The organism is Streptomyces sp. NBC_00080, from assembly GCF_045041255.1.
Taxonomy (GTDB): Bacteria; Actinomycetota; Actinomycetes; order Streptomycetales; family Streptomycetaceae; genus Streptomyces; species Streptomyces coriariae.
The window spans coordinates 745045-975230 of sequence record NZ_CP108235.1 but is presented as its reverse complement, the minus strand read 5'-3'; the positions used below and the strand labels follow the sequence as shown (position 1 = coordinate 975230).

Here is a 230186-nt window from a genome sequence, read left to right as displayed (position 1 = left end):
CTGCCCCGGCCAGGGCCCGGCGCAGATCCGTGATGCCGTCGTCGATGTCGTGGCCGGGCCGCTCGACCAGCCCGTCCGTGTAGAGGGCGAGGATCGCGCCCGGCTCCAGCCACAGCTCCGTCACCGGGTAGTGGGCGCGCGGGTCCACCCCGAGCACCACGCCGCCGGGCAGTTCCACGACCTCGGTTCGGCCGTCGGGGTGGCGCAGCAGCGGTGGCAGGTGCCCGGCGCGGACCGCCCGGGCCAGACCGGTGGCCGGGTCGAGCCGGACGTAGCAGCAGCTGGCGAACTGGCCGGGGTCCAGGTCGATGAGGAGGTGGTTCGTGCCGCCCATGACCTCCTCGGGCGGCCGGTCGCCCAGCGCGAACGCCCGCACCGCACTGCGCAGCTGTCCCATGGTGGCCGCCGCCTGCACGCCGTGCCCCTGCACGTCCCCGATGACCAGGGCCAGCCCGTCCCCGGCCTCCACGACGTCGTACCAGTCGCCGCCCACGTCCATGCCCTCGGTGCCCGGCAGATAGCGTCCCGCGGTCTCCACGCGCGCGTGCTGCGACAGCCGCCGGGGGAGCAGGGCCTGCTGGAGCCCTCGGGCGAGGGCGGCCTCGGTGTCGTAGCGCTGTGCCTTCTCCATCGCGTGGGCGATCAGCCCGGCGAGCGCGGTCAGCACCGTGCGTTCCTCGGAGCTGAAGCTGCGTGAGCGGTCGAAGCCGAGGATGCACGAGCCGACCGGGCGGCCCGAGGCGATCAGCGGGAGGAAGGCGCGCGCGCCCTCCGACGCGTCCAGGTCGATGCCCGGATAGGCGTCCGCCAGCTGCTGCATCGAGTCGAAGAAGAGCGGCCGGCCCGTGGTGAGGGTCTCCACACCGGGCAGCCGGGTGTCGAGGCCCACCCCTTCGAAGGGGGCCAGGAAGCCTTCGGGGAAACCGGACTCCCACGCGAGGTACAGATGCCGCTCCTGGAGGAGGTAGATGGCCAGCCGACGGCCGCCGAACGCGGGCAGCAGCTCCTGCATCACCACCGCCGACACCTGGCGGGCGGTCACGGCCTCCGACAGCGCGATGGCCAGGACGATGGGCCGGTAGAGCGGGGTGGTCGAGGCGGCGGTGCCGGACGCCGGGGCGTCCGTCGCCGGGGGCTCGGCGGCCGTGTCGTTCGGCACGCGGTTCGCAGGGACCGCCTTGCAGGTGACGAGATCCGCGCCCGGGTACAGGGACATGCTCAGCCAGTCCCCCTCGTACGGCCGCGGGACGCAGGAGGGGTCGGTCGGGACGGGAAGCCGCACATGGAAGTGCGCGGGCTCCGGCGACAGCAGGGCGCCGCGCAGATGCTCCTCGACCGTGGGCTGGTTCAGCCACGGCACGGCCTCCCACAGCGACCGGCCGACCAGCTCGTCCCGCGGCACGCCCAGGAGGTGCCCGGCCCGCGCGTTGGCGTAGACGACGAGCCCCAGCCGGTCGAGACAGAACACCCCCTCCGGGAGGAGGTCGGCGGCTCCGTCGGCCAGGGCGCCCGGGCCCGGATCGAGGAGGACGCCGGCGATGGGGCGGGGCAGGGCGGAGGACGCGGCGGTGGCATCGCCCGGGTCGGTCGCCATGCCCGTCGCATCCCACAGTTCGAGGAGCCGCAGTCCGCCCTCGGTGGTGCGCACCTGGAGCGGCAGCGGCGGCGGCCGCCCCCGGGCCGTCCGGTGCAGCAGGCCCGGCAGTCGGTGGGCGTCCGTCGGGTCGACGACCCGGGCCAGGGCCTCCAGCGTGCCCGGGAACTCGTCCGGGGGCAGACCGAGCAGGGTGCGTGCCTGTTCGTCGAGTGTGACGACGTCGGTCGCCGGGTCCCAGGAGAACCGCCCGACGCGCCCCGGGGCCGGTCCCGCGGCTGGCGGCCGTACGCACAGCGGCTCCTCGTCCCAGGTGACGTCACCGTCGTCCGCCCCGAACCGCAGCAGGGCCGCTCCCAGGTCGTCCGCCACCGCCGTCAGCCGCTCCCGCTCCGCCTGCATCTCCGCCGCGTCGGCCGCCGCCGGGCGCAGAACGGCCAGCACCCCGAAGGACCGCCCCTCCGCGACGACGGGCACGTAGAGCGAACCGAACTGGAAGGGCAGGCCCGCCGCGAGCTGCGCGTATTGGCGCATCATCTCGGTGGCGTTGGCCAGCACCACCGGTACGCCCGTCCGGTACACGTCGGCCACCGGGAACGGCCGGTCCATGTGCACCCGCCACCAGGGGCGGAACAGCGGACCGGGCAGCCCCGCGAGGACCGCGAGGCGCAGCAGCCGGGACGTGGTCGAGCACAGGTACACGCCACCGGTGTGACCGCCCGTCGCCCGCAGCGCGTCCGCCACGGCCCCGGTCAGCAGCGCGGGCGGTGGCCCGGACGGCTTCCGCTCGTTTCCGGCGCTCCCAGTCATTCGGCCCTACCTCGTCCGTGCGCCGCCGCTTGGGCGACACAGTAAGAATGCGCCACACCTGGCCGGATGTGCATCTGCGCGACCTCGGGGAGAACGGTTCCGGGCGGGGTAACCGGCACGCCATGAGCGAGATTCTGGTGGGCGCCTGCTCCTGGACGGACCGGGCACTGGTCTCCAGCGGCTGGTATCCGGCCGGGCGGCGCGACGCGGAGGGACGGTTGCGCCACTACGCCGAACGCTTCCCGGTCGTCGAGGTCGACGCGACCTACTACGCGCTGCCCGGCGAGCGCAACGCCCGACTGTGGACGGAGCGCACCCCCGACGGCTTCGTGTTCGACGTGAAGGCCTTCTCCCTGCTGACCGGGCATCCCACCCGGTCGGCCGTGCTGCCGCCGGGTCTGCCCGCCGACGTCCGTGGCCCGAAGGCCCTGGACGAGGTGTGGCGCAGGTTCACGGACGGCATCCGGCCGTTGCGTGACGCGGGGCGGCTGGGCGCCGTCCTCTTCCAGTTCCCGCCGTGGTTCCGTCCCGGCGCGCGGGCCCACGCGTTCCTCGCCCAGTGCGCCGAGCGCACCGCCGGGTGGCCGGTCTGTGTCGAGTTCCGGCACCCGGACTGGTGGCGGGGCGAACGGCAGCACACGACGGCCGATCTGCTGCGGTCGTACGGCTTCGCCACCGTCGCCGTCGACATGGAGCAGTCCCTGCCGTCCGCCGTGCCGCCCGTCACGCCCGTCACCTGCTCGCGGCTGGCGGTCGTCCGCCTGCACGGCCGCAGCCCGGCCTGGGGCAGCGGCAGCAAGGAGGACCGCTTCCGGCACGAGTACACCGACGGCGAGCTCGGCGAATGGGTGCCGAGGGTGCACGCGCTCGCCCGGCGGGCGGAGCGGGTGCACGTGCTGTTCAACACGTGCTGCGGCGACTCCGCGGTCCGCGCCGCCGAGCGCATGCGAGCGCTGCTCGCCCCCTGACCGACGCCCCGGCCCGGGCGGCCGACCGGCCTCGCCGGGCTCCGCGTCGGCGGACCGCTCACCGGGGCGCGCACGGGCATGGTGGTCGCGGGCCCCGGTGAGCGGGCCGGGTCGGGTGCGGGGCGGTCAGCCGGCGGTGGTGTGCAGGGTGCTCTTGGCCAGTTCGTACGCCGGGAGCATCGCTTCGTGCTCAGCGGTGTCCATGCCGCCCAGATGCAGGACGACGGGGCCCTCGGGCGTGGTGACGGCGAGCGCGTGCTCCTTCTTCGTCTCCTCGAGGAGTTCGCTCGTGGTGACGTACTCGACCTCGGTGCCGGTGATGTCGCCCGCCTTCACCGTGCTGTACCGCGCCCCGCTCGCCCCCCGCTCGGCGGCCACGAAGTCCTCCAGCACGGCACGCGCGTCGGTGTCGCCCGGCTCACCCGTCCACACCCGCAGGAACCCGATCTTCCCCGCGGGTTTGGCGTCGACCTCGCAGGCCATGGTGACCGGACCCTGGCGCAGGAAGGCGTCGGCGAGGTCGGCCAGGTCGCCGGTGGCGCCGGTCGCCTCCTCGGCGTCGACGGCCTCGGCCTTCCAGAACTCGGCGATGTCGAAGGTGACGGGAAGTTCGCAGGCGGACCCGGAGGCGCCGATCGACCCGCCGCGCTGCGCGACCTTCGCGGTCGTCTTCGCCGACGCCCCCGTCGCCCCCGACGCGCCGTCCGGTTCGGCCTCCTCGGCCGCGCATCCCGTCGTCAGCCCCGTCAACAGGGCCGCCAGCGCCAGCCCCCGTCCCACGTTCCCCATGGTCCCCGCCCCAAAGCGCACTGCTGTGTCTCCTCTCGGCGCCGGCGCGACACCGGCGGAGCACTGTAACCGAGGGGGTCGTGGCCCCCGCCACCGAGATTCGCCGCGGGAGCGTACGCGGCCGGGGAATGTCCCGGCTCCGCCCCCTGTTGTAACGCGTGACTGACATGCACCGATCAGCAGGTGCGAGTCGGTGTGAGAGGAGTTCCCCATGGCCCGCAGTACGGCGCGTCCCGTCATCACCCTCAGGTCCACGGCCGGCACCGGTGTCACCTACGTGACGCGCAAGAACCGTCGCAACGACGCCGACCGGCTGGTCCTGCGCAAGTACGACCCCGTCGCCGGACGGCACGTCTCCTTCCGAGAGGCGCGATGAGGCCGGCGCCGGCCCGGCAGGGCTGAACGGCGCCGACCCGAGACGGCAGAGCGGCCGGGACCCCGGAAAGGGGACCCGGCCGCTCTCTCACGCGGACGTCGCGCGGACGAGTGACGTGCCGTCATATTCACGCTCCGCTGGGAATCCATACAGCCATGAGCAAGACCGCGCTGATCGTCATCGACATGATCAACACCTACGACCACCCGGACGCCGACCTGCTCCTGCCGTCGGCCCGCAAGGTGGTCCCGGTGGCCGCCGGTCTCCTCCACCGGGCCCGCCGCGCCGGCGAACCCGTCGTCTACGTCAACGACAACTTCGGCCAGTGGCGTTCCCACCACGGTGAACTCCTCGACGAAGCGCTCTCCGGCCCGCACGCCGGACTCGTCGAGCCGCTGGTACCCGACGCGGACTCGCTCTTCGTCGTCAAGGCACGGCACTCGATCTTCTTCGAGACCCCGCTGTCCTACCTGCTCCAGCAGGAGGGCATCGACCACCTCGTCCTGTGCGGACAGGTCACCGAGCAGTGCGTCCTGTACTCGGCCCTCGACGCCCACATCCGCCACTTCGACGTGACCGTCCCCCGGGACGCGGTCGCCCACATCCACGCCGATCTCGCGGACGCGGCGCTGCTGATGATGGAGCGCAACATGGGCGCGCGCGTACGCGACAGCTGTGAGCTGTGGACCTGAACGGCCCTGCTCCGCAAGCGGCCTGACAGGCAGTCCGTTCGGCGCGCAGCAGCCGCGATCTCCGCTTCGTGGCCCGGACGGAGTCGGATGCGGAGGCGGAGAGCGAGCGGTCGCCCGTCTCGCGCGGGGGCGCGGGCGCCGCCCTTCTCCGATCCCCGCGTTCCCCGTTCCCTTCGCCTCCCGGGTTCTTCCGCTTCTGCGTCTTCCTCCGCTTCCTCCGCTCAGCAAGGGGCACTTCACACATGGCCGAGTTGACCCGTCGCAGACTCCTGGGCTCGACCGCGGGCGTACTGGGCGCCGCCGCGGCGCTCTCCCTCCTCCCGCCGAGCGTGCAGAAGGCCGTCGCGGCCGGACCATCCCGCCGTGGCTCACTCGCCGACGTCGAACACGTCGTCCTGCTGATGCAGGAGAACCGCTCCTTCGACCACTACTTCGGCACCCTGTCCGGCGTGCGCGGCTTCGCCGACCCCGACGCGCTCACCCTCGACACCGGGCGTTCCGTCTTCTATCAGCCCGACGCCGAGAACCCCGCGGGCTACCTGCTGCCCTTCCACCTCGACACCCACACCTCCAGCGCCCAGGCCATCCCGTCCACGAGCCACGCCTGGTCGGTGCAGCACGAGGCGTGGAACGGCGGCCGGATGGACCGCTGGATGTCGGCCCACCGCACGGCCGACGGCGCCAACGCCCCGTACGTCATGGGCTACCACACCCGCGAGGACATCCCGTTCCAGTTCGCCCTCGCCGAGACCTTCACCGTCTGCGACCACTACTTCTGCTCGGTCCTCGGCCCGACCTGGCCGAACCGCCTGATGTGGATGACCGGCACCATCGACCCCGAGGGCGCCCTGGGCGGGCCCGTCGTCCGCAACTCCGCCCCGACGCCGTTCAGCTGGAAGACCTACGCGGAACGGCTCCAGGCGGCCGGGGTCGACTGGAAGGTGTACCAGCAGGAGGACGACTACGGCTGCAACCTGCTGGAGCAGTTCGACACGTTCAGAAACGCGCGACCGGGCTCCGAGCTGTACGAGCGGGGCGTCCGGCCGCAGCCGGAGGGCACCTTCGAGGCCGACGCCCGGGCCGACCGGCTGCCGACCGTGTCCTGGCTGGTGCCGCCGGGGCACCAGTCGGAGCACCCCGACTACCTGCCCGCGGCCGGCGCCGCCTTCGTCGCCTCGAAGATCGAGGCCATCGCGGACAACCCCGAGGTCTGGCGCAAGACCGCCTTCATCCTCAACTACGACGAGAACGACGGCCTGTTCGACCATGTGCCCCCGCCGACCCCGCCCGTCGGCACGTCCGGCGAGTTCGTCGGCGGGCTGCCGATCGGAGGTGGCTTCCGGGTCCCCGCCATCGTCGTCTCGCCCTGGACCGTGGGCGGCTGGGTGGCCTCGGAGCCCTTCGACCACACCTCGACCCTGCGGTTCCTGGAGAGACTCACAGGGGTCATGGAGCCCAACATCAGCGATTGGCGGCGCAGCGCCTTCGGGGACCTCACCTCAGCCTTCCGTTTCGCGTCCACCAGCCCGCTCGCGCCGGCGCTGCCCGACGACACGGCGGAGCAGCTGCTGAAGGCGAAGGAGGAGGTCGCCACCCTGCCCAGGCCCACCCTGCCGGGTGCCGAGCAGTCGTTCCCGGTCCAGGAGACGGGCCCCCGGCCGCAGCTCTGACCCGGACGCGCACGCCCCGCGTCAGCGGTGGACGAACCGGTCGGGCGGGTCTGCGCGCGTAGACAGCGGGCGGTCCTGCGGCAGGAAGAAGAGGGCGCAGATGCGCAGCGGCTCCGGCTCCCGGTTCTCCGCCATGTGCACGCCCTGCGGACCCACCGGTTCGACGATGCATCCGCCGGTGGGCGTCACGCACTCGGTTCCGTCCGCCAGGGTCCGGGTCAGGACGCCCGCCGTCACCACGGCGACGACCCGGCCCTCGTGGTAGTGCCAGGGCAGCGAATGGCCCGGCGGGATCTCGTAGTCGGCGACCACGACCCTGGTGTTCTCCGGTGCGGCCAGGGCGAGTCGTTCGGTGAGCAGACCGTCGGCGAGCAGGGTCGGTGCGGGTTCGGCGCCGGGTTCGGCGGCGGGCAGGGCGATGGGGCGGGCCTCGACGGGCGACGAGCGGTTCACGCGGCGGTCGTCCGGGGCGGGTGGGGGCCGGGGTCGCCGGGGCCGGTCGGGCCCGCTGTGCGACGTAACCTGGCCGGGGTCATGTTCCGCTGGTCAGTGCGTTCCACAGCAGTGACATTAACCCACTTGAGTCACGGAGAAGTGACCGGGTGTCATCGAGCGTGCCGGTGCCTGTCGGCCCCACATCTCCCACTCGAATCTCCCCCGGACCTCCCCGGCCGCGCCCCCGGCCGAAGCCCGGTGGAAATGTGAGGTAGACGGTTTCTGCGGGAGTGATCCTCGCGGGCCTCCCGTGCGTCCTTCAGGGCGTGAATCGTATGAGACATCATGCGACGAGTGTTTGGGGGAGACCTTGAGCATCCTGCGTCCGGACGTGGAGCGGCCTCGCGAAAGCCGTGCCGGGGACGAGCCGCGCGCCGGCCGTGCCGAGGGTGGGCCGCGCGCCGGCCGTTCGGAAGGCGGGCCGCTCGGTGGTGCGCTCGCCCGCATCGCGGGCTTCGTCGGCCGGACGCTGCGGGGCGAGTGGTACGGCATCGTCGTCGACCCCCTGCGGCAGCTGCGCCGACGCGGGCCCGGCGCCCTCCTGCTGGCGTTCGTCGCCTGCGCGGGCGTGATCTTCTTCCACGCCATCGCCCAGCACCCCACGGGCGGGACGGCGGTGCGGATCCTGGGTGGGGTCCAGGGCGACCTGCCGCTGTGGCTCGCCCTGCTGCGCACGCCGGTCTCCCTGTACGTCCCGGCCCTCGATCTGCCGGTGTGGGCCGGCATCACCCAGCTGTTCCTCGCCTTCGCCCTGGCCGAACTCGCCCTCGGCCGCCGCAGGACCCTGCTGATCGCCTACGCGGCCACCCTGGCCGGCACCCTCACCGTGCGGGTCATGATGGCGATGGGGCCGGGATGGTGGGGCCTGGGCCTGCCGCCCGAGGTCGGGCAGGTCCTCGACACCGGCCCGTCCGCGGCGGTCGTCGGGCTGTTCACCTATCTCTCGGTCGTCCGCCACGCGCCCGTCGTGTTCCTCCTCACCGGCGGTTCGATGGTGCTCGAGTCGATCGCCAAGCCCAACCTCGCCGGCCGCGAACACCTCATCGCGGTGGCCGCCGCCGTCGTCCTCGGACTGCTGCACGAGCGCGGGCGCCTGCGACGGCAGGACGCCACGAACACGCAGGACACGGCGCCCGCCTGAGATCTTGCTATGAATTCGTGGTGCGGTTGAACGCTCCTGTGTCCGTCTGCGTATAGGGCCGGGGGATCTCATGCCCAAGGCCGCCGACGACGTGTAGGAGCACTCCTTGGTACAGAACAGGCGCAGACGCCAGACGGGCGGGCGACGAGCGACTTTTGCGGCGCTGGCGCTCATCATCGGCGGCGGTGGACTGATGGGGGTGAACGTCTACGCATCGGCCACCGAAGACGGTTCCGACGGCTCGGGACAGGGCGGCAACAGCGCCGTCACCATCGACTGCCCGGACGTCGGCAGCAAGCTGACCGACGTCCCGGAGCAGGCCTCGCCCGAGGTCGCCCGCGAACTCGCCCTGCTGGACGAGCAGATCGCCGAGGCCTACCGCAGGCTCCAGGAGTCGGCGGAATCGGTGCGGCAGGACGCGGAGTTCGCCGACAACGCGGTCATGGACCCGTTGAAGGAGAAGCGCGGCGCGACGATCCAGCGCATCGCGGACTCCATCGACCGGGCCGGTGACCGTCCCGAGGGCCTGGAGGACCTCGCCGCCTGCACCCTGCGCGCCAACGACGACCAGGCCGACGAAGGCGCCGACGGCAACGGCGACGAGAACCAGAACGGCGACCAGGCGGGCGACGACCAGAACGGCGACGGAGACCAGAACGGCGGCGGAGACCAGCAGGGCGACCAGGGTCAGCAGGGCAACGGCGGTCAGGCCGGAAACGGCCCCGTCGCCGCGGACTACGCCGACATCAACGCCGTCCAGCCGACGCAGCAGACCCCGGATCCCAGCTCCGGCCCCTCCCGCGGCACCTTCGCCACCAGCTGCGGAGTGAACGCGAACGGCGTGTTCAACTCCGACAACGTGATCGTCGCCCCGGGCGTCACCAACGGCGCCCACCACTTCCACGACTACGTCGGCAACCAGTCCAACGACGCCTTCGCGTCCGACGACGACCTGGCGAACGCCGACACGAGCTGTGTCGACCAGGGCGACAAGTCCACCTACTACTGGCCCGTGCTGCGTCTGCAGAACGGCAACCAGGAGCAGGACGCGCAGAAGCCCGGCGGTGGCATCGAGGGCAACGCCGGCGAGATCGTCACGCCCAAGGAGGTCACCCTGACCTTCGTCGGCAACCCGCGTGAGAAGGTCACCGCCATGCCCCGGCTGCTCCGGGTCATCACCGGCGACGCCAAGGCCTTCGTCAACGGCACGGCCAACGCCAACGCGTCCTGGAGCTGCACCGGCTTCGAGGACCGGCAGCTGAAGGACAAGTACCCGATCTGCCCGTCCGGCAGCGACGTGGTGCGCTCCTTCCGATTCCAGAGCTGCTGGGACGGCAGCAACATCGACAGCGCCAACCACCGCACCCACGTGGCCTTCGCCGCCGCCGACGGCACCTGCCCGAACGGCTTCAAGGCCGTTCCGCAGCTGGTGCAGCGCATCGTGTACGACGTCGACGCGCCGAGCCTCCAGGACGGCGGCAAGACGACTCCGTTGTTCGCGGTGGACTCCTTCCCGGAGCAGCTGCACAAGCCGGTGACCGACCACGGTGACTTCATCAACGTCTTCGACGAGGACCTGATGGGCGAGATGGTCGACTGCATCAACGAGGGCCGCACCTGCGGCGCCGGCACCGGCGGCGGCGACAACGGTGGCGACAACGGCGGTGGCGGCGACAACGGTGGCGGTGCCGACAACGGCGGCGACAACGGTGGCGGTGCCGACAACGGTGGCGACAACGGTGGCGGTGCCGACAACGGCGGTGGCGCCGACAACGGCAACGGTTCCGGCGAGGGCACGCAGGAGCCGTCGCAGGCTCCCGAGCAGCCCGCGACCACCGAGCCCGACGCGGGTGACAACGGTGCCGGTGGCGCCTCCGCGACCGCCGACCCCCGCGTCTACGCGAAGCCGTCGGCCAAGGCGGCCACCTCGGCGCCCGCCGCCGGCTCGGGAGGCGAGATCGGCTCCCCGGCGACCGCCGCCCCCGCGGCCACGCCCGAGCAGTCGCAGACCCCGGCCGGCACGGGCGCCGACACCACCGTGCCGGACGGGACCGAACCCCAGGCGGTGCAGGGCGGTCTCGCCGAGACCGGGGCCAATCTCTGGCCCGCGGCCGCCGGAGGGCTGCTGGTGATCGCCGGCTTCGGCGTTCTGTTCCGGAACGCACGCCGTAAGTACTGAGATGCAGCACTGAGTCAGAGTCACTCCACCGAGGGCCCGTCGGACTGCCGACGGGCCCTCGGTGCGACCCGTCGGTCCCCGGCCCCCGTACGGGTGCTCCCGCACACGCGCCATCGCCGCCGCGCCGGACCGCACGGTATACGTCGTTCGAAGCGCGCGACGACGGGAGACGCATGGAGCACACGACGTCCGGGGACTACTACGACCTCGGCACCCACGGCCGGTCGGTGACGACCTCGTCCGCCGAGGCCCAACTGTGGTTCGACCGCGGACTGGTCTGGTCGTACGCCTTTCACCACGAGGAAGCCGTCGCCTGTTTCGAGGCCGCGGTCCGTGCCGACCCCGACTGCGCCATGGCCCACTGGGGCATCGCCTACGCGCTCGGCCCCAACTACAACAAACCGTGGGATTTCTTCGACGATCAGGACCTCGCGCGGACCGTCGCCCGTACGCACGAAGCCGTCGAACTCGCCCACCGGAAGGCCGAGGCCGCCACCCCCGTCGAACGGGCCCTGATCGGCGCGCTGCGCGCCCGCTATCCGCAGACCCGCCCCGCCGAGGACTGCTCGGTGTGGAACGAGCCCTACGCCGACGCCATGCGGGCCGTCCACGAACTGGCCCCCGACGACCTCGACGTCGCCGCCCTGTACGCCGACGCCCTGATGAACCTCACGCCCTGGCAGCTGTGGGACGTGCGCACGGGCCGGCCCGCCGAAGGTGCCCGCACACCGGAGGCGAAGGCGGTGCTCGACCGCGCCCTGGCCGACGGGGCCGCGGCCGCACATCCGGGAGTCCTGCACTTCTACGTCCACCTCATGGAGATGTCACCCACTCCCGAGGCCGCCCTCCAGGTCGCCGACCGGTTGCGCGGCCTGGTCCCCGACGCCGGACACCTCCAGCACATGCCCTCGCACCTCGACGTGCTGTGCGGCGACTACCGGCGCGTCGTCACCGACAACGCCGCCGCGATCACCGCCGACGAGAAGTACCGGAAGCGCTCCGGCGCGATGAACTTCTACACGCTGTACCGCTCGCACGACTACCACTTCAAGATCTACGGCGCGATGTTCCTGGGCCGGTACCGGACCGCGCTGGAGACGGCGGAACGCCTGGAGGCCTCCATCCCGGAGGAGCTGCTGCGCGTGCCGAGCCCTCCCATGGCCGACTGGCTGGAGGCGTTCCGCGGCATGCGGTTCCATGTGCTGATCCGCTTCGGCCGGTGGCAGGACATCCTCGACGTGCCGCCGCCCGCCGACCCGGTCCTGCACAGCGTGACCACCGCGCTGCGCCACTACGCCCGCGGTGTGGCGTTCTCCGCCACCGGCCGGGTGCCCGAAGCCGAGGCCGAGCGCGTCCTGTTCCGCTCGGCGGCCGACCGGGTGCCCGAGACCCGGATGCTGTTCAACAACACCTGCCGGGACATCCTCGCGATCGCGTCCGCCATGCTCGACGGTGAACTGGAGTACCGCAGGGGTAACCACGACCTCGCCTTCGCCGCCCTGGAACGGTCCGTCGACCTGGACGACCGCCTTCCCTACGACGAGCCCTGGGGCTGGATGCAGCCCACCCGGCACGCGTACGGCGCCCTGCTGCTGGAGCAGGGGCGGATCGAGGAGGCCGAGGCGGTCTACCGCGCCGACCTCGGACTGGACGACACCCTGCCCCGCCCGTCCCAGCACCCCGGCAACGTGTGGTCCCTGCACGGCTACCACGAGTGTCTGGTCCGGCTGGGCAAGGAGGCCGAGGCGCGGATCGTGGCCCAGCAGCTGAAGTTCGCCACCGCCCTGGCCGACGTACCCGTCCGGGCGTCCTGCTTCTGCCGTCTCGACACCGACACCGACACGGGCCACGGCAAGGGCGAGGGCACCGACACGGACGCCGGTACCGGGACCTCGGTCACATCCGGGTGCTGCGCCATGGACAATTGATCGAGATCGTCGGCGCGGTCGACGCACAAGAGGGGGCCTCGGAGCATGGCGGGCGCACGATGAACGAGACACGTGGGAAGAAGTGGTCGCTGCCGCACATCGGCCCGGCGCAGCGGGATGCCGTCGCCCGCGCGCGGGGCTGGGCGCGGCTCGCCCTGGTGCTGGTCGCCGCCTGTGTCGCGGTGGTGATGGCGGGCGCGGGATCCGGCGGCTGGTTGGTCCTGTTCATCGGGTTCGTCCTCCTCGCGCTGGCGGGGGCGGGCGTGTGGTGGATGCTGGCGCACCGGGGCGGTGCCCGGCTGCTCGGCGGGCTGGTGGCCGTCACCGCGCCGGTGGGCGTCGTGGTGCTGTACGCCCTGTCCGGTCTGTGGCCGGTGGCGGTGGGGGCACTCGCGCTGTGGGCCGGAGCCCTGGGCTCGGCGCGGGCCTCGCTGCGCAGCGTGCGTCGTCCCAAGGGCATGCACGGCCGGAAGACCCCGCCGCCGCGCCGGCCGGTCCTGATCATGAACGTGCGCTCGGGCGGCGGCAAGGTCGTCAAGCACGGTCTCGTCGAGCGCGCCGAGGCGCTCGGTGCCCGGGTGGTCGTGCTCGGCACCGACGACACCTACACCGATCCGGAGGCGGAGGCCCGGCAGGCCGTCGCCGAGGGCGCCGACCTGCTCGGTGTCGCGGGTGGTGACGGCACCCAGGCACTGGTCGCGGCCGTCGCCGCCGAACACGACGTGCCCTTCCTGGTGATCGCCGCCGGCACCCGCAACCACTTCGCCATGGACCTCGGCCTCGACCGCACCGACCCCACCCGCAGCCTCGACGCCCTCACCAACGGCGTCGAACTCCGCGTGGACCTCGGCGACGTCGGCGGGAGGGCCTTCGTCAACACCGTCTCCTTCGGGGCGTACGCGGAGATAGTGCAGAGCCCCGACTACCGTGACGCCAAGGCCGCCACCGCACTCGACCATCTGCCCGACCTGCTCCAGGGCGAGGCCGGCCCGACCCTGGACGTCCAGACGGACGACACCCATGTGCACGCGCCGCAGGCCCTGCTCGTCAGCAACAACGCCTACGCCCGCGCCGACCCGCTCGGCGGTGGACGCCGGCCCCGGCTGGACGCCGGACTGCTCGGGGTGATCGGCGTCCGGGTGGAGGGCGCGGCCCAGGCCGCCGAACTCGCGCTGCTCGGCGAGCGCGCGGGCAGCATCACCTCGGTGACGTCCCGGCGCGTCGTCGTCGACGCGGACCGTGAGCGCATCGCGGTGGCCGTCGACGGCGAGGCGCTCGAACTGGCCACCCCCGTCGTGTGCACGGTACGGCCCTCCGTGCTGCGGGTCCGGGTGCCCCGGCACCGCCCCGGCGCGGCCTACGCGCCCCCCACGGTCGACTGGCGGCGCATCGTCCGTCTGGCGCTCGGCCATACCGACTCTCGTACGATCAAGGAGGCCTACGATGTCTGACCGCCTGCCGAAGCTCCCGACCTCGCATCTGGTCCGTGACCTCGCGACCATGGACCAGGCCCTGTACGAGACGGTCACCGTGACCAGGACGCCCACCCTGGACAGCGCGCTGCGCCGGCTGTCCGCGGCCGCCGACCACTCCAAGCTGTCCTTCGGGGTCGCCGCCGGGCTCGCCCTGTGCGGCCGCCGCCCGCGCCGTGCCGCCGTGCTCGGGGTCGCGGCGATCGGGGTCGCCTCGGCCACCGCCAACCTGCTCGGCAAGAAGCTCGTACGCCGGCCGCGACCGCACCGCGCCGAGGACTCGCCGTTCCCGGGGCGGCACGTGCCGATGCCGCAGTCCGCGTCCTTCCCGTCCGGGCACACCGCCTCGGCCGTCGCCTTCGCCGCCGCGGTCGGCCCGACCCTGCCGGTCTCCGCGGTGCCGCTGGGGCTGCTCGCCTGCGCTGTGGGCTACTCGCGGGTCCATACCGGCGTGCACTACCCGGGCGACGTCGTGGCCGGAGCGCTGCTGGGCACGGGCTCGGCGGCGCTGGTCCTGGCGCTCACCGCCCGTAAGGACGCCTGAGAGAGCCGGGCGGCCCGAACGGGCCTACTCCCTGCCGCAGTGGAGGAAGAGGTGGGGCTCCGGCACGGCCTCGGGATGGTCGGGGGTGAACAGCACGTTCTCCTCGGCCAGCACGGTCAGGCCGGCCCCGGTGACCACGTCGACGAGAGCCTCGCCGGCGAAGCTGGTCACCCGCACGGGCTGCCCCATGAACACGGCGTCGACGCCCGCCACGTCCACCGGAACGGTGGCGAGCGCGAGACTGCCTCCCGGCCGGAGCGCCCGGGCCAGCCGCCCGATCAGCTCGGACTGCTGCGCCCGGTCCAGCTGAAGCAGCGAGAAGTACACGCAGACCGCGTCCAACGAGCTTTCTTCCAGAGGAAGTTCACGTGCGTCGAGGCACCGGAACTCAGCCTCGGGCACCTGCCGGGCGGCCAGCTCCACCATGACGGGGGAGACGTCGACGCCGAGCACGTGGTGGCCCGCCCCGGCGAGGGTCTCGGCCGTCGGCCGCCCCGTGCCGCTGCCGACATCCAGCACCCGACCGCCCGGGGCGAGCCGCCCCAGCAGCCACTCCAGGGATCTGCGGTGCGCCTCCGAGTGCGCGAACGCCTTCTCGTACACGGGCCCCAGCGCGTCGAACACCCGCGCCGCACGCTGCCCGCCGTCCTCGCCGACCAAGCCGGTTCCCTTCGTGGTGGTGTGTGAGTCCCGCGCCGCCATGGTGCACCGGTCAGGACCTCGCGTTCCGGGAAACGGCCGGAATCGCATTTTCCACTACCGTAAGTAACATGGTCCAATCCTCTTGACGCGGGCCTACTGGTGAGTAGCCAAGCCCCCGGGTAACCGTCGCTTCGTTCGGAGGACCCCCCATGCCCTCGCTTGAGGACGCTCTGCAAGAGTCCCGTACCGCCTATGAGGAGCACGTACGCACCTGCCGTCAGTGCCACTTCGACATGTCGCCGTGCGCCGTCTCGAAACACCTCCTGCGCGCCTACAACAACGCCAGGCGGGCTCAGGCGCGCCCGAACTCCGCGATGCGCTGAGGGCGGGGCGGCTCACTTCGCCGACCTCGGCACGGTCACCGTCAGTTCCCGGATCTCGTAGCCGCCGATCTCGTCCTTGAACGACACCCGCGGCCGGCCGGCCATCCGCAGGCCGTCCAGTGCGAAGAGCCGGCTGAGCAGGACGTCCGCCTCCAGGACGGCGACCGCGGCGCCCGGACAGCGGTGGGCGCCGTCGCCGAAGGCGAGCCCCGCCGGCCCCGGCCCCAGGTCCCGCAGCCGGCCCGGCCGCAACAGGTCCGGGTCGCGGCCCACGACGTCCGGGTCCGCGTTGGCCTCGTCGACGAAGACGGTGAGCAGCTCACCGGCGCCGATCGACGCGTCACCGACCCGCATCGGCGCGGTGGCCCGGCGGGCCAGGCGCCCCACGGCCGGTTCGAGCCGAAGGATCTCCCGGAGCAGATCCAGCCGCTCCGGCTCCTCGGCCGCGCGGTACCGGGCGAGCAGCTCCGGGTCGTCGAACAGGTGCCAGGCGGCCACGCAGATGAACTCACGGGTGGTGACCATTCCCGCCGCCGCGTACGTCAGGCACTCACCGAGGATCTCCGCGCCCGAGCATCCCTCCGCCAGCAGATGGGAGATCAGGTCGTCACGCTTCCGCTTACGGTGCGCGCGGATCGCCGGGCGGACGTCGGCGAGATGGATGCGCAGCCAGTTCGTGTTCTGGCGCAGCAGCCAGTAGAGACCCCGGAGGCTGGTCAGCTCCGGCTGCCCGAACTCCTCGGGGAAGAAGCGCTCCAGCCTGGACTTGAGTCCCGGGCGGCTGTGGGTGAGCCCGATGATGTCGCTCACCACCTCGATCGCCATGGTGAAGCTCAGATCGGACAGCTGTGCCGTACCGGCGGCCCGGAGCGCCGCCGTCTGCTCCTCGGCCACCCGCGTCATCAGCTCGCGGTAGTGCTCGTCCACGCGCCGCGGGGTGAAGAACCGGGCGGTCTGCCGCCGCTGTTCGCGGTGCCCGGGACCGTCCTGGTAGAGCACGGGACGGCGGATACGCGCCGGCAGCTTCTCCACGGTCTCGATGCCGAGTCCGGCCTGCACCGTGTCAGTGGCGCGCAGCACCTCACGGGCGGCCGCGTACCCACGGACCTCCCACGTTCCGTCCGTGCCACGTCGCACCGGGCAGCCCGCCCGGCCGGGCTCGTGCTCCCGCTCGACCTTGCGCACACTCTCCCGTGCGTCCCCCATCGGGCCCCCATTCGCCGCACCGGACGCCAGTGTCGCCGCGCCGACCGCTCCCGCGATGCCCCATTACCGGCCACGCACGCACCGGCAGTCGGACACCACCGGGCGTGTGCCCCTCTCGCCCGGCAGGGCTCGCCGGACCTCAGGCGGGTCGGACGGCGCCGCGCAGGGCGCCCTCCCCGAACGGCAGGATCGCCTCCTCGCGGATGAACCTGCCCGGACCCGGAGCGTGGATCATCATGCCGTTGCCCGTGCACAGGCCGGTGTGGCTGAGGTCGTCGAAGAAGAAGACGAGGTCGCCCGGGCGGAGTTCGGCCAGGCTGATCCGGGTGAAGGCCTTCGCCTGGTCGATGGCGGAGCGCGGCAGCGTCACCCCGGCGGCCCGCCACGCGGCCTGTGTGAGGCTGGAGCAGTCGTAGGACTCGGGTCCCGTCGCCCCCCACAGGCACGGTCGGCCGATCTGGGCGCGGGCGAAGGCGAGGGCCTTGTCCGCCTTCCCCAGGTAGGCCGTCCCGGTGGTGCTGACCGTGACATCGGTGGGGGCGACGGCCGCAGGGAGGGCGTCGGGGAGCGGGGCGGCGGGAGCCGCGACACCGGCCGAGGCCGGATAACCGGCACCGGCGGTCAGTACGTCCGCCGCGGGGGCCTGGTAGCTCGGCATGGGCGCGGAGGGCACCGGACCGGCCGTCGCGAAGCCGGACGCCGGTACGGAGAGGGGAAGTTCGGACGTCGCGTAGCCCGACGTCGGCGTGGTGAAGCCGAGTTCGGACGTCGGATAGCCGGGCGCGGGCGCGACCGGGGCGACGACGCCGGACGTCATGAAGCCGGATTCCGTTGCGGGAACGTCGAGTTCGGACAGCGGATAGCCGAACGGCGGTGTGGTGACGCCGAGTTCCGAGGACAGGTAGTCCGGCGCGGGCGCGGGCGCGGGCGCGGAGAAGGCGGTTTCGGGTGTCATGAAGCTCGACGCCGTTGCGGCGAAGCCGAGTTCGCCGGTCGGGAGAAGTCCGTCCCCGCCGGTCGGTGACGCCGTGCCGGGGGTGGCGGCGGGCGGCCGTCCCGCCCATGCGGCGGTGATCTCGGCGCGGAACGCCTGCTGCTCCGCGGTGTCCCAGGGCTGCTGCACCGGCTGCGCCTCGGACGGCTGCGTACCGATCGTGGGCAGGACGGACGTGGCCTGGGAAGAGGCGGCCGGCGCGGACGCGGGCAGGGCGGGGGCGGTCGGCGCGGGCAGGGCCGGCACGGTCTGGGCTAGACCTCGCGCCAGCACCTCCCGGGCCGTGGCGAGCTTCCGCCCGATCTGCTCCTTGGTGTTCTTGAGCGAGGCCTGCCGGTCCGTGGGAGCGGCGGCGGGGGAGCCGGTCTGGGCGGGGGCGGCGGCCTGGGTGGGGACGGCGGGCAGCAGGGCCCTGGGTTCCTGGCGCGGCTCGGGTGCCGCGGGGAGGGCGGTGACGGCGCGCGCGGTCAGTTCCGGGACGCGTCGGGTGGCGGCCTCCAACTCCCGCACGGCGGAGCTGTCGGCGGGCCGCTCCGGAGCGCTCGCCGGGCGTGCGGCCCGGGCCGGAGGGGCGGGCCGGCGGTCGGCCGGCAGTACGGCGGGCGTGACCGGCCCGACCCTGCCGCGGGCCACGTCGAACCATTGCTTGGCCACCGCTTCGAGCGACGGATCCGTCGACCCGCGCCCGCTGTTGGCGACCGACGTGACCCTCCCGCGGGTCCTGCTCGACTGGGCGCGCGTGATGTTGTAACTGCCGGTGTCGCTCTCGGCCCGGTCGTAGAGCGAGCTGACCCGCTCCTGGATCTCCGCCCGACTCGGCTCATCGGTGTTGCTGCCTGGGGAGCGCGGGCTGCGATCCGTCGCCATGGAAGACGTACTCCTTCCGTCCTCCGCCTGCCGTTCGGCGGCGGAATCCGGGCGACCCTTGTTGCCAGGTGCCCCCAAGCCCCCTGCCCTGACGGGCAGTCGTACGGCCTGGGCGTCAACTTAGCCAACTTGTGTGGCTGGCGTGAAGATTGAAGCGCCAAATGTCCGATACGTATTCGTGACCTTCGTCTCTCGTGGCCGTCAGGAGGTTTGCTCGCTGCACGGACCGTCGCGGACCGGTCACGAACGGGGGTCGGCCGCCTCGGTCTCCGGGTGCAGGATGCGGCCCGCGTCGTCCTGGGCCAGCAGGGAGAGCAGGGCCGCCACGCTCAGCCCCGCCTCGGCGGGGTGACGCAGCACCTTGCCGGGCTCGACCCGGTAGGTGTTGCCCCGCCCTTCTCTCGTGTGGGACAGATAGCCGTCCTGTTCCAGGTCCGCGATGATTTTCTGGACCGCCCGTTCGGTCAGGCGGCAGTGTGCGGCGAGATCCCGGATGCGGGCGCTGTGGTTGTCGGCGATGGCCGCCAACACGCGGGCGTGGTTGGTGAGGAACGTCCATCCGTTGTGTGACTCGGGCACTCCATCCATGGGGCAATTGTACGGCTTAGTATTCACGTATACAAAGGCCGGAACTTTATTTCGTGTATCTGTTGACGTGTGACGGGCGGCGGGTGAATCTGGAGATGACCAGTGGACTGACCGGGGAGGCGGTCATGTCGGAACCAGCTCGTGGTGTGAACGCCGGAGGCGGCGACGCCTGCACCGGCGCGGAGGTGACCGGTGCGCGTCCCGTTCGCCGGGGTCCCGCGCCCCGGATCGGTGTCCGTCCCGACGGCGACCGTGTCGTCGTAACGGTACGGGGCGAACTCGACCTCGACTCGGCCGAGCAGCTGGCACACACCCTGCGTGCGGCGCTCGGTGCCGCGGTGGGCGGGGTCGATCTGGAACTCGGCGGCGTCGATTTCTGCGACTGCTCCGCACTGAACGTGCTGATCGACCTGCACGAGCAGAGCCTGAAACAGGGGAAGACGGTCGCCCTGCTCACGGTCGGCCCCGCCGTGGACCGGCTGCTGACTCTCACCGGCACCCGGATGCTGTTCGACGCCGCCGGCCCCCATGCCCGCAGTTCCACCGGGGCCGGCGACCGGGCCCGCGAGGGCGCGCCGGGCCGTGGTGACGCGCAGGCCGCAGCCCCGGACGAGCGCGCCCCGGACGACAGCGCCCCGGACGCCGGTGTCCTGGTGGAGGACCTGCGCATCGAGGTCGTCCAGCTGCGGCGCGCCATGCAGACCCGTCCGGTGATCGACCTGGCCCGCGGCATCCTCATGGCGTCCTTCGGACTGGGCGTCGAGGAGTCCTGGCGGGTCCTGGTCCTGGCCTCCCAGAACACCAACACCAAGCTGTACCACCTCGCCCGCGACCTGGTCGCCGCCGTACTGGGGGAACCGCCCGCGGACGCCGTACAGGAGCAGGTGGCCGCGGCGGTGGCCAAGGTCAGGTCGGAGGCTCCCTCGGTCTGACCGGACGAGGCGGCACAACCGTGACTGAAACGCTGGGCCGCCAGTACGCGGTACGCGTCCTCGCCGAGGGCGGTGAGGGTGTAGCCGCTGTCGTCCTGTTGCGCGACGAGGCCTGCCTGGGTGAGTTCCACGAGGCGTTGGCGCAGAACGCTGGACGACATCGTCCGCCGCCGCGATCGTCAGACCGGTGCCACGCTGATGTGGCGGGTGCCGGCGCGGAAGGCGTAGGGCCATGGGGCCGTCGGGCCGGGGCAGGCGTCAGCCGCTCGCGGAGTCCAGGGCCGACTGGAGCGACCGGCGGTAGCCGTCACTGGTGTACGTGGCTCCCGAGACGGTGTCGATGTCGGCGCTCTGGGCCGTGAGCGCCTCTCGGGTCAGCTGCGGGATGGCATATGCGTTGATCTGCTGGTCCCTCGGGTTCTCCTGGGGGTAGGTGACCGCGGTGACGTCGGTGAGCTTTCCGCCCTTCAGCGTGACGCGGACCTGGACGGGGCCCCAGCGGGTCTGGACGGAGTCCCCGGTGAGGGACTGGGTTCCCGTGGCGGCGGATCCGCTCGACCCGTCCGACCCGGTTGTCCCGCTCGACGCGCTGGAGCTGCTGGAGGGCGCGGGGGAGGACGACAACCCGGCGACGGCCGGCGTCGTGTGCGGCTTCAGCGAAAGCAGCAGGACCATCCCGGAGACGGTCGCGGCGCTCGCCAGCACGATGCGGCGCAGCGGGCGGTTCTTCTTCAACGTGTGCAAGACGGCCTCACAGCTCGAAGGACTCGTGGTGGATACGGCTGTCCGGGACCCCGGCGGCGCGCAGTGCCTCGTACAGGTCCTGCGCGAATCCGTGCGGGCCGCACAGGTACACGTCGTGGACGGCCAGGTCGGGTACGACCGCTCGCAGGCTCTGGGCCGTGAGGTCGGGGCGCCGGCCGTGCGGACCGTTGAGCGCGTAGTGCACCTTCGCCCCGCGCCACCGCGCGACGGTCTCCAGCTCGGCGCCCAGGGCGAGGTCCTCGGCGGTGCGGGCGCGGTAGAGGAGGGTGACGTCGCCGGGCAGCGTCTCGAACAGGGCCCGCAGCGGGGTGACGCCGACGCCGCCCGCGATCAGCAGGGACTTGTGCGCGCTCCGCCGGTCCGCGGTCAGCGCCCCGTACGGCCCCTCCGCCCACACGCGGGTGCCCGGCCGCAGCAGGCCGACGGCGGCACTGTGGTCGCCCAGCGCCTTGACGGTGATGCGCAGCCGGTCCGGGCGCGGCGGCGCCGACAGGGAGTACGGCGTGGAGGTCCAGCGCATGCCCTCGGTGAGGAACCGCCAGCGCAGGAACTGTCCCGGGCGCGCACCCATCTCGTCCAGCCGTCGGCCGCGGACGACGACGGAGTACACGCCCGGCGCCTCCCGGTGCACCGAGTCCACCCGCAGCCGGTGCCGCAGGTTCAGCCGTACCGGAGTAAGGATCCGGAACCACACCACCAGAGCCGCGACGCCCAGGTACAACGCGTACCAGGCGGCCTGAACGGGCCCGCTGCCGACGAGGTCGGACCCCAGGGCGAGCTGGTGGCCGAAGGCGAGGAAGACCGCCGCGTACGTCAGCAGGTGCGTGTAGAACCAGAACTCGTGGCTGACCCGGCGGCGTACCGCGCGGGCCGAGACGATCCCGACCGCGAACAGGATGACGGTGCCGGCGGTGGCCTTGAGCATCTCGGGGTAGTCCAGGACCACGGTGAGCGTCTCGTCCACGATCGAGGAACCGTCCTGGGCGGCGTACCCGAGCAGGATCAGCGCGACATGCGCGACCAGCAGACAGATCGTGTAGCGGCCCGCCATCGCGTGCCAGCGCGTGACCCGGTCCGCCCCGATCCGCCGCTCCAGGAGCGGGACGCGGGCCATCAGGGCGACGAGGACGGCGCAGGCGTAGCCGCACAGCAGTCCCGCGATCCGCCCGGCCCCCGTCAGCCGGCCCGCGACGCCCACGACCGACTCCGTGTCGTGCCACCACAGGGCGACGACGGCGGCAGCTCCTCCCCACAGGACGGCGAGCACCGGGCCGACGGGGGAGCGCCGTGGTACGGGAGGCGCCGGGGCCACCCTCTGTCGCGCGTGGGCCGTCGTCATCCGCATGTCCCTTCGGCTGTCCTGACGACCCCGTTCATCGGCCGTCAGGGACGACACTGTGCCGACGCAACCTCTGAGCCCGCTCTCAGTGACCGAAGGGATGACGCGGCCCAGCCGCAGGTGGGGAGGGCCGTCCAGGCGATGGGCCCCGGCCGGAGGCACGGCAGACTCAGAGCGAACTCAGAGGTCGGGAAGGCAGCTCATGACGCGGCGAGACCGCATCCTGGTAACCGAGATGAACACTTCCCGCCCCCGCGGCTCCGGCCGCCCCGCGCTGACCCGGACCGACGGCGCCCCCCTCCGGGTCCTCGTCGTCGACGACGACCCCGACCTCGCCGAGGTTCTCTCCGGCGCCCTGCGCTACGACGGCTGGCAGGTACGTACGGCGGGCGACGGCGTCTCCGCCGTCGCCGAGGCGCGCGAGCTGCTGCCCGACGCCATCGTCCTCGACATCATGCTCCCGGACACCGATGGCTTCGCAGTGCTGCGCTCGCTGCGGGCCGTACGCCCCGACGTGTGTGTGCTCTTCCTGACCGCCAGAGACGCGGTCGAGGACCGCATCGCGGGCATCACGGCGGGCGGCGACGACTACGTGACGAAACCGTTCAGCCTGGAGGAGGTCGTCGCCCGCCTGCGGGGACTGCTGCGCCGGGCCGGCATGGCCCGCCAGTCGGAGGACGGGCCGCGGCTGACCGTCGGGGACCTGATCATGGACGAGGAGGCGCGCGAGGTCACCCGCGGTGGCGAACTCGTCGAACTGTCTCCGACGGAGTTCGAACTGCTCCGCTTCCTCATGCGCAATCCGCGACGCGTCCTCAGCAAGGCACAGATCCTCGACCGTGTGTGGTCCTACGACTTCGGCGGGCAGGCCCATGTCGTCGAGCTGTACATCTCCTACCTGCGCAAGAAGGTGGACGCGGGACGCGCGCCCATGATCCACACGGTGCGGGGCGCCGGATACGTGCTCAAGCCGGTGGCCCGGTGAGGGCGGGGCTGCGAGAGCGCCTCGCACGCGGTCCGCTCCGGCGCGGGGCCGGGCGGTGGCCGACCCGGCTGCCGCGGCCGTACACGCTGCGGGCGCGGCTCACCGCCGGCCTCGTCGTGCTGCTCGCGGTCAGCTGCGCGGCCGTCGGGGTCGCGGCGGTGGTGGAGCTGAACGGCTTCCTCACCGGCCGCCTCGACCAGCAGCTGCGCGAGACGGGTGAACGGTTCCCGGCGAGCCTCGAGCACGGCGGGACCCGGCCCTCGGACCACGATGGCGACGATGGCGACACCCGTCGTCAGACAGTCGGCACCTTCGGAGCCCGGCTCGTCGGCGACACGGTCACCAACGCCGCGGTGGTGGGTTCCAGCACGGGCGCGGGCGCACAGAACGTCCCACTGGCGGCCGCGGACAGGCGAACGCTCGCCGCGGTGCCGGCCGACGGCGCAGGGCACACGATCGACCTCTCCGCGCTGGACGACTACCGGGTGATGGCGGTCCAGGGCAGGGACGGCGACGTCCTGGTCACCGGGCTGCCCACAGAGCCTGTCGAGGCAACCGTCCACCGGCTGGAACTGGTCGCCGCGGTCGTCTTCGGCGCCGCGCTCGCCGTGGCCGGCTTCGCGGGAGCGATGTGGGTGCGCTGGTCGCTGCGACCGCTCAGCAGGGTGGCCGCGACCGCCACGAAGGTCAGCCGGCTACCGCTCTCCAGCGGCGAGGTGGGTCTGTGGCCGCGCGCGCCCGAGGCCGACCCGCGCAGCGAGGTCGGGCGGGTCGCCGACGCGTTCAACACGATGCTGGGCCACGTCGAGGAAGCGCTGACCAAGCGGCACGCGAGCGAAGAGCGGCTGCGTAGTTTCGCCGCCGACGCCAGCCACGAGCTGCGCACGCCCGTGGCGTCGATCCGCGGTCACGCGGAGCTGGCGCTGCTGCACCCCGGCCCGGTACCGCAGAAGGTGGCGAGGGCCCTGGAACGCATCGAGGCCGAAGCGGCCCGCATGGGCGAGATGGTCGACGACCTGCTGCTCCTTGCCCGCCTCGACGCGGGCCGCCCCTTGGAGCGCCTGCCCGTCGACCTGACCCGTCTGGTCCTGGACGCGGTGACGGACGCGCAGGCCGCCGGCCCCGGACACCGCTGGACGCTGGAGCTGTCCGAGGAGCCGGTGACAGTGACGGGGGACGCTCACCGGCTCCATCAGGTGCTGGCCAATCTGCTGGCCAACGCACGCCTGCACACACCCGTCGGCACCGCGATCACCATCTCGCTGGAGTCCGAGGAGTCCGAGGAGCCCACGGCGGTGCTGACGGTGCACGACGACGGCCCCGGCGTCGCCATGGACGTCCAGCCCAGGGTCTTCGAACGCTTCACCCACGGGGACCGCCGTCGCACGGAGGGCGTCCAGAGCGGCACCGGCACCGGCCTCGGCCTGTCGATCGTGGCGGCCGTGGCGGAGGCCCACGGGGGCAGCGTCACCCTCGAAAGCGCCCCCGCCTCGACCACCTTCACGGTACGGCTCCCCGCGGGTGACGGGTGACGGGTGACGGGTGACGGTGGGCAGGAGACCTCTGCGGGTGCCGGGAAAGAAGCACGCCCGGTACCACCGCCCACCTGGGCGGCGATAAGGCGTATTCCTCCCGGCGCAACCGCCGCTGTCTGCGACGTCGCCAGATCAAGCACACCATTCCCGAGCCTCGAGAACAGCGGGCCCACCGCAAGAGACGCGGCAGCAGGGGTGGACGGCCCGCCGGCTTCGACAGGACGATCTGCAAACGCACGGGACCGTCACCCTCGCCTCGATCCGGCTCTGGCTCCGCCCGTGATCCGCCGGACGAGCCCCAGGCCTGCCCGGAGGGGATGCCTTCACGTCTCGGCGCGGCGGAACTTACGGTTTGTGGGTCACCCAGAGCAGTTCCGCCGGCCAGCGGTGTGCCCAGTCGGGTGGGTCGGTTTCGTTGTAGCCGTTGGGTGTTCCGAGTGCGGGCCGCGGCTCGATCAGGTCGTCGATGATGAGACCCGCGCCGCGCAGGACCTTGACCCAGCCGCCGTAGGTGAGCTGATAGCTGGTCGCGCCGTCGTCTTCGGCGATGGTGTTCAGCCCGAAGTAGTCCTGCTGCAGCGTCGTGGTCACGCGGCTGGCGGCTTCGTCGTAGCAAGCTTCGAACCATGGGCTGGCGACGTTGAACACCAGTCGCCCGCCTCGGCCCAGGACGCGTGCGGCCTGCGGGACGGCCAGGTGCGGGGGCGCCCAGCTGAGCCCGCCGAAGTCGCAGAACACCAGGTCGAAGCTCTCGGCGGCGAAGGGGAGTTGTTCGGCGGCGCCTTGCACCAGCGGGTAGCGGGCCGTTCCCATCGCGCGGGCCGCTGCGGCGAGTTGGGCTTCGGACAGGTCGAGCCCGACTACGGTGGCGCCCTCGGCGGCGAGCGCTCTGGACCACTGGCCGGCGCCGCAGCCGAGTTCGAGGACGCGCTTGCCGGTGACGTCGCCCAGGGCGTGCAGGTGCGCGTCGGGGATGGAGTACATGCCCCACAGCCGGGGTGCGGCGCCGATTTGCGGGTCGTGATCGTGCTGGTAGGCGCTGCTGATCCGGTCCCAGAGCCGCCGGTTGGCGGGGATGCTGTCCACCTGCCGACTCCAGCACTGCCTGCCGGGGGCGGTCAACACGATTAGGGCACGGGCCGGCCCTCGCCTCGGTCCGGCCCTGGCTCGGCCCGTGATCCGCCGGACGAGCCCTGGGTGAGGACCGGAAGCGAGGTCGGTCCGCGTACCAGGCGGGTGTGGCGCCAGTCGAGTTGATCCGGCGGGACGGCAAGCCGGAGTTCAGGGAAGCGGGCCAGAGTTGCGCGCAAGGCGATGTCGGCCTCGGCCTTGGCCAGGGGTGCGCCGACGCAGCGGTGGATGCCGTGGCCGAAGGCCAGGTGGCCGACGGCGTCCCGATCCAGGTCGAGCCGGTCCGGTGACGGGAACCGCTCCGGATCGCGGTTTGCCGCGCCAAGAGCGATCAGCACAGGGACGCCGGCCGGGATCTCGTTGCCGCCGAGCGTGACGGCCTCCGTGGTGTACCGGAAGGTGGCCGTGCCGACCGGCGAGTCGAAGCGAAGCAACTCGTCCAGCACGGCTGGGACGTCCTCCGGGTTGCCGCGCAGGCGTTCCAGTTCGGCAGGGTGCCGGAGCAGGGCCAGGGCGGCGTTGCCGAGGAAGTTGGTGGTGGTCTCGTGCCCGGCGACGAGCAGCAGCACGGACAGGGAGACCAACTCCCGCTCGCTCAATCGGTCGGTGCCGTCGCGGGTCGCGATGAGGCGGTCGAGCAGCGCACCACCTGGCCGCAGGCGCTTGGCGGCGACGAGGTCGGTCATGTACTCGGCCACGGCGTGCGACGCTGCGTCGATACGGTCGGGCCTTCCGGCAGCGAACAGCTCGCCCGACCAGTGTTGGACCTCGGCCCGGTCGGCTTCCGGTACACCCAGCAGCTCGCAGATCACGATGACCGGGAGGGGCACCGCCAGGTCGGCGACGAAGTCGACCTGCTTGCCGACGGGCCACCGGTCGAGCAGCGTCTCGGTCACCCTGGCGATGAACGGGCGCAGTTCGGCGACGGCGCCCGTCGTGAACGTCTTGGTCACCAGCTTGCGCAGGCGGGTGTGCTGTGGTGGATCGCTGGCCAGCATGTGGTGCGCCACCGCGGGGTGCAGGCGGCGTCGCGATTCCTTGTCGGCAAAGAAAGCGGCTGTGTTCTTGGAGAGCCGTGGGTCGCCGAGCGCCTGCCGGGCCTCTGCATAGCCGGTGACCAGGTAGCCGCTGTGTCCACTTGAGCCGGTGGACACGGCTTGCACTGGGCACGCGGACCGCATGGCCGCGTAGGCGGGATAGGGGTCTTGCAGGAAACGAGGGTCCTCGCTCGGGTCGTTCATGCTGTCGGCCTCCAGGCGAACCATTGGTCGTTTAATGTTCACACTTCCGTCACGGTTACATCACTTCCTCCTCGCGGACGCCTTGACGGGCCATCTCACCCCTTACGGTCATCTCGCACCAATTGATCTATGGGGGACACATGTCGTACAACCAGCCGCCGCCTGCCCAGCCACAGTTCGTCGGACCGGCGGCCGGGCAGCCGGGCGGCAGGCCGGGGTGGGCGCGGAAACGGATCGTCATCCCGGCGGCGCTGCTCATCTTCTTCGTCGGAGTCGGCATCGGGTCCTCCGGCAACAGCGCCCAGGAAAAGGCCGGCGCCGGCAGCCGGGCCGAGCCGCAGCCCACCGTCACCGTCACGAAGACCGCCGCGGCCGAGACGGTCAAGGACGAGGACGGAAAGCAGACGAGTGACAACAAGTCCGTGACCGACGAGGACAAGAAGGCGACCGTCCCCAACTTCGTCGGGATGGGCCTTCAGTCCGCCCAGGACAAAGCGCAGGAGGTCGGCTTCTACGGGCTCACCTCGCATGACGCGCTCGGCCGGGACCGGATGCAGGCCTTCGACCGGAACTGGAAGGTGTGCAGCCAGAATGTGAAGGCCGGCGCCTCCAAGTCCACTGAGACGAAGTTGGACTTCGGTGCGGTGAAGCTGGCGGAGGTCTGCCCGGCGAAGGACGCAAAGCCCTTGGCCGCGGAAGGCGGCAAGATGCCGGACTTCGCCGGCAAGTCGGTGAAGGCGGCTCGTGCCGCGCTCGACTCCGGTACGTCCATCACCGTGCAGGACGCCCTTCCGGACGATCGTTGGGTGCTGGTCGAGTCGAACTGGAAGGTATGCACGCAGACCCCGTCCGCGGGTGCGTCGTTGAGCGGACAGCCTGTCGCGTTCACCGCCGTCAAGTTCGACGAGACCTGCCCGTAGGCATGGCGAAGCGCCCCCGCATCAGCCGCCGGAGTGGCGATGCGGGGGAGTAGGTGTTCGAGGCCGTCGCTCGCGGTCCGGGCGGTTGCTCCGTGGTCCGTTCGAGGGCGTCGGCGCTCTCGGCCGGACGGCGACCTGCACCAGGGGTCGCGAGCGCCCTCCCCTCCGGGCTCCGCCGCGGTGACCTCGTGTGTCAGGCCCGGCGGACCGGGTCGCCGAGCCGGATCAGCCCCGGTCGCAGCACCTGTGCGTAGATGCCGGCGCACGGTTGCGGCCCCATCGAATCCAGCGGGGTGACACGGTTGTGGTCGGCCGGTACCCGCAGCGCGGCGGTGTCGGCGGGGAGAGCGCCGTGCGCCAGGGTGGGGATGTCCAGGGGGTGGTCCTCGGGTCGGACGTCACCGCGGCGATGCTCCCTGCCGCCGCCCGGTACGGCCGCAGGGACGTCGCGGCGCTGTTGCTCGCCGACGCCTGCCGCCTGCCGCTGTCCACCGGGACCGTGGACGCGATCTTCAGCGCCGGACTCGTCAACCACCTGTCCGCCCCGCTGCCGACGGCACCCTCCTGGAGCAGCGCACGTGCCAGGAGCAGGGGCAGCTGCTTTCGCCTACCGGGACGCCGTCGACCGCGCGCTGCGCAGCGGCCGGTTGGCGGGCACCCGCGAGATCCTGGAGTCCTGGTTCGCCGGCCGCCCTATCCGTGACGAGTACCTGGTCGCCGACGGCGACGGCCTGGCCGGAACCGGCGCACATCCGTACTCCGTCGACAGGTGATCCCGGGAGGCCACCGTCGGCACGACGCCGACGCGGACGCTCGTCCACCTCGCACGGGCGGTGGCCTCCGCATCGACCTCTCCAGGCACCACTGGCGGCAGACACGCACCGGCCGAGTCCGCGGCTCGGCGCGGGATACTGATCGACATGCGTATCGACTTCGATCCCGGGTCCCTGGGCGCGGGAGCCTTCTACCGGTTGCTCACCGCCGTCGTCGTACCCCGGCCGATCGCCTGGGTGTCGACCCTGGCGGCGGACGGCACCACGGCCAACCTCGCCCCGCACTCCTTCTTCACCGTCGCCTGCACCGACCCGCCGATCGTCCAGTTCACCTCCGTCGGACGCAAGGACTCGTTGCGCAACGTCGAGGCCACCGGCGAGTTCGTGGTCAACTTCGCGTCCGAGCCGCTCTTCGACCAGATCAACGCCACCGGCACCGACTTTCCCGCGCACGAGGGCGAGTTCGACGCGGTGGGCATCGAGCGGGAGCCCTCGCTGCGGGTGAAGCCGCCTCGCGTGGCGGCCTCCCCGGTGGCTCTGGAGTGCCGGCTGCACTCCACGCTCGGCATCGGCAACTCCACCCTGGTCCTCGGCGAGGTCGTGCACGCCGCCGTGCGCGAGGACGTCGTCGTCGACGGACACCCCGACATCCGGCTCCTGCGGCCCCTGGCCCGGCTGGGCCGCAACGAGTGGGGAACCGTCGGCGAGATCCACGACCGGGCCCGTATCGCCTACCGCGACTGGCCGGAGCTGCCGCCCTCCTGACCCGTCCGCTCCTATAGTCGAAGCATGACCAGATCCAGTACGAGATCCGGGACGAAGACCTCGACGCGGGACGTGACGCGAGCCGTGGCCAAGGGGGACGGCGCCGACGGTTCCTGGCGTTCGCTGTGGTCGAAGAACTCGGCGCTGTCGATCGGCTCCGTCGACTCGTTCCTCTCCATCGGCTCCGTGGGCAGCTCTCTGTCCATCGCCTCGGTCGGCAGTTTCCTGTCCCTGGGGTCGGTGGGCTCAGCCGTGTCCTTCGCCTCCGCGGGTTCCTGGCTGAGCGCGACGTCGGTGCTGTCCGCCCACTCGACCGGCTCGGTGCTGTCCTGGCGCTCCCGCGGCGGCCTGTGCGCCATCGGTACGGCGGCGGCCACGGTCGCCGGGACGGCGCTGCTGTACACGTGGACGACCGGCCGAACCCGTGCCCCGAGGTGAGGTGAGCCGTTCCCGACCGCGCGCGAGGGCGGCCCCTCAGCCGGTCGGGAGCAGCTCGTCCCGCGCCCCCCGCCACTCGCGTGGGGAGCGTCCGTAGGCCGCGCGGAAGACCCGGCTGAAGTGGGCCGGGTTGGCGAAGCCCCAGCGCTGGGCGACCGCCGACACCGTGGGAGCCGTCGCGTCGGGCCGGTGCAGCTCGCGGGCGCAGCGCTCCAGACGGCGCCGCTGGATCAGCCGGGCGACCGTGATGCCCTCGCCCTCGAACAGCCGGTGCAGATAGCGCACGGAGATGTGGTGCGCCGCCGCGACGGTCCCCGGAGAGAGGTCCGGATCGCCGAGGTGGCGGTCGATGTGGTCGCGAACCCGCAGCACGAGGTGGTCCCCCGGGTTCCCGTCCGGTGTCGCGTCGTCCTGGGTCCGCTCCTCGACCAGGGTGGCGAAGAGGTCCACGACACCCGTGGCCAGCCTGGTGGCGACGGCCGGGGCACAGGGTGGGACCGAGGCGGTCAACGAGGTCAGGAAGTTCACCAGCAGGGCGCCGAAGCCGGTCGTCCCGGCGATCGCGGTCCCGGTGACCCGGCGCAGGTCCTCCTCCGGCAGGCCGAGCGCCCGCCGCGGCAGGTGGACGACATGGGCCGTGAAGCGCCCCGGGAAGTCCAGGGCGTACGGCCGGCCCGTGTCGCAGACCATGAGGTCGCCCTCGCCCACGAAGGCCCGCCGGCCGTCCTGGATCAGGGTCGCCGTACCCGCCGTCTGCACCCCGACCGCCACGCACGCGACGGCCGGGTCCGTGCCGGTGAGGTGCGCCGGGGTGCGGGTCAGGCGCTGCGCGTCGGCCTCGATCGTGGCGATGCGCAGGTACCCGAGCCGTTGGGTGGAGACCCGGCCCTCGAACGGGCCCTCGTGCCGCGCGGTGACGGCCACCGGCGCCAGCGCTCTGCCGAGCGCGTCCCGCCAGTGGGCGAGCCGCTCCGCGTCGGGAACCGAAGCAGTCGTCAGCACCAGGGCCACCTGGCTCTCCTCTCCACCTGTGCGAAAGCGGCGGAGAGCGGGCGGACGGCGGCCCGTTCTCCTCGCCGTCATCAGCCAATCAGCGCCGCTCGGCGGGCTCCAGGCAGGAAGCAGGCAGAATCGCGGACCGCGTGGACACGGAACGGCCGACCGTTGTCCACCCGGAGATCCTCTGTGCGCTGAGAGAACAGCGTGGTGCGCTCCGGGACAAGACACGGGGGAGCCCGCGGCAGCAGGATGGGCGGCACGGCGAGCGCCTCGCCCGTCGACGGCGTGCGTCGCTCCCGCCCCCCGTCCCCGTGTCGCGGCGGACCGGGGACGGGGCGCGGGGCGCTGGTTCAGGGCGCGTCGAGACGGGCGAGGAGCCCGCGGGCCTCGGCGACCGGTCGCGGGTCGGCATGGGCACCCAGGGAGACACAGCGCGCGAAGGCCGCGCGCGCCTCCGCCGGACGTCCGGCGGACAGCAGCGCGTTGCCGAGGTGGACCAGCTGACGGCTCTCCAGGGCGGTGTTGCCGCTCGCCCGGCAGATCGCGACGGCGGTGGTCAGGTGGTCCACCGCCTCCGGCCAGCGCTCCAGCACGCCGAAGCTGCTGCCCAGGCCCGCGTGCAGCCCGACCCGGGTGAAGTCGGCGATGTGCGGTTCCAGCCGGTCGCTGACCTGCTCCAGAAAGGCGAGCGTGTCCCGGTAGAACGCGTGCGCCTCCTCGGTCAGGCCCTGTTTCGCCAGGACGATGGCACGCCCGTGCCGGGCCTGGAGACCACCGTGCAGGTCACCGACGGTTTCGAACAGGTGGGCGGCGCGCTGCATGTGGTCCGCGGCGGGACCGAGGTCGTCGATCTGCTGAAGGGCCCAGCCCTGGTACATGTGGGCCCAGGCCTGCTGGCCCGCGTCGTCCGCCCGTTGCGCGGCGGCGAGGGCCTCGGCGGAGCGCAGCAGACTGTCCTGGTGGCGGCGCTCGCACACGAGGAGCGCCCAGGCGTGGTAATTGAGCTGGGTGGCTTCCAGCGTCGGATCGCCCAGGGCCCGCGCGCAGCGGGCGGCCGTGCCGAAGACCTCGGGCCAGTGTCCCCAGAAGATCCACTGGTCGGAGAACCAGTGCAGGGCCTCGGCCACCTCCACCACGGTCGCGTGCTCACCGGCGGCCTCGGCCGCGCGCAGAGCGGCCAGCCAGCTGTCGCCCTCCGCCTGAAGCCAGGCGCGGGCCCGGCCCGCGGTCGACAGGTCGACCGTTCCCCGCCAGGCGGGCGGCGGAGCGCCGTGGCCCGGCTCGAACCAGCGGCCCGCGACGACCGCGGTCTCCAGCAGCCAGCGGAAGAGCCCCGTGCGCGCCCGGTCCGCCTCCCGCCCGCTCTCCTCGGCCTCCAGACGGGTGCGGGCGTACAGCCGCAGCAGGTCGTGCAGGCGGTAGCGGTCCCCGTCCGTTCCCAGCAGCCCGGCCTCGACCAGCTCCTCCAAAGTGTCCTCGGCGTCGAACACCGGCGAACCCGTGAGCCGGGCGGCGCCGGGTGCCGCCGTGTCCTGGCCGGGGACCAGGGCGAGCCGCCGGAACAGCCGGGCGGCCGCGGGAGTCAGCTGGCGGTAGGACAGGTCGAAGGCGGCGGCCACCCGTACGTCCCCGGCGGCCAGCGCGTCCAGCCGCCGCTCCTCGACGGCGAGACGGTCCGCCAGCCGGCGAATGCTCCAACCGGTGCGGGTGGCCAGCCAGTTGCCCGCCACCCGCAGAGCGAGCGGCAGGTGTCCGCAGCGCTCGGCGACCGCACGCAGGGCGGCCGGATCGGCGTCCGCCCGATCGGCTCCGACGAGGGAGGTCAAAAGCTCGGCGGCCGCCCCGGGGTCCAGTTCACCGAGCGGCAGCCGGTGCACACTGTCCAGCCCGGTCAGCATGCGACGGCTCGTCACCACCACCATGCCGGCTCCCGCGGCCGGCAGCAGCGGACGCACCTGGCCCTCGTCGCGCGCGTCGTCCAGGACCAGCAGACAGCGCCGCTCCGCCAACAGCTGCCGGTACAGCTCCGGGTGGCCCTGCGGCCCGGCCTGGGAGAGTTCCCGGTCGGACACCTGAAGGGCCTTCAGCACCCGCAGCACCAGTTCGGCGGGACCGGGCGGATCGTCGTCCGTGCCGCGCAGGTCCAGGACCAACTGCCCGTGCGGGAACCGGTCGGCGAGACCGCGGGCCGCGTGCAGCGCCAGCGTCGTCTTGCCCGTGCCCGGCGGGCCGGACACCGCCACCACCACCGGCTGGGCGACGGCTTCGCGCTCCGCGAGCGCCGCCAGCCGCGCCAGTTCCCCCTCCCGGCCGACGAAGTCGTCGACGCCGCGCGGGAACGCCCGCACCCCCACCGGGCGGTAGCCTCCGTCGCGCCCGGCCCGCGCGGCCGTGAGCAGCCGCTCGCGAGGCGCCTCGGCCAGGCCCAGACCGTCCGCGAGCGCGGCGACCGTCCGCCGCTGCGGAGCCGCCCGCCGCCCGCGCTCCAGGTCCCCGATGCCCCGCACACTCACGCCCGACGCCTCCGCCAGGCCCTCGATGGTCTGCGACGCGGCCAGCCGAAACTCCCGCAGCAGCGCTCCGAACGCCGCCTGCTCCCCGCTCAACCCCGCCCCTTCGTACCCATCCACACCGACATGCCCCGCCGTCGCCCCCGGGCATGATCATCGGAATTCTAGAAGAGCGCGGGACGTCCGGGGCCACGCCGACCGGCATACGGACGGGCGTCCCGCCGCGGTCACACACGCCGTCCCGCCCCGGCCACGCACGGCGTCGATCCCGCCCGTCCGCGACGGGGACGGCGTTGTCAGTGGTCGCCGGTAAGTTCGTTGGTGTCGCACCGAATCCGGCGCGACAACCCCCCTGTGCTGCGCCGATTCGGCGTGCGGAGCCCTGTGCCGCAAAGGAGCTGGTGCGTTGTCCGACTGGGAGAATTCGAGTACGGCCCGGGTGGTGCCACCCGCACGGCCCCGCAAGCTCGCCAAGGTCCCCTTCGTCGAACTGGCCGACGGACGCCTCCAGGGCGTCGTCTCCAGCGGCTCGGACATCGAGCGGGTGTACGTCTCGTCGGTGGCCGCCGGCACCTACGCCTTCGCGTGCAGCACCAACAACAACCGTCCCTGCGGCGGCGCGCGGGGCTCGTTCTGCAACCACATCCGTGCGCTGGTCACCGAGGCCGTGCTCCAGTACGGCGCCGACCGCGTCGCCCGCTACCTGCGTATCGAGCCCACGGGTGCGGAGCCCGACGCCGCCGCCCTCACCGCCGCCATGACCGGCACCCGCCCACCGCAGGCGGACGGCAAGTCGGCCGCCGCACCCGTCTTCAGCCGGTTCCTGCGTCACCTGGCCTACCTGGAGCTGCCCGCGGTCACCGCCCCGCTCCCGGAGCTCCAGTGGTTCCCGCCGACCCGGGCGACGGACGCCCCGCAGGCACCCCGCAGCGGGCACGGCACGGCCGCGGGGGAGCGCGCGGACCTGCTCACCGCACCCGTCGAGGGACTCGGCGAGGTCCTGGCCGCGGTCGAGGCCTTCGACCGGACCCTGGTCGCCGGCCTGCTGCGCCCCCGGCCCGAACAGGTGGACGACCTCGCCGTGCTCGCCCGCGCCGTCTCCGGCAGCCCACTGGCCGCCCGGGTCGCCGAGGCCGCCGGGAAAGCCGCGGCCGGAGCCGCGAGCGAGGACCACTTCGTCACCCTCGCCGCCGCCCGCACTGCCCTGTTCGGCGCCGTGCACGACGCCCTCACGGTCGGCATCGACGAGGTGACCGGCCGCAGGCGGGAGGAGCGGACCACCGAAGCCCCCGCCGCACGACCGACGGTGAACCTGCTGGCGGCCGCCCGCACCTGGCTGTCGGATCTGGCCCGTACCGGCTGGCGGGGCATCGATCACGAGCTGGCCGGCGGAGCCGCGCCCGTCGTCTCCGCGATGCTGCCCGACCCCGGCCTGCGACGCCTGGCCACCTTGCTCGACGGATTCGCCGCCGAACTCGCCGCCTCCTGCCCCGGATCGGCCCTGGCCAGGATCCCCGCGCGCCGCTGGGGCGACCTGTGGTCCCGCGCGCTGCTGCTGACCATGCCCGGCGCCGCCGACCGGCCCGCCGTCACGGCCGCCACCGGCCGGCTGCTGCCGCTCGGCCTCGACCTGCACGAACACGCCACCGCCGCGCAGGCCCAGGTCCACGCGGTGTTCGAACCCGCCGACGGCACCGCACCCCGGCTGGTCCGTGCGAGCGTCTCGGTTCCCAAGCCGGACACCGTCGTCGCGGCGGGCGTCTGGCAGCTGCTGCGGCCACACCTGTCGCTGCTCACCGCCCTCGGCGAAGGTCGGGCCATGGACCTCGACGCCATGCCCCTCACCGACGAGGGCGACCTCATCTGGGACGACGCCCGGGCCCGCGCGGGCGAGCCCGCCGACGCCCTCGCCACCGCGCGGGTCGTCCTGCCGGCCGCCACGGCCCTGCCCACCGCACCCCTGGACCGCCACCCCGCGCGCATCGCCGAGCCCGTGTTCCTGGAGGGCTACGACAGCGGCCAGGAGGACGACACACTCACCTTCACCGTCGCCGGACACGCGCTCCCCGTCGACACCGACCGCATCCCGACCGCGAGCCCCCTCACGCCCGAGGCCGTCGCGGCCTCCCGCGCCTGCGTGGGCCTGCTGCGTTGGGACGGCGGCGGCTTCCGCCTCCAGCCCCTCGCCGTGGAGACCACGGTGCGCAGGAAGGCAGTCGCCCTGCATGCGGGCGCCTGGGCCGGCGGCACCACCGACAAGGCCGGCGTCCGGGCCGAGAAGGCCGCCACCGACGCCGTGACCGTCCTGCGTGAGCGAGCGGGAAGGCTGCTGCGGAAATGAGCGACCCCATGCCGGAAGCCGTTCCCGACGACAACCGCCGTCAGGTCCTCTACTGGCGGCTGCTGGCCCGCCTCTTCGACCCCGAGGAGCAGGCCGGCCTGGAATCGGTGAGCCTCGCCGTCGTCGAGGACATCGGGCTGCCGCCCGCGCTCCTGGACCCGCAGACCTCCGTCGACTCGATCGTCCAGCGCCACCCCGAACTGGTCGCGGAATTCGACGGGTTGATGGTCCCCGACGCCGACGCCGACGCCGACGCCGACCCGGCCCTCGACATCGACCCGGCCCCCGACACCGAGGCGACGGCCGACGAGGACGCGCGTGACCGTGCGGCGGAGGTGCGGCGCGCGGCCCTCGTGTCCAAGGTGCTCCTGAACGTCTTCTCCACCGGCTCGGGAGCCGTCAGCGCCGGACAGCTGTCCCGCTGGCAGAGCGACGCCGGCTGGCTGGAGCGCGCCCTCGGCAGCCGGCCGGGGGAGTTGCGCGGCGGTCGCGGCACGACACCGGACACCGGCGGACTCGTCCCCGGTCTCGGCCCGGAGCTCGGCGCCATCGAAGCGGATCTCGTCCGGCGCATGCATCTGCGTGAGGTGCTCGCCGACCCCGCGCTCGCCGCGCGGCTCACCCCGAGCATGTCGCTGATCGAGCAGTTGCTGCGCGACAAGGGCAACCTCTCCGGGGTCGCCCTCGCCAACGCCAAGTCGCTGATCCGCCGCTTCGTCGACGAGGTCGCCGAAGTGCTGCGCACCCAGGTGGAGAAGACCACGGCCGGCGCGCTCGACCGCTCGGTCCCGCCCAAGCGGGTGTATCGCAACCTCGACCTCGACCGCACGATCTGGAAGAACCTCACCAACTACAGCCCCGAAGAGGAACGCCTCTACGTCGACCGCCTCTACTACCGCCACACCGCCCGCAGGACGACCCCGCAGCGGCTCGTCGTGGTCGTGGACCAGTCGGGCTCGATGGTCGACTCCATGGTCAACTGCACCATCCTGGCGTCGATCTTCGCCGGACTGCCCAAGGTGGACGTGCACCTCATCGCGTACGACACCCGCGCCATCGACCTCACCCCCTGGGTGAACGAACCGTTCGAGGTGCTGCTGCGGACCAAGCTGGGCGGCGGCAACGACGGCCCCGTCGCCATGGCCATGGCCCGGCCGAAGATCGCCGAGCCCAAGAACACCGTGCTGGTCTGGATCTCCGACTTCTACGAGTTCGACCGCTCCCAGCCGCTGTTCGAAGGCATCGAGGAAGTCCACCGCTCCGGCGTGAAGTTCATCCCCGTCGGCTCGGTGACCAGCTCCGGCCGGCAGGAGGTCAACCCCTGGTTCCGGGAGCGGTTCAAGACCCTCGGCACACCGGTGATCTCCGGCCACATCGACAAGCTCGTCCACGAACTCAAGACGTTCCTCACCTGACGTTCCTCACCCGACCCACCCGTTCCTCGACACACGTACCTGTTGGAAAGGCCCTCGATGACCGACCTGCTGCGCGCCCCCGCCGAGCTCAAGTACGCCGAGGAACTCGACTGGCTGGAGTCGATCGACGACAACCCCAAACCGTTCTCCTGGCGGTTGTCCCCGAAGATGGTCCGCCTGTTCGTCCTGGGCTCCGAGCGCGCCGACGGCCTCGACCGGGAGATCGCCCCGAAGTGGTTCGGCGACCGCGGCTTCGTCGAGCGCTCCATCGTCACCCTCGCCTCGGACCGGGGCCTGCTCCTCATCGGAGACCCCGGGACCGGAAAGAGCTGGCTGGCCGAACTGCTGTCCGCCGCGATCTCCCGCAACTCCACGCTGGTCGTGCAGGGCACCGCGGGCACCACCGAGGACCACATCAAGTACTCGTGGAACGTCTCGATGGTCATCGCCAAGGGCCAGTCACGCGAGTCGATGATCCCCTCGCCCATCATGACCGCGATGGAGACCGGCGCCATCGGCCGCTTCGAGGAGCTCACCCGCTCCACCAGCGACGTCCAGGACGCGCTGATCTCCATCCTCTCCGAGAAGTACATCTCGGTCCCGGAGCTGGGCAGCGACCAGGACAGCGACAACATCGTGTTCGCCAAGCCCGGCTTCTCGGTCATCGCCACCGCGAACAGCCGGGACCGGGGCGTCAACGACCTCTCCTCGGCCCTCAAGCGTCGCTTCAACTTCGTGCGGATCCCGGTGGTGACGAACAAGAAGAGCGAGGCGGAGATCGTCCGGTTCCGCACCGAGGAACTGCTGCGCCGCCACCGGATCGAACTCGACGTCCCGCCGACCCTGCTGGACGTGCTGCTGCGCAGCTTCGCCGACCTGCGGGCCTCGTCGGCAGCCGCCGGCAGCGACGACGAGAAGCTGGAGTCCGCCCTGTCCACGGCCGAGCAGATCGGTGTCCTCGAGGACGCCATCCTGCACAGCAACTTCTTCGGCGAGCGCGCCCTCACCGCCCACACCCTCGCCTCCTCCCTCGTCGGTTCCCTGGCCCGGCGCGCGCCGGAGGACCTCGCCATCCTCAACAAGTACCTGCACGGCGTCGTCGAACCGCGCAGCAAGGAGGAAGGGGGCTCCTGGCCGGAGTTCCTCGAGGGCGGCCGCGACGCGATCGCGACCCTCTCGTGACCGCGACCCCCGAGGGCACGTTCACCGCCCTGCGCACCCAACTCCAGGACGCCGCCTCGACGTTCGCCGACGGCCCGGCGGCCCTTGAGGGCATCCTGCGGGGCATCGTCGACGACGTCGAACGCGCGGTGAGCGAACCCCTGGAGATCTTCCCCGTCTGCCACCACTCACCGGCCTCGGCCATCGCGATGGCCCGCCGGCTGCGCGAGAAGCAGCCGAGGACGATCTACCTCGAGCTGTGCGAGGACATGGCACCTCTCCTCACCGAACTGCGCAACTGCCGTCTGCCGGTGGCCGTCCAGTCCTTCGCGAGCGAGATCGAGGGCTTTCCCGCCGACTGGGCGCCGCTCTCGGTGGTCGCCCCGGTCACCGAGGCCTCTGCCGAGTACCAGGCCATCGCCTACGCGCTCGACACCCCGGGCGTCGAACTCGTCCTCGTCGACCGCTCCTCGGACCATGTCTTCCAGTGGGAGACCGGACCCGGCGGCGAAGGCGACAGCGACGGCGATCCCGACGCGCCGGAGGCGGCGGAGCAGACCGCCCTGCACGGCGACGCGGTCGGTGTGGAGATCGGCGACCTGCGCCCGCGCTTCGCCGAGCTGGAGGAGCAGCTGCTCCGCCACGGCCGGGTACGGCACTGGTCGGAGTGGTGGCACCAGTACGTCGAACTGCCCCTCGGTGACAGCGACCACGACACCTACCGCCAGGTGATGCTGCTCATCGGCAGCCTCTTCCGGCGCCTCGCCCCCGGCGACCCCCACAAGGTACGGGTGGACGAGGACCGCGAGCGGTACATGTGGACGCGGATGCGCGAGCATCTCGCGGCCACCGGCACCGACCCGGCCGACTGCCTCTACGTCTGTGGCGCCTTCCACGCGGCCAGCCGTGTCGCGGAGTTCGGTGTGCACGGCAGCGACACCTTCACCATCAGCCCGCCGAGCGGCACCGAGTGGCGGCACGGTCTGATCCCGTCCAGCCACGGCGCGATCGAAGCGCAGTTCGGACTGGCCGCGGGTTCGGTGTCCATCGCCGCGACGGAATGGGCGAAGAACGTCAGGCGCACCGGTGTCCGGCCGTTCCGGCTGGAGGGCCAGGCAGGCACCGGGAAGAGCACGAGGCCGAGGAAGGCCCTCGCCCCCGCGGCCCCCGCGTCGGCCCCCGTTCCGGCCGGCCCGGCCGCCGACCAACTCACGGGTTTCCTCCAGCGGCCGCCCGCCCTCGACGCCCTCGACGAGGCCGAGCTGCTCGGCTGGTCCGTGGAGATCGTGCGCGCCGCTCGTCGTAACGGCTACCTCGCCTCCACCGCCGACGCCATCGCCGTCTTCGAGACGTCGATCCTGCTGGCCGGGATGCGCGACCGCGCCAAGCCGACGCCGTACGACTTCCAGGACGCGGCCGTCACCTGCATCGAGAAGGACGCCGTACCGGGCCGGCGGGACGTGGGCCGGCTGGTCGAGATCATGATGGGCGGCGACCGCGTCGGCCAGGTCGGCTACGACGCGCTGCCGCCGCTGGCCCGTGACGTGCACGACCGGCTCGCACCGCTGGACCTGAAACTCCAGCAGCGCGGAGTGCAGCGCGCGCTGCTGGACATCGCCTCGCGGCCGGAACTGGCGCGCTGCTCCGACCTGCTGTGGATGCTGCGCCGGCTGCTGCCGCAGGGCGCGGCCCGGCCCATCATGGGCGAACGCCGCCTCGGCGAACACCCCATCCAGGAGTCCTGGGACCTGGCCCTGGGCACCCACCAGCGCGCCCTCATCGAGCTGGGCTACGAGGGCGTCAGCATCGAGCAGGTTCTCGAACAGCGGCTGCGGCGCGCCGCGTACGCCCCCCGGGCGACGGCGGCGCAGGTCCTGGAGGCCGTCGAGGACGCCACGCTCTACCTGCGCAGCCGCCGTCTCGCCGACGAGCTCGGCACCCGGGCCCTGGAGGTCCTGGCGAGCGAGCGCAGCGTCGACGGCGCGCCGGAGGTGCTGCGCCGTGTGCGCCGGCTGCTGGCCCACTACCGGACCGCCGAGCCGGTGCTCCCGCCCTGGATCGAGTCCTTCGTCAAGACGGGCTACGCGCACTACTGCACCCTGCTGCCGACGGCGTTCACCGACGACGACGCGACCGTCCGCCAGGTCGCGGCGATGCTGGGCTTCCTGTTCGGCATGGAGGGCCTGGCCCTGTCCCTGGGCTGCGACCGCACCCAGCTCGAACTCGCCCTCGCCCAGTCCCACCCGACCGAACCGTCCCGCACCGCCCTGCTGTGGGCGGCCCAGACCCACCTGGGCACCCTGCCGAGGACGGTCCTGCGGGAGCGCTGCGCGGAGCTGCTCGGCAACCCACTGGTGGTGCCGGCCTATCCGCGCTACCTCAGCGGGTTCGTGCACGCGCTGGAACCGGTGCCGGGCCTGGCCGATTTCGTCGTCGAGGCCGTGTCGAACGCGTTCGCCCGGCTCCCGGACTCGGTGCTGCTGCCCTGGCTGCCGACCCTCATCGGCACCCTGCGGGCCGGTGGCGCCGAACATGCCCCGCTGCTGATCCGCGAGGCGGGCCGGCTCTTCCCCGCCCGGCTCACCGAGCTGGACGCCTGGGTGCCGTCGTGGCGCCTCCCGCAGGGACCGCCACGTATGGCGGTGGAGTCGGCGGCGAGCACCGCGGGCGGCCTGCCGCTCCTCGCCGCGCATCCGGCGACCTGCGACGCGCTGGCGGCCCTGCTGGGCTGCGACGGGACGTGGGAGAGCCCCGATGCCGGGCCGTCCGGAGCGGCCCTGCTCGCCCGGTATCCGCAGACCGCGCGGGCGTTGGAGGCGCTCCAGGCCGTCAGCTGACCGGCAGATCCCTCACCAGGGCGCGCAGCGTGCCCTCGGCGAGGGCCGGGTTGGCGGCGGCGTGGTGGGCGAGCTCCTCGTCGTCGAGGAGCTGCGCCAGCAGGGAGGACGGCAGGTTCGCATGGCGGGCGAACGCCGCCCGGACGGCGGTTTCGGGGTCCCGGGTGAGGCGTGCCACGGTGGTCGGCGGGGTCCCGGGGTCGCGGGCGGCGAGGGCCCGGACGGCGGGGTCCTCGTCGCCGGCGTGGGCGGCGAGCCCGTGCGTGGGGAAGTTGGGCCGGGTGACGAGGTGGGCGCGCTCGGGCCCGGTGTACTGCAGGAAGCTGCGCAGCAGGAGGGCCGCCGGGACGTCCGGTTGGTTCTGGGCCAGCAGGACGCGGACGCCGAGGTCGTCGTCGGACGCCAGCCGGGCCACGAGGTCGGGCGGCAGGGTGTGCTCGCGCGCCGCCCTTCGGCGCAGCATCGGGTGACCGGAGAGCGCGTCCCGGCGGACGGCCTCGGGGTCCCGGGGGAACAGCGGCTCGGGGTAGAAGCAGAACGGCTCGTCCAGGGGGACCTCGTAGTCGATCGCGGCTCGTTCCTCCTCGGTCCACGCGGGGTGGAGGGACACGGACAGCCGGACCTTCGGGTCGGGATCGGCCGCGAGGGCACGGAGCTCGTCGTGGTCGAGGTCGCGGTGGCGGGCGATCATCCGGCGTACGTCGGGTTCGGGATCGCAGACCAGCGTGCGGCGTTCGACCGGGCCGAGGTCCGTGCGGCGCGCGATGCGCCACCGGACCTCCTGGTCGGGATCGGCGGCCAGCAAGGCCACGACGTCGGGCGGGAGACCGGGGTTGTCCGCGATCATCTGTCGGTCCTGGGGGCCGACCGGAGCGGTGAGCACGCTGTCCACGACGGCCCTGCTGAGAGCGTCGTGGAGCAGTGCGCCGGTGCGGCCGTGGCAGGACCGGTCGGGCAACACGCTCTCCACCCACACCGGATCCTCGTGGCGCAGCCGGTCCTGCGCCCGCCTGCGCACCTCGTCGTCGGGGTCCGCCAGCAGCGCGGCCCGCGTCTTCGCGTCCTGCCATCCCCACATGCCGACTCCCCAGGCGCGGACCTTCGCGTCCGGATGCGTGGCCATGGAGCGGCGCAGCGCGAGGGAGAACTGGAGGTAGAAGGTGCCCCCCAAGTGCTCCGGATCGTAGGTGTTCATCATGTGGACGACGATGTCGTCGGGCAGCGGCCGGGGCTCGGCGGGGGCAGTCACCCGTGGGGCCTCGGCGAGATGGGCGCGAACGAACCAGTGCGGATCGTCCACCAGCCGCACCCGCTGCGCCGGGGCGACGTGCGGATTGCGGGCGAAGAAGCTTCGGGTGCGGTGGTCGGGATGTTCGATGACGGCGTCGACGACCGCCTCGGGCAGTACCCGGTCCCGGCACAGCACCATCCGTACGGCGAGCGGCGCCTTCGCCAGCAGCTGCAGCAGGAGGTCCTGCGGAGCCGAGGGGTTCAGGGCGACTCCGGCCAGGCGCCGGGTGGCGAGATCGGCGTCCTCCCAGATCTGCTCGGGTGTCGGCATGCGTCGGATCCCCCCAGGTCATGATCGGGCCCCCTGTCGAGGACAGGGGGCCCATGACCCTAACCGCCCGGCCGGATCGAGGGCCAGGCGTCCGTGCTACCGGTGCCGGTAGCCGACCGTGATGACGCCGTTGACCTTTGCCGGAGTGCCACTGCTGTGGACCACCTCCCCGCCGGACTTCTTCCAGATCTTGATGGCGAAGGTGTCCGGGCTGTCCGTCGTCGTGAGGCGGAAGGCGTAGCCGCTCTTGCCGTCGACCGTGCCAGAGCCCTGGAGGACGGCCGTGGAGCCGGAGACGACGAGCCAGTCGAGGCCGGAGGAGCGGAACTTCAGGCGGGCCGGCCTGAAGTCGAAGGTGACCCCTCCGGCCGGGGCGCCGGCCCCCGGCAGATAGCCGGCGGTGAGCGAGAAGAACGCCCGGCCGGTCAGCTTCGGTCCGACCTTGGAGTCGACGGTGCCCGCGCCCACCACCGGTCCGGCGGCCCGGTCGTACACGATCAGCTCGGGGAGCGTCGTGGCCGCCGAGGCGCCGTCGTCGTCGGTGACGGTGACCACCGGACGGCGGATGCCCGCCGAGGTGTAGGTGTGCTCGGCACGGCAGCCGGACGAGGTGACCGTGCCGGTGGCCGGTTTGCCGCCGTCCTTCCAGTCGACGACGCAGGTGTGGGTGTCACCGGTGCCCGGGTCGCCGAACCGGACGGTGACGGCCGTACCGCGGCCGGCCGGCACCGGGCCCGAGGGACCGGTGGCGGACGTGATGGCGGGGGCCGCGTTCGTCACGGTCACCACGGCCGCGTCGGTGCTGCGGCCGCCGGTCAGGGTGACGGTGTAGGTGCCGTTGTCGGTGCAGGTGACCGTGGTGCGGGCGGCGGCGGGGTCCTCGACCGTGCAGGGCGCGCCCTTCTCGACGGTCCATCGCGCGCCGCCCGCTCCGGAGACCGTGCCGGTCAGGGCGATCGCGGCGCCCTCGACGCCCTGGGCGTCCGGACCGGCGTGGACGACGGTGACCGGGTCGATGCTCGTGAGGGTGGGCACGACCTTCTCGATCAGGCCGGCCGCGTCGAACTCCAGCTTGTCGACGGTGGTTTCGCGGTGGGTGCCGTCTCCGCCGGGGATGGCGAAGCGGTGGTAGGCGATGTACCAGTCGTCCGTTCCCGGCACCTGGACGACCGAGTGGTGGCCGGTGCCCTTGATGCCGAGGGCGAGGTCCTTCTCCAGGATCACGCCGCGCTTGGTCCACGGGCCGGTGGGAGAGGGGCCGGTGGCGTAGGCGACGCGGTAGTTCTCGTCCCGGGTGTCGTTCTCCGACCACATGAAGTAGTAGGTGCCCTTGCGCTTGACGACGAAGCTGCCCTCGTTGTAGCCGCTCGGGGTGATGTCGGTGATCTTCGAGGCGTCGAAGGAGACCATGTCGTCGCCGAGCGGCACGACGTAGGCGTGGCCGTTGCCCCAGTAGAGGTACGACCGGCCGTCGTCGTCCGTGAAGACCGCCGGGTCGATCATCTGGCCGCTGTACTCGCCGGCCTTGAGCAGCGGCTTGCCCAGGGCGTCGGTGAACGGGCCGGTGGGCGAGTCGGAGACGGCGACACCTATGTTGGCGTCGGCGCAGAAGTAGAAGTAGTACTTTCCGTTCTTCTCGGCGATCGCCGGCGCCCAGGCCCTGCTGTCCGCCCAGCTCACGTCCGGCCCCAGGTCGAGGATGACCCCGTGGTCCGTCCAGTGCACCAGGTCGGTCGACGAGTACGCCTTGAACTGCGTACCGCTCCAGCCCTCGAAGCCGTCGGTCGTCGGGTACATGTAGAAGGTGTCACCGAAGCGCACGATGTTCGGGTCGGCGTTGAGGCCCGGCAGCACCGGGCTCTTCATGACCAGCGCCGACACGGTCCAGGTGCGCTTCGTGCCGTCCGAGCCGGTCACTTCGTACGTCACCGGCTTGCTGAAGTCGTGCACGCTGCCCGAGGCGGGGCTGATCGCCGCGCCGTGGGCGAGGGTGAACTCCGGCGCCAGCGCGGTGAGGTCGGTGCCTTCCTTCAGCGGCAGCGTGACCTTGCTGTGCGCGTTGTCGAGGAGGGCGTCGACCTTCAGCGCGGGGTGCGTCGCCCTGGCGATGCCCGCGGTGTTGCCGCTGAGTTCCATGACCTCCGCGGCCGACAGGGCCCGGTCGTAGACGCGGAAGTCGTCGACCTCGCCGCCGAAGTACGGGTCGGCCGAGTACAGCGACCTGCCGATGTAGCCGCTGAAGTCCTTGGCGGAGTCGTACAGCTCGGACGGTCTGACGGTGGTCGTCGTGCGGGCCGCCTCGACGCCGTCGACGTAGAGGACCATCGTGCCGGTGGCGCCGTCGAGGGTGACCGTGACGTGCCGCCACTCGCCGGGGGTGAGCTGCGAGCCGGCCGTCAGCTTCGACTCCGCCGACCAAGTGGCCTTCGTGATGGCCGAGTACAGGCTGGAGCCGCCGTTGGAGGGGGTGGCGAACAGGTACTTGTCGCTGTCGGGGCCGAGCCCGAACAGCCACTGGAAGGACGATCCGCCCTTCCACTTGGCGTACGTGGACACGGTGACGCTGTCGGCGCCCTTCAGTACGCCGTTCGGGATCTTGACGTACGGGGAGGTCGCGGAGTCGCCGGACATCTTGAACGAGCCGCCGTCCACGCCGGTGGCGAACTCGGGCGTGCGGACGTAGGTGCCGTGGTTGCCGTGGCCGCTGGAGTCGACGGCGATGTTGCCGGACGTCTCGTCGAAGCCGTAGTGCAGCAGCAGGTCGGCGGGCACGTCGGCGCCCTCCTCGGAGACCGTCACCCGGGCCCGGACGGGAAGCGCGGCGCCGTCGGGCAGACTTCCGGTCACCGTGAAGGTGCCGGCCTGTGCGTACGCCGAGGCCGGGACGTCGTCCCAGGCCACCGCCACCGGGCGGGCGACACCGTCGGCGTAGGTGGCGATCACGGTCGCGGGCAGTACCGGGGCCTGGCCGATCCGTGTCTTCACCGACACGTCCTCGACGCTCTCGACCAGCTGGTCGGGCTGGTAGGCGCGCAGCAGCCGGTCGTACTCGGCCTGGGTGACCGGCAGGACGGTGCCGTGCCGGGGCTTGGCCGGCAGGTCGTAGCCGGTGGACGGGGTCCAGACGCCGGAGGCGAGGTCCGTGGTCTCGAACGGGAGGTAGCCGCGGCCGCCGAACTCGTCGAGGAAGGCGTACCACTTCTCCTCGGTGTTGGACTTGAACACCAGCGGTCCCTCGGCCGCGTTCATCGCGCCCTTGCCGATGCCTTCGGCGACCGCGTCCCAGGAGAGGTTCAGCAGCGAGTCGCTCTTCTCCTCGAAGATGAACTTGCTGTTGGGGGTGGACGAGCTGTTGTTGCGCTCGTCCTTCGACAGGCGGAAGTACGTGCCGTCGTGCTGGATCACCGTGGAGTCGATGACCGAGTAGCCGCGGTCGATCCACACCTTGGGCTCGCTGAAGGTGTAGAAGTCGCGGGTCGTGGCGTACATCATCCGGTTGTACGTGTCGCCGGAGTGCGCCGCGTTGTCGTACAGCTTCGACGCCCAGAAGACCACGTACTCGCCGAGGCCGGCGTCGTAGTACGCCTCGGGCGCCCAGGTGTTGCCGGCGCTGTCGGGGGAGACCTTCACCAGGCGCTGGTCCGTCCAGTGGACGAGGTCGGTGGACTCCCAGACCATGACGGACTTGCTGCCGGTGCGCTGGGCGGCGTCCCAGTCGCCGTTGCCGTAGATCCTGAGATCCGTGGCGATCTGGTAGAACTTGTCGCCCTCGGGGGAGCGGATGATGAACGGGTCGCGCAGGCCCTGCTCACCGAGGGTGGAGGTCAGGACCGGCCGCTCGTCGTTCAGCTCCCGCCACTTCAGCGGGTCGTTGCCCTTGCTGAGCGCGGCGTAGAGCTGCTCGCCGTCGGACGTGCCCTCGCCGGTGAAGTAGCTGAACATGTAGCCCTTGAGGGCTTCCTTCACAGGGAGTTCGGGGACCTTCGCGGTGAACACGCGGGTCGCCTTCGCCTCGCCCTTGGTGACGGTCGCGGTCAGGTCGACAGTGGTGGCGCCGGTGCCGTGCGCCGGACGGTGGACCACGCCGTCGGCCGAGACGACGTCCGCTCGCGCGGAGGCCCAGCTGACGTCCGTGCCGTAGGAACCGGTCGCCGGGAGGCTGAGGTTGCCGCGTACGTCGTCGAGGTTGTGGACCGTGAGGGCGTCGGCGGCCTGCCGGGCGGCGGTCGCGTCGTCGAACGCGGCGAGGACCGTGACGTCGAACGACTTGGTCGCGGTGACCGTCCCCTTCCTGAGGGTGGCGGTGAGCGTGGCGTGGCCGTCCGGCTCGCCCGCGGCGGGACGGGTCACCTTGCCGGCGTCCGACACCAGGACGGTGTCGTCGCTGGCCCAGCTGATGGTGGCGCCGCCGGCGGTACCGGTCTTCGGCAGGTCCAGGTCGGCGACGACGGCACCGGTGTCCCCGAGGCTCAGTGCGGCCTTGTCGTCGGCGACGCCCTGCGTGGCCACGGGGAGGGCGAGCTGCTCCACGTCGGAGGCGGGCAGCGCGTGGTCGTACACCCGGAAGTCGCGGATGTCGCCCTTGAAGAGCTTGTCGCCCGAGTACACCGACTTGCCGAGGTAGTTGGCGGTGGTGACGCCGGAGCCGATGGCGCCGGGGGTGATGGTGACCGACGTGTTGCGGGCGACCTCGACGCCGTCCTCGTACAGCACACCGGTGGTGCCGGACTGCGTGTAGGTGAGGTGCTTCCACACCGAGCGGGTCAGGTTGTGGGCGTCGGCGGGCTTGGTGGTCTGCTCCGTCGACCAGTTGCCGGTGGCGATCGAGGTGCGCAGGGAGTTGCCCGTGGTGAACAGGTAGCCGTTGCCGTTGCTGCCGCTGGAGTTGCCGAAGCCGTACAGGAAGTACGGCGTGGACTGGGCGGCGTCGATCCGCACGTCCATGGCGACGCTGATCGCGTCCATGCCCTTCAGCACGTCGTTCGGCACCTTGACGTAGGTGTCGGAGCCGTTGAAGGCGAGGCCCTGGCCGGTGGACGACCAGCCGGCGGTGCCGGCCACCGTGCCGTCGCGGCCGTGGCCGGAGGCGTCGGTGACCGTGGTGCCGGACGTGGCGTCGAGCTTGTACCAGAGGGCCAGACCGTCGGTGATGCCGGCGGCCTCGTCGGCCTGGACGGGGGCCGCGGCCCCGACGAGGCCGACGAGCAGGGACACCGCGGTGAGTGCGGCCAGTCGCCCCGCCCCCCGTCTCGCACGGTCGCCGGGTCGATGTCTGTGCGTCATGGGGGGACCGCCGTTTCAACCGTGTGACGTGATGTTGCGAGAGTGTCAAACGGTGTACACGGCCGCGTCAAGAGTTCTCGAACAATGTCCGACAGGTCGAACATGGCGGGGTGGCTCGCAAGGCCCTCTGTTCAACGAGGTGTTGACGACTCCAGCCATGCGGTGAGGGCCCACCACCAGTGCAGGGCGGCCAGCGGGCCGTCACCGTCCGCGAGGGACGTGGAGGTGATCTGCCTCAGTCGGCCGAGCCGGTAGCGGACGGTGTTGGGGTGGGTGAACAGCGCCGCCGCGGTCTGGTCGAGCCGGCGTCCGTTGTCCAGGAACGCCAGTGCGGTGAGGGCGAGTTGATGGTGGAAGGCGTCCGCCGGGTCGAGGGAGCCGAGCAGCCGTCGGCTCAGCAGGGTGCCCAGGGAGGGCTGCTCGGCCAGCGCGATCCGGGCGGCGAAGTCCGTGACGTCGAACAGCCCGTGCAGCCCGTGCTGCCGGCCGAGATCCACGGCGCGCACGCACAGCCGGTACAGCGCGGGCAGCTCCGGCAGGGGAGCGGCGGGCGCGACCACCACGAGGGCCTCGGGGTCCACCTCGTCGGCCTCCGGCGGCCGCGGGCACAGTCCGGCCGCGCGGCCGTCGAGCGGCACGGTCACCGCGTGCGGCGAGCGCACCGCCCGCGCGGGCACGGGGGCGGCGACCAGGCAGTGGTAGTGCCCGGCGGCGTCAGCCCGGACCCCGGCGCGCGCCAACTCCTCCTGTCCAGGCGGGGCTTCGCCGACCAGGGCCTGGTGCAGCAACCGGGTGCGGACGGCGCCCAGCGCGCGTGGCGACTCGTGCTCGGCGGCGCGGTAGCCGTGGATCACCTGTCGTTCCATCGCCGCGCCGTACTCCTGGAGCCGCAGGACGACCGACAGCAGCGCCCGGTCCGAGACCCCCACCGAACGGCTCCGGTCCACGACGATCTCCGCCGCGCGGCCCAGCGCCGCCTGCACACCCCGCAGGACGACCGTCATCGGCACGCCCTGCACGGCACGGTCGGCGCCCAGCAGGAGGGCGGCGGTGAAGTCCTGATCGTCCACCGGCCCGGTCCGCCCCGGGGCGGTGAACCAGGGGTCGGCCGCGCGGAGCATCGCCGTCACATGGGACCGGGTCGCCTCCTCGGTCAGCCGGGACAGTTCGGGGGAGCGGCTGCGGGCGGCGTGCACGAGCTCGACGCACACATCGACGTCCGAGGCCATGTCCCGCAGGACCCTGGCGACCGGCTCCGGTCCGTGGACGACGGTCATGGTCCCCCCTCCGCCCGGACGCTGTCGCCGAGCCACAAGCGAGCGGTGCTCACGTTGACGCCCGCGCACTACCGGAGCCGTGTGACGACCTGGTTTCCTGTTGGGCTACCGACGGTAACAGTGCGGCTGTCGCAAGAACACCCCTCGGTCACGCCACCCAGGACCGACCAGGGACCACCCGAGCACGGTCCAGGAACCGCCCCCGCGAAGCCTCCAGGAGGGCCGCTCATGGACACCCCCGAAGCCGACGGAATCACCCGCCGCCACGCCCTGGCCGTGGCGGGCGGAGTCCTCGCGGGCGCGACCCTCGCCGCGCAGGCCCTCCCCGCGTACGCCGCCTCACAGGACGCCGACGCGATCGTCGTCGGCCACGGGCTGGCAGGACTCGTCGCCACCGCCGAACTCGCCGCGGCCGGGCGCAAGGTGCTCCTCCTCGACCAGGAACCCGAGGCGAGCATCGGCGGCCAGGCGTTCTGGTCCTTCGGCGGACTGTTCTTCGTCAACTCCGACGAACAGCGCCTGATGGGCGTCAAGGACACCTACGACCTGGCCTGGCAGGACTGGCAGGGCACGGCGGGCTTCGACCGGGGCGTCGACGACCCCAAGGGCCAGGACCACTGGGCGTACCAGTGGGCCAAGGCCTACGTCGAGTTCGCGTCCGGCGAGAAGCGGTCCTGGCTCTCCGGACTCGGCGTGCAGTGGTTCCCGATCGTCGGCTGGGCGGAGCGCGGCGGCGGTCTCGCGACCGGGCACGGCAACTCGGTGCCCCGCTTCCACGTCACCTGGGGCACCGGACCGGCGGTCGTCGAGCCGTTCGAGAAGAAGGTGCGGGCCGCGGTCGCCGACAACAAGGTGACCTTCAGGTTCCGGCACCGCGTGGACGAGATCGTCACCACCGGGGGAGTCGTCACGGGTGTCCGCGGGGCCGTCCTGGAGCCCAGCGGCGTGGCCCGCGGCAAGCCCAGCTCCCGCACCGTCGTCGGCGACTTCGAGCTGCGCGCCCCGGTCGTCGTCGTCACCTCCGGCGGCATCGGCGCCAACCACGACCTGGTCCGGCAGAACTGGCCCGCCCGGATGGGCACCCCGCCGAAGTTCATGGTCACGGGCGTTCCCGCGCACGTCGACGGCCGCATGCTGGGCATCACGGAGAAGGCGGGCGGGCGCATCGTCAACCCCGACCGCATGTGGCACTACACCGAGGGCCTGCGCAACTACGACCCGATCTGGCCCGGCCACGGCATCCGCATCCTCCCCGGCCCGTCCTCGATGTGGTTCGACGCCACGGGCAAGCGGTTCAACACGCCCGACATCCCGGGCTACGACACCCTGCACACCCTCAAGACCATCACCGACTCGGGCTACGACTACTCCTGGTTCGTCACCACCCAGAAGATCATCGCCAAGGAGTTCGCGCTCTCCGGCTCCGAACAGAACCCCGACCTCACCGACAAGAACGTCTGGCAGCTGCTGTCCCGGATCTGGCAGACCCCGGAGCCGATCGAGAAGTTCAAGAACAAGGGCGAGGACTTCGTCGTCGCCTCGACGCTCACCGACCTCGTCGCCGGCATGAACAAACTGACCGGCACCTCGCTCATCGACCTCGCCGACCTCAAGCGTCAGATCGAGGCCCGGGACCGGGAGATCGACAACGCGTACACCAAGGACGTCCAGGTCATGGGCATCCGCAACGCCCTGAACTACACCGGGGACTCACTCAGCCGCACGGCCGCCATCCACCGGATCCTCGACTCGAGCGCGGGCCCGCTGATCGCCGTACGTCTCAACGTCCTCACCCGCAAGACCCTCGGCGGTCTTCAGACCGACCTCTCCGGCCGGGTCCTGAACGCCGCCGGGAACCCCGTGCCCGGTCTGTACGCGGCCGGAGAGGTCGCCGGCTTCGGCGGCGGCGGGATCCACGGCTACCGCTCCCTCGAGGGCACGTTCCTCGGCGGCTGTCTGTTCTCCGGGCGCCAGGCGGCACGTGCCGCGGCCGCGGCGACCGCGACCTGACCGGGCGTCGAACGCAGTCGAACGCCGTCAAATGTAGTCGGGCACGGTCCGATCGAGCGAGACATGCGCCGAGTGGCCCGACTCACATGGCCAACCAGGTCAGGCACCGACACGATGGTCCTCGTCACCGCCAGGCTGAAGGGGTCCCGGATGTTCCGCAAGGTGCTGGTCGCCAACCGTGGTGAGATCGCGATCCGTGCGTTCCGCGCCGGCTATGAGCTGGGCGCGCGTACGGTCGCGGTCTTCCCGCACGAGGACCGCAACTCACTCCACCGGCAGAAGGCCGACGAGGCCTACGAGATCGGCGAACAAGGGCACCCGGTGCGCGCCTATCTCTCCGTCGAGGAGATCGTCGGCGCCGCGCGCCGGGCGGGCGCCGACGCCGTCTACCCGGGCTACGGGTTCCTCTCCGAGAACCCCGAACTCGCGCGTGCCTGCGAGGAGGCGGGCATCACGTTCGTCGGCCCCGACGCGCGCACCCTCGAACTGACCGGGAACAAGGCGAGCGCCGTCGCGGCGGCCCGCGCCGCGGGCGTGCCCGTGCTCGGCTCCTCCGCGCCCTCCAACGACATCGACGAACTGGTCCGGGCCGCCGAGGAGATCGGCTTCCCCCTGTTCGTCAAGGCCGTCGCCGGAGGCGGCGGACGGGGTATGCGCCGCGTCGAGGATCCGGCCGTGCTGCGCGAGTCCATCGAGGCGGCCTCCCGCGAGGCCGCGTCCGCCTTCGGCGATCCGACCGTCTTCCTGGAGAAGGCCGTCGTCGACCCGCGCCACATCGAGGTGCAGATCCTCGCCGACGGCGAGGGCAACGTCATCCACCTCTTCGAGCGCGACTGCTCGGTCCAGCGCCGGCACCAGAAGGTGATCGAGCTGGCCCCCGCACCCAACCTCGCCCCGGAGCTGCGCGACCGCATCTGCGCCGACGCGGTGCGCTTCGCCCGGCAGATCGGCTACCGCAACGCCGGTACCGTCGAGTTCCTCCTCGACCCCGCGGGCAGCCACGTCTTCATCGAGATGAACCCGCGCATCCAGGTCGAGCACACGGTGACCGAGGAGGTCACCGACGTCGACCTCGTCCAGGCCCAGCTGCGCATCGCCGCCGGCGAGACCCTGGCCGACCTCGGCCTGTCCCAGGAGACCGTGACCCTGCACGGCGCCGCCCTCCAGTGCCGGATCACCACCGAGGACCCCGCCAACGGCTTCCGCCCCGACACCGGCCGCATCAGCGCCTACCGCTCGCCCGGCGGATCCGGCATCCGCCTCGACGGCGGTACCACCCACGCGGGTACGGAGATCAGCGCGCACTTCGACTCGATGCTGGTCAAACTGACCTGCCGGGGACGGGACTTCGAGACCGCGATCAAGCGGGCCCGGCGTGCCGTCGCCGAGTTCCGGATCCGGGGTGTGTCCACCAACATCCCGTTCCTCCAGGCCGTCCTGGACGACCCGGACTTCCAGGGCGGACGCGTCACGACGTCGTTCATCGAAGAGCGCCCGCACCTGCTCACCGCACGCTCCTCGGCCGACCGCGGTACCAAGCTGCTGACCTACCTCGCCGACGTCACGGTGAACAAGCCGCACGGTGAGCGGCCCGAGCTGATCGACCCGGTCACCAAGCTGCCGCCGGCACCCGACACCGAGCCGCCCGCGGGCTCCCGCCAGCGCCTGGTCCGGCTCGGCCCCGAGGGCTTCGCCCGCCAACTGCGCGAGTCGCCGACCATCGGCGTCACCGACACCACCTTCCGCGACGCCCACCAGTCCCTGCTGGCCACCCGCGTCCGCACCAAGGACCTCCTCGCCTCGGCCCCGCTGGTCGCCCGGACCCTGCCCCAGCTGCTGTCGCTGGAGTGCTGGGGCGGCGCCACCTACGACGTCGCCCTGCGCTTCCTCGCCGAGGACCCGTGGGAGCGGCTGGCGGCCCTGCGCGAGGCCGTCCCCAACATCTGCCTCCAGATGCTGCTGCGCGGCCGCAACACCGTCGGCTACACGCCCTACCCGACCGAGGTGACCGACGCCTTCGTGCAGGAGGCCGCCGCCACCGGCATCGACATCTTCCGCATCTTCGACGCGCTCAACGACGTCGGCCAGATGCGGCCCGCCATCGACGCCGTACGGGAGACGGGAACGGCCGTCGCCGAGGTCGCCCTCTGCTACACCTCCGACCTGTCCGACCCGAACGAGCGGCTCTACACCCTCGACTACTACCTCCGCCTGGCCGAGCAGATCGTCGAGGCGGGCGCCCACGTGCTGGCCGTCAAGGACATGGCGGGCCTGCTGCGCGCCCCGGCCGCCGCGAAGCTCGTCTCGGCGCTGCGCCGTGAGTTCGACCTGCCGGTGCACCTGCACACCCACGACACCGCAGGCGGTCAGCTCGCCACGTACCTGGCCGCGATCCAGGCCGGCGCGGACGCCGTCGACGGCGCCGTGGCCTCCATGGCGGGCACGACCTCGCAGCCCTCGCTGTCCGCGATCGTCGCCGCGACCGACCACTCCGAGCGGCCCACCGGCCTCGATCTCCAGGCCGTCGGCGACCTGGAGCCGTACTGGGAGGGCGTCCGCAAGATCTACGCCCCCTTCGAGGCCGGCCTGGCCTCCCCGACCGGACGCGTCTACCACCACGAGATCCCCGGCGGGCAGCTCTCCAACCTGCGCACCCAGGCTGTCGCGCTCGGCCTCGGCGACCGCTTCGAGGACATCGAGGCGATGTACGCCGCAGCCGACCGCATCCTCGGCCACCTGGTGAAGGTCACCCCGTCCTCCAAGGTGGTCGGCGACCTCGCCCTGCACCTGGTCGGTGCCGGAGTGTCCCCGGAGGACTTCGAGGAGTCGCCCGACCGCTACGACATCCCCGACTCCGTCATCGGCTTCCTGCGCGGCGAACTCGGCACCCCGCCCGGCGGCTGGCCCGAGCCGTTCCGCAGCAAGGCGCTGCGGGGCCGCGCCGAGGCCAAGCCCGTCCAGGAACTGACCACCGAGGACCGCGAGGGCCTGGAGAAGAGCCGCCGCACCACCCTCAACCGGCTGCTCTTCCCCGGCCCGACCCGCGACTTCGAGAGCCACCGCCAGGCCTACGGCGACACCAGCGTGCTCGACAGCAAGGACTTCTTCTACGGCCTGCGCCCGAGCAAGGAGTACGCCGTCGACCTCGAGCCGGGCGTCCGGCTGCTGATCGAGCTCCAGGCCGTCGGTGAGGCCGACGAGCGCGGCCTGCGCACGGTCATGTCCTCCCTGAACGGCCAACTGCGGCCCATCCAGGTGCGGGACAAGGCGGCGGCCTCCGACGTACCGGTGACCGAGAAGGCCGACCGCGCCAACCCCGGGCATGTCGCCGCGCCGTTCGCGGGCGTGGTCACCCTCGCGGTCGCCGAGGGCGACGAGGTGGAGGCCGGCGCGACCGTCGCCACCATCGAGGCGATGAAGATGGAGGCCACGATCACGGCCCCGAATGCCGGCACGGTGTCGCGGCTGGCCATCAACCGGATCCAGCAGGTGGAAGGCGGCGACCTGCTGGTCGAGGTGGGATGAGGTCACGGGCCGCGGACGGTCACTCGCCCGCGGCCACGTACCGGTCGTCCGGGTCGTCCGCGTCCTCCCGGCCCGACCACCGGCGGTCCCCCGGGGGTCGCTGCCCGCAGGGGCAGCAGGTCTGCCCCTGCGTCCCGTGACGCGCGCCGGGTCACCCGCTAACGTCCGTCCGTGAACAACTGCACTGTGCCGCAGCGGCCGTTGACCCGGCGTCCGGAGTCCGCCGCGTGAGCGACGAGCCCGCCGTCGAGACCCCTGCGTACGAGACCGTCGCAGCCCCGGAGGCCCCCGCCCGGGACACCTGCGCCCCGGTGACGCCGGTCCCCGAAGCGCCCGCCCCACGCCCCCGTCGGCGCGGCCCGGGCCCCTTCACCCTCCTGGTCCTGCCGGGCCTGGTCACCCTCACCACGGTCGCCGGGTTCCTGGCCCTGACCGGTGGGCTCCCCGACGACTGGAGCCCCGGGGACAGCACCGCGCAGGATGCCGCCCCCGGCGGTGTCGACGCGAGCTACGGCCCCTGGCTGCGCAAGTCCGCCGACGCCTGCACGGTCGTCACCCCGTCCGCCCTCGCCGCGCAGATCGACCAGCTCACCGGCTGGAGCAACGCCGGCGCCACCGCCTCCGGCCCGCAGGGCATCGCCGCCTTCACCGCCGCCGACTGGAAGACCTGGGGCAAGGACGACGACGGCAACGGCCGCTCCTCACCGAGCGATCCGGCCGACGCCATCATGGCGCTCGGCCGCCAGGACTGCTCCCTGGCCCGGCAGGTCACCGACCTCAGAACCGACGGCACCGTCAACGGAGACCTCGTCGACCTCACCCTCGCCGCCTACGCGGTCGGCACGGACGCCGTCACGAAGGCGGGCGGCGTCCCCGCCTCGGCGCAGACCTACCTCGGCGAGGTCAAGGCCCTGTTCGCGAAGTACGAGGCCTTCGACCGGGAGGACGCGAGCGCCGGTGGCGTCCTGGCCGACGCGATCCTGGCACCGCCCGTCACCACCCTCACCATCACCTCGCCCTACGGCTCCCGTCAGCACCCCCTCACCGGCGTCACCAAGCTCCACACCGGCGTGGACTTCGGCGCACCCCAGGGCGCCCAGGTCTCCGCCGCCCGCGCGGGCACGGTCGTCTTCGCGGCCATGACCACGGCCTACGGCAACCGGATCGTCGTCGACCACGGCGCGATCGAGGGCAAACGGCTCCAGACCACGTACAGCCACCTGTCCGCCATCGACGTCACCGTGGGGCAGGCCGTGCAGACCGGGACACCGTTGGGGCGGGTCGGCTCCACCGGCCTGTCCACCGGCCCCCATCTGCACTTCGAGGTGATCTACGACGGCTATTACAGCGACCCCCGGCCCTGGCTGGCGCTGAACGGCTGACGTCACCTCACGAGGGCGGGCGCGACGCCCGGTTCAGAGCGCGAGGCGGCTGCCGACCGACCGGGCGACCTCGGTGTGGGAGAGGTACTCCACGATGCTGTGGGCCCGGTCGCGGGCGTTGATGACGGCGAGGTCGGTCAGGCCGCGACGAACACCAGCGCGAAGTCGAGCCGTTCGTCCGCCGCGAAGAAGGCGTCGGGGTCGAGCCCCGGCCGGGTCGGCGTCTGAGGTGTGTTGTCGACGGTGACCTGGGCGTCGAACTCCACGAAGCACTGCCGGGAGGCGTCCGCGTCGGTGAGGACGTGATGGTTGGTCGTCAGCAGGCTCGGCGAGACGAGGAAGCCGGTGCCGAGCGGCAGTTCAACGGTCCCGCCCCGAAGAGGCCAGCCGTGTGCGGACCGGGCGCGCACGGTCACCGCAGGACGGCCTCCCAGGTGTCCACGGCGTAGTGCAGGACCATGCCGTGGCGCGCGTACAGCCCGGGCGCGCCGGTCGCGTTGGAGGTGTCCACACCGAGCCCGACGGTGTCCCGGCCCCGGGCGGCGAAGGCCGCGAAGGCGTGCCGCAGCAGCAGCCCGGCCAGCCCGCCTCCGCGGGCCTCGCGCAGCACGCCGATGCTGCGGATCCAGCCCATCGCCTCGCGGTCGTCGCGGGCCAGCAGAAACCCGGCGTCCCCGGACTCGTCCGTGCCGGCGATCCACACGAGCGACCAGTCGAGCCCCGCCGCGTCCACGTCGTGCAGCCACTGCTCGTAGCCGCGCGGCTGGAAGTCGAAGTGCTCCGCGAAGGCGGACTGGTAGAGCGCGTGGACACGGACCCGGTCCGCCTCGGTGGCGCAGGACCGCAGCCGGACCCCGGCGGGGAGCGCCGGCGGCCGGTCCCCGGCCCGGTCCAGGGGGCGGCGCAGCACGTGATACCGCCGTACGACCGACCAGCCGCGGGCGCGGAGCAGCCCGGTGTCGAGTGTGGGTGCCGCGTTGAGATGCAGATGCACCACGGCCCGCCCGGCGCCGTTCTCCCGCGCCTTCTCCAGCGCCCGGCTCTCCATCGCCGCCAGGACGAGCCGGCCCGCCTCCTGCCGGTCGGGCAGGACGTAGTGGTCGACGTCGACGCGTTCGCCGCCCGACTCGTCCCACAGCAGCCCGTAGCCGACCAGCCGGTCCCCGTCGAAGGCGAGCCAGGAGTCCCGCTCCGGATCCGTCCCGGGATGCTTCAGATCGGCCTCGACGGTGTGCAGGTCCGTCTCGGGCCGGCCGATCTCGATGAGGTCGATCTCGTTGAGGAGACCGGTGACGGCAGGCGCGTCGGCGAGGGCGGCGGGACGCAGGACGTAGGGCATGGCGACAGGGTCCGGGGGAGGGGAGCCGGCCGCAACGCAATTTCACGTTGTGCAAGGTGCAGCCATGAGCCCTGTATGCGCCCCCGTGCGCCTGGGCAGAATCCGTTCTGCCATTGATCATGCGGGCGGGTGGACACGGGGACACACGATGACACCGTGCACTCGCCACGAACCTCCAGGGAAGGCAGGTCGGTTGTCGTGCAGTTGCGTCTTCCCTCCTCCATATCCGAAGCCCAGCGGTGTCTGGCCGAGGGAGCGGTACCGGTAGGAGGTGCCACGCTCGTGTGGGCCGGCTGGCAGCGGGACGGCTTCCCCGAGCAGGCCGTGTCGCTGCGCAACGTGCCGGAGGCCGGCACGGTCGGCCCCGAGGAACTCGGCGGGGCCGTGCTGCTGAACCGCGTCGACGCGACCGTGCCCGAGGCGCTGCACCGGGCGGCCTCCGGCGTGGGCACCGGGGCGGTGCGCCGGGCCGCCACGGTCGGCGGCAACATCGTCGGCAGCACCCTGCGCTGTCTGCTCCCGGCAGCCCTGGTCCTCGACGCCCGGGCCACCGTCCTGGAATCCGACAGCGTCTACGACACCGATCTGACCGAGCTGCTGGCCAAGCGTCACGTACTGCTCGCCCTGCGCTGGCGCGCACCCCTGGTCAGCGGCTACCGCAAACTGGAGGGCGAGGCGGGCGGCCCGCCGCCCCTCGTCGTCGCCGCCGCGGTGCACGCCGACGGCGACAGCCCCCGTGATCTGCGGGTGGCCGTACGCGACGGCTACGAGGTGTTCAGCGAGTGCACGCCGTACGACCCGGACCCCGAACAGGTCCGGCACGCCCTGGCGGGCACCGACCTGGGCGCCCTTCCCGCCGTCGCCCGGGACGCGGTCCACGCCCAGATCACCGACGTACTGGCCCGCGTCGCCGAAGGCTGAGGCCCCGCCGCGCAGCCTCCGGGCCACGACAGGCTCTCCGGCTCACGTCTCCCGTTCGGGCGCGTACGTCTGCGCCGTCAGCTGGAAGGTCCAGGCGACGCCCTCCCGCGCCGTGCGGGTCGCCGGCGGTACCCGCAGCCAGTAGGTGCGTCGCGTCCCGTCCGGCTCCGGTGTGGAGTTGAGGACCTCCACCATGACGACGGGCTCGTCGTCCGGGAGGTCGATCCGCCACAGGGTGCCCGTCTCGTCGCGGTGGACGTGACGCGCTCCGGAGTCCGCCAGATAGCGGTCGTAGCCGTAGTACTCCAGCATGACCCGGCGCAGTTCGGCGTTCTCCTCGGACCGGATCCGGTCCGGGGTGAGCGCCGGCAGTTCGGCGAGGAACCGGGCCGGGACCGGCATGCCGCGCCAGGCGTACAGGGCGAAGCCGTCGGGGTACGCCAGTGCCGGGCCGTCCCCGTGGTCGAGCCGGCCCGCCTCGTCGCGGTGCAGGGCGACGGGACGCTCGCACACCACCGCCACCCGCGCGAACGGCCACCACCAGCCGGCGTGGCGACTCACCGCGGCCAGCCCCTCGAGCGGACCCCGGTCCGTCGGGAACGCGGCGAGCCACGGCGCGTCGTGCTGACCGAGCACGGCGTCCAGCAGCACCAGCCGGACCTCCGCGGCCTCCTTCCCCGTGTCCCCGCCGGCCAGTTCCTCCAGCACCCCGGCGCGGATCCGGTCGACGAGCGCCTGCGTCGTGTCCCACAGGAGCCCGCCGGTCGCGGCCCAGTGCGCCGCCCAGCCCGCCGCGCCCAACCGCGTGTGCAGCCGCTGCCGTTCACCCGCCCAGGGAGCACTGCGGACCGCCTCACGCACACTGGGGCCCTTGTCCGCCGACTCCCGGACCAGCGTGACCGCCGCCCGCGGTGAAGCGGCCCACACCACGCGCTCCGGCTCCGGCAGCCCGGCCTGCCGGTAGGCCCGGCGCACGCCGGCCTCGGCGGCCGCGCGGTCGGCGGGCACGGCCGCAGCGGCACACGCCCGCCAGCGACGGACGTCGTCGAAGGACGTACCCTCCACCACCGGCTCCGCTCCCGCCCCGGGCACCGCCCCGGCCGTCTCCGTCGTCGTCATCCGCCCCTCCGTCACCTCGGTCACCGCTCTTCAGTCCGTCCTCAGTCCGCGACGATCCGCACGGATCCGGGCACGTACTCCCGCTGCCGGATCACCCGGAACCAGCCCCTCGGCAACGCGATCGCCGCATGCTCCTCATGGACCACCCGGCCGCCCTGCGGAAGGTGCAGCAGCAGCGGACCGAGCGGCCCGGGCTCGCGCACCAGATCGCCCGGGCCCACCACCGCGTGGGCGTGCCCGGTGACCTCGCCCAGCGCCAGCACGAGCCGGCCCCGGCCGTCCCGCCGCTCCTTCGGTGCGACCGCCACGTGCGGCGGCAACGCCTCCTGCGCGACGGGCACGATCAGCACGTCTCCCTGCCGGTACATGGCTCTCCCCTCTCCGCCGGACGCTGCGCGCACCGGCCTCATGACGAAGACGGTACGGACCAGCACTGACAACGCCCCCGGACCGAGGCCCGAGCCGATGTTCTGAACCGAGGCCCCGGCGCGGGGTGTTGTCAGTGCCTGTTGGTAGAACTGCGGACACATCACGGACCGCGCATCTTTTTCTCCCGGGAGCAGCCGCATGACCGTCACCGACCACCTGCACGCGCTGTACCGGCTGCCCGCCCACACCTTCCCGGGCCCCGGCGGCAGGACGGACGACCTGCCCGACCCGGAGGCCTTCGCCTGGCGCGTCACCAGCGACGTCTACGACGCCGACGAGGACTGGACCAAGGCGTTCGCGCGCTTCTGTTCCGCCGTCGACACCACCCGCGTGAGAGCCCTGATCGTCGGCGCCTGGCAGGAGGCCTACGACACGGACCCCTCCGACGTCATCGAGGCACTGGTGGCCGCCCGGGACCGGTTCCCCGCGCTGCGGGCGGTGTTCCTCGGCGACATGGTGGGGGAGGAGTGCGAGATCTCCTGGATCAACCAGACCGATGTCACCCCGGTCCTGGCCGCGTACCCCGCGCTGGAGGAGTTCGGCGTGCGCGGCGGGTCCGGGCTGCGTTTCCCCGCCGTGAGCCACCGCGCGCTGCGCAGGCTCGTGATCGAGACGGGCGGGCTGCCCGCGGAGGTCGTGCGCGGGGTCGGCGGCAGCGACCTGCCCGCGCTGGTCCACCTCGACCTGTGGCTCGGCACCCCCGAGTACGGCGGCGACAGCGAGGTCGCCGACCTGGAGCCGATCCTGTCCGGCGCCCGGCTGCCGAGCCTGCGTCACCTCGCCCTGCGCAACAGCGAGATCCAGGACGCCGTGGCCGCGGCCGTCGCGTCCGCGCCCGTGGTGGCCCGTCTGGAGGTGCTGGACCTCTCCATGGGCGTGCTGACCGACGAGGGCGCGGCCGCCCTGCTCGGCGGCCAGCCGCTCACCCACCTCAAGAAGCTCGACCTGCACCACCACTACCTGAGCGGGCCCCTCCAGGAGCGCGTGCGGAGGACCGTGGAGACCGCGGGCGTCGAGGTGGACCTCGACCGCGACGACGCCGAGGAGGACGCGGACGACGACGGCACGACGTGGCGCTACGTCGCCGTCGGGGAGTGAGCACACCACCCGTGGGCCACCGTCCCTCCTCCCTCGACCGGTTCCGCACGGCGCGCTCGCCCGAGCCGCGCCTGGCGGTGGTCGGCAACCCGGAGAACCGTCGGGTCGCCCTCTTCGAGGACGCGGTACGCGCGGCCGGCCTGCCGACCCCGCGTGTCGTGCCGTGGGCGGACGTACTGAGCGACGGCGGCGCCGACTTCGCCGCCGAGGAGATCGTCCGCCTGGACTCACCCGGTGAGAACTCCGAGGTCGACCGGCTGCTGCGCGGTGCCACCGATCCGACGCGGGTCGAGGGCTCGGGCCGCTGGTACGCCCGCTTCACCACCGCGGTACGCAGCCTGCGCGGCGGCGTCCGCCTCGACGACCCGGACGAGCTGGCGGTGCTGTTCGACAAGCGGCTCTGCCACGCCGTCCTGGACGCGGCGGGAGTCCCGGTGCCCGCCTCACCCACCTCGGGCCCGCAGGGCGCGCCGGTGCGCGGCTGGGACGACGTGCGCGCGGCGATGCGCGAGCACCGGATGGCCCGGCTCTTCGTGAAACCCGCGCACGGATCGTCCGCCTCGGGCGTCCTCGCCGTCGAGTCGGGCGGCGGCGGCCGGATCAGGGCCACCACCTCCGTGGAACTCGCCGCCGACGGCGGCCTGTACAACTCCCTCAGGGTGCGCCGCTACGAACGCGAGCAGGACATCGCGGCCATCGTCGACGCGCTCGCCCCGGACGGACTGCACCTCGAGCGCTGGCTGCCGAAGGCATCCCAGGACGGCCGGGCCGCCGACCTCAGGGTCGTCGTCGTGGCCGGTCGCGCCACCCACGCGGTGGTGCGCACCAGCCGCTCGCCGATGACCAACCTCCATCTCGGCGGCCGGCGAGGCGACCTGGACGCCGTCCGGGAGAACGTCGAGGCGGCGGGTGCCCGCTGGACCGACCTGCTGGGCGTGTGCGAGCAGGCCGCGGCCTGCTTCCCGCGCACCCTGTGCGTCGGTGTCGACCTGCTGCCGGCCGTGGGCTGGCGCAGGGCCGCGGTCGGCGAGGTCAACGCCTTCGGCGACCTGCTGCCCCGGCTCACCGGCCTGCCCGGCAGCGGTGCGGAGGGCCTCGACACCCATGCCGCCCAGGTGGCCGCCGTCCTGGGTGATCTCGCCCGGTACAGAACAGGAACACCGCATGCCTGAGCCCGACATCGACGAAGTGCCCGACATGAACGAGGTGGTGGGCAGCCACGACCTGCTGCTCGTCACCCTCGACACCCTCCGCCACGACGTCGCCGCCGAGCTGGCCGCCGCGGGCCGCATTCCCCACCTGGCCCGCCACCTCCCCGGTGGCCGCTGGGAGAAGCGGCACGCGCCGGGCAGCTTCACCTACGCCTCCCACCAGGCGATCTTCGCGGGCTTCCTGCCGACCCCGGCCGCCCCCGGACCGCATCCGCGCCTGTTCGCGGCGAGCTTCGCGGGCAGCGAGACCACCGCGGGCGGAACCTACGTCTACGACACCCCCGACCTCGTCTCGGGCCTCGCCGGGGACGGCTACCACACCGTGTGCATCGGGGGAGTGGGCTTCTTCAACCAGCAGGGCCCGCTGGGCTCGGTGCTGCCCGGCCTGTTCCACGAGGCACACTGGGCACCGGAGTTCGGCGTCACCTCACCCGAGTCCTTCGAGAACCAGGTCGCCCGCGCCGAAGCCGTCGTACGCGGACTGCCGCACGAGCAGCGGCTGTTCCTCTTCGTCAACGTGTCCGCCCTGCACCAGCCGAACTGGTTCCATCTGCCCGGCGCGACCCGCGAGAGCGGCGACAGCCGGGAGACGCACGCCGCCGCGCTGGAGTACGTGGACCGGCACATCGGGCGGCTGTTCGCCGCCGTGAGCAGCAGGCGCCGCTGCTTCGCGATCGTCTGCTCCGACCACGGCACCGCCTACGGCGACGACGGCTACACCGGGCACCGCCTCGGCCACGAGTCCGTGTGGACCGTGCCGTACGCCCACTTCTTCCTCGACCCCGCACCCCGTCCGACGGAGGCCGGCCGATGACCACCGCCGAGCCGGCCACCCGCACCGGCCCGTACCAGCACTACGTCTACGCCTACCCGCACAAGACGGCCTACCGGGAGCTCCCCGACCGCCCGTCCCTCAAAGCTCTCTGGGCGGCCGAGCCCAAGGACACGCTCTCCCTCTACCTGCACATACCGTTCTGCGAGGTCCGCTGCGGCTTCTGCAACCTCTTCACCCGCATCGGCGCCCCCGACGGACTGACCGGCGCCTACCTCGACGCCCTGGAACGGCAGGCGAGGGCCGTACGGGAGGCGCTGGGGGAGACGGACGACGTCCGCTTCGCCACGGCGGCCTTCGGCGGCGGCACCCCCACCTTCCTCACCGCCGCTGAGCTGGACCGGCTCTGCGACATCGCCGAGCACCGCATGGGCGCCGACCTCCGCGCGGTCCCGCTGTCGGTCGAGGCCTCGCCCGCCACGGCCACCGCCGACCGCCTCGCCGTCCTGGCCGGCCGGGGCACCACCCGACTGAGCCTGGGCGTGCAGAGCTTCGTCGACTCCGAGGCCAGGGCCGCCGTACGCCCGCAGCGCCGCGCCGAGGTCGAGGCGGCGCTCGCCCGCGTCCGCGACACCGACATCCCGGTCCTCAACATCGACCTGATCTACGGCATCGACGGCCAGACCGAGCAGACCTGGCGGCACTCCCTGGACGCGGCCCTGGCCTGGCGGCCCGAGGAGCTCTACCTCTACCCGCTCTACGTCCGTCCCCTGACCGGCCTCGACCGCCGCGGTCCCGGCGGGGCCGCGGGCCCCGACCCGGCCTGGGACGAGCAGCGGCTGCGGCTGTACCGCGCAGGCCGCGACCACCTCCTCGCGCACGGCTACACCCAGCACTCCATGCGCATGTTCCGCCGTACCGACGCCCCGCCGCAGGGCGCGGACGACTACGCCTGCCAGACCGACGGGATGATCGGCCTCGGCTGCGGAGCCCGCTCCTACACGGCCGGTCTGCACTACTCCTTCGACTACGCCGTCGGCATGCACCAGATCCGGGGCATCATCGACGACTACGTCGCCGCCGACGTCTCCGACTTCGCCCACGCCGAGGTCGGTCACCCCATGAACCCCCGGGAGGCGCGCCGCCGGCACCTGCTCCAGTCGCTCCTCCAGGCCGAGGGCCTGCGCCTCGACGACTACCGGGCCCGCTTCGGCGTCGCGCCCGCCGACGACTTCGGTCCCGAACTCGAACGCTTCGCCGACCGCGGCTGGCTGACCGACACGGACCCGACGACCCTCAGGCTCACCCCCGAAGGCCTCGCGCACTCCGACGCCATCGGTCCCGAGCTGTTCTCCCCGGCCGTGCGGGCCGCCATGACCGCGTACGAGCGGAAGTGACCCGGCCGCCATGGACCTGACCCTGCTCTACCGCGGCCCGCTCGCCTCCTGCGACTACGACTGCCCCTACTGCCCGTTCGCCAAGCGGCGCGACAGCACGGAGCAACTGCGCGCCGACCGGGCCGCCCTCGAACGGTTCGCGCAGTGGGCCGCGGCCCGCACCGACGACCGGCTCTCGCTCCTGTTCACCCCGTGGGGCGAGGGACTGGTCCGCTCCTGGTACCGGCGCACCCTCGCCGACCTCTCCCACCTCCCGCACATCCGCCGGGTCGCCGTCCAGACCAACCTCAGCTGCCGCACCGACTGGCTCGCCGAGGCCGACCCCGACACGCTGGCCCTGTGGTGCACCTACCACCCGGGCCAGACGCCCTACGACCGCTTCCTCGGCAAGTGCCGCGAACTGGCGGAGCGGGGCATCCGCTTCAGCGTCGGCGTGGTCGGTCTGCCCGAGCACCTCGACGCGGCCCGCCGGCTGCGCGCCGACCTGCCCGCGCACGTCTATCTGTGGATCAACGCCGCCGAGGGCCACACCTACGAGGACGCCGAGGCCGACATGTGGACCGCCCTCGACCCGCTCTTCCCGTACAGCCGCCATCCGCACACCAGCGCCGGCCTGCCCTGCCGCACCGGCGACTCGGTGATCTCGGTCGACGGCGAGGGGACCGTCCGGCGCTGCCACTTCGTCCGCGCCGAACTCGGCAACCTCTACGACGGCTCGTATCGTGCCGCCCTGCGCCCCCGCCCCTGTCCGCTCGCCGTCTGCGACTGCCACATCGGCTACGTCCACCTGGAGACGCTGCCGCTGTACGACGTCTTCGCGGGCGGGGTCCTGGAACGGATCCCGGCACCCGCTCCCGCACAGCACTCCGCCCGCATCACGACGATCGCGACGCGGGCGGAGGCACGGGTGAAGACACGGGCGGGGACGACGGACCCGCAGGGCGTGGTCTGACAGGGGCTAGGGGGTCACGTCCGTGACCCTCCAGCGCTGGTTGGAACCGGAGTTGGCCTGCCAGGTCGTGACGGCCGCGCCCTCGTTGGTCGCCTGGCCGCCGACCTCGAGGAGGCGTCCGGTGGCCACGTTGACCAGGGTCCATGTCCCGTCGCCGGTGGTCGACATGATCCACTCGGTGGCCGGGTCACGCTCGCCGGTGTCGGGTTCGACCACCGGCACGTTGTCGCGGACGGCGAGGCGCTCGCCCTCGGCCGGGTTGGCGAAGACGTAGTGCTGGCGGGCGCCCGTCCTGCCGTACCGGGCGTCCAGCTGCCACTGCTGCGCGGTGCTGCCGTCGGCCGAGCCGATGACCAGGTTCGTGCCGTTGGCCCCGACGGTCACCGCCTTGCCGCTCTGCACGCCGGTCAGCGTGTAGGAGTGGCCCTTGCTGAACAGACCCGCGTTCTTCGCGACGCCGGAGACACCCTTGACGGCGAAGGACGTCACGGACTGGGCCGGCACGGTGTACGTCGCCTTGCCGTCGACGACCTTGACCGGGGCCTGCTGCTTGAGCTTGCCGTCGGCGCTGGTCACCGTGGGCGTGACGGTCGCGCTGTTCTTGACGGTGCGGAACTTGGACAGGTCGATGGTGACCGTGCGGGCCTCGGTGGTGCTGTTGACGTGGACGACCGAGGCGCCCTTGCCGTCCTTGGTCACGGCGGCGGCGCTGGAGGTGTCGTCCACCTTGATCAGCTTGTCGCCGGGCTTGATGAAGTGCGTGAAGTTCCTGGCCGTGTCGAACTTGGTGTTGGTGTAGATCGGGCAGGACTGGAGGGTGTCCGTGCTGGTGCAGCTGAACGGAAGCTGGATGGAGCCCCAGTTGCCGCCCTTCGCGGACTCGCCGCCCGGCTTCATGTTGTCGTAGTCCTCGACCGGCTGCCAGAACACCCAGGCGGTGGGCTCCAGTTCACGCAGGTCGTTCACCATCTGCTGGGCGAGCCCGAGGCCCGGACGCATGTCCGTGAAGCTCTGTCCGTCGCCCCAGTCGCCCTCGACCTCGCTCATCCACAGCGGCTTGTCGGCGGCCTTGGCGAGATCACGCACGGTGGTGCGCTGCCCGGTGCCGTAGGTGTGGACGTTCATCTGGTCGACGAGGTCCTTGGAGGCCTGCGAGTAGGCGTTCCAGTTCGTCGCGAAGATGGACGGGTTGGTCTCGTCCATCGCCGATATCTGCGCCTTCGTCTTCGCCTTCTTCAGCGCGGGCGCCAGCGCGGCGAGCACCTTCTGCTGGAGCTCGGGGCCGATGTGGGCGCCCTCCTGGCGGCCGCCCACGGGCTGGCCGTTCGCGTCAAGACGGGTGCCCCAGTAGCCGGTGTTGGGCTCGTTGAACGGGTCGACGGTGTCGACCTTGATGCCCTCGGCCTTCTCCAGCCGCTTGGTCGCGCCCGCCACGTAGGCGGCGAAGTCGTCGACGGAGTCGGCCTTGAGCTGGTCGGTGTTGGCGTTGAAGCCGCCGGACACGTACCCGCTCTCGGTCATGAACCACGGAGGGGAGTTGCTGAACGTCTCCCAGTGGGTGATGTCCTTCTTGATGCGGTCCACCCACCAGCGCTGGGTGGCGTCGGCGTCCTTGTTCCAGTCCGCCGGGTCGTCCGCGCTCCACCAGTCGGTGTCCTCGCGGGTGGTGCCCTCGGGTGCCTTCCACCAGCCCTCGACGGCACCGCCGGCCCGCAGATAGTCCGTGACGTCCGGGGCGTTGCCGCCGCCGATGTTGTACCGGGCGATGTTCAGCGCGAGGCCGTCGTCGCCGAAGAGCAACTTGGCCAGCTTCTCGCGGATCGCCGGGGGATAGTCCCCGGTGGCGTTGGCGAACCAGACCAGGCTGGTGCCCCAGCCCTCGAACTTCTGCTGCTGGTACGACGGATCCGGCGTCACGGTGACGGCGGCCTCGGCGTGTGCCTGCACGGGGACGCTGAGGAGGGCGGCCCCGGTGGCCAGCGCGGTGAGTGCGGCGGCCCCGAGGTTCCGTCTGCTGCGGGTACGGCGTGCCATCTGTGCTCCCAACTGCGGTGCGGTCGCTGTGGTGGGCCCCTCCTGCCGCGTGGACAGGAGGGGATGGCCCTCGGCGCGGCCGCGTGCCGTGCCGAGGAGTCGTGGGGGTTTTGGGTGTGCGGGTGTGGGCGTCAGTCGCAGGGCCGGCGCAGTACGGCGACCTCCCGCGGTCCGAGGACGAGGGCGCCCTCCGTGCCGCCGGTGCCGACCAGGACCTCTCCGTCCATCCCGGTAACCGGCACCGTGTCGTCGGTCCGGTTGACCAGGAAGAGGAACCGTTCCTCGGCGCCGCGCCGGACGGTCAGCTCGACCGATCCCCTTACGTCCGCCGGGAGTTCACTGCCGACCCCGGCCGGCTCCAGCAGCCTGGGCAGCAGTGAGGTCAGCCCGTCGACACCGAGCCGGGTGGAGACGTACGAGGCCGAACCGTCGCCGGTCGGGCGCCGGGTGATCGCGGGGCGTCCGGCGTGCACACCGGTGCGGTAGCGCGCCAGCACCTCGGTGTCGCCGTCGGTGACGGTGATCCGGTCGGTCCACAGGCTGCCCGAGGTGGCGTCGTCCAGTTCCACGGACTCCCCGGTGAGCAGCGGGCCGAACTCCTCGATGCGGATGCCGAGCAGGTCGCGCAGGGCGCCCGGGTATCCGCCGAGCCAGACGTGGTCGTTCTCGTCGACGACCCCGGAGAAGTACGTGGTGACGAGGTGGCCGCCCCGCTCGGCGTAGCAGGTCAGTTCCTTGGCCAGTCCGGCCGGCACCATGTGCAGCACGGGCGCGATCAGCACCTGGTGCCGGGAGAGGTCGGCGCGGGTGGTGACGAGGTCGGCACGGACACCGAGGGCGAGCAGCGCCGAGTACCAGTCGAGCGCCTCCTGCCGGTAGTCCAGCAGGGCGGTGGGGTGGGAGTCCTGCTCACTGGCCCACCACGACTCCCAGTCGTAGAGGATGCCGACGGCCGCCGACTCCCGCTCCGAACCCGCCACCGGGGCAAGGGCCTTCAGCGTGGCGCCGAGGGCGGCCACCGCGCGGAACAGGTCGCTGTCCTCGCCGGCGTGCGGGACCATCGCCGAGTGGTACTTCTCGGCGCCGGCCGCCGACTGCCGCCACTGGAAGAAGCACACCGCGTCCGCGCCGTGCGCCACGTGCAGCAGCGAGTCACGGGCCAGGTCGCCGGGCCGCTTCGCCACGTTCACGGGCTGCCAGTTGACGGCGCTGGTGGAGTGCTCCATCAGGAACCAGGGCCGGCCGGCCGCGATGCCGCTGGTGAGGTTCGCCGAGAAGGACAGCTCGTCGCGGTCCTGCGGGCCGGGGTGGACGTAGTGGTCGTTGGAGACGAAGTCGATCTCGCTCGCCCAGTCCGGGTAGTTCATGCCCTTGGTGTTGCCCATCACCATGAAGTTCGTGGTGACCGGGACCTCCGGCGTGATCTCCCGCAGGATCTCCCGCTCCGCGACGAGGTGGTCCTTCAGGGCGTCCGAGGAGAACCGCTTGAAGTCCAGCTGCTGCGTCGGGTTGGGGTGCGAGGCGGCCAGCCGGGGCGGCAGGATCTGCTCCCAGTCGCTGTAGCGCTGCGACCAGAAGGCGGTGCCCCAGGCGTGGTTGAGGGCGTCGAGCGAGCCGTAGCGGGCATGCAGCCAGACCCGGAAGGCGCGGGCCGCGTCGTCCGAGTAGTCGTAGACGTTGTGGCAGCCCAGCTCGTTGGAGACGTGCCAGGCGACGAGCGCCGGGTGGTCCCGGTAGCGGTCGGCGATCTTCCCGACCAGGCGCAGGGCGTACTCACGGAAGACGGGAGAGGTGGGCCGCCAGTGCTGGCGGGCGCCCGGCCAGAGCGTCTCGCCGTTCGCCGTGACCGGCAGGATCTCCGGGTGGGCGGTGGTGAGCCAGGGCGGCGGGGAGGCGGTGGCGGTGGCCAGGTCGACGCCGATCCCGCCCGCGTGCAGCAGGTCCATGATCTCGTCGAGCCAGCCGAAGTCCCAGGTGTCCGGACCCGGCTGGATCCGGGCCCAGGAGAAGATCCCCACGGAGACGACGGTGACGCCGGCCTCCCGCATCAGCCGCACGTCCTCCTCCCACACGTCCCGCGGCCACTGCTCGGGGTTGTAGTCGGCGCCGTACGCCAGACGCGGAGCGGGGTCACCGTCCGCCCCGCGCAGCATGCGGGACTGGAGGGTGGAGATCATGGCGGTCCTTCCGAAGGTGGTGCACGGGGGCGGCGCGGCCCGGGTGCCGCGCCGCCCGGCGTTTTGTGCTTCTCGACTGCTTGTCGAGTGCGTGTCGAATGTCCGTCGGCTGCCCGCCGACGACTACTTCTCGACGGTGAAGCCCTGCTCCTCGCCGTACTTGATCGAGGCGTCCTGCCAGGCCTTCAGACCGTCCGCCAGCTTGGTGCCGGAGACGTACGCCTTGCCGACGGTGTCGTTGAAGATCGAGTTGGCATACGGCTGGAACGGGAGGTACGACCAGTCGCTCGCCACGTTCGCGGCGGAGTCGGCGAAGATCTTGTTGGCTTCCTGGCCGCCGAAGTAGTCGAACTTCTTGCTCTGGAACGAGGCCGACTCCAGCTCCGCCTTGGTGGCGGGGAAGGCACCCTCGCTGACCCGGGTGGCGACACCGTCACCGGCGTCGGCGTACTCGGCGAAGGCGTAGGCGAGTTCCTTGTTCTTGGCCAGCGCCGGGACGGCCAGCGAGCTGCCGCCGTTCTCCGCGCTCGCCTTGTCGCCCTTGGTCCAGGCCGGCATCGCCGCCGCGCGCCACTGGCCCTTGGCGTTCGGGACGCCGGTGGTGAAGTTGGCGGGCATCCAGGCGCCGGTGGCCAGGGTGGCGATGGTGCCGTCGCCCAGGCCCTTGTACCAGTCGTCGGTCCAGCCGTTGACCGGGGCGAGCAGCTTCTCGTCGATCAGCTTCTGCCAGACCGTCTCGAACTTCTTGGCGCCCGCGTCGTCGAAGTTGACGGCGACCTTGGTGCCGTCGACCTTGTAGGGGCGCGAACCGGCCTGCCACAGCAGGGAGGTGGTGAAGCCCGGGTCGCCGAGGTCGTTGGCGATGTAGGCCTTCGGGTCGGCCTTGTGGAGCTTGCGGGCCGCGTCCAGGTACTCGTCCCAGGTGGTCGGGACGGCGATCTTGTACTTGTCGAAGACCGTCTTGTTGTAGAACAGCGCCATCGGGCCCGAGTCCATCGGCAGGCCGTAGACCTTGTCGCCGTCGCTGACCGCGTTCCACGGGCCGGGCGTGTACTTCGAGGCGAGCTTGGCGGCGCCGTAGGGTGCCAGGTCGGTCAGGCCCTTGGTCAGGGAGTACTGGCCGAGCGCGAAGTACTCGACCTGGGCGACGTCCGGGACGCCCTTGCCGGCCGAGATCGCGTTGGACAGCGCGGTGTAGTGCTTGTCGCCGGAGCGCTCCCCGACCAGGTTGATCTTGACCTTCGGGTACTTCTTCTGGAAGTCGGCGGCCACGGTCTTCAGGGTGGGCTCCCAGGCCCAGACCGTGATGTCGCCGCCCTTGTCCAGGGCGGCCTGGATGTCGCCGGCGGAGACGGCCTTCGTGTCGGAGTCGTCGTCCGAACCGCCGCAGGCGGTGACGCCCAGGGCGAGGGTGGAGACGAGGGCGATGCCGCGCACGATGCGGCTCGTTGTTCTGCGCATGGGGCTGCTTCCACTTCTTCGTGGGTGGGACAGGTGAGGGTGGGGGTGGTGCCGGTGGTGCTCACATGTGGGGCTTGGGGGCGCAGCCCACGTCACTCCTTGACACTTCCGGCGGCGAGGCCGGACTGCCAGTACTTCTGGAGGAACAGGAAGGCGGCGATCAGGGGAAGGATCGTCAGCAGGGACCCGGTGATCACCAGGTTGAAGATCACGTCACCGCCGATGGTCTGGGCCTGGGAGCTCCAGGCGCTCAGACCCAGCGTCAGCGGGTACCAGTCCGGGTCCTTCAGCATGATCAGCGGGAGGAAGTAGTTGTTCCAGGTGGCGACCGTGGTGAACAGCAGCACGGTCACGATCCCGGGGGCCAGCAGCGGCAGCGCGACCTGGAAGAAGGTCCGCACCTCGCTCGCCCCGTCCATCCGGGCCGCCTCCAGCAGCTCGGTCGGGATCGCCTCCGCGGCGAACACCCACATCAGATAGAGACCGAACGGCGACACGAGCGACGGGATGATCACCGCCCACGGGGTGTCGGTCAGCCCCATCTTGCTGAACATCAGGAAGGTCGGCACGGCCAGGGCCGTGGCCGGCACGGCGACCGCACCGATCACCACGGCGAAGATCGCACGCTTGCCGGGGAACTGGAACTTCGCCAGTGCGTACCCGCCCAGCACGGCCAGCAAGGTCGCGCCGCCCGCACCGAGCACCACGTACAGCAGGGTGTTCAGCAGCCAGCGGCCGAAGATGCCGTCGTGGTAGGTGAAGGTGGTCCGGATGTTGTCCCACAGGGCGAAGTCGTGCGCGAACCACAGGCCGTTGGAGTCGGCCAGGCCCGACTGGGTCTTCGTGGCGTTGATGACCAGCCAGATCAGCGGCACCACGGTGTAGAGGGCCATCAGGGCCATCAGCACCGTCAGCAGCACATTGCGCTTGGGCTTGCCCGGGGTGTGCTTCTTATGGGGGGTTCGCAGCCTCGGGGCGGTGTTCTTCACGGGGGAGGCGGTGACAGAGGTGCTCACGGGTCACGCTCCCTTGCGCATGCCGCGCAGCTGGACGACGTAGGCGACGATCATCGTGATGACGCCCATGATGATGGCCACCGTCGCGGAGTAGTTGTGCTGCTGGCCGTTGAAGGACAGCGAGTACGTGTAGAAGTTCGGCGTGTAGTCCGTGGTGATGGCGTTCAGTGCCAGCGGACGCAGGATGCTCGGCTCGTTGAAGAGCTGGAAGCTGCCGATGATCGAGAAGATCGTCGCGATGACGAGCGCGCCCCGGATCGCGGGCAGCTTGATCGAGCTGATGATCCGCCACTGGCCGGCGCCGTCGATCTCCGCCGCCTCGTACAGCGAGGTCGGGACGACCCGCAGCGCCGAGTAGAAGATCAGCATGTTGTACCCGACGAACTCCCAGGTCACGATGTTGCCGATGGAGGCGAGCACCCAGCTGGGGGAGAGCAGGTCGGGCAGGGTGACACCGAACGCGGAGTTGATGTCGCCCACCAGGCCGTACTTGGTGCCGTACATGAAGCCCCACATCAGGGTGGCGACCACGGCGGGCACGGCGTACGGCAGGAAGATCGTGATCCGGAAGAAGCTTTTGCCGTAGAGCCGGCCACTGTCCAGTGCCAGCGCCACCAGCAGGGCGATGCCCAGCATGATCGGCACCTGGATCGCCAGGAAGAGTGCCACCCGGCCGACTGCCGACCAGAACGCGTCGTCCTGCAGGGCCCGCGTGTAGTTGTCCAGCCCGACGAACTGGTTGCCGCCGATCAGCTGGTCCCGGAAGAGGCTCAGGTAGATCGAGTAGATGATCGGGGCCAGGAAGACCAGGGCGAAAACGGCCACGAAGGGACCGATGAAACCCCACCCCGTCCAGGAACGGCGGTCCCCTTTCGCCGGAGGAGGTGCCGGCCGCGGCTCGGCGGCCACCGGCGGTTGCAGCGTCGTCATGTCGTTCCTCGCTCGTCCAGTCCTGGAACCGGGGCGGTGTTGCGCGGAGATTTCCGAACGCCCCACCGCCACCATGATGTTTACGTAAACATCAGCCACGCAAGAGGCTCGGCAAGCTGTTATGTTTACGTAAACATCTGATGGCGGCATGTCTACACTGCCCCGATAACGATGGTCAAGGGTCCTCCGGGGAGACCGTGGCACCTGCGCCGACAGAGAGGTGGGCACACCGAGTGGACATGGCTGAAAGAACACCGGCCCAAGTGCCGGGACGCGCCCGGGCCACCGCCTCCATGGCGGACGTCGCACGGCTCGCCGGCGTGTCCTCGCAGACCGTCTCGCGGGTCTCCAACGGTTACGCGGGTGTGAACGAGGAGACCCGGCAGCAGGTCCTCGAGGCCATGAAGGAGCTCGGCTACCGCCCCAACAGCGCCGCCCGCGCCCTCAAGCGCGGTGAGTTCCGCACGATCGGCGTCATCACGTTCACGCTGTCCACGACCGGCAACGTGCGCACCCTGGAGGCGATCGCGACCTCGGCGGCCGCCGAGGGCTACGCCGTGACACTGCTCCCGGTGGCCGTCCCCACCACCGACGAGGTGCGCGGCGCGTTCTCCCGGCTGGAGGAACTGGCCGTCGACGCGGTGATCGTCATCATGGAGGTCCACCTGCTGGACGCGGCCACCGTGAAACTCCCGCCGCACGTCCAGGTCGTGGTCGTGGACTCCGATGCCGGCGACCACTACACCGTCGTGGACACCGACCAGGCCGGCGGCACCAGGACCGCCGTCCAACACCTCCTCGAACTCGGCCATCGCACCGTCTGGCACCTGGGCGGCCCCGAGGACTCGTTCGCAGCGCAGCGCCGCGCCGACGCCTGGCGGGCGGCCCTCACCGAGGCGGACCGCCCGGCGCCGCCCCTGGTCAGGGGCGACTGGTCGGCGGAGTCCGGCTACCTGGCCGGCCGTGAGCTGGCCGCCCGCGAGGAATGCACCGCCGTCTTCGCGGCCAACGACCAGATGGCCCTCGGCCTGCTGCGCGCCCTGCACGAAGCCGGGCGCCGGGTGCCCGAGGACGTCAGCGTCATCGGTTTCGACGACATCCCCGAGGCCGGCTCCTTCCTGCCCCCGCTCACCACCCTGCACCAGGACTTCGCCGAGGTCGGCCGGCTCTGCGTCCAGGCCGTGCTGCGCAAGATGCGTCCGGACGGTGCGGAACACGGAACGACGCTCGTACCGACGCGGCTGGTGCTGCGGCAGAGCACGGCGCCACCGCCCGCGGAGCGCTGACAGCCGCGTCCGAAGCGGGTGCCGTGGGGCGGCGCTGCGGGGGTACGCGTGCGGCTGCTTCGGGTCCCGGCGCCGGCTGCCTCAGGTACGGGCGGCAGCTGCTGCGGGTGCCTTGGCGGTGGCTGTCTCGCAGGGGCCGCCGATGCCGTCTCGCGGGTTCGCGGTGGTTACCTCGGGTGTTCGCCCACGGCGCGGGCCGCCGTCCGCCAGGCCGTGGTGACGGCGAGTCGGGCGGCCGCCGTGCCGCGCTCCGTCTCCGCGGGCAGCCGCATCGGCGCCCCCAGGTGGACATGGCAGTGCGGACGCCGGACGGGCGCCGTCAGTGTGCCCGCCAGCTGCTTCGCGGCCGACCCCGAAGCGATCCGCCGGGCGCCCGCGTGACCCACCGGCACCACCAGCGCGCCGGTCGCCTGTGCCAGACGGGCGAGCCCGGTACGGAACGGCTCGGGCGCGGTGGCCGCCGCGTCCCTGCGGCGCGGCAGCCGGCCCTCGCCGTAGAGGAGCACGTGCCGGCCGCCGGCCAGTGCCTCGGCGGCGGCGTCGAGAGCCAGCGCCGCGTGCGCCGTACGCCGGTGGACCGGGATGTGACCGTCACGGCTCAGCGCTCTGCCGAGCAGCGGTATGCGCCACAGTCCCGCGGTCGCCATGACCACCGGCTCGAGCTCGAGCTGCCGCAGCGCGGTCATGACGACGGCGGGGTCGGCCATGGAGTCGTGGTTGGCCACGAAGAGGGTCCCCGCGGGCAGGCGCAGCTTGATCTCACTGGTGACGGTGAGCCGCCCGAAGAACGGTGTCAGGGCGATGACGGCACGGCTGAACACGAGGGAACCTCCGGTAAGGGCGATCGGAGCCTCAGTGTCGTGCCGCGGGGGAGGAGAGCGCCTGAGTACGGATACTCAACGGGCACGCCGAAACCCGCTGCCGCCGAAGCCGTGCTGTCGGCGAAGCCCGCGTCCCCGACGGGGCGGGCAGTGTCGTCGAACTCCTCCCCCAGCAGTTCGCCGGCCGTGCTGAGCCGCCGCTGGTAGCTGATGCCGCCGCCGAGGAAGGTCTCCGCGAAGTCGAGGATCCGGTCGGTGCCGACGGGTCGGCCGGCCGGGAAGCGGAAGACATGGATCTTGTCGACGGCGGAGAACAGGAGGCCGACGAAGTCACGCCCGCAGTGGCGGGCCTGGTCCGGCAGCGCCAAGGCGCACGCCTTGGCCCACGCCTCCCGGGTGACTCCGCCGGGCCCTGCCTCGTCCAGGGAGTGCGAGGTGTCCACGCACTCCGTGTACGGCGTCCCGGCCGGTGCCGTCCTGCGGAGACGCCCGAGGCCCCATGGAACAACCCTGCTCACCATGAGCTCAGGGGCATGACACCGTAGGGAACGGGTCGAGGCTGCGCGAGACCTCGTACTGGGTTACGTCCGGGCTCTCCCTGCTCGTCCGGCGGCGGCGACTACGAGGGACCGAGCAGTGTGGAGCGCCGCCCAGGGCCGGGGGGCGCCACACCTGCCACCGTGGCTTCGCGGTGCCGACAAGAAGACCCGGCGGGGAAACCGGCCGCGAGAAGGACAGAGCCCGTTCCCGGCTCGGGAGAAGCGGGTACTCGGAGCACGGCACTACACACCAGACAAGAGCCGAGGCGATCGCCATGGCAGAGAACACCGCCACCAGCACCATCTCGACGGGTCGGCCCGATGCGGGCGTGAGCACGTTGAAGGGCCGCACCGGAGCCGGAGCGCCGGCCGAAACCCGGGGGAAGACCAGTGTCGCCGACGGCGTGGTCGCCAAGATCGCGGGCATGGCCGCGCGTGAGGTGCCGGGCGTTCACCACCTCGGCGGTGGCATGGCCCGTGCCATGGGTGCCATGCGGGACCGGGCCCCCGGCGGAAGCGGAGGCGTCACGCGAGGGGTGAAGGTCGAGGTCGGTGAGCGTCAGGCCGCCGTAGACCTGGACGTCGTCGTCGAGTACGGAGTCTCCATCATCGACGTGGCCGGTGACGTGCGTTCCAACGTCATCGGGGCCCTGGAGCGGATGACGGGCCTGGAGGTCGTCGAGGTGAACATCGCCGTCGGTGACGTCCGCCTCCCCGACGAAGAGGAGGAATCCGAACCCGACGACAACCGGGTGAGGTGAGCCACGCCCCCCGGGCCCGGCCCTCGCTCGTATGAAGATCCGCTGCTCGCGGGGGAGCAGCCACCACTCCCCAAGGGGCACGTCATGATCATCCTGGGTGTCGTTCTGCTCGTCATAGGCCTCGTCGCCGGTATAGGTGTTCTGTGGACCATCGGCATCATCCTGGTGGTCCTCGGAGCGGCCCTGTGGATCCTCGGTGCGCTGGGGCACGCCGTCGCCGGACGACGCCACTACTGGTGACCGGGCCCTGGTGACCGAACCGGCGTGGCGGACGAACGGCCGCCTGCGCGCCGCCCGGGCGGCCGTCGCCCCACTACCGGCCTGCCCGGCGCGTGCGTGGTTCGCGCCACCGGGAGGCGGCCTGGACGGCGTGTCCGACGACGTCGCCGACGAGAGCGTCGGCGCCGCGGTCGGAGGCGATGAGCTCCTTGCGGGGCAGAGCGGCCCGCAGCGCGCACACCACGTCCACGATCACGTCGGGGACGTCCACGCCCGGGACGGCTTCGGCCACGGCGTGCTGCAACGCGGTCGGCTCGACGGTGGTCCGCGTCGGTGCCTCCGGGTGGCCGACGGCGGAGCGCACCAGAGCGGCGAAGTTCGAGGGGTCCGCCAGGTACCCGACCTCGATCCGCACCAGCAGCCGGTTGTAGATCGCGGCCGAATCCTCCCCGTCGGTCGGGCCCTTCGTCGCTCGCCGTGATGGCCCCGATCAGGGGGCCGCGGATCGGCTCGCCGCCGCTCTATCGGTGGTGGATCCGCTCGTTGAGGTAGCCCAGCGTCTCGTTCAGCGCCGCGGTGGAGCACTTCAAGATCTCATCGGTGAACGCCACATGTGCGATCTCACCACCAGCGGCCGCACGACGTCGGCCCGCTCGTGGAAGCGGTCCGACAGCTCGTCACTGATCGCCCGCAGCCTCCTGGCGGTCTGCCGCCCGTCGTGCGTGTCCTGTGTGCCGGTGCTCGACACTCAAATCCTTCCCTGTGAAGTCACGTTGGGCACTATCGGTCGAAGCGCTTCACTGTCCTGTCACTGTCCTGAGGGGCTGACCAGTCCCGTCCGGTAGGCGACAATCACCGCCTGGACGCGGTCGCGCAGTCGGAGCTTCGCCAGGATGCGGGAGACATGTTTCTTGACGGTCGTCTCGAGACGGTTGCGGTTACGGCGAGGAGCAGAGCGAGCAGCGCGTCGAAGAGGAGGTTGCGCCGGGTCGGCCTGGGCAGCGGCGCGACCGGACGCACCAGCGCGGCCCCGGCCTCGCGTATCCGGCCGGCCGCGTCGACGTTCATCACCGGCTCATTCTCACCGAGCCCCGTCCGAGGGACGTCCTGCCGGACGTCCCTCTTCCGGCCCCTCGTACTTCTGGCGCCTACATCTCAGGGAGGACACCGGCCCGAGGCCGTGCCCACCGGCCGCCACGGATCAGTCGGGGTGGCGGCGCTCCCCGTCGGGGGACTGCTCCACCTTCGCCACCCGCGCCTCCGCCTTCAGGATGCGCGCCGACTTTCCGGCCGAACGGGCCAGTTCGGGCAGCTTCCTGGCGGCGAGGACGGCAATGACGACGACGAGGAGGATGGCGAATTCGCTCAGTCCGAACATGAGGAAGCCGCCCCGGTCAGACGTTGACGCCGAAGTCGGCGGCGATCCCGGCCAACCCGGAGGCGTAACCCTGGCCGACGGCACGGAACTTCCACTCCGCGCCGTTGCGGTACAGCTCGCCGAAGACCATCGCGGTCTCGGTGGAGGCGTCCTCGCTGAGGTCGTACCGTGCGATCTCCTGGCCGCCCGCCTGGTTGACGACACGGATGAACGCGTTACGGACCTGACCGAAGCTCTGGCCACGGTTCTCGGCGTCGTGGATGGAGACCGGGAAGACGATCTTGTCGATCTCGGCGGGCACGGCGGCGAGGTTCACCTTGACCGACTCGTCGTCGCCCTCGCCCTCACCGGTGAGGTTGTCGCCGGTGTGCTCGACCGAACCGTCGGGGCTCTTCAGGTTGTTGTAGAAGACGAAGTGCTGGTCGGACAGGACCTTGCCGGACGCGTCCAGGAGCAGGGCGGAGGCGTCGAGGTCGTAGTCGGTGCCCGTGGTCGTCCGCACGTCCCAGCCCAGGCCGACCAGGACCGCGGTCAGGCCCGGCGCCTCCTTGCTCAGGGATACGTTGCCACCCTTGGACAGGGAAACTCCCACTGTCTTCCTCCTGGTTGAGACGGGTCGAGACCGGTCGGGACCGATCGGGATGTCATGCGCGGTTGCGCCCGAATCGAATCTACAGCACTGTAGAAATGATGGGGAGGCGGCGCTTGACCGGAAGTATGACTCGTATCATCGCCGACATCTCGGTCTCGCTCGACGGCTTCGTCACCACAGACCTTCCCGAGGGGGCTCCGCACGGCCCCTTCGGCAGCCGTCAGCCGATCTGTCAGGCGAGGAGGGCGCGTCGAACGACGGGCCTCAGGTGCCTTCCCTCCGGGCCTTCGGGCTGACCCGCAGACAGGGAACGGAAAGTGTCACGCGTCGGCCGGCGCGGGCTGTTCCTCGGCCGGGGCGGTCGCGGCGGACCGGGACGAGTCGGCGGCGGTGTAGAAGACGGACGAGCCCTGCCTGGAGCGCTGTGCCCGGGTCTTGGCGACGAGGCCTTCGAGGGTGGTGCGGATGACGGTCGTCTTGATGGCGCGTTCAGGGTGGGCCTGGCCGAGGGCGGTGGCGATCTCCGCTGCCGAGCGGGGTTCGCTCTGCTCGGTGAGGTGGCGGCGGACCAGGTCCACGAGGGTCGTCTGCGCCGTCTGCGCGGCTTCGGCCTTGCCCGTGCTCGGCTTCCCGACCGACTTCTCGGCCGACTTCCCCGCCGTCTTGCCCGCCGTCCGGGCGGGCTGGGCGGCGGTCTTCCCGCTCGGCTGGGTCTTCTTGCTCGGCCGGGTCCGCTTGCCCGTGCCGGACGGGGCGGCCTTCTTGCGCGGGGCGGGCACCGGGACGTTGCCGGACGGCGATGCCGTCGTGTCGGGCACCGGAACCGCGTCGATGGCCTGCTGGATGTTGACGAGCACCGTGTGATCCCGCTGGAGGGATGCCAACTGCTCTTGCAGGGCGGCGATTTCCACGCCGACACGTTCCTGCTCCTTGGTGTTGCGTTCCAGGTCGGCGGTCACCTGAGCGGTGTACTGCGAGGTGAGTTCGGTGGTGGAGGCGTTCTCGGACATGAAGCGCACAACCTTTCCCCGGTGTGAGGCGGCAGTCGAGGGACCTGCCGGGCCCGCCCTTGGGGCGGGTCGATGCCTGCCGGGCACATCACTGCGAAGCCCTGTGCAGAGCACTGATGGAGAGATAGTACGGACAAGCGGAGGAGATGGTTCTCTTCACGTGTCCACCGGGCCGGGTCCACCCGGGCACATCGGCGATCCCTGTACGCACCCGACGTCGTCGCCCGCGTCGCCCTTGTCGTGCCGGAGCCGCGATTCGTGCCCGGCCACGTCGTCGAGAGCGATCAGAGGTTCACACGGCCGGAACGACTCAACCGACCCGCGGGAATGGACAATTGCTCGATGGAGCAGGGTGGACGGCACTACGCTGCCATGTCGTGCAGGAGACACGCCTCGACACCGCTCGTATCCGGGCGGCTCGCCGGGTGATCGACCCGGTGTTCCTCGACACTCCGCTGTACCGCTGCGAGGCGCTGGAGCCCCGGCTCGGGTGCGCCGTGAGCATCAAGCTCGAAACGGCGAACCCCGTCCGCAGCTTCAAGGCACGCGGCACCGAGGTCGTCGCGAGCCTGCTCGCCGACCACGGCCCCCGAGCCGTGGTGTGCGCCAGCGCGGGCAACCTCGGCCAAGCCCTCGCCTGGTCCGGCCGCTCCCGGGGGCTCGAGGTCACCGTCGTGGCATCCCGCTTCGCGTCCCCGGCCAAGCTCGATCGCATCCGCGCGCTGGAGGCCGGTCTTGAGCTGGTGGACGGCGACTTCGAGATGGCCCGCGAGCGGGCGGCGGCGGTCGCGCGGCACGAGGGCATCCGGCTGGTCGAGGACAGTCTGGACATCGAAACCTGCGAGGGCGCGGCGACCATCGGCCTGGAACTGGTGCACAGGGCGCGGGCGTTCGACACGGTCCTGATCGCTCTCGGCGGCGGGGCGCTGGCCACCGGGGTGGGGCATGTGGTGAAGGCCTTGGCGCCCGAGGTCGAAGTGGTCTGCGTCCAGCCGCTGGGCGCACCGGCGATGACACACTCGTGGCACCGAGGGAGCGTCGTCACCACCGACTCGACCGACACCATCGCCGACGGTGTGGCCGGCCGACGCCCCATCCCGGCCGTCCTGGACGACCTGCTCCTGGTCGCCGACGACGCCGTCCTGGTCGAGGAGGCATCGATCGTCGCCGGTATGAGGATGCTCCTGGACCACGCGGGACTCGTCGTCGAACCGTCTGCCGCGCTCGGCATCGCGGCGATCCTCGAAAACCGTGACCGTTTCGCCGGCCGGCATGTGGCCACCGTCGTGTGCGGCAGCAATGTCGACGTGGACGCCTATCACGGCTGGGTCAATACGCCTTTCACCAGCAGGCTTTGACGATGTCCCGCCCGGCTGCCGCCGCCTTCGACCTCCTGCTGGGCGTCGGAGGATCTGTCGCGCGGCGGGCGCTGCGCAGGGCGCGGCCCTGCGTGGACGGGGCAGGACCAGGCACGTCGGCGGTCCTCGTATGTCAGCGCACGGTGGGGATCGCCCCGCCCTCGACCCGTGTCACCCGGACGCCCGGCAGGCCGGTGCCCCATCGGCCGGCGATGCCCGCGAGCCGTTCCGCGTCGAGCGGTGTGTGCCCCAGCCCGATGGCGTAGCGCACGCTCTCGGCTCCCTCGGTGGATGTGGGCGCGGGGGCCAGGGGCTGCGGCCAGGCGTGCGCGTCCTGCACCCCCGCCTCCCGCAACGCTCTGAGGAGCGCGCGCATACGTCCGCGTACGCGCCCGTTGAGCTCGTCGAAGGCTTCCTCCTGCCGACGCGGGACCGTCACGACGGCCCATGCCGCGTGCTGTCGGTGCAGCGGCGGCGGGCAGAGCAGCTCGGGCCAGGGATCCGTGCCGGACTCGGCCGCGCTCTCCACTGTCTCCCAGGCCCGGTAGAGCTCCTGGGTCAGCAGGTCCCGGCCGTGCGGGCCGACCTGTTCGGTGCAGGAGCGCACGGGGGCGCTGGGCGTCAGCACGGTCACGGCCGCGCCGGTCCCGTGATCCTCCGGGGCGAGACCGACGGGCTCCCGCCAGTCCCACGCGGCCCAGGTGCCGAAGAACCGTCGCAGCAGATCGTCGGAGTCCACGTGGTCCGGGGACCGACGGACCGTGAGAGCCGCAAGCACCGCCCAGGCCACTCCGGGCAGGCCGCCGAACGGTGCCCCGTCCAGGCCGCGCGCCCGCGCCCACGCCTTCACTCCCCGTGCCAGAACCACGAACTGGTGCCGTCGGTGGACGCCCACGGCCGTCAGGACAGCCTCCGCGTCGGAGACCGAGCTGAGCGCGATCGCCGCCTCTTCCCCCAGTTCGGACCGCCGGGCGGGCGCGTCCTTCGCCGGTATCGACCCCGTTGCCACGACGACCAGATCCACGTCGAGCCCGTCGAAGTGGAACCGCAGACCCGGCACACGCGCGCCGACGACCTCGCGCATCCGCTCGACGCCCGGCAGCGCCGCCGTGACCCGCTCCCGCACGGCCGCGAGGTCCACGGCGCCGGGCAGCCCCACGACGACGTCGACATCGGATCCGGCGAGCGCGCAGCCCATGCGCCGCGACCCCGCGAGACGGACGGCGCCCTCGCCGAGCGCGTCCGTCAGGCGCCGCACGACCTGCTCGGCCACCGCGTTGTCCGGGGCGGGCCGGACGGCCGCGTCGGCGGCGGGCGCGGCCCACTCCTCCCACCCGCGGTCGGGCCTGCCGAGGGCAGGCTCGGGAAGCCACCGCACCTCGCCGGTGCCGAGGGCGACCGTGGCCCGCGGCCGCATCGGTTCCTCGCCCCGCCGGGACATCAGGACCAGTTCGCCGATCGGCGCGGTCATCGGGGAGAGACGGGCCGCGCAGTCGACGGCGACGGCCCGCGGGTCGGCGGTCCGGCCGAGGCTCAGGTGCGGGGTGAAGCCGTCGTGGCGTCCACGGCAGCGCGGGAAGCGCCGCACGAGTGCCTGCCACAGCTCCGCCCACGGCGTGTCGTCCTCGGCCGCGGGGTCCAGCCAGACCGTGGCGCCGTCCCGGTGGCCGAAGGTGTGCAGTCCCTCCAGGCGTGCCGTGAACGGCGCGACCTGCGCGGCCGCCGTGGCCAGCAGCGGAGCCGCGCGTTCGAAGTCCGACTCGGGGACGAACCCGAACAGCACGTTGACGTGTGGCGGCCAGCGCCGGATCTGCACGTCGTGGTCGCGGCGCACGTCCTGGAGCGCAGGCCACAGTGCGCGCGGAGGGACCCACGCCAGTGCCGTACGGGGTGTCGGCGCGACGTCGAGCACGTCGACGGGCGCGTCGGCACCGCAATGCAGGTCGGCGGCGACGCCGTAGTGGTCGGAGACGTACAGCCCCGACGGGGTGGGCGCGTCGCCCAGCAGCGCCGCCCCGGTGACGCGCGGACCGTCGCCGGGGCGGACGAGGACGCGGTCGAGACGCGAGACACGGCCCGACAGGGACGAGACCGCGGCGAGCGGATTGACGCCGGGATCGAAGGTGGGCGTGTGATCGTGCGGCCCGTGCGCCTCGGTCCAGGCGTCGCGCATGCCGAGCGTGCGCGCCGGGCCGGGGCCTCCGTCGTTGAAGTCGCCGACCAGGACCAGGCCACCCGCCACCCCGGCCAGCCCCTCGGCGAGCCGGGTCAGCTCCGCGCCACGCCGGGTCGGCCCGTCCTCGGAGTGGTCGCTCGTCAGATGGGTGGCGGCCACGGTCAGCGGTCCGGACACCGTGTCCACGACGACGGCGGTGACGGCCTTGTGGTGGCCGAGGACATGCAGGGCCGCCTCCCGCACCGGCAGCCGGCTGAGCAGGAGGAGACCGCAGTCGTCGACCTCCTTCCCGTAGGGGTCGGCGCCGACGGTGTAGTGGGCCCGGACCCACGCGGCGTCCAGCAGCATGGCCAGCAGCCCCGCCTCGACCTCCTGGAGGGCGATGACGTCCGCGTCGGCGCGTTCGAGCGCCTCCAGCAGCAGCGGGCGGCGCAGGGCGGTGTCGATGCGGTCGCTGTCGTAGCGGTCCCACAGGGTGTTCCAGGTCAGCACCCGTACCCGGTCCCGCCCCGTCTCCCCCTGGCCGGACGCCGCGGGCATCCAACGGCCGGCGGACGCGTCCCACGCGTGCGGCGGCCGTGCGGTGAAGAAGGGCGCCCGCAGCCGCCGCGCCTCGCGCACCCGGCCTGCGCCGGACGCGTCGACGCGGTCCACGCCCGTGGCGCGGTCCCACACGAGCTCGCCGTCCGCCTCCACGAACAGCACGCGGTGCCACGGGATCTCGCCACCCGGCACGAACGTCGGCAGCGGCACCCGTTTGGGCGCCGCGCCGCGCTGGTTGATGCCGAGCACGAACCGCGCGGGGTCGAAGCGGGGGTCCCAGCGCACGCGGTGATAGATCTCCTCGCTGGTACGCATCAGACGTCCTCCCCGTCCAGTGTGCCGTCGTCGAGTGTGCCGTCGCGGTCCTGCACGGTCCCGTCCGCGCCCACGTACCAGGTGCGGTGCGCCTGACCGGGATACGGCGGCACGAACCGGCGCAGTTGGCCCGCGAGCACGTCCGCCGGCACCGGATGGGCGCGCGTGGCGTTGCGGCGCAGCAGCTCGTCCTCGTCGGCGAGTACCACGGCGTGGGTGACCAGCGCGTCCCGGCGATGTGCCACGGCGTGCACCAGGGACCGCTGGTGCGCGTTGAGTGACGTGGCGTCCCACACCACCGTGCCACCGGCGCCGAGCGCTCCGTCCAGCCGCTCCAGTCCCTCCCGCAGCACCTCCCCGTTGGCCTTCTGGTCCGCCCGCGAACCGCGCGCCGCCCGCAGTCCGTCCAGTTCGACGCGCGCCGAAACGTCCGTCAGCCGCGCCGCGAAGGCGCTCTTGCCGCTGCCCGACGGCCCCACGAGGTGCACCAGCCGCGGAAAGTCCCCGCCCCGCCACCGCCACGTCGCCGCGACGGCCTCCTCCACCGTGGAGATCCGCCCCCGCGCGTACAGCTCCCGTGCCTCCGCCCAGCACCGGTCCCCGGCCGCTCCGCCGATCGCTTCCCCGGCCAGTGCCCGGCGCAGCCCGGACCGCAGCGGCCCGAGCGGCCTCTCGCCGAGCAGCCCGGCCTCCTCGGCGTGCAGAGCCGACCACTGCGCCTGCTCCCGCGCCTGCTCGTCCTGCGCGACCGCCCCCGCCACGGCGTGCAGCACCCCCAGGTCGGCGGCGAACGACATCCGCACGAGTCCGGCCCGGCGCTCGGCGTCCGGGTACGGCCGGTGCACGGCGGCGTGCAGTCCCACCAGGTCGGCGACCCGCCTCGCGAGCGGCACGCCCAGAGACTCGGCGGCGTGGCTCATCAGCCACGGCCGTCGCGTGCGGTGCAGCAGCGCGGCGAGCACCCCCGCGAGCCGCGCGTCGCCGCTCCGCCCCAGCGCGTCCAGCCGCGCACCCACCTCGGCGGCGGCTTCCGCGTCGCCGTCCGCCACGCCCACGATCCGGCGCAGCGCCTCCGCGTCCGGCGCCGCCCCGGACCGCACGGCCCACAGGGCGGCCGCGGGTCCGAGCCCGTTGGCGACGACCGCCGCGTGCATCCAGTGCGTCCCCGTCGTGACGTGCCCGGGCCGCACCCACTTGGCCACCCGCCCGGCGAAGTCCTCCCGCGCGAAGCCCTCGGCGGTGCGTACGACGTAACCCTCCTGCCGCCCGGTCTCCACCCGCAGCCGCCGCAGCGCCCGCTCGTCGAACGTCCCCCGCCACAGCACCGGCGGCGCCGGCACGCCCAGCCCGCGCAGGAACCGCACGGTCTCGTCCCAGCCCAGGCACCGGTCACGCTCGTCCCACACGGAGAACCCGTAGAAGTAGCTGTCCAGGTCGTCGTACGGGATCGAGTGCCGCGCGTACAGGTTCTCTCCGCAGACCCGCCACCCCGCGGGTATCCGCGCACCCACCCGCCCCTGCAGGGCCTTGACCCACGCTCGCGACGGATGGTGCGCGGAATCCAGCGAGCGGGCATGCAGCCCGTCCGCGTACAGCGTGGTGTTCTCCCCGTCGAGCTTCTCGGTGACGACGACCTCCCGCCCGACGAACCCGCCCAGCCCACCGGCCCGCACATCGTCCGCGGAAAAGCCCGGTGACCAGGGCACATGTGGGGTTCGGGGGTAGGAGGCGCGCATGGCCGCCACTATAGGAGCGCGGAAACGACCTGCTCCAACGGAATATCGACCGGCGGCGACCGCCCGCGGCTGAACCGGCCCGCCGCGCGCCGGCCCGCAGCAGTGCGGCACCGGAGCGGCAGACCCACGCGAACGTGCGCGGGCAGTTGCTCAGGTCTTCTCTCCGCCGAACACCTTCAGGATGCGCTCCGCGGCCAGTGTGGCCGTCAACTCGCCGTCCCTGACCTGTTGTTCGAGGTCGGGTGCCAGGGACCGTACCGCCGGGGCGGCGTGCAGGCGGCCGAGGAGTTCGTCGCGGACCATGGACCAGGTCCAGTCGACCTGCTGCTCGCGGCGCTTGGCGGCGAGCCGGCCGGTGGAGTCGAGCAGGGTGCGGTGCTGTTCGAGGCGCTCCCAGACGCTGTCCAGGCCGGCCGCCTCGCGGGCGCTGCAACTGAGGACCGGCGGGGTCCAGGCGGCGTCCCTGCCGTGCATCAGCCGCAGGGCGCCCGCCAGTTCACGGGCCGCGGCGCGGGCGTCGCGTTCGTGCGGGCCGTCCGCCTTGTTGACGGCGATGACGTCGGCCAGTTCCAGGACGCCCTTCTTGATGCCCTGGAGCTGGTCGCCGGTGCGGGCGAGGGTGAGCAGCAGGAAGGAGTCGACCATGTTGGCGACCGCGGTCTCCGACTGGCCGACGCCGACGGTCTCCACCAGGACGACGTCGTAGCCGGCGGCCTCCATGACCACGATCGACTCGCGCGTCGCCTTGGCCACCCCGCCCAGCGTGCCCGAGGTCGGGGAGGGACGGACGAAGGCCGCCGGGTCGACGGCCAGGCGTTCCATCCGTGTCTTGTCGCCGAGGATCGAGCCGCCGGTCCGGCTGGAGGACGGGTCCACGGCAAGGACCGCGACCCGGTGGCCCAGTCCGGTCAGCATGGTGCCGAAGGCGTCGATGAACGTCGACTTGCCCACGCCCGGCACCCCGCTGACGCCGATCCGCCGCGCCTTGCCGCTGTGGGGAAGCAGCTCGGTCAGCAACCCCTGGGCCAGCGCGCGGTGATCGGGCCGGGTGGACTCGACGAGCGTGATCGCGCGGGCCACCAGGGCCCGCTTGCCGTCGAGTACACCCTTCACATACGTGTCGAGGTCGATGGCCATGGGGCTCAGAGGTCGTGCCCGAGGCCGGCCGACAGCCGTTCGACCAGGTCGTACGCCGCGTCCGGGATCACCGTCCCGGGCGGGAAGACGGCCGCCGCGCCCATCTCCAGGAGCGTCGGCACGTCCTGCGGCGGGATCACTCCGCCGACCACGATCATGATGTCCTCGCGTCCCTCCTCGGCGAGTTGCTCGCGCAGCGCCGGCACGAGGGTGAGGTGTCCGGCGGCCAGTGACGAGACGCCGACGATGTGCACGTCCGCCTCGACGGCCTGGCGGGCCACCTCGCCCGGGGTCTGGAACAGCGGGCCGACGTCGACGTCGAAGCCGAGGTCGGCGAAGGCGGTGGCGATCACCTTCTGGCCGCGGTCGTGGCCGTCCTGGCCCATCTTGGCGACCAGGATGCGCGGACGGCGGCCCTCGGCCTCCTCGAAGGCGTCCACCAGGGTGCGGGTGCGTTCCACGGACGGTGACTCCCCGGCTTCGTTGCGGTACACGCCGGAGATGGTACGGATCTGGCTCGCGTGCCGTCCGTAGACCTTCTCCAGGGCGTCGGAGATCTCCCCGACGGTGGCCATCGCGCGGGCCGCGTTCACCGCCAGCTCCAGCAGGTTGCCCTCGCCGCCGGCGGCGCGGGTGAGCGCGTCCAGCGAGGCCTGGCAGGCGCTCTCGTCGCGTTCGGCGCGCAGGCGCCGCAGCTTGGCGATCTGCTGGGTGCGCACCGAGGAGTTGTCGACCTTCAGCACGTCGATCTGTTCGTCGGTCTCGACGCGGTACTTGTTGACGCCGATGACGGGCTGGCGTCCGGAGTCGATGCGGGCCTGGGTGCGGGCCGCCGCCTCCTCCACCCGCAGCTTGGGGATGCCGGCGTCGATGGCCTGGGCCATGCCGCCCGCCTGCTCCACCTCCTGGATGTGCTGCCAGGCCCGGCGGGCGAGGTCGTACGTCAGCTTCTCGACGTACGCGCTGCCGCCCCACGGGTCGATCACCCGGGTCGTGCCGGACTCCTGCTGGATCAGCAGCTGGGTGTTGCGGGCGATGCGGGCGGAGAAGTCGGTGGGCAGCGCGAGCGCCTCGTCCAGGGCGTTGGTGTGCAGCGACTGCGTGTGGCCCTGCGTCGCGGCCATGGCCTCCACGGCCGTACGCGTCACGTTGTTGAACACGTCCTGCGCGGTCAGCGACCAGCCGGAGGTCTGCGAATGGGTGCGCAGGGAAAGCGACTTGGGGTTCTGCGGGTCGAACTGCTTCACCAGCTTCGCCCACAGCAGGCGGGCCGCGCGCAGCTTGGCGATCTCCATGAAGAAGTTCATGCCGATCGCCCAGAAGAACGACAGCCGGGGCGCGAACGCGTCCACGTCCAGGCCCACTTCACGGCCCGCCCGGATGTACTCCACGCCGTCCGCGAGCGTGTACGCCAGCTCCAGGTCGGCGGTCGCACCCGCCTCCTGGATGTGATAGCCGGAGATCGAGATGGAGTTGTAGCGGGGCATCCGCTGCGAGGTGTAGGCGAAGATGTCGGAGATGATCCGCATCGACGGCTTCGGCGGGTAGATGTAGGTGTTGCGGACCATGAACTCTTTGAGGATGTCGTTCTGGATGGTCCCGGCCAGCTTCTCCGCCGGCACACCCTGTTCCTCGGCGGCCACGATGTAGAGGGCGAGGACCGGCAGCACGGCGCCGTTCATCGTCATCGACACGGTCATCTTGTCCAGCGGGATGCCGTCGAAGAGCCGGCGCATGTCGAGGATGGAGTCGATGGCCACGCCTGCCATGCCGACGTCGCCGGTCACGCGCGGGTGGTCGCTGTCGTAGCCGCGGTGGGTGGGCAGGTCGAAGGCGACCGACAGGCCCTTCTGGCCCGCCGCCAGGTTGCGCCGGTAGAAGGCGTTGGACTCCTCGGCGGTGGAGAAGCCGGCGTACTGGCGGATCGTCCAGGGCTGGTTGACGTACATCGTCGGGTACGGGCCGCGCAGATAGGGGGCGACGCCCGGGTAGGTGCCCAGGAAGTCCAGGCCCTCCAGGTCACGGCCCGTGTACAGCGGCTTGACCGCGATGCCCTCCGGCGTCTCCCACAGCGGCTCGTCACCGCCGGTGGCCTGCTTGACGGCCGTGCGCCACTCGTCGGCGCCGCCGTCGGCGGCCGGGGTCCCCAGTTCGATCCCGGAGAAGTCGGGGATTCCCATCAGGACACTCCCATGCGGTCGAGGGCGGCGGAGAGCACGGCGACGGCGTCGCAGCCCGCGAAGACGTACGCGTCGACTCCCGGGTACTGCCCCGGGCGGCCCGCCAGGAACACGTGCGAGGCACCCGCGTCCTTGAGCTCCTGGGCCAGGGTCGCCGCCTGGTCCTCGTACAGCGCGTCGCTGGAGCAGAGGACGGCCTCGGTGGCGCCGCTGTCGGCGAAGGAGCCTTCCGTGACGGGCTCGATGCCGCCGGCCTGGAACAGGTTCGCGGCGAAGCCGACGCGAGCGGTGTGCGCGGCGGCGGGGCCGAGGGTGGCCAGATAGACCCGCGGGCGGGATCCGGTCGCCGCCAGGTGGGCGTCGGACCGGGCGCGCAGCCTCTCGAACGATTCGTCGCGCCGCACCCGGGGCAGCCCGCCGGAGCGGGGCGCGGGCGCGGGCGTCCGCTCCACCGGGCGCTCGCCGAGGTCCGGGAACTCGCTGACACCGGTGACGGGCTCGCGCCGCTTGGCCAGCTTCGCGCTGCGGGCCTCCCAGGTGTCCGCCAGGTCATGGCCGATCCGGCCCGAGCGCAGCCCGGCCGCCTGGCCGCCCGTCCGCTCGATCTCCTGGAAGAACTCCCAGCCCGCACGGGCGAGTTCGTCGGTGAGCCGCTCCACGTACCAGGAGCCGCCGGCCGGGTCGACGACCCGGGACAGGTACGACTCCTCGATGAGGATCGTGGACGTGTTGCGGGCGATGCGCCGCGCGAAGGCGTCCGGCAGGCCGAGCGCGTGGTCGAAGGGCAGCACGGTCACCGCGTCGGCGCCGCCCACCCCGGCCGCCAGCGTGGCGACGGTGGTGCGCAGCATGTTCACCCAGGGGTCGCGCCGGGCCATCATCACCGGCGAGGTCACGGCGTGCTGCACCTGTCCGACCGCGGACCCGCAGACCTCGGTGACCCGCGCCCACAGCCGGCGCGCGGCCCGCAGCTTGGCCACGGTCAGGAACTGGTCGGCGGTGGCCGCGTACCGGAACTCCAGCTGGGCGCAGGCGTGTTCCACCGGCAGGCCCGCCTCGGTCAGCTCCCGCAGATACGCCACCGCGGTCGCCATCGAACAGCCCAGCTCCTGCGCGGCCGAACCGCCGGCCTCGTGATAGGGCAGCGCGTCCACGGTCAACGCCCGCAGCCCCGGATACTCCGCGGCGCACCGGCGCGCGAGACCGGCCACGGGCGCGAAGTCGTATTCCCGGCCGGTACGGGCCTCGTGGCCCAGCGGGTCGGCACCGAGGTTGCCGCGCGCCGCATCCCTGGCGACGCCCCGCTCCTCGTACAGCCGCAGCAACTCCTGTGCGGCGGACTCGACGTCACTTCCGGCGTCCAGGACGACGGGTGCCAGGTCGAGATACACGCCGTCGAGGAGCCGGCCGAGCGAGGAGACCGGAATGCCGCCGTCGCCGAGGACCAGCCACAGCGACGTGACGCCGTTCTCCAGATCGGCGAGGACCGCGCCGTCGGCCGTGTGCTGCTGTCGCACGTCCCAGCCGCCGACGGAGTTCCCCTCCGCCCGGCCGCCGCGGACGAACGGCGCGAAACCGGGCAGGCCGGGGTCGGGTGCGGCGTCGTGCGCGCTGTACAGGGGCCGGAGGTGAAGCCCGTCCTCCAGCGCGGTGGACAGGGCCTCCTCGGCTGCCGCGTCCGAGACGTCCCTGCCCGACTTGCGCAGCACACCCGCCACGAGGCGTTGCCACTGCTCATGGGTCGCGTCAGGGAACTCGGCGGCCAGCGAAAGCCCGTCGTCGGGCAGGACCGTCATGTTCGGATGCTAGGCCAGACGGGCCGAGCGACAGCAGAGGGCGCGGCTGTGACCTTGACCGCTCCCCCCCTGTGACCTCGGCCTCTCCTGGCCGCACGAGCTCCTTCGGCAGGCGCGAGGCGCGTCGGCGAGCACGGGTCGGCGCGCGGCCGGGGCGCGCCGGGGGTCGGGGGAGCACCGTGATCAGCGCGGGCGCGCGACCACACGACGGCGCCGGCGATCAGCGTCGCGGTCACCAGGTCCGCGGACGGCACCGGTGGCGATGTCATGACCTGAACACGGCCGTTTCGTTCCGCCCCGCCGCAGGGGGTGGGTCGGACCCGGACCGCTGTGACTTCTCCCACCTGCTCTTGTCCGGGCGAGGAAGGGTTACCTACGTTCGGTCACATGTCCCCCCAAGATCGCGCCCTTCCTGACGAGCCGGACGAATCCGGCGCGGCGGGCCGGCCCACCGCGGACCGGCCCGGCGCCCACCCCTCGGCCGACCTGACCATCGACCTGACCGCCCACGAAATGCTCCGGCGTGCCCATGTCCTGGACGCGCTCGGCCCCGAGTGGGACCCCGTCACCGCCCTGCGCGACGAGGAGGCGGCGTACGAGCTGCTGTACTCCGGCCTCGACGCCGAGCAGCAGCGCATGTACGACGAGCTGGTCGCGGCCGGCGTGCTGCCGCGCCGAGGGGGTGGACATGCTGCCGCTTGACCCCCAGGCCGACATCGGGCGCCGGGCCTGGGTGGCCTGCCCCAACTGCGACGACCGTCGCGGCTGCGCCACCTGCGAGCAGGGGCGCACCTGCTCCGAGCACTGGCGCTACCTGCTCTCCAACGCCGGCAGCCTGCTCCACCTCCAGTGCCGGTCGTGCACCCACATCTGGGCGCACGAGACCCATTTCGGAGCCACCCGCTCCCCGTGGGAACGCATCACCAGCGGCCTGCGACGACGCTGATCCCCTCCGGCGGCCGACCCGGGTCGGATGAGGGCCGGGGTGAGCTGCGGGCCGGTGGGGGAGACCGGACGGCGGACGCGTGCCCGCTTTCGGATGATTTCGGATGATTCGAGCGCCTGTCGTCGGGGGCGGCGGGCCGCCCGGGCCGAGGATCGCGGCGGCGGCCATTTCTGCCTGCCGTTCGTCCCGCCCGGAGGCAGCCGTGCACATCCTGCTCCTAGCCAGCGCGTTCAACAGCCTCACCCAGCGCGTCCACGCCGAGCTGCGCGACCGCGGCCACCGGGTGGCGGTGGAACTCGCCCTGCCGGGCGGCTCGCTGCCGGACGCGGTGCGACGGCACGCGCCGCAGCTGATCGTGGCGCCGATGCTGAAGGCGGCGATCCCCGAGGAGGTGTGGGCGGCCCACGCGTGTCTCGTCGTCCACCCGGGACCCGTGGGCGACCGTGGACCGTCCTCCCTGGACTGGGCGATCCACGAGGACATCGACGAGTGGGGTGTCACCGTCCTCCAGGCCGACGGCGAGATGGACGCCGGTGATGTGTGGGCCTGTGTGCCCTGTCGGCTGCCCCGGGTGTCCAAGAGCGAGCTGTACCGGGGTGAGATCGCCGACGCCGCGCTCGAGGCCGTCCTGCTGGCGGTGGAGCGCTTTGCGGGAGGCACCCATGTGCCGTGCGAGCAGGACACGGTCCCCGTGGCCGACGCCCGCCGGCGTCCGCGTCCGTACCTGGACCAGAGTGTGCGGCGGATCGACTGGGCCGAGGACACGACCGGGACCGTCCTGCGCAAGCTGAGGGCGGCGGACTCGCAGCCCGGTGTGCTGGACACGCTGCTCGGCGGCGAGTGGTACCTGCACGGCGGGCACCCCGAGAGCGTGTTGCGCGGCCGCCCGGGCGAGCTGCTGGCGACCCGCGCCGGAGCGGTCTGCCGGGCCACCGGGGACGGCGCCGTGTGGATCCCGGAGCTGCGGGCCAGGCGGCTCCCCGGGCAGCCGCCGACGTACAAGCTGCCCGCGGTCGCGGCCCTCGGTGACCGGCTGCCGCCCCTGCCCGAGGTGCCGGAGGCCACCTGGACGGACATCCGCTACCGGGAGAGCGGCGACGTCGGCTTCCTGTCGTTCTCCTTCCCCGGCGGCGCCATGAGCACCGAGCAGTGCCGCCGGCTGCTGGACGCCTACCGGGAGGCGTGCGCGCGGCCCACGTCGGTGCTGGTGCTGGGCGGCGAGCGGGACTTCTTCTCCAACGGGATCCACCTCAACGTCATCGAGGCCGCCGACGACCCCGCCGCCGAGTCCTGGGCGAACATCAACGCCATCGACGACCTGGTCGAGGCGGTCCTGACGACGACCGACCGGCTGGTGGTCGCGGCGGTCGCGGGCAACGCGGCGGCGGGCGGGGTGATGCTCGCCCTGGCGGCGGACGAGGTGTGGTGCCGCTCGGGTGCCGTGCTGAACCCGCACTACCGGCTGATGGGCCTGTACGGCTCGGAGTACTGGACGTACACCCTGCCCCGCAGGGTGGGCCCGGCGGTGGCCGAACGCCTCGTGCGGGAGGCGCTGCCGGTGAGCGCAGAGAGCGCGCAGGGCCTCGGGCTCGTCGACCGGGTGGTGGACGCCGGCCCGGGAGCCTTCGCGGGGGAGGTCGGCCGCCTGGCCGCGCACCTGGCCGCCCTGCCGGCGACGGGGACCCGGATCGCCGCGAAGAAGACGGAGCTGGAGCGCCGGGAGAGCGAGACCCCCCTGGCCGCGTACCGGGAGCGGGAGCTCGCCCGGATGCGGATGACCTTCGACGACCCGGACGCCCCGTACCACGCGCTGCGCAGGGCGTTCGTCCACAAGGAACGCCCCGCGGGCACCCCGGCGCACCTCGCCGCTTCTCAAACCGATCCGGGCCCGTCTGCCGCCGAATTCACCGGAACGGCCCCCCATGACATCCCGTCGCCGCCCATCGGCTGATACCAAGAATCCGATGAACGCGGAAAGTCCCGAAACGGGGCTTTCATTCCTCACCTCCCCAGGAGGCGGTCCCATGACTGAGGCGACGACGAAGACGGTCGGCGCTGCGCCCGCCGACGAGACACCCACGATCCACATTCTCTGGATCAACGCAGGGCTGAGCTGCGACGGCGACTCGGTCGCGTTGACGGCGGCCATGCAGCCCAGCATCGAGGAGATCGTGCTCGGCGCGCTGCCGGGGCTGCCGAAGATCGCCGTCCACTGGCCGCTGATCGACTTCGAGTGCGGACCGGTCGGCGGCGCGGACACGTTCATCGAGTGGTTCTTCAAGGGGGAGCGGGGCGAGATCGACCCGTTCGTGCTGGTCGTCGAGGGCTCCATCCCCAATGAGGCGATCAAGCCCGAGGGCTACTGGTGCGGCTTCGGCGACAACCCGGAGACCGGCCAGCCGATCACCACCAGCGAGTGGATCGACCGGCTCGCCCCCAAGGCGCTGGCGGTCGTCGCCATCGGCACCTGCGCCACCTACGGTGGCATCCACGCCATGGCCGGCAACCCGACCGGCGCCATGGGCCTGCCGGACTATCTCGGCTGGGACTGGAAGTCCCAGGCCGGCATCCCCATCGTGTGCGTCCCCGGCTGTCCGATCCAGCCCGACAACTTCTCCGAGACGCTCACGTACCTGCTCTACCAGGCGACCGGCGCCGCCCCGATGATCCCGCTGGACGACAAGCTCCGTCCCACCTGGCTGTTCGGGGCCACCGTCCACGAGGGCTGCGACCGCGCGGGCTACTACGAGCAGGGTGAGTTCGCCCTGTCGTACGACTCGCCGAAGTGCCTGGTCAAGCTGGGCTGTTGGGGTCCGGTCGTCAAGTGCAACGTGCCCAAGCGCGGGTGGATGAACGGCATCGGCGGCTGTCCGAACGTCGGCGGCATCTGCATCGCCTGCACCATGCCCGGCTTCCCCGACAAGTTCATGCCGTTCATGGACGAGCCGCCCGGAGCCAAGCTCTCCAGCACGGCCAGCGGCGCCTACGGAGCCGTGGTCCGCAAGCTGCGCTCGATCACGGCGAAGACGGTGGACAAGGAGCCCAAGTGGCGCCGCACCGGAGAGAAGATCACCACCGGCTACCGGCCTCCCTGGTGACGCCCCACCGCGAGTGACCCGCTTCTGCTTCGCGCACCCCCCAACCGAACCCCGCGCAACGAAGGGCACGGCAAAGACGATGGCAAGGACGAAGGCGGCCGGCGACGGCAGCGGCCTGGTGGAGATGGCCTGGGACCCGATCACCCGGATCGTGGGCTCCCTCGGCATCCACACGAAGATCGACTTCAAGCAGAAGCGGGTCGCGGAGTGCTACAGCACCTCGTCGGTCTTCCGCGGCTACAGCGTCTTCATGCGCGGCAAGGACCCCCGCGACGCCCACTTCATCACCAGCCGCATCTGCGGAATCTGCGGCGACAACCACGCCACCTGTTCGGTGTACGCGCAGAACATGGCGTACGGCGTGAAGCCCCCGCACCTCGGTGAGTGGATCATCAACCTCGGCGAGTCCGCGGAGTACATGTTCGACCACAACATCTTCCAGGAGAACCTGGTGGGGGTCGACTACTGCGAGAAGATGGTCAAGGAGACCAACCCCGGCGTCCTCGAACTCGCCGAACGCACCGAGGCCCCGCACGCGGCCGAGCACGGCTACCGCACCATCGCCGACATCATGCGCTCGCTGAACCCCCTCGAAGGCGAGTTCTACCGCGAGGCCCTCCAGGTCAGCCGCTACACGCGCGAGATGTTCTGCCTGATGGAGGGCCGCCATGTGCACCCCTCCACGCTCTACCCGGGCGGCGTCGGCACCATCGCCTCCGTACAGCTCTTCACGGACTACCTCAGCCGCCTCATGCGGTACGTCGAATTCATGAAGCGCGTCGTGCCGCTGCACGACGACCTGTTCGACTTCTTCTACGAAGCGCTGCCGGGCTACGAGGAAGTGGGCCGCCGCCGGGTCCTGCTCGGCTGCTGGGGCGCGCTCAACGACCCCGAGTACTGCGACTTCACCTACGCCAACATGTCCGACTGGGGCCGACGGATGTTCGTCACGCCCGGTGTCGTCGTGGACGGCAAGCTCGTCACCAACGACCTCACCGACATCAACCTCGGCATCCGCATCCTGCTGGGCAGCTCGTACTACGAGGACTGGCAGGGCCAGGAGCAGTTTGTCACCCACGACCCGCTCGGCAACCCCGTGGACCCGCGCCACCCGTGGAACCAGCACACCATCCCCGCCCCGCAGAAGCGGAACTTCGACGACAAGTACAGCTGGGTCATGTCCCCGCGCTGGTTCGACGGCAAGGACCACCTCGCCCTGGACACCGGCGGCGGCCCCATCGCCCGCCTGTGGTCCACGGCGCTGTCCGGGCTCGTCGACATCGGGTACGTCAAGGCCACCGGCCACAGCGTGGTCATCAACCTGCCGCGCACCATGACCAAGCCGGAGACCAGCTTCGAGTGGAAGATCCCGAAGTGGTCCAACGCCCTGGAGCGCAACCGCGCGCGCACCTACTTCCAGGCGTACGCCGCCGCGGTCGCCCTGCACTGCGCGGAGAAGGGCCTCGAGGAGGTCCGTGCCGGACGCACCCAGACCTGGGAGAAGTTCGAGGTCCCGGACGAGGGGCTCGGCGTCGGCTTCACCGAGGCGGTCCGCGGCGTCCTCTCCCACCACATGGTGATCCGCGACGGCAAGATCGCCAACTACCACCCGTACCCGCCCACCCCGTGGAACGCCAGCACCAGGGACACCTTCGGCACGCCAGGACCGTACGAGGACGCCGTGCAGAACACCCCCATCTTCGAGGAGAACACCCCGGAGAACTTCAAGGGCATCGACATCATGCGCGCCGTCCGCAGCTTCGACCCCTGTCTGCCCTGCGGCGTCCACATGTACGTCGGGGGCGGCAAGACGGTGAAGTCCATGCACGTGCCCACCGGCCTGAGCGGACTGGGCGGATGAGCGCGCCCACGGCGGCGCGACCCGTCGACGCGGAACAGACCGGACGCCGGGTCGAGGAGGTGCTGGACCGACTGGCCGCGAGCGGCGACCCGGCCGCCGTCGAGGCGGCCGAGGAACTCGTCCGTTCCCTCATGGACTTCTACGGCGCCGGTCTGGCCCGCGTACTCCACCTGCTGTCCACCGCTCCGGGCGACCCGGTGGCGGGCCTGCTCGGCGACGAACTCGTCGCCGGCCTGCTCGTCCTGCACGACCTGCACCCCGAGGACCGCGACACCCGCATCGCCCGGGCCCTCGACAGCGTCCGCGAACACCCCCTGGACGTCGTGGACTTCGACGAGGAGAGCGGTGCCCTGACCCTGCGGGCCCGGGAGGCCGGCGGCTGCGGATGCGGGTCCGGCGAGAGCGCCCGGGAGGCCGCGCGCGCGGCCCTCGCCTGCTTCGCACCGGAGGTCGGCGCGGTCGACGTACAGACCGCGCCCGCGGGGCCCACGCTCCTCCAGATCGGCACGGCACCGACGGGCGCCCGATGACGGCGTCCCCGGCGACGCGCACCCCTGGCCTGCGCAGGTTCCTCACCGAGCGAACTCCGCGGCCCGAACGGTGCGAGCTGTGCGCCGTGCCGGTCGAGACGGACCACCGCCATCTGGTCGACACCGAGAAACGTGCCCTCGTCTGCGCCTGTGCCGCCTGCGCCCTGTTGATGCAGCAGCAGGGCGCAGGCGCGGGCCGCTTCCGCACGGTCCCGGCCCGCTATCTCACCGACCCCGGGCATCGTCTCGACGAGAGCGCGTGGGAGGCGTTGCAGATCCCGGTCGGCGTCGCCTTCCTCTTCCGCAACGCGGCGCTCGACCGGCTGGTCGCCCTGTATCCGAGCCCGGCCGGAGCCACCGAGAGCGAACTCGAACCGGACACCTGGACGGCGGTCCTCGGCGGCAGCCGCCTCGCCGGACTGCTCGAACCCGACGTGGAGGCGCTGCTGCTGCGCCGCACCCAGGGCCGCTTCGAGCTCCACCTCGTACCGATCGACATCTGTTACGAACTGGTGGGCCGCATGCGCCTGTTGTGGCAGGGCTTCGACGGCGGGGCCGAGGCCCGGGCGGCACTGGACGCGTTCTTCGCGGACGTCGCGCGACGCGCCCGGCCGGTGGACGAGGAGCCGAGGCCATGACGGAGTTCTCCTTCGCCTGCACCGGCGTCCGCGCCGACCGCTACGCCGCCGGACCCACCCTCGTCTTCCGGCTGCGCGTCACCGCCGCGGACGGCGCGCGCGTGCACGCTCTCGCGCTGCGCTGCCAGATCCGCATCGAACCCGCCCGCCGCGGCTACGAGTCCGCCGAGGCCGACGGGCTGGCGGATCTCTTCGGCGAGCGCTCGCGCTGGGGCAGCACGCTCCAGCCGGTGCAGTTCGCGCAGATCTCGCTCATGGTCCCCGGCTTCACCGGAGAGACCGAAACCGACCTCGTCGTCCCGTGCACCTACGACATGGACATCGCGGCGACCCGCTACCTGGACGCCCTCACCGCCGGAGAGGTCCCGCTGCTGATGCTGTTCTCCGGTACGGCGTTCATCGGCGAAGGCGGCTTCCGGGTCGAGCCGGTGCCGTGGGACCGGGAGGCGGTGTTCCGGATGCCGGTCGCGACCTGGCGGGAGATGGTCGAGCAGCACTTCCCCGGATGCGGCTGGATCCGGCTGCCGCGCGACACCATGGACGTCCTCCTCGCCTACCGCTCACGGCACGCGCTGCCCTCCTGGGAGGCCACCCTCAAGGCCCTGCTCGACGACAGCGGCGGCGCCGACCCGCCCCGGCGCGACCCGCTGCGCGCGCTCACCGGCACCACCGGAAGGACGGACCCGTGACCGTGACCGCGTTCGCCTCCGAGACGGAGGAGCGGTTCGCCCTCGCCCGGCAGGTGGCCGACGCCGTCCTCTTCGAGGGCTATGTGCTCTACCCGTACCGCGCCTCGGCGGCCAAGAACCGGCTGCGCTGGCAGTTCGGGGTGCTGGTGCCGCCCGGCTGGGGCGCCGAGTGCGAGGAGCACGACTTCCAGCACACCGAATGCCTGATGGAGCCGAAGGCGGGCGCGACCCTCTCCGTCGAGGTGCGCTTCCTGCACGCCCGACGGCGCACCGTGCAGCGGGTACGCCCGGACGGCGGCTTCGAGACGGTCGCCGAACTCCGCCTCGACGACCGGGTGCTGGTGCCCTGGGACGAGGGCGGCGAGGAGCGGGTCGAGGTGGTCGCCCCGGTGGACGAACTCCTCGGCGACGGCGTCACCCATCCGTTCCGGCGCCCCGCCCGGGAGGACACCGAACCCGTCCTGGACGCGGAGGGCCGCACCGTCGGCCGGCTCCTGCGGCGGTGCGAGGAGATCAACGGGACGATCCGGCTGTCCGCCCGCGAGCTCGACGGCCCCTACCGTGTCCTGCGGCTGACCGCCGTCGTCGAGAACACCAGTGACTGGACGCCGTCCGAGGCCCGCGACGCCGGCCGGGACGCGGCACTGCCGCACTCCCTGGTGGCCACCCACCTCCTCATGGCCCTCAGCGCCGGATCGTTCCTGTCCATGACGGATCCCCCCGAGTGGGCGAAGGGCGCGGTCGCCGCCTGCCGCAACCTGCACACCTGGCCCGTGCTCGCCGGCGAGACCGGCACCGCCGACCTCGTACTGTCCTCGCCGATCATCCTGGAGGACCATCCGGCCATCGCACCGGAGAGCCCCGGCGCGCTCTACGACGCCACCGAGATCGACGAGATCCTCGCGCTGCGCACCGCGGCCCTCACCGACGAGGAGAAACGCGAGGCCCGAGGCACCGACGAGCGGGCGGCCGCCGTGATCGAGCTGGCGGACTCCATGCCGGCCGAGGTCCTGGAGCGGCTGCACGGGGCGGTGCGCAGTCTGCGTGCGGCGACCGGCCCGGCCCCCGTCGCCGCGGAGGTCGGCTTTCCCGACGAGCACGGGGTGCAGCGCCCGGACACCCCCTGGTGGGACCCCGCGAGCGAGGAGGGCTTCGACCCGGCGAAGGACCACGTGCTGGTGGACGGCCGGCCGGTGGGCAAGGGCAGCCGCGTCGAGCTGCGCCCGGGCCTGCGGCGCACCGACGCGCAGGACATCTTCCTGCGCGGCCGCACCGCGACGGTCGAGGCGGTGCTGCACGACGTCGACGGCGGCGTGCACCTGGCGGTCACGGTCGACGGTGACCCGGGCGCCGACATCCGCCGCGAGCAGGGCCGGTTCCTGTACTTCCAGCCCGACGAGGTCACCCTGGCGGAGGACGACGCATGAACCTCCCCGCACCGGCAGCCCCGAGGACGCTCGTGGCGGGCATCGGCAACATCTTCCTCACGGACGACGGCTTCGGTGTCGAGACCGCCCGCCGGCTCGCCGAGCGCGACCTGCCCGGACACGTCGAGATCGTGGACATCGGAGTGCGCGGGGTGCACCTCGCCTACCAGCTCCTGGACGGCTACGACACCCTCGTCCTGGTGGACGCCACCGCGCGCGGCGAAGCCCCCGGCACGCTGTACGTGATCGAACACGACGTCGGCGGCGCAGGCCCACCGCCCGGCACGCCCGCCCTGGACGGTCACCGGATGACCCCCGACTCCGTCCTGGCACTGCTGGGCACCCTGTGCGCCGGGACCGGCGGCGAGCCGCCGCGGCGCGTCCTGGTCGTCGGATGCGAACCGGCCACGGTGGACGAGGGCATCGGTCTCAGCCCGCCGGTGTCCGACGCCGTACCGGAGGCCGTCCGGCTGATCGAAGAGCTGCTGCGGAACGGGGAGCCGGGAGAGTCCGCGCCGCGGGCCACGGCCGACGGGATCTCGACATGAGGAGAGACGGGATGAAGAAGATGATCATCGGCGGAGCGGCCCTCGCGGCCCTGGTCGCCATCGGCGCCGAAATGTTTCCCGACGTGCGGCGCTACCTGCGCATCCGACGGATGTGAAGCACGGCCGCCGCCGGTGCGCCGCACGGTTGCGTCGAACGGCGTACCCGGTGGCCGGCGACGGCGTGCCGGGCCGTGCGGCCCCGGTGCGCGCGCCTCTAATGAAGGCCGACCGCAGGCAGCCTCGACAAGGACGGAGACCCATGCACGAGATGTCCGTCGCGCTGGCCGTCGTCGACCAGGTGGCAGAGGCCGCCGAGCGCGCCGGTGATGTCACCGCGGTGCGATCGGTACGGCTCCAGGTCGGCGAACTGGCCGGCGTCGTACCCGATTCGCTCGCCTTCTGCTTCGAACTGGTCTGCGCCGGAACCCTGCTGGAAGGCGCCGAACTGGTCACCGAGACGGTACCGGGGCGGGCCCGCTGCACACCCTGCGCCCACGAGTGGGCCGTCGGCATGCCACCCCGGCTGACCTGCCCCGCGTGCGACGGGACGACCACCGATCTGCTCGCGGGCCGGGAACTGCGGATCGCCGCCGTGCAGTGGGAGACCGGCGACCCCACGCCCACCCGCGAACCGATCTCCGAGGAGTGCTGAACCATGTGTCGTGTCGTCGACCTGCGCCAGGCCGTGCTTGCGAAGAACGACGCGAGCGCCCACACGCTGCGCACCCGCCTCGCGGCCCACGGCACCACGGTCGTCAACCTGCTGTCCAGTCCGGGCAGCGGCAAGACCGCCCTGCTGGAGAGCGAACTGCTGCGGGCACGGGAGCGGGCCGTGCCGGTCGCGGCGCTGACCGCCGATCTCGCCACCGAGAACGACGCGATCCGGCTCGCACGGTCGGGCGCCCCGGTCAAGCAGGTGCTCACCGACGGACTGTGCCACCTGGAGGCGGGCATGCTCGCCGGGCACCTGGACGGGTGGCTGCCCGACGGCACCCGGCTGCTGTTCGTGGAGAACGTCGGCAACCTCGTCTGCCCCGCCGGCTACGACCTGGGGGAGACCCTGAGGGTCGTCCTCGCCTCGGTGACGGAGGGCGAGGACAAGCCGCTCAAGTACCCCACCGCGTTCGGCCTCGCCCACCTGGTCGTCGTCACCAAGATCGACCTCGCGGAGGCCGCGGAGTTCGACGAGATCGCCTTCCGCGCGAACGTGCAACAGGTCAACCCGGGCGTCGAGGTGGTGCTGACCTCGGCACGCCGCGGGAAGGGCGTGGGCGCGCTGCTCGACCGGGCGCTCGCCGCCGCGCAGGGCGCGCCCCCGCACACACCGGTGATGGCCGGCCGGCCGGACCTCCGGCACGGCCACGCGCACCCCCACCCGCACAGCCACACCCACGCCGACGAGACCGACGCCGGCGACCTGGCACCCACCCCCTCGTGAGCGCTCCGTCGAGGCCGTCGGCCGTGGTCGCCGGTGACCCGCCGCTGCGCCGCCGGGTCACCGTCCGGGGAGTGGTGCAGGGCGTGGGCTTCCGGCCCTACCTGTACGGCCTCGCCACCGAACTCGCCCTGGCCGGACACGTGACCAACACCCCGGAGGGCGTCGTCGTGGAGGTCGAGGGCACCGCCTCGGCCGTGGCCCGGTTCTGCGACCGGATCGCCGCTCAGGCGCCCCCGCTGGCCCGCGTCGAGTCCGTCCACCACCGCGAGATGCCGCCGGTCGGCGGCACCGCGTTCACCATCCTCACCTCGCGGACCGGCGGACCGGCCCGCACCCTGGTCTCCCCGGACACCGCCACCTGCGCCGACTGCCTCGCCGAGCTGGCCGACCCGGCGGACCGGCGGTACCGCCACCCGTTCGTCAACTGCACGCACTGCGGCCCGCGTTTCACGATCGTCACCGGCGTGCCGTACGACCGCGCCCACACCACCATGGCCGGCTTCGCCATGTGCCCCGACTGCGCCCGGGAGTACGCGGATCCGGCCGACCGCCGTTTCCACGCGCAGCCGGTCGCCTGCCCGGCCTGCGGACCGCGGCTGCGGCTGCTGGTCCCGCCGTCCGACGGCCTCCCGGGGACGGACCCGGTCACCGAGGCGCGCGCACTGCTGTCGGACGGCGCCGTCCTCGCCGTCAAGGGACTGGGCGGCTATCACCTGGCCTGTGACGCCACGAACGAGGAGGCCGTCGCCCGTCTGCGCCGCCGCAAGGCACGGGGGGACAAGCCGTTCGCCGTCATGGCCCGGCGCACGGCCGACGTCGAGCACCTCGTCCGGCTGTCCCCCGAGGAGAGAGAGCTGCTCGAGGGCGGTGTACGGCCCGTCGTGCTGCTGCGTCGGCGCCGAGACCCCGTGTACGCGACGGGAGCCCCGCGACCCGCCGAGTCCGTCGCGCCCGGCAGCCCCGACCTCGGCGTGATGCTGCCGTACACGCCCCTGCACCATCTCCTGCTCGGCCTGCCCGACGACCCGGACGGCCCCCGGCTGCTGGTCATGACCAGCGGCAACGTGTCCGGCGAGCCGATCGTCACCGACGACACCGAGGCGCTGGAGCGGCTCGCACCGCTGGCCGACGCCTGGCTCACGCACGACCGGCCGATCCACGTCCCCTGCGACGACTCGGTGGTCCGCGTCTGCGACGGGGAGCCGCTGGTGATCCGCCGCTCCCGCGGCTACGCCCCGCTGCCGGTCGCCCTCCCGCTGCCCGTCCGTCCCGCCCTCGCCGTCGGCGGCGACCTGAAGAACGCCTTCTGCCTGGGGGCGGGCCGGCGAGCCTGGCTGTCCGCGCACATCGGCGACATGGACGACCTCGCCACCCAGCGGGCCTTCGAGGGCGCGGTGGCGCAACTGGAGTCCATCACCGGTGTGCGGCCCGGCACCCTGGTGGCCGACCGGCATCCCGGCTACCGCTCCGCCCGGTGGGCCGACCGCCAGGCGGCGGCGCGACCCGTCGTGCGCGTCCAGCACCATCACGCGCACGTCGCCGCCGCGATGGCCGAGCACGGGCTGGACGGCACCCGGCCGGTGATCGGCGTCGCCTTCGACGGCACGGGCCACGGCGACGACGGAGCCGTCTGGGGCGGCGAGTTCCTGCTCGCGGACTACGACGGCTTCAGCCGGTTCGGACACCTCGCGTACGTCCCGCTGCCCGGTGGCGACGCCACGGTACGCAGGCCGTACCGCATGGCGCTGGCCCATCTGTGGGCGGCCGGCATCGACCGGGCGGACGACCTCGCCTGCACGGCCGTCTGTCCGTCCGACGAACTGCGTCTGCTGGAAAGGCAGTTGGAGATCGGCCTGCACTGTGCCCCCACCTCCAGCATGGGGCGGCTCTTCGACGCCGTGTCCTCTCTGACCGGTGTGTGCCACCGCGCGGGTTACGAGGCGCAGGCCGCCGTGGAGCTGGAGGGAGCGGCGCTCGGCGCGCCCACCGGCGACCGGGCCGCCTACACCTTCGATCTCCGGGCGCCCGGGCATGCCCGCGAGGAGGGTGACGCGGTACAGGCCGACCCGGCGCCCGTCCTCGCCGCGATCGTCTCCGACCTGCGGGCCGGCGTCGGGCCCGCGCTGGTCGCGGCCCGCTTCCACCGGGCGGTGACCGGCCTGGTGCACCGGATCTGCGTACGGGCCCGAGAGCGGCACGGCCTGGACACGGTCGCCCTGACGGGGGGCGTGTTCGCCAACACGCTGCTCTCCTCGGCCTGTTCCGCGGCCCTGCGCGAGGACGGCTTCACGGTCCTTCGGCACCGGCTGGTGCCGCCGGGCGACGGCGGTCTGGCCCTGGGCCAGCTGATGGTGGCCGCCCGGACGACTCCCACCGACTGAGTAACGCGTGATCCACAGCGAGGAGAGGCTCATGTGCCTGGCGGTACCCGGCAGAGTGCTGGACATCGAGGACCGGGACGGCACCCGGATGGCCACCGTCGACTTCGGCGGTGTGGTCAAGGAGGTGTGCCTGGAGTATCTGCCCGATCTCCAGGTCGGCGAGTACGCCATCGTCCACGTCGGCTTCGCCCTTCAGCGGCTGGACGAGGAGTCGGCGCGGCAGACGCTCGAACTCTTCGCCGAACTCGGCATGCTGCAGGAGGAGTTCGGCGACGCCTGGGAGATGGCGGCGGCGGAGGCGGGCGCGGACCCGGTGGAAGGGGTGCACAACCAGTGAAGTACATCGAAGAGTTCCAGGATCCGGAGCTGGCCCGTCGGCTGCTCGACGACATCCATGCCACGGTGACGAGGCCGTGGGCGCTGATGGAGGTCTGCGGCGGCCAGACGCACAGCATCATCCGGCACGGCATCGACCAACTTCTGCCTGATCAGCTGGAGTTGATCCACGGTCCGGGCTGTCCGGTGTGCGTGACCCCGCTGGAGGTCATCGACAAGGCGCTGGAGATCGCCTCCCGGCCGGAGGTGATCTTCTGTTCCTTCGGGGACATGCTGCGGGTGCCGGGCACCGGACGGGACCTGTTCCAGGTGCGCGGGGAGGGCGGCGACGTGCGAGTCGTCTACTCGCCGCTCGACGCGCTGCGGATCGCCCGGCAGAACCCGGACCGCGAGGTGGTGTTCTTCGGCATCGGCTTCGAGACGACGGCTCCTCCCAACGCCATGACGGTCCACCAGGCCCGGAAGCTGGGCATCCTGAACTTCAGCATGCTGGTGTCCCATGTCCGGGTACCGCCGGCCATCGAAGCGATCATGTCCTCGCCGAGCTGCCGGGTGCAGGGCTTCCTCGCGGCCGGGCACGTGTGCAGCGTGATGGGTGTGGGGGAGTATCCGGAACTGGCGGAGCGCTTCCGCGTCCCGATCGTCGTGACGGGCTTCGAGCCGCTGGACATCCTCGAAGGCGTGCGCCGGGCCGTCCGTCAGCTGGAACGCGGCGAGCACACCGTCGACAACGCCTACGCCCGTGCCGTCCGCCCGGAGGGCAATGCGGCCGCCCGGGCCATGCTGGAGGACGTCTTCGAGGTCACCGACCGGGCCTGGCGCGGAATCGGCGTGATCCCCGACAGCGGCTGGCGGCTGTCGTCGAAGTACCGCGACCACGACGCCGAGCACCGTTTCGCGGTCGAGGGGATCCGGACGGAGGAGCCGGCCGAGTGCCGCAGCGGCGAGGTCCTGCAGGGGCTGCTCAAGCCGCACGAGTGCGAGGCCTTCGGCACCCTGTGCACCCCCCGCACCCCCCTGGGCGCCACCATGGTCTCCAGCGAGGGTGCCTGCGCCGCGTACTACCTCTACCGGCGGCTGGACATGCCCGCCGTCAAGGCCCGGGAGGCGACCCCCGTTGTCTGACATCACCGATCGGCCCGCGCCCGGCCCCGCCCGCGTCCTCGACGTCGAGGGCTGGACCTGTCCGGCGCCGGTGCGTGACCGGCCCCGGGTCGTCATGGGCCACGGTGGCGGGGGAGTGCTCTCCGCCGAACTGGTCCAGCAGATCTTCGCGCCCGCGTTCGGGGGCGAGGTGCTCGCCCAGCTGGGCGACTCCGCCGTCCTGACCGTGGGCGGGGCCAGGCTGGCGTTCTCCACCGACTCCTACGTGGTGCGGCCGCTGTTCTTCCCCGGCGGCAGCATCGGCGACCTGGCGGTCAACGGCACCGTCAACGACCTCGCCATGAGCGGCGCCCGTGCCGCCTACCTCTCCTGCGGATTCATCCTGGAGGAGGGCGTGGAGCTGGACGTGGTCCGGCGGGTGTCCGAGGCGCTGGGCGCGGCCGCGCGTACCGCCGGGGTGGAGGTGGCCACCGGGGACACCAAGGTGGTGGAGGCCGGACACGGCGACGGGATCTACCTCAACACCGCGGGTATCGGTCTCGTCCCCGCGGGCGTGGACCTGCGGCCGCAGCGGGTCGTCCCCGGTGACGTGGTGATCGTCAGTGGTGCCATCGGCGTCCACGGGGTGGCGGTCATGAGCGTGCGCGAGGGCCTGGAGTTCGGGGTCGAGATCAAGAGCGACTGTGCGGCGCTCGGCGGCCTGGTCGACGCCATGCTGGCCGTCACCCCGGAGCTGCACGTGCTGCGCGATCCCACCCGAGGCGGTCTGGCGGCCGCGCTCAACGAGATCGCGACGGCCTCCGGCGCGGGGGTGGTGATCCGGGAACGAGCCGTCCCGGTCCCGTCGGCCGTGGCCAACGCCTGCGCCATCCTGGGCCTGGACCCCATGTACATCGCCAACGAGGGCAAGCTGGTGGCCTTCGTCCCGCGCGAGCACGCCGACGCCGTCCTCGAGGCGATGCGGGCCCATCCGCTGGGCACGGAGTCCGTGGTCATCGGTGAGGCCGTCGAGGAGCATCCGGGGATGGTCGTGGCCAGGACCGGGCTGGGCGGAACACGGGTGGTCGATCTGCCGATCGGCGAGCAGTTGCCGCGCATCTGCTGACACGTATCCCGCGAAGTCCCGCACGCCGTAGGGATCCGCTCCGCGATCGCGGGGGCGTGGAGGAGCCGTGATGCTGCCGCGGGGGGCGGGCAGGATCCGGCCTTCCACGCCCCCCGGGCGGGTCGTCAGCGCGATCGGTGTCCGGAGGGCGGGTCCTGCGGGTCCACGCCGGTGGTGGCGGACGCGTCCCTGGTGCCGCTGGGGCGCTGGGAGCGGCCCTTGGGACCGGTGTCCCGTCGGCCCTTCTCGTCCGCGTCGGCGTACTCCTCGCCGCGTCCGCCGTGACTCTTGACCGTGTCACCCGGAACGGACTTCGTCTCCTGCGCGGACCTGGTCCGGCCACGGCCCTTCGGGGCGGCGTGCTCGGCGGGGTGGAAGGAGCGGTGGGCGCTCGGGTTGTCCTCCTGACGTGTCTCGTCCACATCGGGCGACCAGCCGTGCTGCCCGGCGCCCTCGTGCCGGCTCGGCCCCTTGCCGTGCGGCGGCTCGGACGAACGTGGTTTCTTCGACATGGTCCGACCTGCCTGTTCTTGATCGGTGGAGGACGCCGGTCGAGCGCCACCGTGCTCACTGAATTATCCCCTCTTGCGATATTTCGGGCACATCGTGACCCCGTGCGCCTCGCAGTCCCGGCCGGAACGGCGTTGGCGAATAATTGTTGTCGAAATTGTTGACGATCTCTCCGGTGTGGGCCACGCTGACCGCTCGGTGGCGCCGTCGCCCATGGCGCGCCCGCACCGAGAGGGGAACCCCATGCGTTGGTCCTTCGTCCGCGGTCGAAGGAGACCGGCCGCTGTCGCCGCCCGGGTGGCCGTGGTGGCCATGCTCGCCGCCGTCCTGGTGCCGGTCACGAGCGCGAGCGGCGCGCAGCCGCCGCACCGTGCCGTCACGGCCGACGGCCTGGCGGATCTGCCCGCGGTGCGGCCCGTGATGGACTGCGCCGACGTGACCGGCCTCGACCTGGACGGCGTCACCGACGCGCCGGTCACGATCTCCTCGGCGACCGTCGTGACGACCGGCGCGGCCCCCTACTGCGAGGTGCGGGGAACCATCGCCCCCGCGAACACCATTGTCATGCGCCTGCCGGTCAACGGCTGGACGCAGCGCTACGTCCAGACCGGCTGCGGTGGTCTGTGCGGAAGCGCCGCCATCAACTACGGCCAGGCGACGACCTGTCCGGTCGTCCAGGACGGCACGGTCGCGAGCGCCACGACCGACATGGGCCACCAGGGCCAAAACGACGGCTCATGGGCGCTGGACAACCCGCAGGCACAGATCGACTTCGCCTACCGCGGCGTGCACGTCACGTCCCAGGTGGCCAAGGCGGTCATCGCGAGGTTCTACGGCAAGCGCCCCGCCTACTCGTACTTCACCGGCTGTTCCGACGGCGGCCGTGAGGCGCTCATGGAGGCGCAGCGCTACCCGGGCGACTTCGACGGCATCGCCGCCGGCGCGCCCGCGAACAACATGGTCGTCCAGAACACCTTCCACCACGCCTGGAACGTGCTGACGAACAGGGACGCGAACGGCGATTACATCCTCCTCGCCGACAGACTGCCCCTGATCCACCGGGCCGTGCTGGCGGCCTGCGACGCGCTGGACGGACTGACGGACGGGCTGCTCGACGACCCGCGGCGCTGCGACTTCGACCCGAGGACGCTGGTGTGCGCGTCCGGCCAGGACCCGTCGACATGCCTGACGGCGGCGCAGGCCGCGGTGGTCCAGCGGCTGCACGACGGCGCCACCGACGCGCGGGGCCGCAGGCTGGAGCCGGCCATCTCCCACGAGTGGGGCTCCGAACCGGAGTGGACGCTGTTCGTGCCGAAGGCGCAGGGCGAGACGGTGGCGAGCGAGAACTTCGTGACGTCCTTCGCCCGCTATCTGGCGTACCCGAACGCCCCCGACCCGGAGTTCCGGCTCTCGGACCTCGACTTCACCGTCGAGTCGTTCTGGAAGACCGTCCAGTCCTCCAGCCATCTGGCGGCCATGGACCCCGACCTCGGCGCCTTCGAGAAGAGCGGCGGCAAGCTGCTCCTCTGGCACGGCTGGAGCGACCAGCACATCTCACCGCAGGGGACGCTGGCCTACTACGACGCCCTGCGCGACACGATGGGGGCGAGGACGGCCGACCGGTTCGCCAAGCTGTACCTGTTCCCGGGTGTCGCCCACTGCGGGGGCGGTGACGGGCCGAACAGCTTCGACGTCCTCACCCCGGTGATGGCCTGGGTGGAGAGCGCCACCACGCCCGGCCGGATCGTCGCGTCCAACAGCACGAACGGCACCGTGACGCGCACCCGTCCCGTGTACCCGTACCCCAAGGTCGCCCGCTACGACGGCACGGGCAGCATCGACGACGCCGCGAACTTCGTGGCCCGGACCCCGTCGGCCCGCCCGGACGGCGACGCCTACGACTGGCTGGGCAAGCGCCTGTACTCCCATGGCTACCAGACATGGTGCAGGGCCGTGGACGGCAGGCTGGTGTGCCGCCCGACCCGGACCTGGCTGACGGAACGGGAGCGGGCCGTTTAGCCGCGGAGCCGGCGTCCCGAGAGGGACGCCGGCGCTCCTCGCCGGTGTTTCCCGTGTAGGTGTTTCCCCGCCGGCGTTTCCCGCGCCGGTGGAGACTGGTCCGAGGACCAGACCGCCGGCCAGGAAGCCCCGAACCGCTAGGAACGACCATGGACTTCACCGTCGAGATCGCCACCGAAGCGGTCGTGGACAGCTTCCGCAGCACCGAGGACCCCCGGCTGCGGGAGGTGCTGAAGAGCCTGACCCGTCACCTCCACGCCTTCGTACGGGACGTCGGGCCCACCCCGGGGGAGTGGGAGGCGGCGATCGACTTCCTCACCGCCGTCGGCCAGAAGTGCGACGACACCCGGCAGGAGTTCGTCCTGCTCTCCGACGTCCTGGGCGTCTCCATGCTCGTCGAGACGCTGGGCGGAGCGCAGGAGGGAACGGAGAGCACCGTCCTCGGCCCCTTCCACATGACCGAGTCGCCCCGCAGGGACCTCGGCGACAGCATCGACCTTCTCGGCACCGGCCGCCCCTGTGTGGTCTCCGGCCGGGTGTTCGCCACCGACGGCACCCCGCTGCCGGGCGCCGAACTCGACGTCTGGCAGTGCGACGAGGAGGGCTTCTACGACGTGCAGCAGCCGGACGTCCAGCCGCCGGGCAACGGACGCGGGCTGTTCCGCACCGACGACGAGGGCCGCTTCTGGTTCCGCACCGTCGTCCCGTCCCCCTACCCGATCCCCACGGACGGGCCGGTGGGCACCCTGCTGCGCGCCACCGGCAGACACCCCTTCCGGCCCGCCCATGTCCACTTCATCGCGCGTGCCGAGGGCCATCGGCCGGTCACCACCCACACCTTCGTGGCCGACGGCCCCTACCTCGACTCCGACGCCGTCTTCGCCGTCAAGCAAGGCCTCATCACCGACTTCGCGGAGTCGCACGACGAGCGCGCGGCCGAGCGCTTCGCGGTGACCGTGCCCTTCACCCACGCCGGTTTCGACATCGTCCTGGCCCCGGAAGCCGGGACGTGAGCAGCAGCCCTACGCCAATCCCCGCCCGGTCACCGAAGGGGCCCTCCGCGCGCTCCTCGCCGATGCCCTGACCGTCGGGGGGACAGCTTCCACAACATCCTCGACAACCCGCACGCCGGCCTGCTGTACCTGATCCCCGGCGGCAAGGAGGTCCTGTGCGTCAACGGCCGGGCCCGCATCCTCACCGACGCCCCGTTCTTCGACGCCATGACGCTCGACGGCCGGCGGCCCGAGCTCGCCCTGGTCCTGGAGATCGACGAGGTCTATCTGCACTGCCCGGCGTCGCTGCGCCGCTCGGGCGTATGGAATCCGGCGTCGTGGCGGACCGGCAGAGCGGGGTGCGGGCACCCCTGATCGACTTGAATTTAGGTTAGGCTAACCTTCGCTGCGTGAGATCTGGTGAAGAAGCAGCAGCCGCCCCGCGGCTCCGCGGTCATGAACTGTCGGCCACGGGTGTGACCGTGTCGTACGACGGCGTCGACGTCGTGCACGGCGCCTCGGTCGCGCTCCGGCCCGGCGAGGTGACCGTGCTGGTCGGTCCCAACGGCAGCGGCAAGTCGACGCTCCTGCGGACCATCGCCCGTCTGCAGCCGGCCCGCCACGCCACGCTCAGGATCGATGCCGACACCGACGGCCTCACCCTGACCGCCCGTGAGTTCGCGCGGCACGTCGCCCTGCTGACCCAGGGTCGCCCCACGCCCAGCGGGCTGACGGTGCGGGACCTCGTCGAGTTCGGCCGCTACCCGTACCGGGGCCGCTTCGGCCGGCCCGACCCGGACGCGTCGGCCGCGGTCGACCGGGCCCTCGCGCTGACCGGTGTCACGGACCTCGCCGAGCGGGGCGCCGACCACCTGTCCGGCGGGCAACTGCAGCGGGTCCGGCTGGCCGGCTGCCTCGCGCAGGAGACCGGCGTGCTGCTGCTGGACGAGCCGACGACCTATCTCGACCTGCGCTACCAGATCGAACTCCTCGACCTCATCCGCGACCTGGCGGACGACCACGGGATCGCCGTCGGCGTCGTGCTGCACGACCTCGACCAGGCGGCGGCCGTCGCGGACCGGATCACGCTGCTCGAAGCGGGCCGGATCGTCGCCGACGGCCCGCCCGAGGACGTCCTCACCCCGGAACGCCTGACCGCCGTCTACGGCATCCGGATCGACGTCGACACCGACCCCCTGACCGGTCGACTGCGCACCCGCCCGATCGGCCGCCACCACACTCGACACACTCGAACCGAAAGGCTCGGCACCACCTCATGAGACGCCTCCTCCTCACCGCGGCCACCGCCGCCGCCGCGCTCACCCTCGCCGCGTGCGGCACCACCGAGCCTGCCGCCGACAGCTCCGAGAAGCCCTCCCAGACCATCAGCCTCACCGACGCCACCGGCGCGAAGATCAAGCTCGACGGCCCGGCCGACAAGGTCGTCGCCACCGAGTGGAACGTCGTCGAGAGCCTCGTCACGCTCGGCGTGGACCCGGTCGGCGTCGCCGACGTCAAGGGCTACAAGACCTGGGACACCGCCGTCCCGCTGAAGAACGAGCCGAAGGACATCGGCACGCGCGGCGAGCCGAGCATGGACACCATCGCCTCGCTCGCGCCCGACCTCATCGTGGCCACCACCGATCTGACCCCCGCCGCGGTGAAGCAACTGCGCAAGGTCGCCCCGGTGCTGGAGGTGACGTCCGCCGACTCCACCGACCAGATCGGGCAGATGCTGGAGAACCTCGACCTCATCGCCAAGGCCACCGGCACCACCGCCAAGGCCGAGACGGCCCGTACGGCCTTCGAGGCCAAGGTCGCCGAGGGCAAGAAGGCCCTCGCCTCCGCCGGTCTCGCCGGTGCGCAGTACGCCTTCGCCGACGGCTACGTCGCCTCCAACCAGGTCTCCCTGCGCCCCTACACCAGCGGTTCGCTCATCGGGGCCGTCAACGAGGCGGTCGGCCTGAAGAACGCCTGGACGGTCAAGGGGGACGCGGCCTACGGCCTCGGCACCACCGACGTCGAAGGTCTCACGGCCCTGCCGAAGGACACCCGGTTCGCCTACATAGCCAACGACGACGACGCGAGCAGCACGCCCTTCACCGGTGCGCTGGCGAAGAACGCCGTGTGGACGTCCCTGCCGTTCGTGAAGGCCGGCGAGGTGCACCGACTGCCCGACGGCATCTGGATGTTCGGCGGTCCCGAGTCGATGGAGGCGTACATCGACGCCGTCGTCGGCGCGCTGACGAAGTAGCGCCGGCCATGGCCGTCACCGCAACGCCCCCCGCGCTCCGTCCACCGGCCGCCGCGTCCCGGACGGGCGCGGCCGCGGTGACGGTCGCGCTCGTCCTCCTGGTCGCGGCCCTCGCCGTCGTCGACATCACCCAGGGCACCGCCGCCGTCGGACCGGCCGAGGTGTTCAAGGCCCTGACCGGGCGGTCCGATCCGGCCGACGCCTCCGTCGTGATCGCCTCCCGGCTGCCGCGGACGACCGCCGGCCTCATGGTCGGCGTCATCCTCGGCGCGGCCGGCGCCGTGCTCCAGGCCGTCAGCCGCAACGTGCTCGCCGCTCCCGACACCCTCGCGGTGAACGCCGGTTCGTACCTGGCGCTCGGGCTGGTCGGCGTCACCGGCGTCTCGCTGCCGATGATCGCCTCCTCCGGGGTCGCCTTCGTCGGCGGACTCCTCGCCGCGACCGTCGTGCTCGCCCTGTCCGGCCTCGGCACGGGCACCGTACGACTGGTCCTCGCCGGCACCGCGCTGGCGCTGGGGCTGACCTCCGTGACCGAAGGCCTGCTCCTGCTGTTCCCCCAGGAGACCGAGGGCCTCTACCAGTGGAACCAGGGCAGCATCAGCCAGAACGGCTTCGACGGCGTCCTCCAGATGCTGCCCGTCGTCCTGGTCGGGCTCGTCGGCCTGCTGCTGACCGCCCGTCGGGTCGACGTGCTGGCCCTGGGTGACGACGCGGCCCGCGGGCTGGGCGTCCCGGTCCGCGCCACCCGTGTGACGGTGGTCGTCCTGGCGACCCTGCTGTCCGCGGCGGCCGTCACCCTCGCCGGGCCCGTCGGCTTCGTCGGACTGTGCGCCCCGGCCCTGGTGCGACCGCTTGCCCGCCGGTACCGGGGGTTCGTCCGGACCCGGACGACGCTGCCCGTGGCCGGCCTGGTCGGCGCGGGCCTGGTCCTCGGGGCGGACGTGCTGTTGCGGGCCCTCGTGCCCGCGGACACGGCGGTCGCCGTGCCCACCGGTGTCGTCACCAGCCTGGTCGGTGCCGTCTTCCTGGTGGTGATGGCCCTGCGGCTGCGGGACACGGCCGGGGCGGACGCGCCGGACCGGTTGCGCATCCCCAGCCGGGCGGCGTTCCTGACCACGCTGGCCGTACTCGTCGTCGTGGTCGTCGGCGTGACGATCGCCGGCGTCCTGCTCGGCGACAGCAAGCTGCTGCTCGGCGATGTCGCGAACTGGGTGCAGGGGCGGGCGGGCCGGGCGGTGTCCTTCGTCCTCGACACCCGGGTGCCCCGCGTCCTCGCGGCGCTGTGCGCGGGCGCGGCGCTCGCCCTGGCCGGCACGCTGGTGCAGGCCGTGACCCGCAACCCGCTCGCGGAGCCGGGCGTCCTGGGTGTGTCCGGCGGAGCCGCGCTGGGTGCCGTGCTCCTGGTCACCACCGTGCCCGTCGCCGGGACCTGGGGCGTGGCGGGTGCCGCGTTCGCGGGCGCCGCGGTGACCTCTGTCGTCGTCTTCGGGCTCGCCGCCCGGGGCGGCTACCAGCAGAACCGGCTGGTCCTCGTCGGCATCGGCACGGCCGCCGGCACGACGGCACTGATCAGCCTGCTCATCGTGCTCACCGACCCGTTCAACGCGACGAAGGCGCTGACCTGGCTGTCCGGTTCGACGTACGGCCGGACCATGCCGGACGTGCTGCCCGTCGCGCTCGTGCTGACGTTGGGCCTCGTCATCGCGGTCGCCCGGCGCGGCGAGCTGGACCTCGTCTCGCTGGACGCGGACACGCCCAGGCTGCTCGGCCTGCGACTGTCCCGGGCCAGGCTCGGGTTCCTGGTGGTGAGCGTCCTGCTCAGCGCGACGGCCGTCGCCTCGGCCGGCACCATCGGCTTCGTGGGCCTGGTGGCACCGCACGCGGCGCGTGCCCTCGTGGGCCGACGGCACGTACGGGTGGTGCCGGTCGCGGTCCTCCTCGGCGCCGCGCTCGTCTGCACGGCCGACCTGCTGGGCCGTACGGTCATCGCCCCCGCCCAGCTGGGCGCCGGCCTGATGACGGCGGTGATCGGCACGCCGTACTTCCTCTATCTGCTGGTGCGCGGGCGGCGGGGGCGATAGGGCGCGTCCGGCCATCCCCACCGGGCGCGAATGGTCAGACACGAACTACGCGCTGAGCCGCTCGGGGCGGGCGAGCCTGCGGACCCGTGCGGCGGCGAGGTCGCCGTCCGCCCCCACCGCGATCAGGGCCGCCGTGGCGGTTCGGGTGCCGTCGTCGCTCCAGGCCCCGGCGTTCACGCATTCCAGGAGCGCCAGCGTCAGCCCTTCGAGGGCCCGGCCCAGCGGGTCGGGCGGGACGCTGGAGTGGAAGACGCCCTGTCGCTGCCCGCGCTCGATGATGGCCGTCGCCATCTCGCGGGCCGGGCCGAGGATCTCGTTCACGCGCTCCGCCCCCAGGTCCTGGGGCGCCAGCCGCAGCAGCGTGCGACAGCGATCACCTACGGGCCACAGGGCAAGGACGAAGCGTGCCATCTCGGTGACGGCGTCGGGACCGGGGACCGGCATGGCCGTCAGCGCGCGTCCGAGAGCCTCCGTCGCGTCCGAGGCGAGCCCCTCCACCAGGGCCGCCCGGCCGCCGAAGTGGTCGTAGACGGTGCGGCGCACCACGCCGGCGGCCTCGGCGATGTCCTCGAGGCTGCTGTCGGGATCACGGCCGAGTTCCCGCCTCGCCGCTTCGAGGATGCGGGCCCGGGTGAGCCGTGTCCGGCGGCGTCCACCGCCCGCGACGTCTGGGTCGGTCATGTCGGACCTCCGGTCGGCCGGGGAGGATGCCTCGATATTTGCACACTCGCGGGCAATAATCCAGGCCATGGGGTGCGAGGGCCAAGGGCAGGCCGAAATGGCCGACCAGCAGCGTGGCCTTCGACGTCGGCAGCGCGGTGGCCAGTTCGAGGACGGCGTCACGACGGTCATGGGTGGCACCGTCGAAGAGGTAGCCGTCCGCCGCGATCAGGACGGTGGGTTCGAGCTGGGCGAACCGGTCCGCCGCCGCCCTGGGTGCGTAGTCCTGTCCGCACACCGACCAGACCGCGCCCAGAGGAACGCGATGATCGCGTGCGGGGTGTTGGGCAGATGGCCGACGACCCGGTCGCCCTTGCCGACACCCAGGTCGCGCAGGGTGGCGGCGACGGAGGCGACCTGGGCGCGCAGCCGTTCCCCCGGTCACCTCGTACCCGGCGCCGGTCCCGTCGAGCGCGACGATCGCCGTGTCGTCGTCCCCGAGGTCGCGCAGGGCGTGGTGGGCGTAGTCGAGGGTGGCGCCGGGGAACCAGACGGCGCCGGGCATCCGTTCCTCCTCCAGCACCCGCTCGTACGGGGTGTCCGCGTCGACGTCGAAGTACTCCCACACCGCGCTCCAGAACCCCTCCAGGTCGGTGGCCGACCAGAGGTGCAGGAAGGTGCAGTCCGAGTCCACGGCCGCCCCCCCCGGTGCCGGGCGGCCCAGTGGGCGAAGTCCACGACGCGGCCGGCGGCGGCCTGCGGATCGGGCGTGAAGAAGGGGTCCGGGCAGGGCGTGTTCATCGCGTGGTGCTCCGCGACAGGATTTCCCCGACCGACCGTCGAGGCAGGGGGCTTCGGGTGGTGTGCAGCAGGGACGCCCAGTCGGCCGTGCCGGTGAGTTCGCCGGCGCCGGACGGCACGACGTCCATGACGACGCGGTCGGGACGCAGCAGCACGGCGTCCGCCCTTCCCTCGCGCAGCCAGGCGGTGAGCCGGCCGTCGTCGCCGAGCCCGGCCACCGGGACGGTCCGGGCACCGAGGCCGTCCGCGACCGCCCGCAGCGAGGGCGCCGGCGGTACGGCGGTCAGCAGGGCGAAGGAGTCGCCGAGCAACTCGTCGAGACGTACACGCCGGCCGTCGACGGTCACCCATGGCTGCGGGCAGAAGCCGCCCACGAGACCACGGCCGCCCCAGCGGGCGCGACGGCGCACGAGCGGCCCCGCGCCGAGAACCGGACCGAGGTCACGCGCGGCCGCCGTGGACAGGCCGGGGATGCGCACCGCCGCGCTCAGGACGCCGCGGCGGACGGCGGCGGCGCCGTCCTGGCCACCGGTCATGGCCCAGCCCATCGCGACCGCGAGCCGGATCATATGGCGGGCGTGCGGCCTGCGTTCGCTCTCATACGTCTCCAACAGCCGCTCGTCCGCGCCCTGTCGGAGGACGCGGGCCAGCTTCCACGTCAGGTTGTGGGCGTCGCGCAGACCCGCGCAGAGCCCCTGCCCGATGAACGGCGGAGTGAGGTGCGCGGCGTCACCGAGGAGGAAGACCCGGCCCCGGCGCCAGCGGTCGGCGATGCGCGCCCGGAAGGTGTACCGCGCCTGCCGCAGCACCGTGAAGTCGGTTCCGGGCGCGAGGTCCACCCACGGGGAGACGAGGTCCCGCAGCCGCTCGTGACCGAGTTCGCAGTCGTCCCGCAGCCTGAACTCCCAGCGGTAGCGGTCCTCGCCGATGCGCATGAACGTCGCCGGCCGCCGTGGGTCACAGATCTGCTCGACGCCTTCCCAGCAGCGGACCGGCAGGCTGGTGCGCACGTCGACGACCGTCCAGCGTTCCTCGAAGCGCAGGTCCTCCCAGACGGCGCCGACGGCGTCGCGGATGAGGCTGCCCGCGCCGTCGCAGCCGAGGACGGCGTCCGCCCACAGCAGGTGTTCGCCCGTCTCGTCGCGGTAGGCCACGCGGACCGGCCCCTCGCCGCCCGCCCCCTGGCCGTCCGGCCCGTCGCCGTCCTGGTCGACGCCGACGACCTCCGCTCCGCCGCGCAGTTCGCACTCCGGCGCGCGGGCGAGGGCGTCGCGCAGCAGCCGTTCCAGTTCCGGCTGGTCGAACATGCTGGTCTGCGGGAAGCCGTGGGCGCCCTGTGCGGCGCGCGGGAACTCGGCCATCACCCGGTGCCGGGCGTCCAGCAGTCGCAGCCCGCGCGCGGGGCGGGCGATCGCGGCGAACTCCTCCTGTACACCAGCGGCCTGGAGGATGCGGCGCACCTCGTCGTCGGTGGCGACGGCGCGGGGCAGGGGATAGACGTCCAGGTGGCGTTCGAGGACGACGGTCCTCACGCCACGCCGGGCCAGCAGCAGGGCGGCGGTCACGCCCACGGGCCCGGCTCCGACGATCACCACGGGTACGTGTCCCGGCCGGGGCGCGGTGTCCCGTGGTCCGGCGTCCTGGTCTACGGTCATGTGCGGCTCACTTCGGGTCTCGGGTCGCGTCGGTCATTTCGCGTCGGTGACGGCGGTGCTCACGTCGGTGACGGCGGTGCGCTGCTCACCGAGGTCGATCCGGCCGTCCGGCGTGGCGATCGTCGCGGTGATCAGGTCGCCCCGGCCGAGGTAGCGCGGGTTGCGGGCCTGGCTCCTGAAGAAGGCCTTCCACTTCACCGTCGGCGGCAACAGCGCGCCGATCTTCTCGACCGCCTTGGGCGGTGCCTTGAGGGCGGTGCCGCCGGGTGTGCCGGTGAGCAGCAGGTCACCGGGTTCGAGCGCCTGGAAGCGCGCCAGCAGGGTCAGTGCCTGCGCGGGGCGGACGATCATGTCGGCCAGGGTGCGGTCCTGGCGCGGCTCGCCGTTGACGGACAGCTTCAGCCGCAGGTCGAGAAGGTGCGCGAAGTCCTCCGGCTCCAGGAGGGAGAGGTACGGGCCGGCCGGGGTGAAGGTCGGGTACGACTTGCTCTCGTAGAACTGTGTCTTCGTCAGCTGCACGTCACGCGCGCTGACGTCGTTCGTGATCACGAGTCCGGCGACGTAGGCGGGCAGGTCCCCTTCCGCGACGACCGTACCTACCGGCAGCGGCGCCCCCAGGACCAGGCCGAGTTCGATCTCGTAGTCCAGGAACCGGACATGGGACGGGCGGACGATGTCGTCGTGCGGGCCGCTCACCGAGCCGGACGCCTTGCGGAAGAAGGCGGGCGGGATGTCGCCGGTGAATCCCGAGTCACGGGCGTGACTACGGTAGTTGACCATCTGGGCGACCACCCGGCAGGGGGTGGTGACGGGCGAGAGCGCGACCAGGTCGGCCACGGGCGTGCCCGTCCCGCCCGAGACGGCGGCTTCCCCGACGGCGGCCCGGTCGGCCAGCAGTCCGGCGGTGGTGACCGCTTCGGTGTGGATACGGACGGCGCGCGTGTCGCGCACCACCCACCAGCCGTCGGCGGTGCGCAGGACGTTGGTGCTCATGTCGTTGCCTTTGTGAGGGGGCGAGGGGGGGAAGGGACGGAGGGGTCAGGAGTTCGCGGCCTTGAGCAGGCCCAGGAGGCGTGCGGGGTCCATCTCGTTGTCGCCGCGCAGGGCCCGGAACACATCGCGGATCCGGGCGGGGGAGGGACTTGCGCCGAGGAAGTCCCGGGTGGCCGGCGGTCCCCACTGGGCGAGGCCGCTCGTGGACATGGGCGCCCAGCCGGGATCGAGATCGCAGGAGAAGAGGTCGCCGTCGGCGAAGTGCTCCAGCATGAAGCGGTCGGGGTCTCGCCAGTAGTCGAAGAGCTGGCTGCCCTGAATGTGCCGGCCGATTCCCCAACTGCGCTTGTAGCCACGTTCATTGAGGTACTCGCCGCCTGCGGCGATGGAGTCGAGGTCGGTCACCTGGTAGGCGGAGTGGACATAGCCGTTGCCCGGCCCCAGGTGCATCGCGAGGGTGTGGTGGTCGACGGCGAGACTGCCCTGGTCGCAGCGGATGAAGGCCATCGTCGGACCGCGGTCGCGCTGCCCGTCCAGGAACAGGAAGTCGGACACGATCATCCCGAGGGTGTCCAGGTACCAGTCCAGGGCGCGGGCGAACACCCGTGTCTCCAGTACCAGATGGCCGAGGCGCTGGATACGGGACGGTTCACGCGGCGGTCGCTGCGCGAGGTTCCGGCGACGGTGGTCCGTGCCGGAGTTGAGGAACAGCGGCCGCTGTTCGGGCAGCGCCGGCAACTGCTCGCCGCAGTGCACGACCCGGACCGGGAAGCCCGAGGGATCGAGCAGCTCGACGACCTTGCCGCCCCCGGGCACGTCCGCGTCCCGAGCGTCCCGTAGATCCCGTACGTCCGAGCCGGTGGCGCGGGCCAGCCGGTCCAGGTCGGCCCGCTCGGCGGCGCGGAACGCCGGGCCGATGAAGCGGCTGGCGCGTCCCTTGCGGATCACCGTGCACGGCGTGCCCGCGAAGGTGCCGCGCAGCCACAGCTCGCGCTCGGTGCGGGCGGCGATGCCGAATCCGAAGTCGCGGGCGAAGACCTCGGCCCGGTCCAGGTCGGGCTTCTCGAACTCCAGCCAGGCCAGGTCGGCGACCTTGACGACGGGGTTCCGGGAGCGCCCGGGATGTTCGCCGCGCAGGGCGCCCCGGTCGCTGTGGAGGTCCTGGTGGGCCGTCCCGACGTCGGTGACGCCGGCCGCGTTGACGTGAGTTCCGGACATGGTGTCCTCCAAGCAACGGTGCCGTAATGAGGAAATCATCATCTTTGACATTTCGATCGTCAAGAGTCGCCCGACGTTGAGTGATGATTTCCTCAGGTGTGAGCTGAGTGATTCATCAGAACTGTGACCTGGCCCACCCGGTGGGTAGACTCACGTCCATGTCGACGTCAGCCCCGCCCCTCAACCGCTTCGAACGGCGCCGCGCCGAGACCCGTCAGGCCCTCGTCCGCGCGGCCCGGCAGATCCTCGCCGAGACCGGGGACACCAGCGCGAGCATCCAGGCCATCGCCGAGCGCGCCGATGTCGGCTTCGGTTCGTTCTACAACCACTTCGAATCGAAGACGGATCTGTTCGACGCGGCGGTCAAGGACGCCCTCGAAGAACTCGGCCAGGCCTTCGACGAGCATCTCCAGGGCATCGACGACCCGGCGGAACTCGTCGCGGCGGGCTTCCGCCTCAGCGCGCATCTGGCCGACGCCCGGCCCGAGCTGATGCAGGTCCTGCGCCATCGCGGACTCGGCCACATCCACTCCGACACCGGACTGGCCCCGCGTGCCGTGCGTGACCTCGAGGTCGGCATCGCCTCCGGCCGTTTCACCGTCGGCGACCCCACCGTCGCCCTGACCGCCCTGGGCGGCTCCCTGCTGGCACTGTTGGAGCTGCGGTTCGCCCGCCCGGACCTCGACGCGGACGAGGCGGCCTCGAACCTGGCCGAGATGCTGCTGCGCATGCTGGGTCTCCCGCCGCAGGACGCCCGTGAGGTCGCCCGGCGTCCGCTGCCCGAGCTCGGCTGACGCCCAACGCCGCACGACGTGGCGTCGGAGCGGCGCGCCCCGAACCGTCCGACGGCCGAAGGCCTCCGACTCCGCCCGCCCTGGCACTCCGTCCCCCAGGGCCGAATGCGTGGTGTTCACGGCCCGGTCGGGGGCATTCGCTGAGCAGCGACCTGGAAAGAGCAACGACACCGTACGAGCGACACCACCGAACCGGCCGACCCCGAACCGGCCGACACCCCGAAGGGACGGACCCCTTGCTCGCCATCATCTCGGCAGTGCTGTTCTTCATCGCCTTTCTCATCAACGCGGCGGAGATCTCCACCAACGACACCTTCACCTCGACCAACCTCATGCTCCTGGGCCTGACCGTGCTCGCCCTGCACGTCGCGGGCATAGGCAGCGGCTGGTCGGTGCGCGGCCGCCGGCGCTGAGCGCTCCGGGCGCCAATCGACCCGTACTCGCGGACAGCCGCCCCCACAAGGGAAGATGGAAGGCGTAAGCCTTGATCGACCGATGCGGAGGAGCGGGCACATGCAGCACGAGCGAGCGGGCACGAAGGCCGGCCCCGAGGATCTCGTCGACGTCGCCCGGCTGGTCACGGCGTACTACGCGCTGCACCCCGACCCGGCCGATCCGGGGCAGCGCGTGGCGTTCGGCACCTCGGGGCACCGGGGATCGTCGCTGAACACGGCGTTCAACGAGGACCACATCGCCGCGACCAGCCAGGCCATCTGCGAGTACCGGACCGCCCAGGGCACCGACGGCCCCCTGTTCCTCGGTGCCGACAGTCACGCCCTGTCCGAGCCCGCCCGGGTCACCGCCCTGGAGGTGTTCGCGGCCAACGAAGTGACGGTGCTCGTCGACAGCGCTGACGGCTACACGCCGACACCCGCCGTCTCCCACGCGATCCTCACCCACAACCGCGGCCGCACCGCCGCCCTGGCCGACGGCGTCGTCGTCACCCCGTCGCACAACCCGCCCGCCGACGGCGGCTTCAAGTACAACCCGCCCAGCGGTGGCCCCGCCGGCTCCGACGCCACCTCCTGGATCCAGGACCGGGCCAACGAGATCATCACGTCCGGCCTGAAGGACGTACGGCGCGTCCCCTACGCCCGCGCCCTCGCCGCGCCCACGACCGGCCGCTACGACTTCCTCGGCACCTATGTCGCCGACCTCCCGAGCGTCCTCGACCTGGACGCGATCCGCGCCGCCGGTGTCCGCATCGGAGCCGATCCGCTGGGCGGGGCGTCCGTCGCGTACTGGGGCCGGATCGCCGAACAGCACCGGCTCGACCTGACCGTCGTCAACCCGCTCACCGATCCGACCTGGCGTTTCATGACGCTCGACTGGGACGGCAAGATCCGCATGGACTGCTCGTCGCCGTACGCGATGGCCTCGCTGATCGAGCAGCGCGACCGCTTCCAGATCGCGACCGGCAACGACGCCGACGCGGACCGGCACGGCATCGTCACGCCGGACGCCGGACTGATGAACCCCAATCACTACCTGGCCGCCGCCATCGCCTACCTCTACGCGCACCGTGGGCAGTGGCCGGCCGACGCGGGGATCGGCAAGACGCTCGTGTCGTCCTCGATGATCGACCGGGTCGCAGCCGACCTCGGGCGCCGCCTCGTCGAGGTGCCCGTCGGCTTCAAGTGGTTCGTGGACGGGCTGGTCGACGGCTCGCTCGGCTTCGGCGGGGAGGAGTCGGCCGGCGCCTCCTTCCTGCGCCGCGACGGCTCCGTCTGGACCACGGACAAGGACGGCGTCATCCTGGCGCTGCTGGCCTCCGAGATCACGGCGGTCACCGGGAAGACCCCGTCCGAGCACTACGCCGACCTGACGGACCGCTTCGGCTCGCCCGCCTACGCGCGCATCGACGCCCCGGCCACCCGGGAGGAGAAGGCGCTGCTCGGCAAGCTCTCGCCCGCGCAGGTCTCCGCCGACACCCTGGCCGGGGAGCCGGTCACCGGCGTGCTCACCGAGGCCCCGGGCAACGGCGCGTCCATCGGAGGTATCAAGGTGACCACCGCCAACGCCTGGTTCGCGGCCCGTCCCTCGGGCACCGAGGACGTCTACAAGATCTACGCCGAGTCCTTCCTCGGCCCCGACCACCTCCGCCGGGTCCAGGAGGAGGCCAAGGACGTGGTCGACGCCGCGCTGGGCGGCTGAGCCGCCCGGGCCGGACGACCGCCCATGTGACGCGCGCCACACCACTGCCCCGGAACCCGGTCGGCGGCCGCTCCGACTACTGAAGCGGTACGGCGCGATCCCGGAGACGTCGTACGACGTCAGCTGGAGACGCGGCTGATGGACGTATCCCGGAATTCCTCCCTGTCCGGCCTGGGCGCGGCCTTACGGAGGGCGGGGCCGCCGACACGGCCGCCCTGCCCGAGCCGCCCAGGAGCGGGCAGCCCACGGACGGCGGCGACGCGTCCGACGGCGGTGACGCGTCCGAGGACACCCGGCAGGAGCGGCACCGGCTGGTCGTCACCGCCCTGCTCGCGCTCCCCGTGCTCGCCCTGTCGATGGCGCCCGTCCCGCAGTTCCGCAACGGGCAGTGGCTGTGCTTCGTGCTCGCCGCACCGGTCGCCGTCCGGGGATGCCCGGCCCTTCCACGAGCGTGCCGTGCGAGGACTGCGGCACTCCGCCGCGACCATGGACAGCTGCACGAGGGCGCGGTGGTGGCGGGTCCCGTCCTCAAGGTCCTGACCCCGGACCTCCTGTGTGACGTGTTCGGCGTACGGGGCGACACGGAACGGCATGCCGACGGCGTCGTGCGCATCACCTGCGCGGCCGAGCCGCTGGACCTGGACCGGGAGGCCGAGCCCGCCGAGCGGTGACCTGCGTCCGGGCCCGGCCCGCATATGTACGAATGGGTCTCGATCCCGGCCGCCGCTTGGGCCGCGGGAGCGGTGCGGCAATCATGGGGCCATGCACCGGCCCGTCCGTCTCCACGCCCACGAGTGGTTCACGGTCGACGACTCGACCCTGAACATCGCGCTCGTGTACCCGATGCAGGGTCCCGCCGGGGTGTTCGGACCCACCTGCGAGACCTGCGCCCGGCTGGCCGCGGAGGAGATCAACAAGACGGGCGGAGTGCTCGGCAAGGAGCTGCGGCTCATCGAGGTCGACGGGGGCGCCGAGCCGCGCCAGGTCGCGGAGGACGTGGAGGCCCTGGTGGCCACCGGGGCGGTGCAGGGGGTCACGGGCTGGCACATCTCCTCCGTGCGGCAGGCCATGGCCCCGCGTATCGCGCACCGGGTGCCGTACGTCTACACCGCGCTGTACGAGGGCGGCGAGCGCACCGACGGCGTCTACCTGACCAGCGAGACCCCCGCCGGGCAGCTGCTGCCCGCCATGCGGCTGCTCACCGAGGCCCGGGGCGTGCGCCGTTGGTTCGTCGTCGGCAACAACTACGTCTGGCCCCGGCACACCGCCCGGGCCGCCCGCCGCTACGCACGCGACTCCCGCGGCCGGGTCTGCGGCGAGGCGTATCTCCCGCTGGGCGCCGACGACTTCCACGACGTGCTGGGCCGGATCGAGCGGGCCGACGCCGACGCCGTACTGATGCTGCTGGTCGGCAGTGACGCGGTCCGCTTCAACCGGTCCTTCGCCGCCGCCGGGCTCGACCAGCGCTGTCTCAGGCTGAGCACGCTGATGGACGAGAACATGCTGCTGGGCAGCGGCCCCGAGGCCACCGTCGACCTCTACAGCACGGCCGGCTTCTTCGCCTCGCTCGCCGACCAGAACACCATGGACTTCCACGGCCGGTACGCCGACCGATTCGGGGTGGCGGCCCCTACCCCGGGCAGTCTCGGCGAGTCCTGCTACGAGGGCGTGCTGCTGCTCGCCGCACTCATCGAACGGGCCCGCACCCTGGACGTCACCGCCATCGGGGCCGCGGCCGACACCGTTTCGTACGAGGGTCCGAGGGGCCTGATCGGCCTGGAGGGCCGGCACGTGCGCCAGCGCATCTATCTGGCACAGGCGGACGGTCTCGACTTCAACGTCCTCGCTCAGCTGCGCGCTCCGCACGAGCTGTCGTAGCGCCGGTTCCGTCCTCGAGCACCTCCGCCAGGCGGTCCAGCAGGACTTCCAGCCGTTCACCCCGCTCCTCCCCGAGCAGCGGCTCCCACCCCGCCCGGTCGGCCCGCACCGCGCGGACCAGTTGCTGCCGGCGTTCCATGCCCCGCGGGGTGAGGCAGGCCAGGACGCGACGCCGGTCGGCGGGATCGACCCTGCGGAACACCAGGTTCTGGTCGACGAGTTGGTCGATCAGCTTGGTCGCGCTCGGCGCGGGCATGACGGCGTGGTCGGCGAGGGCCGTCATGTGGTGTCCCTGCCCGTCCGAGAGCAGGTCCAGCACCCACCACGCTTCCACCGAGCAGTCGAACTCCTCCAGCACGGACTGGAGTCGGCGTGTGGCGAGACGCTCGGCCCGGGTCAGCAGACGGAGCAGTTCGTGAGGCCGCCTCGCCATCGCACTCCTCCGCTCGAAGCCCTGGTTCCCCGTGCGGGGTCGGGCAGGAGCCTACCGCAAAAGGTCCTTTTCCCAGGAAGTATCAATGCCTGCTTTATTGCTTCCACCAGAAACTGTTCATCAATTCCGCGGAAACGCGGCGGAAACAGTTTCCTCGCAGGCTGTGCGCCAACGCCGCGGCTACCGAAGCGCGTTGGATCCCCTTTCCCCCAGAGTCCTTCCGCTCCCTTCGCACCGCCCTTCGGGGCATGGAGGTTTTGTATGTCCGGGCTCAGCATCAGCAGGCGCGGCCTGTTGGCCGGTATCTCGGCGGTCGGCGCCTCGGCCGCCCTCAGCGCCTGTGGCGCCAAGACGGGTGAAGGCTCCTCGACGGACGCGGCCGGCGCCTCCGCCGACACCTCCGGCAGCACGGTCAAGGTCGGTCTGCTGAACTCCCTGTCGGGCACCATGGCCATCAGTGAAGTCACCGTCCACAACGCCCTGTTGCTCGCCATCAAGGAGATCAACGCCGCCGGTGGCGTGCTCGGCAAGAAGCTCAAGGCCGTCAGTCAGGACGGCGCCTCCGACTGGCCCACCTTCGCGGAGAAGGCCGAGGCCCTGATCAAGGACGACAAGGTCGCGGCCACCTTCGGCTGCTGGACCTCGGCCAGCCGCAAGGCCGTCAAACCGGTCTTCGAACGGTACAGGTCGCCGCTGTTCTACCCGGTGCAGTACGAGGGCCTGGAGGAGTCGCCGTACATCTTCTACATCGGCGCGACCACCAACCAGCAGATCGTCCCGGCCCTCGACTATCTCAAGAAGCAGGGCCTGACCAAGCTCTACCTGGTCGGCAGCGACTATGTGTTCCCGCGCACCGCCAACAAGATCATCAAGGCTTATGCGAAGGCCAAGGGAATGACGGTGGTCGGCGAGGACTACGCGCCGCTCGGTTCCACGGAATTCGGCACCATCGTCAACAAGGTCAAGGACTCCGGCGCGGACGCCGTGTTCAACACCCTCAACGGCGACAGCAACGTGGCCTTCTTCAAGGAGTACAAGTCCTCCGGGCTGACCGCGAAGAGCATGCCGGTGCTGTCGGTCTCCATCGCCGAGGAAGAGGTGAAGAGCATCGGTACCCAGTACCTCCAGGACCAGCTGACCGCGTGGAACTACTACGAGACGACACCCGGCACGGCCAACACCGAGTTCGTGGCGGCCTATCAGGCCGAATACGGCAAGGACAAGCCGACGAGTGACCCGATGGAGGCCGCCTACATCTCCGTGTACCTGTGGAAGGCGATGGTGGAGAAGGCCGGTTCCTTCGACGTCGCCAAGGTCAAGGCGGCCTCGGACGGCATCACCTTCGACGCTCCCGAGGGCAAGGTGACGGTCGACGGCGCGAGCCAGCACGTCTACAAGACGGCCCGGATCGGCAGGGTCGGCGCGGACGGCCTGATCACGGAGGTCTGGAACTCGGGCGGCCCGATCAAGCCGGACCCGTACCTCAAGGGTTACGACTGGGCCTCCGGCCTGTCCTGATCCCGGTCCGGCCCTGCGCCTCGGCCTCGTCCTGCGCCTCGGCCTGGTCCTGATACCGGCCCGCTCCCCGCTCCCGCGGTGGGACCCGGCCCCGTCCGGGGGCCGGGGCACGCCCATGGCCCGCCCGCACCCCCGTCCCCGACCAGGAGCCGCTTCATGACGGTCATCCTCAACCAGTCCTTCACCGGCATCAGCATCGGCGCCGTCCTCCTGCTCATCGCGCTCGGCCTGACCCTGACCTTCGGTCAGATGGGCGTGATCAACATGGCGCACGGCGAGTTCATCATGACCGGCGCCTACACCACGTACGTCCTGCAGAAGTCCATCAGCGGCGCGGGCGTCTCGCTGCTCGTCGCCCTGCCGGTGGCCTTCCTGGTGGCCGGCGCCATGGGCGCGCTGCTGGAGTGGCTGCTCATCCGGCGCCTCTACACCCGCCCGCTGGACACCCTGCTGGTCACCTGGGGCGTCTCCCTGATGCTCCAGCAGCTCGCCCGGGACGTCTTCGGCGCCCCCAACGTGCAGACCCACGCCCCGGACCTGCTCACCGGCAACATCTCGATGGGCGGCGGCATCACCTTCGCCAGCAGCCGCCTGTTCATCCTCGGCCTGGCCCTGCTCAGCGTCCTCGCCCTCACGATCGTCCTGCGGCTCACCCCGCTCGGCCGCCGGATCCGGGCCGTCGTGCAGAACCGCGACCTCGCCGAGGTGTCCGGCATCGCCACCGGCCGGGTCGACCGCGTGACCTTCTTCATCGGCTCGGGCCTCGCGGGCGTGGCCGGCGTCGCGCTCACCCTGGTCGGCCCGATCGGCCCGACGATGGGCACCAACTACATCGTCGACGCCTTCCTGGTCGTCGTCGTGGGCGGCATCGGGCAGCTCAAGGGGAGCGTCATCACCGCCTTCGCGCTCGGCGTGCTCCAGTCGGTCCTCGAGTACTCGACGACGGTCAGCGTCGCCAAGGTCATCGTGCTCGTGGCGATCGTCGCCTTCCTTCAGTGGCGACCCCAGGGCCTGTACACACTGCGCACCCGGAGCCTGGCATGACGACGATCACCGAGACCCCGCCCGCCCCGCTGTCGGCACGCCTGCGCGTCCCCGGCGCCTTCGTCCTGGGCGCCGTCCTCCTGCTCGGGGTGGCCCCGCTCGCCCTCTCCGACTTCCGCCTCTCACTCCTCGCCAAGTACCTGTGCTACGCGATCGTGGCCGTGGGAGTGAGCCTCGCCTGGGGCAGGGGCGGGCTCATGGTGCTAGGCCAGGGCGTCTTCTTCGGCCTCGGCGGCTACGCCATGGCCATGCACCTCAAGCTCGCCGACGCCGCCGCGACCGGCGAGACACTGCCCGACTTCATGCAGCTGTACGGCACCGGCGACGCCCTGCCCTGGTGGTGGAAGCCGTTCGCCGACCCGGGCTTCGCGCTCGCCATGACGGTACTGCTGCCCATGGCGGTCGCCGCACCGCTCGGCTTCTTCGTCTTCCGACGCCGGGTCAAGGGCGCCTACTTCGCGATTCTCAGCCAGGCCCTCGCTGCGGCCCTGTCCATCTGGCTGATCGGCCAACAGGCCACCACCGGCGGCACCAACGGACTCACCGACATCCAGGGCTTCTTCGGCTACTCGCTGGACGACCCCGTCAACCAGCGGATGGTGTACTTCGTCATCGCCGCCGTGCTGCTCCTGCTGATGGCGGTCGCCCGCCAGCTGTTCGTCAGCCGCTACGGCGAACTCCTCGTCGCCGTGCGCGACTCCGAGGAGCGGGTCCGCTTCCTCGGCTACAACCCGGCCAACGTCAAACTCGTCGCGTACGTCGTCGCCGCCGGCATGGCGGGCCTGGCCGGGGCTCTTTTCGTCCCGGCGGTGGGGATCATCTCGCCGGCGCTGATCGGGATCGTGCCGTCCATCGGCTTCGTCATCGGCGCCGCGGTCGGCGGCCGCGCCTCGCTGGTGGGCGCGGTGCTCGGCGCGATCGCCGTCGCCTGGGCGCAGAGCACGCTCTCCGACGCCTTCCCCGGGGCCTGGACGTACCTCCAGGGCCTGCTCTTCGTCCTGGCGGTCGGCTTCCTGCCCGGCGGCCTCGCCTCCCTCGGCATCGTCCTGCGGCGGCGCCGTACCCGTACCCCTCCGACTGGAGTCACAGCATGAGCGGCGAGGCACTGACCGTGCGCGACCTGCGGGTGACGTTCGACGGGTTCACCGCCGTCGACGGCGTCGACCTGGACATCCGCCCCGGCGACCTGCGCTTCCTCATCGGCCCGAACGGCGCGGGCAAGACCACCCTCGTGGACGCGGTCACCGGGCTGGTCAAGGCGACCGGATCGGTCCGCTTCGGCGACCAGGACCTGCTGGGCAAGCCCGTACACAAGATCGCCCGGCTGGGGATCGGCCGTACGTTCCAGACGGCGACGGTCTTCGAGGAACTGACCGTCGTGCAGAACCTGGACATCGCCGCCGGCGCCGGCCGCGGGGTCCGGACCATGCTGCGGCGCCGCAAGGACGTGCCCGAACCGGTCTCCAGGGCCCTGGAGACCATCGGCCTGAGCCACCTGCGCGACCGCCCCGCCGGGGTGCTGGCCCATGGGCAGAAACAGTGGCTGGAGATCGGCATGCTGCTCGTCCAGGACGTACGGCTGCTCCTGCTGGACGAGCCCGTCGCCGGCATGAGCCACGACGAACGCGAGGCCACCGGCGAGTTGTTGCGGCGGGTGAGCGAGGACCGCACGGTCGTCGTCATCGAGCACGACATGGACTTCATGCGTGCCTATGCCCGCAGCGTCAGCGTCCTGCACGCCGGCAAGGTGCTCAGTGAGGGCTCCGTCGCCGAGGTCCAGGCCGACGCCAAGGTCCAGGAGGTCTACCTCGGGCGCGCCGCCGAACCCGAGCCCACTCCCGGGCCCGCGCCCACACCCGCCCCCGCTGCCGCGTCCGTGGCCGAGGAGGCCTGAACCATGCTGGAGATCAACACCGTCCGGGCGGGCTACGACCGCACCACCGTGCTGCACGGGGTGACCGTCGCCGTTCCCGAGGACGGCGTCGCGGCCGTGCTCGGGCACAACGGGGCCGGCAAGAGCACCCTGCTGCGGGCCGCCATGGGCCTGATCAGGCCGGCCGGCGGGGCCGTCCTGCTCGACGGCGAGGACATCACCCGTCTCGCCCCGCACCAGCGGGTCGCCCGCGGTATGGCCTACGTCCCGCAGGGCCAGCAGTCCTTCCCGCACCTCACCACCGCCGAGAACCTCCAGCTGGTCGCGGACGGCCGCCCGAGGGTCGCGCCGGGCCGGCCGGGCGGCGGGGGCGGGAAGGAGGCGATCGCCGAGGCGCTGGATCTGTTCCCCGTGCTGCGCGAGCTGTCCGGCCGCCGGGCCGGTCTGCTCTCCGGTGGCCAGCGCCAGCAGCTGGCCATCGCCCGCGCCCTGGTCACCCGGCCGAGGCTGCTCCTGCTCGACGAGCCGACCGAGGGCATCCAGCCGTCCGTCGTCGCCGAGATCGAGGAGACGATCCTGGCCCTCGCCCGGCGCGGCGGACTCTCCGTCCTCCTCGTCGAACAGCACGTGGGCTTCGCCATGCGGGCCGCCCAGCGCTACTACGTGCTGGAGGCGGGCCGGGTGACCTCCTCGGGCGAAGGCGGAACAGGCGCCGAGCAGATCGTACGGGCGGCTCTCAGCGTGTGAGCCGGCAGGACCGCGCCGGTGCCGCCCGTGGGGCGGCCCGGCGTGGGCCCACAGGCGGCCCGCAAGGGCGGTGATCCGTTCCGCCGCGCCCTGGCCGGGGAGACGGAGGCGACGGGGCGGAGGAAGGACGGGGCGGGCGCGGGATTCGCCGTCCGCGCGGGAAGATCTCACCCGGCCCGGGGGTTCCGGGGAGGCCGTCGAAGAGGTGTGCGACGTCTACCCGGTCGGGCCGCGCCTCGGGGCCGGTATCATCCTCTAAAGGTAAAATGTGAGGTTTGCCCGATGGGGCTGCCCTCCCGACGAGCTGCCGTCCCGCCGGAGTGATCAATGTCCCGCAAGCGCCCCACGGACGAGGGCGACGAGCTGCTGGCCAGACTCGGTTCGCTGACCGCCCAGGCGCGCGAGCGCGCGGAACTGCAACGCTCCCGCGTCGAGCTGGCCCTCGCCCTCCAGCGCGGCATGCTGCCCAGGGACCTGCCCGCGGCGCCCGGCTTCCGGCTGGCCGTGCAGTACGCGCCCGCCTGCTACGGCCTCAACGTGGGCGGCGACTGGTACGACGCCTTCGCGATGCCGGACGGGCGCATCGGCCTGTCCATCGGCGACGTCCAGGGCCACAACATAGAGGCGACCGCGTTCATGGGCCAGGTGCGGGTCGGTCTGCGTGCCCTCGCCTCCGTGACCGGCGAGCCCGGCGAGCTCCTGGCCCGGACCAACGACCTGCTCCTCTCCCTCGGCAGCGACCTCTTCGCCACCTGCACCTTCATGCGGCTCGACCCCGCCACCGGGGTCCTGGAGAGCGCCAGGGCCGGGCACATCCCCTGCGTGTGGGCGACGGCGGACGGCAAGTCCGGCGTCGCCGAGGACGAGTGCGGGCCGCCCCTGGGGGTCCAGGAGGGCATGGACTACCCGGTCACCCGCTACCGGCTAACCAAGGGCGGCGTGTTCGTCCTGCTCACGGACGGCGTGGTGGAGGGGCCGACCCTCAACGTCGACGAGGGCCTCGACCAGGTCGTACGGCTCGCCGGCATCGCCGCCGTCGCGGGCATGGCGGCGGACTCCCTCGCCGCCGCGGTGATCAAGGGCGCCGAGCGCGTGGGACACGAGGACGACGCGGCCGTGCTCGTGGTCGGACACGACGGGCTGACGGCGCCGGACGTCCCCCTGGTTCAGCCATAGGGCGGACGCCGCGCGTCTCGCCTCGCCGACAGCGTCGCGCAGGTGTCTGATGGCTGCTGTGGTGGGTACCCCGGATCTGCGTCGAGCAGCCGTCTTCGCCGTGCAGACACTGGCCGTGGCCCTCGGCTACTACGCGGCCGGGCGGCTGGGGCTCATGCGGGAGCTCGTCGTGGAGGGCGCGGTCTTCACCCCCATCTGGCCGCCCACGGGGGTGGCGGTCGCCTGTCTGCTGCTTCTCGGGATCCGCGCCTGGCCGGGCATCGCCCTCGGCGCCCTCTTCGTCATCATGTCCCTGACCTCGTTACGGCCCGTGGTGATCGGCAACCTGATCGGCAACACCGCCGCCCCCGTCCGCGCGTACCTCATGCTGCGCAAGGTGGGCTTCCGCAACGACCTCATCCGGTTACGGGACGGCCTCGCGCTGGTCTTCCTCGGCGCCCTCACCGCGACCCTGCTGAGCTCGACCATCGGCGTCGGGCTCCTCGTCCTCACCGACAAGCTCGCCGCGCACAGCTTCTGGCCGGTCTGGCTGGCCTGGTGGGTCGGCGACGCGATGGGCGTTCTGCTCGTCACACCGATCCTGCTCGTGCTGTACACGGTCACCCGGCCCCTGCGGCTGTCCCGCTGGAAAGAGGCCGTAGGACTCGCGCTCATCGCCTGCGCCCTCGTCCCCCTGGCCACCCACAGCCGGGTCAGCCTGCTCTTCCTCGTCTATCCCCTGCTGATCTGGGCGGCCCTGCGCTTCCAGCTCGCCGGCAGCATGCTGTGCGCCCTCTTCACCTCGGTCATGGCCACCGTCGCCGCGACGGACAGCGTCGGGCCCTTCGAACGGCTGAGCCGCATCGAGGTCATGGTCAAGCTCCAGGCCTTCAACGGCACGATGGCCCTGACCGCCCTGCTGCTCTCCGCCGTGATCACCGAACAGCACCACACCAGACGCTCCGTGGAACGCGCCTGCCAGGAACTGGTCGAGGTCCTGGAACACCTCACGGCAGGCGAGGTCCCACCGGGCCGACCGCCGAAGGACATCCAGGAGACGGAGCGCACGCAGCGTACGGAGGGCACAGAACGCACGAAGAAGGTGAGCGCCGAGCGCACGGAAAACACGGAGCACACGAAGAACACGAAGAACACGAACAGCTGACGGCGCTTGCGCCGTGCCGGGCCGGGTCGGCCCCTCCCCGGCGGGCGGGGCCCCGGTGTGCCATCGTCGTTCGCCACGATCTCTTGATTGTCAGTGCCTGCGCCTACATTTCGGGGAGTGGGACTCGCCGGAACGGCCGCGGGTCCACCCTGGGGAGGGTTTTGTCATGGCTACCGGGTCCAGCACCGTGTCGACCACGTATCTGGAGCTGTCGCAGGACGGCGGCGGCGCGCACAAGTTCTACGAAGTGGCCGTCGACGGCGTGGTGGTGACGGTCCGGTACGGGCGGATCGGCGCCACCGGGCAACTGCAGACGACGACGTTCCCGACCGCCGAGAAGGCCCGGGCCGCCGCCGCGCGGAAGGTGGGGGAGAAGGTCCGCAAGGGGTACGCCCCGGCCGTCGCGGGCCAGCGTCCCCCACGTTCGGTGACCCGTCGGCAGGTGACCTCGGCGCCGTCCACCGCGCGCGCCGTGGCCCCGGTGCTGTGGCGGTTCCGCACCGGTTCCTCGGCGTTCGGCATCCACGTGGACGACGACCGCTGCTGGGTCGGCAACCAGTCCGGTGATGTCTACACCCTGGACCACGAGGGTGGCGTCCTGGCCCGCTTCAGCCTGCCGGACGGCGTGAAGTGCCTGGTCGCCGACGACTTCTGGATCTACGCGGGCTGCGACGACGGCAAGGTCTACGACCTGTCCTCCAAGCTGCCGTTCGCGGCGTACGACATCGCCGCGGACGTCGACATCTTCTGGCTGGACATCCACGAGGGCCTGCTGAACGTCTCGGACCGCGACGGCCGGCTCACCGTCATCGACCACGAGGACGAACACCAGTGGGCCCGCCGCAGCCAGGGCGAGCACGCCTGGATGGTCCGCGCGGACGACCGGGCCGTCTACCACGGTCACCACCGGGGCGTCACCGCCTACGCGCCCGACGGCGGCGGCGAACTCTGGCACACCCCCACCCGCGGCGGCGTCCTGTTCGGCTGGCAGGAGGAGCACGCCGTGTACGCGGGGACCGCGCACAAGGTGGTGCAGCGACTGTCGAAGGCCACCGGCGCCGTCGAGGCCACGTACGGCTGCGACAGCGCGGTGTACTCCTGCGCCACCTCGCCCAACGGGCGCTTCGTCTTCGCCGGTGACGCGTCGTCCTCCGTCTACTGCTTCGACCGGGACGGCACGCGCCTGTGGAAGCTCGGCACGGGCGGCGGATCGGCGCTGTCGATGCAGTACCGGGACGAACGGCTGTACCTGGTGACCACGGACGGCTCGCTGGTGTGCGTGGACGCGAGCGAGGCGGCCATCACCGCGGCCGAGCAGGGCACGGTGCCCGTGGCGCGGGACGTCAAGCTCGCCGCGGCCCTGCCGACGTACGTCCCCGCCACGGCCGCGTCCACGGTGGCCACCGTGGCCCAGGCGCCCAGCGGGTCGATCGTCGTCGAGTGCGTCCAGGAATCGGGCCGGGTCCGGGTGCACGTGGTGTCCGACGGCTACGACACGTCCTGGAACGTCCAGTTCCCGCGCGAGATACGCGAGCCCGGGGCACGGTACGTCGTGGACGCCCTGCACACGGCGGCCGGCGGCTTCTACCGGGTCCGCGGTGACATCCGACGGCTGCTCTGACCGGGCCGTTCCTGCCCGGACCAGCTCATCGACCGGCGCCGCCCCGGGCGGCGACCGGCGGTGCGACGGGGGCGGTGCGAGCGGCGGTGCGGCCGGAGTGGCCGCACCGGCGGGGCGCCGGCCGAGCTCCGGCGCGATCACATGCCGGACGTCGTGCAGGATCTGCTCGTAGTCGCCCCGATGGAACCCGTGTTCGAGATGCCGCTGCCGGACCCAGGCCCCGTCGAAGCCGATCCGCTCGCCGTACTCGAACAGCTGAAGCGTCTCCGCCAGGCCGGTGCAGGGATCGTCGTCGGCGAAGTTACCCGGAGTGAGAAAGGCCGACGAGGTGAGGGAGGGGATGCTCATACGGTGCCAGTCCTCAGGGTCGGGGTCGGCCCATCGGTGCGCTGTGCTCGGTGGTCAGGACCCGCCCCGCTCGCGGGGGATCTTCTCCCCGGCCGCGACCGGCACGGGCAGCCGGTTCTCCGCGGGCGGCAGCGGGCAGGTGGCCAGATCGGTGTAGGCGCACGGCAGGTTCGCCGCCCGGTTGAAGTCCAGAACGACCGTGCCGTCGGCGGCGGGCGCGTCGAGCGCGAGGGCCCGGTTGGCCGCGTAGGTGGTGACCCCGGAGGTCGCGTCGGTGAACAGTACGAGCAGACTTCCCGGGCCGTGCCCGGGGAACGCGGTCAGTGCGAGCGGACGCCCGTCCAGCTCGAACTCGACCCGTCCCGGCGCGTCGTACACATGCTCAAGGCCCTCGACCGCCGCGCCCACGGTCGTCGGCCTGGGCTCGTCGAACGCCGTGTAACGGCCGGTCACCACCCAGCGGGGGTGCGGGGCGTAGGCCGGAGTGCCGGTGAAGCCGGTGCGCAGCGGTGTGTCCGGATGCCGGGGGCGGATGATGTCCTGCCCGCCGCGCTTGGCCACCTCGATGACGGCGTCGCCCCACACGGCGTCGACACCGCCGCGCTCCGGGATCACTCCGAAGCGGTGCTCGCCCCGGACGGCGGTTCCGCCGACGACCAGTTCCTCGCCCTCGTCGAGGACCACGACGATCCCGTCGGCGCCGGTGGACCACGTCCCCGGCGCGTCCGGGAAGCGTTCCGGCCGATCACTCAGCCAGTGCAGGCCGGTGATCGCCAGGAACCCGTGCGGGTCGGCGAGCCGTGCCTCCTGCCGGTGATGCCACTCCTGCCAGTCGTGGACGAAGGCTTCGAGTTCCGCCGACGTGTCCTGAACGGTCACAGGTGCTCCTTCGGTCGAACCGATCGACTCCCTGGGCCGGCTGGCCGACGCCCGTCGCCGCCAGGGCCGGTTGCGGGAAGCGCGAGAACTTCGGCCACCCCTGGCTGGTGTCGGCCCGGCAGCGGCGACGCATCGAGTGCGACCTCGCGTACGTTCCGCTGTAGTCACCGGTAACCCGGACGTGCCGCTCCCGCCGGGACAGCCCTGGCGGCCGGTGGGGCGGGAGCGACGACGTCCTCCGGCCGCCCGTCCGGTGCGGAGGGCGGCGGCGTGGATGCTACGGCTTGCGGGCGAGGCCGCCGTGTTCGCCGATGACGTCCGGCGCGGGGGAGGTGGACTCCGGGCGCCAGAGGGGGACCGGGACGACTCCGGGTTCCAGGAGTTCCAGGCCGTCGAAGTATGCCGTGATCTCGTCGACGGAGCGCAGGTTGTACGGGACGGCGCCGCTTTCGTTGTAGGCGTCCTGGGCCTCTTCGAAGACCGGGTCGATGCCCCGCGAACCGTCGTTGATGGAGAGGTAGCTGCCGGACGGCAGTGCCGCCATCAGGCTGGTGACGATGGAGCGGGCCTGGTCGTGGTCGGCGACGTGCCCCAGGATGTTGCTGAGGATGAGCGCGGTGGGGCGGCTGAAGTCCAGCGTCTGCGCGGCGCTCGCCAGGATGCGCTCCGGGTCCAGCACGTTGGCGTCGACATAGGAGGTCGCGCCCTCCGCGGTGGAGTAGAGCAGGGCGCGGGCGTGGGCCAGGACCAGCGGGTCGTTGTCGACGTAGACGATCCGCGCCTCGGGGGCGAGACGCTGGGCGACCTCGTGGGTGTTCTCGGCGGTCGGCAGACCGGTGCCGACGTCCAGGAACTGCCGTATGCCGGCCTCGGAGACCAGGTACGTGATGTTGCGGCGCAGGAACGCGCGGCTGCTGCGCGCGATGGTGACGATGCCGGGGAACACGGCGGTGTAGGCGTCACCGGCCTGCTCGTCGACGGGGTAGTTGTCCTTCCCGCCCAGCCAGTAGTTCCAGATACGGGCCGAGTGCGGCACCGAGGTGTCGATCTTCTGAGGTGCCGCTGAACCGGGCGTGGTCACATGGTCGGTCATGAGGGGCGTCCGTCTTTCGGCCGAGGCGTGGGCAGTCGAGGCACAACCTACGTCCCAACGACCCTGGCACGTACACCCGTTCACATTTTCGGTCGGTTCGAACAGTACTCTCGTGGAAACGACCGGCTTCGCGCCCGCCTGTCGGCCGGTCCGGCGGCACAGGTGATGTCCGCAGACCTTTCCGCCGTGACCTTCGCGGGCCGCGTGCCCGTCGTGACCGGAGCCGGTTCCGGCATCGGCCGGGCCACGGCAGTCGCCTTCGCTGAAGCCGAGGTGATCAGGACCGCCGTACGGCGGTGGGGACGCAACGCGGCCACCAAGGCCGCCGTCGAACAGCTGACCCGCAGCTGGGCGCTGGAATTGGCGGAGGAGGGAGTCCGCGTCAACGCCGTCGCCCCCGGCCCCACCCGCACCGAGTCATGCTGCACGCCGGACTCACCCCCGAGGCCGCCGACGACATGTACGCCCACGAACGCGACCGCATCCCCACCCACCGCATCGCGGGCACAGAAGAGATCGCCCACTGGGTCCTGCGGATGACCGACCCCGCGGGACGGCACGCCACCGGCCAGGTCGTCACCGTGGACGGCGGCCTGAACTCGTCTGACACCGCCTCGGACAGCGAAGCCGATCGGTGGTACATCCCGTCCCCCCGTGTCACACATCGGGCGCCGGACCGGTCAAACCCCTCGACCGACCAGGCGTTGAGGAGGTTGATGCACGATGAAGGTCGTGGTGTTCGACGACGGAGGACTCATGGGCGTCGAGACCGCCTTGTGGGTCAGGGACCACGGACACGAGGTGGGCATCGTCTCGGCACCCGCCGGGTTCGACGCACTCACCCCGGAGGAGGTCGCCGACGCCCTGCACGGCTGTGCGGTGGTGATCGACCTCGTCCATCAACCGCACTCCGCCACCGGCACGTTCCCCACGCAGAACGGCCGTGCCGACGGCCTCCTGCGCGCCGCGATCGCCGCCGGGGTGCGGCACCACGTGTGCCTCTCCGCGGTCGGCGTGGACCGGGTCCGCGATGACGCTGCCTTCACCGCGCTGCGCGCCCGGGAGGCCATGATCGAACGCTCCGGCATCCCATACTCCATCCTGCGCAGCACCCAGTTGTTCGAGGCCGCCGAGGCCATCGCGGACACGGCCACCGAGGACGGCGCCGTCCGGGTGCCGCCGCTGCGCGTGCAGCCGGTGTCCCTGACGGATGTGGCGATGTACCTCGCGCACATCGCGGTGTCCCGGCCCCTGGGCGGAGCGCACGAGATCGCCGGCCCCGAACGGTTCGGGCTGGATCGGTTCGTCCGTATCGCCCTCGCGACGGACGCGGACCGCCGGCCTGTCCACACGCACGCCCACAGCCCCTTCCTCGGCGCTCGCCCGCGCACATCGGACGCCGGTGATGTCGAGGCGGTCGGCGATCAGGTGGCGGCAGGCGCCCTCGCGCGCCGGTGGCGATCGGCCAGCCGTTTTCCAGCGCTGTGTCGTGGCGGAGTTGATCGGACGTGGACCGGGCGTCGCCGCGGCCGGTCTCGGCACTGACCAGGTCGGGCTGGTGGCGGGGGCCGTCGACCGGCACGACCCACGGCCGCAGATGTTTCGGGTCACGGGCCTCGGCCTGGTCGAACGCGTCGGAGATCACCTACTCGGGCGAGCGGATCACCGAGGCGGGGGCCTTGACCCTTGCCCATCGAACGGATCACCGCTTCCGAGGTGTCGGACCAGCGGCGCAGGGCCGGATCGCTGCCGTGCGCCGCTGTCGTTCCGTTCACCCGGTCACGGGACCGGCGCGGAGTCGTGATCCCGCACGGGGAGGGTCTCGTGACCGTCCACCCCACCGCGGTCGGTCGGCCGACCGCCATCTTGCGGATGGAACAGACAGTGCTCGACCGCCACCCACGGTGTGCCGTCGTGCTCGCCTGTTGCAGCGGCCCGGGTCTCGGCCTGCCCCTGCGGCCGAAGGCGGCTTCACTCCTTCGGCTGCGCCTGTGCTGTGCGCAGGTAGTCCAGGCCGGCGTGATCCGTCACGTCGGAGTCACCGCTCAGACGGTGTACCACGGTCCAGCGCCCGTCCGGGACGGCGCCGGCGAAGACGGATGCCGTGCCTGTCGCTCCGTTGTGCCAGACCACGGGCAGCGGCCCCGTGCGTTGCCATCCGAGCCCCGGGTCTCCAAGTGAACGATCGAGCACGAGAGCCGTCAGCACGCGTGCCAGCGTGCGGGGAGTCGCCCACAGGCCGCCGGCGGGCAGGACTGCGCCGGTCATGGTCCACGGTTTCACCGTGCGGCCGAACCACCTGGTCGGCAGCAGCCGGCTGTGCTGCGGCGGTGTGGCGCTCATGGCGTGCGGCGGCAGGCCGAGGGGTGACAACACGAGTCCGGCGACGAGTTCCTCGTACTCCTGCCCGCTCGCCGCCGCCAGCGCCGCGCCGAGCACGGCGTAGCCGAGGTTGGAGTACTCCTGGCGTTGTCCCGCGGGGGCGACGGCGAGCAGGTCGAGGCCGGCGAGCAGCTCGCGCAGCCGGTCGTCGGTGAACGTCCGGTACGGGTCGCGGCGGGACGTGCCAGGGGGAAGCCGGGGCAGACCTGAGGTGTGCTCCGCCAGATGACGCAGGGTGATCCCGGTTCCGGGCGGGGCGCCGAGCCATCGCTCGACGGGGTCGTCAGGCGTCAGCACCCCTTGTCCGGCCAGTTGTTGGAGGATGGTTCCGGTGATGACCTTGGTGAAGGACCCGACCTCCACGTATTTGTCGGGGTCGTGTGCGCCGGTGACAATCGGATTCTCGTCGGCGCTGCCGAGGATGCAGGTGGGGACGGTGCGCATGGCTGTCAGTTCGCTGTCTGGGGAACGGGGGCATCGACTGTGCGGTCGCTGTCCGGCGCGCCCCCCTCGGTGACGGTCCGGACGCCTCCGGGCTGTTTCGGCGTCCAGCGTGCTGTGATGCCGCGTGCCGTCCGGCGTGCACGGGCCAGGGCCGACGAGAGGAAGATCAGGTCGCAGGCGATCATCGTCAGGGCGAACGCGGTGAGTCCCATGAACACGCCGATGGACACGTGGAAGGCGATGGATGCCGCCGCCGTCCACGGGCGCAGCCTCGCCACCAGGATCCCCATCGGGAAGTACACGAGGAACAAGGTGGTGCTGTAGGTGCCGAGGAAGACGAGGACGTCGTTGTCGTAGACCAGGCTGGACCACCCCGGCAGCTCGAACTCGGGAACGCGCATGATGTAGAAGAGCGCAGTGCCGTCCTGCCACACCTCTCCCTGCACCTTGTACAGGCCGCTCACCACGTACACGAGGCACAGCTGCACGGCGATCGCAGCCACGCCGAGATTATGCAGGGGGACGCGGAGGCAGCGCAGGCCTTCGGGGAGTCGTCTCGTGACGCGCTGGGCGAGTCCGCTCGAGAAGGAGAAGTGCCGGTAGCAGTCGGTCAGCAGCAGCATCGGGATGACGAGTTGAGCGAGGTTGTCCCCGCCGTCCAGGAATGCCGACTGCCGCTCGTAGAGCGACCACAGCAGCACTCCGTGCGCCGCGAGGACCAACCGGCCCCCCACGCCGAAGGTGACGGCCACAGCGGCGAACAGCCCGAGGTGGAAGACCACCTCGAACCAGGCGTGGGAGGTGGTCCACGCGTAGAGGCTGAAGCTGCCCTTCTCTTTGATCTCTTCGACGAAGAGGTGGTGGGGCAGGACCGAGTCGGCTCCCGGGCCGAAGAGGTAGCTCCGGTCGCTGTAGTGGCTCACGTAGTACATGAGGCCGACGAAGCCCAGCAGCGCGCGGGTCCCCGACACGCCCAGCGCGGCGATGGGGCGACTGGCGGCGGCGTCGATCGCTTCCTTGATCCTCATCGAAGGTCCACCGCCTTCTTCCACGGCAAGTCGTAGAGGTCCACTTTGCTCTTCGCCTCGGAGTTCTTCCGCTGCGACCAGGGAGGCAACGTCTTGATGTACATGCGTACCTGGACAGCGGTCGGTTCTGTGCCGTCGGGGCAGACGTCGTGCATCCGGGTCAGCGAGAAACGGGACAGCGATCGCTCGGCGTCTTCGTGCTGACTCTTTTCGTACGGAGTCAGAGGAATGACGTGATCACGCTTTCCGTCTTTCGCCGGCGAGTCCTCGGTATTCTTCTCTTCCTCTTTCTGACGGAGTCGCAGCAGCAGGTCGTCAGAATCGTTCAGCTGGTTTATCCCGTTACTTACGAGGCGTACTGTGCGGGAGGGGAAGAATCGGTCTTCCTGGGTCTCCTTGATCAGAGGTCCGGTCACGTCGTAGAAATCTGTGACAGAACCGCCGGAACACTTTGCGCGAGCTATTATGCCCTCGTCGTCCTTTGTCGGATTCGGAGCGAAGAGACTCCAGTTCTGTGTGAAATACGGCTCCAGGTAGCCGCTGATGAGCCCATGAAGCCTGATTTTGGCGGGGCTGAGCGGCGCCTGGGAGAACGCCGCAAGAAAGAAATGGGCGCCCAGGAGGGCGGCACCAGCCAGCAGTGCCGCCCTCTGGATGCGCCGATGGCGCGCGATCACCTGTCGAAAGCGGTTGCCGCGGCAGAGGCGCCGTCGACGGACACCTTTGCAGGCGCGCTGAACAGGCTGAAGTTGTTGGCCACCTCGGACGCCTGGTGCGCGACGGAGCCGGCGGCGGCCCGTGCGTGCACGGTGGCGCGAGCGGCGGCCCGGCCGGCCGCCGCGGCAGCCCGCGCGCCGGCGGCGGCGCGCGGGGCCACCGGAGCGCCCTCGCTTGCGGCCTGGGTGCTCAGGCTCACGTCAGCCTGCTGCGGCGTGGAAGCCTGGGCCGAACCCTGCATCGACACCGTCAGGAGCGTGCCCGCGACGGCCACGCCGAAGACGACTGCGGCATTCTTCTTCTTCATTGTTTCCCCTCTTTTTTCTGGTCGTCCGGGGAAGACGACGGCGTGCCGGAAATGTTGGTCAGACATTCCCGGCCGCTCGCCCCCGTGAGCTGACCAGGTTTTCCGACGGAGACGGAGAATGTTCGCGACGTGCGCCCCGTATGCCCGCTTGCATCTGCAAGTGAGCCCTCATGCCCGCCGTGATTCCTGATGATCTTATGGAGATCATCAAGGCCATCTCAAGGAGTGATCATGTGGTGATCATCACAGCGCTGTGTTCGCGCGCCTTCGCCCCTGATTGGTTCGCGCGCTATTCGGTTCCCTGGAGGCTGCAATCGGTCAGCGATTGACGTAAATCCGTTGAACGGTGAAATGGTACCGTTCCGGCCCTGAACGCTCACGGAGGACGTATGGAACCAGATGCGATCGTGGTGGGAACCGGGCCCAACGGCCTGGCGGCAGCGGTCACTCTCGGCCGCGCAGGACTCAAAGTCGCACTGTACGAGGCCCGGGAAACCATCGGCGGCGGGCTGCGGACGGAGTCGCTCTTCGACCCCGAGATCGAACACGACCTGTGTTCCGCAGTTCACCCCATGGCCGTGGCGTCCCCCTTCTTCCGCCGGTTCGACCTGGCGTCCCGGGGGGTGACGATGCTGTCCACGCCCGTCAGCTACGCCCACCCTCTCAAAGACGGCCGCGCCGGCCTCGCCTACCGGGACCTGGAGGCGACCTGCGAGCACCTCGGCCCGGACGGCGAACGCTGGCGCCGCCTCATGCAGCCGCTGCTCGAACATTCCCAAGAGCTGGTCGACTTCATCCTCTCCGGACAACGAAGCCTTCCCCGCAGCCTCTCGGTCCCCGCGCTGCTGGCTTCCCGCATGCTGGTGCACGGCACCGCGTTGGCGCCCCGCCACTTCAGCACCGAAGAGGCCCGCTCCCTCCTCACCGGCGTGGCGGCCCACGCGGTGGGCAGGCTGCCGTCCCTGGCCTCGGGCGCGGTCGCCGTGCTTCTCGGACACCTCGCGCACGCCGGCGGCTGGCCGGTGCCCGAGAGCGGAAGCGCCCGCATCGCCGACGCGCTCGCCGCCGACATCGTCGCCTGCGGCGGAACCTTCCACACCAACCATCATGTGACCCGTCTCGAGGAGCTCCCCCGAGCCAAGACGGTGCTGCTCGACGTGAGCCCCAAGGCGTTCGCCCGGATCGCCGCCGATCGGCTGCCCCTCCGCTACCGGCGAGCCCTCGCCCGGTTCCGGTACGGGCCCGCGGCGGCGAAGGTCGACTTTCTCGTCTCCGAGCCGATCCCCTGGGCCAATCCCGCCGTAGGACAGGCCGCCACCGTCCACCTGGGCGGGACCCAGGCAGAGATGTACCGGGCCGAGACAGCGGCGGCGGCCGGCATCCGGCCCGAGGAGCCGTTCGTCCTGCTGGTCGACCCGGCCGCGGCCGACCCCGGCCGCGCCAGAGCCGGACGGCGTCCCGTATGGGCCTATGCCCACGTCCCCAACGGTGACGCCGTCGACCCGGCCGCGACGGTCACGGCGTGCATCGAGCGCTATGCGCCGGGATTCACCGACACGGTCATCCACCGGCGGGGGATCAGCGGCGCCAAGTACGAGGCGTACAACCCGAATTACGTGGGGGGAGACATCGGCGGGGGAGCCATGACCCTCTGGCAGTCCCTCATGCGTCCCGTACCCCGCTTCGATCCGTACCGCACACCGCTGCACGGCGTGTACCTGTGCGCGGCGTCAACGCCGCCCGGACCGAGCGTCCACGGCATGTCGGGACACCTTGCCGCGCTGTCCGCCCTGCGCCGCGAGTTCGGCGTACGTACTGCTCCGGACATCGGACCGCGGTGAGCCGTCCGCACGCGACCCGCCCGCACAGAGCGCTGCTCACCCCGCGCTCTCCGCCACCTCGTCCGCGGACTTGTCGGGGAAGACCAGCCGCACCCCGCCGCCGATCACCAGGAAGCAGGACAGCAGGAGGGCGAAGTGCAGGAACTTCGCGGCACCCTCCCAGTCGGACGAAGGCCCCAGGACCAACCAGAAGGCGAGAGCCATCCCCGCCAACACCACCGCCACGCCAAGCAACCGACGCACTCCATGATCCCTTCTCAAAATGACCTTCAGGCAACCGTCCTACTCTACGCACCGGTAACTATGGCTCGGCGCACGGCAGATGAGTAGCTGGCCGAATCGCGCCGCACGCAGGCGCGGCGCCACCCTCATGAAGGCCGCGCAGGGGCGGGGGAGCCCCCGCCCCTGCGAGCGGGCGACGCCGTATCCCTGCCCGCGCCGCGCCGGTCGACGAACGCGGCACGCGCCCCAGTTGGCCGAACCTCGGTCACCAGGCCGGTGCACGACCAAGCGTTGCGGCCCGCTCAGGCATGGCCCGGCGAAGGCTTCCAGGGCCTCGAACTCGCCATCTGTCACGAGGATGCCGACCGAGATCGAGGGCAGATGCGTCCGGGAGTGGCGCTCAGTGACTATTGCGGTCCGTTCTGTTGACGCCTCACGGTTAACATCCTATCTTTCGTCGGGCCGCCCTCGATAATTTGAGCAGTGAACCTCAAAAGTGGGCCACTTGGGCCGCATCGCGACGCTTTGGGTCTCACAGTCCTCCGATCTTTGAGGGGTGTGTTGACCTGTTCATTCACTCTGTGAGTCGGCTGTCGGGCACTCAGGAAGGCAGGAGCCGTGGACGAGCAAGGCGCGAGGAACCTTCGGCGCAGGGACTTACTGAAGGGCATGGCGGCGGTCGGCGGGACGGCCGCGGCGGGCGGTCTCGGGGGTTCGCTCCTGACCGCCGGGACCGCCGCGGCGGCGACGGCGGGGAACCTTCAGACGCTGCAGCAGAAGTTCGTGGACATGCGGTTCGGCATGTTCATCCACTACAACATGGGTACCTACCACGATGCCGAGTGGGTGTCGCCCGGCCGGGACCCGTTGTCCTTCAACCCGACCAAGCTCGACTGCGGTCAGTGGGCCGCGGCGGCGAAGTCGGCGAAGATGACCTACGCAATCCTCACCACCAAGCACCATGACGGCTTCTGCCTGTGGCCCACGAAGCAGACGAGCTACAACGTCGTGAACAGCTCCTACAAGCAGGACGTGGTGCGCAAGTACGTCGACGCCTTCCGGGCCGCGGGTGTGGAGCCGTGGATGTACTTCTCCATCTGGGACCGCAACCAGGGAATCTCCTCCGGCTCCGTCTCCCGGGCCGACATCGACTTCATCAAGGCCCAGCTCACCGAACTGCTCGACGGCACCTACGGCACTATCCCGGTCATCGTCTTCGACGGCTGGGCCTGGCAGGCGGGGCACCGGCAGATCCCGTACGGGGAGATCCGCGAGCACATCAAGGCGATGCAGCCGAACATCCTCATCGTCGACATCAACGGCCACAGCGAGCCCTGGGAGCAGGACATCCTCTTCTACGAGGAGCCGCTCGGTGTCAAAGCTCCGGCCGGCAACACCTACGCCAGCTGCCAGGGACAGACCATCACCGGCGGCTGGTTCTGGCATCCCTCGACGCCGACCGCGACACCACTGTCGGTGAGCAGCATCGTCGACAGCCATCTGAAGGTGTTGGAGCCGATCCACTGCACCTTCATCCTCAACTGCCCGCCGAACCCGGACGGGTTGCTGGACACCAACATCGTGAACCGCCTCGCCGAGGTGGGTGCGGCGTGGGCCCCGAACACCTCCCGGCCGGCGCTGCCCGCGCAGAAGGACGTCCTCCTGCACGCGGTCACCCCGGCGGCCGTCACCGCCACCAGCGGCACCGCAGCCAACGCCGTGGACGGTCTGATCGACCACCCCAAGGGCACCAACTTCCAGTCCCTGTGGCAGACCACGGGTTCGCTGCCCCAGTCCCTCACCCTCGACCTGGGCGCCACCTTCGCCCACCTCGACACCCTCGAATACCTGCCCCGGGAGGACAAGGACAGCGCCGGGGCGTACGTCACCACCGGCGACATCACCTCGTACGAGATCCACACCAGCACCGACGGCAGCACCTTCACCCGGGCCACGTCCGGCACCTGGGCGGGGGACAAGACCGTCAAGCAGGCCCGGTTCGGCGCGGTGAGCGCCCGATATGTGCGTCTGGTGGCCGTGAACACGGTCGGCGGCAGCATCGCCGTGGCCAGCGAGGTCAACTGCGGCGGCATCGCGGCGAAGCCGACCTCCTCGCTCACGGTGCCGGTCCAGACGCCCGTCCTGCCGGGCAGTGACAAATCCCTCTCGCTGACCCCGGCCCTGGCCGCCCTCGACAATGGCGGTATGAAGCTGGAGAACAGCCCGGCGAACATCGGCTACTGGGCCAGCTCAAGCGACAACGCCACCTGGCGGGTACGTTTCGACGCCCCCGGCACCTACACGGTGACCGCCACCGTGGCCGCGACCGCCGCCTCCCGGTTCGTCCTGGACGCGGGCATCGGCTCCGCCGCGATCGTGGTCCCCAGCACCGGTTCCTGGTCGACCTACACCACGGTCACCACCACCATCACCGTCCCGGAATCCGGCTACCGCACCGTCAGTCTGCGCCCGGACAAGTCCATCACCTGGCAGTCGGTGAACGTCCGCGGCATCACCCTCACCCCGGGTGCCGACGGTGCGCTCTCCCTCACGGCCGCCACCGCCACGCTCACCGGCAGCGCGATCAAACTGGAGAACGACCCGCCCGACATCGGCTACTGGACCAGCCCGAGCGCCACCGCCTCCTGGACCGTCACGTTCCCGGCCGCGGGCACCTATGTCGTACGAGCACGGGTCTCGGCCGGTTCCGGAGCCACCGCCTTCACGCTCGACACCGGGGCGGGCAGCACCACGGTGCCGGTGCCACGAACCTCCGGCTGGGGTGACTACACCACCGTCCAGGGCACGGTCACGGTCTCCGGCGCGGGCAGCCGAACAGTGGTGATCAAGCCGGTGAACGCGTCGACCTGGCAGGCCATGAATCTGCAGTGGGCCGACCTGAAGCTGTCCCACTGACCTCGCGCTTTCACGAGACGAGCTGTCCGGCTGGTGTCCAACCTCGAGCTTTCGCGCGCCCAGCAGACTTGGAGGTCTTCGTGATGTAGCCGACCTTGAGTCGTAAGCTCGTTGTTGCCTGCCGGTGGAAGTCAGGCCCGGGCAGATGTCAGGAGGCGGTCAGGGTGGGCTCCCCCTCACCTCGCCCCTGTGCGTCCAGGCGCCGTTCATGCTCGTCGGCTGCTTCACGCTGGCCGCATCCGCGCGTCCGCGCCCGCAAGTTTGTCCAGGCCGAACACGTACCTGGTGCCGTCGCCCGTTGTGACAGTCCAGTACTCACCGTTGTCGTCCCCGTTGTCCGCGCCCGAGGACCGAGTCACCTTCGAGGCGTCATCGTCCTCCAGTCGCCACTGGCCGCTGCCGTCGTCCTTGACCGGTCGGCTTGCCTTGCCGTTCAGAACAAGGCTCGCATTGTCGTACTTCCAGCAGCGGTCGAACATGTCGGTGTGACCATCGTCGTCACAGGAGCCGTAGGAGCGTTCAATGTAGGACTCGGTGAGCGTGAAACCCTCACCGACCGCCGAGCCCTGGTTGTTGGTCGTGGCGGTACGGCCATCGACGCTGCCTGAGTCGTACGACAGCGACGGTGCGGGCGCCGGGCCTGCCGCCGCGGGCGGCATCGAGAAGCCGTACGACCAGGTGAAGGACCCCGAACTGCCGCCTGCCTGCCACGACGAGGACTCCGAGAGCGGTGTCGATGAGTAGGCTCGCCTTCGGTGGCGCCGGGCGGCCTCTGCCGGTGCTCGGGGCGCGCTCACCGGTGTTGCGCGCCGGGGGATCCGACGCGCCGGGCAGTCGACGGTGCGGCGGCCGGGCTCAGAATCGTCGGGGGCAGAGTCGATGTGATCGAAGTTTCCGCACTGACGACGAAGCAGTACGTGGACCCTCCCGCGCTCCCGCACGCCCCCTCCCAGTCCCTGGCAGCGATAGCCGATGCGCAGGACGATCGTGAAGGAACGCAACGCAGCCACAAGGCCAGTTCCTCGGCCGGCACAAGGAGAAGCGGCGCGGAGAAGAAGCAGGAGCTGCGCAAGCAGCGCAGGCGGCTGCAGGACGCCGGACGCCGCTGCTTCGGAGAGTCGTACCGAAGAACCGTCACACGTGGGTCGTCCGCATCAGGTGTGGAGAGGAGTGAAGTGGTCCAGCCGGGTACATCAGCGGTCGGGCATGCACCGCTGACAGCACAATGGTCAGTTCGTGAAGGCAAGACCGTGGGTCGCGGCGATCTGTCCCGGGGCGTACCCGGCGTGCAGGTTGACCGGGTTGCCGTCCACGTTCCTTACCTTGAGGGACACGCGCGTCTGGGTGCAGCCGCCCAACTGGGCCTTGTCGAGGTGAAGGGTGTTCGCGGCTGTCTGGTGATGCTTGGCGGTGGAGATGTTCCACCTTGCCACCGGGCCGACGATCGGGCCGCCGCACCTGCTTCCGTCCGGGTTCTGCGGCTGGGCCTCGATCCACGTCTCGGCCTGCGTTCCGCTGTAGGCGGTCGAGCCGCCGCCGCAGATCGTGGAGCCGGGGGCGCAGGTGGTCAACGCCGCGTCCTGCACCACCGTGACGTCGTCGCCGCTGCCGGGCGTGTAGGTGTATCCGAGGGTGGTCTGCGTAACCCCCCGCGCGATCACCGTGGTGTCGGCGGCCGGCAGCGTCCAGCGCGCCGTCGACGCGTACGTGCCCCGAGCCAGTTCGACACCAGCGGGAACCCGCATCGTCACGCTGCGCCCGTTCTGGATGATCGTCGAGTAACTGGTGACCGACAGACGGCAGTTGTACGTCCCCGCACTGGGCGCGGTGAACACCCAGCGCAGAGCGGGAGCCGCTGAGTTCTCTCCGGGGGGCACCATGTTCGCCGCCCAGTACGCCCCGGCCTCCGAGTCGGCAGGAAGTGCCGTGCCGTCGGAGTGGCGGCACCGCACCGCCGCGGTGGTTCCGACATTGTCCCCGCTGCCCAGGTTCGACACGCTCACCACCGAAAGGTTCCGCGACCACAGATAGGACCTCTCTCCTGCCGCCGCGGTGAATACCACGTCGGTCCCCGGTATGTCCCGATACGCCGCCGCATTGCGCGTCACCTCGTAGTCAAAGGTCGACGAGGCCGCCGAAGCCGACGAGGTGAGCGCCGGCGAGCCCCCGACGAACAGAACGAGCGATACGGCTGCTGCCGCACGGGTCCGCTTCCACATCGTGATGCTCCTGATTTTGTTGTTCCGGTCCCGGTTCTCGGGTCCTCGGTCGGTGGGGTCGGCTTGAGCGCCGGATAAGAAAGGGACTGCATGACGTCTCTGGCCGGCGTTCGGCAATCCGCAGTCCCGACGCTGGTTGCCGGCAGGCCTGATGGTGGCCGTGGGAGCGTCGGCAGTTACGGCCGTCGACCTGACACTCGTGAGCCGCGCTCGTCGTTGCATCCCACCCCGCGATGACGGAGCTCGCACAGCGCGATCAAGAACTCCAGGCCCACCCTTAGCCAAGAATGTTTCGTGCCCTCCCGCGGTGGATCCAACTACGAACGACATCGTGAACATCCCGGGGCCACTGCCGGAACTTCCCCGGACCGAAATGATCTCTGCGTGCAAGGATGTGGACGAGATCGAGCGTCAGAGGCCATCCGGGGGGAACCCAATGATCGGGACCGTGTTTCGGAGCGAGGATCTGCCTGCCGAAGACCGGTTCGACGTCTGGCGTGAACTGATCGACCCGACACGCCCGAGCGACGCGACCAGCATCCACGCCTCCGACTTCTGGGCGACGGCCCATCTCATGGATATGGGCCCGGTGGCGGTTATGCCGATGTCCGCCTTGCCGGCAGACTACCGGCGAAGCCCGAAGATGATCCGCCAGTCCGACCCCGAGCGGTATCACCTCACACTGTTGCTCGATGGAGGGCTGGCTCTCGAACATGCCGCTCGGAGTGACGTGTTCGGCTCGATGGACCTGCACGTCGTCGACAGCTCCCAACCATATGACCTGCGAGCCACGGACGATCCGCAGCGTCGTGCGGTCAAGGGGATCGGGATGGATTTCCCCAAGGCGTCACTGCCCATGCCGCCGCACCGAATCCAGCCATTGCTGGGCAGGAGGCTGCCAGGCCAGGAGGGCGTCGGCGCGATACTGACGGAGTTCCTCATCAACGTTGGCCGACAGGCCGAAATCCTCCAGCCGTGCGACGCGCCCCGCCTTGGTACGGTACTACTCGATCTTGTGTCCGCATGGTTCGCCTCCCTGGTGAACGCGGAGCCCACGCTGCCGCCCGAGACTCACCGGCGGGTCACGGCCGAACGTGTCCAGGCATTCATCTGGAAAAACCTGCGCGACCTGGAACTGACACCGTCGGCGATCGCCGCCGCGCACCACATCTCTCTCAGTTATCTGCACCGGATCTTTCAGCAGTCGCCTGGAGAACCCGTCGCCACCTGGATCCGCAACCGGCGGCTGGAGGGCGCCCACCGCGACCTGGCCAACCCGGCCTTGCGTAACCGGCCGATCCACGCCATCGCCGCCTACTGGTGCTTCCCCCGCGCTTCCGACTTCGCCCGCGCCTTCCGCAGCGCCTACGGGCTCTCACCCCAGCAGCACCGGTCGCAGGCACTGTCCGAGCACGTCAGGACGTAGACGTTTCCATCTACTTCTGCGAGCCCGCCAGCCCCTGGCAACGCGGTTAGAACGAGAACACGAATGGCTTGCTGCGCCAGTACTTCCCCAAGAGCACCGGCCTGTCCGTCTTCGGCGCCGAGGACGCTGCACGATACGCGACAACCGGTGCGTACATGCGCGCTGGCGCCTAGCCGACCCTTGACCAGGTGCGAGGGCGCATATCTCCCCTTGTCAGCCCCTGTCCCAGCCGCCGGTCAGGTCACGGACAAGGGGGTGTGTGATAGAGGCGCGAGGCCGGAACCTGTGCGCACCATGCGCGACTGCAGTGCGGGTAGTGCGCACGATGTGGCGCACCAGCCGGACCTGGTGCGCCACATCGGATGAATGCGCCGCAAGGCATCGGCCGGTGTGGTGCGCGCCGACTGCGCACCCGGTGCACCGTGCGCCTCGTCGGCCCGGCTCAGGGCGGCGGTCTCCAGCTGCTCCTGGATGTCCGCGACATCCTGGCCGTCCTCGCTGAGGATTTCCTCGACGAAGCGAACGATGCCCGGCACCGAAGCCGGGCACAGGTCGTCCTCGGGGCGCAGCGTGGTGAGGAAGGGCTGCCCACGCCACGTGTTGGAGCCGGGTTCGTGGGAGGTGGCAGCTCCTGTCTATCGCGCTCCACCCGTGCATACGACGCCACTAGCCCCGAAAGTCGTGCTGCCGGTATTGGAGCTGGATCCACCGGGGCTGATGGTTCCGTCCAGCACGATGGTGCTGCTGTTGATTCGGTGGAACACCTCGGCCTTCACCGGAAGATTGTTGACGTACGAACGGACACCGTTCTGGAACCCGTTGCCGAAGGACGCCAGGTCGAAGCAGAGCTTGGTGCTGGCGCTGGTGAAGGTGAGAGATGTGAAGTTCGTGCCCTCATACAGGCAGAGCTTTCCAGAAGGGCACCCTCCAATAGCCGCCGCAGGGGTAGCCGTTGTCGCTATGCCGGCAAATGCCAGGGCAAGCGTGGAAAGTGTCACCGCTGACTTGCGCCGCAGATTCATGGATTTCCTCCGTGTCTGGTCGATAGCCGCGTCAGGAACGAGTTCGCAGGCCATGGACAAACTGGGCTGACAGCGCGGCCCCGATTTCCGAGCCGGCGCTTGATCAAGGATGCCCAAGTGCCGTGCTGCCGCGTTGGCAATGCGTGCACTCTTCGGAGGCGTTGCGTCTACTTCACAAGGCCCCGCGCAGTAGCCATGACGCTTGGAGGGGGTTTGTTGGTGTACGGGTAGGCGGGCGCGAGCCGATCCAGACCTCGGGCACCTTCAGCTCCTCTGCCAAGCGGGTGACGGAAGCGCTCACGCTGGAGCACATCCTCCGATCCGGACGGAGCTTCGCCCTTGCTGTCAGCCCGCCGGGGGCATGGAGCCGATCGTGATGCCACATACGGACAGATCGTGAGGGCAAGGGGCGGTCAAGTGACGTAACGGGCACAGTGCGTTCGCCCGCACCTACGGTGCCAAGTTCCCGAAGGCCGTTTCGCGAGGATCACCGACGATGCGGACGAGCTGCTGGCCTTTACCGGGTGTCCCTGCAGGAGCCGGAGGTCCTGCTGGTCTCAGGCGGGCACCGAGTCCTGCACCTGCGACTGGTACCTCGACCTCGAATGGTCCTCGCAGGGCCGCAGCGGCACGGTGCGCATCGACGACCACGGCCGCCCGTTCCGGACCACCAGCATCAAGAGGCTGCCCCACTACTGGTACCGCGGCCCCGCCGGCTGGGTCCCCATGACCACCGCCGCCGACGGCGAGGCGGAAACCGGCGGCTGACGGGCGACATCGGCCGCATCCGATGGCCGGCCGGCACGGCGCGGGTCGTCCCCGCGTCCCGGAACGGCATCCCAGGCCTCCCTGTTCGCGCAGGTCAACGCAGGTGGGACGGTCCCGCTGTCCCGGATACGGGGGCAGCTGTTGCCAGGGGTCCGCGGCGTCCAGGAATCTGTGGATGTCGCATCGGCCGAGGCGGCACGACCGTCCCGCCGGCAGCACGACGACCACCTCCCTGCGCTTGTGCACCGGGACACCCCTGTGCCCGGGCGGCGTGCGGCGCCTCGCACCACCCGCCGCCCCACGACGCAGGAAACACCTGCGCTCTGAACCTGAGAAGGAAGCCACCACATGAACAGGAACACTCCCGCACGCCGTCGTCCGGCCCGCCGCGTGGCCGTCGCCGCCGGCCTCGTCCTGGCCCTCGGGCTCGGTGCGGCGGCGCAGGCCTCCGCCGCTCCGCAAACCGCCGACGCTCCGGTCAGCGCTTCTGCCCCGTCCACCGCGCTGTCCGACTCGGGCGCGCCGCTGTCCGGCCGCCAGATGGTCCGGGTGCTGAAGTCCCTGCTGCCCAAGGGCGCGAAGATCTCCGACGAGCAGAGCCAGGAAGGCTACGCCGCCCTGGTCTGGGACGACGGCCGCGGAAAGAGCATGATCGGGGTGAACGCCCAGCACGACATGGGCGACGTCATGGACGGGCTCATGGGCTGCGAGGGCGAGTACATCGCGTGCCAGGCCCTGACCCTGGCCGACGGCACCCAGGTGAAGCGGGCCAAGCGGGCATCGGAGAAGGGCGGCTCCGCCGTGGTGTGGCTGGTCGACACCCTCCACCCCGACGGCCGCCGGGTCATCGTCCAGGAAGTGAACTCCTACGCCGAGGGCGGCCCGGTGACGAGGCCGAAGCCCCCGCTCACGCTCGACCGCCTCCAGACCATCGCGCTCGACTCCCGCTGGGCGGGCTGACCGGATCGCCGCTCGGACGCGGTGTGCTCACACGCCATCGCAGAAAGGGCGCTCGACCGCTGCTTCCCCGCAGGTGCCTGTGCCGAGAGCGACGGCATCACCAAGTGCGGGAAGCGGTGCGTGAACTGACGTGTCCCGGCGGCGAGGCACCGTAGCGGTGCCCCACCGTGTGACCGCATCCTGCAAGGCCGCCGTCCGTCCCACGTGGGACGGACGGCGGCCTTGCAGGCATGTGTCGCAAGCGTGAATCTGCGGGTCGACAGCACGGAAAACGTGCGACGATTCGTCGGCCAACAGAGCCACGAGCGGGAACGAAGGACGATGGAATACTTCAATCTGGATGCACAGGTCGGCAACCTGCCAGACGTCCTTTCCCCTGCTCGATACCTGGAGCACCTGCCGTCGCTGGCTGACGATCTGCCGGCCGGGGCCCGGGGATTCGCCGCTGCGCCAGAGCACTACGACTTCTCCGGCAAGCGGTGTGTGAAGGATCTGGAGGTCCAGCACATCCGCGGTGTCGGAGCTGATGACCGGCAGATGGAGATCCAGTTCCGGCACAACTGCTGGAAGCACGACGAAGACCTGGTCATCCGCTACATAGGTGTCTCCAGCTTTGATGGCGGAAGCATCGAGGCCAATGACTGGTCGACCGTCGGGACGGTAATCCTCGACGAGGTCCTGCCCCACCAGAACGGTTGCAGTCACGAGATCGCGTTCTGGAACGGTTCACTCACCGTCGTCTGCCGTGACCTCGTCGCGACCTGGATCGCAGCTGACTGCCCCGACAACTCGTAGACCAGCAAGTCCCCTTCAATCACAGCCAACCCGCACGCCGAGGTAAACGGCAAGTTGATTCGTCCAGCTGTCAGTTCAAGGCCCAGAGGCCCCTCGCGTGCCCGATCAAGATGATGCTTCAGTGGCGTCATCGCGGTGACCGGCCCCCTCACCGGCTGTGTCCTGTCCCGCAGGGAGCGTCGAGTCGGATGATGGCACCGCAGCTCTCTGACCAGCGTGTTTTGCGTGCAATGTGGCGTGATCATGCTCACTTGACCTTGTGAAACCTTGTGGATGTCTTGTGATTTGTTTGGAGATCCTTTAGGAATTGCCCACTCGTGATCTTTTGGGTGGGGGGATTCCGTGCGTCCGGCACGTCCGCTGGTTCTTGCTGTTGTCTTCGTCCTGGCGGTGTTGGCCGGGACGGAGCAAGTAGCTTTCGCTGTAGGTCAGTCCGCGGGTGTCGGTTCCGGGGAAGCTCCTGACCAGCGCTGGGGTTCCGCTGCGGGACGGGGCCACACCGCCTCCGCGCAGGCGACGGACGCCTCCGCGAAAGGCGGGCGCGACGGGGCACTCCACGGGCGGGGCGAACTCCCGGCCGAGCAGGCCGCCGGCGTCACGCGTCTGCCCAGCACCGCCCGGATACCCCAGCCCGGACCGGCCGTCGAGGTCGAGGCGCCAGGAGCTGTCACTTCGCAGGGCTTCGACGCCAAGCGCAGCAAAGAGGTGGTGGGGGAGCGTTCAGAGCGAGAGCGCACCTATTTCAACCCGGACGGCACGTACACCACCCGCTTCTACACCGAGCCCGTCAACTTCCTTGCCAAGGACGGCAGCTGGAAGCCCATCGACACCACTCTCGTACCCCAGGAGTCATCAGGACCCAGCACGATGAGCGCGGGCGAGGAGGGCTGGGAGACCGGGTCGACCGAGGCGCAGATCGAGTTCGCCGGAACGGCCGACGCCGACCCGGTGGTGCGGATGCAGGTCGACGAGGGGGTCTCCGTCGGCTACGGCGTGGACGACGCCCACCCTGTGGCGGGGCAGGCCGAGGACAGCACCCTCACCTACGAGAACGCGCGTCCCAACGCGGACGTGGAGTTCATCGCGGGCAGCGACTCGGTCAAGGAGACCCTGGTCCTCAAGGACGCTGCCGCGCCCGCCGAGTGGCGCTTCCCCCTGGAGCTAGAGGGCCTTACCGCGCAGCTCGACGCCCACGGCAACGTGGTGTTCGTCGACGCCGAGGGCGCCGTCCGCGCCTGGACCCCCGCCGGCTGGATGCAGGACTCGAACCTCGCCCCCGACTCCAACGAGGGCGTGATCTCCTCCGGCGTCACCTACAGCCTGACTGTGGAGGACGGTCGACAGATCCTGGTCGTCAAGCTCGACAAGGGCTGGCTGTCCGCGCCCGAGCGGGTCTTCCCCGTACGTGTCGACCCGTCGGTGCAGAGTGTGGCCGCCACCTCGGGCACGTACGTGGAGTACCCGTACACCACCAACTTCGCCTCGGACACGGTCCTGAAGGTGGGCACCTACGACGCCGGCAGTCACAAGGCGTCGGCGTTCCTGCGCTTCGCGGGGCTCGAGACGACCCTGAAGAACGCCTGGGTGGTCAGTGCCAACCTCGCGCTGTACAACACCTGGTCGCAGTCGTGCACCGCCCGGCCGGTGACCGTGCACCCGATCACCTCGAACTGGGCCGAGTCCACGACGTCGAAGTGGCCTGGGCCCTCGACGGGTGCCTCGCTTGCGTCGAAGAGCTTCGCGCACGGCTGGCGGCCCTCGGGCACGGAGACATGGTCCTGCGGTGCCGCCTGGGAGACCATCAAGCTCGGCGCCGCCGGCCGCAAGCTGGTCGACGACTGGACGCACGCCCGCAAGAAGAACTACGGCCTGGCCGTGAAGGCGTCGGCCACCGACTCCAAGAGCTGGAAGCAGTTCGGCTCCGACGACTACCCGGGCGGCAAGCCGAGCCTGGACGTCACCTGGACCAAGTACGGCGCCGCCTACTCGCTCGGCGACTTCACCGCCCCGGTCACCGCCACCACCGAGGGCGTCGAGAAGGTCACCGTCACCAACCAGGGACAGGCGACCTGGCCCGCGAACGGCAACTACAAGCTGCGCTACAACCTGTTCGACGCGGCGGGCAAGGAGATCACCGACAGCACGAAGATCCGCTGGACGGCGATGCCGCAGGCCATCTCGCCCGGCGAGTCCATCACCCTGGACGCGAAGGTCGCCCCGCTGACACCCGCCACCTACACCGTCCAGTGGACCATGGAGGAAGTCGGCGTCAGCCGCTTCACCGCCGCCGGCGTACCGGGAGCGGCGGTCAGGCTCTCCGCGGTGAACATCCCACCGCAGCTCACGGCGGAATCGCCCGGCAGCGGCATCACCGTGAACACCCTCACCCCGACCCTGTGGGCCAAGGCCACCGACGCGGACCGCTATCCGAAGGCGGCCCTGCAGTACTCCTTCGAGGTCTGCGAGGTCGAGGGCAGCGACCTGCGCAAGAACTGCAAGACCGGCACGCGCGGCGACGGCCAGCAGTGGGCGGTGCCGTCCGGCTGGCTGTCCTGGGACAAGACATACGCCTGGTACGGATACGCCTACGACGGCTCCGCCACCTCCACCCGCCCCGGCGCCGCGCTGCTGACCACGCAGGTCCCGCAGCCTGCCGTGACCAGCCATCTCGGCGGCGCCGACGAAGGCAAGGAGATCGGCACCCGTGACGGTAACTACGTCACGGCCGCGACCGACGCCGCGCTGACCACAGTGGGTCCCGAACTGTCGCTGACCCGCACCTACAACTCCCTCGACCCGCGCAGCGGCGGAGCGTTCGGCACCGGCTGGTCCACTCGCTGGGACATGCAGCTGCGCGAGGAACCGGCCACCGCGTCGGTCCTCATCACCCTGTCCGACGGCTCGCAGGCCAGGTTCGGCAAGAACGCCGACGGCACCTACACCGGCCCCTCCGGCGGCTCACTCACCCTGGCCCGCCAGTCCACGGACTGGATCCTGCGGGAACGCTCCGGCGCCACCTACCGCTTCCTGGCCGACGGTGTCCTCACCAAGATCAGCGACGTCGCGGGCCGCAGCCAGAGCATCACCCACGAGAGCGCCACCGGCGGCCCGGTGAAGAAGGTGACGGACGACCTGTCGGGCCGCTCCCTGTCGTTCGGCTGGACCGGCCAGCACGTCAGCACCGTCACCACCAGCGCCATCGACGCCAACACACCAGGACTTGCCTGGTCGTACACCTACACCGGCGACCAGCTCACCAAGGTGTGCCCGCCGACGTCGACGACCAAGTGCACGATGTACGAGTACACCACCGGCTCGGTCTACCGCAGCGGCGTGCTGGACTCGTCCCCCACCTCCTACTGGCGGCTCGGCGAGGCCGAAGGCTCCGTGGCCGCCAGCGAGGCCGTCTCGCGCACCGGCCTGAACGACGCGGTGCACCGCGACACCCTGCTCGGCGCGAGCTCGGCGATCGGGGGCACGGCGGACACCTCCGCGGGCTTCGACGGCGTCGACTCGGTCGTCGAACTGCCGGCGGACACGCTGAAGACGTCCGCCTTCCCGACCATCGAGGTGTGGTTCAAGACCACCACGGCGGCCGGTGTGCTCGTCAGCTTCCAGAACGCCGATGTGGGGGAGAAGCCCACCACCGCGCTGCCCGTGCTCAACGTCGACGGTGCGGGCAAGCTGCGAGGACGCTTCTACCTCTCCGGCGGCGCGTCCGCGGTCCCCATCACCTCCCCGCAGGCGGTCACCGACGGCGCGTGGCACCACGCGGTGCTGACGGCCGCCGCCAACACCCAGAGCCTCTACCTGGACGGCGTGAAACTCGGCTCGATCAGCGGCGTCATCGCCGAACAGTCCCGCGAGTACGCCTTCGTCGGCGCCGGCTACGCCAACGGCGGCTGGATGGACATGGCCGCCGCCTGGTACCCGTTCACGGGCCAGATGGACGAAGTCGCCTTCTACGACCACACCCTGGACCCCGCCACCATCGCCGAGCACTACGCCGCACGCACCTCCGTCGGCCAGCTGACCAAGGTCACGCTGCCGTCGGGCCGACAGCACGCCACCGCGACCTACGACACCGTCAGCGGCCGCCTCACCGAGCACACCGACGACAACGGCGGCACCTGGAGGGTCTCCGCGCCCACCTACTCGACTTCCTCCTCCACCTACGCGGACACCATCCAGCGCAGCACCCCGACCGGCTACTGGCGCCTGGGCGAGCGCGGCGGCGCCGAAGCCGCCAGCCCCCTGGGCGAGGACCTGGCCGGCAGCTACCTGGACGGGACACACCTCGGCAGCGCGGGCATCTTCGCCGACGGCGACGACACCGCGGCGAGCTTCACCGGCGACGGCGCGGTCGAGATGCCGGCGGAGTCGCTGGGCACCAGCACCGCCATGTCGCTCGAGCTGTGGTTCAAGACAGCCGGCCCCGGCGTCCTGGTCAGCAACCAGGACGCCGACCTCGGCGACACCCCGGCCGGCTGGCGGCCCATGCTGCTGATCGACTCCGCAGGCAAACTCCGCGGCCGTCTCTCGGGCACCGGAACCAGCCTGCTGTCGAAGGAAACACTCACCGACGGCACCTGGCACCACGTCCTGCTCACCGGCAACGCCGGCATGCAGGCCCTGTTCGTGGACGGCGCCCTCCAGACCACCACGGCCACCGGCGTACCAGCCGACCGCTACGCCCACGTCTTCGTCGGCGGCGGCTACTCCTCGAGCGGCTGGGACGGCCAGGCCTCGGGCTACCGCAACTTCACCGGCCAGATCGACGAAGTCGCCTTCTACGACAAGCCGCTGGTGACCTTCACCCAGACCGCGGGCGTGTGGAAGTACGTCCCCGTGGCAGCGGGTCAGACGGACGCCCCCAACCAGCACATCCAGGCCCGCCGCAGCCTGGTCGCCGGGCGCGGCGACCAGTACGACGGCGTCGCGCTCGCCGATGCCCCGGCCGCCTACTGGCGCCTCGGCGAAGACGAAGGCACCGCCCTGGGCAGCGAGGTCGGCGGCCCCGGCATGAACGCCACCTTCCGCCCGGACACCGGCGCCACCTCGCAGCTCGACCAGAGCGGCGTGTTCGGAGCCGGCGACGACCGCGCTGTGAAACTCAGCGGCGGCGGCACCGTGCAACTGCCCGCGTCGACCCTGGCGGGCACCGCGGACATGTCCGCAGAGCTGTGGTTCCGCACCACCACCGCCTCGGGCGTCCTGCTCGCCTTCCAGAACGCGGCCGCTGGTCAGACACCCACCTCAGCCCTCCCGGTGCTGAACATCGATGGAGCGGGCAAACTGCGCGGCAGGTTCTATCTGACCGGTGGAGTGTTCCCTGCGCCCGTCACCTCGCCCAGCGCAGTCACCGACGGCGCGTGGCACCACGTCGTCCTGACCTCGGCCAGCACCACCCAGAGCCTCTACCTCGACGGCGTCAAACTCGGCTCCATCGACGGCGCGGTCGCCGACCAGAGCCGCACCTACGCCTACCTCGGCGGCGGCTACGCCAACGGCGGCTGGATGGACCTGCCCGCCGCCACCTACTACTTCAACGGCCAGCTCGACGAAGCCGCTCTCTACCGGGGCACCCTGACCGCTGATCAGGTCTCCGCCCACTACCGCGCCCAGGCCGAAGCCGCAGACTCCGGCCTGACCTCCACCGTCAAGGTCACCGACCCGCAGCAGCACACCAGCACCACCAGCTACGACGCCCTGCGCGGCCAGCGCGTGCTCGCGGCGAAAGACGCCACCGGCGCGCTCACCTCCTACGCCTATGACACGGCCGGCAACCTCCACACCGTCACCGACCCCAACGGCCACGCCACCGTCACCGGCCACGACGCGCGCGGCAACGTCGTCTCGAGCACGACCTGCCGGGACGCAGACTCGTGCTGGACGAGCTTCTCCTCCTACTACCTCAACGCCAGCGACCCGCTCGACCCGCGCAACGACAAACCGCTGACCCTCAGCGACCAGCGCTCGACCGACTACAAGGACACCCGCTACCGCACCCAGTACGCCTACAGCACCCTCGGCCTGCCCACCACGGTGACCCGCCCCGACTCCTCGGCCGCGACGACGACCTACACCGCGGGCACCGAGACTGCGGTCGGCGGAGGCACGGTCCCGGCCGGGCTGGTGCTGACCCAGACGACACCGGGCGGTGCGAAGACGTCGTACCGCTACTACACGAACGGAGACCTGGCCGAAGTCATCTCGCCCTCAGGGCTGGTGACGTCGTATACCTACGACGGCTTCGGCAGGAAGACCGCCGAGAAGCAGGTCTCTGACACCTTCCCGGCTGGCGTGAGTACCACTTACACCTACGACGCGGCCTCGCACATCGTCACCGAGACCGGCGCCGGCGTACAGAACGAGATCACCCAGGCCACTCACACGGCAGTGATCAGCCGCTCCTTCGACGAGGACGGCAACCTGCTGTCGGAGTCGACGAAGGACACCACCGGCGGCGACCCGGAACGTGCTGTCACCTACCACTACGACGCCCACGGTCTCAACGACAGCGCCACGGACGCCGAGCAGAACGCCACCCAGTACGAGCACGACGAACTGGGCCGGACCGTCGGCATGACCGACCCGGCGGGCACCCACGTCATGTACACCTACACGGCCGGCGACCAGCACGCCACCACGGTCCTGGACGACTGGACAGGCGATCCGTCCGGTACCACCAGAGACTTGACCCTGGTCTCCAACGCCTACGATCCGGCCGGCCGCCTGGCGTCCACCACGGACGCGATGGGCGCCACGACCGCCTACACCTACTACGACGACGGCCTCGCGGCCACGACCACCGCCAAGCAGGTCACCCAGACTGACGGCACCCGCCACGACATCGTGCTGGAGTCCGATACCTACGACCCGGCGGGCAACCTCACCAAGCAGGTCACCGGCGCCGGCACGACCACCCAGACCTTCACTGTCGACGCCCTGGGCCGCACCCAGACCAGTGTGCTCGACCCCTCCGGCCTGAACCGCACCGCCACCTACACCTACGACAGCGACGACCGCATCAAGGAACAGACCCAGACGATCTCCGCCACCAAGAAGCTCACCACGACCTCCGAGTACGACCCGGCGGGCAACGTCACCAAGCAGACCGTCACCGACGGCACCACCACCCACATCACCACCGGTACCTACGACGACCGCGGCTTGCCTTTGACGTCGGTCAGCCCGCGCGGCAACGTCACCGGAGCCGACCCGGTCGCGTACACCACCACCTACCGCTACGACGCGCTGGGCCGCCCGGTGCAGCAGACCGCTCCCGCCGTCCAGGCCGAGGAGAACGGCGCGGCAGCCACCACGGCAAAGCCGACCACGCTCACCGGATACAACACCTTCGGTGAGGCCACCGCCGCACGGGGCGCCCGCGGCAAGGTGACCCGCACCGAGGTCGACCGCCTCGGCCGCACCACCGCCGTCACCCTGCCCGACTACACCCCGCCCGGCGCCACGACCGCCCTGACGGCGACCGCGCGTACCACCTACACGGCGCTCGGCCAGCCGCAGACAGCGACGGACCCCCTGGGCCGCGTCACGCGCTACGCCTACGACCAGCTCGGGCAGCTGACCGCCCAGACAGACCCGGCCGCCGACGCCGCCGCAGCTGTCGCGGCAGAAACCGACTCAGACCTGCTCAACCCCGAGAGCGCGGACGGCGGCGGAGTCACCCGCACCACCTGGACCCCCACCGGCCTCCAGCTCTCGGTCACCGACCCGATGGGCGCACGCACCGAAGCCACCTACGACGAACTGGGCCGACAGCTGACGGCAACCACCGTCGAGCGCTACCCGACCAGCGCCAACCTGGTCAGCCGCTACACCTGGAACGACGCCGGCAACCAGACCGCGTCGACCACACCGGCGGGCATCACCACGACGAGCACCTACAACGCGGCCGGCGAGCCGAAATCGCTGACCGACCCGGTCGGCATCACCAAGTTCGACTACGACGGCCTGGGCCGCCAGACGGAGACCACGGACGCGACCAACCGCCGCACGACCACGGCCTACGACGCCCTCGGCGACATCACGGCCAGCACCGACTACGGCACCGGCACGACCGCCCTGCGCACGGCGGCCGCCGAGTACGACGCCGAAGGCAACCGTACGGCGGCGATCCCCGCCGGGAGCAAAGCCCGAGCGACATACGTGTACGACGCACTGGGCCGCACAACGACCCAGACCGAACCGGTCACCGCCACCACATCGATCACGACGACACTCGGCTACGACGCCGCAGGCAACCTCACCCGGCTGACGGACGGACGCGGCAACAAGACCGTCTACACCTTCAACAGTCTGGGCCTGCCCGAATCGACCATCGAGCCGTCCACGACCGCCCACCCGAACACCGCCGACCGCACGTGGACAACCGTCTACGACAAGGCCGGCCAGCCGGTAACCGAGCTCCTGCCGGGCGGAGTGAAGCGTGAGCGCACCTATGACGGCCTCGGCCGCCTGACGAGAGAGACAGGCACGGGCGCGGAGGCAACGACAGCGACCCGCACCCTCGGCTACGACCTGGCCGGCCGCCTGACCTCGATCGGCACCGCAGACGGCCTGACCCGCAACACCTACACCTACAACGACCGGGGCGCGCTGCTCACCGCCGCAGGCCCGGGCGGCACCTCCGCGTACGCCTACAACGCCGACGGCAGCATGACGCAACGCACCACCACGGCAGGCACCACCGGCTACACCTACGACGCCGCCGGCCGCATCGACACCGTCCAGGACTCGATCACCGGCAACAACGTCCTGTACGACTTCGACGCGGCAGGCCGCCCCAGCCTGGAGCAGTACGCCACCAGCCAGACGGGCACAGCGCCGTACACAGTCACCGCCAAGCGCACTTACGGCTACGACGAGCTGGGCCGCCTGAACACCGACGCCGTCACGTCGGCGGACGGTACGACGAGCGTGGCCTCCACGACGTACGGCTATGACCTGGACGACAATGTGGCGTCGAAGAAGACCACGGGCACGGCTGGCGCGGGCAGCAACACCTATACCTACGACTACGCGAACCGCATGACGTCCTGGACGAAGGACGCCACGGCAACCACGTCGTACGAGTGGGACGCGGCGGGCAACCGCACCAAAGCAGGCACGACGACGGCGACCTTCGACGCCCGCAACCGCCAGCTGACGGACGGCACGACGACCTACACGTACACCGCACGCGGCACCCTGTCCTCGACCAGCACTGGTGGTGGTACGGCCCGTTCCCTGACCTTCGACGCCTTCGAACGCAAGATCACCGACGGCGGCGCAACGTACGCATACGACTCTATGGACCGCGTCCAGACCCGAGGCTCGACGACCTTCACCTACGACGGAGGCTCCAACAACCTCGCCAGCGACGGCACGACCGACTACAACCGGGCCCCGGACGGCACCCTTCTCTCCCTCTCCACCGGTACCACCGACCAGTGGGCCCTGACCGACCAGCACACCGACCTGGTCGCCGGCCTGACCACGGACGGCAAATCGGTCAGCGGCTCGACCTCCTACGACCCCTTCGGCAAGGAGACGGCAACCAGCGGCACCACCCCCGCAGTCGGCTACCAGTCCGGCTGGACCGACCCGGCGAGCGGGGACGTCAACATGGCCGCCCGCTGGTATCAGCCGGGGACGGGGTCCTTCGGATCGCGGGACACATGGCAGCTGGACCCGGAACCCTCCGGAGAAGCCAACCGGTACGGCTATGTCAACGGCGGACCGCTGAACGGGACCGACCCCACGGGACACATACGGCAACGCGATATCGGAAGCGGAGTGGGCTCCACGGGAACCATGGGCTTCCGCGGCAGCAGCCGTTTCACCACCCGCCGCTCCTCATCCTCGCGTAGCCGCGCCAGCAGCAGTAGCACGGGGAGAGGAACCGCGAGCCGCGCACAAGCCCGCAAAATGCAGAGAGAGATGAACCTCGGCTCCAACCGCGGCCCCACCCGTTCGACCAACGGTCGGCCGCCGAAGGGCCCCGTCAAGGGGAAAGCCAGCGGGCGGCCGGTGAACGGAAAGCCCACCGCTCCCAGGCGTTCAACCCCCACAGCGAACCAAGGCAAGGGCACTACGGCTCCCCGGACGCCACGCCCGCCGCAAAACCCCAACAAGGGTCCGCGCCCCAAGACGGCACCCAAGCGATCCGTACCGAAAATGAAGGTGGACACGTCAAGCATTCTGAGGCAGTCCCTAGACTTGGCGGTGGAGGTGCAGGAAGCCGACTTCCTGAGTTTGGCGAATAGCACGGCCGAGACGTACACGCCAGAGGACGGGCTTAGTCTTGATGAACTTCAGGACTTTTTCCCCGAGTTGGACGTTGACCCTGACCTTGGCTACGGGGCTTCTGGAGCAGACCACAGCGCCCGGCGCACCCGTAGTTCCTGCTCCAGAGACCTGCCGTCCACAGATCCATCCTTCTATTACGCTCCAATGACTCGCTTTGGGTCGAATCCGGATGACTGCAGGGCTACTGGTGCAGTTGCCTATATGGACTCGTATGATCTTCGCCCCTGGCGGTTGGATCCGAAGTGGAAGCCTGCCGGGTTCTACGACCTGCCGATTGATAATCGTGCTGCGCTACACTTGATCGGCAACCAGATGGGTGGCGCTAACGATACTCTGCGAAACTTCGTGGCCGGCTATCAGACTCCAGCTAATTCCCCGCATATGAGGGGTTTGGAAGACGAGATTGCGAACGCAATGAAAGAGGGGCAGAGTATTGCTTTGGCGGTCATTCCCGTATATGGGGGGACGAATCCCGCAATACCTAACGAGATAAAGATGCGTGCGGTGGGGGATGACGGTTATCGCCTGAACTGTGTGATCCATAATCGAGCTGCGGGCGGCTACTCTTGCAGTGAAAGGTCCAGTGGTGGAAATCTCTCGGTTCCGTGATCTTCTTGGTCAGCCTCATGTTGGAGGCGAGGTGGAATATGACTGGCAACTCGTTGAGCAGCGCTCCGGTTTGGCACTCCCGGATGATTACAAGCAGTTCGTGACTGCTTACGGTCCCGGCTGCATAAATGATCAGTTGTACGTATTTCATCCCAGAGCGGCCGGGGATGGTCGCGGACTACGACTCGAGGTGCTTTGGGGGCAAGCGGAGGCCGCCTATTCGGAGTTGCGTGATTCTGCTCCCGATAAGTATCCGTACTCCGTATATCCAGCGCCTGGAGGTCTGGTTCCCGTCGCTCGTTCGATATCTGGAAACTATGTCTTCTTGCGTCCTCCGCGAGGCGGTGTGATGTATTGGTCAGTGGTTATTGACATGGGTCAGTGGATTCAATTTGATATGTCGTTCACTGAATTCCTGTGGGCTGCAATTCGGGGGGAGTTGGAAGCTCCGATAGTTGAAGGTGATCCGACCTACGAATCTGTTGGGGTGATGGAGTCGTAGTGGCAAGATGCTTTCTTGTCCGGGCGCGGCGTAACTTTCCCTAAGAGCTCGTAACATGATCATGCGAACCAGTCCCAGTACTCGTGTCGTGGTGGAGCGTGACCCTGGATCGTGGGCGATGACCTGTGCGGGGAAAGGGGCTGGATGAGTGTGGTGTGGGCTGCGACGTCGCCGGAATCGGGACTGTTCCATCCGGTTGAGAGACGTTCAGAGGTGAAGGATCTGTCAGACCGCTTCAACGACCCGCGTTCCCGTGGGCAGGGGTATGTCGAGGTTCGGCCGCCGGACAGAGTTCCCGGTGCTGCTCCTGGCCTTCCGGGATGATCACGCTGTTGTCCATCTGATGAGTGGCACCGAGCGGATTTCTCTGCTCGTAGGAGACGGCACCGTGCCCTCGGGTGCCGAGGTCGAAGTCCCGATCGTGGACGACCTCGCCGTGTTCACGGGCGACTTTGTCCTGGATATCGATCGGGCGTGGGACCTGGTGCACGACTTCACACAGACGTGGGCGACCGGCTCTCTGGGGGAGTGGCGTGAGTTGTAGACAAGGGCTTGTGACACGGTCATGATCGGGTGCTTCTTCAGTCGCCTTCAGCGGATGAGGCCGCAGGCCAATGAGACAAAGGCGTCGTGGAGTTCGGTTCGGCGTTCCCATCGGACGGCGAGGCGTTTGAACTGGTGGAGCAGGGCGAAGGTCTGCTCCACGACGTAGCGGAGTTCTCCCAGGCCCTTGATGTTCAGGGCGCCCCTGCGGGTGACCGGCAGGATCCGGCGCTTGCGCAGCTCCTCCCGGTGTGGGTTGGAGTCGTAGCCCTTGTCGCCCAGCAGTGAATCGGGGCGGCGGCGAGTTTGCGGGCCAGCTTCCGGGCGACGAGGTGCTGTCGGGCTGTGAGCCGTAGATCTGGACCTTGGACCTCCGGGGCGCGATGTTCGTCGACGCAGCGGCTCGCCCCGATCCTCGGCCGGCTCCGTGGAGCACCGGATCGGAGCTGACCGGGCCCCACGGCTCATCGTGGGCAGCCTGTGGCTGTCGTCCGGGCAGCGGTCATAAATGAGAAGACTACCTATGAATTCTTGTGAAAGATCGCTTCTGTCACTGCCCGCCGTCTGGCCGCCGCAGCCCTCGCCGCCGGCGCTCTGGTCTCGGTGGCGGCGCTGCCGGCGACCGCAGCCGATCATGCCCGCCCGCACCACCCGCAGGTGGAGATCTCGGACGTCCAGTACGACTCCCCGGGACGCGACAACCGGTCCAACCGGTCGCTGAACAAGGAGTGGGTGGAACTGACGAACACCACCCGCTACGCGGTCAACCTGGACGGCCGGACCCTGAGGGACGAGTCCGGTCACACGTACACCTTCGACCACTACCGTCTGGCGGGCCGTGCCACGGTGCGTATCCACACCGGCGAGGGGCGTGACACCCGCGCCGACCTCTACCAGGACCGCCGCGCGTATGTGTGGAACAACGACCACGACACCGCGACCCTGCGCAACGACCACGGCCGCTTCGTCGACGACGAGTCCTGGGGCCACCGCCGCGGCGGCCACCACTGACCCACCCGCCCTCCTGAGGGTGGATGCCGTGCGGCGGCTCGGCAGACCTGACACCCCGGGCGGCGTGCCCACCCTCTCCAAGGGCGGGCACGCCGCCCGGCGTCATGTGCCGGCCACGGTCACTCCGGTACCTGCTCGTAGGTGACGGTGGCGTCTGGGCAGGCCTCTGCGAGGTGGGTCAGGGCGTCGTGTTCGGCCGGGTCCGCGGGCAACTGCCAGCGCAGCTTGGTCGCCACCCACGCCCCGCTGTACTCACACCGGTAGCCCTCGACGGGCAGCCAGTCCGCGGGGTCCTTGTCGCTCTTGGAGCGGTTGGAGCTGCCCGAGAGGGTTGCCGCGATCAGCGACGCCGGGGCCCCTGATCGTTCGCATACGCCTCGCGCCGGGCGGCCGTCCACGCCGACGCCCCGGAGTCCCCGGCCTCGGCCAGCGGCACCATGTGGTCGACATCGAGTGAGGACGCCGCGGTCACCCACACCTGGTCGTACTCCGAGAACCAGCGCCCGCCCGACAGCGCGCACCGCGCCCCGGTCTCCGGGGCGAGCTTGGCCTCGGACAGGCTGACTTCCTTGCGGGTGTCGAGCACCCGTCTGTGGGGTTGAGGCCCTTGTTCCAGTGCTTGAACAGGTCCCGGCTGTAGCCGTCCCGGCTCTCGGGAGCCTCTCCGATCCACTCCAGGGCCTGGAACAGCGGCACATCCTGCGCGGCCGCGGGTGCCGCGGGTGCCGCGGTCACGGTGGTCCGACCCGCGGCAGGAAGTGATGGCTGGGCAGTCGTTGCAGCGGTGGCCGGGGCGGTGATGGGCAGCAGGGAGAGGGCGAGCACGGCGGCGACGCGGGGCAGATTCTTGATCACACCCCGGGTTGTAGCGGCCAGCCCCTCTGGAGCAGCAGGACGGGGAAGAGCGCGTCACCCGGGCGGGTGCAGGATTTCACCTGGAGAAACGCCACAGCAGAGGGACCCGGAGCCATCCCGCGCCGCCGCCTGCCAGGGCGGGGCCGGCGGGCGGCGGCCCGTCGGGGGCTGGAGCGCGGCGGGCGGGCGCAGGAGGCACACGCCCTGCCGTACGGGTCAGTGTGGTTCACGGTAGCCGGGCAGTCCCAGCGGCACGGGAGTCGTCCCGGAGGCGCTCGGGGAGTTTTGCAGCACCAGCCGGAACCGCCCGCCGCCGACGGGCCGCACACCGACCTCGACGCCGTCACCGCTTCCGGCGGTGAGCGCGGCCAGAGCCGGGCCGCGGCTGTCCGCTGCGACGGCGGCCTCCGGGTGGGAGACGAACACTGGGCCGAGTTCCAGGTGCCGCCCGGCGATCTGCACGGGGAACGCCCCGCACGGCAGGTGCAGGGGCTGCACCTCGCCAGCGAGCAGGGCGCGCGTGGCGGGGGTGTCCCGGCCGTTGAGGGTGAGACGCACTTCCGGCAGGAAGGGGCAGATCACGCAGTGCCCGTCGGCGAGGAGACGCGCGACGCGCAGGGCGATCCGCTCTTCGTGGGTGAGTTCGTCGGGGACGGGGAAGTACTGCTCGCTGTGGCGCTGCACCACCTCCAGATCCTCGAGGAACAGCTGCAGCTGTGCGAAGTGGCGGTACTCGGCCTCGGGCGAGGGCGGGATCTCACCGCCGCCGACGGCGCCCGCGCCCGTACGCACCTCGAAGGTCCCGCCGGCCGCGATGCGCCGGTGCAGGCGCAGCGCCCGCAGGGCGGCCGCCGGCTCCAGCCCCTCCAGCGAGAACGAGAACGTCAACGACGGCGCGGCCTGCGGATTCTGCGGCATCAGCAGCTGAAGCCGGCCGCCCGCCAGCTCCATCCGCACCGACCGGCCGACGCTGCCGAGCCCCAGGTGCTTCAGCGTGCCGGGGTAGGAGGCGGTGATCTGATCGCCGTCCAGGAACACCAGGTCGGCCTCCACCCCGGCGAGCGGGCCCGCTTCCGCCGGACCCCACCGCACCTCGGCATTCTCCAGCTCCCGGCCCAGGAACTCCGGCCCGGTGACCGTCACCTTCTCCACCGCCCCGCGCGGCAGCACCACCTTCTCGTCCATCCCGTACCCCAGGCTGCGCCGCACCGCCTCGGACTGCTCCGGCGCCAGGGGCCCGATCCCGGTCAGCGTGAACACGACGGGCGAGACCTCATGGGCCCGCGGATGCTTGCCCCGCAGCGTGTGCACCACCGTGTCGCCCTGCCGCGCGGAATCGATGGTCCAGTGGTCGTCCAGACCGTCGGCCTGACCGCCCAGCGCCCGCACCCGGGCGCTCACATCGTCCACACCGCCCATGAGCAGCGCCCGCTCTTGCCCGTACACCTTCGCCGCTTCGAACAGCTGGTCGCGGGTGAACGACGCCTCCAGGTCTGCGTGCACCGCCAGCAGATCGTCCAGCTTCGTCCGGTCCCACACCTCCACTTCGACTGCCAGCCCGTCCGCCAGCGACAGCACGAACGCCCGCTCCGCCGGCGTCAGCACACATGGCACCACCAGCACCCACTCCTGCGGCGCACCCCTCATGGCCCGCGCGAACGACTCCCTGATCGACCCCCGCCGCCCCTTGTGCGACGTGGTCGGGAAACCGTCCGGGTAGTACTTCAGCTGGAACACCCGTACCCGGGAACCCAGGGTGACCTTGATGTCGATCCCGTTGTCCCCGCCGCGTCCGTTGACCGCCTCCACCCGCGCGGCCGCGTCGTACACGCGGTGCACCACGGCCTCGACGATCCGGTCGAATCCCGGTTGTCCGATCCGCTCCCACTCAACCGCCACGACTGCTCCCGCCCGCGATGCCCACGCAGGCGATGGTCCCACCCGGCACTGACAACCACCCGAGACGCTGTGTACCGCACGGGCAGCGGACCGTTCCCCTCCTCTCCCGTCAACAGGCAAATCACTTGCAGGAGTTGTCCGGCCCGCGCGATGTCTCCCCTCCTATGCGCGTGGCGTACGGTCGGCGCATCCCCCATGTGCGCGGGAGGGGGAGCGACACAGGGGAGGGGCCCACCGGCATGAACTGGAGCGAGGACGACTGGGATACGCGGGCGAAGTGCCGCACGGCCGACCCCGACGAGCTCTTCGTCGAGGGCGCTGCCCAGAACAGGGCGAAAGCTGTCTGCGGCGGCTGTCCCGTGCGCACGGAATGCCTGGCTCACGCCCTCGACAACCGGATCGAGCACGGCATCTGGGGAGGCATGACAGAACGGGAGAGGCGCAGTCTTCTGCGGCGGCGGCCGACCGTGACCTCCTGGCGCGACCTGCTGGAGACCGCCCGTGATGCGCACCAGCGACCAGCGGGACCCGACCGTACCGCTGACTGGCCCCGGACCGGCTGAACAGACAGCAGCAGGCCCGCCGGGAAGCGCCCGCATCCCACCCGGCCGTGCTGTCCTGCCCCGCACTGACGGCCCTGCGCACGGAGCGGGTCGCTGAGCCTCGGGCGTACGGGCCCGGGGCCGTCTGGCCCGGCAGCCGGTCTTTACCCATGAGTCCGCTCACCGGCTCGCCTGGTGGCGCGACTACCGCCACCAGGCGAACGGCCCCGGTGGTCATTCACCTGTCGGTAAGCGGGCGGCGAGGCGTGCCGTACACCTGCAGGGCCCCCCGCTCTCGACCGACAAGGTCGTCCAGGAGAACGCCGGCACCCGCCTGGTGTGCGGGAGGACTCGGGTGTCGGCGGTCGGTGATGTCCCGCTGGGCGCAGCCGTCAGCCACTGTGCCGGAGAGACCTTTCGTGTTCCGTCACCGCCGTGCGGTGTGCTGGTTCACAGTGCGCAGCCGGCCTGCTGTTATCTAGGGTCAGAGGGCGCTGCGCGCAGGTCAGACCGGATGCCTCGACGTCAGGCAAGTGAGGCAGGTGCGACTTCGGAAACGGTTCGGTCGAACCGTTCTCGGGACGGACTTCAACACCTTGGCACCGCGTCCAGGAAGTGGTTCGGTCGAAACGCTTTCTGGACATCCGTTCGGCGCTGAGACCGATCATGCTCGGTGCTCGGTGCTCGGTGCTCGGTGCTCGGTGCTCGGTGCTCGGTGCTCGGTGCTCGGGGCCGTTGCCGGGCTCGGCGGTAGCGGCGTCCTGGGCTCGCGGCCGGGCGAACGGGATTGCGGACCAGCCCTGCTCCAGGACGGCGTTGTGCTCCAGGAACTCGTACTCGGGGAACAGCTGGCGCAGGTCCGCGACACCGGCGTCATCGGCCGCGCAGAGGAGCTTGGCCAGGCTGGTGCTGGTGATGGTGACCGCGTCCTCCAGCTCGGCGATGGAGGTGACCATCACGGGGATGTCGGTGTCGGGCATGGCCACGCGGTGCGCGGGGGTGTTGATCTGGTGAAACGGCTCTGCGGTCACCACCATCCCGATCATCCGGCGGTCGGCCGGGATGTCGGCAAGCTCCGGGTGCTTGCCGGAGCGCAGAAGGTTCACCGACCGGTTGATCTGCTCGAACGCCTTCGTGAACTGTTTGGCGAGGAGGGTGGTGAAGTCCGGCCCGCCGAGCCGCAGTTGCTCGCCCGGGCGGGTCGACTTCACCTCGACCAGCAGGACCAGGTCGGGGAAGACGACGAAGAAGTCGATCGTCTTCTTCTTGTCCTTCTTGGAGAGTTTGACCAGGATCTCGGGGTGGACCTCGGCGTCGGGCAGCAAGTCGAGCTGGCGGCCGACGTAACGCTCGAAGAGTCTGCCGACGTCGTTGGTGAACGCCTTGCCCCACTCCGATTTGTTGTCGCCCCCGGTGTAGTAGAGGCCGAGAGGGGTCGCCTTGCCCAGTACAGCGGCCGGCACCGGGACAAGGTAGCCGCCCGGGACACCGCCGACCAGCGGGCGGGACCGGAGCGGGTTGTGGGTGTAGCGGCGCAGGAGCGGGTCGTTGTCGTCGGGGAAGGCTGCGCGGAGCTTGTTCTTGGTGGTGACGAAGTGCCGGTTCAGCACCGCCCTGACCTGAGCGGGGGAGCGGAGCCCGTCGAGCTGGTCGTACTCCGCGGCGGGGTACCAGTCCAGGGCGAACCGGCCGCGGCGGCGCGGATTGGGGTGGGTGGTGGCGCAGGCCCAGACGAGGTGGACGATGCCGAGATAGTCCGCCAGGGAGCAGCCGAGCAGGTCGTGGTCCCAACCCGGGAGGATCGCCTCCAGCGGGTCGTCCGCATCGTCTGGGTAGGGGGTCTGATCCAGCAGAGCCATGGAGCGGCTCAGCTGTGCGTAGGCGTCCTCCTGCCACGGGCCCTGGTGGGGTGGATGGTCCGCTGTAGATACCCCTCCCAGCGCTTCATGCCTGCCGGTTCCTGGGTGACCGGGTCGTCTAGAGCCAGGTACAGGTCGAGGACCTGACGGAGGTCCGAGCTGGTCGCGCCGGGGCGGCCGTCCCGGCCCCGAGCCAGAGAGACCCAGGCCGCGTCGAGCAGGGCCCACGGCACGTACAGGCTGAGGCCCTGGGCGGTCAGGTCGCGGACGGGCGGGAGACTGGCGCTGGTGGCCGCGATCAACTGCGTCAGCGAGTTCGGGTCGTGACGTAGGACCCGCTCGAAGTACTCGGTCTCCGGAACGGGGTAAGGAGAGAGGGATGTCCGCATACCTGAGGATATTCCGCCTCTACCGAGCGGGTGCGCGACGGGTTTTCCCGCACCGGGCGCCTGGGTCCCTGCGCCGCTCGCTGGATGATCGTGCACCGGGTGGCGATGGTGGGCGCCGACCGCGAGGAGCGGGTGCTCGGCTACCAGCCTCGGTACTGGAAGGGACTCGTATGTAGCGTCGCCGGTTCACCGTGGACCGGAGCCTGCTGGGACCGTATGTGATCCCCAACGGTCTATCGGCTCCAGGTCCCTCCGTCCTCGGGAGCAAGGTGGGTTGTAGTGACGGGTCTTGTTTTGCCCGGTGCTCCTTGCGCCGCTGGTGGGTGAAGGGCGGCGGGCGTGTGTGCAGCGGCCCGGCACGGTAGGGAGCGCCCGGGGTCAGGGCCAGGCAGCGGCCGCAGGGGGTGCCGTCCGGCACGGGGACCTCGGCCAGCGAACGTGCCACCGGCGTGCCGTCGGTGCCGGTGACCTCAAAACGCCAGTCGCCGTCGGGGGTTTGATGCCGGGGCAATGAGCGGACTGCGTCCACAAGGGCTGCTACCCGCGGGTGCGGAATGTCCCGGGAGCGTCCAGAAGGAAGGTGGTCGGCGAGCAGGGACACGGTGAGGGCGGCCACGTTGCCGCCCCGGCGCCGGTGGCCGGCCGCCTCGTGCGTCATCACCGGGTGGTCGAGTACCGTGCTGCTCGCCGCGAGCGGCGCGAGCGTGTAGTGCAGGTCTGCGGAGGCGACTTCGATGGTCACAGTGAAGGCGTCGTGTCCGTACCCGTCCCTCCGGTCGTCCGCGGGGTCGCAGGCGAGCCGGGTGACGACCGGGCCCGGGTGCAGGGCAGCGACGGGAGGGTACTGCCCGGCGGTGGTGTCGACCAGGTGGCCCGCGTCCGGCAGCCAGAGCACGGTGTGTCCGTCCAGTAGGCCGTCGCGCCAGCACGGCTGTCGGGTGCCGAAGACCTGCCCCAGCCCGGTGGCACGATCGGCCACGGTCAGTTCCGCAGCCCTCACCTGGGAGGCGAGACCCAGCTGGGCGTAGGCGTGCGCGAGGATCACACAGTCGTCCGCGCACCGCTCGGCAGGGACCTGCCCAGCGGTCAGCAGGGCCAGGAACCAGGCGGGCACAGCCGTCACCAACAGGGGATCGGACGGGTCCCCGGCCTTGATGAGCTCGCCGACAAAAGCCTGCGCACGCGCGACCGGCGAGAGGTCGGCTCGGCGCGGATCCCCCGGCCGGCCGGACGGACGGGGGTCAGCGCCGGCCGCCGCCGATGCGGCGGACGCCGGGAAGCGGGCTTGCGGCGGCGTGACTTCGGCACCCGCCCCACGGTAGAGGCCCCCGCCCGGGCCTCGGGTCACAACGCGGGGGAGGAACCCGAAGGGGGGAGGACGTGGGCGGTTACTGGCCGGGGTGGACGGCCTGCACGCCGGTGCCCGCGTACGCCTTGGGCGTCAGCGTGAGCAGAAACCGCCCGGCCGGATGGGCGGCCGAGGGCCGGGAAGCGTGGATGGCGTGGACGGCGGCCCAGGAGTGCCCGAACCGCAGCAGCCCGGTGGCGGTGACCGCGGCGTCGGCGTCGAACGCCTCGATCCGGATGAACCGCAGCCCCTTGATGTAGCTCAGCAGCCCGGGCCGCTCCGCGTCACCGGCCGTCAGCGACAGCACCGGCGCGGACAGATCCCCGAGCCCGCCGGACGCCTGCACGTAGAACGCGGCGACCGCCTCGTTGAACGGATCCTTCGGGTCATACAGCGCCGTGGCGGTCGTGTGGTCCAGAACGACCGAGATCGCCGCCACTACGCGGCCGTCTGCGAGCCGTGCTGCGCCCCGGCCAGGCGCTCCAGCAGCGCGCGGGCCTTCGCCTCGGCCTCCGCGCTGGGCGCCTGCCCCAGCGCGGAGGAGAGCTCCGCGCGGGCCAGCTCGGCCCGCTCGGCGTACTCGGCCCTGGTCGGCGTGTCCTGCGCCAGCTCCTCCACCAGGTTCCGGATCGTCGTGCCGTGCTCGGCGGCCAGCTGCGCCAGCCGGTCCCGCGCCGCCGCGCTCACCTTGATGCTCGTCTCGTCCGCCATAACCCGACTCTACCGCGTTCCTCTACCACCGGTAGAGGAACGGTGGATGCCGGTGTACCCCATCGGCCCCCATGCGTGCCCGAGAAAGGACCGCATCCCTCCCCGCCTTCGTACGATGCCGCGCCTTCCCCTTAGGCCGGACCTCACCCACCGACTGGGGGACCGGCACCGGGCCACCGGTCCCGGCTTTGCAGCCTCGGCACCATCGCGCAGCCGTCCGTGCGCCCGACGGCCCGGCCGCCGGCAGGCGGCAGGCGGGCTGCTGCTGTGATCGCCACAGCGCCCCCCGGACAGCCCCGTGGCTTCCCGGGGTTACCACAGCCGCGAGCGGCCGGCGCCGAGCCCGAGGATGCGACCGCCACCCTGCAGCGCTGTCGACGGGCAGTCCCGGCATCCGGTGCAGATACACGAAGCCGCGCGCCACGTTGTACCTCACCCCAGGTCGTACTGGCAGGAACTGTGGCACGTCAGCCGGATGCCTCCCAAGCAGCGTTGAACAATGCGCATTCGAGCAGGTCAGGTGATGCGCCGGATGGCCAACCCTCATCTGCAGCCAGCTGGTTGGCGGCGGCGTGCATGAAGGAGAGGTAGACCTGGTAGCGGTGGGGCGACCAGTTCCCGTTCGACCAGACCCAGGCGGCGACCGAGCCGTCCACATCGTGGCCGCTCTCGCGGCCGACCGCGGCGGCCATCCACCTCAGGCGTCTGGACAGCACCCGATCGAGGATGAGCGGCCGCACGCCGTGGACGGGCGGCAGCGCGATGCCGGTGAAGTAGAGGAACTTGGTGAAGAAGGCTGGCCCGAGCCCGGGAACCTGCCCCTGGAGCGCGGCGTACGCCTGTGGTGCACCGTGCTCGCGCAGTGCGGTGACCGCGGTGGCCAGTGCCGAGTCCAGGCCGTCGAAGGCCAGGATCTTGTGCAGGGTGGCCGGGCCGCTGCCGCCGGGAGTGCCGCGCTTTCCCTTGCCCCACACATACGTCGCGACCAGTGCTTCCCTGAACGCCTCCCGCCGCAGCGCGTCGGTGACGGCCGAGGCCACCTCCGCCCGGCTGACCGCAGCGTCACCGCCTGCGGAGGCGGGAGCCAGTGCCTCCGGCCACGGTGTGATCTGCGCCCATCGGCCGGGCGTGTATCGGACGGAGTGTGTGCCGGGTGTCCCGTCCGGGTAAGCCGACGCATTCACCTCCCACCAGCGGCCCAGCGCTCGCACGACGGCGTCGGGCAGCAGGCGTGCGGCCATCTGGCGGTCCACCGCGTCCGCACGCTCCTGGCGACCCTGCCCGTCCTGCCCGTCCTGTCCGTCCTGTTCGTTCACGAGCCGTTGCCTGCCTGACGTGCCGTCGGCCGTGGGGAGGATGCGGCGGAATCCTTCGGTTCGGGCTGCTGCTGTACGCCCCCGCCCGGCACGAGGTCGGCGGCTGCCTGTTCCAGTTCCTGCCGGCGAAGTTCGCCACCCTCGATCAGGTACGTGTCGGGCAGGGGCCGTGCCGGCAGCCCCCATGTGGCGGCGCGTGTCCGCACGCCGATGTCGCGGCTGACGACGACCACTTCCACGGGAGCGACGGCCTGTCGCAGACGCAGCGCCGAGGCCACCAACTCGTCGTCCGGCACGGAAAGTCGGGAGTGCCCAGGCTCATCGGCCGCGATGAGCAGGAGTGCGCCGTCGTCCGCGGTCCCTCCCTCGGGCCCCGCTTCCAGGATCGACTCCAGCAGCCGGAACACGCCGCGCGCCCGCCTGGAGATCTTCTTGTCCCCCGTCTGGTAGCTCTTGGTGTCGATCTCGTCGACCACGACGTGCGGCACCACGACCGCCGTGCCCTTCCCGAACACCTTCTGCCAGGGGACCTTGTCCAACCGCATGAAGTGCAGCGTGGTGTTCGTGTCCAGCACCGCGTACCGGACGGCACCGGCGCGCCCGTACCGCTCCTGCATGGCACGCACCCGGTTGGCCAGGGTTCTGAAGTAGTCCCGGAGCTCGGCGATTTCCACGTACATCATCAGCCGGGCCTCGTCCAGCGGTGCGGTGAGGATCGCCCGGTAGCGGCCAGCACGCAACTGGCCGGCGATCTCTCGGTCGCTGAACCGCCGGTTGATCTCCTCGGCGGTCTGCCATGTCCACTCGTCGTACCGCTTGCGCACGGCTTGCATTTCGGCCTTGGCGTCCGCGCCCGTCTTCATCATGTGCGGGATGCGGTTGGAGACGTCGTTGAGGGTTCCGGCCACGAGATCGTTATCCAGGAAATCGATCGCCTCGGCGCAGGTCGTTCCGGCTCTCAGCATGCCCTTGTTCCTCCCCGCGGGGTTCGCTGCGCCCCGCCTGGCACATCCTGCCAGGGTCCGGGTGACGAGAAGGATCAACTCTTGACTTCGACGTAGCCGCTTAGTTCTCCCTGAGATTCCGCCATTTCTCCGTCTCGTGTGCGTACGGGGCATCCTTCCACTGCTGGATCGTGGTGGCCGCGTCGGCGCTGTGGTGGTCCCGCCATACACGCCACGCTGTGCTGCGGAGGTCGGCGAGGAACTGGGTGCCGACGGTCTGCGTGTCTCCGGAGGTGATGGCCCGGCCGATCGTGTCCGTCAGCTTGGCTTCCTTCTCTGGAGAGTCAGTGGCGAATAGCATGAGGACGTAGTCGGCGAAGTCGTGGGCCCAGTGGTTGTGCGTCTCGGGCGCCTCGATGGACTTGCCGAGTGCTTCGATGCCGGCCTTGATCTTGTTGTAGCCGTAGCCGTCCATGTCGGTGCGCCAACTGGCCCAGAAGTCTCTCTCGGTGGGGGAGCCAAGGATGCCGATGAGACGAAGCAGTTGGTCCAGGTCGAAGCAGTTGTGATGGCGATTAGTCATGATCGGGACGCTAGCGGGGCTGCTCGGGCAGCGCCCCGGGCTTGCTGGTTATCAGCCAGAGGTAGGCGCCAAGTCGCTGGAGCACGTCGGCCGCATCCCCGAGGAAGCACGATGCGCGCCCTGCGCGGGCTTCGTGGCTGCCGGCTTTACCCGCGCATGCACCAAAGAGCGTGGGGGAGTCGATTACGGCTCGACCGGACTCGTGACGAGGCGCGCCTGTATGCCTCGCCGAACACCAGTACCTGCGCCACGTCGATGTCCGGTGGATGCGGTGCGGTCGGCTGGGTGCCGTCATCGTCCGGTGTCGTGCGCCAGAGCCGCCCGGTAGGGCGGTTCGGTGCTCAAGTAGTTACGCAGAGCGTCCATCCTGTGCTACTTGTGGGATCTTGCTTGTCCAGCGGGGGGGCTGGGGAGGGGAAAGATCGGGTGGCGGATTCCGGGGTGCGTCGGGCGTCGCGCGTACAGGATGCGGTGCGGCTGCTCTTCCTGCTGGATCGCTGCGGTGCGCCGTGCGGCAGCGACCAGGCGGAGGAGGAGAGGCAGGGAGCAGTCGCGGTAGTCCGGGGGCAGAAGCGGCTGCAGGCGTTGGACTTTGGCTGCGTAATCCCGACTACCTGGCCGATGAGCTGCTCAACCAGGTCGAAGCAGGGAAACTCGATGACGCCGCCTGGGCGCTGGAGCGAGCCGATGCCCTTCTGAAGGGCGATGAGCCGGAGATCTCTCGCTATCCGATGGTGCGCTGGCGGTTCGGTGCGTGGGAGGCACTGGACGATGCCTTGGGGCTTTTGTACGCGCACGGCTTGATCGACATCGTGCCGGTGGGCGAGCCGCCGGCGAAGGTGGACCGGTGGGACTACTACCTGCTGCCCGCAGGCCGGGACATGGCGGCCGAGCTGCGAACCGTTGCCGCGGATCTGGCCTGGTACGACGAGCGGGCCGTGGTGGTGCTGGCGGTGGCGGGGCAAAGCAGCGGCAGCCAGCTGAAGGCTCTGCAGTACGCGCAGGCCGAGTACGAGCGCACGGTATGGAAAGCGAGCATCAGCGGCATCACCGACCGAGTGCGTGAGCGGCTCGCACCCGGTCGGTGCCCGGCAAGGTCGACGCCCTCGATGACGTCAGCCGCTGCGGTGCGGAGCAGCCCAGCGCCGCGTGGGACTACCTCGCCTCGGTAGTCCCCTGAGCCGGTCCCCGCCCCGTCTCCCGGCCCCTCTCCGCCGCGTTGGGTACGTCTTGCTTGCTTTGTGGGCTCACCCCGACCTAATATCGTCATCGTGACGATAATCGCACAGTGGTCCCCGCTTCCTGCAGGCATTGACTCCAGGGGCTTCGAGTCCCTCCACGGACTCGAAGCGCACAAGTACGTGGCCCGCGGTCCCGCCGTCCACCTCAATGCGCTGCCCGCGGCCGTTCCGGGCTGTGGGGCCCACGGCCACGTTGGGATCGACGACGGCCTCAGCACGGAGAAGTGATCATGTTCGAAATGCCGGTAAATCCCTTTGAGCTCTCCGAAGAAGCGTTGAGCCGAATATCTGCCGATGACTCATGGACCCCGATCGAATCGGAGATACCAAAGGCCAACGCCAAGGTGATTCGCCATTTCCTCACTCCGGCCGAAGTGGAGACATTCGCGACCGAACTGGCCGCCCAGTGCTTTGCCCCGGTGGGCCGAGACGGCATTGCCGCCAACTATGCAGTGGGAGATCCGGTCGCTCATCTCCGCGCCACGGCCGAATCCACATCCCTGGCGGCAGAATTTTACCGCAGGCTGCGGACGCTTCTATCGCTTGAAGTGGGATCGGACGATCCGACGGATTCGGACGGAAGGCCCTGGAGGCCGGTGGCCGTCAATCCGCGTATGCGCTTCATCACGTACGAACGCGGCGGATTCATTGTCCCGCACTACGATTCGCCCTATTTCGCCCCCGACGGAAGGCGCACGCTCCTGACGGTCGTCGTCTACCTGTCTTATGAGGCCGTGGGCGGAGAAACGCGGTTCATCGCCGATAAACAGAACGATCTTCCCTTTGCGCAACGTGACTTCTCTGACTGGCCGCGGCTCGCGAAGCCTAAGGAAATATTGAGTGCCCACCACCCCGAACCGGGCGATGCGCTCCTCTTCTGGCATCGGACGCTTCACGACTCGGCCCCGCTTCTTGAGGGTACGAAAACAATACTCAGAACCGACGTGCTCTACGAGCCCGTAGATGTGCCTTGAGCAGCGGCAAGGCCACCGTCGCGTTGTCCCTCACCCCGGAGACCGACGTCCGGCACGCCGTGATCGCCCACCTCCGGGCCGGGCGGCATCGGGCCCTGCCCGCGGCCGGGCATCGAATCCACTCGCACCGAACGGCAGGGAGAGCAGCATGACCAACGGGAGGATCCACACCGACTGGGTGGAGACGGTGTCTCAGGACGGCCTGCACCTGATGCAGACGCGCTTGGAGGTGAGAGTTCCTACGTCTGAGGGTCGCAAGTTCATCACCTGCGGTCTGGCCCGGAAGACGTACGTGGTGGAATACGGTATTGCCTGTCGGGTTTCGTCCTACGCACTCGGCCGCGACCTGGGCAGCCCGGGCAACTACGACTTCGAGATCGTTTCTGCGACGGGGGGCCCTCCGATCCGGAGGTTCTTCAACTGGGACGGCGTGCCGGCCGAGATACGCGAGGGCGCTCTGTTCGACGCGCAAGAGGGGCTTGACGATGGCGAGTACATCGTCCGGATCGCGGCGGGAATGACGACCAGCTGGGACAGCGGGACGGGACAGAGCATCGAGCTCCCTGTCCCGTGCCACGAGCTCGCATTCGTCGTGGTGGGATCCGCACCGCAGGAGGTGCGCGCGAGTACCGGCGGCCCGTGGGCGGAGCGGCCCTCCGTGGAGATCCCCGTGGTCGATTGGCGCGATCAGCCCACGGCGGAGGCGGCATGGGAGGCCTACCTGAACGGGAGCAGAATCAGTCTGGATGCCTACGGGATCTTCTCCCCGCAGCATCTGATGAGGAATCAACGGGATACCGCTCTGGAGATTCTCCGGAGCGAGGGCTACGCCATACCGCGGACCCCGGAACCCGCCGAGATGCCTGGGACCTGGCTGGGCCACTGGGGTGGAGCATGGATGCCGGCCGATGTGCTCGCGGCCCTTCACACCGTGCCGGACGACACCGCGCAACGTGCGTGGTATCAGGGAGCGAAGGAATCCCTGGACATCGCATGGGATATGCACCTCCTGTGGACCACCGACGTGTTTTGACCGGGCCTGCGCTCCGTCCATGACCACCGTGGCGGGCCGTCGGCAGTCACCCTGCACCGAGGTGCCGAGTACCGGCCGCGGCCCGGGCGACGATGTACGGCAGCACCAGAAGGTGCGCCAGCGCGGCATCCGCCACCGCATCGCCCGCAGGGGAATCGAGTCCTCGCAGCGGCTTGGACGCCACCGCTGGACCATAGAACGACCATGGCCTGGCTCGCCGGCTACCGCCGACTCCACCGCCGCGACGAACGCAAGGCCGAACGCCTGCTCGCCTTCACCAGCCCGGCCCCCGCACCCTCATCTGCTACCGCTGGCTTTAATCACGAGTCCTGGCTCTGGCACGAGTTGTGTGATGGGCTCACGCGGAGTGACTGCGGCTGTGAGAAGGTCAGATCTGGTTTCCCGGGTGCCGGGCGTTCCAGGAGCTGATTATTGCTGCTCGCTGGTCGTCGAGATTCACGACGTCTTCGGGGGCTGCGGGGGCGAAGATGTCGACTATCTCAGAGCCCTCGCTCTGCCGTTCCGAGTGTCGGACGTATGCCTGTCGGCCGTTGGTGAACTGTCGCAGTTGTCCGGAAGGGTGGACGTTGGGGCGGGCTCCTTGGCAGCAGAGGAGGCGACCGTCACGTTCGAGCTGTTGCCGGGCCTGGGAAAGGCAGTCGAGATAGTCGGTCCCGCTGAACTCTACGCGTGAGTGAGCATCGAGGAGCGCGATGAGAGCGGTGGAGGGATCACTGAGGCAGATGGTGACGTGACGCACCAGGCCAGCAGCGTCAACAGTCTGAAGGTCTATCTCCTCGGCCCACTTCGGCCGAGGAACGTTGCTGTCGTCAGTTGTGTCCTGCTCGGACCGGCTATTCATACCGACCATGATCTCTGCCGTTGGCGGGCCAGGGAAGCTCTACTCCGCCAGCAGGACGCGCTTGCGGAGGAGGGCGAAGCCGGCGCGGCCGAACATCTGGCGCTTGAGCATCTTGATCCGGTTGACGTGTCCTTCGACGACGCCGGAGCTCCAGGGCAGGGTAAGGCCCGCGATGACCGCGTCGCCGTCTCGGTCGATGCCGGCCGCGAGAGTGTGGAGGCCGGGAAGGTCGTCCTGGCGGACGGCGTGGAGCCATTGCGGGAGTCGTTCGCCCTGGCGCTCGGTGAGCATCTGGGCGAAGGATCGAACGTGACCGGTCAGGGCATCGAGTTCAGGGCAGTTGGCCAGGACGGCCTTGAGCCGGAGCTGTTCGATCTCGGTAGCCCTCGTCCCAGCGTTCGTCCAGGTAGGGCTTGTACTCGTCGAGGACGGAGGTCCTGTTGTGCTGCCACTGGCCGCGAAAGAGGTCTTCCGGCTTCGCAGCGTCGGCGAGGCTCTTGAGGGTGCGGTGGGTCATGTTCAGCTGGCGCCCGATGGAACGGCGGCTGTGGCCGGCTTCCAGCAGCGCGTGGACTGTGGCGTGCCTGGCCCGGATTCGGTTGGCGAACCGCTCGCTCCGCCATGGAGAGTCCGCCTTCTCCTCGGGCGGCGCCGGTGGTTCGGCCTTCACCTCGCGATCGGGGACCAGGATACGAAGGCACTGGCGGTGGCGGGCGACCGCTCGCTCAGCGGCCTCCCCGAGGTTGTGCCACAAATGCCAGCGGTCGGCGACCTGCGTCGCCTGTGGTGCCCCGGCTGTGGCGCCTTCCGCGAAGAACGGCGCGCGGTCCCGGCAGACGATCTCGATCCCGGGTCGCTTCGCCAGCCATGCGGCCAGGCTGGACGCCTCTCGGTCAGGCAGCAGATCCACCGGCCGGCGGGTCTCGACGTCGACGAGCACCGTGCCGTAGACCCGTCCCTTACGAGTGGCGTACTCATCGACACCGACTACCCGCGGGGCCGGGGCTTCGGGTTCGGGCAAGGTAGCGAGCAGCCGTAAGAGTGCGCTGCGGCTGATGGACACCCCGAAGGCCCGTGCCATCCGGGCGCCGGTCCGGCCGGCGAGGGCGAGCCCCACCGCGGCGAGGGGCGACCGCAACCGCTCCGTCCACCTGCTGTACCGCCGGGTCAGCCCGGGTAACTGCTCAGCGAACGTCTGCCGAGCACACGAAGACTGCGGACAGAAGAACCGCCGAACTCGCAGTTGCAGGACCACCAGACGTCCCCCGCTCGGCACGTCCGCAGGAAACCGCAGGTAAGAGCTGTGCACCCGGGTCGACTCGCTTCCACAGTCCGGGCATGCCGCCCCGGCCGACGTACTGTTGACGTTGACGCGTATCGCCTCGTGGCTCACATCCAGCGACTGAACCGACACGTCGGCGATGGACGGTAACAGCAGGCCCTCCACGGGAGGCGATGTCTCTTCCACGACGCCGCACTGTCGACCCCACCAAGATGGGCCCCGGTCGTTTTCGGGCAACTTCCCGAAACCTGTTTGGAGCGGCGGCCGTCACTCAACGTGCGCGCTTCACGGAAGTCGTGCCAGAACCCGAGTCCTGACGTCAGTTGTTCACGAGTTTGGGAGTCACCCGGAACCACGGACGGGTGATGTCCACGAGTTTCGACGTCACCGGGGTACTTGCCAGACCAGCATCGGGAGTGCTCCTGGTGAAAGGCCCTGGTCATGCCGCAGATGTCTCTTTCCCCAGGAGCGGGAGCGTACCGGCTCAAGAGACACCCTGAAGGAAAATCAGTACAGGTGCGCTGAGGTGCTCGGTCCTCTGGTGGGGGTAGCCCCAGCGGTGTGGCCAGGATGGCGCTGGCGAATGTGCGCCAGACTTCCTGAGGAACGCATCGTCGTCGGGGCCGGTGACGTCACCACCGATGCCGTATCGCTGGACGATGCTGCGGCAGACGTTCCGGACGGCTTCCTTTGGTGGGGTAGCGGGTTGCGCCGATGGTTATGCCTCTGGGCACGAGGATCTCCGTTCGGGTGGCGATCTTCCTGCATCACCCTCCACCACCGGACGATGGAGGCGCAGGCATACGCACCGTCATCTTCTCGAATGCCACCCCGAGTACGACCTCAAGCGGGGCGCTGGCGTCGCCCACTTCCGCGTCATCGCCCACACCAATCACGGACGCCCGAACTGGCCCAGCACCTGCGCGGGCTCGTGTCCCTCCTGCGGCGCGCACGCATCGGCATGGACTACGACGCAGTGCAACACGCACTGCGGTACTGGGACGACCTGCAACGGCCGGACGAACAGTCCCGGATTCGCACCAGGTGGGATCGCGACTTCAGAGTCGACCCCGCCGCAAAGCTGCTCTGACAAAGCTGTCGCGGCTTGAGCTGCGCCGCGGCGGCCGTGCGGCATCGGGCGCCTGAAGGCGCCCGGCTGTGAGCCCCGTTGCCTGCTGGCCGCTGCCACGTTCCGTGCCGGATGCGGACCGGTGCCGTTGCCTGCCCTGTCGTCCCGCACGACCAGCACGCACATTCATGATCATCTATGAGGGAGTTCCGACATTGCGGCAGGAGGCGGCACCGGCGTGGACGCTGCCGGTGCGGACCGGCTGGCCGCAGCAATGCTGGAGCCTCTCATAGGAGAGACCACACGTCAGCGCGGCTTCCGCGTCGCGCACCGCACCGCCGACCAGCAAGTCAACTGGCTGCTCGGCCGGGCCGCACGCCACGGATTCACCGTCCCCGCCGCCGAGACCCTCGAGCCGGCACCCGGTATCCCCACAGACGCCCCGCTGCCTGAAACCCCGGCCGTCACACTGATCGCCCGAGACGTCCTGCGCTTCCAGAAGCACTTTTCCGGACTAACTGTCCCTAACAAAGCCGCTGGACGTGGCGATGGGTGATCAGGCAGACGGCGAGTCCGAGGAACGCTTCGTGGATGTCGTCGCGTCGTTCCCAGCGGATGCGCAGGCGGCGAAAGCCGTGGAGCCAGGCGATCGTGCGCTCGACGACATAGCGGAAAACGCCCAGGCCAGTGCCGTGCGGCTCGCCTCGCTTCGCGATCACGGGGCGGATCCCCCGCTGCCAGAGCAGGCGACGGTACTTGTCGTGGTCGTAACCGCGGTCGGCCAGCAGCGCGTCGGGCCGTCGGCGCGGTCTGCCGGCCCGGCCCGCGACGGCCGGGATCTTGTCCAGCAGAGGCTCGAGTTGGGTGACGTCATTGCGGTTCCCGCCGGTCAGCGACACCGCGAGCGGGATGCCCTGTCCGTCGACGATGAGGTGGTGCTTGCTGCCCGGACGTGCGCGGTCGACCGGGCTGGGTCCGCTTTTGGGCCCCGCCGGGCCGCGCGAACGTGCGAGGAGTCGATCACCGCCCTCGACCAGTCCAGCTGGTCCTTCGACCGCAGCTTCTCCAACAGCAGCACGTGCAGCCGATCCCAGACGCCGGCCTCGTTCCAGGCCGCCAGGCGCCGCCAGCAGGTCATCCCCGAGCCAAAGCCCAGCTCCTGGGGCAGGTACTCCCACTGGATCCCGGTGTGCAGGACGAAGAGGATTCCGCACAGGGCCTGACGGTCCGGCACCCGAGGTCTGCCCTCGACCAGCTTCGGGCCCGGCTCGGGCAGCAACGGCTCGATGAGCGACCAGAGTTCATCCGACACGATCCACGGTCGCGACTGGCGTTTCCCCACGACCAGACCAACGAGCGGACAAGCCAACAGTCACATGATCAACAACTTTTGTTAGAGCCAGTAAGACCGTGTCCTATGTGGTGAGGCGGACGAGTCGTTTGTAGCAGCACAGGGCGGCTGCCAGTCCGAGAAAGGCCAGGTAGTTGCGGGGATCGCGTTCGTAGCGAGGGCTCAGGCGTCGGTAGCCGGACAGCCAGGACATCGTCCGCTCGATGACCCAGCGGCGGCGGCCCAATCGTTCGCTGGACTCGATGCCTTTGCGCGCGATCCGTACTCCGATGCGTTTGCCACGTAACCATTTCCGCAGATCGGCGCGGTCGTAGGCTTTGTCCGCGTGGAGGCGCTGGGGCTTGAAGTGGCGGCCGCGGTGGGGGTCGTGTCTCGTTTGGTGACCCGCCACCATGGGCTTCAGCCCTTCGCTGTCGTGGGTGTTGCCGGCCGAGACGCCGACGAGGAGGGGCAGTCCGTTCGCGTCCGACAGGACGTGCATCTTGGAACCCGGCTTGCCCCGGTCCACGGGACTCGGACCTGTGTTCGCCCCCTTTTTAGCCCGGACGTGGGCGGTATCCAGGACGACGCAGGTGACGTCGACGAGGCCGGCGTCGTCGAGCCGGTGCAGCACGGCTTCGTGCAGCCGCCCCCAGACGCCGGCTCTCGACCAGATCAGGAACCGGCGGTGGGCGGTCGACTTCGATATGCCGAAACACGGCGGCAGTTGACGCCAGGCACAGCCGCTGACCAGGACGTAGACGATGGCCGCGAACAGCGTCTCATCAGGCGTGTCCTGTGTTCCGCCGCCCTGCGGCCGCACCCTCGACGGAGGGATCAGCGGCTTGGCGATCTCCCACAGCCCGTCCGGAACAATCCAACTCCACGTACCCCGCCCCATACCGAGGTCAACGACGCCTCACCACATAGGACACGGTCTAAGTGAGCGTTTGATTTTCTGATGTCTGTTTCGTTTCGCTTAGCTGTCGCGCCAGTTGTGGGTGGCTTCGTGGGTGAGGCGGCGGGTCATGAGGTTGATGGCGGCGAGTTGGATCATGGCTGCTGATCGGTGTGGGTGGGTTTCGTAGTCGCGGGCCAGGCGGCGGTGGTGCATGAGCCAGCCGAGGGTGCGTTCGATGACCCAGCGGCGGGGTTGGACGTGGAAGCCGCGGGTGGTGGGGTCGCGTTGGACGATTTCGAGGTCGATGCCGAGGTGGGCGGCGTGTTCGACGGCTTTGGTCTTGTAGCCGTTGTCGGCCCAGGCTTTGGTGATGGTGGGGTGGCGTTCGCGGATTTTGGTCAGGAGCTGGGTGCCGGCGGCGGAGTCGTGGACGCTGGCGGCGGTGACGGCGACGGCCAGCAGGAGGCCGAGTGTGTCGGTGACGATGTGCCGCTTGCGTCCGATGATTTTCTTGGCGGGGTCGATGCCTTGGCTGGTCAGGGGGACGGTGGCGGAGGTTTTGACGCTCTGGCTGTCGATCAGGCAGGCGCTGGGCTCGCTGGTGCGGCCTTCGGCCTGGCGGACTTTGCCGCGTAACAGCCCGGTGAGCTGGTCGAAGATGCCGTCGGTCTCCCAGTGGGCGAAGTAGCCGTAGACGGTCTGGTGGGGCGGGAAGTCATGGGGCAGGTAGCGCCAGGGGATGCCGGTGCGGTCGACGTAGAGGATGGCGTTCATCAGGGCGCGCAGGTCGTGGGTGGGTTTGCGGATGCCGTTGCGGGCCTGGCGCCAGGCTTCGAGGGTGGGGCGGATGAGTTCCCAGCGGGCGTCGGACAGGTCGCTGGGGTAGGGCCGTGAGGGCTGCATGATGTCTGGGTATGCGGTCGCGGCCGGGCTGAGCAGGGCGTGTGCGGGGGCGTTGGGTGCACCGGGGCGTGCGTCCTCCATCTCGGGTGAACCGGTAGGTTTCTAAATGAGACAGGAGCTTTGGTAAGGAACCCGGCGCATAACTGGTCTGCTGATTGCCGCAGAAGCCGTATTTCCGGCGGATCGCTTGGTTCGGCGCTTGCGCATGGTCGCTGAAAATCTCTATGAACCGCCCAAAAGGCGTATCAAACGCTCACTAAGAAGTCATCTCAATTGGCGGATCTGGTCACCGGTGCAAGTGGCCCTCGCTCACCACCTCCACCAGGCGGCCGAGGAGGCTCTGCCACGGCGGCTCGTCCTGATGTTCTGGCTCCTCGTCCCCCTTTGACGCGGCAGGTCCCGGCGGCGGGTTCGTCCTGGCGCCAGCCGCGTGCTGGTGCGCGCGCACGATGGTGGAGTCCACCGAGACGTCCCAGTCGATCTCGCCCACCGCGTCTGCCGCGGCTTGGACCTGCTGCAGCAACCGTTCCCAGGTGCCGTCCGCCGACCACAGACGATGGCGTTCGTAGACCGTCTTCCACGGTCCGAACCGCTCCGGCAGATCGCGCCAGTGCACCCCGGTCCGCACCCGGTGCAGAATTCCGTCGATCACCTGCCGGTGATCGCGCCATTGTCCGCACCGGCCGTTGCTCACCGGCAGGAACGGCTGTAGCCGCTCCCACTCCGCGTCCGACAGATCACCGCGTTCTCCCCGCCCCATATCTGGACAACGAGCAGATCGGGCGACAGTCGCATGATCGGCCGGACAGCTCCTAGGCGACGGGTGCCCGCGTGGGAGCCGGGACCGGGGCTGTGGGGCGGGCCGGGCGGGTAACGAAGAGCCAGACGCACAGGCCGAGGGCTGCGAAGAATCCGCAGAGCAGGACGGCGACCACGGCACCGACCGGTACGGAGCAGCCCGTGCCGGCGAGGCTCATCGTCGTCACGACGCTCAGCAGGCACACGGTCACGATCGACAGTCCACTCACCGCGATTGTCCGGGCGGCCCCGCCACCGGTCACCCGGATCCCGTCCAGGCCGGGGCGGCCGTACGCCGCATAGCCGAAGACCGACACGGCGAGCACTAAGAACAGCAGCAGGACGATCAGGACGCCCAGCCAGAGGGGGGACCGCCCGCCGTAGTACGCCTTGCCGTAGGCGTACACGGCGTCGCAAAGGAGCGCGAACACCGGAAGAGGCACGCACTGGCCGAGCAGGCGCCGTGCGTAGTGGATGGGGTCGTAGGGCAGCACACCCTCGATGAGCAGGACGGCGGCGAAGATGAGCAGTGCTCCGGCGACGGAGAAACCGACGCCGGCCACGACGTGCTCGAACAGCGCCCGGCCGCGGTCCTCTCCGTCGGCTGCGACGACGCAGTAGGTGAGCGAGCTGAGGACAAGCCCGAGGAGGGCCGCGAGCAGCGTGGGAAGGGCTTGGCCGAGCGCTTCTTCCCGGCGACCGGTCGGCGCGGCCTCGCCGAGAAAGTGGGTCACGACGATGAACACGGCCGCGAGCGCGAAGCCGGCCAGCGCTCCGGAGAGTTGTGAGTAGAGCTCGGCAACCGGCTGTACATCGAGGGGCAGCGGACTGCACGACATCGGCGGCTCCGGAATAGGCGACGAGACGTATCGTGCTGCTGTACGGGCCCCGCACCGCGAGGTTTGCGGGTTTCCGGCGCAGGTGAGGGGGAGGTTGCGGTAGGACGCCGACAGCCCCGCATGGCCGAAGCTGCTGGGCGCGCCGACGCGAACACGGCGGCCCTCTGATCAGTGAAAAGGCCCCCACGCCCGTAAGGGTGCAGGGGCGTCGCGTTGCCGCAGGCATGCTGAAGGACCGGGCGGAGGCATGGCGCCCCTACCTCGGGCTACTGGCCGTAGGGCGACGGTTCCAGGAGGGCAGACAGGGCTTTGCCGTTCTCGAAATGCCTCATGTCCGGGCCCGAGGCGCGACGGGAACGGCGGCAGCGAACGCGGTGCTCTGCAGCACCGTGATGCGCTCGATGACGAGGCCCATCAGCACGGCCGCAGCGATCATGAGCGCCTCCGCCACCACGAGGACGGCCAAAGATCCCGGGGCTGTCCGGCCCGCCATCACGAGCACCAGCGCGTGCGTGGTCCAGGCGGCCCACCACAGATTCACCAATGTCGACTCTCGCTTCTCCTCCCACGACGCGGAGCTCGCGCGCCCGATGTCGAGGACGAACCGACGAGGGACAAAGAGGTTGACCACCGGTATGAACCACGCACCGATCGTCCAGCCCCGACTCGGGACTGAGGCCGCGGGGGACAGTTCCTGAGCGTCGCGCCGGGAACGGGCAAGCCACATGAGGAACAGCACGATTGCGAGAGTCATCAGATAGAGGAAGACCCTGGAACTCAAGCCCGACTTGTGCTGGGAGACACCCGTGGGGTGCAGGTGGTGAGCCCGGACTGCCGCCGCGCGGAACACGTCCGCCACGGCGGCCGCCGCTATCGCCGCCTGCGCGGAGCGGGCAAGGACTCGTTGAGCCTTACGCGCGGTACTCGTCATCGCCTGTGGCCTGTCTCAGAGGTGTGCGTCACCGCAGCAGAGGCTGAGGCGAAGTGATCATAGGGTCCAATTGCCACACAGGCGTGCGACTTTCGGGTCCTCGGCCGCGCGGGAGGTACATCCGACTTCACCGAGCCGTGCGAGCTGCTGCCCGCAGCGGCGAGCGCGCTGCGACCCGGCGGGCGGCCGGTGTTCTCCATCCTCGCCCATCACCCCGGCGGCCCGCCCGCCCACCCCGACGGCTGTTGTGTCGGGCCGTCTCGGGTTCCTTGAGGAGCCTTTCCTGAGCGTCTGCCGGGCCTGTTCCTGCAGGGCGGTGAACTCCGGGCTGTCGTCCGCGCAGACGATTCCGGGACCGGGAGCCGATACCGAAGGAAATCGTGCAGATGAGTCAGGGGTGACGGGCCCTCGTTCGGCCGGTCAGGACCCCTCCATTCACGCCAGACTCCTGGAGAGGGACGCTCCGGTGGGGCGTACGGGCGATACGGGGTGGGCGTGAGCGAGCGCGGTAGGGCCGACCGTGCCGCTGCGGGTGAGACGGGGCTGGGTGTGAGGGACCAGGGCGTCCAGCGCGCAGGCGCGGCGACGGGGGACCGGCCAAGCGGGCGACAGGACAGCGACGAGCAGTGGCGAGTCGACGGGCCGGTGCGTGCGGTGCCGCGGCACGTGGCCTGCGTGATGGACGGCAACGGCCGTTGGGCTCAGCGGCGCTCGCTTCCCCGGACGGCGGGCCATCGGGCAGCGGAGACCACCGTCATCGACATCATCGAGGCCGCCCGGGCGGCCGGCGTCGAGTGGCTCAGCCTGTACGCCTTCTCCACCGAGAACTGGAACCGTCCTGGTTCCGAGGTCGACTACCTGATGCGCCTGGTCCGCCGGGTTGTGCGCAAGCACGCGCCACTGCTGCTCGCCCGCGGCATCCGCTGCCGCTTCCTCGGGGCTGCGGACCCGCGCATCCCCCGTGAGCTGGCTCAGGATTTCGAGGATCTGGCGACGCTGACCGCCGACAGCCGGGGGATGACGCTGACCGTCGCCTTCGACCACGGCGGACGCCGGGACATCGTGGACGCCGCCAGGTCGCTGATCCGAAGCGGGACGCCCGCCGAGGAGGTGACCGAGCGGCTCTTCGCGGACCACCTGCCGTTCCCCGACACCCCCGACGTGGACCTCGTCATCCGCACCTCCGGCGAACAGCGCATCTCGAACTTCATGCTCTGGCAGGTCGCCTACGCCGAGTGGGTCTTCCCCGAGGCGCTCTGGCCGGACTTCCGGGCCCCGGACTTCCTCGCCTGCCTGCACACCTACCGGCGCCGTGACCGCCGCTTCGGCGGCGTGCCGCCCCAGACGAACGGAGACCCGTCATGACGACTGGAACCACCACAACGGCCGACGAAGTACCTCTGTTCGGGCCGGAGTCGCAGTTCCGCGCCTTCTTCGACGACCCGCGCTGGGCGCTGGCCATGATCCGCGCCACCGTGCTGGAGGCCGCCCACCCGCAGATCGGTGCCGCCCTCGCCGACAACTCCACCTTCGTCGCCCACCCCTGGCGCCGGCTGCGCAACACCTTCCTCAGCATGCGGCGCATGTTCGACGACGATCCGGCGGTACGCGAACGGGAGGCCGCCCGCCTCAACAGGCTGCACGCCCGCATGAGCGGCTCCGACGCCCGCGGCCGCACCTACGACGCCATGGACCGCGCGACCCGCGCCTGGGTGGTCGCCACCCTCTTCGAGAGCGCTGTCACCATGTGCCGACTGAGCGGCCAGCCGCTCGACCAGGACACCATGGAGCGCATGTACGCCGAGTACCGCGCGTACCTCGCCGCGCTCGACGGTGACGCCGGAGAACTCCCCGACGACCTGGCCGACTTCTGGCGGTACTTCGACAGGGTCGTCGAGGAGGAGCTGGAGAACACCGAGGCGGCCCGCGTCATCCTCTACCGGCTCTTCGACCACCTGCCCGCCCCCGCGCTGCTCGCCGGCGCGCCGACACTGTGGGCGGCGGGCCGGGCCGTCGTCGGTCCGCTTCTCGGCGCGATCACCGTCGCCTCGCTCCCCGAGCCCTACCGGCGCAGGGCCGGCCTGCCCGAGATGCCTGGCGCGCCGACCCTCATGCAGGGCGCCTACCTGGCCGCCGGGCTCACCCGATTCCTGCCCGAGGGCTGGATCGACGCCGAAACCATCATCGAGACCCTCTCCCTCTCACCCGACAGCGACGACCCCCGCGCCCGGACCGTGGCTGCGCTGCGTGCCCGCATGAAGCGGGCCTCGGCCCTGCTCCGCCTCCTCACACCACTGAGCGATGAGACCGGCCCCGCCCCGGTCCCGGCCGCCTCACGGCTCACGGGAGAGGGCCGGCGCTCGGCGGAGGAGTTCTTCCGCCAGGTGCTGGACCAGACCGGCGACGGCCACCTTGACTGGCCTGACCTCGCCGCCATGGCCCGCGAACTGGCCACCCGCCTCGACCTGGACGAACCCGAGGAGACCCGCCTCTACGACGCCTTCGCCGCCTGGTGGCGCGAACTCCAGGCCACCCTCGACACGGACGGCGACGGCCGCGTCAGCGCCGACGAATACGCCGCCGCCGTACCCTCCCTCGCCGGGCCCGCCCTCATCCGCGTCGCCGAGGTGCTCTTCGACGCCACCGACAAGGACGGCAGCGGGACCATCGACGCGGACGAGCACCGGGCGCTCTTCCGCACCGCCTTCCACCGCGACCTCACCACCACCGACGGCACCTACGGCCGCAGCGCCTTCGTGGGCGACTTCCTTTCCTTCATGGCAGGCCGTCGCACGAACACTCCGTATGACCCCCTCCTCGCCGACGCCTGACAAACCCGTGGGACGCGCCGCATACCGGCACTTTGCCCGCGGAACACGACGGCCGCACGCGCGCCGGCACTCAGGGTCCCGAGCGGGCCACTCCCTCGGGAACTCGGGAGTGGCCGGGGTGGCCAGCGCCGTGACCGGAATGGTTCACCGTGTCGCGGCGCCCGGCACGTCACCAGCTGCTCCAGGGCAGGCGGATGGCTTCGATCTCCAGGTCCGCGAGCAGCGCTTCAACAAGCGGGCGGGGGCCGCAGCCTTCGGTGCCCAGAGGTCGTGGTCGGTGCAGATGGCCCAGGAGCGGTCCGCAGCCCACAGGTTGGACGGGGTGTACAGGATGTCCGGGTGGTCGAAGAGGGACTGGGCGTCGCCCAGGCGGCCGGAGCGGACGTGCCCCTTTTCGAAGTCCCGCGTGATGATCGGGTTGTAATACGCCAGGCAGGCGGTGTCCGCCCCCTGGGGGCTGTGCATGGTGAGGAACCGGATCAGCTGGTCCCATGTCGGCCGGTCGAGACTGTCCTCGGCCGGCCCTTCGATGGAGCCCGGCTGGATGTCCGACCCCTTCATCGAGGGGAAGCAGCGAAAGCAGGGGTACAGGCCCTGCGGCACGACCAGATCGCCGATGCATTTGGCCAGGTCCGCCCAGCGCAGCCGCTCCCGGCCCGAGCCGGGGTGCTCGTCCCGGTTCTGGGCGTCGTTGACCGAATCGCCTGCGGTCGCCCCGGCGTCCGCAATGTCTGCGCAACGCTGTGACCTGCGGTGGTCGGGCCTGTGGTCGGGGGCATTGAACAGACCATGAAGCGGTGCACCATCGTCTGCTGTGCGCCGTCTACGGCACCGGCTGATCCATCCGGCTGACTCGGCGCCCGGGGCCCCGTACGGGGCGCCGTACAGCCGCGGCGGGACCCGGTCAGAGCAGGACGTCATCGACGCGGCCAGCACCGTCACCTCCCGCAGGAAGAGGGCGACCGCGAGGTCCACGTCGGCCGCCGAGTGCAGGGCGGTGCTCCTCCCGCCAGGTTCGTGGTGCGGGCTGGCGAACTGCGGCAGCTGGAGCGTGAACAGAACACAACCGTGGTCCGTGCTGACCGGAGCGTGCCGTTGGCGTGACTGGCGGGAAGGCGCAGGGGCGAGTGCGCAAGCGCAGACACCTCCAGATCTCTATTGCCGCCGCCAAGGGGGCTCTTGGGCAGTTAGCGTGCGGGCAAGGGCACCTGGAGGGGAAGCAGACATGGCTGTGGGACCGGAAGGGGCTGCACGGCTGGCCGCTGTTGCGCTGGTGGCGTCAGTGGGCACCGAAAGGTGGGCTACAGCGTGCAAGAGTGTGACGGAACTGCTTGCCGGCGATGAAGACCGTCTGGTTCGTAGCGTGACACGCCGGCTTGATGCGACGGCTGAAGCCTTGCTGCATGCGGAGAGCGGTGGAGCCCGGCGCGCTCGCGAGGAGATTGCGTGGGAGACGCGATTTCTCGACGCGTTGGACTGCGTGGGGCCGGGTATGCGCGCTGTCCTCACCGAGGCTCTGGTCGCCTTCTCCGCGCCCCGCCCCAGCGGGTCCATGCCGTCGTCTGAGGTGCTCGGCAGTTCCTTCAACGGGACGACTGCTGTCCAGGCTGGCAGCTGGAACTTGATGAACAACTACTTCACCCGAGAACCCTGGTGGAAGCACCTGCGCCGACCCGGTTTCGCCTTCCTGCGCACAACCCGAGGCAGAGCAACAGCGGTGATCCTCCTGGTCATGGCATGCGCTGGCACTGTGGGCCTGGTGATCGCCACGTCGGGAGATCGAACACCACACCAACAAGACCTGTTAGTGGTTTCCGGGCAGCGACCAGTCGTGACCACGGCAAAGGGACAGGTGACGTGGACGTGGTCGTTCAACGACCACGTTGCCTCCACCACTAACGACGTCGCGATGAGCCCTGGCGGAGGCCGCAAGAACGACGGTCTGAAATCCATCCAGGGTGCACTGGTGCGGAGCAAGTGCAACGACCGCAGCAGCAATCTCGGCTGGTATCTCAGCGCAGACAACAAGATGGTGGCCAGCGGATCGCTGACAGGTAAGGAGCCTCGTGCATCACTGGACGCTTTTCCGCTGCCGTCCCACGTTGACCATCTGGTGCTGGGCGGGTACCCGGACACTTCATCTTGCACCCTCCGGTGGGAGAACCCGGGACTGATCAGCACAGGCGGCTGACGGCTCACGACAGCTGTAGCGCGCTGTCAGGAAGCCGGCTGACTCCGCCTGCTGGGAGTGTCTGCGCACCGTGGAAGGGAACCGCCGCACCTGGTGCGGGGCATTGGCCGGTATGGCCGGTACCCCTTACGGAGGGTGAGTCTTCAGGCAAAGTGGTTGGTCCGATGTGGGCGTCGACCGCGACCAGTGCCTCGCACAGCCAGCCGAGCACGAAGAGCTGTGGCGAGATACGGCCGCTGCTCGCGCAACGGGGCTGCACCGTCGCCCCGGACGTCCGGCTGCGCACCCTCGCCGAGGTCATCGAGTACCGGAGGGCCGGTGGCCAGACCGGGATCATCGACGGCACGGAGATCCACGTTCGACGCCCGGTCGCAGGTCGCAAGGACCGGGACAAGTTTGTCTCCGGCAAGACCAAGCAGAACGCTGTGAAGACCATGGTCCTCACCGACGCCGAGGGGCACGTGCTGTTCTGCAGCCCGGTCCGGCCGGGCAGTTGCGCCGACATCACCCAGGCCCGACAGCTCGGACTGGCCCAGCTCCTGGCCGACGGCCCGTTCATGGAGATCCTCGCGGACGCCGGCTACCAGGGCATGGGCGCACAGACCGGCGGCCGCGTGATGACGCCACCGCATCGCAAGTTCAAGAAGAACGCTCCCGCCTGGTACGAGGAACGGCACGAGCCGCCCAAGCTGGCCTGAATGCGCCGTGGCCGACCGGTCAACGGGTCAGGCAGCTCCGCGAGTGGCGCAGCAGGGCTCACTGCCCTCTGGAGCACCCCACAAAGTGTTACCCGCTCCCCTAGTCGGCGGTCACTCCCCAGTAGCCGATAAGCGCAGGCCTGCCGTCGCGGTAAAGCACCGTGCAGTTCCCCTGCGCGGCCTGGGAAGTCCAACCGCTCCACATCGAGAGCGGCATCCCACTCCTCGTACGTGGGTCGGCAGTCAGGAGCCCACGCACGCACCTCATCCTCCGTCAGCGGTCGCATGAACGGACCGTCGTCGGTGTCCGCGGCCTCGATCATGAGAGGGAAGTCCAGGACGGATTCCGTGCCACCCGTGAAGATGTACTCCTGCCACTCCGGGGCGCGCCACAGTTCCTCGACGGACCGGCCCTCGAAACCGTGGCTGTCCCGGGCCAGTTCGTCTTCCTGGGCCTGTCGGAACGTGGCCGCCAGATCACGCTGATACGGGCCCGTCGCTCCATGCGTTTCCGCCCCTCCGCGTCCCCTCTCCCTCTGAACTACTTGATCAAGAACGGAGCGTAAGGGACGGCACTGACAGGGCACCACGTCCCGCAGGGTGTTGCCTGGCCGACGCTGAGTGCGGCGGCGGTGATGAGGAGTAGGCCGACGCGCCTGCGGTGAAGCTACGACCAGAGCCTGACCATGGCGGCGGGAGCCGGGGCCTGCATCGTGATCGCAGCCTGCACCGCGGTCTGCGCCGGCCAGATCACCCTCGCCGCGGCGCAGCAGGCGATCGACACGGACTGGACCCCCGCCCTGACCAGGGTCTGTCAAACGAGCGGTGTAACTGGGGTTGTTGAGGGTTACTGACGGGCTGCTGAGAGGCGGCCGTCGAAGGTGATGTCGAACGCGTTCAGTGCGGTCTTCCAGCGCATGGTCCAGCGAGCCTGGCCCTTTCCGGTGGGATCGAGCGACATGATCGCTATGTAGACGCACTTCAACGCGGCCTGCTCGTTGGGGAGGTGACCGCGGGCTTTGACCGCCCGACGGATCCTGGCGTTGACGGACTCGATGGCGTTGGTCGTGCAGACGATCCGGCGGATCTCGGTGTCGAAGCGGATCGCTGAGCCAGCCGGAGAAGGTCGCCGCGCTCGGCGCGGCGCTCGACCGGTCACTGTCCTTCGTCGAGGCCGCACCGGACGAGATCCGCCGCGGCATGCTCGCCGCCGGCCTGCCCGACGAGATGCCCGACCGGCTGCTCGGCTCGCTGGCCGACTACGCCCGCGAAGCCGGGCCCACCACCGACACCGTACGGCGGCTGCTGGGCCGCCCGGCACGTACGTACGCCACCTGGGCGCAGGACCACCGCGCCGCCTTCACTACAGGAGGAACCCGATGAAATGCCGTCCCTCCTGCATCAGTTGCTTGACGGTGGCCCGGCCGCGCACACCCGCAGGCCGGTCACAGGCGGAGCATTGCCTGACCTGTCGTGTAGACGTAGCCACCGTGTCAGGCGTTATGCCTCGGCCTTGGGCCGCTTCCTCGACTGGGTGAGGGAGGTGCCATGCTCGCGCGGATCACCTCGTCACTGAGCCGGAGGATCATGGTGGTGAACTTGTTCGTCCGCTCCGCGCCCGCGGAGGTGTGGCGTCGGCCTTGCGGCAGTGCTGAGCACCGCGTCGGCGGGGGGGTGTCTTGAGAGGGGAGTCCTCTGGCTCCGGGAAGCCCCAGCTCAGCTCACGCAGGAACTTGTGGTTGCGGCGAGCGTGAGGCGCTCAGGAACCTCTCGAGGTTCGATCCGCTGCACCAGAACGCTCTTCGAGTACTTCCTGCCAGACTGCGAGGTTGCCGCGGGTGATGAGGGTGTCGGGGTGTTCGGGGCCCAGCACCCGTTCCCGGTCGGTCAGCAGTTCCGCGTAGGCCGCCGCGGCGCCGGCCGCATCACCTGCCTCCCCCCGCCACGCGGCCAGGTTGTGGCGGGTAGTGAGGGTGTCGGGGTGTTCGGGACCCAGCACCCTTTCCTGGTCGGTCAGTAGGTCCGCGTAGGCCGCGACAGCACCGGCCGCATCCCCCGAATTCCCCCGCCAGAGGGCGAGGTTGCTGCGCGTGAGGAGGGTGTGGGGGTGGTCGGGGCCCAGGATCCGCACCACGTGGTTCAGCAGTTCAGCGGTCGTTGACGCGGCGCCGGCTGCGTCCCCCGCCTCTCCCCGCCGGTATGCGAGGTTGTTGCGGGCAGCGAGGGTGTGGGGATGGTCGGGGCCCAGGACCCGCAGTACATGGCCCAGCAAGTCGGCAGCCGCTGACGCGGCGCCGGCCGCGTCACCCGCCTCTCCCCGCCAGTGCGCGAGATTGCTGAGGGTGGCCAGGGTGTCAGGGTGGTCGGGGCCCAAGGCCCCCCGTATGTCGTCCAGTAAGTCGGCGGTCGCTGCGGCGGCACCAACTGCGTCCCCGGCTGCCCCCTGCCAGCGGGCGAGGTCGGTGCGTGTGACGAGGGTATCGGGGTGATCAGGACCGAGGTGGTGTCGGGTGGTGGCTGCCAGGTGCCGGAAGTACTCGACCGCAGTAGACACCTGGCCGGATTCGCCCAGGCTGTAGCCGGTCCGGGACAGAACCGGGTGGGCGTCCGGGTGATGGAGGGGGGCTTCCGCGCAGGCGGCAAGTGCGGTGCTGCATGCCCGCAGCGCCTGGGCGAGAACGGTGTCGCGTTCAGGCTGGGGCCATGCGGAAATCAGGGCGTCTGCGGCAGCGCGAGCAGTCTGGCCGTACTGGGCTGGGGTGAGGTCGTCGCGGGTGACACGCTGCACGATCTGATGGACGCGCACCAGCCCGGACGGCCTGCCGCGCGCGCTGGCGGGGTCAGGTGCGTTCAGGAGGCTGAGGCGATGCAGGGCTTGCACGGCGCCGTTGGCGTCGTGCGGGGACAGCGGTGGAACGTCATCGGCGGGGGTATTTGCGCGGTGGGCGGCAAGGTGGGCTATGGCGGGTGGGCTGGTGAGGACACTCGTCGGGATGCCGTTGGGGTCGAGGAATGCGGCAAGTTGGAGCATGGGGCGGGCCAGGCCTACCGGGCGTAGTTGGTCGGCGTACTCAACGGAGAGAGACCAGGCGGCGGCCATGGTGTGCTCCTGGCCGTCCGGGAGGACATCAGGGGTCAGCTCAGCCAGTGTCAGGGCGGCGCGGTCAGTCAGCATCGTGCGGTAGGCGGCGCAGCTCTGGCCCGCGTCGATCAGGTAGGCGGCGGCTTGGGAGAGAGCCAGTGGCAGGCGGCCCAGATCCGCGGCGAGCCCGGCGACGTCGGAGGCTGGTTCGGTACGGTCGTGGGCGGCCAGCGCGGCGGTGATGTAGCCGGCGGCTTCGGCGGAGGTGAACTCGCCGACGTCGATACGGCGTCGGCCCTGGCCGGTCAGGGCGGCATCGCGGCGGCGGGTGGTGGCCAAGGTCCGCCCTTGAGAGCTGGGCGGCGGCCACAAACCGGTCAGGTCGTTCAGGCTCTGCACGTCGTCCAGAACCACCAGCCAACGGCAAGGCGCGGCCTCGGCTTTGGGTTCCAACCACGCCAGGAACGCCTTCGCGGCTTTGTCGCGATCCTCGGCATCGACGCCCAGCACCTCGACTGCCGCCTGCGCGTAGACGTCCACGGCCGCGCTGCGGGTGTTCGCAGTGAGCCACACCAGAAGGTCCACCTCGCCCGCCGACCAGGCGGTGCGGGCGTAGGCCGCAGCCAGTTGTGTCTTGCCGACCCCGCCAAGACCGGCTAGTACCCCGCCAGTCAGCACGTGCGCGGCTTCGCCGAACGCTGCCGTGCCCCTGCCCGCCAATACCTGTCGCAATCGTGCTGCCTCGGCACGGTCCTGGAAGCAATCCGCCCGCGACGGCATCACCCCGACCTGATGCGGCCATGACGCCAGTGGCCGCGGCCGGCCCTGGTAGTAATTGGTCTGGATGTTCTGGTTGCCCAGTTGTAGAGGCGTCGGACCGTTATAGGTATCCCCGGTCACGGGTCAGATCGCCCAAACGTTGGGCTGCGCCTCATCATCGGGCTGCTCGCTCACCTGTGGCACCTTGTGCACCACCTGCGCGCACAGGTGACCGACCGCTGACTCCACCGCCGCCACAACGCCCCCATACATGCATCGTCATGCCTCGTCCGACCGGACCAAGAAGCTATCTCTCGCATCGCCCGTCCGCATCCGAACAGCTCATATCGCATACCATCGTTTGCTAGACGCAGGGGAGTTCAGACGCTGACCGGATTCCCGTCGCGGGTGGCGTGGGTCGGTCCTCTGCGCCTGCTCCTCCGAGCACGGCGGCCCCGCTATCGGGATCCGCGCCGCCGGGCGACGTCGGCGCTGACTTCCACCACCAGCCCAGGCTCCACCAGCGTGACATTCAGCATCTCCCGGCTGCCCCAGCCGGCGGAGAACGTCCAGCCCTCCCACGGGTGCCCAACCGCTGGGGTGAGGTGTCCGGCGAGGGTGCGGGCGGTGGTCTGGGGCAGGGTGGTGGTGCGGCCGATGTAGTTCAGCTGGCCGGTGGTGTCGTAGCGCCCGAGCAGGAGTGACGAGGGTGCGCTGAGCGGGCCGGTGACGGCGCCGACGATGGCGTCGTGGGTGGCACGGACTTTGTACTTGCGCCAGGTCCTGGCGGTGGGCCGGTAGGGCTCGGTGGGCCGTTTGAAGCACAGTCCTTCCATGCCGGCGGCTGTCCAGTCCAGCCATTCGCGGGCGGTGTCGGGGGCGGTCGTGGACGGGCCATCGCGTCGCGGCCGCCACCGCGGCACTTTCCCGTCGGGGCAGTCGCTGCTGGAGCCGCTCGAAAGCGAGCCGGCCCTCCTCCCACGTCACCAGTTCCCCGTCCAGGCCGGTGTCGCCGGGCAGTTGTGCGGCCGCCGTCTGGATCTCGGGGAACGAGGGGGTCATGTCGGTGCCGCGGCGGGAGCGCAGGAGCACGCGGTCGTCGGCGTAGCGGGCGATCTGGGCGCGGTAGCCGTCCCACTTCTGCTCAGCCGCCCACCCAGGTGGCAAGGCGGGGTCGGCGGTCGGGGCGGTCAGCATCGGCTGGGGCAGGTGCCACGTCACCGAGGATCCCTTCCACCGGACGGCCATCCCGTTCGGGCGTCACCACGAACGGCCGGACACAGGGGGTGGCTGCGGATGCTGGTCGGTCAGGCGCGGGTGCTGGTGTGGCGGGCGGTCGGTCCCCAGCCTTCCAGGACGGGTGCCATGCACCACTGGCAGAGGGGGTTGCCGCCGTGGCCGTACTTGTGGGTCTTGCGTTGGCAGGTGGCGCAGGGGCCGACCTGGCTGCCCAGGCAGACGAACGCGGACGGGTCAGGGTCTGCAATGGGAGGCGGGGGCGGGGGAGTGCTCATGGCGCTGGTGTCCTTGCGGCAGGGGACGGTGGGGGAGGGCCGGGGTGGTGCCGCGGGGCAAGCCGGGGATGTCGAGCTGGTGTCGGGGCGGCAGTGGGTGCAGGGCCGCAGGCCGCCGGCGAGGAGGCGGCGTGCTTCGTCACGCCCCACCGGGCGGCGTCGCTTGCCCGCCATATGACAGTCACCGGCATGGACCTGGACCGGTGGGCGGCCGGCGCCGATGCCGAGCTCGACCGTCCATTGCGGCGGCTCGGGACGGCGGCGCCGGCCCTGCTCGGCTTCTGCCTGCCGCTGCTGCACGGCGGCGATCTTCGCATCGATGCGGCCCAGCCAGAGGGTGTGCCACACCCGTAGCGACGGGGCAGGTCCTCCGGCAGGCCATCGAACACATATTTGATTCTAGGTGTACGCGCCTGCCGTTTCCATCAGGGAGGACGTTGTCCTTTGACAGGCGATCTTGACCGATTGACAGGTGAGTTTGGCCGCTGGGCTCAAGGAGACAGCTCGTCTGCGGGATCGGTGTCAGCGGTCCCTGCGAGCATACGGATCATGAAACGATCCGACGATCTCTTGGCAGGGCTGGACGACATCGACTGGGCAGCCCTAGGGCACGCCTACGGCAGCGCCGAGAACGTGCCCGGCCAGCTCCGGACGGTGTGCGGGCCGGACCAGGAGGCCCGGGAGAACGCCTTCCGCAGCCTGTTCAGCAACATCTTCCACCAGGGCACGCGGTACTCGGCCTCTCCGTATGCCGTGCCGTTCCTCGCCCGAATCGCTGTCGCAGGGCCGGCCGGTGCCCGGGCCGACGCGCTGCTGCTGCTGACCCGTCTGGCTATTGATTGGCACGACGAGTACAACCTCCCGCTCGGCATCGACACCGCCGCGTGGCGCGCCGCAGCCGTCAGTCCCGAAGAAAATCTGCGCTGGTACGACGAGCAGATCGCCGCCGAGACCGACGAGGAGCGGCTGAAGAACTTGCGCGAGGGGCGGGCGTATTGTGCGGCCGGGCACCCCGTCGATGCCCGCGAGGGTGCACTGCGCTCCTATGACGCGGTCCGCGCCCAGCTTCCCGTCCTGCTCGAACTGCTCGGCGACCGGGACCCGGAGATCCGCACCAAGACCGCGTACCTCCTCGGCTGGTTCCCCGAGGAGGCCGACGCCATCCTGCTCCCGTTGCTGGCCTGCCTCGACACCGAGCGGGACCCAGTCTGCGTCGCCACGATCCTCGTCGCGGTCGGGCTGCTCGCCGACCACGACTCGGACGGCCGGGTCCGGCACCACCTCGACCACGAGCACCCCTTGCCGCGCTGGGCCGCCGCCACCGCCCTGACCCGCTTGCTGGTCGCGCACCCGGCTGCCGCGCCCGGCCTGCCGCCGGCGGAGCGCATCGCCGCCGAGCTGGCGGCCTTCGGCGCCGGGCCGGCCCTCGAGTCCGCCACCGCCCACCATGCTGGCGACCTGCACAGCTACACCGTCCGAAGCCTGCTGCACCTGATGGGCGCCACCGAGGACCCGGACGGGGTTCTCCTGGAGATCGTCCGCGCCCTGCCCCATCTCGAGAAGACCGGAGTCGTGCCCCGCGCGTTGGCAGTCCGCGCCGAGAACCTGCTGGAAGCACTGTTCGAACCCACGGACACCACAACGGTGTTCACCGAGCTCTCCCCTGGACGCCAGAAGCTGCTGAAGGTCCTGGCCGAGCTGCTGACCGCCGAGGACTTCCAGCCCGTGCCGTTCGGCTCAGACCTTCACGAGCAGTTCACCCAGTACGGCCTCCCCGGCACCTACCCCGCCCTCCGTGCCTACGTCGGCCTGTCCACCGAAGGCGAGGACCCCAGCGCTCCCCTACCCGACCCCTGGGAACCATTCCGCAACCACTGATCCCACCGTCCCTCACCGAGCGTTGGCCGCTGGCCGAGATCGGGTGACAGGAACCGAGCACTGGTCAAACTCACCTGACAAACGGTCGAGATCCTCTGTCAGAGACAGACGTCACGGGGGAGGGACTGGTGGTTCGGCCGGCTGGTGTGTGGGTGCCGCGGGGTCCGGGGGCGGAGGGAGGGCAATGGTCTGGCGCATGCGGGCGATGTGGTCCAGGCCCGCCCGGTGGCGGTCCGGGTCATCGAGGAAGCGGTCTTCGTGTCGCAGCCGCATGGCGGCGGCACGGTTGTCGGAGTAGGCGGTGGCGAGGGTGGCGATGCTCGAGGCCAGGGCAGGGAAGGCGGGGAGCAGGAGCGGAATCATGATCCACCACGGGGCGTCTGTGAGGGCCGAGCTTCCGGCGGCGAGGCCGGAGAGAAGGCTGGGCAGTGTCGGGGTGTTCATGGTCGGCTCCTGGCGGGGTGCGGTGAGCAGGGCATGGGTGTGTCACCGCTTGTGGTGGTGGCGGGGGCGGGGGACAGCATCGGATGCGGCAGCGGGTGTGGCAGGCATGGTGGTGGGGGCGGTGGTTAGCTGCGCAACCCCGCTCGGTGGGCAGCACTTTCGCCTTCTGGGCAGGCGTATTCGATGGCTGCGAGCTGGTAGCTTCCTGGCCGCGCGAGATCTTGAATCCGTGTGCTGTGACGGATAGGGGAGTCGGTGACCTGCTGGTGGGGGCGCCGAGAACTGGTGCGGCCGGGACGGCGAGGTGCTTCGACACTCACCTGGGTCTGGTGAGTCGAGTGTCTGCCGGTTCGTGAAGGTGGTGCGCATCCTGCACCGGGGCCGACTTAGCTGCGCAACCTCGCCCGTCCGGTTCCACGGACGCCGATCGGCCTGCCCGGTTGGGCGACACAGCACCGCTGCTACTTCTCGTGAACAATCCCCGGCAGGCAAACGCTCAACTGCTGCTGAATCTCAGGCTCTGGTCCACTTTCTGCGGAGGCTCACGGATAGTGATGTCAGTGGTGTGTGGTGGGATGGCCGGACTCTGCCGTTGATCCGCTGGGAGGCCCTCGTGACGTCCTCGTACCCGTCCCTGAGTCACGCCTTGGCCGAGGCTTTGGTCGATGTCCTGTGGTTCATCGACGGCAGTGAAGACGAGCAGATGGACCAGGACGATGCGGTCAAGGTGATGGAGGGCGTCGCCCACGTGATCAGCACGCTGCCAAATGATCAGCAGCAGGAGCTGATCGCCCTGCTCGGGGAGATGGCAGCTGCCGAGACCAACCCCGCTCGCCGTGAGTTCCTGGAGGAGTTCCCGGAGGGCTTCGGGCTCATCGACGATCTGTCCTGAAAGATTTCAGCTTGGATAGGGGCATCGGGGACCCTGCTGCCCGGGTGCAGGTTGCTCCGGATCCACCCCGGCGACAGCTGAGCGGATCCGCAATTTCAGCTCAAATCGGGGGCAGTCCGCCAGGCTCACGCCGCAGAATCCGTTCATGCAGGTGTCTGTCGTCGCCATCATCGTGGCCTCTGTGAGCGCCCTGTTCACGGGGGCCAACATGCTGGTCTCCGTACTGAACTACCGGCGCACCCGGCCGCGGGTCCGTGTTCTCGTGACGTACAACATCATCGAGAGGAGGCGTGTCGCCTCACCCGACCAGGTCCGCAACCTCTTTCGAGTGCACGTCATCAACCGCAGCCAGACCGACACCACGATTACTGGCGTCCACCTCTACTGCCGGTACACGGTCAACTGGCGGACGCTCCGAGGTGAGTTCGCCCGCGTCACCGACGAGCCGGCTGAACTGACCGAGCCTGACGCCGACCTCGACTATGCGTTGCCAGCGTTCGGAGGACTCCGCTTCGAGACCGAGGACCTTTTGGATCGGCAGGAACTGCGCGGAAAGGCCCGCCCCGTTGCCATGACCATTGGAGTGACGCTCGCGGACGGCACTCAGGTGCGCGGGCGGTGGATCCGCGCACGTGAGCTGGACCGCAAGGGTGCGTGGGCGCAGCAGGCGGCACTCGACTCTTGAGAGTCCGCCCACCTCAGACGAACTTGTCGACCAGGCGGTCGTATACCGCAACATCGCGGCATGACCAGCACCTTGCAGCAAGAGCATCCCGATGCTGCCCTGACAAGTACCCCAGTGCTGTCGCAACTCGTGATCATCACCCGACCGTGGATCTGAGTGCCTCCCAAACCCGTGAACAACGGACGGCACTACTCGTGCATAAAGCCAGGCGGCCCGTCCGTAGAAGTGCGAAGCCCCACCCTTGACCAGGTGGAGCTTTCGTATCCTTGCTCACGCGGGGAGCAGTAACCGCTGACGCCCTACGTTGGGCCATCCCGGCCAGAGGCCGGGAGCAGGATGCGACGTTTTAGTTGTGCGGCCCATCCCCACTGAGAGGGGGAGCAGCCGGGCGTCCGGCGACGACCACTTTGGCACGCGCCACCGAAAGCCATCAGCCGAACGGCTGCGTAGCCCCGCGGGGATTCGGCCTCAACCAACATTGCACCTAGCGATGGATACCGGCCGCGACTTTGATCCAGGCGACAGCGCGCCGGGGCTGCTCCGCTGCCGGTGGTCAGTTGAGGACCTGGAGTTCCGCGAGAGGGATCAGGAGCTGGGTCTGGCGGGTTTCGGTGAGCTGGCCGGCCTGTCCACCGCCCCCTGTGGTGACCTGCCAGTCGATGGTCCAGGTCGACGTCGCGGTGACCCGGTAGCGGCCTCCGGCCTGGTCGGCGGAGGTCCGGCTGTAGGTGTGCCCGCACGTAGGAGAATCCGACTTGCCGGCCGCCGCGGTGTACGGCGTGCCGGGTCCGGCACACGTCACGGCAGCGCCGTCGCCCATCGCCCATACGATCTTGGAGACTTTCGCGGTCGCGGTGACCGTGACGCCGCCTGCCGATGCGCTCGCGGTGTTGGGCCCGTAGGTGGTCGGGCTCTGGTTGACCCACATCCACATCGGCATCCCGACCAGGTACCGCCCGGCTGCGCGTGGGCTGGCGATGTCCGCGACGACATTCCGCCCGGTGAACTCGCGACTTACTGCCTGCATGCCCTGGCCGCGGCCGGTGACCTGTCCTCCGAGGCTGCGGTGCGCCGCCTGGTCACGGTCACCCTGGCCGGGGTGCGGCCCGGCGCTGCCGATGATGCGGGGACTCCCCGGCATGCCGACGGCAGCGCACAGCCGCTGCACCCCCCAGGGCACCACTCCGCCCACGGTCCGCACTCGGCCAGTTCGTAAGCGACACCGTCGTCCGGCGGACCCGCTTCCCGGTTTCGCTGATCTACTCCTATACCCGTACGGGGTATAATGGGCGGTCCGCGATGTGAGTACGGACGCTGCTGATGACGGTACGAGAGTTGCCTGGGCCACAGACCGGCGGTACCGCCCGCTGGGTCCGCGGTGTGCTGGTCACGCTGTGCGCCGTCATCGCCGTATTGCTCCACCACGGGCTGTCCGACTCGCCGGTCACCGCGATGCCGACTGCACCGCATGTCATGTCGGGACCTGTCTCAGCCTCTGCCGCCCACCTCCACACGGGCTCGTCGGCAGCGGGCGTTGCCGTGCACGGTTTCGACGGCGCCTCCTGCCCTTCCATGGCCATGCAGCTCTGCATGGCTGCCGGCATCAATGGCGTACAGATCACCGCGCCGCCCGAGTCGGCAGCCCCGCCCGTCACGCCCCTGATCGCGGCGATCACGGGCGTGGGCACCGCACGCTCTGTGAATCGTGCGCCACCCGATCTGTCTCTCCTGTCTCAACTGCGCATATAGGCCGCGTCCCACGGCTTCCCGCGTCCCAGGACGTCGGCGAGCCGTGCCCGGACCACCCCCGACCGCCTCATGCGCATCGAGAAGAGGACCTTTTCGTGAACAGCATCAACCGTCGCTCCGTCCTGCTCGCCGGACTGGGCGCGGCCGGTACCGGCCTGCTCGCCGCCTGCAGCAACGACACCTTCAGTAGCCCCTCGCTTCTGAGCCCCTCCGGTTCCCAGGTCGCCCGCACGGAGAAGAAGCGGACCAGCACGGGCAGGGTGCACCGTCTCAACCTGACTGCCGCTCCCGGCATGCTCGACCTGGGCGGCGGCATCATGGCGAAGTCCTGGGCCTTCAGCGGCCGGGCCCCCGGCAAGGAGATCCGTATCTCGGCCGGCGACACCCTCGCCGCCGAACTGTCCAACCAGCTGCCCGGCCAGACCACGACCTCCCTCCACTGGCACGGCATCGCCCTGCGCAGCGACATGGACGGCGTACCGCCGCTCACCCAGACGGCGGTGCGAGCCGGGTCCACCTTCACGTACCGCTTCATCGCCGACGCGCCCGGCACGTACTTCTTCCACCCGCACGTGGGTGCCCAGCTCGACCGCGGCCTGTACGCGCCGCTGATCGTCGAGGACCCCAGGGAGCAGCTGTCCTACGACGACGAATGGGTCGTCGTCCTCGACGACTGGCTCGACGGTGTCACCGGCACGCCCGACGAAGCCTTCGCCGAACTCAGGCAGGGCATGGGCGGCATGGACATGGGCGGTTCCGGCGACGCCTCGACTCCCTCCGGTTCGGCCGGCTCATCCGGCCACGACATGGGGGACATGGGCGGGATGGAAATGAGCGGCTCCGGCATGGACGAGACGACGGCGTCGCCGTCTGCGTCCTCCGGCGACGGCATGCCGATGAAGTTCATGCTCATGGGCGCCACCAGCCAGTTGCTCGGCGGCGACGCGGGGGACGTGAAGTACCCGTACCACCTGGTCAATGGACGGGTGCCGACCGACCCGGCCGTCTATGCCGGCAGGCCGGGCAAGCGTGTCCGCCTGCGGATCATCAACGCGGGCGGCGACACCGCCTACCGGGTGGCGCTCGCCGGCCACAAGCTGACCATCACCCACACCGACGGCTTTCCCGTGGAGCACCAGCAGGTCGACGCACTGCTGATCGGCATGGGCGAGCGGTACGACGTCCTGGTCACCCTCGGCGACGGCGTCTTCCCGCTCGTTGCGCTCGCCGAGGGCAAGGACGCCACCGGCATGGCCCTGATGCGCACCGGAACGGGAAGCGCGCCGAAGCCGACCGTACGACCGGCCGAACTGGGCGGCCGGATCGTGACCGCCGCGCAGTTGCGCGCGGCCGGCGAGGCACGGCTGGAGGCGAGGAAGGCCGACCGGGTCCACCGCGTCGAACTGACCGGCAGCATGGCCAAGTACGACTGGGCCATCAACGGCAAGCGGTACGGCATGGCGGATCCGACCGCGAACCCGCTGCTGGTCGAAGAGGGCCAGCGCGTCCGGCTCGACTTCGTCAACACCACGGACATGTGGCACCCGATGCACCTGCACGGCCACACCTACCAGCTCGGCGGTACCGGTCCGCGCAAGGACACCACCATCGTGCTGCCCAAGAAGAAGGTGTCCGTCGTCTTCGACGCGGACAACCCCGGCCAGTGGATGCTGCACTGCCACAACGCCTACCACGGCGAGGCCGGGATGATGGCGCTCGTGGCCTACGGGTCCTGAACCTGCGGTTCCCGGTCCGGGGCCGGCCTCAGCGATTCCGCCCCGGACCGTAGTGCCCGAGGAACATGTCCACCCCGCTGACGATGAGGCGGTCCGTGAGGCTGTCCTCGATGTGGGTGCCGTAGGTGCTGAAGACCATGTGGGGGAAGACCAGTAGCGCGTAGAGCTGGATGATCGCGGTCTCCAGGTCGGGGATGACCAGCCGGCCCTGGTCCGCGAGTGTGCGCAGGGCGTCGGCCGCGGCCGGATGGTGACCCTCCGGCCCGTGGCCGTTCCAGGCCCTGCCGAGCTCGGGAAAGCGGTGCTGCTCGGCGGCGACCAGGTTACGCAGGGCGGCGACATCCTGGTTGGTGCTGACCGCGTGCACCCAGGTGCGGGCGGCGTCGATCAGGGCGGAGCGCAGGTCCTCCGCTTCCGGCAGCCCTTCGAGCGCGGCCGAGGAGGCGTGGCCGAGGGGTTCGTCGAGTGCGCTCGTGATGACCGCGGTGAACAGCGCTTCCTTGCTGCCGAAGTGGTTGTAGACGGTCACCTTGGACACGCCCGCCTCGGCGGCGATGGCGTCCATGCCGACACCGAAGCCGTCCCGCAGGAACAGCTCACGGGCCGCCCGGACGATGGCCTGCCGCTTCAGTTCCGCGCGGGGTCCGCTGGGGGGCTGTTTGACGCTGTCCACGCTCATGGGCCGATCCTAGCAATTGACTGAACTGAACAGTTGAGTTCATGTGTACTGAGCCGTACAGTTCAGTTTCGAGGGCTCACCCGTCTCCCTACCCCGTTGGACAGGAGGTCCGGCAGCCGCGACCTAACACCGTCTCAACCTGCCCCAAGGGCTCCACCGGCCACCGTGAGGTGTTGCGCACCTCGGCCGCCCTCAGCGTGAGCCTGCCTTAGATGGGCACGGTCGCCGCCGCGAGCCGAACGTCACCTGCCTGCCTGACGAGTAGGCCTTCGGCGGCGCCCTCGGAGGTGTTTCGCCGGCGGCCTGGCCCCGGCCAAGGCGCCACGGTCGACGCCACCGGGCTCGGCCACGCCGCCGCTCTCGTCTCCACCCATTTCCGTACCTCTTCCGCCCTCGCGACAAGGACGCGCCATGACCCACTCCGCAAGCCACACGCACCACGCGCCGGAACAACGCCATCACCCTGCGGCCGACCGCCGCCGCTGGGCGGCGCTGGCGCTCATCTGCGCCGCACAATTCATGCTGATCCTGGACGTCACCGTGGTGAACGTCGCGCTGCCCGACATGGCCGCCGACCTCCGCCTCAACCGGGAAACACTGACGTGGGTGGTCACGGCGTACACCTTGTGCTTCGGCGGACTGATGCTGCTCGGCGGCCGCCTCGCCGACGCCCTCGGCGCCCGCCGCACCCTCCTCGCCGGACTCGCCGTCTTCACTGCCGCCTCCCTGGTCACCGGACTCGCCGCAAACGCGGCGATGCTCCTGGGCGGACGGATCGCCCAAGGTGTCGGAGCCGCCCTCCTCTCACCCGCGGCACTGTCGATCGTCACCACCACCTTCCACGGCGCAGAACGCAACAAGGCGCTCGGCGTGTGGGCCGCGCTCGGCGGTTCGGGCGCGGCGGCAGGCGTCCTGATCGGCGGAGCGCTGACCGACGGCCCCGGCTGGCAATGGGTCTTCTATGTCAACGTCCCCATTGGACTCGCCCTCCTGGCGACTGTGCCGGCACTCATCCCCGCCCGTGCCCCGCAACCGGCCCGGCTCGACGTACCGGGCGCACTGCTCGTCACCGCGGGCACCGCCTCGCTCATCTACGGCCTGGTCGAGGCCGGCGACGCGGGCTGGAGCGGCACGGCCACACTCGCACCGCTGGCCGCCGCCGCCGCCCTGTACGCCGCTTTCGCCGTGGTCGAGCGGGTCGGCCCGGCCCCGCTCATGGACCTGCGGATGTTCACCCGGCGCCCGGTCCTGGCGGGTGCATTCCTGATGCTCATCGCCACCGCCCTGCTGATCGCGTACTTCTTCCTCGGCTCGGTCTACCTTCAGCACCTCCGCGGCTTCAGCCCCCTGAAGACCGGCCTGGTGTTCCTTCCCGCAGCCGTGGCCACCGGCCTCGGCGCCCACATCGCCTCCCGCCTCGTCGGCAGGATCGGCAGCCGCGCCGTCGCCATGACCGGTATGACAATCGCCGCCCTCGGATCTATGCCGCTGGCTCGGCTGTCCACCGAAGGCAGCGTGTACGCGGGCCTGATGCCCGGCTTCGTCGTGGCCTGCTTCGGCCTCGGCGCGGTCTTCGTCACCGCCACCACCACGGCACTGGGCATGGTGGACCAGCACGAGGCTGGCCTCGCCTCGGGGGTCGTCAACACGTTCCATGAAGTGGGCGGCTCGATCGGCGTCGCGGTCGTCTCCACGGTTGCCGCCTCAGGCATCGACTCCGGCTTCGTCGGCGGATTCACGGACGCCTTCACGGTCTGTGCCATCGCAGCGGCGGGAAGCGCCGCAGCGGCCCTGACCCTCGTACCGCGTGGCAAGCCGCAGATGAGCGGCGGGCCGCACGTGCACTGAGGCGCAGGCGCACACTGCGGAGAGCGGGAGCTGACCTGCTTCCGCTCTCTCCCTAACACCGCAGACCAGGCGCTTGCCGCAGGTGTTTTGAACCGAAAGCCATGCTCAAGGTCACCCAATGCCCTGCGCACCCACACAAGACGCCTGCGCGGAGGTCAGCCTCGCACAGCTGCGGCCGTCAGGCCCGCCTCGCTGGAATACCCCAGGGGGGTATACAGTTAATCGCTGTGCGGCTCCGAGAACGAGCCACACTCGACAGGATTGGGGAAGGTCATGGACCACAGCGCTCACCCCGCCGGCAGCGTGCACGACCACGCCGCCCACGAAGGTCACCACGGCCACGCAGAGCAGAACACGCATGCTGGGGCCTCCTGGGAAACCGCCGTCAAGGCAACCCTGCACTGCCTCACCGGATGCGCCATCGGCGAGATCCTCGGCATGGTCATCGGCACCGCCCTCATGTGGGGCAACGTGCCCACCATGATCCTGGCGATCGTGCTCGCGTTCGTCTTCGGCTACTCCTTCACCCTCTTCGCGGTACGCCGGGCCGGCCTGGACCTCAAAGCCGCCATCAAGGTGGCGCTGGCCGCCGACACCGTCTCGATCGCCGTGATGGAACTGGTCGACAACGGGATCATCGCCCTTGTCCCGGGCGCTATGGAGGCCCAACTGTCCGACGGGCTGTTCTGGTCCGCCCTGCTCGGAGGCTTCGCGATCGCCTTCCTAATCACTACCCCGGTCAACAAGTGGATGATCGGCCGCGGCAAGGGCCACGCCGTCGTCCACGCCCATCACTGACCATCAGCCGGACCGACACGAACCCTGCCGGGGCGCCCAGTTCGGCTTGAAGTGGACTGCTGCGTGAGCGAGGGGCTGGTTGCTGCCGACGACGTCGCAGCCGAGCTGCCTGCCAGGGTTAGGCCGTTGAGTCTCAGACAGGGGCGAACTCAGCTCCGCCTCAGCCGGCTCAAAGCAGACCCCGCTGTGCACCTATCCCTCGGCCGTGCTCCTGGTCAGCCTGCTCCTCAGTGCCCCCTCGGCTGGTCCTGGGCCGACCCGGTCGCCGCCCTCGCCATCAGGGAAGGACGCGACGTCTGCAGGACAAAGCCTGCTGCGCCCGACCTAGGTCTGACTGCGCCTGCTGCTCATGAACATCTCGTCGCAGGACGCCCCCACCACCGGCCGGGACACAGATACTGGCCGGGCGATCGACCAGCGGGGGCAACATGGACTGGACACTGGCGGGAGGGCTGGCCGCCGGCCTGCTAATCGTCACAGTGCCCCCGGTCGGTGTCTCCGGCGCGGTATTCCTCCTCCCCACCGTGCGGGAGGAGGAGATCCTGCGCGCGATCCGCCACTCCATCCGGGACCGCGGCGAGGCGCTGTCAGTGCGGCAGCTGGCGCGGGAGCACGGGCTGCGCAGCCCGGCGTCGGTGGCCTATCACCTGGTCAACCTGGAGGAGCGTGGGGCGCTGGTCCGCGACGGACGCAGCTGGCAGACCTGCCGCCTGACCGGCTGACGGGAATGGCGCGCGGGGCGCGCGGGTGCCGCAGTACCTGCCTTGTCGATGCCCGGGCGCGCGCGACTGACAGCCGTCGGACCTTGTGCCATGGCTGTTTGTGAATCTTGGAGTGCGTGGAGTGGGGCGGGGTGGGAGTTCACGCGCGTGTGCGCCCGCGCGAACGGCCATCGGGGTGGGCTGCGGTCCCATCCCTCCGGGGGGTTTGCCCAGTGGCCTGGCGAAGCGGCCTGACTCAACCCCTAGCGTACTCGTCGTAGTCATTCGACTACTTGGAGTGAGAGGGGATTGGGATGCTTTCCAAATGTGCGGGGCGCCTGGCGGTCGTTGCCTCAACGGTCCTGCTGCTGGCCGGCGGAGCGAGTGTCGGCGCGGCCCAGGCTCAGGCCCGGGCGGATGTAGGGCCCATCACGTACTCGATCGCGTTCTCCAACCCGCGGGAGAGCGACGACAACGACCTGCCCGAGCCCTATGGTGAAGTCGTCGTGAGGGCGCCGTGGGGCCAGCAGACCGCCTTGTGGGAGCACCCGGACCGAGACATCAACACCCCCACCCTGCCGCGCTATCCGCTGTTCGGCGGCGCCGAGCACCGGTACGTCCCCCACCCCGTCACTGAGGTGTGCGCCTTCGTGGGAGAGGACGACACCGGTATCAACGACGACGACATCCTCGCCGACGGCTGCGTGCCCTACACGGGCCCCGGCACGTACACCATCAGCGCCGAAGGCGGATCCGTGACCGTCACCGTCTACAACTTCGGCTGACCCTCAGTGCCCCGTTGTCCTGGAAGGCCTGTCCTTCCAGGACAACGGGCCGTCATCACCTTCAGCGAGGACGGGGCGGTCTGGTGTGAGTACGGCGAGGCTGTGGTGGCCGCATCAGCGGCGCAATCCTGTCGTGCCGACCCGAATGAGCCGGAGCCCGACGTCCCCGAACCCCGTCGTGGGATGTGCTTGGCTCTCGGGCATCAGCTCCGCAACGATTGCGCCCGAGCGGTCCGTGGAGCCGTCACCCTTCCCGGACCAAGTGGAGGCCGGTGAGGGCGATGACGGCACTCACCGGCCTCGAACCTAGGACACCGCGCAGGGGGAAAACGAGGCTGTGCTGCGGAGTTTCCCCGAACTCGATTCCCTCTGACGGATCAGCGTGCGGCCTGACGACGAGCACCGAAGACCGGGACTCAGCCCCCGGGAGTCAGTTAAGAACTTGGAGTTCCGCGAGAGGGATCAGGAGCTGGGTCTGCCGGGTTTGGGTGAGCTGCCCGGCCTGTGCCCCGCCCCCCGTGGTCACCTGCCAGTCGATCGTCCAGGTCGACGTCGCCGTGACACGGTAGCGGCCTCCCGCCTGGTCGGCGGAGGCCCGGGTGTAGGTGTGCCCGCACGTAGGAGAGTCCGACTTGCCCGCTGCTGCGGTGTACGGCGTGCCGGGTCCGGCACACGTCACGACAGCGCCGTCGCCCATCGCCCACACGATCTTCGAGACCTTCGCGGTCGCCGTGACCGTCACGCCGCCTGCCGACGCGCTCGCCGTGTTCGGCCCATAGGTCGTGGCGCTCTGGTTGACCCACACCCACATCGGCATCCCCACCAGATACTTCCCCGCGGCGCGGGGACTGGCGATGTCGGGTCCGGCCAGCTTCATGGAGTCGACAGCCCGCTGCGCCAGAACGGCCGGGTCAACTGCAGCCGCTGCGGGCGGCGGGTTGGCGAGCCACTGATTGCGCACCACGGTGTTGAGGCTGTCGAGGTAGTGGCAGGTCTGCTCGTAGACCGCGCCGTCGCCGGGTGTGTGGCCTTCCCAGTCCAGAGAAGCCGCCGGGGGCTGCGGTGCAAGCAGCTCGTACACACACGTCCACGGATTGCTGCCGGTGCCGCTCCCGCTGCCGCCCTGCGGCTCACTGCCCGCATGGCCCCGGGTGGTGTTGCCGGCCTGGCCAGGGTCGTCGGCCTCCACCTCGCAGATGTAGTCACCGCAGTCCACCCCGCTGCCGGGCCCGTCGGCGAGGGCGGTGGGTCCCGCGCTGAGGACGGCCGCTCACCCTCGGCGTCGTGCTGTCCAACTCGGTCTTGGTGCCACCGCATCCGAGAAGGTGACCTTCCCCAGGTAGATCCGGCCCTGCGCGTGCGCGCGCTGCGCATCGCTCTCAGCCTTCGATAACGTCTCGGACGCCGCGTATTGCTCCAGGCCCTTGGTGGTGCCGTTGCGGTCGGCGTAGAGCGCCTGCATCTCCTGCCAGAAGCCCCGGTAGACCGTCAACGCGGTCGCCTTCGCCTCGGCTTCCGGGTCCGCCGACGCTGTCGACACGGGCGCGGCCGACGCCGTGAGGGTGGGAGCGGTGGACTCCGTGGCGGTGGTGTCGTCTCCGCTGCTGCACCCGACCACGGCCACTGTCGCCGTAGCGCAGAGGACGGCTGCCAGAGCGGTGAGACGGGTGCGGGTGCGAAGTGCTCCGATGGCTAACGGTCCGGTGGTGGATTGTCTGGTCACGTTCCCTCTCCGTCATGACACGGGTGTGGTGCACGTGTGCAACCGCAAGGCTACGCATATGCCTGCCAACTTCCCAAGCAGCTACGGGAGTTCACGCCATACCCATCCGTACCCGGTCGGCCGGGCGCAGGACGGGAACCAGGCGGCGGTCGTGCGCAGCCGACCGACCGCCTGCGCAGCCGATAGCGCGATTGCAACCGGGTGGCTGCGCAATTCCCGGTCGCCGTTTGCGCAGGGCCGGCCGTGCTCAGCCGGCTCTCCTGCGTAGTAGGCGGGGCGGTGGCCGGGGTGCCTGGGTAAGGGTGTCTGCGCAATGGTTGCGCAACGCGCTGACCTGCGGTGGTCGGGCTTGTAATCGGGGTCCCGGACCACCGTGGTCGGGCCTGTGGTCGGGGGCATTGCACAGACCAACCCGGGTGCGCACTCGCCTGCTGCGCACCCGTCTACGGCGTCAGTGGTGCCATCCAGCGGACCCGGGCGCTCCGGGTCCCGTATGGGGCGCCCACCGCTCACGGCCGCAGACTAGTGACGCGTTCGCACTCCACGGCACCGCGCTTCACATCGGGCTCGGAGTCTAGCCAGTAGGCGTCCAGTAAAGCTGCAAACAGCGTTGTCACCGCGATCATCCACGACCTGGATAACGACTGATCATGGAATCAGAAACAGCCGCGCAGAGCCCGGTGCGCGTGACGCCCATGGGGTATGGCACGACGGCAGCCGTGCTCAGCCGGTCCTCTTGCCCAGTTGGCGGGGTGGTGGCGGGGCATCTGGGTCCGGGCGTCTGCGCAACGCGGTGACCTGCGGTGGTCGGGCCTGTGGTCGGGGCGTTGCACAGACCACGAACGACTGCGCAGTCGCCTGCTGCGCACCCGTCTACGGCACCAGCTGTTCCATCCAGCCGACCCGGTGCTCCGGGTCTCGTGCGGGGCGCCGCACGGTTGCAGCGGGTCTGGGCTCGAGGAGATCGGTCATGGGTACGGCGAGCACGGTCACCTCCCGCAGGAAGTGGGCCACCGCGTGGCCACGTCGGCCGCGTCTGAGGCACGCGCACGGGTTCGAAGGTGGCAGGTCCGCCCGAGCTCGAGGTTCCGCCGCGGGCTAACCCGCTGAGCACCGTCACGACAGTGACCATCCCGGACTACTGATTTCGGCGCTTCACGTCGGCCGCTGGTCCCGCGTCTGAGACTGCACTCTCTTCGCCTACTGGATGTTCCGCAGCCTGCGGTTCGGGTGTTGGTCCGTCAGCCGTATCAGCAGCGGTGTACGTACCTGTGGTGAGAGCAGGGCTGCTGTCGTGGCCAGGACGATTAGGGAGGCGCAGCCGGCCAGCGCCTGGCTGGTCCCAAGTGAGGATTTCGGCAGGCTTCACCTGTCCTCCTCGACCAAACGGAAGCCGCACGAGCCGCAGACCGTATGCCCGTCGGGTGCCGTCCGCTTGCACTGCGGGCAATGAAACGACGGCGGTCCGGCAGGGGGAACGGTGGGTGGAGGACTGGTCGGCCAAGCCCAACCGTCCCGCTGAAGCACCTCGAGAATCCGCATCCCTCCATGATGCTTCGCGGTGGTCGCAGAACGAGCACCATTTGATGGACCAGCGTCCCACGCTCGGGGTTCGAGACCTTGTGGTCCGGCCTGTGGTCGGGGCATTGCGCAGACCACGAACGATTGCGCATTCGCCTGCTGCGCACCGTCTATGGCGGGGCGTTTCTGAGCGCTGTGGTGGCGCAATCCTGGCTCTGGATTGCTGCTCCCGGCTTCGTGCTCATGTCTGTCGGCTACGGCATCAAGGGCGCCCACCGGCTCCGCGCTCGCTGCCGCTCCACGGCCTGATCCCGAAGAAAGACCTGAGGAGCAAGCAATTCGATCCGCACAGAACCTCTTCAGGAGGGGAAGGCGGGCCTCGATCGTGGCATACGTCGGCAGGAGGTCGGCCAGTCCGACCAAGTGCAGGAGCCGCTGCACGGGCGGGGCAACGTTGGCCAGGCGGATCCAGCCGTCGTGCTCCTGCGCGGCGCGGTGAGCATGGACAAGGAAGGAGACGCCGCTGCAGTCCATGAAGGTGACGTGTTCGAAGTCGATGACCGTGCGGGGTGCACATCGGTCGCCTGCGCCGCTGTCGAATGCCCAGCCGGCGAATGCCACGCTGCTGTAGTCGATCTCTCCGCTCAGTGTCAGGACGTGCACTCCGGATGCAGTGGTGTGCTGGGAGACAGCCAGATGGGATACGTGCATGTGAGCACCTCGTTCTTCCTCCGGCGTTCCACGCAACGGAGTCGGCGTCCTGACCCCACGCAAGCTCACAGCGCTTGCAACGTCAACAAAATTCGGGTTCGTATACCGCGCCGCTCCATGGGACGTGGCGGGCCGTGAAGGTAACGGATACGCCGTGGACGTGATCGTGTGGGACAGCGACCCCCGCCGTTCCCGCGGCCCGGGCCGCGGGAACGGCGGGGGTCGGCCAGCACGGCCTGGAGATCGTCAAAGCGGTCGCCCAGAATCTCGTCGTCGAGCAGCAGCCGGTCGGCAAACGCATCACCGCCCGCATCCCCCTGCTCGACACCCCGGCAGCGACCTCGCCTGACGGTCACCGAGGCGAAGGCTGTTCGATCGCGCCGCCCCGATGAGGTGTGGGGATGTAGCCCTTCGCCCCGGGTGGCAGAGTCTCGAGGCACGCTGGGGAGCAGGCATTGACCAGGAGCGGCAGAACATCGGTCGCCACCACCTGGGAGAGCCACGCCTGGCGCGGGCCCGTTGCCAGGACGGGCCCGGCGCAGACACTGCAGGTGCGGGCCGAGGTGGCGCCCCAGCGGCCGGGAGCCAGGCCCTCGAGGTCCAGGACCGTATCGCCGGGCGGGAGGAGCCGCGGGAACGGCGACCGGTACTTGTAGTTGCCGTAGATCGAGCGTGTGCTCACCGTGCTGTTCACCAGCCGAGCGCACCGCGTGATTTCGTACGGGAACCAGTGCAGCCGTCGCGACGTGTAGGGGCTGAACTCCTCCAGGCTTGTCATGCCGCCGATCTCCGGAGGTATCCGAACCAGGTTGCTTCCGTACAGCACAAGGGTCCGCACCGCCGTCAGCCGCCCGATCGACGCCGGAAGCGTCACGATCTGCCGCCGCTCCTCAGGGCTCAGCTCCGCCAGTGGGCGGAATTCCTCCCGCCCGTCGGCCGCCGCCTCTTCGATCAGCTCCAGCAGCCGGAGCCAGCCCGATGCACTGGTGTCCTGGATCTCGGCGTGGAAGGACGTCGCCGCGCCGGGCGGACTCACCCGGACCTGGCTGAAGCAGTGGCAGCGGTCCTGCGGCACCCCGGGCCGGGAGTCCACCGCCTCGGGAAAATGGTTCGGGAAGACCTGCGCGGGCAACTGTTCGTCCGTCATGGCGCAACGATAGGGACGCGGCGCCCGAGAAGGCACCGTTCGCTGTCCCTGGCGGGTGATGCAACCGCCCGCCGTCAAGTACTTGGTGATCCTGTCGACCAGGAAGCCCCAGTGTGGGTTGACGACATCTGCGAGTCCTTGCGCCAGAACGGCGGGTGTTCGGTGCTGCCCGTCCCGTTGCCTGCCCACCCGTAGTCAGGATCAGCCATGCGGGCGCGGTCCTCAGCCCGCAACTCCGAACTCGAAGCGGAAAATGCCACCCTACGCGAGCACTTCGGCCAGCCAGATGGCCCGCTCACGTTGCTCCGGTGACAAACCGTCGTTGCAGTGGCTCGCCTCAACTCGGGCTGGTGGGTGGGGCGAAGAGGTAGCGATCCATCATGAGTGCTGCGTCGGCAAGAGTCTCCGTGTCCCCCATGGGGTCGTCGCGGAAGGCGAGGTCGAGGAGGTTACTTGCGACCTCGACAGCGAGCCGGCCCCGTCGACGTGATTCGTCGGTGTCCGGCATCGCATACCCGCGGACGAGGGCCCGGTGAACCCGGTCAGCGATCTCCCGATCGGTCTGCTGGGTGTCGGCTCGCAGTGACGCGATGCGCGGTCCGTGGTACCAGATCCGACGGTAGCCGGGCTCTTTGCGGAAGCGGTCGGCGTAGGCGGTGATCAGCTTCTCCAGCAGGTCCTGCGAGCGTTCGGGCAGCGGCTCGGCTGTGATGCGTTCGGCGATCTGCACATCCAGCTGAAGCCAACTGCGCACCAGTGAGGCGACGATCGCCTCTTTGTCAGCGAAGTACCGGTACAGCACGCCGACCGACACTCCGGCCTCGGCCGCGATCAGCTTGGTGCCCAGATCGTCGTAGGAGGTCGTCTCCAGCAGAGAAGCTGTCGCCTCGAGGATGCGGGCGACTTTCTCTCGGCTGCGTTGCTGCTGCGGCTCGTGCATCTCGGCCATCGAACTCCTTGACACCTTCCCAAAACCCGAACCAGAGTCTAGTTCATGTTTTTATCCAGAGGCAGCACGCGCACGAAGCTCGGGCCGGATTTCCAGCGCGTCTGGGCCTCGGTGACCGTCTCCAGCCTCGGCGACGGGATGCGCTTCGTCGCTCTGCCGCTGCTCGCGGCTCAGCTCACCTCCGATCCTCGCCAGGTCGCCTTCGTCTATGTGGCCGAACAGCTGCCCCTGCTGCTGTTCGGCCTCCTCTCGGGCGCCATAGCGGACCGCTTCGACCGCCGCCGCATCCTGTGGGTCGTCGACGCTGTCCGAGCCGTGATCGTCGGGGTGCTCGCCGTCGCGGTGGCAGTGCACGCGATGACGGTGCTTCTGCTGGCCGGCACCGGTTTCCTTCTCGGGCTCGGACAGACCCTCTACAACGGAGCCTGGTCAGGCGTCGTGCCGACGCTGGTTGCCTCCCCGGACCTGACGCGCGCCAACGCCCGTCTGCAGTCCGGTTCTCTCATCACCGACACCCTCCTCGGCACCCCGCTCGGCGCGTTGCTCTTCGGGGTCTGCGCCACGCTTCCCTTCGCCGTCGATGCGGTGTCGTTCGCGGCCGCTGCCGTACTGGCCCTGACGCTGAGCGGCGACTTCCGTCCACGGCCGCAAACCACACCAAACCCTTGGAGGACGTTGCTCGACGACACGACTCAGGGAGTGCGCTGGCTCTGGCAGCAGCCGTTGCTCCGTCGCCTCTGCCTGACGTCCGGGATCACCAACTTCGTAGGTGGGGGCCTCATCGCCATTCTGGTGCTCTACGCCCGGCAGACCCTGGGCCTGACCAGTCTCGGATTTGCCCTGTTGGTCGCCTCCTTCGCGATCGGAGGCGTAGCGGGGGCGCTGGCGACCCCTCGCCTGAGCGCCCGCTACGGAACCCCTAGAGTTCTGCGGCTGGCGGCTGGAGTCACGGCAGGCACCGCAGTGGCTGCCGGCGCGGCCCCCTCGGGCCTCATCGCCGGCACGTGCATCGCCGCGTACGGAGCGGCGAACCTGGCATGGAATGTGACCGCAGTGTCCCTCCGCCAGGCACTCGTCCCTGCTCACTTACTGGGGCGCGTCGGCATGGCCTACCAGATGGTCATCGGCGGCGGAATCACGCTCGGCGCTGCCCTCACGGGTCTTGAAGCCGACTCCTTCGGGCTTCGCGCCCCCTTCTACATCGGGGGCGCTCTGCTACTCGCCGCAAGCTTGATCAGCATGCGTTCCGCGAGCAACGGCACTCCAACACCATCGAGGGGATCAAGGGTTCATACAGTGCGACGACGCACTGGAGATACACAAGCGACTGAGCCGGAGCACGACCGGTGAGCCGCCTCGGGGAAAGTGTGCGCCCTTGCCGGCCGAGTGCAGCGCAACGGCCCCCCGGGCCCGGCCGGTGCTGGCTGGGGTGCGAAAAGCACTGCCCCTGACCGGGCCGGTATCCCCGCCGACAACCCCTCCCACAGCGGCACGTGACCTGCGGCCTGCGCGCCCGCGTATCCGCAGGTCACCACGACATTCTCAGCGTGGTCGGCCTCCCCCTCAGCGCACCCCAACACTCCGGTCCAGGAACAGAAAAGAAGAGAGGCGGGAAGGGGCGGGTGGGTGGGCGTGCGGCCGGGGGATCGGGGCGGCTGGAGGTGTGTTGCGCGTGCGCGGAGGTCGCGGCGAGAGCCCACGACCTCCCAGACCACGGCCGGGACGCCAGCCCGCGGGCCGTCGAAGGCATCATTGAGGAGATCCACGGTCAATCCCACCGACTCGCCGTCTGGCCCCTTCGCCGAAAGTTTGACCTCCTGAGCGGTCCACCCGCACATGGGCGGCAAGCCCCGCTCCCGCGATGGTGCCCACCGCCTGCGCGCCCACGATGACCGACCAGGCCCGCGCCCCGCCGAAGTGCTGCCCGGACGTCAGCGGCCCGAGCACTCCGACGTTGGCGTTGAGGGCCGCGACTACGACCGAGTACTGCGCTACCACGACCCACAGCCACTGCCGGGAGGCGAACTCCCGCCGCCCCTCCCGAAATCGGTCCACCCCGACGATCGGCCGCACGGACACCCGCAGCCGCGCCGTCAGCGCCACGCTGAGGACGAACGATGCCGCGTTGAGCGCGAGCGCCCAGCCGGCGCCCACCAGCGCCACCGTCACCCCGGACAGTGCCAGGCCCAGTCACCGGCGCCGGCATCCACATCCGCCCGCGTTCTCGTCCGCGTCATCGTCGGCAACTCGCGCACGTACACGGTGCGGTACCGCCCTGGCGCGGCACCGCTGTACGTCCGAGCGCACGAGCCGGCTGCGACACAAACGGGCAGCGTCACGGACGCCGGATCCGGCCGGTGCACCTCGATTACTTTGCGCTGTACCGGGAGAAGTTCCAGCGGCGCTCCGGCGAGGTTCGAGGTGTTTCAGGCTGCCGCGAAGGAAGATGCCGGGCCACTGGACGCGGCGCGCCCCAGTGATCCCGGGCCTGGACTGTATCCGAGTCCTGCGGGTCAGCGGCTGCCGCCCGCGCTCTGGCTACGAACGCCATCGTCTCAACTACCTGGCCTTCCTCGGCCTCGTCAAAGCTGTCTGCTGCTACGAACAGCTCATCCGCCTCACCGAATAGAACGTGGTCCTTGTCGGTCTCCGAACTGTCAGTGCCCCCTGCTTTGATACGGGTTGCCGTTCGCTGGAGGGGAAGCATGACCCGCACTACACCGCCACGCCCGTTTGATGTGACGTCGGCCTTTCCGGAGCTCGTGGGGATGGCCCGTACTGCTACCCGGCTGCACCCCCGAGCCGGTTCTCCCACCGTGCACGAGAGTTCGGTGGGAGGTCCGCTGCTCTGGCCGGCCGGCGAGGCGTGGGCGACGTGCTCGCAGGAGCACTACGCCCGTCGGCTCAACACGCCAGAAGAGGTGCGCACCCTGCGGCGGATACTTACGAGGGCATGGCGGCGCCAGAAGCCCGGAGATGCGCTACTTACCCAGGAGGAGAGGGCCGGCGTGGAGCGGATCCACGCCGGCCACGCCCCCCAACTGCTGCCCACCGGCCCACATCCCCTGATGCCTGTGGCGCAGCTGTACGCGCGAGATGTTCCTGATATGACATGCCCGCAAGACGCTGACCTGCTGCAGGTGCTGTGGTGTCCGTTCGACGACGCGATCGAGGGATGCTCGGAAGCTGTCCAGGTGCGGTGGCGTCGAGCCGCCGATGTGACGGACATCCTGGTTGCCGCGCCGGAGCCGGCGTACATCGGTAATGACGACCTGATCCCCACACCGTGCGTGGTGCATCCTGAACAGGTCCGCGAGTATCCCTCTGCTGACGAGCTGGAGGAGGAACTGTGGAGGCGCCTTTACCGGTGGGAGGACGAGATAGGGCTCAGCTATCGGGGTGATCTATCAGGTGCGCCTGGCTGGAAGGTCGGCGGTTGGGCCGCCCCGTTCACATTCAGGGAGCCTGACGAGGAGGATGAACGCCGGTGTCCGACTTGCCAGGCTCCGACGTCGCCGTTGCTTACCGTCCCCAGCGGCGAGTGGGACGGAGAGAGCGGCAGCTGGCGGCCTGCAGGCGACGAGCCTGAGGCCGATGCGCCCCCGTACCCGGGCAACGTCAACCCCACGCAGGTGACGGTGAGTCGGGGCTACACCCTGCAATTCTACGGATGCACCAGTGATCCCCGGCACCTTCCGGTCACCGTCATGCAGTGACTGTCGTCTGCGCAGGTCGTCCTCGCAGTGTCTGGGCCGTCAGGGTTGGTTCGTTGAACCAACGGTGTCCTGGCTGGTCGCGAACAATGCTGCTCCGCCATCCCTGACCGTGGGGAGCTGGGAGCCGCGGCGGGCCATGCCGCCCACGCAGCGGCAGTGCCGGCTGCGTCTCGGCTGCGGCAGGGTGATGCGGTCGACCCGGCCCTCGGCACGGAGTTTGGCCAGCCGCCGCCTGGTCTGCTCGATCGGCACTCCGGGGGTGGTGGTCCGATGGGCCTGCTCGGTGCTGGCCATCCGGCACTGCGCCAGTGCGGGTGGGGCCAGCCGGTCACAGACGTCGGCGTGGGTCGAGACTGTCGCCGATTGCTTGCGCGAGGAGGTCACAGGGCGGTCCACGGGCGCGGCTCGCCCCCAGTGAGCGGTACCCACACTGGCCCACTGGGACCGTGGTGCTCGAGGTCTTCCAGGACTGTGGCCCCGAGCTGTACCTCGCGGGAGAGGGCTGCGACGAGCGGGTGTTGAGCGACCATCGCCTGGAGGTCTCTGGTCCTGTCTCCCAGTCTGGCCCGGGAGGCTCCGGTGAGGATGAAGAGTACGCGGGGGAAGACCGGATACCAGCGGAGCCAGGCCGGGCCCGTGGAGGCTGGTCTGCGGCGGCCGACGGGCTGGGCTTCGTACTGGAACAGCCGGGCGTACTCGATCAGCTTCACGGCGAGGCGCTCGCTGCTCATGGTGGTGCGATCGACTTCCACGAACGCGCGCAGTTTCCGCCGGTGTTCGCCGTCGACGACGGTGTAGTGCATGACGGCGTCGGCCACGAGTCGGTCGCCCTCGCCGATGGAGTGGGATACTTCGGGGGTCCAGTCCCAGGGGCCGTGTTCGTGGCCGAGCCGGCGGGCGTCGGCGGCAAACGCCAGATGGGCACGTACGGCGGCGAGTGTGTGGTGCGTCTTCAAGGACGCCGCGGTGGCTGAGGTGATGGGGTACGGCGGCCGTCCTCGGAGAACGGGCAGATCCCGGGTGAGGCGGGAACCTTCCGAGGTGAGGTACCAGGCGCGGGTACGGTCACGGCTCGTGTTCGGCAAGGCCGTGGAGTCGACGAGGCCCGCGGCGCGCAGTTTGGCCAGCACACGGAATACCACTTGACGTGAGCTGCCCGGGCGCAGCATGAGGCGCAGCTGTTCGGTCGTGGCGATGCGATGCTGAGCGAGAGCGGCCAACGCCTGGTGCTTCAGAGGTTCGGGCGGCCCGGTGCCTGCCGAGATCCGAGCGGTCGGTGTACCGGCGGTCATTAAAGATCCTTTCGAGGCGCACCACACGGCATGGCCGCCTCTGCACGAACCTGCTCCGCGTATCTTGCTGCGCAGTCCAGGCCGACGCCGGTGGCCATGTCGTCACGGAGCGGTGCGGGCCGACCAGCGTTCGCTGGGAACGCCCTCCGTGACCTGACCCTGAGGAGCAAAGCCGCCCGGCCCGACCAAGCCTGCGACCACGAAGGCCCGACCACGGTCACGAATCCGAAACGACATCGGACTGCGCCGGCACGGCGGCCATCCGCGGACCCGACCACGGGAAGGTGCCGGTGAAAGTTGGCGATGGCCGGTCCGCAGCAGCCGTGGCTGCCGCGGGGCGAGGTGGCGAACCCCGCATGCCGGCCATCGTTGCGGCACCCGGCCCGCAAGGGACCAACGCCCGTGACCGGGAGCCGCGTTCAAGGGGCGGTGGGACAGAGCCGCACCGCCGGGGTCCTACCTTCTGCGCCTGCGCTCGTCGGCCTGCTCAAGGATCCGCCTGCGCGTCCAGCGCCGGCGCCCACGCTGCTCCGTTAGGGCGTCGGGTGTCTTCAGCAGGGGGAGATAGCCCTGGGCAAGGCTGCTGGAGAAGGAGCCGACGCTCTTGTATCCGAGCAGCGCCGCGGCCTGGGACGCCCCGAGAAGCTCGTCGGGATCACCGTCGACAGGAACGTCAGGCAGCGCCGGCGCCCCCCGGTCGGAACCGAGATGCCGGCCGCTGCCGGGCCGGCTCGCCTGCCAGTCAAGAAGAGTTTGCGCCCGCCACAGCTTCCGACGATACGGGCGCTCAGGGGTGCCCAACTCCTCGACGAGGTCCGGGTCGGGGAAGTACCCGGGATGGTCACGGAGGAAGTTGTTGACCTGGCTGACGTTCTTGTAACCCAGAAACCTCGAGGCGTCTGCGGCGTTCAGGAGGTCCTCGGGGTCCCGCGAGGGGGGCGTGTGGTCGGTGATCCTCGCCAGCGTCCGCTGGGCAAACCACTTGGTGACCTCGTCGTGGTCCCACAGGCGGGCGCGCCGGCGCATGCCGGCGATCTCCGGGAACCCGTTCTCGGAGCGCTTGTTGTAGAGGTTTGTGACCTGTGCAGAGGTCAGGTTCTGGTCGGCCGCGATCTCGGCAGCGTCAGCCAGGCGAGGCGTACGTCGCGAGGTCATGGCGGGACCGTCCGTCCAGTCGAAAAGGATGCCGGCCTGCCCGGCTCGCTACTCAGATAATGGCAGAAGATTTGGAGGCTGGTCCAGCCCGCCGTCCGGGTTTTCCTGGACAGCAGACAATGAGCGTCAGGGCTCGGGGATCAGGCGCACGCCGCGACGGGCGGCGTCCTCGGCCATCTCGGAGTAGGCCAGAGCCGCGGGAGTCATCTCCCACTCGGTGAGAGCGAGCAGTGAAACCAGCTCGGCGCGATCCTGCGACTCGTCACACGGCAGGCCGGCCGCGTGTACGGCTGTCACCAGGACCTCGGGCGACATCCCGGCGACACGCGCCGTCACGGTTCTCAGCGCATCGTGAAAACCCTGCTCTTACAATCCGCTTGCCTCGATGAGGAGCAGCAGCACAAAGTCCTCGTCGTGACTGGCTGCCGCAGCCGCGGCAAGGTCGAGCAGCCGCTGAGTGGACGTAGTCATCACGGCCAGTATGCCCTTCGAAGTTGATCGAACTGGGGCGTCAGAGGCGTTAGAAGACTCGTGTGGTGGGACCGGCACGTTGGGTCTGCGGCCCGCCCAAGGCACCTCTTTGGATGGTTCGAGCCTCATCAAATTGATGAGTGTCTGCGGCCTGGACGGCGAGACCGGGCTGGTACAACTTCGGAGGAAGGGCCTTCTAGGGTTGGGCGGCGCAGTCACCGCCCGCCCGCGTTTGCGGGCCAGGTCGGGGTCCTTGCGCCTGGAGTTCGGCGAACTCGGGTCCGGTGTCGGCACACACGACACCCGGGTCGGGCGCCCCGCAGGTCCTCGCGTGCCGGATGAGGTCGCTGATGCGCCAGTCGGCGCGGAAGCTGTCGCCTCCAACCTGCTCGACCTCGGCGTACAGGTCTGCCAGCCGCGGCCGTCGCCCGGTGGAGAGCAGAGTGTCACGGCGTGATGCGTAGACACACAGGGAGCAGGAGCAGCGGGATGCGCCTGCCCAGTCGCCGGTGCCGGGCATGGAGTCGTATGTCCAGCAGTAGGGCACGGGCGCGGTGAGGTGCCATGCCTTGACGTCGGCGGTGGACCAGTCCTTGACGGGCAGCCATTCGTCGACGAAGCGGGCACTGTTGGTCTGGACGTTGCGGAAGGCGGGCCGCTTCTTGCGCGGTCGGGTCCTTTGTCGCTGCGCAGGCCCATGACCTTCAAGATCCGCACCGGGCGGCCGAGCTCGCGTTTCAGCCGGGTGACCACCGGTGTCCAGGCGGCGGAGACGACGCTCTCTTTGGCGGCCTTGCGGCAGTAGGGGCTGCCCATGCGGGGGAAGCGGCCCTAGGCGGCTATCTCGGTGAGCAGGCTGTGTGGCATCCGCGTGCCGTCAGGGGCGGGAAGCGTGCGGGTGACCTCGACGTGTCGGTCGGCTGGGATCCCGAACGCTGCGCTCTGCAGCGCGGCGAGTTCGGACACTCCCGGGTAGCGGACGCCGTCGAAGACCACGGCCGGCCACTCCAACACTCCGAGACTTGAGTGGTAGGAGATCACCCGGTCGGCGACGTCGGCATTGCGTGCGGCTTCCATGAACACGCAGTTCATGACCGCGGAGTTCTTCCCGCCGGACAGCTGCGGGGCGAGCAGGTCGTACGAAGCCAGGTCCGGTGCGTGGGAATGGCGGTGGGCGAAGCGCGTGGGCGTGACGGCTCCAAGGCTCTGTGGTGGTGGGGGAGAGAGATGGGCGTGCGGTGTGCCAGCACGGGGAGGAGCTTCGGCACAGCGGGTTCAGGAGGGGACGGGCTCGGGGTCGGGCTGCTTGGGATGGGTCTGTTGAGCGGGCGGACCCAGGCGGTTCTCCTCGCGCTCGCGGCGGGTGCGCCCGAGCAGATGCAGCCAGCGGTGGGGGCCGCGGCTACGGACGTTGCGGGTGTCTACCGCGACCTGGGCCTCGCGCAGCCAGACAGCCGGAACGACGCCGGGCCGCGGCCGCCGAGCTCCGAGCGCGACGAGCTGCTCCTAGGCGTACCGGCAGCCCTGCTCCTGGCGCCGGATCTTCTGCGCCGTACGGGAGGAAACGCGTGGGTTCGCGGATTCCGGGAGCGGAGAGATGACGAACCCACTCGCCTGTCAGCCTTGGATGCGGTGTCGGAAGCGGGTTCGACGCGGGGCATTGAGGGTGACAGGTCGTGGTTGAGGATGATGCGGGAATGAATGATCAAGTGACCGCCGCAATTCCAGCGCTGGTCTTCGATCGGGAGCACGTACCCGTGCTCGTCGGCGGCTCGGTAGTACCCGGGCGCTTCACGGTGGGGGGTGCCAGTGTCGTCATAGGCCCGGTCGGAATGGTGATCATCGCGGAAGCGAGTGACGCACCCGCCAAAAGCGGTGTGTGGAACGCTGAGGAGGTCCGCTTGATCGGGCCCGCACCGGCGCCGGTCACAGAGCGACTCATGGGGGCGCCCTGGGGTGTGGACGAAGGCTCGTTGCCGATCCACATCGCGGTCCGCGTCGGAGGTGAAGTTTTGTACCTGGGCACCGCCCAAGTGAGCCAGGCTGGCACCTCCGATGGCGTTCTCACCGACTGCGAACTGCGCTTTGAAGCACCCTTGAGCAGAGAACTCCTCAACCGAGTGCGCCCACCACTTCCACCTGAGCACTTGCCGGGCTTGGAGTGGCTGGGGAATGTGAACGGTGACCGTGCGGCAGCTCTCGAGCAGTTCGTCACCGGCTGGTACCCCACCGCAGACGCCACCGAATCACCTACCAGCGACTCCGCGTCACGCCTTCCCGGTGGACTGAGACAGCTGTACCGGCTCGCGAAGCAGCGGCCGGGTGCCCTCGGAACCCAGAACAGGATCCTGCCCGAGCCAGACCTGCACACCGACCATCTCGGGGAGATGCTCGTCTTCGGCGTTGAGAACCAAGGAGGCTTCTTCTGGTCACTCTTGTGGACGCTTGAGGGACCTGAAGCCGATCCGACTGTCTGGTTCCGTGAATTCGATGAGGAGCCGATCGCCGAACAGGAACCGCTCAGCGGCTTCCTGATCCAGTTCTCCCTCTTCGAGGCCTCCATGGGCGCCGACTACCTCGCCCTGCCCCGCAAACTCACTGCACCACAGGTCGAGCAACTCACCGAAGCGCTGCACCTTGTGCCCCTGCGTCCCTTCTGGCCCTGGGCACCCACCCACTTCTATGTGGCCCCCGGCCTCGTCGTGCATGTCAGCAGCGAGGACGGGGAAGCATTCGATGCCTGGGCCGGCGCCACCCACCGAAGCGCCCTGGACCCGCTGGCCGACCTCCCTATCGACTGGAACCGCTTCGATGGCTGATTGTCTTACGAGACCAGTTGACGGCCCGCCGTGGTGATCACCTCAGCAGCCAGGCAGTCAACGGGGTAGTCGGGCCGTCCGCTCCGGGTACGCCGCAGCGACGTAGCGTATGGCGGTCTGAGCGGTGAGGAGGCGTTCGGTGTTGCGGGAATCGTCCAGGACCGTGATCCCGTCTGCTGCGAGGCGGCCGTTGCGCGCCAGCTGGACGAACCGCACGCCGTGCTCGCGCAGCAGCGGCAGCATGAATTCCTCGACCAAGAGACGGGTTTCGGGCCACTCACTTCCGGTGGCCATGTAGAGGACTACCGTGCGGTCCAGGTCGATTCCGTAGGCCGTGGGATCGGTGAGCATCTTGGCGAGGTAGGCGGTGGAGTCCGTGCCCAGGCCCCAGTTGATGACGGTGTCGATGTTGTCCGTGGTGGTGAGGCCGGGCAACGTCACGGCGTAAAACGGTGCGAGCGGGCAGGGCGCGCCCTTCCTTCCGGGGCCTGTGCCCGGGTCGAGGCAGGTCCGGGCACGGGTGGTCTGGGATGTCAGAGCAGTTCGAGCGCTCGCGCGGGGTCGGGGCAGGGGAGGGCGAGCTGTTCGGCGAGCAGTCGGGCGTTGCCTCCGGAGCGGACGCCGCCGTCGCCCGGGACGGCGAGCAGGGGCCGCTTCAGGGCGATCGCGGCCTCGGCGGTGCGCAGGGCCTCCGTGTGGTCCAGGGCCTCGATGAGGAGCACCGTGCGGGAGAAGGCGGCGAGCAGGGCGGCACTGGCCTTGAGACGGATGCCGCTGGCTTCGGTGCCCGGCGGGAAGAGGCTGACCACTGCACCGCCGTTCTCGCTGACGGAGTTCAGGAGCGGGGCGTGGGGGTGGGGGTAGGCACGGTCCAGGCCGCGCGGCAGGACGGCGAGCGTTGTCCCGCCTACCAGCCCGGCGGCCTGGTAGGCGGCGGTGTCGACGCCGTAGGCGAGGGTTGCGGCGACGGTGTGACCGGCTTCGGCGAAGGCCGCGGCGAATGCCTTGGCGCGGTCGGTGGCCTCCCTGCTGGCCATGCGGTTGCCGGTCACGACGACCGTGCTGGCAGTCAGCGCGGGCAGGCGGTCGTGTCCGCGGACCCACAGCCCCGGTGGGCAGTCGGGACCGAGGTCGGCCAGGGCGGCGGGCCAATGTGCGTCCGAGGGGATGACGAACCGGCACGACAGGAGGGCGCTGGAGAGTTCGCGGTCCGGCCGGTACTGGGCGAGGTGGCCGGTGTTGTCGAGGCGGATACGCTGCTGCCACACGTCGTCCGGGGAGTAACGGGCCAGGTCAGCGGCAACCTGGTCGGGGGTGAAGTGGGCGGAGAGTGCGGCGAGGGCGGCACGGTCGGACATGGCGTCCTTTCGAACACGGCGCAGCACCGGCAGGCGAGCCGGTGCTGCGCCTGGTGGGCGAGGTGAAGGGGAAGGGAGGCGCTCAGTTGCCGACGCGAAGGGGAGAAGCGTCGGCGGCAGTTGAGGAAACGGGTTCGGACCAGCCGGAGGACTGTCGTTCCTCCCACCAGCTGGGCGGGTTGCCTGGTCGGCTGGTGGCCCGTTTGGCTGCGTCCTGTTCGGTGGGAGGCCGGTTGACGGGAGCGGCGGCGGCCGGGCCGGGGAGGC

The 230186-nt window shown here is 70.6% G+C and carries 196 protein-coding genes and 19 pseudogenes (2 of these 215 only partly in view); 116 read left to right on the top strand and 99 right to left on the bottom strand.

Annotation, left to right across the window (positions count from 1 at the left end; genetic code table 11):
• Positions 1-2404, bottom strand: partial view of a SpoIIE family protein phosphatase gene (locus OHU34_RS04335; RefSeq protein WP_142267625.1) — the 5' portion only. It extends 203 nt beyond the left edge of the window; the window shows 2404 of its 2607 coding nt (coding positions 1-2404); it begins with the start codon at positions 2402-2404; the stop codon falls past the left edge of the window.
• 122 nt (positions 2405-2526) lie between these two features.
• Here OHU34_RS04335 and OHU34_RS04330 point away from each other — a divergent pair, with 122 nt between their 5' ends.
• Positions 2527-3372 (top strand): DUF72 domain-containing protein, encoded by an 846-nt coding sequence (locus OHU34_RS04330; RefSeq protein WP_142267626.1) that lies wholly within the window; start codon positions 2527-2529, stop codon positions 3370-3372.
• A gap of 126 nt (positions 3373-3498) precedes the next feature.
• On the opposite strand, the gene OHU34_RS04325 is transcribed toward OHU34_RS04330, so the two are convergent.
• Positions 3499-4161, bottom strand: coding sequence for a lipoprotein (locus OHU34_RS04325; RefSeq protein WP_200839893.1), 663 nt, complete (start codon positions 4159-4161; stop codon positions 3499-3501).
• Between the two features lie 211 nt (positions 4162-4372).
• Between OHU34_RS04325 and rpmG the strand changes: the two genes are divergently transcribed.
• From rpmG to OHU34_RS04310, 3 genes are all read left to right on the top strand, one after another.
• A complete protein-coding gene (rpmG, locus tag OHU34_RS04320) occupies positions 4373-4537 on the top strand; it encodes a 50S ribosomal protein L33 (protein ID WP_020129621.1) in 165 nt (54 codons plus the stop codon).
• A gap of 155 nt (positions 4538-4692) precedes the next feature.
• Complete coding sequence (locus OHU34_RS04315; RefSeq protein ID WP_142267628.1) at positions 4693-5229, top strand: isochorismatase family cysteine hydrolase; 537 nt, start codon at positions 4693-4695, stop codon at positions 5227-5229.
• A gap of 242 nt (positions 5230-5471) precedes the next feature.
• The gene (locus OHU34_RS04310; protein WP_405764837.1) at positions 5472-6899 is read left to right on the top strand and encodes an alkaline phosphatase family protein; all 1428 of its coding nucleotides are present in this window, start codon (positions 5472-5474) and stop codon (positions 6897-6899) included.
• Positions 6900-6920: 21 nt separating this feature from the next.
• Here the strand turns inward: OHU34_RS04310 and OHU34_RS04305 are convergent, their stop codons facing one another.
• On the bottom strand, positions 6921-7352 hold the full coding sequence (locus OHU34_RS04305; protein ID WP_230193840.1) for a cupin domain-containing protein: 432 nt from the start codon (positions 7350-7352) through the stop codon (positions 6921-6923).
• 352 nt (positions 7353-7704) lie between these two features.
• Between OHU34_RS04305 and OHU34_RS04300 the strand changes: the two genes are divergently transcribed.
• The 5 genes from OHU34_RS04300 (at position 7705) to OHU34_RS04280 (ending at position 14658) form a co-directional block, all read left to right on the top strand.
• On the top strand, positions 7705-8535 hold the full coding sequence (locus OHU34_RS04300) for a hypothetical protein (protein WP_372481670.1): 831 nt from the start codon (positions 7705-7707) through the stop codon (positions 8533-8535).
• 193 nt (positions 8536-8728) lie between these two features.
• Positions 8729-10714, top strand: coding sequence for a DUF1996 domain-containing protein (locus OHU34_RS04295; protein ID WP_405764834.1), 1986 nt, complete (start codon positions 8729-8731; stop codon positions 10712-10714).
• A gap of 173 nt (positions 10715-10887) precedes the next feature.
• A complete protein-coding gene (locus OHU34_RS04290; RefSeq protein ID WP_405764832.1) occupies positions 10888-12642 on the top strand; it encodes a hypothetical protein in 1755 nt (584 codons plus the stop codon).
• Between the two features lie 59 nt (positions 12643-12701).
• Positions 12702-14093, top strand: a complete 1392-nt coding sequence (locus tag OHU34_RS04285) for a diacylglycerol kinase family protein (protein WP_230193838.1) — start codon at positions 12702-12704, stop codon at positions 14091-14093.
• Positions 14086-14658, top strand: coding sequence for a phosphatase PAP2 family protein (locus OHU34_RS04280; RefSeq protein ID WP_054238978.1), 573 nt, complete (start codon positions 14086-14088; stop codon positions 14656-14658). Before OHU34_RS04285 ends, OHU34_RS04280 begins: the two co-directional genes overlap by 8 nt.
• Positions 14659-14682: 24 nt before the next feature.
• Here OHU34_RS04280 and OHU34_RS04275 read toward each other — a convergent pair whose 3' ends face one another.
• Positions 14683-15360, bottom strand: a complete 678-nt coding sequence (locus OHU34_RS04275; RefSeq protein WP_142267633.1) for a bifunctional 2-polyprenyl-6-hydroxyphenol methylase/3-demethylubiquinol 3-O-methyltransferase UbiG — start codon at positions 15358-15360, stop codon at positions 14683-14685.
• 149 nt (positions 15361-15509) lie between these two features.
• On the opposite strand from OHU34_RS04275, the gene OHU34_RS04270 reads away from it, so the two are divergent.
• Complete coding sequence (locus tag OHU34_RS04270; RefSeq protein ID WP_171401266.1) at positions 15510-15683, top strand: hypothetical protein; 174 nt, start codon at positions 15510-15512, stop codon at positions 15681-15683.
• Positions 15684-15695: 12 nt separating this feature from the next.
• Here the strand turns inward: OHU34_RS04270 and OHU34_RS04265 are convergent, their stop codons facing one another.
• The 3 genes from OHU34_RS04265 to OHU34_RS04255 all read right to left on the bottom strand — a co-directional run bounded on the left by OHU34_RS04265 (position 15696) and on the right by OHU34_RS04255 (position 19338).
• A complete protein-coding gene (locus tag OHU34_RS04265; RefSeq protein WP_142267634.1) occupies positions 15696-16889 on the bottom strand; it encodes a cytochrome P450 in 1194 nt (397 codons plus the stop codon).
• A 139-nt stretch (positions 16890-17028) separates the two neighbouring features.
• The gene (locus OHU34_RS04260; protein ID WP_405764826.1) at positions 17029-18750 is read right to left on the bottom strand and encodes an NlpC/P60 family protein; all 1722 of its coding nucleotides are present in this window, start codon (positions 18748-18750) and stop codon (positions 17029-17031) included.
• Positions 18751-18990: 240 nt separating this feature from the next.
• Positions 18991-19338: a helix-turn-helix domain-containing protein gene (locus OHU34_RS04255; RefSeq protein WP_142267635.1), complete on the bottom strand. Its 348-nt coding sequence runs from the start codon at positions 19336-19338 to the stop codon at positions 18991-18993.
• A 125-nt stretch (positions 19339-19463) separates the two neighbouring features.
• On the opposite strand from OHU34_RS04255, the gene OHU34_RS04250 reads away from it, so the two are divergent.
• Complete coding sequence (locus tag OHU34_RS04250; RefSeq protein WP_405764821.1) at positions 19464-20270, top strand: anti-sigma factor antagonist; 807 nt, start codon at positions 19464-19466, stop codon at positions 20268-20270.
• A gap of 258 nt (positions 20271-20528) precedes the next feature.
• Here OHU34_RS04250 and OHU34_RS04245 read toward each other — a convergent pair whose 3' ends face one another.
• Both OHU34_RS04245 and OHU34_RS04240 read right to left on the bottom strand, forming a co-directional pair.
• Positions 20529-21014: an FMN-binding protein gene (locus OHU34_RS04245; RefSeq protein WP_142267637.1), complete on the bottom strand. Its 486-nt coding sequence runs from the start codon at positions 21012-21014 to the stop codon at positions 20529-20531.
• A gap of 7 nt (positions 21015-21021) precedes the next feature.
• Complete coding sequence (locus OHU34_RS04240; RefSeq protein WP_405764818.1) at positions 21022-22374, bottom strand: ferric reductase-like transmembrane domain-containing protein; 1353 nt, start codon at positions 22372-22374, stop codon at positions 21022-21024.
• 235 nt (positions 22375-22609) lie between these two features.
• Between OHU34_RS04240 and OHU34_RS04235 the strand changes: the two genes are divergently transcribed.
• The 3 genes and pseudogenes from OHU34_RS04235 to OHU34_RS04225 all read left to right on the top strand — a co-directional run.
• Positions 22610-23359, top strand: a complete 750-nt coding sequence (locus OHU34_RS04235; RefSeq protein ID WP_142267639.1) for a response regulator transcription factor — start codon at positions 22610-22612, stop codon at positions 23357-23359.
• The gene (locus OHU34_RS04230) at positions 23356-24891 is read left to right on the top strand and encodes a sensor histidine kinase (RefSeq protein ID WP_405764814.1); all 1536 of its coding nucleotides are present in this window, start codon (positions 23356-23358) and stop codon (positions 24889-24891) included. Before OHU34_RS04235 ends, OHU34_RS04230 begins: the two co-directional genes overlap by 4 nt.
• 35 nt (positions 24892-24926) lie before the next feature.
• Positions 24927-25177 (top strand): annotated as a pseudogene (locus OHU34_RS04225) (IS5/IS1182 family transposase); the annotation flags it as partial.
• 62 nt (positions 25178-25239) lie between these two features.
• Here OHU34_RS04225 and OHU34_RS04220 read toward each other — a convergent pair.
• Both OHU34_RS04220 and OHU34_RS04215 read right to left on the bottom strand, forming a co-directional pair.
• Positions 25240-25980: a class I SAM-dependent methyltransferase gene (locus OHU34_RS04220; protein WP_142267641.1), complete on the bottom strand. Its 741-nt coding sequence runs from the start codon at positions 25978-25980 to the stop codon at positions 25240-25242.
• Positions 25981-26021: 41 nt separating this feature from the next.
• The gene (locus OHU34_RS04215) at positions 26022-27266 is read right to left on the bottom strand and encodes a cytochrome P450 (RefSeq protein WP_405764812.1); all 1245 of its coding nucleotides are present in this window, start codon (positions 27264-27266) and stop codon (positions 26022-26024) included.
• Positions 27267-27406: 140 nt separating this feature from the next.
• Between OHU34_RS04215 and OHU34_RS04210 the strand changes: the two genes are divergently transcribed.
• The 5 genes and pseudogenes from OHU34_RS04210 to OHU34_RS04190 all read left to right on the top strand — a co-directional run bounded on the left by OHU34_RS04210 (position 27407) and on the right by OHU34_RS04190 (position 30162).
• Entirely contained in the window at positions 27407-28186 is a 780-nt protein-coding gene (locus OHU34_RS04210; protein WP_405764810.1) for a hypothetical protein, read from the top strand.
• A gap of 409 nt (positions 28187-28595) precedes the next feature.
• Positions 28596-28673, top strand: a pseudogene (locus OHU34_RS04205) (hypothetical protein); the annotation flags it as partial.
• A gap of 91 nt (positions 28674-28764) precedes the next feature.
• Entirely contained in the window at positions 28765-28959 is a 195-nt protein-coding gene (locus tag OHU34_RS04200; RefSeq protein ID WP_405772559.1) for a hypothetical protein, read from the top strand.
• Between the two features lie 147 nt (positions 28960-29106).
• Positions 29107-29724, top strand: a complete 618-nt coding sequence (locus OHU34_RS04195; RefSeq protein WP_142267644.1) for a flavin reductase family protein — start codon at positions 29107-29109, stop codon at positions 29722-29724.
• A gap of 24 nt (positions 29725-29748) precedes the next feature.
• Positions 29749-30162, top strand: a complete 414-nt coding sequence (locus OHU34_RS04190; protein WP_308285830.1) for a hypothetical protein — start codon at positions 29749-29751, stop codon at positions 30160-30162.
• A gap of 36 nt (positions 30163-30198) precedes the next feature.
• Here OHU34_RS04190 and OHU34_RS04185 read toward each other — a convergent pair whose 3' ends face one another.
• Together OHU34_RS04185 and OHU34_RS04180 are read right to left on the bottom strand one after the other, a co-directional pair.
• On the bottom strand, positions 30199-31173 hold the full coding sequence (locus tag OHU34_RS04185; RefSeq protein ID WP_230193831.1) for a helix-turn-helix domain-containing protein: 975 nt from the start codon (positions 31171-31173) through the stop codon (positions 30199-30201).
• A 338-nt stretch (positions 31174-31511) separates the two neighbouring features.
• Positions 31512-33767, bottom strand: a complete 2256-nt coding sequence (locus tag OHU34_RS04180; protein ID WP_405764805.1) for an ATP-binding protein — start codon at positions 33765-33767, stop codon at positions 31512-31514.
• Positions 33768-34077: 310 nt separating this feature from the next.
• Here OHU34_RS04180 and OHU34_RS04175 point away from each other — a divergent pair.
• From OHU34_RS04175 to OHU34_RS04155, 5 genes and pseudogenes are all read left to right on the top strand, one after another.
• A pseudogene (locus tag OHU34_RS04175) lies at positions 34078-34575 on the top strand (hypothetical protein); the annotation flags it as partial.
• Positions 34576-34635: 60 nt separating this feature from the next.
• Complete coding sequence (locus OHU34_RS04170; protein WP_405772146.1) at positions 34636-36012, top strand: hypothetical protein; 1377 nt, start codon at positions 34636-34638, stop codon at positions 36010-36012.
• Between the two features lie 8 nt (positions 36013-36020).
• Positions 36021-37427: a VWA domain-containing protein gene (locus OHU34_RS04165; protein WP_405764802.1), complete on the top strand. Its 1407-nt coding sequence runs from the start codon at positions 36021-36023 to the stop codon at positions 37425-37427.
• Positions 37428-37484: 57 nt separating this feature from the next.
• Complete coding sequence (locus OHU34_RS04160; protein ID WP_142267648.1) at positions 37485-38609, top strand: AAA family ATPase; 1125 nt, start codon at positions 37485-37487, stop codon at positions 38607-38609.
• Positions 38606-41425 (top strand): hypothetical protein, encoded by a 2820-nt coding sequence (locus tag OHU34_RS04155; protein WP_405764799.1) that lies wholly within the window; start codon positions 38606-38608, stop codon positions 41423-41425. The genes OHU34_RS04160 and OHU34_RS04155 overlap by 4 nt, the downstream gene beginning before the upstream one ends.
• On the opposite strand, the gene OHU34_RS04150 is transcribed toward OHU34_RS04155, so the two are convergent.
• From OHU34_RS04150 to OHU34_RS04140, 3 genes are all read right to left on the bottom strand, one after another.
• Positions 41418-42986 (bottom strand): hypothetical protein, encoded by a 1569-nt coding sequence (locus OHU34_RS04150; protein WP_405764797.1) that lies wholly within the window; start codon positions 42984-42986, stop codon positions 41418-41420. The genes OHU34_RS04155 and OHU34_RS04150 overlap by 8 nt on opposite strands.
• A 96-nt stretch (positions 42987-43082) precedes the next feature.
• Positions 43083-48269: a family 43 glycosylhydrolase gene (locus OHU34_RS04145; RefSeq protein WP_405764794.1), complete on the bottom strand. Its 5187-nt coding sequence runs from the start codon at positions 48267-48269 to the stop codon at positions 43083-43085.
• A 131-nt stretch (positions 48270-48400) separates the two neighbouring features.
• The gene (locus OHU34_RS04140) at positions 48401-49546 is read right to left on the bottom strand and encodes a helix-turn-helix domain-containing protein (protein WP_405764791.1); all 1146 of its coding nucleotides are present in this window, start codon (positions 49544-49546) and stop codon (positions 48401-48403) included.
• 228 nt (positions 49547-49774) lie between these two features.
• Here OHU34_RS04140 and OHU34_RS04135 point away from each other — a divergent pair, with 228 nt between their 5' ends.
• From OHU34_RS04135 to OHU34_RS04125, 3 genes are all read left to right on the top strand, one after another.
• Positions 49775-51556, top strand: coding sequence for an FAD-binding dehydrogenase (locus OHU34_RS04135; protein ID WP_405764788.1), 1782 nt, complete (start codon positions 49775-49777; stop codon positions 51554-51556).
• Positions 51557-51706: 150 nt separating this feature from the next.
• Positions 51707-55081 (top strand): pyruvate carboxylase, encoded by a 3375-nt coding sequence (locus OHU34_RS04130; RefSeq protein ID WP_405764786.1) that lies wholly within the window; start codon positions 51707-51709, stop codon positions 55079-55081.
• 227 nt (positions 55082-55308) lie between these two features.
• Positions 55309-56463 carry a M23 family metallopeptidase gene (locus OHU34_RS04125; protein ID WP_405764783.1) on the top strand — a complete coding sequence of 385 codons (1155 nt, stop codon included), beginning with the start codon at positions 55309-55311 and terminating at the stop codon, positions 56461-56463.
• Positions 56464-56600: 137 nt separating this feature from the next.
• Here OHU34_RS04125 and OHU34_RS04120 read toward each other — a convergent pair whose 3' ends face one another.
• A complete protein-coding gene (locus OHU34_RS04120) occupies positions 56601-56879 on the bottom strand; it encodes a trypsin-like peptidase domain-containing protein (RefSeq protein ID WP_405764781.1) in 279 nt (92 codons plus the stop codon).
• Positions 56876-57802: a GNAT family N-acetyltransferase gene (locus tag OHU34_RS04115; RefSeq protein ID WP_405764779.1), complete on the bottom strand. Its 927-nt coding sequence runs from the start codon at positions 57800-57802 to the stop codon at positions 56876-56878. The genes OHU34_RS04120 and OHU34_RS04115 overlap by 4 nt, the downstream gene beginning before the upstream one ends.
• A gap of 198 nt (positions 57803-58000) precedes the next feature.
• Here OHU34_RS04115 and OHU34_RS04110 point away from each other — a divergent pair, with 198 nt between their 5' ends.
• Positions 58001-58723: an FAD binding domain-containing protein gene (locus tag OHU34_RS04110; protein WP_142267657.1), complete on the top strand. Its 723-nt coding sequence runs from the start codon at positions 58001-58003 to the stop codon at positions 58721-58723.
• 42 nt (positions 58724-58765) lie between these two features.
• On the opposite strand, the gene OHU34_RS04105 is transcribed toward OHU34_RS04110, so the two are convergent.
• Positions 58766-59842, bottom strand: a complete 1077-nt coding sequence (locus tag OHU34_RS04105) for a DUF6745 domain-containing protein (protein ID WP_405764776.1) — start codon at positions 59840-59842, stop codon at positions 58766-58768.
• Positions 59843-59883: 41 nt separating this feature from the next.
• Complete coding sequence (locus tag OHU34_RS04100) at positions 59884-60210, bottom strand: hypothetical protein (RefSeq protein ID WP_405764774.1); 327 nt, start codon at positions 60208-60210, stop codon at positions 59884-59886.
• A gap of 199 nt (positions 60211-60409) precedes the next feature.
• Between OHU34_RS04100 and OHU34_RS04095 the strand changes: the two genes are divergently transcribed.
• Genes OHU34_RS04095 through OHU34_RS04075 form a run of 5 tightly spaced genes read left to right on the top strand, consistent with a single transcriptional unit; the run spans position 60410 to position 65701 of the window.
• Positions 60410-61369: an STM4015 family protein gene (locus OHU34_RS04095; RefSeq protein WP_230193820.1), complete on the top strand. Its 960-nt coding sequence runs from the start codon at positions 60410-60412 to the stop codon at positions 61367-61369.
• Positions 61370-61380: 11 nt separating this feature from the next.
• Complete coding sequence (locus OHU34_RS04090) at positions 61381-62541, top strand: STM4014 family protein (RefSeq protein WP_405772143.1); 1161 nt, start codon at positions 61381-61383, stop codon at positions 62539-62541.
• 25 nt (positions 62542-62566) lie between these two features.
• On the top strand, positions 62567-63394 hold the full coding sequence (locus OHU34_RS04085) for an STM4013/SEN3800 family hydrolase (protein WP_405772141.1): 828 nt from the start codon (positions 62567-62569) through the stop codon (positions 63392-63394).
• The gene (locus OHU34_RS04080; protein ID WP_230193819.1) at positions 63391-64749 is read left to right on the top strand and encodes an STM4012 family radical SAM protein; all 1359 of its coding nucleotides are present in this window, start codon (positions 63391-63393) and stop codon (positions 64747-64749) included. Before OHU34_RS04085 ends, OHU34_RS04080 begins: the two co-directional genes overlap by 4 nt.
• Before the next feature lie 10 nt (positions 64750-64759).
• Positions 64760-65701, top strand: coding sequence for an STM4011 family radical SAM protein (locus OHU34_RS04075; RefSeq protein ID WP_230193818.1), 942 nt, complete (start codon positions 64760-64762; stop codon positions 65699-65701).
• A gap of 6 nt (positions 65702-65707) precedes the next feature.
• On the opposite strand, the gene OHU34_RS04070 is transcribed toward OHU34_RS04075, so the two are convergent.
• The 5 genes from OHU34_RS04070 to OHU34_RS04050 form a co-directional block, all read right to left on the bottom strand.
• The gene (locus tag OHU34_RS04070) at positions 65708-67735 is read right to left on the bottom strand and encodes a glycoside hydrolase (protein WP_405764769.1); all 2028 of its coding nucleotides are present in this window, start codon (positions 67733-67735) and stop codon (positions 65708-65710) included.
• Positions 67736-67866: 131 nt separating this feature from the next.
• Complete coding sequence (locus tag OHU34_RS04065; RefSeq protein ID WP_405764767.1) at positions 67867-69912, bottom strand: beta-galactosidase; 2046 nt, start codon at positions 69910-69912, stop codon at positions 67867-67869.
• A 123-nt stretch (positions 69913-70035) separates the two neighbouring features.
• Positions 70036-71373, bottom strand: coding sequence for an ABC transporter substrate-binding protein (locus OHU34_RS04060; RefSeq protein ID WP_142267665.1), 1338 nt, complete (start codon positions 71371-71373; stop codon positions 70036-70038).
• A gap of 92 nt (positions 71374-71465) precedes the next feature.
• Positions 71466-72389, bottom strand: coding sequence for a carbohydrate ABC transporter permease (locus tag OHU34_RS04055; RefSeq protein ID WP_142267666.1), 924 nt, complete (start codon positions 72387-72389; stop codon positions 71466-71468).
• A 3-nt stretch (positions 72390-72392) separates the two neighbouring features.
• The gene (locus tag OHU34_RS04050; RefSeq protein WP_405764765.1) at positions 72393-73319 is read right to left on the bottom strand and encodes a carbohydrate ABC transporter permease; all 927 of its coding nucleotides are present in this window, start codon (positions 73317-73319) and stop codon (positions 72393-72395) included.
• Positions 73320-73612: 293 nt separating this feature from the next.
• On the opposite strand from OHU34_RS04050, the gene OHU34_RS04045 reads away from it, so the two are divergent.
• A complete protein-coding gene (locus OHU34_RS04045; RefSeq protein ID WP_200839980.1) occupies positions 73613-74605 on the top strand; it encodes a LacI family DNA-binding transcriptional regulator in 993 nt (330 codons plus the stop codon).
• A 167-nt stretch (positions 74606-74772) separates the two neighbouring features.
• On the opposite strand, the gene OHU34_RS04040 is transcribed toward OHU34_RS04045, so the two are convergent.
• The gene (locus tag OHU34_RS04040) at positions 74773-75426 is read right to left on the bottom strand and encodes a lysophospholipid acyltransferase family protein (RefSeq protein ID WP_405764762.1); all 654 of its coding nucleotides are present in this window, start codon (positions 75424-75426) and stop codon (positions 74773-74775) included.
• Between the two features lie 131 nt (positions 75427-75557).
• Positions 75558-75872, bottom strand: a pseudogene (locus OHU34_RS04035) (hypothetical protein); the annotation flags it as partial.
• A 368-nt stretch (positions 75873-76240) separates the two neighbouring features.
• Here OHU34_RS04035 and OHU34_RS04030 point away from each other — a divergent pair.
• Complete coding sequence (locus tag OHU34_RS04030; RefSeq protein WP_405764760.1) at positions 76241-76726, top strand: Asp23/Gls24 family envelope stress response protein; 486 nt, start codon at positions 76241-76243, stop codon at positions 76724-76726.
• A gap of 84 nt (positions 76727-76810) precedes the next feature.
• Positions 76811-76966 carry a DUF6131 family protein gene (locus OHU34_RS04025; protein WP_200839897.1) on the top strand — a complete coding sequence of 52 codons (156 nt, stop codon included), beginning with the start codon at positions 76811-76813 and terminating at the stop codon, positions 76964-76966.
• Between the two features lie 145 nt (positions 76967-77111).
• Here the strand turns inward: OHU34_RS04025 and OHU34_RS04020 are convergent.
• The 5 genes and pseudogenes from OHU34_RS04020 to OHU34_RS04000 form a co-directional block, all read right to left on the bottom strand.
• A pseudogene (locus OHU34_RS04020) lies at positions 77112-77693 on the bottom strand (AAA family ATPase); the annotation flags it as partial.
• 60 nt (positions 77694-77753) lie between these two features.
• A pseudogene (locus tag OHU34_RS04015) lies at positions 77754-77870 on the bottom strand (LuxR C-terminal-related transcriptional regulator); the annotation flags it as partial.
• Positions 77871-78146: 276 nt separating this feature from the next.
• Positions 78147-78323 carry a twin-arginine translocase TatA/TatE family subunit gene (locus OHU34_RS04010; RefSeq protein WP_142267671.1) on the bottom strand — a complete coding sequence of 59 codons (177 nt, stop codon included), beginning with the start codon at positions 78321-78323 and terminating at the stop codon, positions 78147-78149.
• A 16-nt stretch (positions 78324-78339) separates the two neighbouring features.
• Positions 78340-78915: a TerD family protein gene (locus OHU34_RS04005; protein ID WP_020129565.1), complete on the bottom strand. Its 576-nt coding sequence runs from the start codon at positions 78913-78915 to the stop codon at positions 78340-78342.
• A 320-nt stretch (positions 78916-79235) separates the two neighbouring features.
• Positions 79236-79925 (bottom strand): hypothetical protein, encoded by a 690-nt coding sequence (locus OHU34_RS04000; protein WP_405764757.1) that lies wholly within the window; start codon positions 79923-79925, stop codon positions 79236-79238.
• A 377-nt stretch (positions 79926-80302) separates the two neighbouring features.
• Between OHU34_RS04000 and OHU34_RS03995 the strand changes: the two genes are divergently transcribed.
• On the top strand, positions 80303-81283 hold the full coding sequence (locus OHU34_RS03995) for a threonine/serine dehydratase (RefSeq protein WP_405764753.1): 981 nt from the start codon (positions 80303-80305) through the stop codon (positions 81281-81283).
• A 133-nt stretch (positions 81284-81416) separates the two neighbouring features.
• Here OHU34_RS03995 and OHU34_RS03990 read toward each other — a convergent pair whose 3' ends face one another.
• The 5 genes from OHU34_RS03990 to OHU34_RS03970 all read right to left on the bottom strand — a co-directional run bounded on the left by OHU34_RS03990 (position 81417) and on the right by OHU34_RS03970 (position 91166).
• Positions 81417-84317 (bottom strand): poly(A) polymerase, encoded by a 2901-nt coding sequence (locus tag OHU34_RS03990; RefSeq protein WP_405764751.1) that lies wholly within the window; start codon positions 84315-84317, stop codon positions 81417-81419.
• Positions 84317-86053: an RNA ligase family protein gene (locus OHU34_RS03985; protein ID WP_405764748.1), complete on the bottom strand. Its 1737-nt coding sequence runs from the start codon at positions 86051-86053 to the stop codon at positions 84317-84319. The genes OHU34_RS03990 and OHU34_RS03985 overlap by 1 nt, the downstream gene beginning before the upstream one ends.
• A 150-nt stretch (positions 86054-86203) precedes the next feature.
• Positions 86204-87190: a methylmalonyl Co-A mutase-associated GTPase MeaB gene (gene meaB / locus OHU34_RS03980; RefSeq protein WP_405764745.1), complete on the bottom strand. Its 987-nt coding sequence runs from the start codon at positions 87188-87190 to the stop codon at positions 86204-86206.
• 5 nt (positions 87191-87195) lie between these two features.
• Positions 87196-89370 (bottom strand): methylmalonyl-CoA mutase, encoded by a 2175-nt coding sequence (gene scpA, locus OHU34_RS03975; RefSeq protein ID WP_142267677.1) that lies wholly within the window; start codon positions 89368-89370, stop codon positions 87196-87198.
• Positions 89370-91166 carry a methylmalonyl-CoA mutase subunit beta gene (locus OHU34_RS03970; RefSeq protein ID WP_142267678.1) on the bottom strand — a complete coding sequence of 599 codons (1797 nt, stop codon included), beginning with the start codon at positions 91164-91166 and terminating at the stop codon, positions 89370-89372. The genes scpA and OHU34_RS03970 overlap by 1 nt, the downstream gene beginning before the upstream one ends.
• A 387-nt stretch (positions 91167-91553) precedes the next feature.
• Here OHU34_RS03970 and OHU34_RS03965 point away from each other — a divergent pair, with 387 nt between their 5' ends.
• The 17 genes from OHU34_RS03965 to hypE all read left to right on the top strand — a co-directional run bounded on the left by OHU34_RS03965 (position 91554) and on the right by hypE (position 107267).
• Positions 91554-91868: a DUF6400 family protein gene (locus tag OHU34_RS03965; protein WP_142267679.1), complete on the top strand. Its 315-nt coding sequence runs from the start codon at positions 91554-91556 to the stop codon at positions 91866-91868.
• Positions 91855-92112 (top strand): hypothetical protein, encoded by a 258-nt coding sequence (locus OHU34_RS03960; RefSeq protein WP_142267680.1) that lies wholly within the window; start codon positions 91855-91857, stop codon positions 92110-92112. The genes OHU34_RS03965 and OHU34_RS03960 overlap by 14 nt, the downstream gene beginning before the upstream one ends.
• A 202-nt stretch (positions 92113-92314) precedes the next feature.
• The gene (locus OHU34_RS03955; protein WP_230193811.1) at positions 92315-94063 is read left to right on the top strand and encodes an enoyl-CoA hydratase-related protein; all 1749 of its coding nucleotides are present in this window, start codon (positions 92315-92317) and stop codon (positions 94061-94063) included.
• A 73-nt stretch (positions 94064-94136) separates the two neighbouring features.
• Entirely contained in the window at positions 94137-95210 is a 1074-nt protein-coding gene (locus OHU34_RS03950) for a hydrogenase expression protein HypE (RefSeq protein WP_389503964.1), read from the top strand.
• Positions 95211-95289: 79 nt separating this feature from the next.
• On the top strand, positions 95290-97071 hold the full coding sequence (locus tag OHU34_RS03945; protein WP_020129552.1) for a nickel-dependent hydrogenase large subunit: 1782 nt from the start codon (positions 95290-95292) through the stop codon (positions 97069-97071).
• A complete protein-coding gene (locus OHU34_RS03940; RefSeq protein ID WP_142267683.1) occupies positions 97068-97601 on the top strand; it encodes a hypothetical protein in 534 nt (177 codons plus the stop codon). The genes OHU34_RS03945 and OHU34_RS03940 overlap by 4 nt, the downstream gene beginning before the upstream one ends.
• Entirely contained in the window at positions 97598-98239 is a 642-nt protein-coding gene (locus tag OHU34_RS03935; RefSeq protein WP_142267684.1) for a DUF5947 family protein, read from the top strand. The genes OHU34_RS03940 and OHU34_RS03935 overlap by 4 nt, the downstream gene beginning before the upstream one ends.
• The gene (locus OHU34_RS03930) at positions 98236-98928 is read left to right on the top strand and encodes a DUF6084 family protein (RefSeq protein ID WP_405764738.1); all 693 of its coding nucleotides are present in this window, start codon (positions 98236-98238) and stop codon (positions 98926-98928) included. The genes OHU34_RS03935 and OHU34_RS03930 overlap by 4 nt, the downstream gene beginning before the upstream one ends.
• Positions 98925-100355, top strand: a complete 1431-nt coding sequence (locus tag OHU34_RS03925) for a hypothetical protein (RefSeq protein WP_405764736.1) — start codon at positions 98925-98927, stop codon at positions 100353-100355. The genes OHU34_RS03930 and OHU34_RS03925 overlap by 4 nt, the downstream gene beginning before the upstream one ends.
• Positions 100352-100903 (top strand): hydrogenase maturation protease, encoded by a 552-nt coding sequence (locus OHU34_RS03920; protein ID WP_405764733.1) that lies wholly within the window; start codon positions 100352-100354, stop codon positions 100901-100903. Before OHU34_RS03925 ends, OHU34_RS03920 begins: the two co-directional genes overlap by 4 nt.
• 11 nt (positions 100904-100914) lie before the next feature.
• Positions 100915-101019 (top strand): DUF6893 family small protein, encoded by a 105-nt coding sequence (locus tag OHU34_RS03915; RefSeq protein ID WP_372481669.1) that lies wholly within the window; start codon positions 100915-100917, stop codon positions 101017-101019.
• Between the two features lie 143 nt (positions 101020-101162).
• Positions 101163-101555 carry a hydrogenase maturation nickel metallochaperone HypA gene (gene hypA / locus OHU34_RS03910; RefSeq protein WP_230193808.1) on the top strand — a complete coding sequence of 131 codons (393 nt, stop codon included), beginning with the start codon at positions 101163-101165 and terminating at the stop codon, positions 101553-101555.
• Between the two features lie 3 nt (positions 101556-101558).
• Positions 101559-102341 (top strand): hydrogenase nickel incorporation protein HypB, encoded by a 783-nt coding sequence (gene hypB, locus OHU34_RS03905; RefSeq protein WP_230193807.1) that lies wholly within the window; start codon positions 101559-101561, stop codon positions 102339-102341.
• Positions 102338-104722 carry a carbamoyltransferase HypF gene (gene hypF, locus OHU34_RS03900; protein ID WP_405764730.1) on the top strand — a complete coding sequence of 795 codons (2385 nt, stop codon included), beginning with the start codon at positions 102338-102340 and terminating at the stop codon, positions 104720-104722. The genes hypB and hypF overlap by 4 nt, the downstream gene beginning before the upstream one ends.
• A 31-nt stretch (positions 104723-104753) precedes the next feature.
• Entirely contained in the window at positions 104754-105059 is a 306-nt protein-coding gene (locus tag OHU34_RS03895; protein ID WP_082412581.1) for a HypC/HybG/HupF family hydrogenase formation chaperone, read from the top strand.
• Entirely contained in the window at positions 105056-106183 is a 1128-nt protein-coding gene (hypD, locus tag OHU34_RS03890) for a hydrogenase formation protein HypD (RefSeq protein ID WP_405764727.1), read from the top strand. Before OHU34_RS03895 ends, hypD begins: the two co-directional genes overlap by 4 nt.
• Positions 106176-107267, top strand: a complete 1092-nt coding sequence (hypE, locus tag OHU34_RS03885; protein ID WP_405764725.1) for a hydrogenase expression/formation protein HypE — start codon at positions 106176-106178, stop codon at positions 107265-107267. The genes hypD and hypE overlap by 8 nt, the downstream gene beginning before the upstream one ends.
• 125 nt (positions 107268-107392) lie before the next feature.
• Here the strand turns inward: hypE and OHU34_RS03880 are convergent, their stop codons facing one another.
• Positions 107393-107779 (bottom strand): hypothetical protein, encoded by a 387-nt coding sequence (locus OHU34_RS03880; RefSeq protein WP_142267688.1) that lies wholly within the window; start codon positions 107777-107779, stop codon positions 107393-107395.
• 241 nt (positions 107780-108020) lie between these two features.
• On the opposite strand from OHU34_RS03880, the gene OHU34_RS03875 reads away from it, so the two are divergent.
• The 6 genes and pseudogenes from OHU34_RS03875 to OHU34_RS03850 all read left to right on the top strand — a co-directional run bounded on the left by OHU34_RS03875 (position 108021) and on the right by OHU34_RS03850 (position 115123).
• Entirely contained in the window at positions 108021-109796 is a 1776-nt protein-coding gene (locus OHU34_RS03875; RefSeq protein WP_235034610.1) for a tannase/feruloyl esterase family alpha/beta hydrolase, read from the top strand.
• Between the two features lie 149 nt (positions 109797-109945).
• Positions 109946-110809 carry a dioxygenase gene (locus OHU34_RS03870; protein WP_405764721.1) on the top strand — a complete coding sequence of 288 codons (864 nt, stop codon included), beginning with the start codon at positions 109946-109948 and terminating at the stop codon, positions 110807-110809.
• 54 nt (positions 110810-110863) lie between these two features.
• A pseudogene (locus OHU34_RS03865) lies at positions 110864-111163 on the top strand (pyridoxamine 5'-phosphate oxidase family protein); the annotation flags it as partial.
• A 35-nt stretch (positions 111164-111198) separates the two neighbouring features.
• Entirely contained in the window at positions 111199-112068 is an 870-nt protein-coding gene (locus OHU34_RS03860; RefSeq protein WP_142267690.1) for an ABC transporter ATP-binding protein, read from the top strand.
• A complete protein-coding gene (locus OHU34_RS03855) occupies positions 112065-113042 on the top strand; it encodes an iron-siderophore ABC transporter substrate-binding protein (protein ID WP_230193803.1) in 978 nt (325 codons plus the stop codon). The genes OHU34_RS03860 and OHU34_RS03855 overlap by 4 nt, the downstream gene beginning before the upstream one ends.
• Positions 113043-113050: 8 nt before the next feature.
• The gene (locus OHU34_RS03850; protein ID WP_405764716.1) at positions 113051-115123 is read left to right on the top strand and encodes an iron ABC transporter permease; all 2073 of its coding nucleotides are present in this window, start codon (positions 113051-113053) and stop codon (positions 115121-115123) included.
• 45 nt (positions 115124-115168) lie between these two features.
• Here the strand turns inward: OHU34_RS03850 and OHU34_RS03845 are convergent, their stop codons facing one another.
• The 5 genes and pseudogenes from OHU34_RS03845 to OHU34_RS03825 form a co-directional block, all read right to left on the bottom strand.
• The gene (locus OHU34_RS03845; protein WP_142267692.1) at positions 115169-115804 is read right to left on the bottom strand and encodes a TetR/AcrR family transcriptional regulator; all 636 of its coding nucleotides are present in this window, start codon (positions 115802-115804) and stop codon (positions 115169-115171) included.
• Between the two features lie 85 nt (positions 115805-115889).
• Positions 115890-116584 (bottom strand): annotated as a pseudogene (locus tag OHU34_RS03840) (acetyl-coenzyme A synthetase N-terminal domain-containing protein); the annotation flags it as partial.
• On the bottom strand, positions 116581-118239 hold the full coding sequence (locus tag OHU34_RS03835; RefSeq protein WP_142267693.1) for a bifunctional 3-(3-hydroxy-phenyl)propionate/3-hydroxycinnamic acid hydroxylase: 1659 nt from the start codon (positions 118237-118239) through the stop codon (positions 116581-116583). The pseudogene OHU34_RS03840 and the gene OHU34_RS03835, both read right to left, overlap by 4 nt.
• A 33-nt stretch (positions 118240-118272) precedes the next feature.
• Positions 118273-119232, bottom strand: coding sequence for a fumarylacetoacetate hydrolase family protein (locus tag OHU34_RS03830; protein ID WP_230197058.1), 960 nt, complete (start codon positions 119230-119232; stop codon positions 118273-118275).
• Positions 119233-119277: 45 nt separating this feature from the next.
• Positions 119278-120450 carry a VOC family protein gene (locus tag OHU34_RS03825; protein ID WP_142267695.1) on the bottom strand — a complete coding sequence of 391 codons (1173 nt, stop codon included), beginning with the start codon at positions 120448-120450 and terminating at the stop codon, positions 119278-119280.
• Positions 120451-120608: 158 nt separating this feature from the next.
• Here OHU34_RS03825 and OHU34_RS03820 point away from each other — a divergent pair, with 158 nt between their 5' ends.
• The 6 genes and pseudogenes from OHU34_RS03820 to OHU34_RS03795 all read left to right on the top strand — a co-directional run bounded on the left by OHU34_RS03820 (position 120609) and on the right by OHU34_RS03795 (position 125276).
• Positions 120609-121244: a TetR/AcrR family transcriptional regulator gene (locus OHU34_RS03820; RefSeq protein ID WP_142267696.1), complete on the top strand. Its 636-nt coding sequence runs from the start codon at positions 120609-120611 to the stop codon at positions 121242-121244.
• 236 nt (positions 121245-121480) lie between these two features.
• Positions 121481-121657, top strand: a complete 177-nt coding sequence (locus OHU34_RS03815; protein WP_020126694.1) for a hypothetical protein — start codon at positions 121481-121483, stop codon at positions 121655-121657.
• 100 nt (positions 121658-121757) lie between these two features.
• The gene (pgm, locus tag OHU34_RS03810) at positions 121758-123398 is read left to right on the top strand and encodes a phosphoglucomutase (alpha-D-glucose-1,6-bisphosphate-dependent) (protein ID WP_405764710.1); all 1641 of its coding nucleotides are present in this window, start codon (positions 121758-121760) and stop codon (positions 123396-123398) included.
• 197 nt (positions 123399-123595) lie between these two features.
• Positions 123596-123893: pseudogene (locus OHU34_RS03805) on the top strand (heavy metal translocating P-type ATPase); the annotation flags it as partial.
• A gap of 14 nt (positions 123894-123907) precedes the next feature.
• Positions 123908-124069: a hypothetical protein gene (locus tag OHU34_RS03800; protein WP_405764707.1), complete on the top strand. Its 162-nt coding sequence runs from the start codon at positions 123908-123910 to the stop codon at positions 124067-124069.
• Positions 124070-124160: 91 nt separating this feature from the next.
• Positions 124161-125276, top strand: coding sequence for a substrate-binding domain-containing protein (locus OHU34_RS03795; protein ID WP_142267698.1), 1116 nt, complete (start codon positions 124161-124163; stop codon positions 125274-125276).
• On the opposite strand, the gene OHU34_RS03790 is transcribed toward OHU34_RS03795, so the two are convergent.
• Positions 125233-125709 (bottom strand): MarR family winged helix-turn-helix transcriptional regulator, encoded by a 477-nt coding sequence (locus OHU34_RS03790; protein WP_142267699.1) that lies wholly within the window; start codon positions 125707-125709, stop codon positions 125233-125235. The two genes, OHU34_RS03795 and OHU34_RS03790, sit on opposite strands and share 44 nt — an antisense overlap.
• A gap of 261 nt (positions 125710-125970) precedes the next feature.
• On the opposite strand from OHU34_RS03790, the gene urtA reads away from it, so the two are divergent.
• The 8 genes from urtA to OHU34_RS03750 all read left to right on the top strand — a co-directional run bounded on the left by urtA (position 125971) and on the right by OHU34_RS03750 (position 134832).
• Complete coding sequence (gene urtA / locus OHU34_RS03785; RefSeq protein ID WP_230197063.1) at positions 125971-127227, top strand: urea ABC transporter substrate-binding protein; 1257 nt, start codon at positions 125971-125973, stop codon at positions 127225-127227.
• A 156-nt stretch (positions 127228-127383) separates the two neighbouring features.
• Positions 127384-128271: an urea ABC transporter permease subunit UrtB gene (gene urtB, locus OHU34_RS03780; RefSeq protein ID WP_230197064.1), complete on the top strand. Its 888-nt coding sequence runs from the start codon at positions 127384-127386 to the stop codon at positions 128269-128271.
• The gene (gene urtC, locus OHU34_RS03775; RefSeq protein WP_405764702.1) at positions 128268-129365 is read left to right on the top strand and encodes an urea ABC transporter permease subunit UrtC; all 1098 of its coding nucleotides are present in this window, start codon (positions 128268-128270) and stop codon (positions 129363-129365) included. Before urtB ends, urtC begins: the two co-directional genes overlap by 4 nt.
• Complete coding sequence (gene urtD, locus OHU34_RS03770; RefSeq protein WP_230197066.1) at positions 129362-130165, top strand: urea ABC transporter ATP-binding protein UrtD; 804 nt, start codon at positions 129362-129364, stop codon at positions 130163-130165. The genes urtC and urtD overlap by 4 nt, the downstream gene beginning before the upstream one ends.
• A gap of 3 nt (positions 130166-130168) precedes the next feature.
• A complete protein-coding gene (gene urtE / locus OHU34_RS03765; RefSeq protein WP_405764698.1) occupies positions 130169-130891 on the top strand; it encodes an urea ABC transporter ATP-binding subunit UrtE in 723 nt (240 codons plus the stop codon).
• Positions 130892-131218: 327 nt separating this feature from the next.
• Positions 131219-132067, top strand: a complete 849-nt coding sequence (locus OHU34_RS03760; RefSeq protein WP_405764695.1) for a PP2C family protein-serine/threonine phosphatase — start codon at positions 131219-131221, stop codon at positions 132065-132067.
• 49 nt (positions 132068-132116) lie between these two features.
• Complete coding sequence (locus tag OHU34_RS03755) at positions 132117-133211, top strand: MASE1 domain-containing protein (RefSeq protein WP_405764692.1); 1095 nt, start codon at positions 132117-132119, stop codon at positions 133209-133211.
• A 166-nt stretch (positions 133212-133377) separates the two neighbouring features.
• The gene (locus OHU34_RS03750) at positions 133378-134832 is read left to right on the top strand and encodes a WGR domain-containing protein (RefSeq protein ID WP_142267707.1); all 1455 of its coding nucleotides are present in this window, start codon (positions 133378-133380) and stop codon (positions 134830-134832) included.
• A 402-nt stretch (positions 134833-135234) separates the two neighbouring features.
• Here the strand turns inward: OHU34_RS03750 and OHU34_RS03745 are convergent, their stop codons facing one another.
• Together OHU34_RS03745 and OHU34_RS03740 are read right to left on the bottom strand one after the other, a co-directional pair.
• Entirely contained in the window at positions 135235-136059 is an 825-nt protein-coding gene (locus OHU34_RS03745; protein ID WP_405764689.1) for a DUF1684 domain-containing protein, read from the bottom strand.
• A 277-nt stretch (positions 136060-136336) separates the two neighbouring features.
• Positions 136337-137152 (bottom strand): SAM-dependent methyltransferase, encoded by an 816-nt coding sequence (locus OHU34_RS03740; protein WP_142267709.1) that lies wholly within the window; start codon positions 137150-137152, stop codon positions 136337-136339.
• Here OHU34_RS03740 and OHU34_RS03735 point away from each other — a divergent pair.
• Positions 137141-137692, top strand: a complete 552-nt coding sequence (locus OHU34_RS03735; protein ID WP_405764686.1) for an SDR family NAD(P)-dependent oxidoreductase — start codon at positions 137141-137143, stop codon at positions 137690-137692. The genes OHU34_RS03740 and OHU34_RS03735 overlap by 12 nt on opposite strands.
• Positions 137693-137875: 183 nt before the next feature.
• Positions 137876-138328: pseudogene (locus OHU34_RS03730) on the top strand (SDR family oxidoreductase); the annotation flags it as partial.
• A 195-nt stretch (positions 138329-138523) separates the two neighbouring features.
• On the opposite strand, the pseudogene OHU34_RS03725 reads toward OHU34_RS03730, so the two are convergent.
• From OHU34_RS03725 to OHU34_RS03705, 5 genes and pseudogenes are all read right to left on the bottom strand, one after another.
• Positions 138524-138824: pseudogene (locus tag OHU34_RS03725) on the bottom strand (hypothetical protein); the annotation flags it as partial.
• Positions 138825-139123: 299 nt separating this feature from the next.
• On the bottom strand, positions 139124-139978 hold the full coding sequence (locus tag OHU34_RS03720; RefSeq protein ID WP_385556810.1) for a serine hydrolase domain-containing protein: 855 nt from the start codon (positions 139976-139978) through the stop codon (positions 139124-139126).
• A gap of 5 nt (positions 139979-139983) precedes the next feature.
• The gene (locus OHU34_RS03715) at positions 139984-141006 is read right to left on the bottom strand and encodes an HTTM domain-containing protein (protein WP_405764682.1); all 1023 of its coding nucleotides are present in this window, start codon (positions 141004-141006) and stop codon (positions 139984-139986) included.
• Positions 141003-141683: a DUF5819 family protein gene (locus OHU34_RS03710; RefSeq protein ID WP_405764680.1), complete on the bottom strand. Its 681-nt coding sequence runs from the start codon at positions 141681-141683 to the stop codon at positions 141003-141005. The genes OHU34_RS03715 and OHU34_RS03710 overlap by 4 nt, the downstream gene beginning before the upstream one ends.
• Positions 141680-142030, bottom strand: a complete 351-nt coding sequence (locus tag OHU34_RS03705; protein WP_020132562.1) for a hypothetical protein — start codon at positions 142028-142030, stop codon at positions 141680-141682. Before OHU34_RS03705 ends, OHU34_RS03710 begins: the two co-directional genes overlap by 4 nt.
• A gap of 170 nt (positions 142031-142200) precedes the next feature.
• On the opposite strand from OHU34_RS03705, the gene OHU34_RS03700 reads away from it, so the two are divergent.
• Positions 142201-142359 (top strand): hypothetical protein, encoded by a 159-nt coding sequence (locus OHU34_RS03700; RefSeq protein WP_405764677.1) that lies wholly within the window; start codon positions 142201-142203, stop codon positions 142357-142359.
• Positions 142360-142419: 60 nt separating this feature from the next.
• A complete protein-coding gene (locus OHU34_RS03695) occupies positions 142420-143871 on the top strand; it encodes a phytoene desaturase family protein (protein WP_405764675.1) in 1452 nt (483 codons plus the stop codon).
• A gap of 36 nt (positions 143872-143907) precedes the next feature.
• Here the strand turns inward: OHU34_RS03695 and OHU34_RS03690 are convergent, their stop codons facing one another.
• Positions 143908-144114 carry a hypothetical protein gene (locus OHU34_RS03690; protein WP_230193798.1) on the bottom strand — a complete coding sequence of 69 codons (207 nt, stop codon included), beginning with the start codon at positions 144112-144114 and terminating at the stop codon, positions 143908-143910.
• Positions 144115-144711: 597 nt separating this feature from the next.
• Between OHU34_RS03690 and OHU34_RS03685 the strand changes: the two genes are divergently transcribed.
• Entirely contained in the window at positions 144712-147009 is a 2298-nt protein-coding gene (locus OHU34_RS03685) for an alpha-L-fucosidase (protein WP_405764672.1), read from the top strand.
• 239 nt (positions 147010-147248) lie between these two features.
• Here OHU34_RS03685 and OHU34_RS03680 read toward each other — a convergent pair.
• A pseudogene (locus tag OHU34_RS03680) lies at positions 147249-147752 on the bottom strand (hypothetical protein); the annotation flags it as partial.
• A 486-nt stretch (positions 147753-148238) separates the two neighbouring features.
• Positions 148239-149012, bottom strand: coding sequence for a hypothetical protein (locus OHU34_RS03675; protein WP_405764669.1), 774 nt, complete (start codon positions 149010-149012; stop codon positions 148239-148241).
• A 652-nt stretch (positions 149013-149664) separates the two neighbouring features.
• On the opposite strand from OHU34_RS03675, the gene OHU34_RS03670 reads away from it, so the two are divergent.
• Both OHU34_RS03670 and OHU34_RS03665 read left to right on the top strand, forming a co-directional pair.
• Positions 149665-150654 (top strand): helix-turn-helix domain-containing protein, encoded by a 990-nt coding sequence (locus tag OHU34_RS03670; protein ID WP_142268239.1) that lies wholly within the window; start codon positions 149665-149667, stop codon positions 150652-150654.
• A gap of 2 nt (positions 150655-150656) precedes the next feature.
• Positions 150657-150794, top strand: a pseudogene (locus OHU34_RS03665) (IS30 family transposase); the annotation flags it as partial.
• A gap of 96 nt (positions 150795-150890) precedes the next feature.
• Here OHU34_RS03665 and OHU34_RS03660 read toward each other — a convergent pair.
• Complete coding sequence (locus OHU34_RS03660) at positions 150891-151190, bottom strand: hypothetical protein (protein WP_230193911.1); 300 nt, start codon at positions 151188-151190, stop codon at positions 150891-150893.
• 99 nt (positions 151191-151289) lie between these two features.
• A complete protein-coding gene (locus OHU34_RS03655; protein ID WP_142267730.1) occupies positions 151290-151676 on the bottom strand; it encodes a peptidase inhibitor family I36 protein in 387 nt (128 codons plus the stop codon).
• A gap of 518 nt (positions 151677-152194) precedes the next feature.
• On the opposite strand from OHU34_RS03655, the pseudogene OHU34_RS03650 reads away from it, so the two are divergent.
• The 6 genes and pseudogenes from OHU34_RS03650 to OHU34_RS03625 form a co-directional block, all read left to right on the top strand.
• A pseudogene (locus tag OHU34_RS03650) lies at positions 152195-152444 on the top strand (transcriptional regulator); the annotation flags it as partial.
• Between the two features lie 348 nt (positions 152445-152792).
• On the top strand, positions 152793-153404 hold the full coding sequence (locus OHU34_RS03645) for a hypothetical protein (RefSeq protein WP_230193910.1): 612 nt from the start codon (positions 152793-152795) through the stop codon (positions 153402-153404).
• A 243-nt stretch (positions 153405-153647) separates the two neighbouring features.
• Positions 153648-154199, top strand: coding sequence for a hypothetical protein (locus OHU34_RS03640; RefSeq protein ID WP_405764665.1), 552 nt, complete (start codon positions 153648-153650; stop codon positions 154197-154199).
• Positions 154200-154541: 342 nt separating this feature from the next.
• Positions 154542-165122: a LamG-like jellyroll fold domain-containing protein gene (locus OHU34_RS03635; protein ID WP_405764663.1), complete on the top strand. Its 10581-nt coding sequence runs from the start codon at positions 154542-154544 to the stop codon at positions 165120-165122.
• 31 nt (positions 165123-165153) lie between these two features.
• Entirely contained in the window at positions 165154-165624 is a 471-nt protein-coding gene (locus OHU34_RS03630) for an SMI1/KNR4 family protein (protein WP_405764661.1), read from the top strand.
• Positions 165625-165967: 343 nt separating this feature from the next.
• Positions 165968-166168, top strand: a complete 201-nt coding sequence (locus OHU34_RS03625) for a hypothetical protein (protein WP_405764659.1) — start codon at positions 165968-165970, stop codon at positions 166166-166168.
• 47 nt (positions 166169-166215) lie between these two features.
• Here OHU34_RS03625 and OHU34_RS03620 read toward each other — a convergent pair whose 3' ends face one another.
• A complete protein-coding gene (locus OHU34_RS03620; RefSeq protein ID WP_405764656.1) occupies positions 166216-166635 on the bottom strand; it encodes a transposase in 420 nt (139 codons plus the stop codon).
• Positions 166636-166770: 135 nt separating this feature from the next.
• Here OHU34_RS03620 and OHU34_RS03615 point away from each other — a divergent pair, with 135 nt between their 5' ends.
• On the top strand, positions 166771-167178 hold the full coding sequence (locus OHU34_RS03615; protein WP_405764653.1) for a lamin tail domain-containing protein: 408 nt from the start codon (positions 166771-166773) through the stop codon (positions 167176-167178).
• 119 nt (positions 167179-167297) lie between these two features.
• Here OHU34_RS03615 and OHU34_RS03610 read toward each other — a convergent pair.
• Together OHU34_RS03610 and OHU34_RS03605 are read right to left on the bottom strand one after the other, a co-directional pair.
• Positions 167298-167979: pseudogene (locus OHU34_RS03610) on the bottom strand (HNH endonuclease family protein).
• A gap of 270 nt (positions 167980-168249) precedes the next feature.
• Positions 168250-169932, bottom strand: coding sequence for a hypothetical protein (locus tag OHU34_RS03605; protein WP_405764651.1), 1683 nt, complete (start codon positions 169930-169932; stop codon positions 168250-168252).
• Between the two features lie 239 nt (positions 169933-170171).
• Here OHU34_RS03605 and OHU34_RS03600 point away from each other — a divergent pair, with 239 nt between their 5' ends.
• Positions 170172-170495 carry a WhiB family transcriptional regulator gene (locus OHU34_RS03600; RefSeq protein ID WP_327188239.1) on the top strand — a complete coding sequence of 108 codons (324 nt, stop codon included), beginning with the start codon at positions 170172-170174 and terminating at the stop codon, positions 170493-170495.
• 371 nt (positions 170496-170866) lie between these two features.
• Here the strand turns inward: OHU34_RS03600 and OHU34_RS03595 are convergent, their stop codons facing one another.
• Complete coding sequence (locus OHU34_RS03595) at positions 170867-172333, bottom strand: nuclease-related domain-containing protein (protein ID WP_405764647.1); 1467 nt, start codon at positions 172331-172333, stop codon at positions 170867-170869.
• 8 nt (positions 172334-172341) lie between these two features.
• Positions 172342-172722, bottom strand: coding sequence for a hypothetical protein (locus OHU34_RS03590; protein ID WP_405764644.1), 381 nt, complete (start codon positions 172720-172722; stop codon positions 172342-172344).
• Between the two features lie 84 nt (positions 172723-172806).
• Here OHU34_RS03590 and OHU34_RS03585 point away from each other — a divergent pair, with 84 nt between their 5' ends.
• Complete coding sequence (locus OHU34_RS03585) at positions 172807-172944, top strand: hypothetical protein (RefSeq protein ID WP_405764642.1); 138 nt, start codon at positions 172807-172809, stop codon at positions 172942-172944.
• A gap of 532 nt (positions 172945-173476) precedes the next feature.
• Positions 173477-173635, top strand: a complete 159-nt coding sequence (locus OHU34_RS03580) for a hypothetical protein (protein ID WP_405764640.1) — start codon at positions 173477-173479, stop codon at positions 173633-173635.
• Positions 173636-174110: 475 nt separating this feature from the next.
• Here the strand turns inward: OHU34_RS03580 and OHU34_RS03575 are convergent, their stop codons facing one another.
• The 5 genes from OHU34_RS03575 to OHU34_RS03555 form a co-directional block, all read right to left on the bottom strand.
• Positions 174111-174509 (bottom strand): hypothetical protein, encoded by a 399-nt coding sequence (locus OHU34_RS03575; RefSeq protein ID WP_405764637.1) that lies wholly within the window; start codon positions 174507-174509, stop codon positions 174111-174113.
• A complete protein-coding gene (locus OHU34_RS03570) occupies positions 174509-174781 on the bottom strand; it encodes a hypothetical protein (protein WP_327188243.1) in 273 nt (90 codons plus the stop codon). The genes OHU34_RS03575 and OHU34_RS03570 overlap by 1 nt, the downstream gene beginning before the upstream one ends.
• A gap of 467 nt (positions 174782-175248) precedes the next feature.
• Positions 175249-176097: a hypothetical protein gene (locus OHU34_RS03565; protein WP_405764634.1), complete on the bottom strand. Its 849-nt coding sequence runs from the start codon at positions 176095-176097 to the stop codon at positions 175249-175251.
• Positions 176094-177062 carry a PIN domain-containing protein gene (locus OHU34_RS03560; protein WP_405764631.1) on the bottom strand — a complete coding sequence of 323 codons (969 nt, stop codon included), beginning with the start codon at positions 177060-177062 and terminating at the stop codon, positions 176094-176096. The genes OHU34_RS03565 and OHU34_RS03560 overlap by 4 nt, the downstream gene beginning before the upstream one ends.
• A 100-nt stretch (positions 177063-177162) precedes the next feature.
• The gene (locus OHU34_RS03555; protein WP_405764629.1) at positions 177163-177624 is read right to left on the bottom strand and encodes a hypothetical protein; all 462 of its coding nucleotides are present in this window, start codon (positions 177622-177624) and stop codon (positions 177163-177165) included.
• Between the two features lie 509 nt (positions 177625-178133).
• On the opposite strand from OHU34_RS03555, the gene OHU34_RS03550 reads away from it, so the two are divergent.
• From OHU34_RS03550 to OHU34_RS03535, 4 genes are all read left to right on the top strand, one after another.
• Positions 178134-178796, top strand: a complete 663-nt coding sequence (locus tag OHU34_RS03550; RefSeq protein ID WP_405764626.1) for a hypothetical protein — start codon at positions 178134-178136, stop codon at positions 178794-178796.
• Between the two features lie 99 nt (positions 178797-178895).
• Positions 178896-179093: a hypothetical protein gene (locus OHU34_RS03545; protein ID WP_257536708.1), complete on the top strand. Its 198-nt coding sequence runs from the start codon at positions 178896-178898 to the stop codon at positions 179091-179093.
• Between the two features lie 2 nt (positions 179094-179095).
• The gene (locus tag OHU34_RS03540) at positions 179096-179839 is read left to right on the top strand and encodes a 2OG-Fe(II) oxygenase (RefSeq protein ID WP_405764623.1); all 744 of its coding nucleotides are present in this window, start codon (positions 179096-179098) and stop codon (positions 179837-179839) included.
• A 148-nt stretch (positions 179840-179987) separates the two neighbouring features.
• Entirely contained in the window at positions 179988-180872 is an 885-nt protein-coding gene (locus OHU34_RS03535; protein ID WP_405764620.1) for a hypothetical protein, read from the top strand.
• Positions 180873-180918: 46 nt separating this feature from the next.
• On the opposite strand, the gene OHU34_RS03530 is transcribed toward OHU34_RS03535, so the two are convergent.
• Positions 180919-181056, bottom strand: a complete 138-nt coding sequence (locus tag OHU34_RS03530) for a hypothetical protein (protein WP_405764617.1) — start codon at positions 181054-181056, stop codon at positions 180919-180921.
• Positions 181057-181239: 183 nt separating this feature from the next.
• On the opposite strand from OHU34_RS03530, the gene OHU34_RS03525 reads away from it, so the two are divergent.
• Positions 181240-181566 carry a hypothetical protein gene (locus OHU34_RS03525; protein WP_405764614.1) on the top strand — a complete coding sequence of 109 codons (327 nt, stop codon included), beginning with the start codon at positions 181240-181242 and terminating at the stop codon, positions 181564-181566.
• A 207-nt stretch (positions 181567-181773) separates the two neighbouring features.
• Here the strand turns inward: OHU34_RS03525 and OHU34_RS03520 are convergent, their stop codons facing one another.
• Together OHU34_RS03520 and OHU34_RS03515 are read right to left on the bottom strand one after the other, a co-directional pair.
• Positions 181774-182082: a transposase gene (locus tag OHU34_RS03520; protein WP_405772137.1), complete on the bottom strand. Its 309-nt coding sequence runs from the start codon at positions 182080-182082 to the stop codon at positions 181774-181776.
• Complete coding sequence (locus tag OHU34_RS03515) at positions 182066-183127, bottom strand: ISL3 family transposase (protein ID WP_405772134.1); 1062 nt, start codon at positions 183125-183127, stop codon at positions 182066-182068. Before OHU34_RS03515 ends, OHU34_RS03520 begins: the two co-directional genes overlap by 17 nt.
• 28 nt (positions 183128-183155) lie before the next feature.
• Between OHU34_RS03515 and OHU34_RS03510 the strand changes: the two genes are divergently transcribed.
• The gene (locus OHU34_RS03510) at positions 183156-184106 is read left to right on the top strand and encodes a type I-E CRISPR-associated protein Cse2/CasB (protein ID WP_405764612.1); all 951 of its coding nucleotides are present in this window, start codon (positions 183156-183158) and stop codon (positions 184104-184106) included.
• A gap of 253 nt (positions 184107-184359) precedes the next feature.
• Positions 184360-184641 carry a type I-E CRISPR-associated protein Cas6/Cse3/CasE gene (locus OHU34_RS03505; RefSeq protein WP_405772132.1) on the top strand — a complete coding sequence of 94 codons (282 nt, stop codon included), beginning with the start codon at positions 184360-184362 and terminating at the stop codon, positions 184639-184641.
• Here OHU34_RS03505 and OHU34_RS03500 read toward each other — a convergent pair.
• The 6 genes and pseudogenes from OHU34_RS03500 to OHU34_RS03475 all read right to left on the bottom strand — a co-directional run bounded on the left by OHU34_RS03500 (position 184610) and on the right by OHU34_RS03475 (position 189787).
• A protein-coding gene (locus OHU34_RS03500; protein WP_405764611.1) for an IS5 family transposase occupies positions 184610-185427 on the bottom strand; the annotation gives its coding sequence in 2 pieces (ribosomal slippage) (positions 184610-185076 and positions 185076-185427; 819 coding nt in all). The genes OHU34_RS03505 and OHU34_RS03500 overlap by 32 nt on opposite strands.
• A gap of 73 nt (positions 185428-185500) precedes the next feature.
• On the bottom strand, positions 185501-186316 hold the full coding sequence (locus OHU34_RS03495) for an IS5 family transposase (protein ID WP_405764608.1): 816 nt from the start codon (positions 186314-186316) through the stop codon (positions 185501-185503).
• Between the two features lie 78 nt (positions 186317-186394).
• Positions 186395-187219 (bottom strand): IS5 family transposase, encoded by an 825-nt coding sequence (locus OHU34_RS03490; protein WP_331733994.1) that lies wholly within the window; start codon positions 187217-187219, stop codon positions 186395-186397.
• Positions 187220-187592: 373 nt separating this feature from the next.
• Positions 187593-187979: pseudogene (locus OHU34_RS03485) on the bottom strand (IS5 family transposase); the annotation flags it as partial.
• Between the two features lie 52 nt (positions 187980-188031).
• Positions 188032-188856: a hypothetical protein gene (locus tag OHU34_RS03480; RefSeq protein ID WP_142270663.1), complete on the bottom strand. Its 825-nt coding sequence runs from the start codon at positions 188854-188856 to the stop codon at positions 188032-188034.
• A gap of 328 nt (positions 188857-189184) precedes the next feature.
• The gene (locus OHU34_RS03475; protein ID WP_405764604.1) at positions 189185-189787 is read right to left on the bottom strand and encodes a DUF4328 domain-containing protein; all 603 of its coding nucleotides are present in this window, start codon (positions 189785-189787) and stop codon (positions 189185-189187) included.
• A 645-nt stretch (positions 189788-190432) separates the two neighbouring features.
• Here OHU34_RS03475 and uppS point away from each other — a divergent pair.
• Both uppS and OHU34_RS03465 read left to right on the top strand, forming a co-directional pair.
• The gene (gene uppS, locus OHU34_RS03470; RefSeq protein ID WP_142270741.1) at positions 190433-191152 is read left to right on the top strand and encodes a polyprenyl diphosphate synthase; all 720 of its coding nucleotides are present in this window, start codon (positions 190433-190435) and stop codon (positions 191150-191152) included.
• A complete protein-coding gene (locus OHU34_RS03465; RefSeq protein WP_230193487.1) occupies positions 191149-192618 on the top strand; it encodes an oxygenase MpaB family protein in 1470 nt (489 codons plus the stop codon). The genes uppS and OHU34_RS03465 overlap by 4 nt, the downstream gene beginning before the upstream one ends.
• A gap of 144 nt (positions 192619-192762) precedes the next feature.
• On the opposite strand, the gene OHU34_RS03460 is transcribed toward OHU34_RS03465, so the two are convergent.
• Positions 192763-193593, bottom strand: a complete 831-nt coding sequence (locus OHU34_RS03460; RefSeq protein WP_405764601.1) for a hypothetical protein — start codon at positions 193591-193593, stop codon at positions 192763-192765.
• A 343-nt stretch (positions 193594-193936) separates the two neighbouring features.
• Here OHU34_RS03460 and OHU34_RS03455 point away from each other — a divergent pair, with 343 nt between their 5' ends.
• Together OHU34_RS03455 and OHU34_RS03450 are read left to right on the top strand one after the other, a co-directional pair.
• Positions 193937-194809: a hypothetical protein gene (locus OHU34_RS03455; protein WP_405764598.1), complete on the top strand. Its 873-nt coding sequence runs from the start codon at positions 193937-193939 to the stop codon at positions 194807-194809.
• A 164-nt stretch (positions 194810-194973) separates the two neighbouring features.
• Positions 194974-195507, top strand: coding sequence for a transposase family protein (locus OHU34_RS03450; protein ID WP_235034838.1), 534 nt, complete (start codon positions 194974-194976; stop codon positions 195505-195507).
• Positions 195508-196354: 847 nt separating this feature from the next.
• Here the strand turns inward: OHU34_RS03450 and OHU34_RS03445 are convergent.
• Positions 196355-196606 (bottom strand): annotated as a pseudogene (locus OHU34_RS03445) (transposase); the annotation flags it as partial.
• Positions 196607-196707: 101 nt separating this feature from the next.
• On the opposite strand from OHU34_RS03445, the gene OHU34_RS03440 reads away from it, so the two are divergent.
• Positions 196708-196890: a hypothetical protein gene (locus tag OHU34_RS03440; protein WP_235034837.1), complete on the top strand. Its 183-nt coding sequence runs from the start codon at positions 196708-196710 to the stop codon at positions 196888-196890.
• Between the two features lie 376 nt (positions 196891-197266).
• Here OHU34_RS03440 and OHU34_RS03435 read toward each other — a convergent pair whose 3' ends face one another.
• The 5 genes and pseudogenes from OHU34_RS03435 to OHU34_RS03415 all read right to left on the bottom strand — a co-directional run.
• Positions 197267-199489, bottom strand: a complete 2223-nt coding sequence (locus OHU34_RS03435; protein ID WP_405764595.1) for a tetratricopeptide repeat protein — start codon at positions 199487-199489, stop codon at positions 197267-197269.
• 317 nt (positions 199490-199806) lie between these two features.
• Entirely contained in the window at positions 199807-200184 is a 378-nt protein-coding gene (locus OHU34_RS03430; protein WP_235034847.1) for a hypothetical protein, read from the bottom strand.
• Positions 200185-200326: 142 nt separating this feature from the next.
• A pseudogene (locus tag OHU34_RS03425) lies at positions 200327-200545 on the bottom strand (ATP-dependent DNA ligase); the annotation flags it as partial.
• 110 nt (positions 200546-200655) lie between these two features.
• Positions 200656-200862, bottom strand: a complete 207-nt coding sequence (locus OHU34_RS03420) for a hypothetical protein (protein WP_142270739.1) — start codon at positions 200860-200862, stop codon at positions 200656-200658.
• A gap of 138 nt (positions 200863-201000) precedes the next feature.
• Positions 201001-201084, bottom strand: a pseudogene (locus OHU34_RS03415) (DUF6233 domain-containing protein); the annotation flags it as partial.
• On the opposite strand from OHU34_RS03415, the gene OHU34_RS03410 reads away from it, so the two are divergent.
• The gene (locus tag OHU34_RS03410; RefSeq protein WP_160160086.1) at positions 201052-201216 is read left to right on the top strand and encodes a hypothetical protein; all 165 of its coding nucleotides are present in this window, start codon (positions 201052-201054) and stop codon (positions 201214-201216) included. The pseudogene OHU34_RS03415 and the gene OHU34_RS03410 overlap by 33 nt on opposite strands.
• 195 nt (positions 201217-201411) lie before the next feature.
• Positions 201412-202740, top strand: a complete 1329-nt coding sequence (locus OHU34_RS03405) for a HEAT repeat domain-containing protein (RefSeq protein ID WP_405764592.1) — start codon at positions 201412-201414, stop codon at positions 202738-202740.
• 111 nt (positions 202741-202851) lie between these two features.
• Here OHU34_RS03405 and OHU34_RS03400 read toward each other — a convergent pair whose 3' ends face one another.
• A complete protein-coding gene (locus tag OHU34_RS03400; RefSeq protein ID WP_142270657.1) occupies positions 202852-203184 on the bottom strand; it encodes a hypothetical protein in 333 nt (110 codons plus the stop codon).
• 613 nt (positions 203185-203797) lie between these two features.
• On the opposite strand from OHU34_RS03400, the gene OHU34_RS03395 reads away from it, so the two are divergent.
• Together OHU34_RS03395 and OHU34_RS03390 are read left to right on the top strand one after the other, a co-directional pair.
• A complete protein-coding gene (locus OHU34_RS03395; protein WP_200840143.1) occupies positions 203798-204076 on the top strand; it encodes a hypothetical protein in 279 nt (92 codons plus the stop codon).
• A 145-nt stretch (positions 204077-204221) separates the two neighbouring features.
• Positions 204222-204761, top strand: coding sequence for a hypothetical protein (locus tag OHU34_RS03390; protein ID WP_142270655.1), 540 nt, complete (start codon positions 204222-204224; stop codon positions 204759-204761).
• A gap of 553 nt (positions 204762-205314) precedes the next feature.
• Here the strand turns inward: OHU34_RS03390 and OHU34_RS03385 are convergent.
• Positions 205315-205944: a hypothetical protein gene (locus tag OHU34_RS03385; RefSeq protein WP_235034835.1), complete on the bottom strand. Its 630-nt coding sequence runs from the start codon at positions 205942-205944 to the stop codon at positions 205315-205317.
• A 137-nt stretch (positions 205945-206081) separates the two neighbouring features.
• Here OHU34_RS03385 and OHU34_RS03380 point away from each other — a divergent pair, with 137 nt between their 5' ends.
• Positions 206082-206510, top strand: coding sequence for a DUF6153 family protein (locus tag OHU34_RS03380; RefSeq protein WP_405764588.1), 429 nt, complete (start codon positions 206082-206084; stop codon positions 206508-206510).
• Positions 206511-206605: 95 nt separating this feature from the next.
• Positions 206606-208246 (top strand): multicopper oxidase family protein, encoded by a 1641-nt coding sequence (locus OHU34_RS03375; protein WP_405764585.1) that lies wholly within the window; start codon positions 206606-206608, stop codon positions 208244-208246.
• A gap of 28 nt (positions 208247-208274) precedes the next feature.
• On the opposite strand, the gene OHU34_RS03370 is transcribed toward OHU34_RS03375, so the two are convergent.
• Entirely contained in the window at positions 208275-208925 is a 651-nt protein-coding gene (locus OHU34_RS03370) for a TetR/AcrR family transcriptional regulator (RefSeq protein ID WP_142270652.1), read from the bottom strand.
• Between the two features lie 411 nt (positions 208926-209336).
• Here OHU34_RS03370 and OHU34_RS03365 point away from each other — a divergent pair, with 411 nt between their 5' ends.
• From OHU34_RS03365 to OHU34_RS03350, 4 genes are all read left to right on the top strand, one after another.
• A complete protein-coding gene (locus OHU34_RS03365) occupies positions 209337-210773 on the top strand; it encodes an MFS transporter (protein ID WP_142270651.1) in 1437 nt (478 codons plus the stop codon).
• 273 nt (positions 210774-211046) lie between these two features.
• On the top strand, positions 211047-211571 hold the full coding sequence (locus tag OHU34_RS03360) for a DUF4396 domain-containing protein (RefSeq protein ID WP_142270650.1): 525 nt from the start codon (positions 211047-211049) through the stop codon (positions 211569-211571).
• A gap of 428 nt (positions 211572-211999) precedes the next feature.
• Entirely contained in the window at positions 212000-212293 is a 294-nt protein-coding gene (locus OHU34_RS03355; RefSeq protein WP_405764582.1) for a hypothetical protein, read from the top strand.
• Positions 212294-212586: 293 nt separating this feature from the next.
• Positions 212587-213057 (top strand): hypothetical protein, encoded by a 471-nt coding sequence (locus OHU34_RS03350; protein WP_405764580.1) that lies wholly within the window; start codon positions 212587-212589, stop codon positions 213055-213057.
• A gap of 430 nt (positions 213058-213487) precedes the next feature.
• Here the strand turns inward: OHU34_RS03350 and OHU34_RS03345 are convergent, their stop codons facing one another.
• The 5 genes from OHU34_RS03345 to OHU34_RS03325 all read right to left on the bottom strand — a co-directional run bounded on the left by OHU34_RS03345 (position 213488) and on the right by OHU34_RS03325 (position 219108).
• Positions 213488-214246 (bottom strand): ATP/GTP-binding protein, encoded by a 759-nt coding sequence (locus OHU34_RS03345; protein WP_405764578.1) that lies wholly within the window; start codon positions 214244-214246, stop codon positions 213488-213490.
• Positions 214247-214327: 81 nt separating this feature from the next.
• On the bottom strand, positions 214328-214780 hold the full coding sequence (locus tag OHU34_RS03340; protein WP_405764575.1) for a hypothetical protein: 453 nt from the start codon (positions 214778-214780) through the stop codon (positions 214328-214330).
• A gap of 1365 nt (positions 214781-216145) precedes the next feature.
• Positions 216146-217012 carry an STAS domain-containing protein gene (locus OHU34_RS03335; RefSeq protein ID WP_405764572.1) on the bottom strand — a complete coding sequence of 289 codons (867 nt, stop codon included), beginning with the start codon at positions 217010-217012 and terminating at the stop codon, positions 216146-216148.
• Positions 217013-217364: 352 nt separating this feature from the next.
• Positions 217365-218159: a leucine-rich repeat domain-containing protein gene (locus tag OHU34_RS03330; protein ID WP_405764569.1), complete on the bottom strand. Its 795-nt coding sequence runs from the start codon at positions 218157-218159 to the stop codon at positions 217365-217367.
• Between the two features lie 337 nt (positions 218160-218496).
• Complete coding sequence (locus OHU34_RS03325; protein ID WP_405764567.1) at positions 218497-219108, bottom strand: TetR/AcrR family transcriptional regulator; 612 nt, start codon at positions 219106-219108, stop codon at positions 218497-218499.
• Positions 219109-219153: 45 nt separating this feature from the next.
• Here OHU34_RS03325 and OHU34_RS03320 point away from each other — a divergent pair, with 45 nt between their 5' ends.
• On the top strand, positions 219154-220458 hold the full coding sequence (locus OHU34_RS03320; protein WP_405764564.1) for an MFS transporter: 1305 nt from the start codon (positions 219154-219156) through the stop codon (positions 220456-220458).
• A gap of 399 nt (positions 220459-220857) precedes the next feature.
• Here OHU34_RS03320 and OHU34_RS03315 read toward each other — a convergent pair whose 3' ends face one another.
• Positions 220858-221277 (bottom strand): hypothetical protein, encoded by a 420-nt coding sequence (locus tag OHU34_RS03315; RefSeq protein WP_405764562.1) that lies wholly within the window; start codon positions 221275-221277, stop codon positions 220858-220860.
• A gap of 839 nt (positions 221278-222116) precedes the next feature.
• Between OHU34_RS03315 and OHU34_RS03310 the strand changes: the two genes are divergently transcribed.
• Entirely contained in the window at positions 222117-222824 is a 708-nt protein-coding gene (locus OHU34_RS03310) for a hypothetical protein (RefSeq protein WP_405764560.1), read from the top strand.
• 39 nt (positions 222825-222863) lie between these two features.
• On the opposite strand, the gene OHU34_RS03305 is transcribed toward OHU34_RS03310, so the two are convergent.
• The 5 genes from OHU34_RS03305 to OHU34_RS03285 form a co-directional block, all read right to left on the bottom strand.
• Positions 222864-223208, bottom strand: a complete 345-nt coding sequence (locus OHU34_RS03305; protein WP_405764558.1) for a hypothetical protein — start codon at positions 223206-223208, stop codon at positions 222864-222866.
• A complete protein-coding gene (locus tag OHU34_RS03300) occupies positions 223205-224116 on the bottom strand; it encodes a replication-relaxation family protein (protein ID WP_405764555.1) in 912 nt (303 codons plus the stop codon). Before OHU34_RS03300 ends, OHU34_RS03305 begins: the two co-directional genes overlap by 4 nt.
• Positions 224117-224572: 456 nt before the next feature.
• The gene (locus OHU34_RS03295) at positions 224573-225271 is read right to left on the bottom strand and encodes a hypothetical protein (protein WP_405764552.1); all 699 of its coding nucleotides are present in this window, start codon (positions 225269-225271) and stop codon (positions 224573-224575) included.
• A 126-nt stretch (positions 225272-225397) separates the two neighbouring features.
• The gene (locus OHU34_RS03290; RefSeq protein ID WP_405764549.1) at positions 225398-225607 is read right to left on the bottom strand and encodes a hypothetical protein; all 210 of its coding nucleotides are present in this window, start codon (positions 225605-225607) and stop codon (positions 225398-225400) included.
• Positions 225608-226573: 966 nt separating this feature from the next.
• Complete coding sequence (locus tag OHU34_RS03285; protein ID WP_405764546.1) at positions 226574-226834, bottom strand: hypothetical protein; 261 nt, start codon at positions 226832-226834, stop codon at positions 226574-226576.
• Positions 226835-227418: 584 nt separating this feature from the next.
• Here OHU34_RS03285 and OHU34_RS03280 point away from each other — a divergent pair.
• Positions 227419-228561, top strand: coding sequence for a hypothetical protein (locus OHU34_RS03280; protein ID WP_405764543.1), 1143 nt, complete (start codon positions 227419-227421; stop codon positions 228559-228561).
• A gap of 57 nt (positions 228562-228618) precedes the next feature.
• On the opposite strand, the gene OHU34_RS03275 is transcribed toward OHU34_RS03280, so the two are convergent.
• From OHU34_RS03275 to OHU34_RS03265, 3 genes are all read right to left on the bottom strand, one after another.
• Positions 228619-229002, bottom strand: coding sequence for a hypothetical protein (locus OHU34_RS03275; protein ID WP_405764540.1), 384 nt, complete (start codon positions 229000-229002; stop codon positions 228619-228621).
• A 92-nt stretch (positions 229003-229094) separates the two neighbouring features.
• A complete protein-coding gene (locus tag OHU34_RS03270) occupies positions 229095-229919 on the bottom strand; it encodes a DNA-processing protein DprA (protein WP_405764537.1) in 825 nt (274 codons plus the stop codon).
• 82 nt (positions 229920-230001) lie between these two features.
• Positions 230002-230186 carry the end of a single-stranded DNA-binding protein gene (locus OHU34_RS03265; protein ID WP_405764534.1) on the bottom strand. 331 nt of this gene lie beyond the right edge of the window, so 185 of the gene's 516 nt are visible here — the last part of the coding sequence; the start codon falls outside the window, past its right edge — the gene reads right to left on this strand; its stop codon occupies positions 230002-230004.

Bases quoted from the DNA above. Each gene is read 5' to 3' on its own strand.
- OHU34_RS04160 (WP_142267648.1), top strand. From the start codon at position 37,485: ATGACCGACCTGCTGCGCGCCCCCGCCGAGCTCAAGTACGCCGAGGAA.
- OHU34_RS04100 (WP_405764774.1), bottom strand. From the start codon at position 60,210: ATGTACCGGCAGGGAGACGTGCTGATCGTGCCCGTCGCGCAGGAGGCG.
- OHU34_RS03850 (WP_405764716.1), top strand. From the start codon at position 113,051: ATGGCCGTCACCGCAACGCCCCCCGCGCTCCGTCCACCGGCCGCCGCG.
- OHU34_RS04295 (WP_405764834.1), top strand. From the start codon at position 8,729: ATGGGGGTGAACGTCTACGCATCGGCCACCGAAGACGGTTCCGACGGC.
- OHU34_RS03845 (WP_142267692.1), bottom strand. From the start codon at position 115,804: ATGACCGACCCAGACGTCGCGGGCGGTGGACGCCGCCGGACACGGCTC.
- OHU34_RS03535 (WP_405764620.1), top strand. From the start codon at position 179,988: ATGACCAACGGGAGGATCCACACCGACTGGGTGGAGACGGTGTCTCAG.
- OHU34_RS03920 (WP_405764733.1), top strand. From the start codon at position 100,352: ATGAACCTCCCCGCACCGGCAGCCCCGAGGACGCTCGTGGCGGGCATC.
- OHU34_RS04150 (WP_405764797.1), bottom strand. From the start codon at position 42,986: ATGCCGACACCCGAGCAGATCTGGGAGGACGCCGATCTCGCCACCCGG.
- OHU34_RS03945 (WP_020129552.1), top strand. From the start codon at position 95,290: ATGGCAAGGACGAAGGCGGCCGGCGACGGCAGCGGCCTGGTGGAGATG.
- OHU34_RS03755 (WP_405764692.1), top strand. From the start codon at position 132,117: ATGGCTGCTGTGGTGGGTACCCCGGATCTGCGTCGAGCAGCCGTCTTC.
- OHU34_RS04275 (WP_142267633.1), bottom strand. From the start codon at position 15,360: ATGGCGGCGCGGGACTCACACACCACCACGAAGGGAACCGGCTTGGTC.
- OHU34_RS04030 (WP_405764760.1), top strand. From the start codon at position 76,241: ATGGCAGAGAACACCGCCACCAGCACCATCTCGACGGGTCGGCCCGAT.
- OHU34_RS04260 (WP_405764826.1), bottom strand. From the start codon at position 18,750: ATGGCGACGGATCGCAGCCCGCGCTCCCCAGGCAGCAACACCGATGAG.
- scpA (WP_142267677.1), bottom strand. From the start codon at position 89,370: ATGGGAATCCCCGACTTCTCCGGGATCGAACTGGGGACCCCGGCCGCC.
- OHU34_RS03930 (WP_405764738.1), top strand. From the start codon at position 98,236: ATGACGGAGTTCTCCTTCGCCTGCACCGGCGTCCGCGCCGACCGCTAC.
- OHU34_RS03365 (WP_142270651.1), top strand. From the start codon at position 209,337: ATGACCCACTCCGCAAGCCACACGCACCACGCGCCGGAACAACGCCAT.
- OHU34_RS03400 (WP_142270657.1), bottom strand. From the start codon at position 203,184: ATGAACACCCCGACACTGCCCAGCCTTCTCTCCGGCCTCGCCGCCGGA.
- OHU34_RS03285 (WP_405764546.1), bottom strand. From the start codon at position 226,834: ATGAACTGCGTGTTCATGGAAGCCGCACGCAATGCCGACGTCGCCGAC.
- OHU34_RS03825 (WP_142267695.1), bottom strand. From the start codon at position 120,450: ATGTCCGGAACTCACGTCAACGCGGCCGGCGTCACCGACGTCGGGACG.
- OHU34_RS03540 (WP_405764623.1), top strand. From the start codon at position 179,096: ATGTTCGAAATGCCGGTAAATCCCTTTGAGCTCTCCGAAGAAGCGTTG.
- OHU34_RS03450 (WP_235034838.1), top strand. From the start codon at position 194,974: ATGTGGGCGTCGACCGCGACCAGTGCCTCGCACAGCCAGCCGAGCACG.
- pgm (WP_405764710.1), top strand. From the start codon at position 121,758: ATGCAGCACGAGCGAGCGGGCACGAAGGCCGGCCCCGAGGATCTCGTC.
- OHU34_RS03380 (WP_405764588.1), top strand. From the start codon at position 206,082: ATGACGGTACGAGAGTTGCCTGGGCCACAGACCGGCGGTACCGCCCGC.
- OHU34_RS03505 (WP_405772132.1), top strand. From the start codon at position 184,360: ATGCTGGAGCCTCTCATAGGAGAGACCACACGTCAGCGCGGCTTCCGC.
- OHU34_RS03330 (WP_405764569.1), bottom strand. From the start codon at position 218,159: ATGACGGACGAACAGTTGCCCGCGCAGGTCTTCCCGAACCATTTTCCC.
- OHU34_RS03820 (WP_142267696.1), top strand. From the start codon at position 120,609: ATGTCGACGTCAGCCCCGCCCCTCAACCGCTTCGAACGGCGCCGCGCC.
- OHU34_RS03595 (WP_405764647.1), bottom strand. From the start codon at position 172,333: ATGGCTCTGCTGGATCAGACCCCCTACCCAGACGATGCGGACGACCCG.
- OHU34_RS04065 (WP_405764767.1), bottom strand. From the start codon at position 69,912: ATGATCTCCACCCTCCAGTCCCGCATGCTGCGCGGGGCGGACGGTGAC.
- OHU34_RS03880 (WP_142267688.1), bottom strand. From the start codon at position 107,779: ATGTCGAAGAAACCACGTTCGTCCGAGCCGCCGCACGGCAAGGGGCCG.
- OHU34_RS03475 (WP_405764604.1), bottom strand. From the start codon at position 189,787: ATGACGAGTACCGCGCGTAAGGCTCAACGAGTCCTTGCCCGCTCCGCG.
- OHU34_RS03370 (WP_142270652.1), bottom strand. From the start codon at position 208,925: ATGAGCGTGGACAGCGTCAAACAGCCCCCCAGCGGACCCCGCGCGGAA.
- OHU34_RS04135 (WP_405764788.1), top strand. From the start codon at position 49,775: ATGGACACCCCCGAAGCCGACGGAATCACCCGCCGCCACGCCCTGGCC.
- OHU34_RS04190 (WP_308285830.1), top strand. From the start codon at position 29,749: ATGACCAGATCCAGTACGAGATCCGGGACGAAGACCTCGACGCGGGAC.
- OHU34_RS03560 (WP_405764631.1), bottom strand. From the start codon at position 177,062: ATGCTGAGAGCCGGAACGACCTGCGCCGAGGCGATCGATTTCCTGGAT.
- OHU34_RS03655 (WP_142267730.1), bottom strand. From the start codon at position 151,676: ATGAATCTGCGGCGCAAGTCAGCGGTGACACTTTCCACGCTTGCCCTG.
- OHU34_RS03750 (WP_142267707.1), top strand. From the start codon at position 133,378: ATGGCTACCGGGTCCAGCACCGTGTCGACCACGTATCTGGAGCTGTCG.
- OHU34_RS03990 (WP_405764751.1), bottom strand. From the start codon at position 84,317: ATGCGTACCAGCGAGGAGATCTATCACCGCGTGCGCTGGGACCCCCGC.
- OHU34_RS03510 (WP_405764612.1), top strand. From the start codon at position 183,156: ATGGACGGTAACAGCAGGCCCTCCACGGGAGGCGATGTCTCTTCCACG.
- OHU34_RS04270 (WP_171401266.1), top strand. From the start codon at position 15,510: ATGCCCTCGCTTGAGGACGCTCTGCAAGAGTCCCGTACCGCCTATGAG.
- OHU34_RS04070 (WP_405764769.1), bottom strand. From the start codon at position 67,735: ATGGCACGCCGTACCCGCAGCAGACGGAACCTCGGGGCCGCCGCACTC.
- OHU34_RS04255 (WP_142267635.1), bottom strand. From the start codon at position 19,338: ATGGATGGAGTGCCCGAGTCACACAACGGATGGACGTTCCTCACCAAC.
- OHU34_RS04215 (WP_405764812.1), bottom strand. From the start codon at position 27,266: ATGAACGACCCGAGCGAGGACCCTCGTTTCCTGCAAGACCCCTATCCC.
- OHU34_RS04145 (WP_405764794.1), bottom strand. From the start codon at position 48,269: ATGACGCACAGACATCGACCCGGCGACCGTGCGAGACGGGGGGCGGGG.
- OHU34_RS04235 (WP_142267639.1), top strand. From the start codon at position 22,610: ATGAACACTTCCCGCCCCCGCGGCTCCGGCCGCCCCGCGCTGACCCGG.
- OHU34_RS04265 (WP_142267634.1), bottom strand. From the start codon at position 16,889: ATGGGGGACGCACGGGAGAGTGTGCGCAAGGTCGAGCGGGAGCACGAG.
- OHU34_RS03835 (WP_142267693.1), bottom strand. From the start codon at position 118,239: ATGACCGTAGACCAGGACGCCGGACCACGGGACACCGCGCCCCGGCCG.
- OHU34_RS03715 (WP_405764682.1), bottom strand. From the start codon at position 141,006: ATGAGGATCAAGGAAGCGATCGACGCCGCCGCCAGTCGCCCCATCGCC.
- OHU34_RS04285 (WP_230193838.1), top strand. From the start codon at position 12,702: ATGAACGAGACACGTGGGAAGAAGTGGTCGCTGCCGCACATCGGCCCG.
- OHU34_RS04000 (WP_405764757.1), bottom strand. From the start codon at position 79,925: ATGTCCGAGAACGCCTCCACCACCGAACTCACCTCGCAGTACACCGCT.
- OHU34_RS03760 (WP_405764695.1), top strand. From the start codon at position 131,219: ATGTCCCGCAAGCGCCCCACGGACGAGGGCGACGAGCTGCTGGCCAGA.
- OHU34_RS03480 (WP_142270663.1), bottom strand. From the start codon at position 188,856: ATGTCGTGCAGTCCGCTGCCCCTCGATGTACAGCCGGTTGCCGAGCTC.
- OHU34_RS04075 (WP_230193818.1), top strand. From the start codon at position 64,760: ATGGACCTGACCCTGCTCTACCGCGGCCCGCTCGCCTCCTGCGACTAC.
- OHU34_RS04140 (WP_405764791.1), bottom strand. From the start codon at position 49,546: ATGACCGTCGTCCACGGACCGGAGCCGGTCGCCAGGGTCCTGCGGGAC.
- OHU34_RS03270 (WP_405764537.1), bottom strand. From the start codon at position 229,919: ATGTCCGACCGTGCCGCCCTCGCCGCACTCTCCGCCCACTTCACCCCC.
- OHU34_RS03320 (WP_405764564.1), top strand. From the start codon at position 219,154: ATGTTTTTATCCAGAGGCAGCACGCGCACGAAGCTCGGGCCGGATTTC.
- OHU34_RS03740 (WP_142267709.1), bottom strand. From the start codon at position 137,152: ATGACCGACCATGTGACCACGCCCGGTTCAGCGGCACCTCAGAAGATC.
- OHU34_RS04250 (WP_405764821.1), top strand. From the start codon at position 19,464: ATGTCGGAACCAGCTCGTGGTGTGAACGCCGGAGGCGGCGACGCCTGC.
- OHU34_RS03625 (WP_405764659.1), top strand. From the start codon at position 165,968: ATGAGTGGCACCGAGCGGATTTCTCTGCTCGTAGGAGACGGCACCGTG.
- OHU34_RS03440 (WP_235034837.1), top strand. From the start codon at position 196,708: ATGCTCGCCGCCGGCCTGCCCGACGAGATGCCCGACCGGCTGCTCGGC.
- OHU34_RS03695 (WP_405764675.1), top strand. From the start codon at position 142,420: ATGGAACCAGATGCGATCGTGGTGGGAACCGGGCCCAACGGCCTGGCG.
- OHU34_RS03965 (WP_142267679.1), top strand. From the start codon at position 91,554: ATGTCCCCCCAAGATCGCGCCCTTCCTGACGAGCCGGACGAATCCGGC.
- OHU34_RS04315 (WP_142267628.1), top strand. From the start codon at position 4,693: ATGAGCAAGACCGCGCTGATCGTCATCGACATGATCAACACCTACGAC.
- OHU34_RS03960 (WP_142267680.1), top strand. From the start codon at position 91,855: ATGCTGCCGCTTGACCCCCAGGCCGACATCGGGCGCCGGGCCTGGGTG.
- OHU34_RS03700 (WP_405764677.1), top strand. From the start codon at position 142,201: ATGCCCGCCGTGATTCCTGATGATCTTATGGAGATCATCAAGGCCATC.
- OHU34_RS03490 (WP_331733994.1), bottom strand. From the start codon at position 187,219: ATGCAGCCCTCACGGCCCTACCCCAGCGACCTGTCCGACGCCCGCTGG.
- OHU34_RS03855 (WP_230193803.1), top strand. From the start codon at position 112,065: ATGAGACGCCTCCTCCTCACCGCGGCCACCGCCGCCGCCGCGCTCACC.
- OHU34_RS03970 (WP_142267678.1), bottom strand. From the start codon at position 91,166: ATGACGGTCCTGCCCGACGACGGGCTTTCGCTGGCCGCCGAGTTCCCT.
- OHU34_RS04045 (WP_200839980.1), top strand. From the start codon at position 73,613: ATGGCGGACGTCGCACGGCTCGCCGGCGTGTCCTCGCAGACCGTCTCG.
- OHU34_RS04115 (WP_405764779.1), bottom strand. From the start codon at position 57,802: ATGCCCTACGTCCTGCGTCCCGCCGCCCTCGCCGACGCGCCTGCCGTC.
- OHU34_RS03350 (WP_405764580.1), top strand. From the start codon at position 212,587: ATGCTTTCCAAATGTGCGGGGCGCCTGGCGGTCGTTGCCTCAACGGTC.
- OHU34_RS04290 (WP_405764832.1), top strand. From the start codon at position 10,888: ATGGAGCACACGACGTCCGGGGACTACTACGACCTCGGCACCCACGGC.
- OHU34_RS04060 (WP_142267665.1), bottom strand. From the start codon at position 71,373: ATGCGCAGAACAACGAGCCGCATCGTGCGCGGCATCGCCCTCGTCTCC.
- OHU34_RS03300 (WP_405764555.1), bottom strand. From the start codon at position 224,116: ATGACCGCCGGTACACCGACCGCTCGGATCTCGGCAGGCACCGGGCCG.
- OHU34_RS03735 (WP_405764686.1), top strand. From the start codon at position 137,141: ATGGTCGGTCATGAGGGGCGTCCGTCTTTCGGCCGAGGCGTGGGCAGT.
- OHU34_RS03705 (WP_020132562.1), bottom strand. From the start codon at position 142,030: ATGAAGAAGAAGAATGCCGCAGTCGTCTTCGGCGTGGCCGTCGCGGGC.
- urtB (WP_230197064.1), top strand. From the start codon at position 127,384: ATGACGGTCATCCTCAACCAGTCCTTCACCGGCATCAGCATCGGCGCC.
- OHU34_RS03720 (WP_385556810.1), bottom strand. From the start codon at position 139,978: ATGCGCACCGTCCCCACCTGCATCCTCGGCAGCGCCGACGAGAATCCG.
- OHU34_RS03495 (WP_405764608.1), bottom strand. From the start codon at position 186,316: ATGGGGCGGGGTACGTGGAGTTGGATTGTTCCGGACGGGCTGTGGGAG.
- OHU34_RS04210 (WP_405764810.1), top strand. From the start codon at position 27,407: ATGTCGTACAACCAGCCGCCGCCTGCCCAGCCACAGTTCGTCGGACCG.
- OHU34_RS03600 (WP_327188239.1), top strand. From the start codon at position 170,172: ATGAACTGGAGCGAGGACGACTGGGATACGCGGGCGAAGTGCCGCACG.
- OHU34_RS03915 (WP_372481669.1), top strand. From the start codon at position 100,915: ATGAAGAAGATGATCATCGGCGGAGCGGCCCTCGCGGCCCTGGTCGCC.
- OHU34_RS03325 (WP_405764567.1), bottom strand. From the start codon at position 219,108: ATGGCCGAGATGCACGAGCCGCAGCAGCAACGCAGCCGAGAGAAAGTC.
- rpmG (WP_020129621.1), top strand. From the start codon at position 4,373: ATGGCCCGCAGTACGGCGCGTCCCGTCATCACCCTCAGGTCCACGGCC.
- OHU34_RS04310 (WP_405764837.1), top strand. From the start codon at position 5,472: ATGGCCGAGTTGACCCGTCGCAGACTCCTGGGCTCGACCGCGGGCGTA.
- OHU34_RS04050 (WP_405764765.1), bottom strand. From the start codon at position 73,319: ATGACGACGCTGCAACCGCCGGTGGCCGCCGAGCCGCGGCCGGCACCT.
- hypB (WP_230193807.1), top strand. From the start codon at position 101,559: ATGTGTCGTGTCGTCGACCTGCGCCAGGCCGTGCTTGCGAAGAACGAC.
- OHU34_RS03670 (WP_142268239.1), top strand. From the start codon at position 149,665: ATGATCGGGACCGTGTTTCGGAGCGAGGATCTGCCTGCCGAAGACCGG.
- OHU34_RS03585 (WP_405764642.1), top strand. From the start codon at position 172,807: ATGATCGTGCACCGGGTGGCGATGGTGGGCGCCGACCGCGAGGAGCGG.
- OHU34_RS04130 (WP_405764786.1), top strand. From the start codon at position 51,707: ATGTTCCGCAAGGTGCTGGTCGCCAACCGTGGTGAGATCGCGATCCGT.
- OHU34_RS03795 (WP_142267698.1), top strand. From the start codon at position 124,161: ATGCACCGGCCCGTCCGTCTCCACGCCCACGAGTGGTTCACGGTCGAC.
- OHU34_RS03950 (WP_389503964.1), top strand. From the start codon at position 94,137: ATGACTGAGGCGACGACGAAGACGGTCGGCGCTGCGCCCGCCGACGAG.
- OHU34_RS04025 (WP_200839897.1), top strand. From the start codon at position 76,811: ATGATCATCCTGGGTGTCGTTCTGCTCGTCATAGGCCTCGTCGCCGGT.
- OHU34_RS03590 (WP_405764644.1), bottom strand. From the start codon at position 172,722: ATGCGGACATCCCTCTCTCCTTACCCCGTTCCGGAGACCGAGTACTTC.
- OHU34_RS03645 (WP_230193910.1), top strand. From the start codon at position 152,793: ATGAACAGGAACACTCCCGCACGCCGTCGTCCGGCCCGCCGCGTGGCC.
- OHU34_RS04165 (WP_405764802.1), top strand. From the start codon at position 36,021: ATGCCGGAAGCCGTTCCCGACGACAACCGCCGTCAGGTCCTCTACTGG.
- OHU34_RS04010 (WP_142267671.1), bottom strand. From the start codon at position 78,323: ATGTTCGGACTGAGCGAATTCGCCATCCTCCTCGTCGTCGTCATTGCC.
- OHU34_RS03355 (WP_405764582.1), top strand. From the start codon at position 212,000: ATGGACTGGACACTGGCGGGAGGGCTGGCCGCCGGCCTGCTAATCGTC.
- OHU34_RS04195 (WP_142267644.1), top strand. From the start codon at position 29,107: ATGCGTATCGACTTCGATCCCGGGTCCCTGGGCGCGGGAGCCTTCTAC.
- OHU34_RS04095 (WP_230193820.1), top strand. From the start codon at position 60,410: ATGACCGTCACCGACCACCTGCACGCGCTGTACCGGCTGCCCGCCCAC.
- OHU34_RS04325 (WP_200839893.1), bottom strand. From the start codon at position 4,161: ATGGGGAACGTGGGACGGGGGCTGGCGCTGGCGGCCCTGTTGACGGGG.
- OHU34_RS04085 (WP_405772141.1), top strand. From the start codon at position 62,567: ATGAACGAGGTGGTGGGCAGCCACGACCTGCTGCTCGTCACCCTCGAC.
- OHU34_RS03985 (WP_405764748.1), bottom strand. From the start codon at position 86,053: ATGCGCGCCTCCTACCCCCGAACCCCACATGTGCCCTGGTCACCGGGC.
- OHU34_RS03870 (WP_405764721.1), top strand. From the start codon at position 109,946: ATGGACTTCACCGTCGAGATCGCCACCGAAGCGGTCGTGGACAGCTTC.
- OHU34_RS03410 (WP_160160086.1), top strand. From the start codon at position 201,052: ATGGACCTGGACCGGTGGGCGGCCGGCGCCGATGCCGAGCTCGACCGT.
- urtC (WP_405764702.1), top strand. From the start codon at position 128,268: ATGACGACGATCACCGAGACCCCGCCCGCCCCGCTGTCGGCACGCCTG.
- OHU34_RS03935 (WP_142267684.1), top strand. From the start codon at position 97,598: ATGACGGCGTCCCCGGCGACGCGCACCCCTGGCCTGCGCAGGTTCCTC.
- OHU34_RS04330 (WP_142267626.1), top strand. From the start codon at position 2,527: ATGAGCGAGATTCTGGTGGGCGCCTGCTCCTGGACGGACCGGGCACTG.
- OHU34_RS03940 (WP_142267683.1), top strand. From the start codon at position 97,068: ATGAGCGCGCCCACGGCGGCGCGACCCGTCGACGCGGAACAGACCGGA.
- urtE (WP_405764698.1), top strand. From the start codon at position 130,169: ATGCTGGAGATCAACACCGTCCGGGCGGGCTACGACCGCACCACCGTG.
- OHU34_RS03335 (WP_405764572.1), bottom strand. From the start codon at position 217,012: ATGCACGTATCCCATCTGGCTGTCTCCCAGCACACCACTGCATCCGGA.
- OHU34_RS04105 (WP_405764776.1), bottom strand. From the start codon at position 59,842: ATGACGACGACGGAGACGGCCGGGGCGGTGCCCGGGGCGGGAGCGGAG.
- urtD (WP_230197066.1), top strand. From the start codon at position 129,362: ATGAGCGGCGAGGCACTGACCGTGCGCGACCTGCGGGTGACGTTCGAC.
- OHU34_RS03830 (WP_230197058.1), bottom strand. From the start codon at position 119,232: ATGAGCACCAACGTCCTGCGCACCGCCGACGGCTGGTGGGTGGTGCGC.
- OHU34_RS03465 (WP_230193487.1), top strand. From the start codon at position 191,149: ATGACGACTGGAACCACCACAACGGCCGACGAAGTACCTCTGTTCGGG.
- OHU34_RS03555 (WP_405764629.1), bottom strand. From the start codon at position 177,624: ATGACTAATCGCCATCACAACTGCTTCGACCTGGACCAACTGCTTCGT.
- OHU34_RS04240 (WP_405764818.1), bottom strand. From the start codon at position 22,374: ATGACGACGGCCCACGCGCGACAGAGGGTGGCCCCGGCGCCTCCCGTA.
- OHU34_RS03390 (WP_142270655.1), top strand. From the start codon at position 204,222: ATGCAGGTGTCTGTCGTCGCCATCATCGTGGCCTCTGTGAGCGCCCTG.
- OHU34_RS03405 (WP_405764592.1), top strand. From the start codon at position 201,412: ATGAAACGATCCGACGATCTCTTGGCAGGGCTGGACGACATCGACTGG.
- hypA (WP_230193808.1), top strand. From the start codon at position 101,163: ATGCACGAGATGTCCGTCGCGCTGGCCGTCGTCGACCAGGTGGCAGAG.
- OHU34_RS03620 (WP_405764656.1), bottom strand. From the start codon at position 166,635: ATGAGCCGTGGGGCCCGGTCAGCTCCGATCCGGTGCTCCACGGAGCCG.
- OHU34_RS03295 (WP_405764552.1), bottom strand. From the start codon at position 225,271: ATGACCTCGCGACGTACGCCTCGCCTGGCTGACGCTGCCGAGATCGCG.
- OHU34_RS04080 (WP_230193819.1), top strand. From the start codon at position 63,391: ATGACCACCGCCGAGCCGGCCACCCGCACCGGCCCGTACCAGCACTAC.
- OHU34_RS03895 (WP_082412581.1), top strand. From the start codon at position 104,754: ATGTGCCTGGCGGTACCCGGCAGAGTGCTGGACATCGAGGACCGGGAC.
- OHU34_RS03570 (WP_327188243.1), bottom strand. From the start codon at position 174,781: ATGGCGGACGAGACGAGCATCAAGGTGAGCGCGGCGGCGCGGGACCGG.
- OHU34_RS03790 (WP_142267699.1), bottom strand. From the start codon at position 125,709: ATGGCGAGGCGGCCTCACGAACTGCTCCGTCTGCTGACCCGGGCCGAG.
- meaB (WP_405764745.1), bottom strand. From the start codon at position 87,190: ATGGCCATCGACCTCGACACGTATGTGAAGGGTGTACTCGACGGCAAG.
- OHU34_RS03360 (WP_142270650.1), top strand. From the start codon at position 211,047: ATGGACCACAGCGCTCACCCCGCCGGCAGCGTGCACGACCACGCCGCC.
- OHU34_RS03420 (WP_142270739.1), bottom strand. From the start codon at position 200,862: ATGAGCACTCCCCCGCCCCCGCCTCCCATTGCAGACCCTGACCCGTCC.
- urtA (WP_230197063.1), top strand. From the start codon at position 125,971: ATGTCCGGGCTCAGCATCAGCAGGCGCGGCCTGTTGGCCGGTATCTCG.
- OHU34_RS03430 (WP_235034847.1), bottom strand. From the start codon at position 200,184: ATGGAAGGACTGTGCTTCAAACGGCCCACCGAGCCCTACCGGCCCACC.
- OHU34_RS04280 (WP_054238978.1), top strand. From the start codon at position 14,086: ATGTCTGACCGCCTGCCGAAGCTCCCGACCTCGCATCTGGTCCGTGAC.
- OHU34_RS03875 (WP_235034610.1), top strand. From the start codon at position 108,021: ATGCGTTGGTCCTTCGTCCGCGGTCGAAGGAGACCGGCCGCTGTCGCC.